215 protein-coding genes, 2 tRNA genes and 2 pseudogenes (2 of these 219 running past the window's edge) are annotated in these 226958 nt (G+C 64.7%); 98 read left to right on the top strand and 121 right to left on the bottom strand.

Features of this window, described 5'->3' with window-relative positions; all coding sequences use genetic code 11:
• Together BSQ44_RS19000 and BSQ44_RS19005 are read right to left on the bottom strand one after the other, a co-directional pair.
• Positions 1-688 carry the 5' portion of a 3'(2'),5'-bisphosphate nucleotidase CysQ gene (locus tag BSQ44_RS19000; RefSeq protein WP_072606696.1) on the bottom strand. 146 nt of this gene lie to the left of the window's left edge, so 688 of the gene's 834 nt are visible here — the first part of the coding sequence; it begins with the start codon at positions 686-688; its stop codon lies off the left edge, out of view.
• Positions 675-2012 carry a TldD/PmbA family protein gene (locus BSQ44_RS19005; RefSeq protein WP_072606697.1) on the bottom strand — a complete coding sequence of 446 codons (1338 nt, stop codon included), beginning with the start codon at positions 2010-2012 and terminating at the stop codon, positions 675-677. The genes BSQ44_RS19000 and BSQ44_RS19005 overlap by 14 nt, the downstream gene beginning before the upstream one ends.
• Before the next feature lie 160 nt (positions 2013-2172).
• Here BSQ44_RS19005 and BSQ44_RS19010 point away from each other — a divergent pair, with 160 nt between their 5' ends.
• A complete protein-coding gene (locus tag BSQ44_RS19010) occupies positions 2173-3972 on the top strand; it encodes a monovalent cation:proton antiporter-2 (CPA2) family protein (RefSeq protein WP_072606698.1) in 1800 nt (599 codons plus the stop codon).
• Between the two features lie 118 nt (positions 3973-4090).
• The gene (locus BSQ44_RS19015; RefSeq protein WP_072606699.1) at positions 4091-5518 is read left to right on the top strand and encodes an MATE family efflux transporter; all 1428 of its coding nucleotides are present in this window, start codon (positions 4091-4093) and stop codon (positions 5516-5518) included.
• A 6-nt stretch (positions 5519-5524) separates the two neighbouring features.
• On the opposite strand, the gene BSQ44_RS19020 is transcribed toward BSQ44_RS19015, so the two are convergent.
• The 5 genes from BSQ44_RS19020 to BSQ44_RS19040 all read right to left on the bottom strand — a co-directional run bounded on the left by BSQ44_RS19020 (position 5525) and on the right by BSQ44_RS19040 (position 11782).
• A complete protein-coding gene (locus tag BSQ44_RS19020; protein ID WP_072606700.1) occupies positions 5525-6409 on the bottom strand; it encodes a patatin-like phospholipase family protein in 885 nt (294 codons plus the stop codon).
• A gap of 1 nt (position 6410) precedes the next feature.
• Positions 6411-7733: a M16 family metallopeptidase gene (locus BSQ44_RS19025; RefSeq protein ID WP_235633266.1), complete on the bottom strand. Its 1323-nt coding sequence runs from the start codon at positions 7731-7733 to the stop codon at positions 6411-6413.
• A 41-nt stretch (positions 7734-7774) separates the two neighbouring features.
• Positions 7775-9151, bottom strand: coding sequence for a M16 family metallopeptidase (locus BSQ44_RS19030; RefSeq protein WP_072608158.1), 1377 nt, complete (start codon positions 9149-9151; stop codon positions 7775-7777).
• A gap of 150 nt (positions 9152-9301) precedes the next feature.
• The gene (rsmD, locus tag BSQ44_RS19035) at positions 9302-9856 is read right to left on the bottom strand and encodes a 16S rRNA (guanine(966)-N(2))-methyltransferase RsmD (RefSeq protein ID WP_072606701.1); all 555 of its coding nucleotides are present in this window, start codon (positions 9854-9856) and stop codon (positions 9302-9304) included.
• 3 nt (positions 9857-9859) lie between these two features.
• Positions 9860-11782, bottom strand: a complete 1923-nt coding sequence (locus BSQ44_RS19040) for a pseudouridine synthase (RefSeq protein WP_072606702.1) — start codon at positions 11780-11782, stop codon at positions 9860-9862.
• Between the two features lie 76 nt (positions 11783-11858).
• Here BSQ44_RS19040 and BSQ44_RS19045 point away from each other — a divergent pair, with 76 nt between their 5' ends.
• Positions 11859-12314 carry a nucleoside deaminase gene (locus BSQ44_RS19045; protein WP_072606703.1) on the top strand — a complete coding sequence of 152 codons (456 nt, stop codon included), beginning with the start codon at positions 11859-11861 and terminating at the stop codon, positions 12312-12314.
• 4 nt (positions 12315-12318) lie between these two features.
• Here BSQ44_RS19045 and BSQ44_RS19050 read toward each other — a convergent pair whose 3' ends face one another.
• The 5 genes from BSQ44_RS19050 to BSQ44_RS19070 form a co-directional block, all read right to left on the bottom strand.
• Positions 12319-13185 (bottom strand): hypothetical protein, encoded by an 867-nt coding sequence (locus BSQ44_RS19050; RefSeq protein ID WP_235633268.1) that lies wholly within the window; start codon positions 13183-13185, stop codon positions 12319-12321.
• Positions 13172-16168 carry an isoleucine--tRNA ligase gene (ileS, locus tag BSQ44_RS19055; protein ID WP_072606705.1) on the bottom strand — a complete coding sequence of 999 codons (2997 nt, stop codon included), beginning with the start codon at positions 16166-16168 and terminating at the stop codon, positions 13172-13174. The genes BSQ44_RS19050 and ileS overlap by 14 nt, the downstream gene beginning before the upstream one ends.
• 257 nt (positions 16169-16425) lie before the next feature.
• Positions 16426-17232 (bottom strand): MipA/OmpV family protein, encoded by an 807-nt coding sequence (locus tag BSQ44_RS19060; protein WP_072606706.1) that lies wholly within the window; start codon positions 17230-17232, stop codon positions 16426-16428.
• Positions 17233-17334: 102 nt separating this feature from the next.
• The gene (locus BSQ44_RS19065; protein WP_072606707.1) at positions 17335-18321 is read right to left on the bottom strand and encodes a bifunctional riboflavin kinase/FAD synthetase; all 987 of its coding nucleotides are present in this window, start codon (positions 18319-18321) and stop codon (positions 17335-17337) included.
• Between the two features lie 29 nt (positions 18322-18350).
• A complete protein-coding gene (locus BSQ44_RS19070) occupies positions 18351-19211 on the bottom strand; it encodes a TIGR01459 family HAD-type hydrolase (protein WP_072606708.1) in 861 nt (286 codons plus the stop codon).
• A gap of 241 nt (positions 19212-19452) precedes the next feature.
• On the opposite strand from BSQ44_RS19070, the gene BSQ44_RS19075 reads away from it, so the two are divergent.
• From BSQ44_RS19075 to BSQ44_RS19110, 8 genes are all read left to right on the top strand, one after another.
• Positions 19453-20562 carry an EAL domain-containing protein gene (locus BSQ44_RS19075; protein ID WP_157894635.1) on the top strand — a complete coding sequence of 370 codons (1110 nt, stop codon included), beginning with the start codon at positions 19453-19455 and terminating at the stop codon, positions 20560-20562.
• A 135-nt stretch (positions 20563-20697) separates the two neighbouring features.
• Positions 20698-22590, top strand: a complete 1893-nt coding sequence (locus tag BSQ44_RS19080; RefSeq protein ID WP_072606710.1) for a hypothetical protein — start codon at positions 20698-20700, stop codon at positions 22588-22590.
• Positions 22591-22657: 67 nt separating this feature from the next.
• Positions 22658-24622 carry a pilus assembly protein gene (locus BSQ44_RS19085; RefSeq protein ID WP_072606711.1) on the top strand — a complete coding sequence of 655 codons (1965 nt, stop codon included), beginning with the start codon at positions 22658-22660 and terminating at the stop codon, positions 24620-24622.
• A gap of 220 nt (positions 24623-24842) precedes the next feature.
• On the top strand, positions 24843-25139 hold the full coding sequence (gene groES, locus BSQ44_RS19090; protein WP_072606712.1) for a co-chaperone GroES: 297 nt from the start codon (positions 24843-24845) through the stop codon (positions 25137-25139).
• A 67-nt stretch (positions 25140-25206) separates the two neighbouring features.
• The gene (gene groL / locus BSQ44_RS19095) at positions 25207-26859 is read left to right on the top strand and encodes a chaperonin GroEL (RefSeq protein WP_072606713.1); all 1653 of its coding nucleotides are present in this window, start codon (positions 25207-25209) and stop codon (positions 26857-26859) included.
• Between the two features lie 147 nt (positions 26860-27006).
• Positions 27007-27186: a CsbD family protein gene (locus BSQ44_RS19100; RefSeq protein ID WP_072606714.1), complete on the top strand. Its 180-nt coding sequence runs from the start codon at positions 27007-27009 to the stop codon at positions 27184-27186.
• 223 nt (positions 27187-27409) lie between these two features.
• Positions 27410-27862 (top strand): RrF2 family transcriptional regulator, encoded by a 453-nt coding sequence (locus tag BSQ44_RS19105; RefSeq protein WP_072606715.1) that lies wholly within the window; start codon positions 27410-27412, stop codon positions 27860-27862.
• A 329-nt stretch (positions 27863-28191) separates the two neighbouring features.
• A complete protein-coding gene (locus BSQ44_RS19110; RefSeq protein ID WP_072606716.1) occupies positions 28192-28968 on the top strand; it encodes a sulfite exporter TauE/SafE family protein in 777 nt (258 codons plus the stop codon).
• Positions 28969-29032: 64 nt separating this feature from the next.
• Here the strand turns inward: BSQ44_RS19110 and BSQ44_RS19115 are convergent, their stop codons facing one another.
• From BSQ44_RS19115 to BSQ44_RS19130, 4 genes are all read right to left on the bottom strand, one after another.
• Positions 29033-30307, bottom strand: a complete 1275-nt coding sequence (locus tag BSQ44_RS19115; RefSeq protein ID WP_378215021.1) for a TRAP transporter large permease — start codon at positions 30305-30307, stop codon at positions 29033-29035.
• A gap of 19 nt (positions 30308-30326) precedes the next feature.
• A complete protein-coding gene (locus BSQ44_RS19120; RefSeq protein WP_072606718.1) occupies positions 30327-30884 on the bottom strand; it encodes a TRAP transporter small permease in 558 nt (185 codons plus the stop codon).
• 60 nt (positions 30885-30944) lie between these two features.
• Entirely contained in the window at positions 30945-31871 is a 927-nt protein-coding gene (locus tag BSQ44_RS19125; protein WP_210187960.1) for a sialic acid TRAP transporter substrate-binding protein SiaP, read from the bottom strand.
• A 240-nt stretch (positions 31872-32111) separates the two neighbouring features.
• Positions 32112-33389, bottom strand: a complete 1278-nt coding sequence (locus tag BSQ44_RS19130; protein ID WP_072608159.1) for a hemolysin family protein — start codon at positions 33387-33389, stop codon at positions 32112-32114.
• A gap of 224 nt (positions 33390-33613) precedes the next feature.
• Here BSQ44_RS19130 and fumC point away from each other — a divergent pair, with 224 nt between their 5' ends.
• The 3 genes from fumC to BSQ44_RS19145 all read left to right on the top strand — a co-directional run bounded on the left by fumC (position 33614) and on the right by BSQ44_RS19145 (position 36167).
• A complete protein-coding gene (fumC, locus tag BSQ44_RS19135) occupies positions 33614-35017 on the top strand; it encodes a class II fumarate hydratase (protein WP_072606720.1) in 1404 nt (467 codons plus the stop codon).
• 154 nt (positions 35018-35171) lie between these two features.
• Positions 35172-35573 (top strand): DoxX family protein, encoded by a 402-nt coding sequence (locus tag BSQ44_RS19140; protein WP_072606721.1) that lies wholly within the window; start codon positions 35172-35174, stop codon positions 35571-35573.
• A 129-nt stretch (positions 35574-35702) separates the two neighbouring features.
• A complete protein-coding gene (locus BSQ44_RS19145) occupies positions 35703-36167 on the top strand; it encodes a DoxX family protein (protein WP_335622600.1) in 465 nt (154 codons plus the stop codon).
• Here the strand turns inward: BSQ44_RS19145 and hisG are convergent.
• The 3 genes from hisG to hisS form a co-directional block, all read right to left on the bottom strand.
• Entirely contained in the window at positions 36154-36849 is a 696-nt protein-coding gene (hisG, locus tag BSQ44_RS19150) for an ATP phosphoribosyltransferase (protein WP_072606722.1), read from the bottom strand. The two genes, BSQ44_RS19145 and hisG, sit on opposite strands and share 14 nt — an antisense overlap.
• Positions 36850-36889: 40 nt before the next feature.
• Positions 36890-38005 (bottom strand): ATP phosphoribosyltransferase regulatory subunit, encoded by a 1116-nt coding sequence (locus BSQ44_RS19155; protein ID WP_072606723.1) that lies wholly within the window; start codon positions 38003-38005, stop codon positions 36890-36892.
• Positions 38006-38285: 280 nt separating this feature from the next.
• The gene (gene hisS, locus BSQ44_RS19160) at positions 38286-39905 is read right to left on the bottom strand and encodes a histidine--tRNA ligase (RefSeq protein WP_072606724.1); all 1620 of its coding nucleotides are present in this window, start codon (positions 39903-39905) and stop codon (positions 38286-38288) included.
• A gap of 295 nt (positions 39906-40200) precedes the next feature.
• Between hisS and BSQ44_RS26980 the strand changes: the two genes are divergently transcribed.
• Genes BSQ44_RS26980 through BSQ44_RS27770 form a run of 3 tightly spaced genes read left to right on the top strand, consistent with a single transcriptional unit; the run spans position 40201 to position 40990 of the window.
• Complete coding sequence (locus BSQ44_RS26980; protein ID WP_157894636.1) at positions 40201-40425, top strand: hypothetical protein; 225 nt, start codon at positions 40201-40203, stop codon at positions 40423-40425.
• Positions 40422-40871 (top strand): hypothetical protein, encoded by a 450-nt coding sequence (locus BSQ44_RS19170; RefSeq protein ID WP_114580000.1) that lies wholly within the window; start codon positions 40422-40424, stop codon positions 40869-40871. The genes BSQ44_RS26980 and BSQ44_RS19170 overlap by 4 nt, the downstream gene beginning before the upstream one ends.
• A complete protein-coding gene (locus tag BSQ44_RS27770) occupies positions 40868-40990 on the top strand; it encodes a hypothetical protein (RefSeq protein WP_256381703.1) in 123 nt (40 codons plus the stop codon). The genes BSQ44_RS19170 and BSQ44_RS27770 overlap by 4 nt, the downstream gene beginning before the upstream one ends.
• On the opposite strand, the gene BSQ44_RS19175 is transcribed toward BSQ44_RS27770, so the two are convergent.
• On the bottom strand, positions 40985-41629 hold the full coding sequence (locus tag BSQ44_RS19175; RefSeq protein ID WP_072606726.1) for a DNA-3-methyladenine glycosylase I: 645 nt from the start codon (positions 41627-41629) through the stop codon (positions 40985-40987). The two genes, BSQ44_RS27770 and BSQ44_RS19175, sit on opposite strands and share 6 nt — an antisense overlap.
• 227 nt (positions 41630-41856) lie before the next feature.
• Between BSQ44_RS19175 and BSQ44_RS19180 the strand changes: the two genes are divergently transcribed.
• Both BSQ44_RS19180 and BSQ44_RS19185 read left to right on the top strand, forming a co-directional pair.
• Positions 41857-42651 carry a L,D-transpeptidase gene (locus tag BSQ44_RS19180; RefSeq protein ID WP_072606727.1) on the top strand — a complete coding sequence of 265 codons (795 nt, stop codon included), beginning with the start codon at positions 41857-41859 and terminating at the stop codon, positions 42649-42651.
• Positions 42652-42832: 181 nt separating this feature from the next.
• Positions 42833-43714 (top strand): bile acid:sodium symporter family protein, encoded by an 882-nt coding sequence (locus BSQ44_RS19185; protein ID WP_072606728.1) that lies wholly within the window; start codon positions 42833-42835, stop codon positions 43712-43714.
• Positions 43715-44183: 469 nt separating this feature from the next.
• On the opposite strand, the gene glcF is transcribed toward BSQ44_RS19185, so the two are convergent.
• From glcF to BSQ44_RS19230, 8 genes are all read right to left on the bottom strand, one after another.
• Positions 44184-45608, bottom strand: coding sequence for a glycolate oxidase subunit GlcF (gene glcF / locus BSQ44_RS19195; RefSeq protein WP_083534819.1), 1425 nt, complete (start codon positions 45606-45608; stop codon positions 44184-44186).
• Between the two features lie 7 nt (positions 45609-45615).
• A complete protein-coding gene (locus tag BSQ44_RS19200; protein ID WP_072606730.1) occupies positions 45616-45957 on the bottom strand; it encodes a hypothetical protein in 342 nt (113 codons plus the stop codon).
• Positions 45954-46181, bottom strand: coding sequence for a DUF433 domain-containing protein (locus tag BSQ44_RS19205; RefSeq protein ID WP_072606731.1), 228 nt, complete (start codon positions 46179-46181; stop codon positions 45954-45956). Before BSQ44_RS19205 ends, BSQ44_RS19200 begins: the two co-directional genes overlap by 4 nt.
• A gap of 32 nt (positions 46182-46213) precedes the next feature.
• On the bottom strand, positions 46214-46588 hold the full coding sequence (locus BSQ44_RS19210) for a DUF4870 family protein (RefSeq protein WP_072606732.1): 375 nt from the start codon (positions 46586-46588) through the stop codon (positions 46214-46216).
• A complete protein-coding gene (gene glcE, locus BSQ44_RS19215; protein WP_072606733.1) occupies positions 46585-47835 on the bottom strand; it encodes a glycolate oxidase subunit GlcE in 1251 nt (416 codons plus the stop codon). Before glcE ends, BSQ44_RS19210 begins: the two co-directional genes overlap by 4 nt.
• Positions 47832-48239, bottom strand: a complete 408-nt coding sequence (locus tag BSQ44_RS19220; RefSeq protein ID WP_072606734.1) for a type II toxin-antitoxin system VapC family toxin — start codon at positions 48237-48239, stop codon at positions 47832-47834. Before BSQ44_RS19220 ends, glcE begins: the two co-directional genes overlap by 4 nt.
• Positions 48236-48487: an AbrB/MazE/SpoVT family DNA-binding domain-containing protein gene (locus tag BSQ44_RS19225; RefSeq protein ID WP_072606735.1), complete on the bottom strand. Its 252-nt coding sequence runs from the start codon at positions 48485-48487 to the stop codon at positions 48236-48238. The genes BSQ44_RS19220 and BSQ44_RS19225 overlap by 4 nt, the downstream gene beginning before the upstream one ends.
• A gap of 61 nt (positions 48488-48548) precedes the next feature.
• Positions 48549-50045 carry an FAD-linked oxidase C-terminal domain-containing protein gene (locus tag BSQ44_RS19230; protein WP_072606736.1) on the bottom strand — a complete coding sequence of 499 codons (1497 nt, stop codon included), beginning with the start codon at positions 50043-50045 and terminating at the stop codon, positions 48549-48551.
• A 164-nt stretch (positions 50046-50209) separates the two neighbouring features.
• On the opposite strand from BSQ44_RS19230, the gene BSQ44_RS19235 reads away from it, so the two are divergent.
• From BSQ44_RS19235 to BSQ44_RS19255, 5 genes are read left to right on the top strand one after another with little or no spacing between them, the layout of a single operon-like run.
• Positions 50210-51013, top strand: coding sequence for an FCD domain-containing protein (locus BSQ44_RS19235; RefSeq protein ID WP_072606737.1), 804 nt, complete (start codon positions 50210-50212; stop codon positions 51011-51013).
• Positions 51010-51780 (top strand): (Fe-S)-binding protein, encoded by a 771-nt coding sequence (locus tag BSQ44_RS19240; RefSeq protein WP_072606738.1) that lies wholly within the window; start codon positions 51010-51012, stop codon positions 51778-51780. Before BSQ44_RS19235 ends, BSQ44_RS19240 begins: the two co-directional genes overlap by 4 nt.
• Positions 51781-51782: 2 nt before the next feature.
• Positions 51783-53219: a LutB/LldF family L-lactate oxidation iron-sulfur protein gene (locus tag BSQ44_RS19245; RefSeq protein ID WP_072606739.1), complete on the top strand. Its 1437-nt coding sequence runs from the start codon at positions 51783-51785 to the stop codon at positions 53217-53219.
• On the top strand, positions 53216-53887 hold the full coding sequence (locus BSQ44_RS19250) for a LutC/YkgG family protein (protein WP_072606740.1): 672 nt from the start codon (positions 53216-53218) through the stop codon (positions 53885-53887). The genes BSQ44_RS19245 and BSQ44_RS19250 overlap by 4 nt, the downstream gene beginning before the upstream one ends.
• Positions 53888-54628, top strand: coding sequence for a metallophosphoesterase (locus BSQ44_RS19255; RefSeq protein WP_072606741.1), 741 nt, complete (start codon positions 53888-53890; stop codon positions 54626-54628). It abuts the gene before it with no gap.
• Positions 54629-54670: 42 nt separating this feature from the next.
• Here BSQ44_RS19255 and BSQ44_RS27245 read toward each other — a convergent pair whose 3' ends face one another.
• Positions 54671-54811, bottom strand: a complete 141-nt coding sequence (locus BSQ44_RS27245) for a hypothetical protein (protein WP_169858317.1) — start codon at positions 54809-54811, stop codon at positions 54671-54673.
• A 221-nt stretch (positions 54812-55032) separates the two neighbouring features.
• On the opposite strand from BSQ44_RS27245, the gene BSQ44_RS19260 reads away from it, so the two are divergent.
• Entirely contained in the window at positions 55033-55653 is a 621-nt protein-coding gene (locus BSQ44_RS19260; protein WP_083534820.1) for a thioredoxin family protein, read from the top strand.
• Between the two features lie 7 nt (positions 55654-55660).
• Here BSQ44_RS19260 and BSQ44_RS19265 read toward each other — a convergent pair whose 3' ends face one another.
• Positions 55661-56359, bottom strand: coding sequence for a type 1 glutamine amidotransferase (locus BSQ44_RS19265; RefSeq protein WP_072606742.1), 699 nt, complete (start codon positions 56357-56359; stop codon positions 55661-55663).
• 89 nt (positions 56360-56448) lie between these two features.
• Here BSQ44_RS19265 and BSQ44_RS19270 point away from each other — a divergent pair, with 89 nt between their 5' ends.
• The 4 genes from BSQ44_RS19270 to BSQ44_RS19285 all read left to right on the top strand — a co-directional run bounded on the left by BSQ44_RS19270 (position 56449) and on the right by BSQ44_RS19285 (position 60582).
• Positions 56449-57081: a hypothetical protein gene (locus BSQ44_RS19270; protein ID WP_072608163.1), complete on the top strand. Its 633-nt coding sequence runs from the start codon at positions 56449-56451 to the stop codon at positions 57079-57081.
• 80 nt (positions 57082-57161) lie between these two features.
• Positions 57162-58316 (top strand): GGDEF domain-containing protein, encoded by a 1155-nt coding sequence (locus BSQ44_RS19275; RefSeq protein WP_072606743.1) that lies wholly within the window; start codon positions 57162-57164, stop codon positions 58314-58316.
• A 74-nt stretch (positions 58317-58390) separates the two neighbouring features.
• Entirely contained in the window at positions 58391-59128 is a 738-nt protein-coding gene (locus BSQ44_RS19280; RefSeq protein WP_072606744.1) for a 16S rRNA (uracil(1498)-N(3))-methyltransferase, read from the top strand.
• Between the two features lie 161 nt (positions 59129-59289).
• Complete coding sequence (locus BSQ44_RS19285) at positions 59290-60582, top strand: Hsp70 family protein (RefSeq protein ID WP_072606745.1); 1293 nt, start codon at positions 59290-59292, stop codon at positions 60580-60582.
• Positions 60583-60773: 191 nt separating this feature from the next.
• On the opposite strand, the gene BSQ44_RS19290 is transcribed toward BSQ44_RS19285, so the two are convergent.
• Positions 60774-61733, bottom strand: coding sequence for a DUF3616 domain-containing protein (locus tag BSQ44_RS19290; RefSeq protein ID WP_072606746.1), 960 nt, complete (start codon positions 61731-61733; stop codon positions 60774-60776).
• A gap of 291 nt (positions 61734-62024) precedes the next feature.
• Between BSQ44_RS19290 and BSQ44_RS19295 the strand changes: the two genes are divergently transcribed.
• The gene (locus BSQ44_RS19295) at positions 62025-63398 is read left to right on the top strand and encodes a glutamate--cysteine ligase (protein ID WP_072606747.1); all 1374 of its coding nucleotides are present in this window, start codon (positions 62025-62027) and stop codon (positions 63396-63398) included.
• Between the two features lie 12 nt (positions 63399-63410).
• Here the strand turns inward: BSQ44_RS19295 and BSQ44_RS19300 are convergent, their stop codons facing one another.
• The gene (locus BSQ44_RS19300) at positions 63411-63659 is read right to left on the bottom strand and encodes a hypothetical protein (RefSeq protein ID WP_072606748.1); all 249 of its coding nucleotides are present in this window, start codon (positions 63657-63659) and stop codon (positions 63411-63413) included.
• A 118-nt stretch (positions 63660-63777) separates the two neighbouring features.
• Between BSQ44_RS19300 and BSQ44_RS19305 the strand changes: the two genes are divergently transcribed.
• Positions 63778-64680, top strand: coding sequence for a DUF937 domain-containing protein (locus BSQ44_RS19305; protein ID WP_072606749.1), 903 nt, complete (start codon positions 63778-63780; stop codon positions 64678-64680).
• Between the two features lie 48 nt (positions 64681-64728).
• Here BSQ44_RS19305 and BSQ44_RS19310 read toward each other — a convergent pair whose 3' ends face one another.
• From BSQ44_RS19310 to BSQ44_RS19365, 12 genes are all read right to left on the bottom strand, one after another.
• The gene (locus tag BSQ44_RS19310) at positions 64729-64983 is read right to left on the bottom strand and encodes a DUF982 domain-containing protein (RefSeq protein WP_114580001.1); all 255 of its coding nucleotides are present in this window, start codon (positions 64981-64983) and stop codon (positions 64729-64731) included.
• Between the two features lie 72 nt (positions 64984-65055).
• Positions 65056-65952 (bottom strand): intradiol ring-cleavage dioxygenase, encoded by an 897-nt coding sequence (locus tag BSQ44_RS19315; protein WP_072606750.1) that lies wholly within the window; start codon positions 65950-65952, stop codon positions 65056-65058.
• A gap of 5 nt (positions 65953-65957) precedes the next feature.
• A complete protein-coding gene (locus BSQ44_RS19320; protein WP_072606751.1) occupies positions 65958-67712 on the bottom strand; it encodes an FAD-dependent oxidoreductase in 1755 nt (584 codons plus the stop codon).
• A complete protein-coding gene (locus BSQ44_RS19325; protein WP_072606752.1) occupies positions 67705-68799 on the bottom strand; it encodes a branched-chain amino acid ABC transporter permease in 1095 nt (364 codons plus the stop codon). Before BSQ44_RS19325 ends, BSQ44_RS19320 begins: the two co-directional genes overlap by 8 nt.
• Before the next feature lie 7 nt (positions 68800-68806).
• Positions 68807-69670, bottom strand: a complete 864-nt coding sequence (locus BSQ44_RS19330) for a branched-chain amino acid ABC transporter permease (protein ID WP_072606753.1) — start codon at positions 69668-69670, stop codon at positions 68807-68809.
• Positions 69667-70374 carry an ABC transporter ATP-binding protein gene (locus BSQ44_RS19335; RefSeq protein WP_072606754.1) on the bottom strand — a complete coding sequence of 236 codons (708 nt, stop codon included), beginning with the start codon at positions 70372-70374 and terminating at the stop codon, positions 69667-69669. The genes BSQ44_RS19330 and BSQ44_RS19335 overlap by 4 nt, the downstream gene beginning before the upstream one ends.
• Positions 70374-71087 carry an ABC transporter ATP-binding protein gene (locus tag BSQ44_RS19340; protein WP_378215024.1) on the bottom strand — a complete coding sequence of 238 codons (714 nt, stop codon included), beginning with the start codon at positions 71085-71087 and terminating at the stop codon, positions 70374-70376. The genes BSQ44_RS19335 and BSQ44_RS19340 overlap by 1 nt, the downstream gene beginning before the upstream one ends.
• A 74-nt stretch (positions 71088-71161) precedes the next feature.
• Positions 71162-72442 carry an ABC transporter substrate-binding protein gene (locus BSQ44_RS19345; RefSeq protein ID WP_072606756.1) on the bottom strand — a complete coding sequence of 427 codons (1281 nt, stop codon included), beginning with the start codon at positions 72440-72442 and terminating at the stop codon, positions 71162-71164.
• Positions 72443-72473: 31 nt separating this feature from the next.
• Complete coding sequence (locus tag BSQ44_RS19350; protein ID WP_072606757.1) at positions 72474-73541, bottom strand: maleylacetate reductase; 1068 nt, start codon at positions 73539-73541, stop codon at positions 72474-72476.
• Positions 73538-74170 (bottom strand): alpha/beta hydrolase, encoded by a 633-nt coding sequence (locus BSQ44_RS19355; protein ID WP_072608165.1) that lies wholly within the window; start codon positions 74168-74170, stop codon positions 73538-73540. Before BSQ44_RS19355 ends, BSQ44_RS19350 begins: the two co-directional genes overlap by 4 nt.
• Before the next feature lie 33 nt (positions 74171-74203).
• The gene (locus BSQ44_RS19360; RefSeq protein WP_072606758.1) at positions 74204-75151 is read right to left on the bottom strand and encodes a VOC family protein; all 948 of its coding nucleotides are present in this window, start codon (positions 75149-75151) and stop codon (positions 74204-74206) included.
• Between the two features lie 49 nt (positions 75152-75200).
• On the bottom strand, positions 75201-76079 hold the full coding sequence (locus tag BSQ44_RS19365) for a dioxygenase family protein (RefSeq protein ID WP_072606759.1): 879 nt from the start codon (positions 76077-76079) through the stop codon (positions 75201-75203).
• A 101-nt stretch (positions 76080-76180) separates the two neighbouring features.
• Here BSQ44_RS19365 and BSQ44_RS19370 point away from each other — a divergent pair, with 101 nt between their 5' ends.
• Positions 76181-77131, top strand: a complete 951-nt coding sequence (locus tag BSQ44_RS19370) for a LysR family transcriptional regulator (protein WP_072606760.1) — start codon at positions 76181-76183, stop codon at positions 77129-77131.
• 72 nt (positions 77132-77203) lie between these two features.
• Here BSQ44_RS19370 and BSQ44_RS19375 read toward each other — a convergent pair whose 3' ends face one another.
• The 3 genes from BSQ44_RS19375 to BSQ44_RS19385 all read right to left on the bottom strand — a co-directional run bounded on the left by BSQ44_RS19375 (position 77204) and on the right by BSQ44_RS19385 (position 78865).
• Positions 77204-77614 (bottom strand): hypothetical protein, encoded by a 411-nt coding sequence (locus tag BSQ44_RS19375; RefSeq protein ID WP_072606761.1) that lies wholly within the window; start codon positions 77612-77614, stop codon positions 77204-77206.
• A gap of 474 nt (positions 77615-78088) precedes the next feature.
• Positions 78089-78165: transfer RNA gene (locus tag BSQ44_RS19380), tRNA-His, on the bottom strand.
• A 247-nt stretch (positions 78166-78412) separates the two neighbouring features.
• On the bottom strand, positions 78413-78865 hold the full coding sequence (locus BSQ44_RS19385) for a phasin (protein WP_072606762.1): 453 nt from the start codon (positions 78863-78865) through the stop codon (positions 78413-78415).
• Between the two features lie 257 nt (positions 78866-79122).
• On the opposite strand from BSQ44_RS19385, the gene BSQ44_RS19390 reads away from it, so the two are divergent.
• The 3 genes from BSQ44_RS19390 to BSQ44_RS19400 all read left to right on the top strand — a co-directional run bounded on the left by BSQ44_RS19390 (position 79123) and on the right by BSQ44_RS19400 (position 86403).
• Complete coding sequence (locus BSQ44_RS19390; RefSeq protein WP_072608166.1) at positions 79123-83319, top strand: PAS domain S-box protein; 4197 nt, start codon at positions 79123-79125, stop codon at positions 83317-83319.
• A gap of 227 nt (positions 83320-83546) precedes the next feature.
• Positions 83547-84605, top strand: coding sequence for a Fe(3+) ABC transporter substrate-binding protein (locus tag BSQ44_RS19395; RefSeq protein WP_072606763.1), 1059 nt, complete (start codon positions 83547-83549; stop codon positions 84603-84605).
• A gap of 100 nt (positions 84606-84705) precedes the next feature.
• Complete coding sequence (locus tag BSQ44_RS19400) at positions 84706-86403, top strand: ABC transporter permease (protein WP_378215025.1); 1698 nt, start codon at positions 84706-84708, stop codon at positions 86401-86403.
• Positions 86404-86736: 333 nt separating this feature from the next.
• On the opposite strand, the gene BSQ44_RS19405 is transcribed toward BSQ44_RS19400, so the two are convergent.
• Positions 86737-88695, bottom strand: coding sequence for an acetoacetate--CoA ligase (locus BSQ44_RS19405; protein ID WP_072606765.1), 1959 nt, complete (start codon positions 88693-88695; stop codon positions 86737-86739).
• Positions 88696-88872: 177 nt separating this feature from the next.
• Between BSQ44_RS19405 and BSQ44_RS19410 the strand changes: the two genes are divergently transcribed.
• Positions 88873-90708: an AsmA family protein gene (locus BSQ44_RS19410; RefSeq protein ID WP_072606766.1), complete on the top strand. Its 1836-nt coding sequence runs from the start codon at positions 88873-88875 to the stop codon at positions 90706-90708.
• Between the two features lie 136 nt (positions 90709-90844).
• Entirely contained in the window at positions 90845-91087 is a 243-nt protein-coding gene (locus BSQ44_RS19415) for a DUF6460 domain-containing protein (protein WP_072606767.1), read from the top strand.
• A gap of 9 nt (positions 91088-91096) precedes the next feature.
• On the opposite strand, the gene BSQ44_RS19420 is transcribed toward BSQ44_RS19415, so the two are convergent.
• The 7 genes from BSQ44_RS19420 to BSQ44_RS19450 form a co-directional block, all read right to left on the bottom strand.
• The gene (locus tag BSQ44_RS19420) at positions 91097-91915 is read right to left on the bottom strand and encodes an ABC transporter permease subunit (protein ID WP_072606768.1); all 819 of its coding nucleotides are present in this window, start codon (positions 91913-91915) and stop codon (positions 91097-91099) included.
• Between the two features lie 10 nt (positions 91916-91925).
• The gene (locus BSQ44_RS19425; protein WP_072606769.1) at positions 91926-92894 is read right to left on the bottom strand and encodes an ABC transporter permease subunit; all 969 of its coding nucleotides are present in this window, start codon (positions 92892-92894) and stop codon (positions 91926-91928) included.
• A gap of 4 nt (positions 92895-92898) precedes the next feature.
• Positions 92899-94041 (bottom strand): ABC transporter ATP-binding protein, encoded by a 1143-nt coding sequence (locus BSQ44_RS19430; RefSeq protein WP_072606770.1) that lies wholly within the window; start codon positions 94039-94041, stop codon positions 92899-92901.
• Between the two features lie 74 nt (positions 94042-94115).
• Positions 94116-95207 (bottom strand): polyamine ABC transporter substrate-binding protein, encoded by a 1092-nt coding sequence (locus BSQ44_RS19435; RefSeq protein ID WP_072606771.1) that lies wholly within the window; start codon positions 95205-95207, stop codon positions 94116-94118.
• Positions 95208-95331: 124 nt separating this feature from the next.
• Positions 95332-96690: a glutamine synthetase family protein gene (locus tag BSQ44_RS19440; protein WP_072608167.1), complete on the bottom strand. Its 1359-nt coding sequence runs from the start codon at positions 96688-96690 to the stop codon at positions 95332-95334.
• Positions 96691-96882: 192 nt separating this feature from the next.
• Positions 96883-97830 (bottom strand): DMT family transporter, encoded by a 948-nt coding sequence (locus BSQ44_RS19445; RefSeq protein ID WP_072606772.1) that lies wholly within the window; start codon positions 97828-97830, stop codon positions 96883-96885.
• A gap of 119 nt (positions 97831-97949) precedes the next feature.
• Complete coding sequence (locus BSQ44_RS19450) at positions 97950-98231, bottom strand: acylphosphatase (protein ID WP_072606773.1); 282 nt, start codon at positions 98229-98231, stop codon at positions 97950-97952.
• 92 nt (positions 98232-98323) lie between these two features.
• On the opposite strand from BSQ44_RS19450, the gene BSQ44_RS19455 reads away from it, so the two are divergent.
• Complete coding sequence (locus BSQ44_RS19455) at positions 98324-99298, top strand: NADPH:quinone reductase (RefSeq protein ID WP_072606774.1); 975 nt, start codon at positions 98324-98326, stop codon at positions 99296-99298.
• A 30-nt stretch (positions 99299-99328) separates the two neighbouring features.
• Here BSQ44_RS19455 and BSQ44_RS19460 read toward each other — a convergent pair whose 3' ends face one another.
• Both BSQ44_RS19460 and BSQ44_RS19465 read right to left on the bottom strand, forming a co-directional pair.
• A complete protein-coding gene (locus tag BSQ44_RS19460; RefSeq protein WP_072606775.1) occupies positions 99329-99610 on the bottom strand; it encodes a DUF2218 domain-containing protein in 282 nt (93 codons plus the stop codon).
• 94 nt (positions 99611-99704) lie between these two features.
• Positions 99705-101153 carry a helix-turn-helix domain-containing protein gene (locus BSQ44_RS19465; protein ID WP_072606776.1) on the bottom strand — a complete coding sequence of 483 codons (1449 nt, stop codon included), beginning with the start codon at positions 101151-101153 and terminating at the stop codon, positions 99705-99707.
• Between the two features lie 218 nt (positions 101154-101371).
• On the opposite strand from BSQ44_RS19465, the gene aceA reads away from it, so the two are divergent.
• The 8 genes from aceA (at position 101372) to BSQ44_RS19505 (ending at position 108013) form a co-directional block, all read left to right on the top strand.
• Positions 101372-102661: an isocitrate lyase gene (gene aceA, locus BSQ44_RS19470; RefSeq protein ID WP_072606777.1), complete on the top strand. Its 1290-nt coding sequence runs from the start codon at positions 101372-101374 to the stop codon at positions 102659-102661.
• Between the two features lie 55 nt (positions 102662-102716).
• Positions 102717-102956: an SMc00767 family acetate metabolism repressor gene (locus BSQ44_RS19475; protein ID WP_072606778.1), complete on the top strand. Its 240-nt coding sequence runs from the start codon at positions 102717-102719 to the stop codon at positions 102954-102956.
• A 362-nt stretch (positions 102957-103318) separates the two neighbouring features.
• Positions 103319-103744 (top strand): response regulator, encoded by a 426-nt coding sequence (locus BSQ44_RS19480; protein WP_072606779.1) that lies wholly within the window; start codon positions 103319-103321, stop codon positions 103742-103744.
• Positions 103745-103810: 66 nt separating this feature from the next.
• Entirely contained in the window at positions 103811-105244 is a 1434-nt protein-coding gene (locus BSQ44_RS19485; protein ID WP_072606780.1) for a glutamine synthetase family protein, read from the top strand.
• Positions 105245-105277: 33 nt separating this feature from the next.
• A complete protein-coding gene (locus BSQ44_RS19490) occupies positions 105278-105514 on the top strand; it encodes a hypothetical protein (protein ID WP_072606781.1) in 237 nt (78 codons plus the stop codon).
• The gene (locus BSQ44_RS19495; RefSeq protein WP_072608168.1) at positions 105514-105801 is read left to right on the top strand and encodes a type II toxin-antitoxin system RelE/ParE family toxin; all 288 of its coding nucleotides are present in this window, start codon (positions 105514-105516) and stop codon (positions 105799-105801) included. Before BSQ44_RS19490 ends, BSQ44_RS19495 begins: the two co-directional genes overlap by 1 nt.
• Before the next feature lie 7 nt (positions 105802-105808).
• Positions 105809-107095 carry an NAD(P)/FAD-dependent oxidoreductase gene (locus BSQ44_RS19500; protein WP_072606782.1) on the top strand — a complete coding sequence of 429 codons (1287 nt, stop codon included), beginning with the start codon at positions 105809-105811 and terminating at the stop codon, positions 107093-107095.
• A gap of 120 nt (positions 107096-107215) precedes the next feature.
• The gene (locus BSQ44_RS19505; RefSeq protein WP_072606783.1) at positions 107216-108013 is read left to right on the top strand and encodes a DUF2189 domain-containing protein; all 798 of its coding nucleotides are present in this window, start codon (positions 107216-107218) and stop codon (positions 108011-108013) included.
• 6 nt (positions 108014-108019) lie between these two features.
• Here BSQ44_RS19505 and BSQ44_RS19510 read toward each other — a convergent pair whose 3' ends face one another.
• The 6 genes from BSQ44_RS19510 to BSQ44_RS19535 all read right to left on the bottom strand — a co-directional run bounded on the left by BSQ44_RS19510 (position 108020) and on the right by BSQ44_RS19535 (position 113924).
• Positions 108020-109192: a cytochrome P450 gene (locus BSQ44_RS19510; protein ID WP_072606784.1), complete on the bottom strand. Its 1173-nt coding sequence runs from the start codon at positions 109190-109192 to the stop codon at positions 108020-108022.
• A gap of 66 nt (positions 109193-109258) precedes the next feature.
• The gene (locus BSQ44_RS19515; RefSeq protein WP_072606785.1) at positions 109259-111031 is read right to left on the bottom strand and encodes an SLC13 family permease; all 1773 of its coding nucleotides are present in this window, start codon (positions 111029-111031) and stop codon (positions 109259-109261) included.
• Between the two features lie 78 nt (positions 111032-111109).
• Positions 111110-111856: an SDR family oxidoreductase gene (locus BSQ44_RS19520; RefSeq protein WP_072606786.1), complete on the bottom strand. Its 747-nt coding sequence runs from the start codon at positions 111854-111856 to the stop codon at positions 111110-111112.
• A gap of 55 nt (positions 111857-111911) precedes the next feature.
• Complete coding sequence (locus tag BSQ44_RS27795) at positions 111912-112124, bottom strand: type II toxin-antitoxin system HicA family toxin (RefSeq protein ID WP_072606787.1); 213 nt, start codon at positions 112122-112124, stop codon at positions 111912-111914.
• On the bottom strand, positions 112121-112324 hold the full coding sequence (locus BSQ44_RS19530) for a type II toxin-antitoxin system HicB family antitoxin (protein ID WP_072606788.1): 204 nt from the start codon (positions 112322-112324) through the stop codon (positions 112121-112123). The genes BSQ44_RS27795 and BSQ44_RS19530 overlap by 4 nt, the downstream gene beginning before the upstream one ends.
• A 124-nt stretch (positions 112325-112448) precedes the next feature.
• Positions 112449-113924 (bottom strand): aldehyde dehydrogenase family protein, encoded by a 1476-nt coding sequence (locus tag BSQ44_RS19535; RefSeq protein ID WP_072606789.1) that lies wholly within the window; start codon positions 113922-113924, stop codon positions 112449-112451.
• Between the two features lie 188 nt (positions 113925-114112).
• Between BSQ44_RS19535 and zwf the strand changes: the two genes are divergently transcribed.
• From zwf to BSQ44_RS19555, 4 genes are read left to right on the top strand one after another with little or no spacing between them, the layout of a single operon-like run.
• Complete coding sequence (zwf, locus tag BSQ44_RS19540; RefSeq protein ID WP_072606790.1) at positions 114113-115585, top strand: glucose-6-phosphate dehydrogenase; 1473 nt, start codon at positions 114113-114115, stop codon at positions 115583-115585.
• A gap of 16 nt (positions 115586-115601) precedes the next feature.
• The gene (gene pgl / locus BSQ44_RS19545) at positions 115602-116300 is read left to right on the top strand and encodes a 6-phosphogluconolactonase (protein ID WP_235633270.1); all 699 of its coding nucleotides are present in this window, start codon (positions 115602-115604) and stop codon (positions 116298-116300) included.
• Positions 116301-116306: 6 nt separating this feature from the next.
• Positions 116307-118133, top strand: coding sequence for a phosphogluconate dehydratase (gene edd / locus BSQ44_RS19550; RefSeq protein WP_072606792.1), 1827 nt, complete (start codon positions 116307-116309; stop codon positions 118131-118133).
• A 26-nt stretch (positions 118134-118159) separates the two neighbouring features.
• A complete protein-coding gene (locus BSQ44_RS19555) occupies positions 118160-118402 on the top strand; it encodes a hypothetical protein (RefSeq protein WP_157894637.1) in 243 nt (80 codons plus the stop codon).
• A 28-nt stretch (positions 118403-118430) separates the two neighbouring features.
• On the opposite strand, the gene BSQ44_RS19560 is transcribed toward BSQ44_RS19555, so the two are convergent.
• The 3 genes from BSQ44_RS19560 to BSQ44_RS19570 form a co-directional block, all read right to left on the bottom strand.
• A complete protein-coding gene (locus BSQ44_RS19560) occupies positions 118431-119393 on the bottom strand; it encodes a GlxA family transcriptional regulator (protein ID WP_114580002.1) in 963 nt (320 codons plus the stop codon).
• A 61-nt stretch (positions 119394-119454) separates the two neighbouring features.
• Complete coding sequence (gene folD, locus BSQ44_RS19565) at positions 119455-120354, bottom strand: bifunctional methylenetetrahydrofolate dehydrogenase/methenyltetrahydrofolate cyclohydrolase FolD (RefSeq protein WP_072606795.1); 900 nt, start codon at positions 120352-120354, stop codon at positions 119455-119457.
• A gap of 112 nt (positions 120355-120466) precedes the next feature.
• The gene (locus BSQ44_RS19570; RefSeq protein WP_072608169.1) at positions 120467-123205 is read right to left on the bottom strand and encodes a GumC family protein; all 2739 of its coding nucleotides are present in this window, start codon (positions 123203-123205) and stop codon (positions 120467-120469) included.
• Positions 123206-123403: 198 nt separating this feature from the next.
• Here BSQ44_RS19570 and BSQ44_RS19575 point away from each other — a divergent pair, with 198 nt between their 5' ends.
• Positions 123404-124699: a lipopolysaccharide biosynthesis protein gene (locus BSQ44_RS19575; protein ID WP_072606796.1), complete on the top strand. Its 1296-nt coding sequence runs from the start codon at positions 123404-123406 to the stop codon at positions 124697-124699.
• An 84-nt stretch (positions 124700-124783) separates the two neighbouring features.
• Here BSQ44_RS19575 and BSQ44_RS19580 read toward each other — a convergent pair whose 3' ends face one another.
• The 3 genes from BSQ44_RS19580 to BSQ44_RS19590 are packed head-to-tail and all read right to left on the bottom strand — an operon-like array spanning position 124784 to position 127663.
• A complete protein-coding gene (locus tag BSQ44_RS19580; RefSeq protein WP_072606797.1) occupies positions 124784-125698 on the bottom strand; it encodes a DUF6492 family protein in 915 nt (304 codons plus the stop codon).
• A 13-nt stretch (positions 125699-125711) separates the two neighbouring features.
• Positions 125712-126494 carry a WecB/TagA/CpsF family glycosyltransferase gene (locus tag BSQ44_RS19585; RefSeq protein ID WP_072606798.1) on the bottom strand — a complete coding sequence of 261 codons (783 nt, stop codon included), beginning with the start codon at positions 126492-126494 and terminating at the stop codon, positions 125712-125714.
• Positions 126491-127663, bottom strand: coding sequence for a glycosyltransferase (locus BSQ44_RS19590; protein WP_072606799.1), 1173 nt, complete (start codon positions 127661-127663; stop codon positions 126491-126493). Before BSQ44_RS19590 ends, BSQ44_RS19585 begins: the two co-directional genes overlap by 4 nt.
• 176 nt (positions 127664-127839) lie before the next feature.
• Here BSQ44_RS19590 and BSQ44_RS19595 point away from each other — a divergent pair, with 176 nt between their 5' ends.
• From BSQ44_RS19595 to proC, 3 genes are read left to right on the top strand one after another with little or no spacing between them, the layout of a single operon-like run.
• The gene (locus tag BSQ44_RS19595) at positions 127840-128838 is read left to right on the top strand and encodes a glycosyltransferase family 2 protein (RefSeq protein WP_072606800.1); all 999 of its coding nucleotides are present in this window, start codon (positions 127840-127842) and stop codon (positions 128836-128838) included.
• The gene (locus tag BSQ44_RS19600) at positions 128807-130120 is read left to right on the top strand and encodes an O-antigen ligase family protein (RefSeq protein WP_072606801.1); all 1314 of its coding nucleotides are present in this window, start codon (positions 128807-128809) and stop codon (positions 130118-130120) included. Before BSQ44_RS19595 ends, BSQ44_RS19600 begins: the two co-directional genes overlap by 32 nt.
• 58 nt (positions 130121-130178) lie before the next feature.
• Positions 130179-130994, top strand: a complete 816-nt coding sequence (gene proC / locus BSQ44_RS19605; RefSeq protein ID WP_072606802.1) for a pyrroline-5-carboxylate reductase — start codon at positions 130179-130181, stop codon at positions 130992-130994.
• 22 nt (positions 130995-131016) lie between these two features.
• On the opposite strand, the gene BSQ44_RS19610 is transcribed toward proC, so the two are convergent.
• Complete coding sequence (locus BSQ44_RS19610) at positions 131017-131568, bottom strand: chloramphenicol phosphotransferase CPT family protein (protein WP_072608170.1); 552 nt, start codon at positions 131566-131568, stop codon at positions 131017-131019.
• Positions 131569-131572: 4 nt separating this feature from the next.
• A complete protein-coding gene (locus BSQ44_RS19615; protein ID WP_072606803.1) occupies positions 131573-132892 on the bottom strand; it encodes an NAD(P)H-dependent oxidoreductase in 1320 nt (439 codons plus the stop codon).
• Between the two features lie 136 nt (positions 132893-133028).
• Here BSQ44_RS19615 and BSQ44_RS19620 point away from each other — a divergent pair, with 136 nt between their 5' ends.
• The 3 genes from BSQ44_RS19620 to BSQ44_RS19630 all read left to right on the top strand — a co-directional run bounded on the left by BSQ44_RS19620 (position 133029) and on the right by BSQ44_RS19630 (position 135523).
• Positions 133029-134030 carry an Ldh family oxidoreductase gene (locus tag BSQ44_RS19620; protein WP_072606804.1) on the top strand — a complete coding sequence of 334 codons (1002 nt, stop codon included), beginning with the start codon at positions 133029-133031 and terminating at the stop codon, positions 134028-134030.
• A gap of 67 nt (positions 134031-134097) precedes the next feature.
• Positions 134098-135192 (top strand): AbrB family transcriptional regulator, encoded by a 1095-nt coding sequence (locus BSQ44_RS19625; RefSeq protein WP_072606805.1) that lies wholly within the window; start codon positions 134098-134100, stop codon positions 135190-135192.
• A gap of 64 nt (positions 135193-135256) precedes the next feature.
• Positions 135257-135523 (top strand): DUF6460 domain-containing protein, encoded by a 267-nt coding sequence (locus tag BSQ44_RS19630; RefSeq protein ID WP_072608171.1) that lies wholly within the window; start codon positions 135257-135259, stop codon positions 135521-135523.
• Here the strand turns inward: BSQ44_RS19630 and BSQ44_RS19635 are convergent.
• Positions 135513-136439: a histone deacetylase family protein gene (locus BSQ44_RS19635; RefSeq protein WP_072606806.1), complete on the bottom strand. Its 927-nt coding sequence runs from the start codon at positions 136437-136439 to the stop codon at positions 135513-135515. The genes BSQ44_RS19630 and BSQ44_RS19635 overlap by 11 nt on opposite strands.
• 103 nt (positions 136440-136542) lie before the next feature.
• On the opposite strand from BSQ44_RS19635, the gene BSQ44_RS19640 reads away from it, so the two are divergent.
• A complete protein-coding gene (locus BSQ44_RS19640) occupies positions 136543-137940 on the top strand; it encodes an MATE family efflux transporter (protein WP_072606807.1) in 1398 nt (465 codons plus the stop codon).
• Here the strand turns inward: BSQ44_RS19640 and BSQ44_RS19645 are convergent, their stop codons facing one another.
• Together BSQ44_RS19645 and BSQ44_RS19650 are read right to left on the bottom strand one after the other, a co-directional pair.
• The gene (locus tag BSQ44_RS19645; protein WP_072606808.1) at positions 137941-139023 is read right to left on the bottom strand and encodes a quinone-dependent dihydroorotate dehydrogenase; all 1083 of its coding nucleotides are present in this window, start codon (positions 139021-139023) and stop codon (positions 137941-137943) included.
• Entirely contained in the window at positions 139023-139370 is a 348-nt protein-coding gene (locus BSQ44_RS19650) for a DUF952 domain-containing protein (RefSeq protein WP_072606809.1), read from the bottom strand. Before BSQ44_RS19650 ends, BSQ44_RS19645 begins: the two co-directional genes overlap by 1 nt.
• A 110-nt stretch (positions 139371-139480) precedes the next feature.
• Between BSQ44_RS19650 and BSQ44_RS19655 the strand changes: the two genes are divergently transcribed.
• A complete protein-coding gene (locus BSQ44_RS19655) occupies positions 139481-139891 on the top strand; it encodes a DUF5320 domain-containing protein (RefSeq protein WP_072606810.1) in 411 nt (136 codons plus the stop codon).
• A gap of 8 nt (positions 139892-139899) precedes the next feature.
• Here the strand turns inward: BSQ44_RS19655 and BSQ44_RS19660 are convergent, their stop codons facing one another.
• Positions 139900-140748: a thioesterase family protein gene (locus BSQ44_RS19660; RefSeq protein WP_072606811.1), complete on the bottom strand. Its 849-nt coding sequence runs from the start codon at positions 140746-140748 to the stop codon at positions 139900-139902.
• Positions 140749-141026: 278 nt separating this feature from the next.
• Between BSQ44_RS19660 and BSQ44_RS19665 the strand changes: the two genes are divergently transcribed.
• Positions 141027-141689 carry a response regulator transcription factor gene (locus BSQ44_RS19665; protein WP_072606812.1) on the top strand — a complete coding sequence of 221 codons (663 nt, stop codon included), beginning with the start codon at positions 141027-141029 and terminating at the stop codon, positions 141687-141689.
• 26 nt (positions 141690-141715) lie between these two features.
• Here the strand turns inward: BSQ44_RS19665 and BSQ44_RS19670 are convergent, their stop codons facing one another.
• Complete coding sequence (locus BSQ44_RS19670; RefSeq protein WP_072606813.1) at positions 141716-145195, bottom strand: PAS domain-containing hybrid sensor histidine kinase/response regulator; 3480 nt, start codon at positions 145193-145195, stop codon at positions 141716-141718.
• A gap of 183 nt (positions 145196-145378) precedes the next feature.
• On the opposite strand from BSQ44_RS19670, the gene mscL reads away from it, so the two are divergent.
• From mscL to BSQ44_RS19685, 3 genes are all read left to right on the top strand, one after another.
• Complete coding sequence (gene mscL / locus BSQ44_RS19675) at positions 145379-145825, top strand: large conductance mechanosensitive channel protein MscL (RefSeq protein ID WP_072606814.1); 447 nt, start codon at positions 145379-145381, stop codon at positions 145823-145825.
• Positions 145826-145958: 133 nt separating this feature from the next.
• The gene (gene guaA, locus BSQ44_RS19680; protein WP_072606815.1) at positions 145959-147521 is read left to right on the top strand and encodes a glutamine-hydrolyzing GMP synthase; all 1563 of its coding nucleotides are present in this window, start codon (positions 145959-145961) and stop codon (positions 147519-147521) included.
• Positions 147522-147558: 37 nt separating this feature from the next.
• Entirely contained in the window at positions 147559-147969 is a 411-nt protein-coding gene (locus BSQ44_RS19685) for an MAPEG family protein (protein WP_072606816.1), read from the top strand.
• Positions 147970-147975: 6 nt separating this feature from the next.
• On the opposite strand, the gene BSQ44_RS19690 is transcribed toward BSQ44_RS19685, so the two are convergent.
• Both BSQ44_RS19690 and BSQ44_RS19695 read right to left on the bottom strand, forming a co-directional pair.
• Entirely contained in the window at positions 147976-149124 is a 1149-nt protein-coding gene (locus BSQ44_RS19690) for a PQQ-dependent sugar dehydrogenase (protein WP_072606817.1), read from the bottom strand.
• A 66-nt stretch (positions 149125-149190) separates the two neighbouring features.
• A complete protein-coding gene (locus tag BSQ44_RS19695) occupies positions 149191-150132 on the bottom strand; it encodes a hydrogen peroxide-inducible genes activator (RefSeq protein ID WP_072606818.1) in 942 nt (313 codons plus the stop codon).
• Between the two features lie 226 nt (positions 150133-150358).
• On the opposite strand from BSQ44_RS19695, the gene katG reads away from it, so the two are divergent.
• From katG to BSQ44_RS19725, 6 genes are all read left to right on the top strand, one after another.
• Positions 150359-152557: a catalase/peroxidase HPI gene (katG, locus tag BSQ44_RS19700; protein ID WP_072606819.1), complete on the top strand. Its 2199-nt coding sequence runs from the start codon at positions 150359-150361 to the stop codon at positions 152555-152557.
• Between the two features lie 145 nt (positions 152558-152702).
• A complete protein-coding gene (locus BSQ44_RS19705) occupies positions 152703-153992 on the top strand; it encodes an RsmB/NOP family class I SAM-dependent RNA methyltransferase (protein ID WP_072606820.1) in 1290 nt (429 codons plus the stop codon).
• Positions 153993-154011: 19 nt separating this feature from the next.
• On the top strand, positions 154012-154698 hold the full coding sequence (locus BSQ44_RS19710) for a cyclic nucleotide-binding domain-containing protein (protein ID WP_072606821.1): 687 nt from the start codon (positions 154012-154014) through the stop codon (positions 154696-154698).
• Between the two features lie 45 nt (positions 154699-154743).
• The gene (locus BSQ44_RS19715) at positions 154744-155202 is read left to right on the top strand and encodes a TspO/MBR family protein (protein ID WP_072606822.1); all 459 of its coding nucleotides are present in this window, start codon (positions 154744-154746) and stop codon (positions 155200-155202) included.
• A gap of 79 nt (positions 155203-155281) precedes the next feature.
• Positions 155282-155740 (top strand): PaaI family thioesterase, encoded by a 459-nt coding sequence (locus BSQ44_RS19720; RefSeq protein ID WP_072606823.1) that lies wholly within the window; start codon positions 155282-155284, stop codon positions 155738-155740.
• Positions 155737-156381 (top strand): 5'-methylthioadenosine/S-adenosylhomocysteine nucleosidase, encoded by a 645-nt coding sequence (locus BSQ44_RS19725; RefSeq protein WP_072606824.1) that lies wholly within the window; start codon positions 155737-155739, stop codon positions 156379-156381. Before BSQ44_RS19720 ends, BSQ44_RS19725 begins: the two co-directional genes overlap by 4 nt.
• A gap of 19 nt (positions 156382-156400) precedes the next feature.
• On the opposite strand, the gene BSQ44_RS19730 is transcribed toward BSQ44_RS19725, so the two are convergent.
• The 8 genes from BSQ44_RS19730 to BSQ44_RS19765 form a co-directional block, all read right to left on the bottom strand.
• Positions 156401-157036 carry a Maf-like protein gene (locus BSQ44_RS19730; protein WP_072606825.1) on the bottom strand — a complete coding sequence of 212 codons (636 nt, stop codon included), beginning with the start codon at positions 157034-157036 and terminating at the stop codon, positions 156401-156403.
• A gap of 42 nt (positions 157037-157078) precedes the next feature.
• Positions 157079-157297: a translation initiation factor IF-1 gene (gene infA, locus BSQ44_RS19735; RefSeq protein ID WP_019172992.1), complete on the bottom strand. Its 219-nt coding sequence runs from the start codon at positions 157295-157297 to the stop codon at positions 157079-157081.
• Positions 157298-157399: 102 nt separating this feature from the next.
• Positions 157400-157807 carry an arsenate-mycothiol transferase ArsC gene (locus tag BSQ44_RS19740; protein WP_114580003.1) on the bottom strand — a complete coding sequence of 136 codons (408 nt, stop codon included), beginning with the start codon at positions 157805-157807 and terminating at the stop codon, positions 157400-157402.
• An 87-nt stretch (positions 157808-157894) separates the two neighbouring features.
• A complete protein-coding gene (locus BSQ44_RS19745) occupies positions 157895-158380 on the bottom strand; it encodes a UPF0262 family protein (RefSeq protein WP_072606827.1) in 486 nt (161 codons plus the stop codon).
• 10 nt (positions 158381-158390) lie between these two features.
• Entirely contained in the window at positions 158391-159683 is a 1293-nt protein-coding gene (gene hisD / locus BSQ44_RS19750; protein WP_072606828.1) for a histidinol dehydrogenase, read from the bottom strand.
• 5 nt (positions 159684-159688) lie between these two features.
• A complete protein-coding gene (locus tag BSQ44_RS19755) occupies positions 159689-160123 on the bottom strand; it encodes a DUF2948 family protein (protein WP_072606829.1) in 435 nt (144 codons plus the stop codon).
• Between the two features lie 105 nt (positions 160124-160228).
• Positions 160229-161518 (bottom strand): UDP-N-acetylglucosamine 1-carboxyvinyltransferase, encoded by a 1290-nt coding sequence (murA, locus tag BSQ44_RS19760; RefSeq protein ID WP_072606830.1) that lies wholly within the window; start codon positions 161516-161518, stop codon positions 160229-160231.
• 155 nt (positions 161519-161673) lie between these two features.
• Entirely contained in the window at positions 161674-161865 is a 192-nt protein-coding gene (locus BSQ44_RS19765) for a hypothetical protein (protein WP_072606831.1), read from the bottom strand.
• A gap of 94 nt (positions 161866-161959) precedes the next feature.
• Here BSQ44_RS19765 and BSQ44_RS19770 point away from each other — a divergent pair.
• Positions 161960-162034: transfer RNA gene (locus BSQ44_RS19770), tRNA-Thr, on the top strand.
• A 356-nt stretch (positions 162035-162390) separates the two neighbouring features.
• Positions 162391-162819, top strand: coding sequence for a DUF7282 domain-containing protein (locus BSQ44_RS19775; RefSeq protein WP_072606832.1), 429 nt, complete (start codon positions 162391-162393; stop codon positions 162817-162819).
• Positions 162820-162959: 140 nt separating this feature from the next.
• Here the strand turns inward: BSQ44_RS19775 and BSQ44_RS19780 are convergent, their stop codons facing one another.
• On the bottom strand, positions 162960-163775 hold the full coding sequence (locus BSQ44_RS19780) for an outer membrane protein (RefSeq protein ID WP_157894638.1): 816 nt from the start codon (positions 163773-163775) through the stop codon (positions 162960-162962).
• 364 nt (positions 163776-164139) lie between these two features.
• Between BSQ44_RS19780 and BSQ44_RS19785 the strand changes: the two genes are divergently transcribed.
• Together BSQ44_RS19785 and mdoH are read left to right on the top strand one after the other, a co-directional pair.
• Positions 164140-165615: an OpgD/OpgG family glucan biosynthesis protein gene (locus BSQ44_RS19785; RefSeq protein ID WP_157894639.1), complete on the top strand. Its 1476-nt coding sequence runs from the start codon at positions 164140-164142 to the stop codon at positions 165613-165615.
• Positions 165612-167822 carry a glucans biosynthesis glucosyltransferase MdoH gene (mdoH, locus tag BSQ44_RS19790; protein WP_235633271.1) on the top strand — a complete coding sequence of 737 codons (2211 nt, stop codon included), beginning with the start codon at positions 165612-165614 and terminating at the stop codon, positions 167820-167822. Before BSQ44_RS19785 ends, mdoH begins: the two co-directional genes overlap by 4 nt.
• Here the strand turns inward: mdoH and BSQ44_RS19795 are convergent.
• The 9 genes from BSQ44_RS19795 to guaB all read right to left on the bottom strand — a co-directional run bounded on the left by BSQ44_RS19795 (position 167819) and on the right by guaB (position 176962).
• Positions 167819-169279, bottom strand: coding sequence for a GMC oxidoreductase (locus BSQ44_RS19795; protein ID WP_072606836.1), 1461 nt, complete (start codon positions 169277-169279; stop codon positions 167819-167821). The two genes, mdoH and BSQ44_RS19795, sit on opposite strands and share 4 nt — an antisense overlap.
• A 6-nt stretch (positions 169280-169285) precedes the next feature.
• On the bottom strand, positions 169286-169522 hold the full coding sequence (locus tag BSQ44_RS19800; RefSeq protein WP_072606837.1) for a hypothetical protein: 237 nt from the start codon (positions 169520-169522) through the stop codon (positions 169286-169288).
• Between the two features lie 77 nt (positions 169523-169599).
• Entirely contained in the window at positions 169600-169968 is a 369-nt protein-coding gene (locus BSQ44_RS19805) for a DUF1622 domain-containing protein (protein WP_072606838.1), read from the bottom strand.
• 38 nt (positions 169969-170006) lie between these two features.
• Positions 170007-170492, bottom strand: coding sequence for an MgtC/SapB family protein (locus BSQ44_RS19810; RefSeq protein ID WP_235633272.1), 486 nt, complete (start codon positions 170490-170492; stop codon positions 170007-170009).
• A gap of 249 nt (positions 170493-170741) precedes the next feature.
• Positions 170742-172367, bottom strand: coding sequence for a chaperonin GroEL (gene groL / locus BSQ44_RS19815; RefSeq protein WP_072606839.1), 1626 nt, complete (start codon positions 172365-172367; stop codon positions 170742-170744).
• 53 nt (positions 172368-172420) lie between these two features.
• Positions 172421-172735, bottom strand: a complete 315-nt coding sequence (locus BSQ44_RS19820; RefSeq protein ID WP_072606840.1) for a co-chaperone GroES — start codon at positions 172733-172735, stop codon at positions 172421-172423.
• A gap of 381 nt (positions 172736-173116) precedes the next feature.
• Positions 173117-174109, bottom strand: a complete 993-nt coding sequence (gene galE, locus BSQ44_RS19825; RefSeq protein ID WP_072606841.1) for a UDP-glucose 4-epimerase GalE — start codon at positions 174107-174109, stop codon at positions 173117-173119.
• A gap of 123 nt (positions 174110-174232) precedes the next feature.
• On the bottom strand, positions 174233-175399 hold the full coding sequence (locus BSQ44_RS19830) for a pyridoxal phosphate-dependent aminotransferase (protein ID WP_072606842.1): 1167 nt from the start codon (positions 175397-175399) through the stop codon (positions 174233-174235).
• 60 nt (positions 175400-175459) lie between these two features.
• The gene (guaB, locus tag BSQ44_RS19835) at positions 175460-176962 is read right to left on the bottom strand and encodes an IMP dehydrogenase (protein ID WP_072606843.1); all 1503 of its coding nucleotides are present in this window, start codon (positions 176960-176962) and stop codon (positions 175460-175462) included.
• A gap of 301 nt (positions 176963-177263) precedes the next feature.
• Between guaB and BSQ44_RS19840 the strand changes: the two genes are divergently transcribed.
• Complete coding sequence (locus BSQ44_RS19840) at positions 177264-178679, top strand: MFS transporter (protein WP_072606844.1); 1416 nt, start codon at positions 177264-177266, stop codon at positions 178677-178679.
• A 12-nt stretch (positions 178680-178691) separates the two neighbouring features.
• Here BSQ44_RS19840 and BSQ44_RS19845 read toward each other — a convergent pair whose 3' ends face one another.
• Positions 178692-179408 carry an RlmE family RNA methyltransferase gene (locus tag BSQ44_RS19845; protein ID WP_072606845.1) on the bottom strand — a complete coding sequence of 239 codons (717 nt, stop codon included), beginning with the start codon at positions 179406-179408 and terminating at the stop codon, positions 178692-178694.
• Complete coding sequence (locus tag BSQ44_RS19850) at positions 179405-180829, bottom strand: Ppx/GppA phosphatase family protein (protein ID WP_378215027.1); 1425 nt, start codon at positions 180827-180829, stop codon at positions 179405-179407. Before BSQ44_RS19850 ends, BSQ44_RS19845 begins: the two co-directional genes overlap by 4 nt.
• 191 nt (positions 180830-181020) lie before the next feature.
• Here BSQ44_RS19850 and BSQ44_RS19855 point away from each other — a divergent pair, with 191 nt between their 5' ends.
• From BSQ44_RS19855 to BSQ44_RS19890, 8 genes are read left to right on the top strand one after another with little or no spacing between them, the layout of a single operon-like run.
• Entirely contained in the window at positions 181021-181665 is a 645-nt protein-coding gene (locus tag BSQ44_RS19855) for a TetR/AcrR family transcriptional regulator (RefSeq protein WP_072606846.1), read from the top strand.
• A gap of 28 nt (positions 181666-181693) precedes the next feature.
• Positions 181694-182761 (top strand): C4-dicarboxylate TRAP transporter substrate-binding protein, encoded by a 1068-nt coding sequence (locus tag BSQ44_RS19860; protein WP_235633273.1) that lies wholly within the window; start codon positions 181694-181696, stop codon positions 182759-182761.
• An 18-nt stretch (positions 182762-182779) separates the two neighbouring features.
• Positions 182780-183355, top strand: coding sequence for a TRAP transporter small permease subunit (locus BSQ44_RS19865; protein WP_072606847.1), 576 nt, complete (start codon positions 182780-182782; stop codon positions 183353-183355).
• Positions 183352-184665, top strand: coding sequence for a TRAP transporter large permease (locus BSQ44_RS19870; RefSeq protein ID WP_072606848.1), 1314 nt, complete (start codon positions 183352-183354; stop codon positions 184663-184665). Before BSQ44_RS19865 ends, BSQ44_RS19870 begins: the two co-directional genes overlap by 4 nt.
• Before the next feature lie 10 nt (positions 184666-184675).
• Entirely contained in the window at positions 184676-185452 is a 777-nt protein-coding gene (locus BSQ44_RS19875; RefSeq protein ID WP_072606849.1) for a cyclase family protein, read from the top strand.
• Positions 185453-185463: 11 nt separating this feature from the next.
• Complete coding sequence (kce, locus tag BSQ44_RS19880; protein WP_072606850.1) at positions 185464-186402, top strand: 3,5-dioxohexanoate:acetyl-CoA acetone transferase; 939 nt, start codon at positions 185464-185466, stop codon at positions 186400-186402.
• A complete protein-coding gene (locus tag BSQ44_RS19885; RefSeq protein WP_072606851.1) occupies positions 186402-186896 on the top strand; it encodes an OsmC family protein in 495 nt (164 codons plus the stop codon). The genes kce and BSQ44_RS19885 overlap by 1 nt, the downstream gene beginning before the upstream one ends.
• Position 186897: 1 nt before the next feature.
• Positions 186898-187920 (top strand): SMP-30/gluconolactonase/LRE family protein, encoded by a 1023-nt coding sequence (locus BSQ44_RS19890; protein ID WP_072606852.1) that lies wholly within the window; start codon positions 186898-186900, stop codon positions 187918-187920.
• A gap of 70 nt (positions 187921-187990) precedes the next feature.
• Here the strand turns inward: BSQ44_RS19890 and BSQ44_RS19895 are convergent, their stop codons facing one another.
• From BSQ44_RS19895 to BSQ44_RS26985, 4 genes are all read right to left on the bottom strand, one after another.
• Positions 187991-188197: a hypothetical protein gene (locus BSQ44_RS19895; protein WP_072606853.1), complete on the bottom strand. Its 207-nt coding sequence runs from the start codon at positions 188195-188197 to the stop codon at positions 187991-187993.
• Between the two features lie 93 nt (positions 188198-188290).
• Positions 188291-189760: a hypothetical protein gene (locus BSQ44_RS19900; protein ID WP_072606854.1), complete on the bottom strand. Its 1470-nt coding sequence runs from the start codon at positions 189758-189760 to the stop codon at positions 188291-188293.
• A gap of 85 nt (positions 189761-189845) precedes the next feature.
• Complete coding sequence (locus BSQ44_RS19905) at positions 189846-191162, bottom strand: hypothetical protein (RefSeq protein WP_072606855.1); 1317 nt, start codon at positions 191160-191162, stop codon at positions 189846-189848.
• A 60-nt stretch (positions 191163-191222) separates the two neighbouring features.
• Positions 191223-191951: a hypothetical protein gene (locus BSQ44_RS26985; protein WP_157894640.1), complete on the bottom strand. Its 729-nt coding sequence runs from the start codon at positions 191949-191951 to the stop codon at positions 191223-191225.
• A 424-nt stretch (positions 191952-192375) separates the two neighbouring features.
• Between BSQ44_RS26985 and BSQ44_RS19920 the strand changes: the two genes are divergently transcribed.
• From BSQ44_RS19920 to BSQ44_RS19965, 10 genes are read left to right on the top strand one after another with little or no spacing between them, the layout of a single operon-like run.
• On the top strand, positions 192376-193197 hold the full coding sequence (locus BSQ44_RS19920; protein ID WP_072606858.1) for a GntR family transcriptional regulator: 822 nt from the start codon (positions 192376-192378) through the stop codon (positions 193195-193197).
• Positions 193133-194167, top strand: a complete 1035-nt coding sequence (locus tag BSQ44_RS19925; protein WP_072606859.1) for a BMP family lipoprotein — start codon at positions 193133-193135, stop codon at positions 194165-194167. The genes BSQ44_RS19920 and BSQ44_RS19925 overlap by 65 nt, the downstream gene beginning before the upstream one ends.
• A 15-nt stretch (positions 194168-194182) precedes the next feature.
• Positions 194183-195718, top strand: coding sequence for an ABC transporter ATP-binding protein (locus tag BSQ44_RS19930; RefSeq protein ID WP_072606860.1), 1536 nt, complete (start codon positions 194183-194185; stop codon positions 195716-195718).
• Complete coding sequence (locus BSQ44_RS19935; RefSeq protein WP_083534825.1) at positions 195715-196767, top strand: ABC transporter permease; 1053 nt, start codon at positions 195715-195717, stop codon at positions 196765-196767. The genes BSQ44_RS19930 and BSQ44_RS19935 overlap by 4 nt, the downstream gene beginning before the upstream one ends.
• Positions 196764-197663 (top strand): ABC transporter permease, encoded by a 900-nt coding sequence (locus BSQ44_RS19940; RefSeq protein WP_072606861.1) that lies wholly within the window; start codon positions 196764-196766, stop codon positions 197661-197663. The genes BSQ44_RS19935 and BSQ44_RS19940 overlap by 4 nt, the downstream gene beginning before the upstream one ends.
• A complete protein-coding gene (locus BSQ44_RS19945) occupies positions 197663-198226 on the top strand; it encodes a cysteine hydrolase family protein (protein WP_072606862.1) in 564 nt (187 codons plus the stop codon). Before BSQ44_RS19940 ends, BSQ44_RS19945 begins: the two co-directional genes overlap by 1 nt.
• A complete protein-coding gene (locus tag BSQ44_RS19950) occupies positions 198223-199101 on the top strand; it encodes a carbohydrate kinase family protein (RefSeq protein WP_083534826.1) in 879 nt (292 codons plus the stop codon). The genes BSQ44_RS19945 and BSQ44_RS19950 overlap by 4 nt, the downstream gene beginning before the upstream one ends.
• 1 nt (position 199102) lies before the next feature.
• Positions 199103-199861, top strand: coding sequence for a nucleoside phosphorylase (locus BSQ44_RS19955; protein WP_072606863.1), 759 nt, complete (start codon positions 199103-199105; stop codon positions 199859-199861).
• Between the two features lie 35 nt (positions 199862-199896).
• Entirely contained in the window at positions 199897-200667 is a 771-nt protein-coding gene (locus tag BSQ44_RS19960; RefSeq protein WP_072606864.1) for a sugar isomerase domain-containing protein, read from the top strand.
• A gap of 5 nt (positions 200668-200672) precedes the next feature.
• Positions 200673-202121, top strand: coding sequence for an aldehyde dehydrogenase family protein (locus tag BSQ44_RS19965; protein WP_072608177.1), 1449 nt, complete (start codon positions 200673-200675; stop codon positions 202119-202121).
• A gap of 13 nt (positions 202122-202134) precedes the next feature.
• Here BSQ44_RS19965 and BSQ44_RS26990 read toward each other — a convergent pair whose 3' ends face one another.
• Positions 202135-202332, bottom strand: coding sequence for a hypothetical protein (locus tag BSQ44_RS26990; RefSeq protein ID WP_157894641.1), 198 nt, complete (start codon positions 202330-202332; stop codon positions 202135-202137).
• Between the two features lie 635 nt (positions 202333-202967).
• Here BSQ44_RS26990 and BSQ44_RS19975 point away from each other — a divergent pair.
• The gene (locus BSQ44_RS19975) at positions 202968-203390 is read left to right on the top strand and encodes an XRE family transcriptional regulator (RefSeq protein ID WP_235633274.1); all 423 of its coding nucleotides are present in this window, start codon (positions 202968-202970) and stop codon (positions 203388-203390) included.
• A 248-nt stretch (positions 203391-203638) separates the two neighbouring features.
• Positions 203639-204397 carry an NYN domain-containing protein gene (locus tag BSQ44_RS19980; RefSeq protein ID WP_072606866.1) on the top strand — a complete coding sequence of 253 codons (759 nt, stop codon included), beginning with the start codon at positions 203639-203641 and terminating at the stop codon, positions 204395-204397.
• A 359-nt stretch (positions 204398-204756) separates the two neighbouring features.
• Here the strand turns inward: BSQ44_RS19980 and BSQ44_RS19985 are convergent.
• Positions 204757-205946, bottom strand: a protein-coding gene (locus BSQ44_RS19985; RefSeq protein ID WP_114579923.1) for an IS3 family transposase whose coding sequence is annotated in 2 segments (ribosomal slippage) — positions 204757-205694 and positions 205694-205946 — 1191 coding nt in all. Because the reading frame shifts where the segments join, the coding sequence is not laid out codon by codon here.
• Between the two features lie 366 nt (positions 205947-206312).
• Positions 206313-207056 (bottom strand): hypothetical protein, encoded by a 744-nt coding sequence (locus BSQ44_RS20000; RefSeq protein ID WP_072606868.1) that lies wholly within the window; start codon positions 207054-207056, stop codon positions 206313-206315.
• Positions 207057-207204: 148 nt separating this feature from the next.
• On the opposite strand from BSQ44_RS20000, the gene BSQ44_RS20010 reads away from it, so the two are divergent.
• A protein-coding gene (locus BSQ44_RS20010) for an IS3 family transposase (RefSeq protein ID WP_114580005.1) occupies positions 207205-208393 on the top strand; the annotation gives its coding sequence in 2 pieces (ribosomal slippage) (positions 207205-207461 and positions 207460-208393; 1191 coding nt in all).
• Between the two features lie 134 nt (positions 208394-208527).
• On the opposite strand, the gene BSQ44_RS20015 is transcribed toward BSQ44_RS20010, so the two are convergent.
• Together BSQ44_RS20015 and BSQ44_RS28000 are read right to left on the bottom strand one after the other, a co-directional pair.
• Entirely contained in the window at positions 208528-209757 is a 1230-nt protein-coding gene (locus BSQ44_RS20015) for a hypothetical protein (protein ID WP_072606869.1), read from the bottom strand.
• A gap of 173 nt (positions 209758-209930) precedes the next feature.
• The gene (locus tag BSQ44_RS28000; protein ID WP_452039054.1) at positions 209931-210044 is read right to left on the bottom strand and encodes a sunset domain-containing protein; all 114 of its coding nucleotides are present in this window, start codon (positions 210042-210044) and stop codon (positions 209931-209933) included.
• A gap of 529 nt (positions 210045-210573) precedes the next feature.
• Here BSQ44_RS28000 and BSQ44_RS20025 point away from each other — a divergent pair.
• Positions 210574-211339, top strand: a pseudogene (locus BSQ44_RS20025) (SDR family NAD(P)-dependent oxidoreductase).
• Between the two features lie 153 nt (positions 211340-211492).
• Here the strand turns inward: BSQ44_RS20025 and BSQ44_RS20030 are convergent.
• The 6 genes from BSQ44_RS20030 to BSQ44_RS20055 form a co-directional block, all read right to left on the bottom strand.
• A complete protein-coding gene (locus BSQ44_RS20030; RefSeq protein ID WP_072606871.1) occupies positions 211493-212284 on the bottom strand; it encodes an EAL domain-containing protein in 792 nt (263 codons plus the stop codon).
• Complete coding sequence (locus BSQ44_RS20035; protein WP_072606872.1) at positions 212263-213717, bottom strand: sensor domain-containing diguanylate cyclase; 1455 nt, start codon at positions 213715-213717, stop codon at positions 212263-212265. Before BSQ44_RS20035 ends, BSQ44_RS20030 begins: the two co-directional genes overlap by 22 nt.
• A gap of 1148 nt (positions 213718-214865) precedes the next feature.
• On the bottom strand, positions 214866-215363 hold the full coding sequence (locus BSQ44_RS20040) for a YHS domain-containing (seleno)protein (protein ID WP_072606873.1): 498 nt from the start codon (positions 215361-215363) through the stop codon (positions 214866-214868).
• A gap of 246 nt (positions 215364-215609) precedes the next feature.
• A complete protein-coding gene (locus BSQ44_RS20045; protein ID WP_072606874.1) occupies positions 215610-216083 on the bottom strand; it encodes a nuclear transport factor 2 family protein in 474 nt (157 codons plus the stop codon).
• Positions 216084-216085: 2 nt separating this feature from the next.
• On the bottom strand, positions 216086-216709 hold the full coding sequence (locus BSQ44_RS20050; protein WP_072606875.1) for a pyridoxamine 5'-phosphate oxidase family protein: 624 nt from the start codon (positions 216707-216709) through the stop codon (positions 216086-216088).
• 56 nt (positions 216710-216765) lie between these two features.
• A complete protein-coding gene (locus BSQ44_RS20055) occupies positions 216766-217311 on the bottom strand; it encodes a carboxymuconolactone decarboxylase family protein (protein ID WP_072606876.1) in 546 nt (181 codons plus the stop codon).
• A gap of 140 nt (positions 217312-217451) precedes the next feature.
• Between BSQ44_RS20055 and BSQ44_RS20060 the strand changes: the two genes are divergently transcribed.
• Positions 217452-218339 carry a LysR family transcriptional regulator gene (locus BSQ44_RS20060; protein WP_335622601.1) on the top strand — a complete coding sequence of 296 codons (888 nt, stop codon included), beginning with the start codon at positions 217452-217454 and terminating at the stop codon, positions 218337-218339.
• Between the two features lie 420 nt (positions 218340-218759).
• A complete protein-coding gene (locus tag BSQ44_RS20065) occupies positions 218760-219671 on the top strand; it encodes a tyrosine-type recombinase/integrase (RefSeq protein WP_114580006.1) in 912 nt (303 codons plus the stop codon).
• Here the strand turns inward: BSQ44_RS20065 and BSQ44_RS26635 are convergent.
• The 8 genes and pseudogenes from BSQ44_RS26635 to BSQ44_RS20110 form a co-directional block, all read right to left on the bottom strand.
• Positions 219628-220772, bottom strand: a pseudogene (locus BSQ44_RS26635) (IS3 family transposase). The gene BSQ44_RS20065 and the pseudogene BSQ44_RS26635 overlap by 44 nt on opposite strands.
• A 104-nt stretch (positions 220773-220876) precedes the next feature.
• Positions 220877-221371, bottom strand: coding sequence for a RidA family protein (locus BSQ44_RS20080; protein ID WP_072606879.1), 495 nt, complete (start codon positions 221369-221371; stop codon positions 220877-220879).
• Positions 221372-221420: 49 nt separating this feature from the next.
• The gene (locus tag BSQ44_RS20085) at positions 221421-222386 is read right to left on the bottom strand and encodes an ABC transporter ATP-binding protein (protein WP_072606880.1); all 966 of its coding nucleotides are present in this window, start codon (positions 222384-222386) and stop codon (positions 221421-221423) included.
• A complete protein-coding gene (locus BSQ44_RS20090) occupies positions 222383-223375 on the bottom strand; it encodes an ABC transporter ATP-binding protein (RefSeq protein ID WP_072606881.1) in 993 nt (330 codons plus the stop codon). Before BSQ44_RS20090 ends, BSQ44_RS20085 begins: the two co-directional genes overlap by 4 nt.
• On the bottom strand, positions 223372-224493 hold the full coding sequence (locus BSQ44_RS20095) for an amidohydrolase family protein (RefSeq protein ID WP_072606882.1): 1122 nt from the start codon (positions 224491-224493) through the stop codon (positions 223372-223374). The genes BSQ44_RS20090 and BSQ44_RS20095 overlap by 4 nt, the downstream gene beginning before the upstream one ends.
• Positions 224494-224502: 9 nt before the next feature.
• Complete coding sequence (locus tag BSQ44_RS20100) at positions 224503-225195, bottom strand: ABC transporter permease (protein ID WP_157894642.1); 693 nt, start codon at positions 225193-225195, stop codon at positions 224503-224505.
• Between the two features lie 148 nt (positions 225196-225343).
• On the bottom strand, positions 225344-226264 hold the full coding sequence (locus tag BSQ44_RS20105; protein WP_072606884.1) for an ABC transporter permease: 921 nt from the start codon (positions 226262-226264) through the stop codon (positions 225344-225346).
• Positions 226265-226275: 11 nt separating this feature from the next.
• Positions 226276-226958, bottom strand: the 3' end of a protein-coding gene (locus BSQ44_RS20110; protein ID WP_072606885.1) for an ABC transporter substrate-binding protein. 922 nt of this gene lie beyond the right edge of the window; the window shows 683 of its 1605 coding nt (coding positions 923-1605); its start codon lies beyond the right edge, outside the window — the gene reads right to left on this strand; it ends in the stop codon at positions 226276-226278.

A 226958-nucleotide genomic window follows, 5' to 3' on the forward strand; every position in this document is an offset into this window, starting at 1 on the left:
CATCGACGACCCTACCGCCGGCCTGCCGCAGGATGAGATCGGCGGCGGCGAGATCCCAATCATGAGAATTGGGCTTCACGAGGGCGGCATCGAGGCTGCCGCGCGCCAGGAGCGCGATCCGGTAGGCCAGAGAGGGTATGTAGGACGTAGTGGCGACCCGGTCACGCAAACCGTCCGGCAGCATGTTGAAGATGCTCTTGGGTCCGCCGACCTCGGGCCTTTCGAGGCTCTCGCGCACCGAAATGGTGCTCCCGTTCTGGTACGCGGGGCCCGTCTGCGCGGCCCAGTAGATTTCCTCCAGGGCCGGGCAGTCGAGCACGCCGGCGATCGGCACTCCATCCTCCACGACGGCGATGCTGACGCACCACGTCTTGCGGCGATCGAGAAAGGCGCGCGTTCCATCGATGGGATCCACCACGAAGGTCCGCTTCGCTCCAAGCCTTTCAGGGGAGTCGGCGGTCTCCTCGGAGAGCCAGCCGTAGCCGGGCCTCGCGCTCGTCAGTTCCTCGCGCAGGAAGCGGTCTACCGCGTAGTCCGCCTCGCTGACCGGCGAGCTGCCCTCCTTCATCCATACCTCGGGGGCCTTGCAGAAGAAGGTCATGGCGATGCGCGCGGCTTCGCTCGCCGCCTCGCGAATCAGGTCCAGGTCGGCGGAGGCGGTCGGCGTTTCGGCGTTACTCTCCTGCAAGTGTCATCCCTTCGACGAGGAGCGTCGGCGCGGCCGTCCCGAACTGCCGGTCGATGTCGTTGGCTGGAACCATGTTCTGGAACATGTCCTTGAGGTTCGACGCGATCGTCACCTCCGAGACGGGATAGGCCAGTTCGCCATCCTCGATCCAGAAGCCAGAGGCGCCGCGGCTGTACTCGCCGGTCACCATGTTGACGCCCTGCCCGAACACTTCAGTGACATAGAAACCGCGTTTGAGCGAACGGATCATGTCGTCGGGAGAGGCGGTTCCCGGTTCGATCGCGAGGTTCGTGGAAGACGGATTGACGGACGAGCCCGACCGCGAACTACGCCCGTTGGTTTCCAGGCCGAGTTCACGCGCGACCGATGTCGACAGGAACCAGTGCCTCAGCACCCCCTCCTCGACCATGGTCAGCGTCTCGCCGCCGACACCCTCTCCGTCGAAAGGCTTCGAGGCGGGGCCGCGCGGCCGGCGCGGATCGTCGGTGACGGTGATGCCGCTCGACGCGACCTTCTTGCCCATCATGTCGCGCAGGAAGCTCGTCTTGCGCGCGACCGAAGCCCCGTTGATCGCTCCTGCAAGATGCCCAGCGATGCCGCGCGCAACGCGCGGATCGTAGATCACGCTGACCGGGCCGCTCTTGACCTTGCGGGCGCCGAGACGCTTCACGACCCGCTCGCCGGCCCTGCGGCCGATCTCCCGCGGCGAATCGAGTTCGTCGAAGTAGAGGCGGGACGAGAAGTCGTAGTCCCGCTCCATGCCGGTCCCCTCGCCCGCGATGACGCTGACGGAGCGCGAGAAACGCGACGCGACGTAGCGTCCGAGAAAGCCTGCGGACGTGGCCAGCACCAGCCCGCCGATGCCGGCGTTCGCTCCTGCGCCGCTGGAATTGGTGACGCCCTTCACCGCGAGCGCCGCCTCCTCGGCCGCGAGCGCATCCTCTCGCAGACGCTCCGCCGCGACTTCCGTCGGGTCGAACAGCTCGAGGTCGGGAACGTCCTTCACAAGCCGGCTTTCGTCGGCGAGACCCTGGAAGGGATCCTCGGGCGAGACCTTCGCCATCGCGACGGCGCGTTCGGCCAGCATGTCGACGTCCGCGTCGATCGTGGCCGAAACACTCGCGACGCGCTTGCCGATGAAGACGCGCAACGCGATGCTGTCTCCCTCCGAGGCTTCCGTCGATTCGACCTTACCGAGGCGCGCGGTGACGCTGGTCGAGCGGCCGAGCACGGCGACCGCGTCGGATGCGTCGGCTCCGGCCCGTTTGGCCGCCTCGACGAGCGAAGCCACGACATCGTTGAGTTTGTCTGTGTTCAAGGACATGCAATAGTTCCGGTTGGCTCGCACGGAGGCGAGCGCTGCTCCCGATGGAAGGGGCTTATCGTTACCGGACCATCTATGGCTCCGGTCGGTTATGTGCAATGGCCGTCGGGCGGCATTCTCGCCGTACCCGATGGGGCCGAGGCTTTGCGGGGAAACGCCGATGGCTGCCGAAGCGAGCGAATTCACGGAAGTGCTCCTGCTCCTCGGTGCAGTCGCCGTCGCCGCGCCGGCATTCAAGAGCATCGGCCTCGCCACGGTGCTGGGCTACCTCGCCGCGGGAATTGCAATCGGCCCCGTCGCGACCTTGATAACCGGCAGCGAGGAACTGTTGGATTTCGGCGAGATCGGGGTCGTCCTCCTTCTCTTCGTCATAGGGCTGGAGCTCAAACCGTCGCGCCTGTGGTCGATGCGCCGCGACATTTTCGGCCTCGGCGCCGCACAGGTCGTCCTCACCGGCGCGGTGTTGACCGCTCTCGCCCTGACCCTCACCAACCTGGAATGGCAGGTCGCGACGATCATCGGCTTCACGCTGGCGCTTTCGTCCACCGCCTTCGCCCTGCAATTGCTGGAGGAAAGCGGCGACCGAAACCGCCGTTACGGCCAGACCTCGTTTTCGATCCTGCTGTTCCAGGATCTGGCGATCGTGCCGTTGCTCGCGCTGGTGCCGCTGCTTTCGCCCGGCGCGGAGAATGCCGAGCCCGGGGGCCTGGACGACCTCGTGATCGCTCTGGCAAGCATCGCCGCACTGCTGGTGGCGGGACGATACCTGCTCAACCCCCTCTTCCGGATCATCGCCAACACAGGCGCACGCGAGGCCATGATCGCGGCCGCACTCTTCGTCGTGCTGGGCGCGGCGGCCTTGATGCAGCACGCCGGACTGTCGATGGCCATGGGCGCCTTCATCGCGGGCGTCATGCTTGCCGAATCATCCTATCGTCACGAACTGGAATCCTCGATCGAGCCTTTCCGCGGCGTCCTGCTCGCCGTGTTCTTTATGGCGGTGGGACTTTCGCTCGAGCTCGGGATCATCCTCGAAAACTGGCTAACCATCGTCATCGCGGTTCCGCTGATCATGCTGGTGAAGGCGCTGGTCACATACGCGCTCTGCCGCCTCTTCGGCTCGACGCATGTGGACGCCGTGCGGGTCGGGCTGCTGCTTCCGCAGGGCGGCGAGTTCGGGTTCGTGATCTTTTCGGCGGCGGTGGCCGAATTCATCTTTCCGCAGTCGCTGGCCTCGCTGCTGATCGCGATCATCACCGTATCGATGGCCGCCACTCCGCTTACGATCGGGCTCGCACGGTACCTGATCCGGGAAGAGGAAGACGAGACGATCGACGAGAATTTCGAGGGCGCCGGCTCCGACGTGCTGATGATCGGCTTTTCCCGCTTTGGACAGATCGCCTCGCAGATCCTGCTGTCGGGCGGCGCGCGCGTGACCATCATCGACCACTCCGCCAATCGGGTACGCGTGGTCGAGAAGTTCGGCTTCCGCATCTACTACGGCGACGGCCGCCGCAAGGACGTGCTGGAGGCCGCCGGCATACGGCAGGCGCGCATCGTCGCCGTCTGCACCCACGGGCGCGAGGCGACGGACAAGATCGTCGACCTGATCCAGCGCGAATTCCCGCATGTGCGGCTGTTCGTGCGATCCTACGACCGCAACCACACGCTCTCCCTGCGCGCCCGCGACGTGGAGTACGAGATCAGGGAGACCTTCGAATCCGGCCTGATGTTCGGCCGCGTGACGCTCGAAGCGATGGGCATCGAGGGGATCGTCCTCGACGAAATCGTCGACGACGTGCGGCGTCGCGACGAGGAACGCCTCTCGATACAGGTCGCCGAGGCGAGCGGCCGGGAGCGACTGTCGACGCCCGAACCTCTCGTCAAGCCCCGGCGCGAGAGCCGCCGGCTGGACAAGGTCGCGGACCTTCCGGACGGTCTGGACGAACCGCGCAATTAGTGCGGCCCCCGGCCGAACTTCGGGCTCGTATCCGTGACGGCCTGCCCTATGAGTAACCGGAGGGCACTGCGCGAAGCCCGGCGAACGAACGGGTGATCGGGTGACTTCGGAAGAACAGATGGCAACATCGCCCCTGTCGGGCGCCCAGGCCAAATTCACGACCGGCTCGACCCTGCGTCACGTCGTGGTGATGACGGCGACGGGGTCGATCGGCCTCATCGCCATCTTCATCGTGGATGCGCTGAATCTCTTCTACATCTCCCTTCTCGGCGTGCAGGAACTCGCCGCCGCGATCGGCTTCGCAACCACGATCATGTTCTTCACCGTCTCGGTGGCGATCGGCCTGACCATTGCGACCTCGGCCGTCGTGTCGCGCGCGCTCGGGCGGGGCAGCCGGACCGACGCGGCAGCACTCGGCGGCGCATCGATCCTCTTCATGGGTCTTGCGATCGGCCTGATTACCGCCTGTGTATGGCCTTTCCTCAACCCTTTGCTCGCCCTGCTCGGCGCCACGGGGGAGACACTGACGCTCGCGACGCGCTTCCTGCAGATCGTGCTGCCGTCGGCGCCGCTCGTGGCGGTCGGAATGGGAACGACCGGCATCCTGCGCGGCGCCGGCGACGCGCGGCGTGCCATGTACGTGACGCTGGGCAGCGGGCTGGCGGCAGCCATTCTCGACCCGCTCCTCATCTTCGGACTCGACCTCGGGCTTGACGGAGCCGCGATCTCGACGGTCATGTCGCGCATGGTGATGGCCGCCATCGGGTTGCACGGCGTGCTGAGGGTTCACCGGCTTCTCGCGATGCCGGACTTCCGGCGTCTCTCGACCGTGGCCCGGCCCTATTTCGCAATCGGGATCCCGGCGGTGCTGACGCAACTCGCGACGCCGGTCGGCAATGCCTATGTGACGGCAGAGATGGCGCCCTTCGGCGACGACGCGGTGGCCGGCTGGGCCATCATCGGCCGGATCGTACCGGTCGCTTTCGGCGCGATCTTCGCGCTCTCGGGAGCCGTCGGTCCGATCCTCGGCCAGAACTTCGGTGCAAGGCGCTACAACCGGCTGCTGGCCGTGATGCGCGACAGCCTCATCGTCACCATGGTCTACGTCCTGACGGCCTGGCTGCTCCTCGCGATGTTTCGCCACCAGTTGGCGACGCTGTTCGGCGCGACGTCGGAGGCACGCGAACTCATCGTCTTCTTCTGCCTGTTCGCCGCCGGCAGCTTCCTGTTCAACGGCGCGCTCTTCGTCTCAAACGCCGCGTTCAACAATCTCGGCTATCCCGGCTACTCGACGGTCTTCAACTGGGGCCGCGCCACGCTGGGCACCGTTCCTTTCGTCTGGCTGGGCGCCAGCCTCTATGGCGCGGTCGGGGTGGTGGGCGGCTGGGCGCTGGGCGCGGTGGTCTTCGGGATCGCCTCGGCGATCGTTTGCTTCCGCGTCGTCGCCCGCATCGGCTCGCAGCCGCCGTCCGGACCGTCGCTCCCCGTTCCGCCTCCGTCAGCGAACTCCCCGTTCACCACCGGCAAGGCGGCAACTGCGGGGTAGCGTGGATCAGGCGAGTTCAAGCTTCTCGTGCGCCAGGACCGCCGCCTCTATCGCGCGCTTCAGGTCGTCTTTGATGGGCGCGGTGTGCACCATGACCGCTTCCATCTTCATGAAGTCGAGCACGCGAAAGCGCGAGATCGGGGGACGCAGAAAGATGGTGGGCCGGCAGGTCTTCAGCTGCAACGCAATGATGGACTGCATCATGAGCTGGCTCGACCCGAACACCAGATCCAGCGTGTTCAACGTCCGCTTGCCGTGTGGGGTCGGCACCCCGACGACGTCTATGCCGATCGTGATGTCGGCCAGTCCCTCTATCAGGTCGAACGGTACGGGATTGTAGATGCCGCCGTCGATCAAGATGCGCCCGTCGCGGCGGACCGGACGAAAGACAGCGGGGATGGCGGCGGAGGCCGCCAGCGCCGACAAGAGGTCGCCTTCCTGGAAGACGACCTGCTCGTGACGAAAGAAATCCGTGGCCGTGACCTGGAGCGGGATTTCGAGTTCCTCGAAATTCGACGGGATCTGGGCCGGCAGGAACGCGCCAAGGATGCGCTCGACGTTGAACTGCGTGACGCGCAACCCCCCGTCCATGAACTCGGCAAAAGTGCCGGGACGTGCCCGCCACATCCTCGCGGCGACCTCGGCACGCCGGCTGAGCACGGAGTGGGCATAGTGGTGGACGTCGCGGCCCGTCATGCCGGCGGCCATGCCCGCGCCCATGATCGCGCCGATGGAGGATCCGGCGATCGCGACAGGGCGGATGCCGAGTTCGTCGAGCGCTTCGATGACATGGATGTGGGCGAGGCCGCGTGCGCCGCCACCGCCGAAGGCGACGGCGAAGGTCGGATCGCTCCGTCGGCTCTCGCCGGAGGGCACCTGCCCGTCCATCATGTCATCCCTTGTCGAAGGATACCGTCGGTCCGACGATCATGATGGCAGGCTCGGCCGACAGCAAGCGTTTCGCGACGGCTTTCACATCTTCCAGCGTCACCGCCTCGATCAGGTCGCCACGGCGGTCGATATAGTCGATACCGAGATCCTCGATCTGCAACTGAACCAGCGTGCGGGCGATCGCGCTGGAGGTGTCGAGATTGTTGATCGCATAGGCGCCGACGACGTAGTCCTTGGCGTCGCGCAGTTCCTGCTCGGTCGGCCCTTCCTCGGCCATCCGCTTGATGACGTCGCGGATGACACCGAGCGTCTCCTCGGCGCGGTCGGCACGGGTGGACGTACCGATCATCAGTGCCGACGAGTAGTCGCGGTTCACCAGCGAGGAGCCGATACCGTAGGCCAGCCCGCGCTTCTCGCGCACCTCGTCGAAGAGGCGCGAGGAGAAGGTGCCGCCCCCAAGGATGTGGTTCATCAGGTAGGCTGCGAAGAACTGCGGGTCGTCACGTTCGATCCCGGGATAGGCGAGCCGCAGCGTCGCCTGCGGGATCTCAAAGGGAAGCGAGATCTGCTGGTCGAGCTTCGGCTCGACCCTCTGGACATCACCGACGTCGGGCGCTTCGGGCAGCGATCCGAAGACCCTGTCGAGTTCCGCCTTCAGCGTCTGCGCGTCGATCGCGCCGACGACGCTCACCACGAGGTTGTCACGCGCGAAAAGGTCCCTGTGCAGCTCTCGGAGATCGTCGCGCGTGATCGTCGCCAGGGTCTCGGGCGTGCCCTCGTCCTGGCGCGCGTAGGGATGGTCTCCGTAGATCGCGTTGGCCCAGGCAATGGACGCTTCCGTCTCCGGATCGTTCGCACGCGCCTGGATGCCCGCCACCATCTGGGCGCGGATGCGGGCCAGGGGTTCCGCGTCGAAGCGCGGCTGATTGACGGCGAGTTCGAGCAGTCGGAAGGCTTCGGCGCGGTCCTCGGCGAGCATGCGCATGGATCCGTAGAAGGCGTCGGGTCCGGCGTCGAACGACATTTCGGCGCCGCTCTGGTCCAGTTCTTCTTGGAATTCAGTACGGCCGAGATCTCCCGCGCCCTCGTCGAAGAGGCCGCTCATCAGTTGCGCCAAGCCTTCCTTGCCGACGGGATCCTGCGTGCTGCCGCCTTCGAAGGCGAAGCGGATCGAGATGATGGGAACGGTGTAGTCCTCCACCAGCCAGGCGGTGATGCCCTTGTCGCTGGTGACCTGCTGGATGTCGACGGCCGCCTGCGCCGGCGCAACCGCGGGCAGGAAGGCAAGGCCGAAGCCGATGACGGAGGCGAAGATTGCTTTCATTGGTCTTTCCATGATGCAGCCGGGCCGGAGGGGCGTCGCGTTCAAGAGCGTTCTCCCTCGGCCGGCAGCAGATACCCGGTCACCGACCGGCTCTGGTCGAGATAGCGGCGCGCGACGTCCTGCACCTGTTCGGTGGTGACGGCCTCGATGCGGTCGGGCCATTCCTCGATGTCCTTGATCGTTCCGCCCGTCGTCAGCGTGGAACCGTAGATGCGGGCCATGCCGCTCTGGCTGTCGCGTGCGAAGATCAGGCTGCGCACGTAACGCTTCTTGGCCTGCTCGAGTTCGTCCGGGGTCACCCCATCGGCCACGATCCGCGCGATTTCGGCGTCCATGGCCTTCTCGACATCGTCGATCGTCGCCGCGCCGCGTGGCGATGCGTAGACCTGGAACGCCGTCGCATCGAGCGCATCGGACTGGTAGTAGGCGCCGACGCCAGATGCGATGCCTTCTTTCACGACCAGTGCCTCGTATGCCCGGCTGCGCGGCCCGCCGCCGAGTATCTCCGACAGGAGGTCGAGCGCTTCTGCCTCGCCGGGCTCGGCGGTGGTGTAGGAGGGCACGACCCAGGCCTTGCGGACGCTGGGCACGCTCACGCGCGGATCGGGCATGGAGACCGTGCGCCTGGTGTTCTGCTCCGGCTCGGTCGGGCGCACGCGCGGCGGAAGCTCGGGACCGCGCGGCACCTTGCCGTATGTGGCCTCGCCCAGCCGCTTCACGTTTTCGGCATCGACGTCGCCCGCGACGATCAGAACGGCATTGTTGGGGGCATAGTAGCGCTGGTAGAAGTCGATCGCATCCTCGCGGTTCAGCTTCTCGATCTCGTGCATCCAGCCGATGACCGGAATTCGGTAGGGATGGTTCTGGTAGAGCGTCGCGTCCATCTCCTCGCCGAGCAGCGCGCCCGGCTCGCTCTCGACGCGAGAGCCCCGCTCTTCGAGGATGACGTTACGCTCCGGCCCGATCACGTCGTCGGTCAGGATGAGGTTATGCATCCGGTCCGCTTCATACGACATCATGGTCTCGAGCGCGTCCGGCGAGACCTGCTGGAAGTAGGCGGTGTAATCGTTGGACGTGAAGGCGTTCTCCTGGCCGCCGATCTCCGAGACGCGGCGCGAGAACTCGCCCGGCGCATGGTTCTTCGTGCCCTTGAACATAAGATGTTCGAAGAAATGCGCGATGCCCGACTTGCCCGGTGCCTCGTCGGCGCTGCCGACCTTGTACCACAGCATGTGGGTGACGACCGGCGAGCGGTGGTCGGGGATCACGACGACCTGCAGGCCGTTGTCGAGGAAGAAGCTCGATATCTCGGCGTCGCTTTTCTTCTGCTCGGTCTCGGCCGCGGCTGGAGTCTGCGCCGCGACGGTCGCCACGGTGAATGGCAGCGGCGACAGGCCCACGGCGAGCGCAACCAGCATCGGCGACAGAAGGGTCTTGCCGGGAACGCCGCTTCGAATCGATTTCATTCAGGCACCTCGAATTTCGCAGTGGCGCGGAAAGTGGTGGTTTCTCGAAGCGATGTGAAGCATCCGGAGCATGAAATCTCCGTAATGCAGCGCCGCCGCGCGCTATTCCGCTTCGATGAACCGGATGATCGTGTCGCCATAATGACGCTCGTCGAGAATGGCGAAGCCCTCTCCGGGCACGAAGGGCGCGGAGGCCACTTCCTCGACGACGCAGAGTGCGGCTGGCTTGAGCCAGCCGCCGTCCCTTGCCGACGCCAACGCCTTCTCGCCGAGGGCCTTGCCATAGGGCGGATCGGCGAAGAGCAGATCGAAGGGCATGATCGTGCCGACGCTGCCAAGGCTGGTGGCGTCGCGGCGGAAGATCTTTGTCCGGCCCTGCAGCCCGAACGCCTCGACGTTCGTGCGTATCAATCCCCTGCCCTCCGCCGATTCTTCCGCGAACAGGCAGTGGATCGCGCCGCGTGAGAGCGCCTCCAGACCGAGCGCGCCCGTGCCGGCGAAGAGATCGAGCACCCGCGCTCCTTCGATGCGGTTCTCGAAGCGGTGCGCCAGCACGTTGAAGACAGCCTCCCGCGTCCGGTCCGTGGTCGGGCGGATTGCATCGCTGCGCGGCGCGGCGAGCGTGCGGCCGCGAAACTCGCCCCCCACGATCCGCATGGGCTATTCGCCTCTTCGCGGCTTGCGCGGCCCGGAGCGGCCGGCGCCTGGCCCGCCATCGCCCTTCGGACGATCCGAGCGGAAGCGACCGCCTTCGCCGCGTCCGCCGGTCGCGGGCTTGCGATCGTCACGCTTCGCCTGTCCGCGAGACGGACGGCTTTCGCCCTCGGGGGCACCCTCCTCTTCGGCGCCCTTCTTCTTGCCCTGCGGCCGCGCGCCCGGAGCCATCCAGACGTTCGAGGCCCTGTCACGCGGCGGCTGGAACTTCTTCTCCTCGCCCTCGCGCTTGTCGCCGCCCGCGCGCTTCTTGTCGCGGAACGGCGGCTTCGACGTCTGCAGGCGCCCGAGCGCGTCCTCGCGACGGTGTTCGCGATCGCGCTTACGGTTCTTGACGAGGCCGCCCTCGCCGGGTTCCTGGAAACCGCCGCCGCCACGCTGCCCTTCCGGCCTGCCCTCGCCGCGAACCGCCGGTCCAGCCGTGGGCTTGTTGGAGAAAGGCTTGACGATCGGGGCATCAAAATTGGCGCCCGCCTCCTCGATCAACCGCTCGCCGAGCTGCTCGCGCAGCATGCGGCCCTTGAGTTCCTGCACCGCGCCCTCGGGCAGTTCGCCGAGCTGGAACGGGCCGTAGGAGACGCGGATCAGCCGCGTCACCTCGAGCCCGAGAGCGGCGAGGATGTTCTTGACCTCGCGGTTCTTGCCTTCGCGCAATCCGAGCGTCAGCCAGGCATTGGACCCCTGCTCACGGTCGAGGGTCGCCTCGACGGAACCGTAGAAGACGCCGTCCACTGCGATCCCTTCTCGGAGCGACGCGAGTTGCGCTTCGTCGACGGCACCGTGGACCCGGACGCGATACCGCCGCAGCCAGCCGGTGGCGGGCAGTTCCAGTATCCGCGACAGCCCGCCATCATTGGTGAGCAGCAACAGGCCTTCCGTGTTGATGTCGAGCCGCCCGACGGTCATCAGCCGGGGGAGTTCCGCAGGAAGGACGTCGAAGACCGTGCGGCGCCCTTGCGGATCGCGGTTGGTCGTGACCAGCCCGGCCGGCTTGTGAAACAGGAAGAGCCGCGTCCGCTCGATCGCGGGGATCGGCTGGCCGTCGATCGTGATCGTGTCGCTGGCGGTAACGTTGATGGCGGGACTGGTCAGCACCTTGCCATTCAGCTTTATTCGCCCGTCCTGGATGAGAGCCTCGGCGTCTCGCCGCGACGCGACGCCGGCTCGCGCCAGCCGCTTCGCGATGCGCTCGCCTTCTTCCGGCGCCGCGACGTCCTGGCGGACGTCATCGCGCGGCGGCCTCTTCGCGCTACTGTCCGCTCGCGCTCCCGCGGGCCTGTCCTTGCCGGCCGGCTTGTCCCTGAACGGACGTTTTTCGCCAAAGCCCGGCTTGCCGGCACCTGCGCGGCGATCTCCCCCTCCCGGTGCTCGATCGTCGCGACGCTTGAAGTCCGGCCGCGGACCCTCCTCGCGCCTGGCGCCGAAGCCAGCGCGATCCCCGCGCGCGCCACCTTCACCGCGAAAGGGCTTCCGGTCGCCAGCGCCAGCGCCATCCTCACGGCGCGGCCGGAAGTTCCGTTCGCCGCCCGCTTCCACTTTCCGTTCGCCGGCAGGTTTACCTTCGCCGAAAGGTTTGCGCCCTTTCCTGTCGGTGCGGGGTGGCCCAGAGCGCCGCTGGGGACGGGCGTCGCCCTCACCCGCCTCGGCCGGCCGGCGCGGCTTGTAGGGCTTCTTCGCGCCGTCGTCGCTCTTGCGCGCGCGGAAATCGCCGCCTTCACTGCGTGCAGCCGGCCTTGCGCCCGGCTTGCCGGGTTTCTTGCCGCCGAAGGATTTCCCGGCTCCCTTTCGGGGGCCTTCTCCGGCACCCCGGAATCCGCCTTTTTTCGCGCCGGTTTCATCCCTGCGCTTCTTGTCCTCGTCGTCGTCCATGTGGTCTTTGCCTTTCCGCGCGGCTAACTATCAGCACAGTTTGCCCGGCGCGAGTGGAATATCGGAGTTTGGATCGGTGAACCGCCCTGATTTCATGGGAAAGGCGCTGGCGGAAGCACGTCTTGCCGCCTCGCGCGGGGAAGTACCCGTCGGCGCGGTGATAGTCGTCGACGGCAGCATCGTCGCCCGCGACGGAAACCGCACCCGAGAACGCGCCGATCCGACCGCGCATGCCGAAATTCTGGTGATCCGCGAAGCCTGCCGGATTCTCGGCTCCGAGCGGATCGGCGCCGCGGATCTCTACGTGACGCTGGAGCCCTGCGCCATGTGCGCGGCGGCGATCTCTTTCGCCCGTATCAGGCGTCTCTATTTTGCCGCCGGAGACCCCAAGGGCGGTGGCGTGATCCATGGCGGACGGTTCTTTTCCGCACCGACCTGTCATCACGCGCCGGAAGTTTATTCGGGCTTCAGCGAAACCGAAGCCGCTGCGCTTCTGAAGGATTTCTTCCGCGACAGGCGCCGGGAGGGGTGAGCCCTCACCCCCAGGGAATGAGGTTCCTTAGGCTCCAGCTCTTCTTGCTGTCCACCTCGCGGCGCTTTTCCTTGCGCCATTCGTCCTCGCCGATGTCGCCGGCCGGAGCTGTGGCTGCAGGCTGACGATAATCGAGCGGCGGTTCGCTGAGATAGCGGCGCGAGGTCGGGCTGCCCTGGGTGTTGGCGGCCAGCCGGCGGTTGAATTCCTTGCGCTGGTCGCCGCCCGAACCCTCCAGGAGGGTGTTTCCGTTCGCACCCAGATCGTCGCCGCGCGTGCGGCGGAACGTGCGCCTCGGTGCTGCCCGCGCCACCTCGTCGTAGACTTCCGGCTGGAAGTTCACGTCGTCGCGGTTGATCGTCGCTTCGGCACGCACGCGAGCACGTCTCTGCTCGGGCGATTCGGGCCAGGCCGGGTTCGAGGCGGTGTTGATGCTGTCCTGCGGCGGCGGCAGCTGCGCGGTCGAGACCGGCTTCACCAGTTCGGGACGCGGCTTGTATTCGATCGGCGCCTCGTTCTTCGGCGAGATCGTCAGCACGCCGGTGACATCTTCCAGAAGCTGCACGTCCGCCGGCTTGTCGGTGCCATAGGTCGGCGAGCCCATGCAAGCCGACAGCGATGCCACGACGGCAGCCAGCGCGACGGATTTCGCCGCGTTTCCGCTCAATGCGCTAATAACGCCAGATATCATGCCGATGTTTGCCTTTCCCGACGGCCGTTCCACCCCTGCCGTCCAAGTCGCCGACTGTCTATCGCAGAATCCGGCAACAAGATGACGCATGCGCGTTAACGGCTTGTAAAGCAACCTGCCGTCCCCGGCAATTGCGCCGCAGCCCGTGGCCGCGGCGCGGTTTGTCTCACAGGCGGCCAAGCGCCTGCAACTCCTTGAGCGCCACCGCGTCGCGTGCGGAAACGTCTGGATAGTCCGGATCGGACCCGACATCGTCCGTGTAGCGCCACGAGCGCGCGCACTTCTTTCGCCCCAAGGAAACCGCCGGTCGGAAGACAACTGCGATATGATCTGTGCCAGCCTCGTCGCGGAAATAGCTTGCTGGGTCGGCATCGGCAATTTCTGGTTGGTCCATGCCCAAAGTCGAGAGGCCCGACCTGACTACCGCACCAGAAGTGATGAAAACCTCATCGGCATCCATACTCTTGAGTAAATCGCCAGTGTCGCGGCCCACATAGACGATCGGCGCGGCCTCGAGCGAGGAGCCGATGGTCTTCTTGGCTCGCTCCAGTTCCAGCGCTCCGGTGACGACGCGGCGTACCTGCCTGATCTTGCGCCACTTTTCGGCGAGCGCCTCGTCGCGCCATTCGGCTGGAACTGCTGGGAACTGCTCCAGATGCACCGAGACTGCATCCTTGTGGCGGTCGAGCCAGGCCTCCTCCATGGTGAAGGGCAGCATGGGCGCCAGCCACGTGACCACGCAGTCGAACAGGTGCCGCACGACCACGATCGATGCCTTGCGGCGCAGGCTCGACGGCGCGTCGCAGTAGAGCGCATCCTTGCGAATATCGAAGTAGAAGGCCGACAGGTCGACGATCATGAAGTCGGTCAGCGACTTGGCGATCCGTTTGAAGTCGAAGGCGTCGTAGCTCTTGCGCACCATCTGGTCGAGTTCCGACAGCCGGTGCAGCATCAGCCGCTCCAGTTCCGGCATGTCGGCGAGCGCTACCTCCTCGCCCTCGTCGTGCCCGAGCGTGCCGAGCATCCAGCGGATGGTGTTGCGCATCTTGCGGTAGGCGTCGACGTTGGTCTGGATGATCGACTTGCCGAGCCGCTGGTCCTCCCAGTAGTCGGTCGTCATGACCCACAGACGCAGGATGTCGGCACCGGACTGCTTCATGATGTCCTGCGGGAATACCTGGTTGCCGAGCGACTTCGACATCTTGCGTCCGTCCTCGGCCATGGTGAAGCCATGGGTGATCACGGCATCGTATGGCGCACGGCCGCGCGTGCCGCAGCTTTCGAGCAACGAGGAATGGAACCAGCCGCGATGCTGGTCGGAGCCTTCGAGATAGACGTCCGCCGGCCATTTGAGGTCCGGCCGATCCTCCAGCGTGAAGGTGTGGGTCGAGCCCGAATCGAACCAGACGTCGAGGATGTCCTTGACCATGGCCCACGGCTCGTTGGCGCGCGATCCGAGGAAGCGCTCGCGCGCGCCTTCCGCGAACCAGGCGTCGGCGCCTTCGGCCTCGAAGGCGTCCATGATGCGGGCATTGACCGCCTCGTCCTTCAGCACGTTGCCGTCCTCGTCGACGAAGACGCAGATCGGCACGCCCCATGCCCTTTGGCGCGAAAGCACCCAGTCAGGCCGCTCCTCGATCATGGCCCTAAGCCGCGTCTGCCCGGCGGCGGGCACGAAGCGCGTCGCGTCAATGGCGGCGAGAGCGCGGGTCCTCAGCGTCGTGCCATCGTTCAGGTCCTTGTCCATATGGACGAACCACTGCGGCGTGTTGCGGAAGATCACCGGCTTCTTCGACCGCCAGGAGTGCGGATAGGAGTGCTTCAGCCGGCCCCGCGCGAAAAGCATGTTGCGCTCGATCAGCGCGTCGATGACCGCCTTGTTGGCGTCGCCCTTCTTGCCGTTGTCGTCGATGACACGCGCCGCTCCTCCCTCGCGGTCCGGCCCGAAGCCCGGCGCGTCCTTGGTGAAGAAGCCGGCGTCGTCGACGGTAAAGGGGATCGCCGTATCGATGCCGCGCGCGCGGAGGTCCTTGGCGGCGTCCGTCCACGCGTCGAAATCCTCGCGGCCGTGGCCGGGCGCGGTGTGCACGAAGCCTGTGCCGGCGTCGTCGGTGACATGGTCGCCCGGAAGCATAGGGACTGGGAACTCGTAGCCGCCGCCGAGGCCCTTCAGAGGATGGGAAAGAACAAACCCAGACAGCTCTGCATCGGAAACTGACGCAATCTTACGGAGAGCTAGCTTCGCCTTCGCAAACGATTCTTCCGCCAATGCATCGGCGAAGATAAGCTTCTCTCCGGGCTGCGGGCCGAAATCGTTCTCCGCAGCGGTGACCTCATAGAGACCATAGGCGATACGGGGCGCGAAGGCGACGGCGCGGTTGCCGGGGATCGTCCACGGAGTGGTGGTCCAGATGACGACTGCTGCCCCACTAAGGTCGGACATCTTCTGTTTGGCGGCATCCGGAGTATCTGACGTGCCATATCCGACCACCGGAAACTTCACCCAGACCGTATCACTCTCATAGTCGTGGTACTCGACCTCCGCCTCGGCCAGCGCGGTGCGTTCCACCACGCTCCACATCACCGGTTTGGAGCCGCGGTAGAGCTGGTCGCTCATGGCGAACTTCAGGAGTTCGCCCGCGATCCGCGCCTCGGCGTGGAAGGCCATGGTCGTGTAGGGATTGTCGAAGTCCCCCTCGATGCCCAGCCGCTTGAATTCGTCCGACTGCACAGTGATCCAGTGCTGCGCGAACTCGCGGCATTCCTTGCGGAACTCGTTGACCGGCACCTGGTCTTTGTCGAGCCCCTTGGCGCGGTACTGCTCCTCGATCTTCCACTCGATTGGCAGGCCATGGCAATCCCAGCCCGGCACGTAGTTGGAATCGTAGCCGCGCATCTGGAAAGATCGCGTGATGACGTCCTTCAGGATCTTGTTCAGCGCATGCCCAATGTGGATGTTTCCGTTGGCATAGGGCGGTCCGTCATGCAGCACGTAGAGCGGCCGGCCCTTGGCGTCCTCGCGCAGGCGCTTGTAGAGGTCGAGTTCCTGCCAGCGTGCCACGATCTGCGGCTCCTTGTCGGGCAACCCGGCGCGCATGGGGAAGTCGGTCTTGGGCAGATAGAGCGTCTTGGAATAGTCGAGCTTTTCAGCTGTATCGGTCATGGTTCGCCATCTCGTGGGCCGCAGGCGCGAAGCGTTCGCCGGGCCTGTGTCAAATGAAACGGATGTGCGCGTCGCGCGCAAAATTCTTCCCGGACCTTCCGGCGGCGCTCACGCCTACCGGACGGCCGGGCCGGTAATTCGTATCGCGAAAAGGCGAAGGCCGGCGCTCGGTGTCATGGCCGCGCTATGTAGCGGACGATCGGCGCGGAATAAAGAGGTTTTGCCGCAGCATGCGTGGCGAGACCGCCGCGCGCCGCTCACATGGAAAAGTCGAACCTGTAAGTGGCCGAGACGCCGAGCAGGAACTGGTTCTCCTCGCCGCGCTGCTTTACGAGGCTGGAATCGGCTGCCGGTCCCATCAGGCGGGAGTATTCGCCGAACAGGCTGGTGGTCACCTTGTCCGTCGCCTTCCAGGTGATCGCGCCGCCAAGCCCGAGCGAGTGGATGCCTCCGTCCGGATCGTAGACTGCAAGCCCGGACGCCACCGATTCCGCGGGCGACACGCCGTAATAGGCATCGAAGTAGTCGGCGGACGCGAAGGACAGGCGCGGACCGCCCGAAATCCTGATGGCGGGCGTGACGTCCATGAAGGCGTCCGCTGCGAAATCGGCCACGACGCCGTCATGCGCGCGGATGCCATGACGGATTTCGCCGCGCACGCGCAGCCAGTCGGACGGATAGAACTCCGCGAAGCCGCCGAGTTCGACGCCCCAGCGGACCTCATCGAGCCCGGCGAGATCCGGAGAATCGTCGGCGTCACGGCCGAAGACGATCTTGCCGGTCGGTCCCGCGCGGAAGTCGCCCGTATCGATGAAGCCAAGCGAAATGTTGTCGTTGCGCGAGGAAAAGCGGCGTGTGCCGCCAGCCTTGCCCAGCGATATTAGCGGCGAAGCCCGCACCATGTAGTCGCTGGCACCTTGATAGTCTGGCGCCGTCAGCACCTCGGCGCCGATCGTCAGGTACCAGTCTCCGGAGAACCAGCTCCCTTCCTGCGAAAAGGCCGGCGAGGCAGGAAGCACGAGCACCGAAGCGAGGACGAGGGCGGCGGAAGCGGATTTCTGCATGTCATCTCCGAGAAGCGGATCGCCATAAGAATGGCTTCCCATTTCGATTACGTAAACCACGAATGTGTGGATCAATGGTTCACGGTCGCGTGGGCGGACGCCTCAGAACGCCAGTTCCCCGTCGACTTCCGACAGCGGCCTCACGCCCGACAGAAGCGCCCGCGCTTCCTCTTCGTCGCGCTTCATCTGCGCCACAAGATCGTCCAGCGAGGCGAACTTCTCCTCGCCCCGGAGGTAGCCGAAGATCGAGACGCGCGCCGTCTCGCCGTAGAGATCGCCGGAAAAGTCGAAGACGAACGTCTCCAGCAGCGGCGCGCCGTCCTCGTCGACAGTCGGGCGGCGGCCGAAGCTCGCGACGCCATCGTGGAGCGCGCCGTCCTCCCGCCGCAGCCGGACGGCGTAGATACCGTGCTTAAGATCGGTTCCCGCCGGCAAGGCCATGTTGGCTGTGGGATAGCCGAGCGTGCGGCCGAGCTGCTTGCCGCGCGTGATTTCGGCCTCCACCGTGTAGCGATAGCCGAGCAGGCCGGCTGCTTCGGCCACCCCGCCCTCCGCGATCAGTGTGCGGATGCGGCTGGACGAGACGATCTCGGTTCCCTCGTCGCGGAAGGCGTCGACCAGCGTGACGCCGAAGCCGTGCCGCTCGCCTGCCGCCATCAGGTAGGCCGGGCCGCCCTGCCTGTTCCTGCCGAAATGGAAGTCGAAACCGGTCACCGCGTGCGAGATTCCGAAGCCGCCGATCAGGATGCGCTCGACGAATTCTTCCGCGCTCTGGCTCGCGAAGACTTTTGTGAACTCCTGCTCGACGATGCCGTCGAAGCCGATCATGCGGATGAGATCGGCCTTCAGATCGGCCGGCGTGATGCGGAAGACCGGCTGGTCCGGCCGGAAGACGGAGCGCGGGTGCGGCTCGAAGGTCAGCGCCAGCGCCGGCACCCCCTCGCGTTCGGCCAGCGCACGAGCACGGTCGAGTACCGAGCGGTGACCGCGATGCACGCCGTCGAGATTGCCGATCGCCACGACCCCTCCGCGCAGACCCGCCGGCAGGTCGGCAGGATCGGTGACCCTGGCGAACGGTCTCGGGCTCATCTCTCGCTCGGCGGCATCGGCAGGCTCGCTCACCGCAGCCGGGGAATGACGGCGACGGGTTCGTGACCGTGCTTTTCGAGGAAGGCGGCCAGCCGCGGCAGGTCCGGCTCGAGCGTCTCGCCGTAGTCGCGGGCGTGGATGCCGCCCGACACGTAGAGCGCGTCGATGTCGTTCTGTGACGCACCCTTGAGATCGGTAAGTACGCCGTCTCCGATCGCAAGGACGTCGGAGGCCGACACGTCGCGGCCGAGCACGTCGCCGGCCGCCTTGAGGGCAGCCTCGTAGATGGGTCGATGCGGCTTGCCGGAAATGAGCGTGCGCCCGCCGAGTTGTCCGAAATCGCGCGCCAGCGCGCCGGCGCACCAGATCAACCTGTCGCCGCGTTCCACCACGATGTCGGGATTGGCGCAAATGAAGGGAAGGTTCCTCGCACGCAGTCTGCGCAGCAGGTCTGAATAGTCCTCCGGCGTTTCGCTCTCGTCGTCGAAAAGCCCCGTGCACACCGCGGCGGACGCCTCCGGTTCCTCGCAGAGTTCGACGTCGAGCCCGTCATAGATCGAGAGATCGCGATCAGGTCCGATATGGAAGATCCTGCGCGGACCTTCCGCGATCAGGTCTCGCGTGACATCGCCCGAGGTGACGACGCGGTCATAGGCGTCCCGCGGCACCCCGAGCGCCGCAAGCTGCGACTCCACGTCCGGATGCGGGCGGGGGGCGTTGGTGATCAGCACGACGGCGAGACCTTTCGCGCGCGCGCGCGCCAGTGCGGCGGACGCCTCGGCGAAGGCGCGCTCGCCATTGTGCACCACGCCCCAAACGTCGCACAGGAGGGCACTGTATCCGCCGGCGATCTCGTCGAGCGAATCTGTCATTCGCGGCAATTCGGGCATCGGGACTCCTGCTGGATACGCCGGAAGCTCGTTTCCGGACCGGGGATTAACCGAAGCCGTTCACCCTGTCATTATGTTTCGCTTAACAGCCGCCCGGCACAATGCAACAACGGCAGCGAATGGTTTCGAACGGCGTCCCCCGGGACGGAGGCGCCGTGCAGACCGGGGACACGGGATGCGATTGGCTCGCGCGGCCTTTGCCGCGGCTTTTCTCGGCGCATGCGTATATGGCGCCCGGGCGGTGACGCCCGAAGCGGCAGCCGCGATCTATCCGTCGCAGACAGCCATCCTGATCGTCGCAAGCCTGCTGTCGGCCTGCGCATTGGCGTTGGCATGCATGGCGTTTTTCCAAGCACAGCGGCAGGCGGCCGAGTTCACCCGCTTCTCCCGTTCTATCGAGATCGCCCTGTCGCGGCTGTCGGCCCAGGTGGAAGCAGGGAACAGGGCGGTAGAAGACATCGAGACCTGGGTCGGCGAGGAGCTTTCGCGCCTCTCGGGCAGCAACTCGGCGCCCTCGGAACCCGCCGATACGATGCAGAATATCGTTCAGCATCCCTCGGCAAAGAAATCGCAGGGAAGGAAGGCGCCCGCTCCGGCCGGCGGCGGGCAGGCGGAGAACGCGCTCGCCGAAGCGGTGTCGTCCGGAGCCCTCGAACTCAGTCTTCAGCCTATCATTTCCATCGCCCGCAACGCAGCGGTCGGCTTCGATACCTTCGCGCACCTGGAGATCGACGGAGCTGCCGAGGACATTTACCGCCTGTCTTCGACCGCAAGCCGCGTCGACCGCGCGGCTTTCGAGCGGCTTCTCGTGACTCGCGCAGCCGAGACGGCGCGACGGCGCCTTGGCCCAAGAAGCGGCAGCATGCCGCTTCACTGCCCCATCTCCGAGGCGCTGCTGGACGACGAGACCGCCTGCGAGGCGGTTTCGAGCCTGATCTCGAGCCACCCTGCCCTGTCGAAATCGATCGTCCTGTCTTTGGGATCCGCCCTGCTCCGCGAGCCGACGCCGGTTCAGCGTGAACGCCTGTCCCAGCTTCTGCAGACCGGAATATCCTTCGCGGCGGAAGGGTGGGACGGACCCGCCGGCAGCATTTCCGAGCTACGCGATCTTGGAGTGGTGTTCCTCAAGCTCGATGCGAACCGGCTCCTGGATCGCGAGAAGTCCCGGCGCAAGCAGGTCTCGGGTCGGGATCTCGCGGTCGCCGGCTCCGAAAGCGGCCTCGAAATCATCGCGACCGGCATCATGACGGACGAGGACGCCGTCAACATCCTCGACCTGGGGGTCGACCTGATGATCGGAGATCGCTTCTCCGAACCCAAGCGCCTGCGCTCCACGGAAGCAGCCGCCTGACGCGTCGCATCTGCCGGATTCGTTAACGAAGAACCAAACAGGCACGGCACTTTCGAATTTTCTCGCGAACAATATCGTAGCGTTCCTGTGTCACGATCCACCCCGACGTGTAAGCACATGCAGGGGCGCAGCCGAATGTTTCGCAAATTCTGGAAGGATACCCGCGGCGATTACGCCATCGCCACGGCGATCGCGATCGTGCCGATCCTCGGCGGACTGGCGCTGGCCGTCGACTACACCGAAATCAGCCGCCAGCGCGCATTGACGCTGAACGCGCTCGACGCCGCCGGTATCGCCGCGGCGCGCCACTATGTGCAGGGCAATACGGAAACCGCCACGCTGGCTTATGCCAAGGACTTCTTTGCCGCGAACATGAACGGCCTCGACACGAGCGGGGTGAAGTTCGACCTGATCCTCCCGACGTCGGAGACCGGCGGCGGCGTGCTCACGCTGAAGGCATCTCAGAACTACAAGCCCTACTTCCTGAGCGCGTTTGCCGATCTGCTCGGCGCGACCGAGGAAACCCTCAAGTTCGAAGCCGAGACCAAGATCCGCCTGAAGAACACGCTCGAGGTGGCGCTCGTACTCGATAACTCCGGCTCCATGGACTACAAGGGCTCCGGCTCGGGCAAGAAGCGTATCGATCTCCTGAAGGATGCCTCCAAGCAGCTGGTGACCACGCTCGCCGGCCAGGCCGCGCAGATCAAGCAGGTCGACAAGCCGGTGCAGTTCTCGCTGGTTCCCTTCGCCGCCTCGGTGAATGTCGGCCCGCAATTCGCAGACGCATCCTGGATGGATACCGACGGCCGATCGCCGATCCACCACGAGAACTTCGACTGGTCGACCATGCCATCCAACAAGAAGGTGCAGCTGACCGGCGGTGTTTACTACAAGAACGGCTCCGGCTGGGGCTCCGAGGAAGGCCAGAAGGTCACCCGCTTCACGATTTTCAACGATCTCAAGCGGATCACCGGCACCCAGACCGTCAAGACCGGCAGCGAGTGGACCTGTGTAAGCTACTACTGGTGGGGCGGCTGCAGGGAATACGGTTGGAAAGACAAGTACGAGAACGTGCCGACCTACAGCGGCTACGCAAGCTGGCAGGGCTGCGTCGAGGTGCGTCCTTATCCGTACAACCTCGACGACACCGCGCCTGCCTCGAACAATCCCTCAACACTCTACGTGCCGATGTTCGCGCCCGACGAAACCGATCAGTACTCGGGCGGTTATGCCTCGAACAGCTACTGGAACGACTTGACCACGACCAGCAGCAACAGCGGCCGCCAGAAATACATGCCCAAATATTTCGAACCTGCCGGTCAGGGCACGTCGGCTTCGGGCAGCGGCCAGGGACCGAATTCGTCCTGCACGACCAAGCCGATCACGCCGCTCACCGACGTGACCACGTCTGCCGGCAAGACGACGATCGAGAACGCCATCGACGCGATGGCTCCGCTCGGCGCAACCAACGTCCCGGAAGGCATCGCCTGGGGCTGGAAGACCGTGTCGCACGGCGCCCCGTTCACCGAAGGCAGGGCAGAATCCGAGAAGGGCAACGACAAGGTGCTGATCGTGCTGACCGACGGCGCCAACACCTACTACACCCCCTCTTCGCTCGGTTATTCCGATGCGGCCGGCAACAAGTCGACCTACTCGGCCTACGGATACACGGGCAAGAACCAGCCCGGCGAATCCTACACGCGCATGTTCATGGGCACGTCGGCCAGCAAGTCCGATTATTCTAACGGCAACTACACCACGGCCATGACGGAGCAGATGAACCAGATGTGCGAGAAGGCCAAGTCCGCTGGCCTGATCGTGATGACGGTGTCGCTCGACCTTTCGACCTCCAAGAGCGACGAGAAGGGCCAGATCGATGCGTTGAAGGCCTGCTCGTCCGACTCGCGCTTCCGCAAGGATGCGAACGGAAACGCCGAAAAGCTGTTCTGGAACACCACCGGCGGCGAGCTCGAGAGCACCTTCAAGTCCATCGCCGACGAACTTTCGAACCTGCGCATCGTGGGCTGACATGCAGCGGCGCGCGTGCGGACGGATCGCGCAAGCAGCGGTTCGCTGCTTTCGCCGGGCGGCGGGCATGCCCCGCCGCCTCGCCGCCGACCGCGGCGGAAACTATTCGATCGGCTTCGCGCTCGCCATGCTGCCCATCCTCGGCGGCGTCTCGCTGGCGGTCGACTATTCAGACATGCTCCGCCAGAAGCAGGCCATGCTGAATGCGCTGGACGCGGCCGGTATCGCGACGGCCCGGCGGATCGTTGAAGGCGCGACGGAGACCGAGGTCCGCACCTACGCGAAAGACTTCTTCGAGGCCAATCTCGGGCCGGTGAACGCAGCCGACACGACACTTTCGGTCCAGCTTCCCACAAACACCAGCGGCGGCGGCACGCTCAAGCTTTCCGCCACGCTCGAGTACAGGCCCTATTTCCTGCCGTCGTTTCGATATCTCCTGACGGGGACACCCGACAACGAGCCGGTCGCTTTCAGCGCCGGCAACGAGCTGAGGCTGAAGAACACGCTTGAAGTGGCGCTTGCACTCGACAATTCGGGATCGATGTCGGACCTAGGATCGGGCTCCGGCCAGAAGCGCATCGACCTCCTAAAGACCGCTGCGAAGCAACTGGTGGACACGCTGGTCCTCCAGGCCGCGCAGATCAAGCAGGTCGACAAGCCCGTCCAGTTCTCGCTCGTCCCCTTCGCCGCGTCGGTGAATGTCGGACCCGGCAATGCCGGCGCCGCATGGATGGACGGCGAGGGCGTTTCTCCCCTCCACCACGAGAATTTCGCCTGGTCGACGATGAGTTCGGGCAACCGACGCGCGGAAAAGATCGGCGGCGTCTGGTTCAAGAAGGGCAGCGACTGGGGCGAGGAGGAGAACGAGATCCTGTCGCGATTTTCGCTCTACAAGGACATGAAGAAGGTCGACACGCGGGAGTGGGTCGTCACCGGCAGGGAATACATCTGCACGCGCTATCGCTCGAACGGTACCTGCCGCGAAGGCTACTGGCGCGACACCGGATACTACGAGGAAACGCTCGGGCCCTACGCAAGCTGGCAGGGATGCGTCGAAGCGCGTCCCTATCCCTACAATGTGGACGACACGCCACCCGCCATCTCTTCCGGTGCGACAGGGGTCTGGACGGGCGATCCGGCCACGCTCTTCGTGCCGATGTTCGCGCCCGACGAAGCCGGCGACCGCTGGGCGACCGACGCCGATTCCAGCCCCGACAACTACTCCGCGCCCAACAACTGGTGGAACGACGGCACCGAGACGAGTTCGGCCTCGGCGCGCCAGAAGAACATGCCGAAATATTTCGAAGTGCGCCCGTACGGCACGACCTCGCCGCAGGGAACCGGCCCGAACTATTCCTGCACGACCAATCCGGTCACGCCGTTGACCGACGTGTCGACCGGCGAGGGACTGAGCACGATCAAGTCCGCCATCGACGCCATGGCTCCCAACGGCGGCACGAACGTTCCGGAGGGCCTCGCATGGGGCTGGCGCACCGTATCTGGTGGAGAACCCTTCACGGAAGGCCGGCCGGAAATCGAGAAGGGCAACGACAAGATCGTGATCCTGCTGACCGACGGCGCAAACACCTATTATACGCCGGGTTCGCTCGGCTATTCGGATACGGCCGGCAACAAGTCGATCTACTCCTCCTACGGCTATACCGGCCAGGCCTATGACGGAGGTTCGAAGACCCGCTTGTTCATGGGCACGAGCAGCGCGATCGGAGACTTCGACTACTCGAACACGAATTACACCAAGGCGATGAACGAACAGCTGCAGACGCTCTGCGGAAATGCGAAGTCGGCCGGCGTCCTGGTCATGACCGTGGCACTCGATCTCAACGAGACGAATTCGAGCGAGCAGGCCCAGATCGACGGCCTCCGCGCCTGCTCGTCGGATTCCCGTTTCCGCAGGGATCCCGCCGATCCGGCGAAGCCCGCAAAACTTTTCTGGAACGCCACCGGCGCCAATCTCGCCGACAAATTCAGAGAAATCGCCGACGAGCTCTCGAATCTGCGCATCGTGGGTTGACCGCCCGCCCTTTCGTCGCCATCTGCGCGGCGAAGCGGCTGCCGCGCGGCGAAAATTTGAGCCCCTGGCGAGCACACCGACCACACGCCGCGCTTGACATCTACCCACCCCGCGAATATGTCACGCCGCAAGTTAGCACTCTTCTTTGCGAGTGCTAACACCGGCCGGGAACCGCCGGACGGAGGAAACCTCTTCAACATCCGCATCGAGGAAATTCATTATGGCACAAACCAATTTCCGCCCGCTTCACGACCGCGTGGTCGTCAAGCGCGTCGAATCCGAAGAGAAGACCAAGGGCGGGATCATCATTCCCGACACCGCCAAGGAGAAGCCGCAGGAAGGTGAGATCGTCGCCGTCGGCTCGGGTGCCCGCGACGAAGCCGGCAAGCTCGTTCCCCTCGACGTGAAGGCTGGCGATCGCGTGCTGTTCGGCAAGTGGTCCGGCACCGAGGTGAAGCTGAACGGCGAAGACCTTCTGATCATGAAGGAATCCGACATCATGGGCGTGATCGCCTGAGTTCGGTTTCCGCCAGAATCATCACTGAACTTTCGGACCTTCGGGTCCAGTATCCAGGAGCTAAAACATGGCTGCCAAAGACGTAAAATTCTCCCGTGATGCCCGCGAGCGCATGCTGCGCGGCGTCAACATCCTCGCCGACGCGGTGAAGGTGACCCTCGGCCCCAAGGGCCGCAACGTGGTTCTCGACAAGAGCTTCGGCGCTCCGCGCATCACCAAGGACGGCGTCACCGTCGCCAAGGAAATCGAGCTCGAGGACAAGTTCGAGAACATGGGCGCCCAGATGGTGCGCGAAGTGGCCTCCAAGACCAACGACATCGCCGGTGACGGCACCACGACCGCGACCGTTCTGGCCCAGGCGATCGTTCAGGAAGGCCACAAGGCCGTTGCCGCCGGCATGAACCCGATGGACCTGAAGCGCGGCATCGACCTCGCTGTTTCCGAAGCGGTTGCAAGCCTCGTCCAGAGCGCCAAGAAGATCAACACCTCCTCGGAAGTCGCCCAGGTCGGCACCATTTCGGCCAATGGCGAGACCGAGATCGGCGAGATGATCGCCGAGGCCATGCAGAAGGTCGGCAACGAGGGTGTCATCACCGTCGAGGAAGCCAAGACCGCCGAGACCGAGCTCGAGGTTGTCGAAGGCATGCAGTTCGACCGCGGCTACCTGTCGCCCTACTTCGTGACCAACCCGGACAAGATGGTCGCCGAGCTGGAGGACGCCTACATCCTCCTGCACGAAAAGAAGCTCTCCAACCTCCAGGCGATGCTGCCGGTTCTGGAGGCGGTCGTTCAGACCTCCAAGCCGCTCCTGATCATCTCCGAGGACGTCGAAGGCGAGGCTCTGGCCACGCTCGTCGTCAACAAGCTGCGCGGTGGCCTCAAGATCGCCGCCGTCAAGGCTCCGGGCTTCGGTGACCGCCGCAAGGCCATGCTCGAGGACATCGCAATCCTCACCGGCGGCCAGGTGATTTCGGAAGATCTCGGCATCAAGCTCGAGAACGTCGGCCTCGACATGCTCGGCCGCGCCAAGAAGGTCTCGATCTCCAAGGAGAACACCACCATCGTCGACGGCGCCGGCAAGAAGGAAGAGATCCAGGGCCGCGTCGCCCAGATCAAGCAGCAGATCGAGGAGACCACCTCGGACTACGACCGTGAGAAGCTCCAGGAGCGTCTCGCCAAGCTCGCTGGCGGCGTCGCGGTGATCCGCGTCGGCGGCTCCACCGAGGTCGAGGTCAAGGAGAAGAAGGACCGCGTCGACGACGCCCTCAACGCGACCCGCGCGGCCGTGGAAGAAGGCATCGTGCCCGGCGGCGGCGTGGCGCTCCTGCGTGCTTCGCTGGCCATCAAGGGTGAAGGCGGCAACGCCGACCAGAAGGCCGGTATCGCCATCGTGCGCCGTGCTCTCCAGGCTCCGGCTCGCCAGATCGCGTCGAACGCGGGCGCCGAGGCTTCGATCGTCGCCGGCAAGATCCTTGAGAACTCCGGCGCGACCTACGGCTACAACGCCCAGACCGGCGAGTATGGCGACATGATCGCCATGGGCATCGTGGATCCGGTCAAGGTGGTTCGCACCGCCCTCCAGGACGCGGCCTCGGTCGCCGGCCTGCTCGTCACCACCGAAGCCATGATTGCCGAGTCTCCGAAGAAGGAGAGCGCCGGTGGAATGCCCGGCGGCATGCCCGGCGGCGGCATGGGCGGCATGGGCGGCATGGACTTCTAAGCCCCTCCCCGGGCTCGACCCGGGGACAGCATCCTGCCTCTGCATCGAGGGCGGCTCGCGAGGGCCGCCCTTTTCTTTTGGGGCGATGGCAACCCTCCGCCTCACCCCGGCGTTTTCCTGTGCTTGTGAACATCAGGAGATACCACGATGAACAAGGACCAGGTTAAGGGCGCCGCACACGAAGCCAAGGGCGCCGCAAAGGAAGCTGCTGGCAAGGCAACGGGATCGAAGGATACCGAGGCCGAAGGCAAGGGCGAGAAAGTCGCCGGCAAGACCCAGAAGACCTATGGCGATGCCAAGGACACCGTGAAGAAGGCGGGAAGCTGAACCGCACGCACACGCGCCACTGTCCGACAAACGGGACGCGAAACGACCAGGAGGGCGGCAGCAATGCCGCCCTTTTGATTCAACATCCAGAGCTAGCGGCAAAGAACTGCACCGCGGAAGTTCCGTCACCTAGATCGTCCCGCCAGCTTTCCAAGTGCCACCCTTTCCCTTTCGGCGAATCGATGCCATCCGGTACCATGCGGTCGGGAAAGCGCAGGACGGCATGATCTCGCGGAAAGCCAAATACGCCCTCAGGGCCATGATCGCACTGACGCGAGCGCAGGAGCGTGGCGCCATGATGTCGATCGCAGAGGTCGCGGCCGCCGAGCGCATCCCGAAGAAGTTCCTCGAACAGATCCTGCTCGACCTGAAGCGCCAAGGGCTTGTGGCGAGCAGACGCGGCAAGGCGGGCGGCTACCTGCTTCTGAAGCAGCCGGACAGCATCACCTTCGGAGAGATACTGCGCACCATCGAAGGGCCAATCGCGCCGTTGCCGTGTCTCAGCCGGACGGCCTATCGGCGTTGCGAAGACTGCGTGGACGAGTCAGAATGCGAGATCCGCATGGTCTTCAGCCGCGTTGCGGAAGCAACCCGGGCCGTCCTTGATGCGACCACGCTAGCCGGCGCGATCAGCATCGAAATTGCCGGGACGTCGTCCCTCGACCACGGGAAATAGTTTTTCTTTCCCGTTTGGGAGCGCTTTTTGACAGATCGTCGCGCGCCTAATCACGACTAATATTATAGTCTTAATAGACATTAATGGCGCATCGGTGAGCGGAGTGGATCCTGTTTTCCTTGTATGCGGCTTCGGCCAGCGACTGCCCAGTGCGTCTTCTGACAATACGGGAAGACGGCCGATCTCCAGGAACACCGCCAGCCCACCTGTCAACGCTGAACCAGGCGCCACACCGACGAGTGACGTCCAACACCCTGACCTCACACGATCGGGACGCGGATTAACCGGTCCTTCATCTCTCCCCTGACCTCGCAACAAGGAACGTGCACATGCAGGACTTCCTTCTCTTCGCCCTTGTCGGCTTCCTCGCTCAGGCGGTCGACGGCGCACTCGGGATGGCATACGGCGTCATCTCCTCCACGACGCTGCTTGCGTTCGGCGTCGCCCCCGCGCATGCATCGGCGGCCGTTCATGCCGCGGAACTCTTCACGACCGCCGCCTCCGGGACCGCTCATTTCTACCACCGCAACATCGACTGGAAGCTATTCTGGCGGCTGGCACCGTTTGGCATCCTCGGCGGCTGCGTGGGTGCCTATGTCCTGACATCCTTCGACGGCTCGATCGTCAAGCCATTCGTCACAGGCTATCTCGCCCTGGTCGGAGCATGGCTGCTCTTTCGCTCGTTCCGAAAAATTCCGTCGCGGCCGGTGCCGGCGCCGATCGTAGCGCCGCTCGGGGCAGCAGGCGGCTTTCTGGACGCCGCGGGAGGCGGCGGCTGGGGGCCGATCGTAACCACCGGTCTCCTTGGTGCCGGCGCGGCGCCGCGCTACGTGATCGGCACCGTCAATGCCAGCGAATTCCTGATCACGCTTGCCGTCTCCGTCAGCTTCCTTCTTGCGCTGGTGACCGGCCACTGGGACGCGGCCGGCGGCATGATGGATCATCTGCCTGCCATCGGCGGTCTGATCGTCGGAGGCCTCTTCGCCGCGCCGCTGGCCGGGCTGTTCGTCAAGACGCTCGCCGAGACGGTGCTCCTGCGCCTCGTTGGCGCGCTCATCGTTCTTCTTGCGGGCTGGCAGACGGTACAGCAACTCGGCTGGATCTGACGGGTCCCCAATCCCGGAACGGCGGCGAAGGAATCCACATCTTCGTCGCCGCCGGCTTAACGGCTCACCGATAGAGCAGCGTCGGCAGCCACATCGTGATGGCGGGAATGAACGTCACGAGGAACAGCACCAGGAACAGAGGAACGAGGAACGGCAGTGTCGCCACCACGCAGCGCTCGAACGGCACCTTCGAGACCCGTGACAGGACGTAGAGAACAAGGCCGACCGGCGGTGTCAGAAGCCCGATCATCAGGTTCAGCACCACGATCACCCCGAAATGAACGGGATCGACGCCCATCTTCAGCGCGATCGGCAACAGCACCGGGACGAGGATGGTGATCGCCGCGACCGTCTCCATGAAGCAGCCGACCAGAAGCAGGATCAGGTTGATCAGCAGGAGCACGATGATCGGGTTTTCGGATATGCCCAGGATGATGCTGGCGAAATGTTCCGGCACCCGGTTGGAGGCCAGTATCCACGCGAAGATGGAGGCGGCCGCCACGATGAAGAGGACCACGGAAGTGGTCTCGATCGTGTCGAAGGAGACGCGCAGGAACCGCTGTAGCGTCAGCGTCCGGTAGACGACGAGCCCTAGGAACAGCGCCCAGACGCAGGCGGCGATCGCAGCTTCCGTGGGCGTGAAGGCGCCCGACAGAATGCCGCCGACGATGATGACCGGCGTCATCAGCGACAGGAAGGCGCGCAGGAACGAGGAGCCGAGTACCGACATGCTGAACGCCTGGTCGCGGGGATAGCCGCGCCGGCGGGCATAGATCGCCACCATCGCCATCAGCGCCAGCGCCATCAGTATGCCGGGAATGAACCCGGCGGCGAAGAGTTGGCCGATCGAGGCGCCGGCCACGACGCCGTAGATGACCATCGGCAACGAGGGCGGGATGATCGGCCCGATCGTCGAGGAGGCCGCGGTAATGCCGACGGAGAAACCTGCATCGTACTTGGCGTCTCGCATCGCCTTGATCTCGATCGCGCCGAGCCCCCCGGCATCGGCCACTGCCGCGCCCGACATGCCGGCAAAGATGACCGAGGCGCCGATGTTCACGTGCCCCAGTCCGCCGCGCATCCAGCCGACGAGCGCCTTGGCGAAATCGAAGATGCGTTCGGTGATGCCGGCGGTGTTCATGAGGTTGCCGGCCAGGATGAAGAACGGCACGGCGAGAAGCGGGAACGAATCAACGCCGTTGACCATCCGGTGGATCACCACCACGTCGGGGATGCGCCCGTCGAGGAAGATGAAGACGGCGGATGCGCCGGCAAGTGCGATGGCGACGGGCACCCCGAGCGCGAGCAGCACGAACAGCAGGACGAACAGGAGCGTCAGGAGCATCGGTGGCAGCCGTTCACAGGGTTGGGCCCATGGCCGAAAACCGCTCGGGATCGACCAGCCGGCTCGTGCCCGTTTTCAGGTGGCGGACCAGGACGATCACGCCGTACAACGTCATGGCTGCAAAGCATGCGGCCACGATCCAGTAGACGACCGATTTCGGCACGTCGATCGACACCATCATCTGCTGCGTATTGAGCGCCATGCGACCGCACAGCCATCCCGTCACCGCATAGAACAGGATCGCAATGACATCGACGAACAGTTGGAGCGCATAGCGCAGGCGCCTCGGCAGGTACCGGTAGACGAGTTCGACGGCGATGTGGCTCTCCTTGCGGACGGCCATGGCCGCACCGATGAAGGTGACGCCGATCAGGAGGAAGCGCGCTATCTCCTCCGTCCAGCCGAAGGAGTTGTTGAGCACGTAGCGGGTGAAGAACTGCAGGAAAACGACGAATGCCAGCGCCCAGAAGACGACGAGCACGATGCCGTCGACCTTGCTCACATCCGCAAGCGATTCGTCGCCCGGATTGTCGGACATAGTTCCAGCGTCGTCGGAATCCTGCCGCATCATTTTTCTCCCGGAAATGCCGGCGGTGCGAACTCGCGCCGCCAGCAAACCCGGATGTCCGCCCTACTCGATCGCCTGCAGCTTGTCGTAGGTGGCCTGGTCCCAGGTCGCGTCCTCGCCGTTGTGGAGCTTCATAGTCTCTTCACGGAACGGTGTGCGGTCGACGTCCCGGACGTCGACGCCCTCGTCCTTGAACCACTGCACCAGGTCCTTCTCGGACTGGATGATCTGTTGCGTGGCACAGTCGGCGGTCTCGTCCAGCACCTGTTCGAGCGCGGCCTGGTCGGCGGCGTCCATGGCGTTCCACGCCGGTCCGCCGACGATCGTCAACAGTGCGTCGGTGATGTGGCCGGTCAGGTTGATGTGCTTCTGTACTTCGTAGAACTTCTTGGCCTGGATGGTCGGCAGCGGATTTTCCTGCGCGTCGACCGTGCCCTGCTGGAGCGCCAGGTACACCTCCGCAAACGCGATCGGCGTCGGGTTGGCGCCGGTGGCCTTCGGGAACATCATGTAGAGCGGCGCATTCGGCACGCGGATCTTCAGGCCGGCCATGTCCTCGGGCTTGTCGATCGGCTTGTTGGAGGTGACGTGGCGTTCGCCGTAATAGGTGACCGACGTGATGTGGTTGCCGGTGGCGTCGGTGTAGCCCTGCGCCAGGTCCTTGAAGAGGTCCGAGTTGCGGTACTTGTCCCAGTGGTCGAAGTCGCGGAACATGAACGGCGCGCCGCCGATGGCGATCGGTCCGTAGGCCCGGCCCGCGAAAAGCTGCCCCGTGTAGATGATGTCGACCGTACCGAGGCCGAGACCTTCGTTGATGTCGACTTCCTTGCCGAGCGAGGAGGCCGGGAAGACCTCAATCGAATACCGATCTTCCGTCGCGGCCTTCAGCTTGTCGGACGCGGCCACGGCGCAGGTGTGATAGGGTTCGCTGGCTTCGTAGACATGCGCCCATTTGAGCGCGGTTTCGGCGAGCGCCGGTTGAAGCGCCATCGTATAGGCGGCAGCGGATGCCGCGAGCGCGGCAAGCAGTGTCGTTGTCTTCACGGTTTTCTCCTCCCAGAGTTGCCCTAGTCGACGTTCGCCGTCAGTCGGGCTTTCAACTTGTGTCCTTCCCTCCCGCATGGTCCTCCAACCGGCGGGCAATCTCCTCCATATTTTTCCATCCCTCGAAAAAACAGTAACCGCATGCCGCCGCGGAAACAAGCGCCCCTAAATCAGGACGGGAACGGCTTAACCCTTCCGCTCCGCCAGGACCTTGTCGATGCGGCGTCCGTCGAGATCGACCACCTCGAAGCGCCAGTTTCCGACCTCGACCGTCTCGCCCGTCTGCGGCAGGCGCTTGAAGGCGTCGAGCAGGAAACCGGCGACCGTGTCGTATCCGCGCCGTTCCGGCAGTTCGAGATAGAGCAGTTCCGCCATCTCGTCGGCGGGCATGGCGCCCGAGATCAGCCAGGAGCCGTCAGCGCGCTGGCGCGCCTCGGGTTCGGCGTCCTCCTCGTCGGAGCGGAACGCACCGGCGATCGCGTCGAGGATGTCGGCGGGGGTAATAAGCCCTTCGAAATGGCCGAACTCGTCGTGGACCAGCACCACCGGCACGTCGGCCTTCTGCAGCGTCTCCAACACCGAGAGCGCGGTCATCGTATCCGGTACCACGGGCGCGGCACGCACGTGCCCGGCGATCCCGGCTTCCGGATCCGCCAGAAGGCCTGCCACCGCGTCGCGGACACGGGCGATACCCAACACGGCATCGACCTCTCCTTCGTGGACCGGGATGCGCGTGTGGGTGGTCGCCAGCAGCGCCGCCTTCAAGTCTTCGGGAGAAAGCGACGCGTCGATCATCTCGATCTCCGTACGCGGCGTCATTAGGGCGCGGGCGGTCCGGTCGCCGAGGCGCATCACGCCGGAGATCATCGTCTGCTCGGCCCTTTCGATCACGCCGGCACCTTCAGCCTCGGCGATGAGCGTCCGGATCTCTTCATCGGTGACCGCATTGTCGCCCTCCGCCGCCATCCCGGTGACCGCCAGGATAGCCTTGGTCGTGGCATCGAGCAGCCACACGACCGGCGTCGCAACGCGCGAGAACAGCGTCATCGCCGGCGCGACCATGCAGGCAAAGCCCTCGGCGTTCTTTAGCGCGAGATGTTTCGGCACCAGTTCACCGATGACGACCGAAAAGAAGGTGATCGCTCCGATCACGACGATGTAGCTGACGACGTCGGCGACGTTGTCCGCCATGCCCCAGCCTTCCAGCATCACGGCGAACTTTCCCCCGAGCGCGGCACCCGAGAAGGCGCCGGCGAGGATGCCGATCAGCGTGATGCCGATCTGCACGGCCGACAGGAACCGGCCGGGTTCCTCCGCGAGCCTCAGGGCGGCCCGCGCGCCGGCCTTCCCCTGCTCGGCCATCAGCGTCAGCCGCGGCTTGCGCGAGGAGACGACCGAAAGCTCCGACAGCGCGAAGACGCCGTTCAGGAGGATGAGGCAGGCGGCGACGATCAGTTCGAACATGGCCATACACGCGGTAGAGCTTCGGCGGGTGCGGGTCAACAGGTGCGCGCCGCCGCTACTCTGCCGATTGGTTGACCAGCCGCGCGATGCTCGGTGAAGATCGTTCAACCTCAACCACTTCCGCACACCACCTGAATCGATTTGACAGCAGGCCCGCTTCATTCTCCGCTTGAAGCGCCGGAAGCGGCACGTTAGGCGGAAGCCTCTGAACCCAGGAGGCCGCCTTGTCCGACGCCCGCGTCACGACCCGCAACGAGACCGACACCTTCGGCGCCATCGATGTGCCCGGCGACCGCTACTGGGGCGCGCAAGCGCAGCGCTCGCTCGGTAATTTCCGTATCGGCTGGGAGAAGCAACCGCTGTCGATCGTGCGGGCGCTGGGCATCGTCAAGCGCGCCGCGGCGGAGGCCAACATGGAGCTTGGCCGGCTCGACCCGCATCTCGGCAAGGCGGTGGTCGCCGCGGCCCAGGAGGTGATCGACGGACGGCTGAACGACCATTTTCCTCTGGTCGTGTGGCAGACCGGATCGGGCACCCAGTCCAACATGAACGCCAACGAGGTCATCTCCAACCGCGCCATCGAGATGCTCGGCGGCGAGATGGGCTCGAAGAAGCCGGTCCATCCCAACGACCACGTCAACATGAGCCAGTCGTCGAACGACACCTATCCGACGGCCATGCATGTCGCCTGTGCCGAGCGCATCGTGCACGACCTGCTGCCCGCCTTGAAGCACCTGCACGGCGCCCTCGACGCCAAGGCGAAGGAATTCGATCACATCGTCAAGATCGGCCGCACGCACACTCAGGACGCGACCCCACTGACGCTCGGCCAGGAATTCTCAGGATACGCCGCCCAGGTCGCCTCCTCGATCAAGCGCATCGAGCAGACGCTGCCGGGTCTGTGCGAACTGGCCCAGGGCGGCACCGCGGTAGGAACCGGCCTCAACGCGCCCGTCGGCTTCGCCGAGAAGGTCGCCGAGCGCATCGCCGACATCACCGGGATCGCCTTCGTCACCGCTCCGAACAAGTTCGAGGCGCTGGCCGCGCACGATTCCATGGTCTTCGCCCACGGCGCCATCAATTCGGCGGCGGCCGCCCTGTTCAAGATCGCCAACGACATCCGCTTCCTCGGTTCGGGCCCTCGTTCGGGGCTGGGCGAACTGGCGCTGCCGGAAAACGAGCCGGGCTCGTCGATCATGCCGGGCAAGGTGAACCCAACGCAAAGCGAGGCACTGACGCAGGTCTGCGTGCAGGTCTTCGGCAACAACGCGGCGCTGACCTTCGCCGGCAGCCAGGGCCATTTCGAACTGAACGTCTACAACCCGCTGATGGCCTACAACTTCCTTCAGTCGGTCCAGCTGATGTCCGACGCCGCGCGCTCCTTCACCGACAATTGCGTGGTCGGTATCGAGGCGCGCGAAGAGAACATCAAGGCCGCGCTCGAGCGCTCGCTGATGCTGGTCACCGCGCTGGCGCCCAAGATCGGCTACGACGCCGCCGCCAAGATCGCCAAGACGGCGCACAAGAACAACACGACGCTGCGCGAGGAGGCGCTGGCAACCGGGCTGGTCACGGAGAAGGACTATGACCGGCTCGTACGTCCGGAGGACATGACTCGCCCGGGCTAATCGCCGCGAGGACACGTCGGCTCCGTACACGATGCTGGAGACGAGGCGAGCGCCACTGTTCACAAATACTGAACGTTGAGTAGGCGATTACGCCGCTTTCGGTTTCCGGTGGAGTGGTTATCTTTCGGACACCTGCAACCGGAGACGTTTCCCCATGTCCAACAGCGCCATCCTCCTCGTGGCACGCATCCTCCTGTCCTTCATGTTCATCATGTCGGGCCTCTCCAAGTTCGGCGGCATCGAAGGCACCGCCGGCTATATCGGCTCGGTCGGCCTGCCCGCCCCCGTTCTGCTCGCATGGGCCGCCGCCCTGTTCGAGACGATCGCCGGCATCGCCATCCTGGTCGGCTTCCAGACCAAGATCGCGGCCCTGCTGCTCGCCGCCTTCTGCGTCTTCGCCGGCTTCGTGTTCCACTTCCAGCCGTCCGACCAGATGCAGATGATATCCTTCATGAAGAACCTGACCATCGCCGGCGGCTTCCTGACGCTCTGGGTCGCCGGTCCCGGCTCGATCTCGGTCGACGCCCGTCGCGGCGGCACCCTCGCCACCGCCTGACGGTTTCGAAAATCACTGATCGGAGCGGCCCGGCCCTGCGCCGGGCCGTTTCGTGTCCGGCGCCGGCGCGTTCCTCTCCCCGATACGCGTGACTTCGCACCGCTCGTGGCGCATCATGGGCGGATCAGGATGGACTCCGCCATGCTACGCGACCTCGGCCTGCTTCTCGCGCGTCTTCTGCTCGGCAGCCTCTTCGTCATGGCAGCCATCTCGAAGCTGTCGAATGTGGATGGCACCGCCGGCTATTTCGCCTCGCTCGGCATGCCGCTGCCGATGCTGGTCGCCTGGGGCTCGGCGGGTTTCGAACTCGTCGCCGGGCTTGCAGTGCTTGTCGGCTTCCGGACGGCCATCGCCTCCATCCTGCTCGCGCTCTTCAGTGCGGTGGCGGGCTATCTCGGACACTACGGACAGGGCGGCGCCGATCCGATGCTGATGCTCATGCACGATCAGGCCTTCGCCAAGGACCTCGCCATGGCCGGTGGATTCGTGGCGTTGGCGATCGCCGGTCCGGGTGCCTGGTCGATCGACGGACGGCGGCCCGGCCGCGACCCCGTGCCGGAGCACCGCAGCGGGCACCCGCTCAGGCTCGGCTGAGTCTCCCCCGGACATCGTCGAGCGTGGCGCGGTCGGCCTCCGCCCTCTCCCGCCGCGACGCCACCAGGCAGGCCTGGGATTTCAGGATGACGCCATCCTCCAGCACTCTTAGATGATTGGCACGCAGCGTCGAGCCGGTCGTGGTGATGTCGACGATGACGTCGGCCGAACCGGCGGCCGGCGCGCCTTCGGTGGCCCCGAGGCTTTCCACGATCCGGTAGACCTGGATGCCGTGCATCTGCGAAAAGAATTGTTGGGTCAGCCGCCAGTACTTCGTGGCGATCCTCAGCCGTCGCCCGTGGCGCTGGCGGAACTCCGCCGCGACGTCGTCGAGGTCCGCCATGGTCGTCACGTCGAGCCAGATGTCGGGCACAGCCACGACGACATCCGCCTGCCCGAAACCGAGCCGCGCCTCGATCGAGACCCGCGCCTCCCACTCGGCAAGGCTCTCGCGCACCAGATCTTCGCCCGTCACGCCGAGATCGACGTTGCCCTGCCCGAGTTCGCTGGCGATCTCGGAGGCCGACAGGAACGCCACCTCGATGTCGTCGCGCCCGTCGATGTGCGCTCGGTAGCGCCGCTGGTCCGACGGCTCCACCACCGCCAGCCCGGCACACGCAAAAACCTCCAGCGCCTGCTCGCGCAGCCGGCCCTTGGAGGGGAGTGCGATGGTGATGCTCATTGGCGCGGCTCCCGCGCGGGGGCGACTAAAAGGAAGCGCATCACCCCTCCCCCCGCAGTGCCTCGATGCGGTCGAGCCAGACCGAGAATCCGACGCCGGGGATCGGTGTCTTTGCGCCGAGCAGCGTCAGGAGCCGGTCGTAGCGGCCGCCACCGACGAGCGGACGGGGCGTGCCGTAGGCGAAGATCTCGAAAACGAGCCCGGTGTAGTAGTCGAGCGGGCGGCCGAAGGCGGCGTCGTAGGTGATGTCGGCAGATGCCAGGCCGTGGCTGCGCACGGCTTCAGCCCGCGCCGAAAACCGATCCAGCGCAGCGCCGAGCGAAATGCCGGCGCCGGCGGCGAAGCCTTCCAGCGCATCGGCGGCCGTATCGAGCGGCGCGCGGATGGCGAGGAAGCTTCGCAGCGCCTCGAACGCCTCCGACGACAGCCGCACGCTCCTGAGTTCCGCCTTTTCGATCAGCCGCCGCGCGATCTCGTCGGGAGTGCGGCCCAGCGCGGGTGACAGCCCGGCCTCCTCCATGCCTTCGGCGATGTGCGCGGCGAGCGCCGCCGGCTCGCCGTCGGCCACGAGTTCGGCCACGCGCGCGGGCAGCGGGGCATTCTTCGGCGGGTCCGCGAGGTCGGAAAGCGCGGAGGCGAGCATGTCGGCCGAGCCGAAGGCGCGCGCCAGCCGCATGCGCCAGCCGCGCGGCAACCCGAGGGCCGCCAGTACGGCCTCGAAGACGGACTGGTCGCCGAGCGTCACGGCAAGGGCGCGCCCCGGCAGCGCCAGCGACAGGAGTGCGTGCGCGTCGGCCACCGAGCGCGCGTCGGCCATCGCCGCGTCCGTCTCGCCCAGATCCTCGATGCCGGCCTGGAAGAATTCGTTGCCGCCCTCGCGCCGCTGGCGGAACACCTCGCCGAGATAGGCATATCGGCGCGGCGTACCGGCCTGGCTGGCGATGTGGTCGAGGCAGACGGGAATGGTGAATTCCGGCCGCAGGCAGAGCGCCGCGCCAGTCTCGCTCTCGGTGAGGAAGATCCGCCGCCGCAGGTCTTCGCCCGCCATGTCGAGGAACGGGTCCGCCGGCTGGATCACCGGCACGTCCACCAGATCCGCTTCGCGCGCAGCAAAGAGCGCGGTGATGTCGGGGGCAATGGCGGGGAAGCGGGTCATGGCAGGCGAAGGGCGCCCGGCTGGGCCGATGGTTCCCCCCCTCCGTCTCGGGCTCCGCCGAACGGCGCAGGGGTTTCCCCGCCTCCGTCTCGGGCTGCGCCCGAGGCCGGGCGAGCCAAGGGTCTCGCCCGTCCTTCGGACCCCCCCCACTCCGTGAGGGGGAGGATAGGCGCCAAGCAAGCGGCCGGCCATCCGCCACCCCGCGGAGCGGGGGGGAGGTGGATCGGGCGAAGCCCGAGACGGAGGGGGGGTACTCCCGCCGCGCCGATCGTCGCGGGTATCACCGTCCCCGCTCCGCCTTCTGCGCCGCGATGATCCCCTGCACGGTCGCCACCAGGTCCGCCTCCGGCACCTCGACCTGCGCGGGTCGGCCTTCGCGCCATTTGGCATTGTCGGTGATCTGTTCGGCCAGCCGCGCGCCCTCCACGAGGTCCTTGACCTGCACGACGCCCTTGGCGAGTTCGTCGCCGCCCTGGATGACGACGCACGGCGCACCGCGCCGGTCGGCATACTTCATCTGCGGTTTCATGCCCGAGCCGCCGAGATACATTTCCGCCCTGATGCCGGCGGCGCGAAGGTCGCCGACCATCTTCTGGTAGCGACCGAGGCTTGTCGTATCGCGGTCCATCACCAGCACGACTACCGGGCCGGGAATCTCCGCCGTCTGAAGCTTGCCGAGGTTCTTCAGCGCGGTGGTCAGTCGCGACACGCCGATGGAAAAGCCGGTGGCCGGCACCGGCTCGCCGCGGAACCGCGACACCAGCCCGTCATACCGCCCGCCGCCGCCGACCGATCCGAAGCGCACGATCTGGCCGTCCTCGTTGGGAATCTCAGCGAGGAGTTCGGCTTCGTAGACGGGGCCGGTGTAGTATTCGAGGCCGCGAACGACCGAGGGATCCACTACTATGCGATCTACGCCATAAGCTGATTTTCGGCAGAGAAACTCGATGCGGCTCAACTCTTCGACACCACTAGCGAATGTCGAATTCATCAACAACGGCGAATTGTAAAGGGTCTTCATGCTCTCAGAGGGCTGAAAACTTGCTCGTATTCTCGCCAGTTTCTCAGCTAGGTCGGGAGCGTCGTCTTTGGGAGGGAATGCGTGAATCGTTGCAAGTTGCCGCCGTGCGTCGTCGTCAAGGAACTTGCCGCCAAAGGTCGCAAGTATCTGCGCGATGGCCGGCTCGCTGAGCTCAGCGCCCTTCGTAAAATCCCCCTCGCCTTCCTTGCCGCCATCCCAGCGTCCTGGCCCAAGCAGCAGCTTCACCCCCTCCGGGCCAAACTTGTCCAGCTTGTCGATGGCCCTCAGCACCGTCAGCCGCCGCCCGGCATTCTCCTCGCCGCCGAGCCCGATCGCCTCCAGCACCCCGTCCAGAACCTTCCGGTTGTTCACCCGGATCACATAGTCCCCGCGCGCGATGCCGAGCGCCTCCATCACGTCGGCCATCATCATGGCCATCTCGGCATCCGCTGCCACGCCCGGCGTGCCGACCGTGTCCGCGTCGAACTGCATGAACTGCCTGAACCGCCCCGGCCCCGGCTTCTCGTTGCGAAAGACCCAGCCCTGGCGGTAGCTGCGGAAGGGTTTCGGCAGCTTCTCGAAATTTTCCGCCACGTAGCGGGCAAGCGGAGCGGTCAAATCATAGCGCATCGACAGCCACTGCTCGTCGTCGTCCTGGAAGGAGAACACCCCCTCGTTCGGCCGGTCCTGGTCGGGAAGAAATTTTCCCAGCGCATCGGTGTATTCGATCATCGGCTGCTCGACGGGTTCGAAGCCGTAAAGCTCGTAGACGGCGCGGATTTTCGCGCACATCTCGTCCACGGCACGGATGTCGGCCGCCTGACGGTCGACGAAGCCGCGCGGCAGCCGCGCTTTCGTCCTGTCGTTCTTTCCGGTCATTTCTCGCTGTTTTCCGCCGGTTCGCGGGCCGCTCGGGCCATCGCAGGAAGTCCTGCGCGCGTGTAACCGATGCGTCGCGGAGCGGCAAGGGTCGGTCCGGCCGCGGATGCCTCTGGACGCTCGCGGCTGCACGGCGATCACCGCGCCGCCCGCGATGGAGCAGCGCTCATTTTCGCTTTCCTTCATTTTCTTTCGTTTCTTCTGTGAAACTTTTCGCTGCCGCTCCGACACGAAGCCGATACCCGAAGCATCGATATGCCCCGTCGGGGCGTCTTCTTCATCGGAGGCGAAAGACATGGAACGGCTCGATCAGAACCCGTTCGAAACGGAAACCAGGGCGGCGGTGGCTTTCGGCCTCAGTCCGCTCGGCACACGCGTGGCGACCGCCACGCAGGCCGGCGCGCCGAGCGAACTACGCCGCGCCGCATTCACACTGGCGCTCGCGCTCTACCCGCTGGTCGGCTCGGTCACCATCGTGCTCGCGGCCATCTTGCTGGCGGGCGGAGCCAACGCGGGATGAACGCGACCGGTCTCGACCGTCCGGCGTCAAGTCTTAAGGCGATGCGATACGCGGGTGCCGGCATCCTCGTGCTCCTGGCCGCCCTGGCGGGTTGCACCCGGACGGCGACCCCACCGGGCGGCTGCGCGCCGGGCAACCCGGTGTATGTCGGTCACTATTATCTGGAAGGCGTGCGCGAGGTCGGATCGGAGATCCTGCTCAGGCCCGACGGCACCTTTGCGTTCATGCTCGCGTACGGCGCCAACGACCAGTCGGGCCTAGGCTGCTGGACCGTCGGCGGCGCGACCCTGTCGCTGGTGCCGGAAGGGCGCAGCGCGGCCTCGCGCATGCACACGCCCGACAATCGCGGCTTCAAGGGTCTCGTGCTGGAGGTCCAGGGGCGCGATCTCGTCTGGGACATCGCCGGTTCCGGACATAGGGGCCGCTACCGGAAGAGCGCGTCATGAAGACCGCGATCCTCGTCGCGCTGGTAACGATCGCGATTTCCGCCGGCCTGCTCGGCTGCGGCGGTCGCGGCGCGGCATGCACGCCCTTCAACAAGGGCTACCCGCTGTGCGGCTTATGACCGGCCCGGCCGCTTGAACTGCTGTCGCTCGAGTTCGACGAGCGGCCGGCAGACGCAGCCCTCGATATGATCGTTGACCAGACCCATCGCCTGCATGAAGGCATAGACGGTCGTCGGCCCAACGAAGGTCCAGCCGCGCTTCTTCAGTTCCTTCGAAATGCGCGTCGACGCCTCTGTCTTCGGCATGGCTCTCAGCGTTTCGAGATCGAGCACCTTCGGCCGCTCGTGCGCAGGCGGCTCGAACTTCCAGAACCATGCGGCCAGCGAACCTTCCTCGTCCGCCAGATCGCGGGCGCGCCTGGCGTTGTTGATTACCGAGACGATCTTGCCGCGATGGCGCACGATGCCGGTGTTGGTCAGCAGCCGCTCGACATCGCGATCCGCGAACAGCGCCAAGCGCTCGAAATGGAAGTTCTCGAAGGCCTCGCGAAAATTCTCGCGCTTTCGCAGGATGGTGAGCCATGAGAGGCCGGACTGGAACCCTTCAAGGCAAATCTTCTCGAACAGCCGCCGGTCGTCGGCGACCGGATGTCCCCATTCGTGGTCGTGGTAGTGCAGATAGAGTTCGTCGTCGCGCGGCCAGGCACAGCGGACGGCGCCGTCCGCCCCTTCCATCAGGCCGTTTCCTTGTTCGCCCATGTCCCGACCCATCTTCGTTAACGACGCGCGACCGCGCTTAAGCGGCGCTTTACCAGATTCCTGAACCACGCGGTAACCACACCGAAACCTTTCCTGACATTCGCGCCTTTTAGCGTTTCCGATTCACCATTCCGACTCCCCCTCTCCCCGACACTCGCAGTGGTTTCGGACGTGGCCCCAACTGGCCGCGCGTCCGGATGTCGAACGATCCGTGGAGAGTACGTCCGATGAAGAGATCCATACTGCTTGCCTGCGCGGCGCTTGCCGCCGCGCTATCAACTCCGCCCGCCGCGGCACAGGAACGCTACGGACAGCGTCCGCCGCTCGTGGTCAGTCCCGACCTGTCGGCCCCCTGGGTCCTGCAACTGGGAAACAAGCCGCAGCGCCGTGCCGTGCGAACGCAGGAGCGCGGACAGGCCTATTATCCCGCGCGTGAACGGGTGACGATCGACCGGAACGCCCTGCGCGTCATGGCACATCCCCGCGTCCGCCAGCCGGCTTTCGATCGCGGCTTGCAGACCGCTGCCGTCGCCCGGCCGGCCGCCAAGCCGGTCGAGCCGCAGATCAACCCGCTCTTCCTGCCGCAAACGGTTTCCTATAACGGTCCCGAAAAGCCGGGCACGATCGTCATCGATACGAACCAGAACTTCCTCTTCCTCGTCGAGCCCGGCGGCAAGGCGCGGCGCTATGGCGTCGGCACCGGCAAGCCGGGCTTCGAATGGGCCGGCACCCACAAGATCACCCAGAAGCGCGAATGGCCGGACTGGCGGCCCCCGGCAGAGATGATCGCGCGTGAGCGCGCAAAGGGGCGCGAACTCCCGGTCCACATGGCTGGCGGTCCCGCCAACCCGCTCGGTGCCCGGGCGCTCTATCTCGGCTCAACGCTCTATCGCATCCACGGGACGAACCAGCCCTGGACGATCGGCCAGGCCGTCTCGTCGGGCTGCATCCGCATGCGCAACGAGGATGTGATCGAACTCTACGAACGCGTCGGCGTCGGCACCAAGGTGATCGTCATCTGATCCACCTGCCGCCGGGCCGACCGGCACAACACTGCGCGGGGGCGGCCGGACGAGGGGATTTGTCCGGCCGGGACGCGGGCACCAGGGACGGCGCGCCGGAGCGCGCCGTCCTTCGGTTTAGGGCCACTGGTGAGCCCGACGTGGCAGCCGCCACGAGAAATGCTCCGAGGAGGTCCCTGCCATGAGCATCACCATCACCGTTTTTCTGCCGCTCGTCCTGGTCGTAATCATGTTCTCGCTGGGGCTCGGCCTCGCCCTCGACGATTTCGCCCGCCTCGGCCGCTACCCCAAAGCCTTCGCGGTCGGCCTTACCGTGCAGTTCGTCCTCCTGCCTTCGATCGCCTACGTCGTAGTCCTCGCATTCGGTCTGGCGCCCGACCTGGCGCTCGGGCTCATGATCCTGTCCCTGTGTCCTGGCGGTCCCACCGCCAACCTCATGACCAGGTACTCCCGTGGCGACGTGGCGCTTTCCATATCGCTGAACGGCATTTCCAGCCTCGCCGCCGTCGCGACCCTGCCGCTGTTCGCGACCTACTTCGTCAATCGCTTCCTCGGTGCGGAAGCCCCCGAAATCGACGTCACGTCGCTTGGCCTCTCGATGTTCGCTCTGACGGCGATACCCGTCGTGACTGGCATGCTGGTCCGGCGCTACGCGCCCGCGCTCGCCGGGATAATCGATCTTCCTATCCGCAAGCTCTGCGTGCTTCTTCTGGTTGCGATCGTATCAGGCGCGCTCCTGGTCAACTGGAGCATTTTCGTGTCGACCATGCCGATCCTGGGACCCAGCATCGTCGCGCTCGTGGTAGGCCTGCTGGCGGGGGCGCTCGCATTGGCAGCGCTGGCCGGGCTGGAGCCGGCGCAGATGACGGCGATCTCCATCGACGCCGGCATCCAGAATGCCGCCATCGGCATCACGGTCGGCGCCTTGATTGCCGGACCGGACGCCGTCGTGCCGGTCTACAGCGTTCCAGCCGGCGTCTACGGCGTGATGATGTACTTCATCGTCCTTCCCTTCATGTTCTGGCGCCGCAGCCTCGTACGTCCCGCCGCCGTGCCGGTTTGAGACGGTCGGGAAGCCGTTTCGTTTCGTGCCGGAACCGATGTAGGAAGATTGCTGGAAGAGCGAGGGGAAACGCTGCGCGAGGGAGGGAACGCCACCATGGACATCATCCTGTCCCTATTCCTGCCGCTGGCGCTGGCGCGCTAGCCTCGAATTGGTCGCTCCTCGTAGCCAACCTGTCGTCGCTCGGCCCGGCTCTCATCGTCCTCAATCTCGTCCTGCTCGCGGTCGGCATGCCAATGGCAAAGGTCGGCGCTCGACCATAGCCGGTCCCCGGCGATTGCCATCGAGACGGGCGTCCAGAATGCCACGCTGGGAATCACCGTCGGTTCGCCCAGCGCCGAACAGTCCAGCGGCCTGCCCCCATTCTCGCTGCCCCCGGCCTCCACGGCATCACCATGTATCTCGTCTGGATCCGGTTCATGCTGCGGCGAAGAAGAATGGCCGGACAGCCAAGGATCGGGCGTGGCGTCTATTGCGCTTGGCTGGATCGCTCCCGCCGGTTCTTCCTGCGTTTCGCCAGCTGCGAATCGATCATTGCGGGGAGAAGACCTCCGCTGAACCAGTAGCTAAACGTACCAGTGTAATCGCTGTTGTTGTCGTCGAGTGCCTCCGGCTTCGGTCCGCCGTACGCCCAGTCGAGCAGTTCGACCGTATGCACCACCGGCATCTTCGCCGCCGACGCGATCTGGGTGATGCAGCCGATGTTGCCGGTTGCCACCAGATTCGCGCCGGTCGCCTCGAGGTTCTTCACCTTGCGGTCCCGCAGCCGAGCGGCGATCTCCGGCTGCAGGATGTTGTAGGTGCCGGCCGAGCCGCAGCACAGGTGTCCCTCGCGCGGATCCTTCACCACGAACCCGGCTTTCGCCAGAAGCTGCTTCGGCTGTCGGGTTATCTTCTGTCCGTGCTGCATCGAGCACGCGGAATGGTAGACGACCGTCAGCCCAGGCGCTTCGTCCGGAGCGGGAAGGTCGAGCGTGGCAAGGTACTCGGTCACGTCCTTCGCCAGCGCCGACACCCGCGCGGCCTTCTGCGCATAGGCGGGATCGAGCCGCAGCATGAAACCGTAATCCTTGATCGTCGTGCCACAACCCGACGCGGTGATGACGATCGCGTCCAGCCTCTCCCGTTCGATCTCCGCCGTCCAGACGTCGACGTTGCGCCGCGCGGCGGCGAGCGAATCCTCCTCGCGACCCATGTGGTGCACCAGCGCACCGCAGCAGCCCTCGCCTTTCGGCAGCACAACCTCGATGCCGAGACGCGTCAGGAGGCGGATGGTGGCCTCGTTGATACCGGGCTTCAGCACCGGCTGCGCGCAGCCCGAGAGCAGCGCAACGCGACCACGCCGGGCGCCAGCCGCTGCGCGCGTTCCCGGTTCGGCGGAGGACGATTTCGGCGGTACGCTGTCGGGCGCCAGCGCCAGCATCGCGGCGAAGGGCTTCAATCCCACCGCGTTTAGCAGCGGCGCGAACGGCCGCCCGAGCCTTGCGAGCGACAGGGCAGCGCGAAACCGCGCCGGATGCGGAAGCACGGCCGCAAGCACGCTGCGCGTCAGCCGGTCGATCGGCGGCCGCCGATAGGTCTTTTCGATATGCGCGCGGGCATGGTCGACCAGGTGCATGTAGTTGACGCCCGATGGGCAGGTCGTCATGCAGGCGAGGCAGGAGAGACAACGGTCGATATGGGTGACCACCTCCTCGTCCGCCGGCTGGCCGTTTTCCAGCATGTCCTTGATCAGGTAGATGCGCCCGCGCGGGCTGTCGAGCTCGTTGCCGAGCGTCACGTAGGTCGGGCAAGTCGCCGTGCAGAACCCGCAATGCACGCATTTGCGAAGGATCTTTTCGGATTCCGCAACATGCGGATCGGCGAGCTGGTCGGGGGTGAAGGAGGTCTGCATGATTTGATCAGTCGCTCGATATCTTTCCGTCCGGAGTCACCGTCAGAACGTTGCCAGGTCGAACCGAAGCCACTGCTTCAACGATCGAATCGAGAAATGGCATGAGGTCCCCGAAGCGCTGGCGCGGCAGCACGACCAGGCCGATGCCACTTGCAGCGATCCGTTGCTGGTATCGGAGATTCTTGTCGCACGTAACCAGGCACGCTATCTCGCGTTCCCGCAGCCGCTGCAACAACTCGCCATTCTTCAAACCCTTCCAGTCATTCGGAAACCCTGCGACCATGCAGCCCCGCTCTGCCAATTTCCTGGAGAGTCGGAAAGGAACGGACTCGTCGAGCAGCGCGGTCACGCAGCCCGCTTGTCAACGAGGCGTTCCAGGTCTTCTCCGGCCAATCGAATCGCCGTTTCGGCCTGCTCCCGCTCGACAGTGGGAAAATCCAGCAGGAATTCGTCGAGCGAGTCGCCAGCCCCGAGATAAGCGAAGAGCGCGGAGACCGGTACGCGGGTTCCCCTGAAGACAACTGCTCCTGACATGATCGCCGCGTCTTGGCTCAGGACATCATCAACACCCATCGCTCGACCTCCTTGACTGATCCTCAAACAGTTCAGATCACCCAGCTTCCCGGGTTCCTGATCGGCTCGTTGCTGCTCGCAGCCTGCAGCCCGATCACGCATCTTATCACGAACCAGACGGCCACCGCGATCATCAGCACGAAGCCGATCAGAACGAAGGCGAGCACCATGCTGACGAAGGCGTAGAGCAAGCCGATCCAGAACGTGCGGATCGCCCAGGTATAGTGCGTGTCGACCCAACCACCCGCCTTGCCGCGATTGATGTAGGCCAGAACGATGCCGATAAGCGGAGTGAAACCGATGGCGAAGCCGACCAGAAAAAGGATGTACACGATCTGGACGTTGGTACGCCCGGGTTCCAGCCAGCGATCCGTCTGACGACCGCCCGGCGGGTTGTTTTCGCTCACGACACCGCCTCCTTTGCAATCGACCCAGCCTGCGTCGACGCCTCCGGCAACCCCATCCGCCCCGGATTGAGGATGCCTTTCGGGTCGAACTGTTCCTTCAGTCTAGCCGATAGCGCCGCGAGTGCGGGCGGCTGCGGCTGGAACACGGGCACGGCAGCGCGTTCGGCGAGGCCGGCCCGCACCAGCGTGGCGTGCCCGCCGCCAAATTGCTTCACCAGCCGCCGGACGGCCGACGCCTCGCTGTCTCCTTCCAGCCGGAGCCAGACCAGTCCGCCCTGCCAGTCATAGAACGCATCGGCTGCAGCTTCCATGCGCAAAGCCATGACCATCCGATGGGCCTCGCCCGGCGCCATCGAGACTCGCCAGATGGGCCTGTGCGTTCCGTCGGCAAATGGCATGCAGTCGCGCACCTCGCGCCACAGAGTCCTTGAACGGTCATCTTCCAGTTCGTCGATCGCGATCGACCGGTACATGTCCTTTAGCATCGTCGCACGATAGACGACCGACGGCCCGAAGCCCTCGACCCGCAGCAGGGTCGAACCGGCACCCGAAAGCGCGCCGTCCAGCACCCTGCCCGTCACCGTTTCCGGCAGGTGCGCTGCTGCCGACACCTCTGCGCTCGAGCCCATCGCGGCGGCCATGGCAGCCGCCGCCTCTTCCTCGGTGAGGCCGCGCAAGGCCAGCGTGGTCTCGGTCTCGGATTTCGGCAGTACCTTGAAGGTCACGTCGGTCACGGCGGCCAGCGTGCCCCAGGACCCTGCCATGGCTTTCGAGAGATCGTAGCCGGTCACGTTCTTCACCACCCGACCGCCCGACTTGATGGCTTCGCCCCAACCCGATACGGCACGGATGCCCAGGATGTGGTCTCGGGCAGCGCCGATCTTCAACCGTCGCGGCCCCGCGAGGTTCGCCGCCAGCACGCCGCCGATGGTCCCGTTTCCCGCCTCGCCGCCGAGCAGCGGACCGTAGTCCATCGGTTCGAAGGCGAGTTCCTGGCCGCTCGCGTCAAGCAGCGCCTCGATTTCGGCAAGCGGCGTACCGGCGCGAGCCGACAGCACCAGCTCCTCCGGTTCGTAGAGCGTCACGCCGCACAGTCCGGACAGATCGAGCACATGCTCCGTTTGCACCGGCCGGCCGATACCGCGCTTGGTGCCTTGCCCAACAATCTCAAGAGGCTCGCCCTCGCCAGCGGCCCATTGGACGGCGGTGAGCACTTCGTCGGCGGTGGTGGGGGTGAAGGTCGTCATGCAAAGTCCAACGCGTTGCGGGCCTGAATTCCGATCGCGATGACACGATCCACGGCTCTGCCATCAAAGGACACGAAAGTCTCGCCACCCATCGAAATGCCGACTGCGGCAATGACCCCGTCTGCGAAGTCGCCGCCGGCTTCCAGCACATTTAGACCCGCATCCACGGCACGGAAATCGGTGGTGACGTTCGCTCGCTGGACGATCGCCCGGATGGACAATGCCACACTTTCGCGCGGCAGCCGGTATGTCCTGTCGAGAACCCAGGCGAACTCGCACAAGCAGTGCAGTGGAATGATGACGGCGTCCGCTATGGCGAGGATGCGCAACGCGATCTGCGCCTGCGAAACGTCGTCGGCGACGACGACCCGCACCAGAATGTTCGTGTCCGCTATGATCTTCACTTCTCGCCAGCCCAACCCTTGCGGATGGCCTCGTTCATCTCTTCGATCGTCGCGACCTTCTCCGTCTTCCCCGCTAGCAGGCCGAAGATATCCTCCCATACACCGCTTCGCGGAACGGCGCTGATGGCGAGTTTTCCGCCAGGCAAGGGATCGACCTCAACCTTCTCGCCCGGCCTCACACCGAGATGCTGAAGCAGTTCCTTCTTGAGGGTCACCTGGCCCTTTGCGGTCACCGTCAGCGTCGTCACAATTCACCTCCGTCGGAAGCCATATCAAGTAAGGCAAAAATGCCTTACTTTCAAGACGCCATCAGAACCTCGGTATCTCCGGAAACGCCATCTGCCCCCGGTGGACATGCATGCGCCCCAATTCCGCGCAGCGCCTCAACTGGGGAAACACCTTGCCGGGGTTGAGCAGATGGTTCGGATCGAAGGCGCATTTCACCCGCATCTGCTGGTCGAGGTCGGCCTCGTTGAACATGGTTCCCATCAGGTCGCGCTTCTCCACGCCCACCCCGTGCTCGCCGGTCAGCACGCCGCCGACCTCGACGCAGAGCTTGAGGATGTCGGACCCGAAGGCCTCAGCCTTCTCCAGTTCCCCGGGATTGTTGGCATCGTAGAGGATCAGCGGGTGAAGGTTGCCGTCACCGGCGTGGAAGACGTTGGCGACGCCGAGCCCGTAGCGCTCCGACATCTCGCGCATGCCGGCCAAAACCTTCGGCAGTTCCTTGCGCGGGATCGTACCGTCCATACAGTAGTAGTCCGGCGAAATGCGCCCAACCGCCGGGAAGGCCGCCTTGCGTCCGGCCCAGAAGGACATGCGCTCCTCGTCCGAGGTCGACACGCGGCAGGTCGTGGAACCGTTTTCCTGCGCTATCCGCTGTACCTCGCCGATCAGATGGTCGATTTCCGGCCCCGGACCGTCGAGTTCGACGATCAGCAGCGCATCGACGTCGAGCGGATAGCCTGCGTTGACGAAATCTTCCGCCGCGCGGATCGCCGGACCGTCCATCATCTCCATGCCGCCGGGAATGATGCCGGCGCCGATGATGTCGGCCACGCACTGCCCCGCCGCCTCGCTGGATGGGAACCCGATCAGCAGCGCGCGCGCCGCCTCCGGCTTCTTGAGGATGCGCACCGTCACTTCGGTAACGACGCCGAGCAGCCCTTCCGAGCCGGTCATGATGCCGAGCAGGTCGTAGCCTTCGGCGTCGAGATGCTTGCCGCCGAGCCGCACGACCTCGCCGTCCATCAGCACCATCTCGATGCCGAGCACGTTGTTCGCCGTCAATCCGTATTTCAGGCAGTGCACCCCACCGGAGTTCTCCGCCACGTTGCCGCCTATCGAGCAGGCGATCTGGGAAGAAGGGTCCGGCGCGTAGTAGAAGCCTTCCTGCTCGACCGCATGAGTGATGCCGAGATTGGTGACGCCGGGCTGCGCGGTCACGGTCCGGTTGGCGTAGTCGATATCGAGGATGCGGTTGAACCGGCTCATCACCAGCAGCACCGCATCTTCCAGGGGCAGCGCGCCGCCGGAGAGCGACGTACCGGAACCGCGCGGCACGACGCGGATGTTGCGGTCGTTGCAATACTTCAGGATGCGCGCGACCTGCGCTGTCGTCTCGGGCAGGACGACGACCAGAGGCAGTTGCCGATACGCGGTCAGTCCGTCCGACTCGAAGGCGCGCATGCCGTTGACGGCGTCGACCACGCCCTCGTTCGGCACGATGATCTTCATGTCCTCGACAATCTCCACGCGCCGCGCCAATGTCGCGGCATCGGGTTTCGGCATCGCCAGTCCGGTCATGAAGGCCTCCTCGGCAAGTGGTCAAATTCCTTTACCACTTTTTCCGGGCGCGGCAAGTTGCCTTTGACCGCTTCTCCCTTGCGAGCCCACGAGGAGACTGGATAAATAAATTGACCACTTATCGGTGATCGCACTAGGTTGCCGCCGCAGCGGCAAGCATCATCATGGAAGAAATCTTCGCCCCCATCGAGCATTCGCGCACGTCCGACGAGGTGGTCCATCAGATCGAGGGACTGATCCTCGAAGGCATTTTCCGCGCAGGCGACCGGCTTCCCGGGGAGCGCGAGCTTTCCCGCCGGTTCGACGTGTCGCGGCCGATCCTGCGCGACGCGCTGAAGGAACTGGAGGCGCGCGGCCTGCTGGTCTCGCGCCACGGCGGCGGCACCCATGTCGCCGACATCATCGGCGAGGTCTTCACGCGGCCCGTGCTCGACCTGATCGCGACGCACAAAAAAGCCGCCCGCGACTACCTCGAATACAGGCGCGAGATGGAAGCGGTGGCGGCGGAATATGCCGCCCGCCGCGCTACGCCGGATGACCGGACGATGATCGAAGACGTGCTCGGCCGAATGACGGCGGCCCACAATGGCGATGATTTCGCCGAAGAGGCCGCCCTCGACGTCGAACTCCATGGCGCCGTCGGCGAAAGCGCGCACAACATCATCCTGCTGCACACGCTACGCTCCTGCTATCGGCTGCTTGCAGACGACGTCTTCGTCAACCGCACGCTGATCTACGCCCTGCCCGGCGCGCGCGACGACCTGCTCGCCCAGCATCTGGCGATCGGCGAGGCGGTCGTCGCCGGCGATCCGTCGAAGGCCCGCGCCGCGGCGCGGGAGCATATCGACTATGTGGAGCGCGCCATGAGCGAGGCGGAACGCAGCGAGGGCTGGCATAAGGTCTCGCGGCTGAGGCTGATGCACCGCAACGGCTCCGAAACGAGAAAGACAATGGGGAACGCGCATTGAACGGGACGAACGACAGACCGACGGTGGGCCTCTTCGTGACCTGCCTGGTGGATCTCTTCCGGCCGGTGGTCGGCTTCGCTGCGGTGAAGCTCATCGAGGACGCCGGCTGCGCCGTAGACGTGCCGATGGCGCAGACCTGCTGCGGCCAGCCGGCCTACAATTCGGGCGACCGAGCCGACACGCGCGCCATCGCCGAAAACACCATCCGCGCCTTCGAGGGCTTCGACTATGTGGTGGCGCCGTCCGGCTCCTGCGCGGGAATGCTGAAGAAGCACTATCCGGCGCTATTCAAGGACGACCCAGCATGGGGGGCGCGGGCCAAAGCGTTTTCTGCCAAGGTCCACGAACTCGTCTCGTTCCTCGTCGACGTGCGCGGCATGGACAGGGTGACGGCGGCCAATGCCGGCGCGGTCACCTATCACGATTCCTGCTCGGGCCTGCGCGAACTCGGCATCAGGGACCAGCCGCGCGCCCTGCTTGCCTCCATGGAGGGGACGGAAATCCGCGAGATGCCCGACGCCGACGTCTGCTGCGGCTTCGGCGGCACCTTCTGCGTCAAGTATCCCGACGTTTCGAACGCCATCGTCGAAACCAAGACCCGCACGATCGAGGCGAGCGGTGCCGAGACGCTGCTGGCGGGCGATCTTGGCTGCCTGATGAACATGGCGGGCAAACTTAAGCGCCAGGGCTCCAGGGTCGAGGCCCGCCACGTCGCCGAGGTGCTGGCCGGCATGACCGACACCGCGCCGATCGGCGGGAGGGGCTGACCATGCAGATCACCTCCCCATCCTTCAAGCAAAACGCCCGACACGCGCTCGACGACGCCCAGTTGCAGAAGGCGCTTGGCAACGTGCGTAGCGGCTTCATCGACAAGCGCCAGAAGGCGGTCGACGCACTGCCCGAATTCGATGCGCTGCGCGACAATGCCCGCGACATCAAGAACCATACGCTGGAGAACCTCGACCTTTATCTCGAAGCCTACGAGAAGCAGGTGACCGCGGCCGGAGGCCATGTCCACTGGGCCGAGACGGCCGCGGACGCGCGCCGTATCGTGCTCGACATCTGCCGCATGACCAATGCCCGCACGGTGACAAAGGGCAAGTCCATGATCACCGAGGAGATCGAACTCAACGATTTCCTGGAAGCGGCCGGCATCCAGCCGATCGAGACCGACCTCGGCGAGTACATCATCCAGCTGCGCGGCGAACATCCGAGCCACATCATCGCGCCCGCCGTCCACGTCAACAAGGACCAGGTCGAGGCCGACTTCCGCCGCGTCCACGACCACCTGGCGCCCGACCGTGACCTGACCGAACCGGAGACGCTGCTCGACGAGGCACGGCGCATCCTGCGCGCCAAGTACTTCGAAGCCGATGTCGGCATCACCGGCGCCAACTTCCTCGTCGCCGAGACCGGCTCCTCCATCATCGTCACCAACGAGGGCAACGGCGATCTCACCCAGATCCTGCCGCGCGTGCATGTCGTGCTGGCATCGATCGAAAAGATCGTGCCGACACTGAACGACGCCAGCCAGATCCTGCGCGTGCTCGCGCGTTCGGCGACCGGCCAGGACATGAGCGTCTACACGACGCTGTCGACCGGACCGAAGCGAAACGGCGATCCGGACGGGCCCGAGCAGTATCACGTCATCCTGCTCGACAATGGACGCTCGTCCATGCTCGGCACAGAGTTCCAGGAGATGCTGCGCTGTATCCGCTGCGGCGCCTGCATGAACCACTGCCCGGTCTATCACGCGATCGGCGGCCACGCCTACGGCTGGGTCTATCCCGGCCCGATGGGCGCGGTGCTGACACCGGCCCTGATCGGCGTCGACAAGGGCGGGCATCTGCCGAACGCCTCTACCTTCTGCGGTCGCTGCGAAGCGGTCTGCCCGATGAAGATCCCGCTGCCCAAGATGATGCGCCACTGGCGCGAGAAGGAGTTCGAGCGAGGACTGAATCCCGCTACGCAGCGCTACGGCCTAGGATTCTGGGCTTGGTTCGCCAAGCGGCCTTGGGCGTACAATATTGCCGTCTCGCTCGGAATTCCCGTTCTCGGCGTGCTCGGCGGCAGGAAGCGCCGCTTCTCCTGGTTGCCGCTGGCCGGCAGTTGGACGAGGCACCGCGACCTTCCGGCACCGGAGACCCGTACCTTCCGCCAGCAGTGGCGCGAGCGGGATACACTCAAGCAGGGAGCGCCCTCATGAGCCCCCGCGACGCGATCATGACAAAGATCCGCGGCGCGCTTGCCGGAGGCGGCAGCGACGAGGCGCGCCGCAGCGCGGTCGAGACCAGGCTCTCGCGCCCGCCGAAGGGCATCATCCCCGCCCGCGGCCAACTCGACGACGAGGCGCGCGTCGAACTCTTCTGCGAAATGGCGCGAAAGGTGACCGCTTCCGTCGTACGGGTGCGATCCCACGACCGGGTGCCGAAGGCGGTCGGCGAATATCTGCGCGCGAAGAACCTGCCCTCCTCGATCCGCCTCGGCGATGACCGCCGGCTGAAGTCGATGCCCTGGGACAAGCATCGCTCGATCGAGGTGAAACGCGGGCCCTCCGACGGCTTCGACGAAACCGGCGTCAGCCATGCCTTCGCTGGCGTCGCGGAGACGGGCACGGTGGCTATGACGTCGGGAAAGGAAAACCCCACGACCATCAACTTCCTGCCCGAGCATCACATCGTCGTCGTCGATGCGAAGGACATCGCGGGCGATCTCGAAAGCGTCATGGCGCGCGTGCGCCGGAAATTCGGCAAGGGCGAGATGCCGCGCACGCTTAACCTCATCACCGGTCCGTCCCGGTCAGGCGACATCGAGCAGAAGATCATCCTGGGCGCCCACGGCCCCCGTGCTGTCCATCTGATCGTGGTGGGGTAGTTGGGCGTTCACTTCCTGAAGGCAGCGGGGCCGGAAGACATCCGCGTCTACGCAATCGGCGACGTTCATGGGCGCCTCGACCTGCTCCGCCGCCTGCATGACACCATCCGCCAGGAGATCGAGCGCGACAGGCCCGCCGACTGGCGCATCGTGCATCTCGGCGACTACGTCGACCGTGGTCCGGATTCGGCCGGCGTGCTCGATTTCCTGATCAACGCCATTGCGTCCGACGAGCGCCACATTGCGCTGGCGGGGAACCACGATCTCGGTTTCCTCGAATTCCTTGCCAAGCCTGACCCCACGGGATTGTTCGCCAATTTCGGAGGCCGGGAGACCGCCGCATCCTATGGCGTCGTCATCGCAGGCAGGGACCGTAGCGGTTTCGTCGAAGCGCACGGGGATCTTTGCCGCGCTGTGCCGCGAGAACATGCCACTTTCCTGGCCACAAGGCCGCCCTCCGTGACATTAGGCGACTTCTTCTTCTGCCACGCGGGCATACGCCCCGGCGTTCCACTTGAACGGCAGGACCTTCAGGATCTCGTCTGGATTCGGAAAGAATTCCTGGACTGGCCGCACCTCCATCCGAAGGTCGTCGTCCACGGCCACACGCCGCACCATGAACCGCAGGTGATGCCGAACCGGGTCAACCTCGACACCCTCGCCTACCAGTCCGGAATACTGACGGCACTGGTGATAGACGCCGGGGAGAAGCGCCTTATCTCGACTTCTGGCGAAAGTTGAAGACGTTCCGCTAAGCGCTGGAAACGAATCCGAGAAGCAACCTTAGCGGCTGCCGGCGCTGACGCCGTAGCCATCGACGACCTGATGCCCGGAAGCCGCATCGGCGGCGTATATTCCCGCACCCCAGAGCACGATTCCGGAGAGCATGAAGAAGGAGAGAAGCGTGGCTTTCACGGGTGTCATCTCAGTTTCTCGTTGCGTCGCATTCGACACGATCGCGGTTACTATTCAGTTTCATCGCCGCACGGAGTTCGTAACGGGATCGATTCTGCCGTGAATACGCTTGGAGGGTCCGAAAGTTCCCATCGCAGATCGGCTCGGGCGGCGTGTCCATAGTGTGGTAGCGGGAACGGTGCTAGACTTCCGTGAAATCTTCCACATGGATTCCGGAAGGCGTATCAAAAATGTCACGGCTGCTGATCGCGGTGCTGTCGCTTCTCCTCTCCTTGCCGGTCGCAGCCCACGCGACGTCCGACGTGGAGCTTCTCCCCGAGCCCCAGCTCGGCGACGACGGCCTCCATGTCCAAGACTGGTTCCTGCAGTCGTTCCTCGACATCGGCGAAGACCTCGCCGAGGCGCAGGCCAACGGCAAGGGGCTGGTCGTCGTGTTCGAACAGTCGGGCTGTCCCTACTGCCGCGAGATGCACCGGGTGAACCTGCGCGATGCCGCGATCGTGGAGCAGATCAGGGCGACGTTCGACGTGCTTCAACTCGACCTGCGCGGCAGCCGCGCCGTGACCGACACGGACGGCGAGGAACTGCCGGAGCGCGAGCTCGCCCGCAAATGGGGCGTGGTCTTCACGCCGACGCTTATCTTCATCCCCAGGGACGCGGATCCAGCGGGCGAGCCCGCCAACACGACGGCAGCGGCGGTGATGCCGGGTTATTTCAAGCCCTTCCACTTCGCGTCGATGTTCGACTATGTCGCGACCGGCGCCTGGCGCGACCGGCACTTTCAGGATTTCATCACCGCGCGTGCCGAGAAGCTGCGTGAGGAAGGCGCAGAGGTCGAGATCTGGGACTGAGCCGGCCTCAGACGGTCGCAACCCAGGCCCGGGCAATTGCGAGGCCCGCGGCGTCCGCCTGCGGCCCGTGCCGCGCCGCCTCGGCTTCGAACCGGTCCGGCCAGTCCGGATGGCGTTCCGCGAGGTAGGCGGCGAAGCTGCTGTTCCAATGCCGAACCATTTTCCGGTCGGCCTCGAAATGAAACTGGATGCCATAGGCCGCGCGCGCCACGCGAAAAGCCTGGTTGTGCGCCGTCATGTTGCCGGCGAGCCGGACCGCGCCTCTCGGCAAGGTGAAGGTATCGTCGTGCCACTGGAAGATCGGGAAGCGCCCGGGCACCTTGGCCAGCACAGGATCGGCGGCGCCTTCCGGCGTCAACTCGACCTCCTGCCAGCCGAATTCGGGCGCCGCGCCGATCAGGTTGTCCGCCCCGAAGGCGCGCGCGAGCAACTGCGCGCCCAGGCAGACCCCCAACACCGCGCGGTCGGCGACCGCGAAATCTCGCATCAGCTCGACCAGCTGCGGCATGTAGGGATACTCCGCATCCGCCAGGGCATTCTGGCCGCCGCCGAGCACGATCAGCCCGTCATGGCCGTCCTCCAGCGCTGGCAGCCTCTCTCCCTTGTGCGCACGAACGAGTTCGACACTTGCCCCAGCCTCTTCCAGCGCAAAGCCGATCTGGCCGAGGCCGGTATCGTCGAAGTTCTGGATCGTGAGAATGCGCATGGGCCGGGATTTCGGGTGGCGGAAGGGATCGCCACAGCGTTAGCATGCACGACCCGGCGCGCAAGAGCGTCCGGGAGAAGAAGAAGGCGATGCCGTTCCGAAACCGCGTCGACCCGTTCGGCGACATCCATGCCCATCCCGCGAGAGGCCTGTTCACGGGCAATCGCGGCGTTATCCACGATCCCGAGACAAGAACACTGCTTTCGCGCCGCTGGACCACCAAGGCATGGATCGTCTGCGCCTGCGACTTTCGTGGCCGCAGGCGCGAGGTGATGGGGCGCAACGCGCCCTCGGGCGGTGCCGGCTGGACGGAACTGTTCTTCCTCGACGAGGTCACCGCGCTCGCCGCCGGCCATCGCCCCTGCTACTATTGCCGGCGCGACGCGGCGAAGGAATTCGCCCGCTGCTTCGCCGCCGCGCGGAAGCGGGAGTCCGTGAGCGCGCCAGAGATGGATGCCGTTCTCCACGGCCAAAGACGTGCCGCGGGCGGGGAATCGGTCGGCGTCGGGCATATCCGGTCGCTGCCCGACGGGGCGATGGTGGAAGCCGCAGGCAGGTGTTTTGCAATCCGCGAGGGACAACCGCTCGAATGGACCTTCGAAGGCTATCGCAATCCGGAATCGCCACCCAAAACACACGCGGCGACGCTTCTGACGCCTACCGCAACGGTCGGGGCCCTGGCCGCGGGATACCGGCCGGTCTGGCACCCGTCGGCCCGTTAAGCTTGTCGAAACCATCCTGCGTAACGCGAAGGTAGGCCTGCCCGGTCATAGTGAAGGGACAGACGGGGGATCCACGCCAGGTGAGCGGCACGTACAAGCTCGACACTTTCACGCTTTTTGCCGCCAATGCCGTCTGCATGGTCATCATGGCGGCCGCGTTTCTTTTTGCCGGCCGCGACGGACACGGACAGCGTTACTGGAAATCGTGGGCGTCCGCCAACCTCGTCATCGCCTGCGCCATCCTGCTCTACATGTTCGCGGAATCGATGTTGCAGTCGGTATTCGCCGCCGTGCCCAACAGCCTGCTCCTCGCCGGCTTCGGGCTCAGATGGCAGGCGTCGCGCGAATTCGGCAGGCGCCATCCCGCCAAACTCGTCGTGTGGGGGCCGGCGCTGCTGATATTCGCAATCTGCATGACAGCTCCGCTGATCGGTTCGCGCAGTCTGGTCTACACGAGCACCAACCTGTTGCTGACGGTGCTTGCCATCGCCACCGCGTGGGAATTCTGGCGCGACCGTGCCGATTCCCTGCCGTCCCGATACGGCCTCACCGGCGCCTACGTTTTCATGGCCGCCTCGTTCGGCGTGCGCACGATCCAGGGCTTCGTCAGCGGTGAGACACTGAGCGACTACTTCCCAGACGACATCCTGTTGACCACCCATCTGATGCTCGGCCTCGTCTACACCTGCGCCAGCGGTGCCTTCGCGCTGTCAATCGCCTATGAGCGGAATTCCGCCAAGCTGCGCGTTTCAGCCATGTACGACGCGCTGACCAACCTGCTGAACCGCGGCGCCTTCGAGGAACTCGCGCGCCAGAAACTCGCCTCGAGCGCCACCAGCGCCATCGTCGTGCTCGACATCGACCATTTCAAGCAGATCAACGACCGCTACGGCCACGCCGCCGGCGACGAAGCGCTGCGCCAGTGCGCCGCTCTGTGCCGGGAGGCGGCTGAAAATCATCATCTCGTCGGCCGCATCGGCGGCGAGGAATTCGCGATCTTCATGCCCGACGCGGGGCAGGAAGACGCAGCACTTCTGGCGGAACGACTGCGCATGGCCGTCGATGCCTCCATCTTCCGCTATGGGGACCGCGTCCTGCGCCTGACGGTCAGCCTTGGCTACAGCTGGCGCGAGGCATCGGGCGACGAATACGAAAAACTGATGCGGGAGGCGGACGCCGCGCTCTACCGCGCCAAGGATGCCGGCCGCAACCGCGTCGAACGCCGCATCGCCTGACCGGCGGCCGGCTCCGGCAACCCTTGTTCCGCTCTGCCTTGACCGCGCCACAAGCCTCCCGCATGGACGCCGCCATGCGCGCGAATTACAGGATGCAGAGGCTCTTCGTCACGGCGGATCTCGCCCAGGGAAAGCCGTTCGATGCCGAACAGTCACAGGCTCACTATCTCCTGAACGTGCTCCGGATGACCCCCGGCTCCGAACTCCTCGTCTTCAACGGCCGCGACGGCGAATGGCTGGCGGCCATCGGCGAGACTGGCAAGAAGAAGGCCCAGATCGTCCCGACCGCGCAGACGCGCGCCCAGCCGAAGCTGCCCGACCTTCTCTACTGCTTCGCGCCGCTGAAACAGGGCCGCCTCGACTACATGGTGCAGAAGGCGGTGGAGATGGGCGCGGGCATCCTCCAGCCGGTGATCACCCAGCACACGCAGATGTCGACGGTCGGTGTCGAGCGCCTCCAGGCCAATGCACTGGAAGCCGCCGAACAGTGCGGCATCCTCGCCGTACCGGTGGTGAAGGAGGCGATCAAGCTGGAGCGACTTCTTTGGGAATGGGAGCCAGGCCGACGCCTGATCTTCTGCGACGAGGGCGTGGCGACAAACAACCCGCTGGAAATCCTGCACGGCGTCGAGGAGCCAAGGCTGGGGCTGCTCGTCGGTCCGGAAGGCGGCTTTTCCGAAGACGAGCGCCACCAGCTGCGGGGGCTTCCTTATGTGACGCCGATCCCGCTCGGACCGCGCATCCTGCGCGCCGACACCGCCGCCGTCGCCGCGCTCGCGGTCGTGCAGGCGACGATCGGGGACTGGCGCTAGCGCACTTGCGGCTCCCAGCGAGCAGCCGCCTCGCCTCTTGCCAAGGAAGTTCGTCCATGCGACCAGCGCTGCCTCGTTCCGGGGACCGCGCGACGCCCTTCCCCAGACCGGGTGGACCTCGCCCCGCACACATCAGGAAGCTGACAGGAAGGACGTTAGCCATGGCACGCGCGCTCGGGCTAGATTTCGGCACGACGAACACGGTCTTGGCGGTCGCAGAGGCGGCCGGCGCTGCCACGCAGTCGATCCCCTTCACCTCCGATGCCGGGACGACCGATACGATGCGCACCGCGCTGGGCTTCATGAAGGAGGGCCGCAGCACCGCGTCCCTGCGGGTGGAGGCCGGACAGGCCGCGATCCGCCTCTTCGTCGACCATCCCGGCGACTGCAGGTTCCTGCAGTCGATCAAGACCTTCGCCGCCAGCGCCGCCTTCCAGGCGACGATCGTCCACGCACGGAAGCAGACCTTCGAGGACCTGATGGAGACGTTTTTGCGCCGGCTGCAGGTCTATGCCGGCGACGGTTGGCCCTCCGACGTCGCGCGCCTCGTCGTTGGCCGCCCGGTGCGCTTCGCCGGCGCCAACCCGGACGAGCGGCTGGCGCTGGAGCGCTATCGGACGGCGCTGGATCGCTTCGGCTTTCCGGAAGTCCACTATGTGTATGAGCCGGTCGCGGCGGCATACTGGTTCGCGCAGTCGCTCCAAAGCGACGCCACGATCATGGTCGCGGATTTTGGCGGCGGCACCACCGACTACTCGCTGATCCGCTTCGAGAGGCATGCGGGAGAATTGCGCTCGACGCCAGTCGGCCACTCCGGCGTCGGCATTGCCGGCGACCACTTCGATTACCGCATGGTCGACAATCTGGTCTCGCCCGAAATCGGAAAGGGCAGCCGGTTCAGGAGCTTCGGCAAGCTTCTGGACCTCCCAGGCAGCTACTTTGCCAGCTTCGGGCGCTGGAACCAGCTGTCGATCTTCAAGACCACGCGGGAGTTCGCGGATCTGAAGAGCCTGGTGCGGCATTCCACGGAGCCGGAGAAGCTCGAATTATTCATCGACCTCATCGAGTATGACGAAGGCTATCCGCTCTACCAGGCGATCTCGGAAACCAAGATGGCCCTGTCCGAGGCGGAGGAGGCCGAGTTCCAATTCGATCCGCTCGGCCCGGCCGGCCGCAAGACCGTCAGGCGCGCGGATTTCGAGACCTGGATCGCCGACGACCTCGCACGCATCGAAGGCGCCCTCGACGAGGTTCTCGCCACAACCGGGACAGCGGCCAACGCCGTCGACAAGGTTTTCCTGACCGGCGGGACATCCTTCGTTCCGGCGGTCCGCCGCATCTTCGAGCGCTGCTTCGACGCATCTAGGATCGAGAGCGGCGGTGAGCTTCTCTCCATCGCCCACGGTCTGGCGCTGATCGGCGAAAGCGGGGATGTCGAGCGCTGGGCGGCTTGACTGCAAAATCCTGCAGCCAACTCAGGACTCGTTATCAGGTGTGCGGCGGTGGCATCACTGCGGTGGCACACCGTCGATGTAGCGCACCAAGTTGCTGCCATCATGTACGATGAAGAAGCCGCCGCGACGCCCCGGGTCCGCGGCAAGCCCTTCCAGCTTCGCGAGAACCGGCTCGTCTTCCCTGTCCCTGCCTATGACATCGGGAAAGTCAATGACGAAGTCCTCAAACCGATCCCCATTGTCCGGTTTCCAGACGCGCAGCCTGAACGGCCGCCCGGGAACTTCCTTGTTGAGGTTCGTTCGCACTCCCGCGCCGCACCATCTTCCAAGTCGCTCGTACCTGCGTCACCCGTGATGACGAAGACAGATTCATCCACCGTTTCCAGCGCGCGGATGCCTATAAAAGGTTGGCCAGTGGCAAGCAGGTGTTTGCGGGCATTCGTAAAGTTTTCGTTCTCAAGGCCGCTCAGCTCAGTCGAGATGACCAACACGCCATGCAACTGTTCGTATGTCCCATGTGGTGAGCGAAGGCCGATCAGCAACCGATCTCCAAAGATCGTGGCTGCCTCGATGTTCAATCCGCCGCACTGGAGCTGCTTGTCGAAAGCTCCCCCGGCCATGTCTTCCCGTTTGAGAAGAGCATCCAAGGTCACCCACCTTGCATTAACTTGGACATCCTTTTCCAGGTCGGATGTCGCCAAGATTCCAACCAGGTGCGAGCCGGAGTTGTATATGCCCTTCTTCCGCTTCCTGGCATGGGAGCCGACCAGAAGCACAACATCATCATTGCCAGCGACAGCCTCCAGATCGAACTCATCGAGCGCTCCGGACAACCCGTGCTCCTCCAGGAATTCGGGCGGCGGCTCTCCGATGTCTATGGCGGCGTCATGAACCAGGGTCGGAAGATTTTCTCCATCCCGGACGATCCTAAAACGGTGAACCCCGCGCAACTCGTTCGCCACTGCCACACACCAGTTAGCATGCGGACAGAACATACCGCTGATATTGGTCCTCTGCTCGAAATTGGCCTTCTTCTTTTTATAGGGAGGTTCGTACGGAACCTCGACTTCACCGGCATCTATCAGTTCGGAGGCGCTTGCTCCCGCGAATAGGAATGATATCATCAGCAGGCAGGCGGCTGGAAAGTTCATCTTATTCTCCACCCACAAATTATTATTATTTTTTCATAGCGCACTATATTGTTATAAGCAACTCGAATCAGAATATTACATAGATATATTGAAACAGGGAGAGCATACGAAAAGGTCTCCCATATCGAAGGCGGATCACACTGCCGCGTGAACGATTCCAGTAGAGTATCCCGCTTCAACCCCGCTTGAACGCAGCGTCAGCTTTTTTCGCTTGCCCTTCCTCACGCTGTTCGGCCATCACTCGCGCGCCGACGCCAGATCGGCCGACAGTATCGTCTCGAGGAAATGCCGATGGCGCGCGACACGACCGATTCCCGTCCGATCGAGAATTTCGACGAACTCGTCGCGCACATGGCCGAGGGCTGCAAGCCGAAGGACAAGTGGCGCATCGGCACCGAGCACGAGAAATTCCCCTTCTACGTCGACGGCAATGCGCCCGTTCCTTATGAGGGCGACCGCGGCATCAAGGCGTTGCTAGAAGGCATGCAGCGCGTGCTGGGCTGGGAGCCGATTCTCGACGCCGGCCGCATCATCGGGCTGGTGGAACCCACCGGCCAGGGGGCGATCTCGCTGGAGCCCGGCGGCCAGTTCGAGCTCTCCGGCGCGCCCGTCGAGACGATCCACCAGACCTGCCGCGAGGGCAACGCGCACCTAGCGCAACTGCGCGAGATCGCCGAGCCGCTCGGCATCCGCTTCCTCGGCCTCGGCGGCAGTCCCAAGTGGACGCTGGCCGAGACGCCGCGCATGCCGAAATCGCGCTATGACATCATGAGAGCCTACATGCCCAAGGTCGGCAGCCGGGGGCTCGACATGATGTACCGCACCTGCACGATCCAGGTGAATCTCGACTTCGGGAGCGAGGCCGACATGCGCCGCAAGATGCAGGTCTCGCTGAAACTGCAGCCGCTGTCGACCGCGCTCTTCGCCAATTCGCCCTTCACCGAAGGCCGGCCGAACGGCCTGAAGTCGTGGCGCGGCGATATCTGGCGCGACACGGACAACCAGCGCTCCGGCCTGCTTCCCTTGTGCTTCTCGCCGGAGTTCGGCTTCGCCGACTATGCCGAATGGGCGCTCGACGTACCGATGTACTTCCTTATCCGTGGGGGACGGTATTACGACTGCACCCACGTTACCTTCCGCCAGTTCATGGACGGCGCGTTGCGCAACTCCGTGCCGGACGGGTTTCCCACCATGGGCGACTGGGCGAACCATCTCTCCACGCTCTTCCCAGACGTGCGCCTGAAGCGCTTCCTGGAGATGCGAGGTGCCGATGGTGGCCCCTGGCGGCGTATCTGTGCCTTGCCCGCCTTCTGGGTCGGCTTGCTCTACGACGAGACGGCGCTGGATGCGGCGGAGGCGCTGACATCGGCCTGGACCTACGAGGACGTGCTCGCGCAGCGCGATTCCGTGCCCCGCGATGGCATCGACACCTCGTTTGGTTCCGGCACGTTACGCGAGGTTGCCCGAGAGGTGCTGGCGATCTCGCGCTTGGGCCTGAAGAACCGCGCCCGAGAGAACCGCGAGGGCTTCGACGAAACCTACTTCCTGTCGCCGCTCGACGAAGTGGTCGCCCGCGGCACCACCTCCGCCGACGAGATGGTCACCGCCTACCACACGCGCTGGGGCGGCTCGATCGAGCCCGTTTTCCTGGAGTATGCGTACTGAGGGGAATGTGCTCTACGGCTCGTTGCCGGTTGTGGCCTGGATCGGATCGGACGGGATGGTCGGCCCCCGATGCGGACGACGGTTGTTCCTGAGGAGCAATTTCAGATCCACGTCCGTCCCAAATTTGAGAGCCAGCCGCCGGTAGAATCGCACGGCAGGTTCGGACGCCGCCTCGGGCGTCGTGCAGGGATTCCTCTCCTTTGCTTCGATAGGCGCAGAAGCGTCGTGGTCTTCTCGATCGGAAGGTGTGCGTCTCTTCATGTGGTCCTTTTCCGGGCACCGGGTCGGACGCGCATGCATCCAGGATCGGGAACCGGGTCTCGCAACGCCCTTTGAGCAATGATACCCTTTCGTGATTGCTTCTTCGAGGAGAAATCCCATGCTGCCGCTCTACGACATGCTCGCCGCGCAGAACGGCCAGGCTTTCGAGGCGCTGGCGCGCCAGTTCGGGCTCTCGCAGCAGCAAGCGCGCGCGGCCGTCGAGGCCGTCCTGCCGGCCTTCAGCCAGGGGCTGAAGCAGAACGCCTCCGATCCCTATGGCCTTGGGACGTTCATCGCGGCACTTTCCAGCGGTCAGCATGCGAACTATTTCGACAATCCGGCCAATGCGTTTTCTCCGGCCGGTCTCGCCGACGGCAACGGCGTTCTCGGCCATCTTTTCGGCTCGAAGGACCTGTCGCGCGCCGTCGCGCAGCAGGCGGCGTCCTTGACCGGCCTCGGCGAGGGGCTGATCCGGCAGATGTTGCCCGCCATGGCATCCATGATCATGGGCGGGCTTTTCAAGCAGATGACAGGTCAGCTCGGTCCCGGGCCGGCCGTGCAGCCCAATTTCGGCTCCGCCAGCTTCGGCGGCAGCAACCCGTTGGCGGACGCGATGGCCCAGATGATGCGGCAGGGCGCCGACGCCATGACCGGTCAGCCGCAACGGCGCGCTCCCGAACAGGCGAACCCGATGGACAATCCCTTCGGGCGGATGATGCAGGATATGTTTGCCGGCGCTTCCGGCCGGCCGCCGGAGCCCGAGCCGGCGGCAAAGAGCCCCAGCGCTGCCAATCCATTCGGCAAGATGATGGAAGACTGGATGCGCTTGGCCCAGCCGGGCGGAGCGGCGGAAGAACCCCAGGAAGAACGGCGCGAGAACCCAAGCGGCCGTCCGCGCACGCCCTGGGACGATCTTTTCGGCGACATGTTCGAGACCGGCGCCAGGCAGCGCGACGACTACCAGAAGAACATGGAGGCGATCGTCGACCGCTATCTCAGGGACGTGGCCCGCAACCGCTGACGGGCCCGGGGGCTACCGGGAACTCGTCAGTTGGCGCGGTCGCGAAAGTCAGTCGCCCATCAAGAGGCGCGCTTCCCGTGCGGCCTCGATGAAGTCCCTGCGGGCGCGGTGAGGCTGGACGTCGCCCTTCAATGCGGAGAGGCAGGTCGCCATCGCCTTCTGCCGCTTCGGCAGATCATCGCCGGGCCAGTCGCGCAGAAGCGCCTCGGCCGCTTCCCTCAGACTGCGAACTTCCCGCACCCTGCCGAGCCGCGGCTCGATGACGATCGACGACTTGAAACGCCTGTCCTTCATCATGCGCATCGCTATAGCCGCGCCAGATAAGCCACGAAATATATTATGTTAATGTCCATCAGCGGATGGTCGCCGCGTCGATTAGCGTCCTGTACCGCCTTTTCGCGCCAACACGAAATCGTGCTCCACGTCCCAGAACGAACCCGCGAACTCCAGCTCCCGAGCCCGATCCGCGTCGTCGATCTTGCGGAATTCGGCGAGCAGGCTCTCCTTCACGCCGAACACCGCATCGGAATTGATGTAGCGGTCGTGCGGATCGAAGATGTGCGTCGTCAGGGTCTCGAACCCTTCGGCCTTGATGATGTAGTGCAGGTGCGCCGGCCGGTAGGGATGCCGGCCGAGCTGACCGAGCAGCTGACCCACGGGGCCGTCGTCGGGGATCGGATAGAATTTCGGCTTCACGGCGCGGAACCAGTAGCTTCCGTCCGGCCCGGTGCGGAAGATGCCGCGCAGGTTGAAATGCGGCTGGATGCCCTTCTGTTGCACGTCGTAGAAGCCTTCCTCATTGGCCTGCCAGACGTCGATCACCGCGTCGGCGACCGGCTGGCCCTCGGTGTCGAGGATACGGCCCGAGACGACCATGTCCTCGCCCTTCTGGTCCAGGCAGATATTGGCGCCCATCGGCAGTTCCGGCGCGCCTTCGACGTGGAAGGGGCCGAGCACCGTGCTCTCCGAGGCGCCCGAAGGTTTGCGGTTGTTGATCGCGTCGACCAGCATGGAGACGCCGAGGATGTCCGACAGGAGGATGTATTCCTGGCGCCACTCGTTGCAGATCTGGCCGGTCCTGGTCAGGAAGAGGATTGCCTGAAGCCATTCCTCCTGCGTCGGTTCGATCTCCTTCACCGCCTCGTGCAGTTTGCGTGTGATCACTTCCATGGCGAACTTCAGCCGTTCGTCCTTCGCCGCAGCATTGCGGCCGGTGACGACCTCCACCGAATCCTCCTCGGTGAAAAAACCCTTCTCATGTGCTTCGGTCATGGCGTTCACCTGTCCAGAATTGATGTGAGCACGCGGCGGAGTTCGTCCACCGGTTTGTCGGGGATCGTTTCGCTCCGCCACGCGACGTGGTGGTCCGGTCGTACGAGCACCGCGCCGGAATCGCGGGTCTCGCGTGCACGCGCCCAGTCGCCGGCATAGTCCTCCCACTGCTGGCGCGGACCGATCGTCTGGACCGAGATCTCGATACCGAGTTCCTCGCCAACGGCACGCGCCGCCTCGTTCCAGCCCTTGCCGCCGATGCCGGTCAGGAGCGAGAACCGTCCATGGCCGGCGAGGTCGAGCGTGGAAACCTTTTCGCCATTCGGACCGAAGACCCAGACGTGCGGCAGCCGCGCACCGGGCCATGTCGTCGGCTGGTAATGCAGTTCGGCGTCCTTCTCGAATGCCGGCTCGGCCTGTCCGTCGGTCACGATTGCCTCCGAACGATAGCGCTGGTTCATCTCGACGCCATGCGCGTCGAACTCGTAGACCTTATAGGCGATTGCCTCGCGGATGGCGGTGCGCTGAGCTTCGGCGTCGGCCGTGTCGTCGCAGCGCGCATCCATGTTCTGCTGCATCTTCACGGGATCGATCGAATCCAGCAATCCGAGCCCCTTGAAGATCGGCCCGAACTCCTCGATCGACTTGTTGGCGCGGGTGACGATCTGCTTGGCGATTGGCGCGCGCTCGACCTGATAGCTGTCGAGCAAACGTGTTCCCGCCTGTCCCCTGACGACCATGGCGAGCTTCCAGGCGAGATTGAAGGCGTCCTGGATGGAGGTGTTGGAACCAAGCCCGTTGGAAGGGGGGTGCCGGTGGATCGCGTCGCCCATGCAGAACACCCGCCCGTTGGAGAGGGTCGTCGCGTACATGTTGTTGACCGTCCAGGTCGAGACGGAGGTGATCTCGACGTCGAGATCGGGATCGCCGACGAGATCCCGCGCGACCTTTTTCGCGAAGGCCTCGTCCACCTCCGGCTCGGGGCCGTTGATGTCGTAGCCCCAGACGATGAGCCACTCGTTCCATGGCCGGATCATGCGGACCAGACCCATACCGATGCCGCCGACGTTCGATCCCGGCTGCAGAACCCAGTAGAGAACGGAGGGCCGGTGGGCGACGTATTTCGACAGGTCCGCCTTGAAGAGGATGTTCATCGATCCGCCGACGCCCATCTTGCCTTCGAACTCCAGCCCGGCATACTCGGCCACCTTCGAGTTGCCGCCGTCCGCGCCGACGAAATACTTCGAGCGGATGGTGATCTCCTTCCCGGTCAGCCGGTCGAGGCAGGTGGTGGTGACGCCGTCCGCGTCCTGCTCGTGGCGGAGATATTCCGTCGACATGCGCGCCTGCGTCCCGCGCGAGCAGGCAGTCTTGAAGAGGACGGGCTCCATGTAGGTCTGCGGGCAGTCGTTCATGTGGGTGGGTGAGGAAAGAAGGTGCTCGGCGCGCGACAGCGGATGCTTGCCCCAGCTACGCATGCGCCCGATCTCCTCGCCCGCCAGCGACGTGCAGAAGACGTTCTCGCCCATCAGGTCCTGGTCCGTGCCGTAGAGGTAGACCTCGTCCTCGACCGCACGGCCGAGGTCGCGCAGCACCTCCATCGCCCGCTGGTTGGTGATGTGCGCGCGCGGCGTGTTGGCGAGCCATCGGTAGCGGTTGATGACCATGTTCTCGACCCCGTAGGTCGAGAGCAGCGCGGCGGTGGCCGATCCGGCCGGCCCCGTGCCGATGATGAGTACGTCGGTGGTGATGTCAGCCATGCGGCCCTCCCCTGGTGCCCGTTTTGTCGAAATTCGGCCCGCCCTTCAGGATGCGGCGGACCGGGAAGAACTGGATGCCGGTGCGGTCGCTGAAGAGGCCCCACAGCCCCTTCGGCGCGAACAGCATGACGGCGATGCCGATCAGCCCCAGCACAAGCAAATACCAGGAGCCGAAATCGGCAAGCGTCTTCTGCAGGATGAAGAACACGATGACGCCGACGATCGGGCCTTCCAGCGTGCCGATGCCGCCGATGACGACGATGAAGATGACGTAGGCGGTCCAATCTATCACCGAGAAGGCGGCGTCCGGCGAGATGCGGGCTTTCTGGACGTAGATCAGCGCGCCGGCGAGGCCCGTGGCGAAGGCCACGGCCACGTAGACGATCCACTTGATGCGCCGCGCATCGACGCCGACCGAACGCGCCGCTTCCTGGTTGTCGCGGACGGCCGCCAGTCCGAGCCCCTGCCGGGACCTGAGCAGCCAGTAGATGAAGCCGGTCGTGGCGCAGACCAGCACCAGCGCCAGCCAGTAGGTCAGGATGTCGGCCGCCTGCGAGGAGCGGACGCCGAAGGCGTCCGAAATCCACTCGACGGGTGGGAAGTCGCGGATCGCCGTGTTCGGCAGCGAGGTGCCGGTACCTCCGCCGAGCGCGCGCCATTGCGCCAGCACCAGCCGGACGACCTCCGCTACGACCCAGGTCCCGATGGCGAAATAGGCGCCGTAGAGCCGGAAGACGAAGAAGCCGGTGGCGATCGAAAGAAGCGCCGCGGCGATACCGCCGACGAGGATCGCGCTGACCGGGTCCAGCCCCCAAAGGCTGACGCAGGCAAACATCGCATAGGCGCCGAAGCCGACGAAGGCCTGCTGGCCGACCGAGACTAGCCCCGCATAGCCTGCGAGCAGGTTCCAGTTCTGCGCGAGCACCAGCATGGTGAGGATGAAGAAGAGGTCCTGCAGCGTCCCGCGCGACACGAAGAGCGGCGCGGCAACGGCGACCGCGAGCAGGACGATTGCGACGATCGCGAAGCCTGTCGCCGCGCGCGTTCGGGTCCGGACCGTCCAGGGGGTGATGGTGCCTGCGCTCATCGCAGCCTCAGTCCGTCGCACGCGGGAACAGGCCGCGCGGCCTGGCGAGCAGGACGACGAGGAAGGCGACGTGACCTGCCAGGATCTGCCATTCCGGGTTGATGGCGGCGCCGAGCGTCTGCGCCACGCCGATGATGATGCCGCCCGCCAGCGTGCCCCAGAAGGAGCCGAGCCCGCCGATGATGACCGCCTCGAAGGCGTAGATCAGCCGCGCCGGCCCGATCGTCGGGTCGAAATTGGACCGGGTGCCGAGATAGAGCGCCGCGATCGTCACCACGATCATCGCGAGCCCCGTCGCCGTCGCGAACAGCCGTTTCGGATCGACGCCCATCAGCCCCGCTGTCACCGCGTCGTCCGACGTGGCGCGGAAGGCGCGGCCGAGTTCGGTGCGGTAGAAGAGGAGATTGAGGCCGAGGATCACCGCGACGGCAGAGACGAAGGTCAGGAGCGGCATCACGCCGACGGCGATCGGTCCGAGGCTGATCGAGGCGGTTTCCAGCGCACCGGCCGGGATGCGCCGGCTGTCGGCCGAAAAACTCTCCAGAAGCGCGTTCTGGATGACGATCGACAGTCCGAAGGTGACAAGCAGGGGCGGCAGGATGTCGTCGCCGAGCGTACGGTTGAGCACGTGGTACTGCAGGAGCCATCCGAGCCCGAACATCACCGGCAGCGCCACCAGAGCTGCGAGGAAGGGATTGAGACCGAGGGCCGTCACCAGGACGAGAATGAGGAAGGCCCCGAGTACGATCAGGTCGCCGTGGGCGAGGTTGACCAGCCGCATGACGCCGAAGACGAGGCTCAGCCCCGCGGCGAAGAGGGCATAGAGCCCGCCCAGCAGAATTCCCTGCACGATCGTGTCGACCCAGATCATGCGGCTGCCCCGAAATAGGCGGCGTGGATGCGCTGTCGGTCGAGCTCGGCCGGGCGCCCGCTGAGCGTCACGCGCCCCTCCATCATGCAGTAGACGCGGTCGGCCACCTTCATGGCCTGGCTGATGTCCTGCTCGACGATCACGAGCGAGGCGCCCGCGGCCTTGATCTTCGGGAAGGCGGCGTAGATGTCGCGGATGACGACCGGCGCCAGCCCGAGGCTGATCTCGTCGCACAGGAGCACGCGCGGGTTGGACATCAGCGCCCGTCCGATCGCCACCATCTGCTGCTGCCCGCCCGACAGCGCCGTTCCGGGGCTGCCGCGGCGCTCCTTGAGGATCGGGAAGAGCTCGTAGACCGTATCGAGAGACCAGGCGCCTGCGGCCTTGCGGCCGTAGCTGCCCATCAGCAGGTTCTCCTCGACGGACAACGACGGGAAGAGCTTGCGGCCTTCCGGTACCATGGCGATGCCGCGCGCCATGACCTTGGCGGACGCGAGCGCGCCGATCGGCTCGCCGTCGAACAGGATTTCCCCCGGCGCGTTCGGCAGGACGCCGGCGATGGATCGCATCAGCGTCGTCTTGCCGGCGCCGTTCGCTCCGATGATGGCGACCGTTTCGCCGGCCTCCAGCACGACGTCGACGCCGAAGAGCGCCTGGAAATCGCCGTAACGGGCCGTCAATCCCCTGGTCACGAGCAGCGGCATCAGACCTCGATCCCGAGATAGATTTCGCGCACCTCGCGCGAGGCCATGATCTCGTCGGGCTTGCCGATGCCAATCACCTTGCCGAAATCGAGCACGAGCAGGCGCTCCACCACCGAGTTCAGCGCATGCAGAACGTGCTCGATCCAGATGATTGACATGCCGGAGGCGTGGATGTCGCGGATGGTGGCGACGAGTTGCGTGCATTCGCCTTCCGTAAGTCCGCCGGCGATCTCGTCGAGCAGGAGCACCTTGGGTGCCGTCGCCAGCGCCCGCGCCAGTTCCAGCCGCTTGCGCTCCAGCAGTGACAGCCGCCCGGCCGGAACGTTGGCGCGCGCGATCAGCCCCGTCTGGACGAGGATGTCGGCGCAGGCGTCGGCCACGTCCGCCTCGCGCTTACGCGAACCGAAGGAGCCGGCGACCAGCAGGTTCTCGAAGGCGGTGAGCTTTTCGAAAGGCTGTGGAATCTGGAACGTCCTGCCGACGCCCATGAGGCAGCGCTGCATCGGCGCCGCGTGGGTCACGTCGGTGCCGGCGAAGACGATGCGGCCGCCGTCCACCTTGAGATTGCCCGTGATTAGGTTGAACAGCGTGGACTTGCCGGCGCCGTTCGGTCCGATGATGCCGAGCGCCTCGCCCGAACCGAGCGCGAACGACACCTCGTCGGCGACCGTGAGGGCGCCGAACCTCTTCGTCAGGCCGATGATTTCGAGCACGGGCTGCACGCCAGCGGAACTCCAGGTTTAGGGTGTGGTGGGCGGGCGGTTTCCCGCCCGCCCGATTATTGAGATCAGACGATCGGTTCCATCTGGCCGCCGGTGGGGATGTTCGGTGCCGTCTTGTTGTCGACGACGACCAGATCGTAGCTGCCACCATCCTTAAGCCGCCACTGGCCGCCGACCAGCGGCGTCTTGGCGACGTTCTTTTGGGCGAAGGGCGGCAGGTTGGCGCCGTCCCACGTCACCGGTCCAACGAGCGTGTCGAGCTTGGTGGCGGCGATCGCGGCCACGACCGCGTCGGGATCCGTCGTGTCGCCCGCCCGCTTGGCGACGTCGACGGCGACCTCGAACAGCGCGTGGATGAAGCCGATCGGCTGCGTCCACGGACGGCCGGTCGCGGCGGTGAAGCCTTCGGCCACCTGTGCGGAAGTCTCGCCCGTGAGCGAGGACTTGAACGGATGGCTCGGCGACCACCACACCTCGGACGACAGGTTGTGGCCCGAATCGCCCAGCGCCTCGACCGCCTGCGGGAACAGGATCGCCTTGCCGATCGAGGCGACCTTCGGCGTGAAGCCCTGCTGCTTCGCCTGGTTCCAAAAGGTGGTGAAGTCCGGCGGGATCACGACGCCCGTGATGATCTCGGCGTTGGCCTGCTTGAACGCGTTGATCTGGGCGGAAAAGTCATCGGTGAGGTTCTGATAGCGGCCCGGATCGGTGAGCGTGTAGCCCTTTTCCGCGAGCACCGGCGGGAAGCCGACGTTCGGATCGCCCCAGGCGTTGCCGTCGCCGTCGTTGGGGAAGAGCGCGCCGACCTGCTTGTTGGTCTCGACCTGCGCCCACATGTTGGTGAACACGGCGATGACGTCCTCCAGCCCCCAGAAGAAGTGGAAGGAGCTGTTGAAGGGCTGCCAGCTCGACGGGTCGCCGGGGTTAGCCTGCTGGCCGATGAACCAGGGCTGCCAGGGCGCCATGGTGGAGATGCAGGGGACTTCCTCGGCTTCGCAGGTCGTGGTCACCGGATTGGTGGTCTCCGGCGTCGAGGCCACGAGCATGATGTGGATCTCGTCGCTGACGATCAGTTCCTTGGCCACTTCGGCGGCGCGGTTCGGATTGGACTGGCTGTCCTTGACGATGACCTCGAAGTTCAGTCCGGCGGCCTTGGTGGCCTTCATGAAGTTCTCGATGACGAAATTGTCCGCCTCGGCGAAGGCGGCGAGCGGCCCGGTCTGCGGGCTGACATAGCCGAGCTTGACCGGCCCGCTCTGCGCGAGCGCCGGCATCGCGAGGCCGGAGGTGCCGGCGAGCACGCCGGTGGCGGCGGCATTTTTGAGCAGTGTCCTTCTGGTGATCATGTCCTGTCCTCCCTGTTGATGTGACTGCGCTTCATTGCGGCGGTTGCCGTCCCTCCAGGGCATCCTGGAGGAGCGAGCGGATCTGCTGTCGGTCGAAAGGCCTCGGGTTCGAATAGGGGTTCCTCGTCGCGATCTCGGCGGCGCGATCCAAATCGGCTTCGGTAAGACCGAAATCCGCAAGCCGCATCGGCGAGCCGAGGTCTCGCGCGAAGCGGAACAAGCCGCGCCCCGGCGTATCTCCGAAAGCCTTGGCGACAGGCTCGAGCAGCCCGGCCGCGGCGCCCGCATTGAACCCGACCGTGTGCGGCAGCAGGATGGCGTGGGTCTCGGCGTGCGGCGTGCCGAAGCTGCCGCCGAGCGTGTGGCAGAGCTTGTGGTGCAGCGCCATCGCCGAGCCGCCGAGCGCGATGCCGCACAGCCAGGCGCCGTACTGCGCGAGGCTGCGCGCTTCGACGTCGGACGGATCGCGTACCACTGCCGGAAGTGCCTCGGCGAGCGCGCGGATCGCCTCGGCTGACATCAGCGCGATGACCGGGTTGCGGTCTTCGGCGTAGAGCGCCTCGGCGGCATGCGCGAGCGCGTTGAGGCCGGAAGTGACGGTCATGCCGACCGGCAGCGTCAGCGTCAGGTCGACGTCGTAGATGACGGTCTCTGGCAGGATCGAGGCGTCGCGGCGCGTGGTCTTTTCGCCGCCGGCGGTCTCGCCCAGGATGTCGGTCATCTCCGAGCCGGCATAGGTGGTGGGAATGACCACCTGGTCGGTGCCGGTACGGGTGGCGATGGCCTTGCCTAGCCCCGTGGTCGAGCCGCCGCCCAGCGCCACGACGCAGTCCGCACCGGAACCGCTGAAGACGGCCAGCGCCTTCTCGGTGACCTCGACCGGCGTATGCATGGCGGCCTCGGTGAAGACGCCCGCCGAAAGCGGGCCGAGCCGGTCGGCGAGCGCATGCGCATCGGCCTCCTGGTTGGGCGTCGAGAGCACGAGGGCGCGGGACCGCCCGAGGCGCTCCACCTCGGCTCCGGTGCGGGCGATGGTTCCGGCACCGAAGATCACCCGCGAGCGCAGGCCGGGAAAGACGAACGGAGCGATCGGGGTCATGGCGTTGCTCCAGTCTGGGCAAGGATCTCGGCGAAGACGTCGATCTCGGCGTCGGACACCTCGTGCGCCCGGCCCGGAAAGCTCTCCGCCCGCAAGCGCGCGCCGCAGACGGCGAGATCGGCTGCCGCCGCGAAGGCCGCGGAGGCCGGTATCCAAGGATCGGCGTCGCTTCCCGACAGGTAGACTGGCAGTCCGTCGAGCCTGCGGCGCGGCGAGGTATCGGTCGGCGGACCGACACGGCAGCCGGTCAGCGCCACCAGGGCGCCTAGCGCGCGATCACGGCGCATGGCGTATTCCAGCACCAGGCAGGCGCCCTGCGAGAACCCGGCCAGAACCGGCCGGTCGGACGGCGCCCCGTCGGCCGCCGCAGACGCGATTGCCGCATCGATCGCATCGAGCGCCTCTTCCAGCTGGGCGAGCGTCGCATCGGAGGCGGGATCGATTGCCCGGGCATCGTACCAGGCTTCCCGCGGCGAGCGCGGCAGCACGAAATGCGTGTCGCCGACCGGCAGGCGGGCGATCACATGCTCGCCCATCTCCTCCGGCGTCTGCGCCCGCCCATGCACGAACACGCAGAGACGCGCGGCGCTTCGCGGTGGAGCGCCGAGCCTCAGGGACGTGTCGCGCATCTGCGCCAAGTCGTTCTCCTCCCGCCGACCGACCTACCAGTGGAACTCTTCGAGGCCGGCGATCATCTCGGCCTTACGATCCTCGAACCAGGGCGGGAAGACGAGCGTGCGGCCGGTCTCGCCCGCCGGCTCGTCCACCGCCCAGCCCTGCGGCACCGTCCAGGCGATCTCGAACAGCGCGCCGCTGGGAGAACGCACATAGCAGGACTTGAAGTAGTTGCGGTCCTTCTGGTCCGAGACGTCGGTGAAGCCAAGTCCCTCGAGATGCGCCTTCAGCTTGAGCTGGTTCTCCTCGTCGCCCGTGTCGAGCGCCAGGTGGTGGATCGTACCGCCGGCGAGCGTCCACGTGCCCTGCGGCTTGTCGGGCTCGTGCAGCACCTCGACGGCGGTGGTCGCGCCGGCGCCGGCCAGCTTGAACTTCAGGTCCGGGCCATCCTCGCCGTCCTTCTCCATGCCCATACCGATGGTCATGAAATCGTCCATGGACGTGCGGTCGTACACCGCGATGCCGATGCCGTAGATGCCCTTGATGCCGTTTTCCGCGCTGATGCCGTCCGAGACGATGGAGCGGCGGTCGTCCTTCTCGGCCGCCACCAGCTCATGCGGGATGCCGCAGGGATGCGCGAAGGCGACGCGCGGCAGGCCGAAGCGCTCGGTGCGCTCGGCCTTGAAGCCGGCCGCGTTCAGCCTGTCCTCCCAGAAGTCGAGGCTCTTGGGCGGCACGGAGAGCTGGATGATCTTCGACTGGTTGGTGCCGCGCTTGCCGAAGACGCCCGGCTTGCGGAAGGGGAAGGTGGTGACGATGGTGGAGGCGTCGCCGGTCTCGTTGGCATAATAGAGATGGTAGACGGGCGTCGTGCCGTCGAAGAGCACGGTCTTCTTGATCGACTTCATGCCGAGCGTGCCGGTGAAGAAATCGAAGTCCTCCTGGGCGCCGTCGACGCTCATCGTGACGTGGTGGTATCCGCTGATCAGTGCCATCTCGTTCCTCCCTTGAATTCAGGCGTGGGGCATGAAGGCTGCGTCGTTCCTATGTCGGCGGTCTCGCCGGTCTGGCGCGCGCCATGACGAAGTCGAAGTCGAGCGACCAGGCCGGCACGCCGTCGGCGCCCGATTGCGGCCGGAAGTCCCCGACCAGTTCTGGCTTGACGCCGAACAGCGCGTCGCGGTGCAGGTCCGGGTCGCCGCGCTCGTAGACATGCGTGGTGAGCGTCTCGAACCCTTCGGCGCGGATCATGAAATGCAGGTGCGCCGGGCGGCGCAGAGGATAGCCGACATGCCTCAGCAACTGCCCGACCGGGCCGTCGTCGGGCACACGATAGCCGGCCGGCTTGACGGTGCGGTAGTAGAAGTGGCCGTCGGCACCGGTGGTGAAGGCGCCGCGCAGGTTGAATTCGGGCTGCAGGTCCGGCTGCTGGTTCTCGTACAGTCCCTCGGAATTAGCCTGCCAGGTCTCGACCACCGCGCCCGGTATCGGATTGCCGTCGAGGTCGCGCACGTGACCCGACACGCACAGCGGCTCTCCCACTCCGTCGAGCGAGACGATCGCTCCCATCGGCAGGCGCGGCACATCCGATCTGTAGAAGGGACCGCGGATCGTGTTGGGCGTGGCGCCCGCTGGACGCCGCGAGTTGATGTCCTCGACTAGCGCGGAGACCCCGAGCAGATCGGACAGCAGGATCCACTCCTGCCGCCGCTCGTCGCTGGCGTGGCCGACATCCGTCAGAAAACCGATGACGCGGCGCCAGTCGGCATGGCTCGGGCGCGCTTCCTTGACGACCTGGTGCAGGTGTTCGACGACGCTGACCAACACCCGCGACAGTCGCCCGTCGCCGGCCCCGAGCAGGCGCTCGGCGACGACCTGAGCGGAATTGTGCTCGCCATAGGGATGGCCGGTCGGCAACTGCATCGTTCCTCCCCGGGATTGTGACCGGACGTTGCGGAGCCAAGAATAGTCGAACGATGGCGATACTGGATGATTTTCCTACACCTTTAGCATAGCATATCGCTATGAAACTCGATGAACGTCATCTCGTCCAGCTGGCCGCCGTCGTCCAGGCGGGCGGCGTGACCGAAGGCGCGGCGCTGATCGGCATGACGCAACCCGCCGTCTCGCGCACGCTTTCGATGTTGGAGAAGCGTCTTGGAGAAGCACTGTTTGTCAAGGGCCGCCGCCCTTTGCAGCCGACTCCGCTGGGGCGGGCTTTGGCCGAACACGGCCAGGCGATGCTGCTCGCCTCTCGAAAAGCCTCCGAACTGGTCGAAAGCTTCCACCATGGCCGGGGCGGGCTGGTTCGCATCGGCGGAACCCCGTTCTTCATGGACGCCCTCATCTCCGGTACGATCGCCGAATTCCAGAACCACTATCCCGACGTGCGCGTCGACCAGAGCTACGGATATCTCCAGGAGCTTCAGGCCTCCGTCATCGCCGGCCGGCTCGACCTCGCCATCTGCCCGATCGACATTGTCGACGAAGGGTCGGGGCTTGAGTTCCAGGAGATCCTGCCGGGTCGCAACGTCGTCGCCTGCCGCTCGACCCACCCGCTGCTCATCAAGCGTCGGCTGGGCGGCAAGGAACTGCTCGACTATCCCTGGATCGCGCCGCCGCCCGGCAGTCCGCTGCTGGCCGACCTGCGCAGCCTGCTCCTGTCGCTCGGCGCCACCGAGATCAAGGTGCGCTATTCCGGCGGGTCGCTCACCAGCGCCATGACCTACCTGAAGAGCACCGACGCGCTGACCGTTCTGCCGCATGGCGTGGTCTTCGCCTTCCGCAAGGAGAAGTCGATCACCGCCCTGCCCCTGAACATCCCGCACCCGGAACGCGCGCTCGGCCTGCTACGACTCGCCGACGCACCGCGGTCGCCTGCCGTGGAGAAATTCGCCCTGCACGTACGCCAGAGCTTCGACAACCTGCGCCATCTGATCAAGCGGCACGAGCAGGCGGTGGTATGGGGCGCGTGAAGTGTCATACCCGCGGGCGGTAGCGGGGTAGAATTCGATGGCAGCGATGTTCGATGGTCTGCACGGCATGCCTCATGACGTATCGTACCGCTCCGCTATCCAGCAGCTCGGGCGACTAATGCGGCCCGATGCTGCGTGAAACGCCAGGTCCCGACGCTCGCGTTGGCGGTCGAACAGGTCTCCGAGTGGTAACAAAGTGCAGAGCGCAGCGGCCGCCGCGTAGAAGCGCGCGGCGAGCCGCAGCGCGTCGTCGGGCTCGTTGCCCTCCGACGCTATCACGTCGAGTTCCGAGTGCGGCATGCCCGCCGCCTCGAAGACGTAGTCTTCCGACACAGTCGCCGCATAGCGCAAGATGCAGAGCACGAACCAGCGAACCGGCGCTGAGCGCGTGGCGGCCTGCTCGGCCATGGCGGCGAAAGAGACGAGCAGCGCAATGACGCGCCGAAGCATCCTTTCGTCCACCATTGCCGCATGCACGTCCATGTCGTGTCCTTCGCTGACCAAGCGGTAGTGTGGCGCGGGTAGCGGGCGCGTGGACGGAATTCGAGGAAGCCGTTGATCCGGCTGGGATGGGTGCCCGTCCGATCCACGCCGGCTCCCCCTCCGCTTCGTCATCCTCGGCCGACCGGAGCGAAGTGGAGGGAGAGCCGGGGATCCAGGCCTGAGAGGCGGTAGAGGATGAGGTGGAGGAGAACGGGGCGGTTTCCTGCACCACCTCACGGGGCCGGCGGAGATTGCGCTTCCTGCACCGCCTCACGCTGCCGATATGCTCAAGCATGGATCCCAGGGTCTGCGCGACACCGCTTCGCGGCTGCTCCGCCCTGGGATGACGAAGGTGGGGAGTTGTCGCCAACCGAGCCTATCCGACAACGGCGGGGCAGCAGAGGACGTGAGCGGCTTCGCGACGGCGCCGGGCAGTGCGCGAGGCGCGATCAGCGAAAGCCTTTTTGAAGGTGATGGTACGGTTGCTCGGGATCGAACCGAGGACCTCCGGATCCACAATCCGGCGCTCTAACCATCTGAGCTACAACCGCACGCCCGGTGCTACGAAGCGAGTGTGCAAATACGGTCAAATGCACGCGAATGCAAGCACCGCACCGGCATTGTTTGTACGCCCCGCATCGGCCAGTATCGTAACGCGGATGGCCATACGGGACAAGGAAAAGGGCCGGCACGAGGCCGACCCTTTTCGTTTGCACGACAGGCGGGAGGAGGTGCCCGTCGCGGCTCCGGGCGCGTGGGAGGAAGATCGCGCTCCGGGTACTTGGGCTATCGAACGCCTCAGGCGACCTTGAGTTCCTTCATCGACTTGTCGAATGCGTCCTTGGCCGGCTTCGAGAGTTCGTCGACGGCCTTGGTCGAAGCAGACTGCATGTCCTTGACCTGGTCGACGGCCATCTCGATGCGCTTGCGCATGTAGCCGGTCTGGAGTTCAATGACCTCGGAGAACGACTTGGCGCCGAGAAGCGATTCCATGTAGGAGAAGTCGGCTTCGGCGTTCGCACGCATCGCGGCGATCGACTTCAGCGACAGGTCCGTGCCGGCCTTCTTCATGGTCTCCATGGAGGCCTCGACGGCCTTCTGGCCTTCCTCGGCATTGGACTTGAACTTGGCATAGGCCTCCTTCGACTGCTCGACGCCCTTCTCGGCAAAGGAGCGGAACTGGTCGGTCGCCTTGGAGGCATCGAAGGTCGGGAATTCGATGGTTTCTGCGGTCTTTGCTGCTTTCGACATCTGCGGTAATCCTTCATGTTGCGGGCAGCGGCCTGACGCTGAACAATTTCCGGCCGCTCGATGCCCACAATATAGGCAGGCCTTTTGTGCATTGCAACATTTTTCTTGCAATGCAGCATTGAGCCGGCGAGATTAACCAAGGGGCCACAAAAGCGCCGGCTCGCCGGGGTGTGATGTGGACGCGGGAAGGCTTGTCTTTTACTAACAAAGTCTTAACGCCCGGGTCAGGGGAGCCGGACGGGATGGGGTCGGTGCGGATGGCATCCAGCGAATATTCCTTCATCGACATCGCGGTTCTGGACGCGGTCCGTGCGCGATTTGCCGCAGGCGAGGCGCTGGCGATCCTGTCTGCCGACCTGGAGGAAGTGATCTGGGCGAACGGCCCCGGCGCCAGGCTGTTCGGCTATCCCGACATAGAGGCGATCATGGGCGCCTCCGCCGGGCTCGGCTTTGCTCAGCGGCGCCAGATTGCGGCGACGACGGGGTTTCCGAGGATCGGCTCGAACCGGCCGCTGCTGGTCAGGCTGGTCTCTGGCGTGACCAGCCGGGCGGTGTCCTTTCTCGCAAGCAGCGTGACGCTGCCGGACGGAGAGGCGGGCATCCTGCTCGCCGCCCCGCTGGCCGAGAAGGACGAGCAGGATTCGGCGGAACGGGCCAGCCGGGCGATTTCGGGTTTCACCGAGGCCGGGTACTTCGCGGCATTGCTGTCCGGCGGAGAAATCGTCGCCGCAACGCCCGGCTTCCAGGCGCTCGGGATCGAGCCGGGGACGGTGGAAGACCTCGTTGCCGACGTGGCAGATGCTCAAGACCGACTGGTCAAGCGCCTCGTTCCTGCCGCGAGCGGCCACATCCCGGCCGGGATCGCGCGACTGACCGACGAGCCGGGCATGCATTTGCTGGTCGCGGTGGATGATCCCGATCTCTATCGCCGCGAGGATTTCTTCGAAGCCGGTAGCGAACCGGAAGCCGAAGCGCTGCGGAAGTCCGAAGGTCGGGACGAGGAAGCGGACCGCGCGCCGTCGACGGGCGCGTCCGTCATCGGGATCGCAGCCCTCACGGACCAGGATGATCCCGCGAACTCCGGCTCCGCCGACCCTGCGACCGATGCACCGGCGCAAGTGGCGGAAGAGACGACGACGGAACAGCGCGCGGGCATCGATCGCTGGTATTTCGAGGCAGATTCCGCCTCCGCCGAGGGGCAGGATGAGCAGGACGAGGTTCCTGCCGAATCTACGGCGGAGGAAGCCGTCGAAGCCGTTGGAGAAGAGCAACATCTCGAGCCGGAGGAACAGCCGGCTGCGGCAGCCGAGGAGACGCAGCCCGTCTCGGAACACACCGGGGACGTGGCGGCGGCTCCAAGCCCCCTGCCCTCGGCCGAACATCGCAACACCGCCGCGGTGCGCTTTGCCTGGCGCACGGACGCCTCGGGCAATTTCAGCAGCATATCCCGCGAGTTTCTGGAGGCCGTCGGCGGGTCCGAGGCTTCGGTGATCGGCCGCTCCTTCGCGCAGGTCGCGGAAAACTTCGGCATGGATCCCGACCACGAAATCGCCGGGCTTCTGGAGCGCCGCGACACCTGGTCCGGCCGGACCGTGCTGTGGCCGATCGAGGGAACGGATCTCGCGGCACCCGTCGATCTGGCCGCCCTTCCCGTGTACGCCCGCGACCGGACCTTCGAGGGATTCCGCGGCTTCGGGATCGCCCGGCTGGGCGACGCCGTCGCCGCTCCGCGGCCCCTGGCAGTCGAGACCGAGATCGCCGGAGAGGAGGATGTCTCCTCACCGGAGATCGAGGACGACGCCTCTCGCGCCGACAAAGAGCGGGCAGAGTCATTCGGCGAATTCGACGAAGCAACGGATGCCGAGCCGGCGACATCCGAGGAACCGAAAACTGTCACGTCGGCTCAGGAACCCCCGGCCCCAGAAACCCGCGAAGACCCGTTCCGTGGCGAGGCTCCGGTCATAGCGATCGAGGAAGCCCGTTACCGGCGCTACTCCGACAAGATTATCCGGCTTGCCGAACACCGTCCGAACCAGCCCGAACGCGCCCTTTCGCCGGTCGAGCGCAATGCCTTCCGCGAGATCGGAGATCGCCTCAAGGAGGTGACGCAGCCGCTGCCGAGGAAGCCGGAGCCCGAGGCGAAACGGGAGGAGAATGCGGCCGAAACCGAAGAAGCGCCCGCGACGACCGAGGCTGACGCTCCACCCGCAGCCAACGATCAAGTCGCACCGCACGTGGCGGAAGACGACGACGCGACGGCCCTACCCGTCACCTCCGATGCCGCCACAGGATTGGATGGCCCGGAAACGGACGCCCAGCCTTCAGCCGAGGAGATGCCCTACCTCGACGTCGAGGAGGAACTCTTCGATGAACCTCTGCCGGCAGAGCAGCCCGCGCCGGACGCCGACGCCCACGAGGATGGTGGAGCGGTTCTCCGGGATGAGGTGCGAGGCCCGACGCTGCCAGAGACCGTCACTTTCGACGGCGAGCGGCTGCCGGCGAGACAGGCCGGGCAGGTATTCGACGGACAGGCCTTCGAGGACCGGCAGGTCGTCGAAGACGTTGCCGATCCCGTCGCGGAAGTACCCGAGACCCGCGACGTCGACATAGAAGCGGCGTCCGACGTCCAGCCCGCGCAGCATGCGGGGCACGTGTTCGAAGGACAGGTGTTCGAAAACCGGGAGGTGGCCGAAGACGCTGCCGGTCCCGTCGCCGACGCGCCCGAGATCGATGCCGCCGATACGGAGTCGGTTTCGGACGTCGAACCTCCCGAGCACGCTGTTGTCCCCGCGCCTGACGACGACGGCGAGACCGAAGCCGAAAGCGACATGGTCGAAACCGGGGAGTTTTCCGGCGAAGCCGAAGAATCCGCGTCGGAGCCGCAGACCGAGCAGCCGGAACCGCACCAGGCGGCCGTGCTGCCCTTCGTGCCGTCCGCCTTCTCCGCGCCCGCCGGTGAGGGATCGAGACCGGACCTCGACGCCGGAGTCCTGGCGCGGCTGCCGCTGCCGCTGCTGATCCATCGCGGCGACCAGTTGTTCTTCGCCAACCGGGCATTCTGCGAGTTGACGGGATACGCCTCGCTCGAGGACCTCGAGGCGAGCGGTGGTCTCGGCGAGCTTTTCCTGGAGCCGTATCGATCCGAGACTGAAACCGGGGAACCGGCGCAGGGCACCGTCCTGTCCACGAAGGATGGCCGCGCGATGCCGGTCAGGGCGCATCTCCAGTCGATCCCCTGGATGGGCGGCAAGGCGCTGCTCCTGGCGCTGAGCCCGCTGGAGACGGAACAGCCCCTCCCCGCCGCGGCAGAACCTGTCGAGGAACCGGTTGCCGGATTCGGCAACCGTGTGGAGGAGATGCGCACCATCCTCGATACCGCCACCGACGGTGTCGTCCTGATCACCCCGGAAGGCACGATCCGGTCCATAAGCCACCCGGCGGAGGCGCTGTTCGGCTACGAGGACAAGGACGTGGTGGGCAATCCGTTCGCCATGCTCTTTGCCGTCGAAAGCCAGCGTGCTGCGCGAGACTATCTCCAGAGCCTGTCCGAGGATGGCGTGGCGTCCGTGCTCAACGACGGACGGGAAGTCATCGGTCGCGAGGCGCAGGGCCGGTTCATTCCGCTCTTCATGACGATTGGCCGCCTGCCCGGCGGCAACGGCTACTGCGCCGTCATGCGCGACATCACCCAGTGGAAGCGGGCGGAAGAGGAACTCACGCACGCGCGCGCCATGGCCGAGCGCGCCTCCTCGCAGAAATCGGAATTTCTCGCCCGCGTCAGCCACGAGATCCGCACGCCGCTCAACGCCATCATCGGGTTCTCAGAACTCATGATGGACGAGAAGTTCGGCCCGATGGGCAATGACCGGTACCGGGATTATCTCCGCGACATCAACCGATCGGGCAACCACGTGCTCGATCTGGTCAACGACCTGCTCGACATCTCGAAGATCGAGGCCGGCGAGCAGGAAATGGCCTACGAGGCGGTGTCACTGAACGACGTGCTGGCCGAAACCGTCGCCATGATGCAGCCGCAGGCGAACCGGGAACGCGTCATCATCCGTTCGAGCTTCGCCTCGCGTCTGCCGGAGGTCGTTGCCGACCTGCGCAGCATCCGACAGATTGGCCTGAACCTCCTGTCGAACGCGGTGCGGTTCACGCAGCCTGGCGGGCAGGTGATCGTCTCGACTTCCTGCGAGGCGACGGGCGACGTGGTCATGCGGGTCCGGGATACAGGGGTCGGCATGTCCGCCGCCGAGATCGAGCAGGCGCTGAAGCCGTTCAAGCAGATCAATTCGCTCAAGCGCAAACGAACCGACGGCACCGGCCTCGGCCTGCCGCTGACCAAGGCCATGGTCGAGGCAAACCGCGCCCGCTTCACGATCAACTCGACCCCCGGCGAGGGAACGCTCGTGGAGGTCACGTTCCCCTCCGCGCGAGTACTCGCCGGCTGATTACGACTTTCGCAAAAATGTGATCGTGTGCGGTGGCGCTAATTCATGAGCCTTTCACTCTGAAATTGCATGGAAATTCCTGAATGCAGGAGTTTAGAATAGTTCTAAACTATTGAATTTGCTGAACTTATGTTGACCCGATAGCGCCTTTCCAGCAAAAGGTGGCGCTGTTCAGGATGCGGGCACCGGCCCACATCCGCGGATTCGTACAACGTGAGGAGACCTCCATGCCCTTCAGCAATTCGCGCCTCCGAGGCGCGCGCCTGGCCGCCATCGCGCTATCGGCGTCCTTCGCCTTCTCGGCCGCACCGGCGCTGGCCGAGGGCGTGGTCAACATCTACTCCTATCGTCAGCCTGACCTGATCAAGCCCGTTCTGGACGCCTTCACCGCCGAGACAGGGATCGATACCGAAGTGCTCTTCCTAGACAAGGGGCTCGAAGAGCGCATCGCGGCCGAAGGCCAGAATTCGCCCGCCGACGTCATCCTGACGGTCGACATCTCGCGGCTGACGAACACCAAGGAAAAAGGCGTGACCCAGCCGGTCGACGATCCCGCGATCAATGCGGCGATCCCCGCCGAGTACCGCGACCCCGATGGCCACTGGTTCGGCGTCACGCGCCGCGGCCGCGTCATCTACGCGTCGAAGGACCGCGTGTCCGACACAGACATCTCCTACGCCGATCTCGCCGATCCGAAGTGGGCGGGCAAGATCTGCATCCGTTCGGGCCAGCACGACTACAACCTGGCCCTTTTCTCCGCGCTGATCGCTCACTGGGGTGAGGAAAAGGCCGAGCAGTGGATGGAAGGTTTCAAGGCAAACCTTGCCCGCAAGCCGGAGGGCAACGATCGTGGCCAGGCAAAGAGCATCATGGCCGGCGAATGCGATCTGGCACTCGGCAACACCTATTACGTCGGTCTCATGATGACCAATGATAAGGAGCCCGAACAGAAGGAATGGGCCAACTCCATCCACGTCATCTTCCCCTCGATCGACGACGCGGGCACGCATGTGAACATCTCGGGCATGGCCATGGCCAAGCACGCACCCAACCGGGAAAACGCGCTCAAGCTGATGGAATTTCTCGCCAGCGAGGAGGCCCAGGAGATCTACGCAGCCGAGGTGTTCGAATACCCGGTGAAGGAAGGCGTCGAGGCTTCCGACATCGTGAAGAGCTTCGGCACGCTGAACGCGGACAAGCTGCCGCTGTCGGAGATCGCCGGTCACCGCAAGGCCGCTTCCGAGATGGTCGACCGGGTCGGTCTGGACGATGGTCCGGCGAGCTGACGTAATACCATTGACGAGAACCGGGCCGGATCCTCGATCCGGCCCCGTTTCGTTTTGAAGCAGAGCTTGAACCGATCGCGATAGCCGAGCCATGCCGAAGATGAACGCACCGGCTGCTTCCGTTGAACGCATGCGAATACCGCGGGCGCGTCGCGAGCGGCATCCGGCGGCCATGGTATCCGCGACGCTGATAGCCGCGATCGTGCTGGTTCCGATCGCATCGATCGTTGCGATCGCCCTTTCCGGCACCGGAGCCGACTGGCCGCATCTGGCCCGCAACGTCCTGCCCCGCTCCACCGCGACCACGCTTTGGCTTCTCGCGATGGTATCGGCCGGCACGGCCTCTATCGGCGTGACCGGCGCGTGGCTGGTCGTGGCCTTCGACTTTCCGTTCCGGCGCTTCCTGGCCTGGGCGCTGGTGCTGCCCCTGGCGGTGCCCACCTATCTCGCGGCCTATGCGTTCGGAGAGTTCTTCCATTTCACCGGGCCCGTGCAGACGGGCCTACGGTACCTCTTCGGCTTTCAGACAATGCGGGACTACTGGTTTCCCGACATCCGCACCACCGAGGGAGCGGCAATCGTCCTGTCGTCGGTGCTCTACCCCTACGTCTATCTGACGACGCGTGTGGTCTTCATCATGCAGGGCCGCAACATCGCCGATGTGGCGCGCACACTCGGCGCGCGGCCGTCGAAGGTGTTCTTCCGCATCCTGCTTCCGGTGGCGCGCCCGGCCGTCGTCGCCGGGGTGGCTCTGGTTCTCATGGAGACCGTCAACGACATCGGCGCGGTCGAGTATCTCGGTGTGCGGACCCTCACCTTCTCCGTCTATTCGACATGGCTCAACCGCGGCAGCCTCGAAGGCGCGGCGCAGATCGCGATGGTGATGCTGGTCCTGGTGCTGGCCATCCTGCAGGCGGAACGCTGGGCCAGGCGGCGGCAGCGCTTTCACGGCGCACGCGCGACGCATATGCGTGTCAGGCCTCCACGGGTGATCCTCACCGGCTGGCGGCGTTGGTTGGCTACCTGTGCCGTACTGATGCCCGTGCTGACGGGTTTCGGTATTCCGCTGCTGGTCTTCGGCGACTATGCGAGCCGGCGCCTGGAACAGCTCGGCGAGCCCGCGTTGCGATCCGCCTTCGTCAACAGCGTCCTGACCGCCGGGGCGACCGCGCTGGTCACGGTCTTTGCCGCAATGCTGATGATCAACGCGGCGCGGATCTCACGCTCCAGCGCGGTCGGCGGCATGGCGCGCCTGGCATCGAGCGGCTATGCCTTGCCAGGCACGATCCTGGGACTCGGACTTCTCTTCGCGCTGACGAGGCTCGACAATGCGATCGACGGATTTCTGCGCCTCAACTTCGGGGTATCGAGCGGCCTGCTCTTCACCGGCACCGCGGGAGCGGTCGTGCTGGCCTGCTCCATCCGCTTTCTCGCTCTCGCCGAAGGCGCGATCCGGTCGGGGATGGAGAAGTTGCCGCCGCACCTCGACGAGGCTGCCCGAAGCCTCGGGCGTTCTCCTCTTGCGAGCGCCCGCGAAATCCTCCTTCCGCTGCTGCGTCCTGCAATCCTGACGGCGGCGGTGCTGGTGTTCGTCGACACCGTCAAGGAACTCTCGGCGACGATCCTGCTGCGACCCTTCGGCTTCTCCACGCTCGCCACGCACGTCTACGAGAACGCCTCGCGCGGGGTCATCGAGGACGGAGCGGTCGCCGCCCTCCTCATCATCGTCACCGCGCTGGTCCCCGTGATCCTGCTCTCGGGCGCCCTGATGCGTGATTCCGAAGCGTCTCACAGCTAAAGCGCGTCGCGATCTTCCAGATTCGCTCGTTGCGCTTCAGCTGTTTGTTTCTATGCATGTCTTTGTCCCGAAACCGGTTCCCACTTTCCGGAGACATGCTCAAAAAAAAGAGGCGCCCGCGAGGGCGCCTCAGGATCTGGAATTGCTGTCACAACGAGGACTTGAGTGAAACGACGGACCCGCGGGGGGCTTGGGATTTCTCCCTCAAGTTACGCACGAATATCGGGGCTATCTCTTAACAAAACCTTACCAGGTTAAGGACAGGTTTACGGGAGTGTCCCAGACGTCAAACTTAGGTAAATTTCGCATTCGCCAATCGTTAACCACCACGATTCAACTCCTGAGTGCCTCGACGTCCCGGAAAAGATCGAGCGCCTCGGGGTTTGCCAGCGCCTCCTTGTTCTTGACCGCACGGCCGTGCACGACGTCGCGAACCGCGAGCTCGGTGATCTTGCCCGATTTGGTCCGGGGGATATCGCTGACCGCGACGATCTTCGCCGGAACGTGGCGCGGACTGGCGCCCGTGCGGATCTTCGCCTTGATCCGTTTTTCGAGATCCGCCTCGAGTTCGACGCCGGGCGCGAGCCGCACGAACAGGACGACGCGCACGTCGTCGTCCCAGTCCTGCCCGATGCAGATGGCCTCGACCACCTCTTCCATCTGCTCGACCTGGTTGTAGATCTCGGCGGTGCCGATCCGCACGCCGCCGGGGTTCAGCGTGGCGTCCGACCGTCCGTAGATGATGAAGCCGTCATGCTCGGTCAGTTCGGCGAAATCGCCGTGACACCACACATTGTCGAAACGGTCGAAGTAGGCGGAATGGTACTTCGCTCCGTCGGGATCGTTCCAGAACATTACCGGCATGGACGGGAACGGCCGCGTGCAGACGAGTTCGCCCTTTTCCTGTCGCACCTGCTTGCCGTCGTCGTTCCAGACCTCGACGGCCATGCCGAGACCGGCTCCCTGGATCTCCCCGCTCCAGACGGGTCGCGTCGGGATGCCGAGCACGAAGCACGAGACAATGTCGGTGCCGCCGGAGATAGACGCGAGATGCACGTCCTTCTTGATGCCCGAATAGACGAACTCGAACCCCTCCGGCGAGAGCGGAGACCCGGTAGACGAGACCACCCGCACGGACGACAGGTCGTGCGAGTTTATCGGCTCGAGCCCCGATTTGCGGACCGCGTCGATGAACTTCGCAGACGTGCCGAAATAGGTCATCTTCTCGGCCTGGGCGAAATCGAAGATCGCGTTGCCGTCGGGATGGAAAGGCGAGCCGTCGTAGAGCAGAAGGGTCGCGCCCGAAGCGAGCCCCGAAACAAGCCAGTTCCACATCATCCAACCGCAGGTCGTGAAGTAGAAGAAGCGGTCGCCGTCCTGGATGCCGGCATGCAGCCGCTGCTCCTTCACATGCTGGAGCAGCGTTCCGCCGGCGGAATGGACGATGCATTTCGGAATGCCGGTCGTGCCCGACGAGAACAGGATGTAGAGCGGATGCGCGAACGGCAGGCGTTCGAAGGAAGGCTCTCCCGCGTCATGGCGGGAAATGGCCGACGCGAAGGTTTCCGCGCCGCGCACCTGCCGTGCGACATCCTCGGCTTGGCCGAGGTAGTCGACCACAAGCGTCTTGCGCACGGTCGGAAGTTTGTCGACGACCTTCGCGACCTTTTCGCCGACATCGATGCGCTTGCCCGCATACCAGTAGCCGTCGACGGTGACGAAGATCACCGGCTCGATCTGGCCGAACCTGTCCAGAACACCCTGCTCGCCGAAATCGGGAGAGCAGGATGACCAGATCGCGCCGATGGAGGCGGCGGCCAGCATGGCGGCGATCGTCTCGGGCATATTGGGCATCATCGCGGCCACGCGGTCTCCGGCCTTCACGCCTTCGGCCCGGAACACCTGCTGCAACTGCGAGACCATCGCCCGCAATTCGTCCCAGCAGACGCGGCGTTCCACCTTGTCCTCGCCCCGGAAAACCAGCGCGTCCGATGGTCCGTTCTTGCGCAGGAGGTTCTCGGCGAAGTTCAGACGCGCGTCCGGAAAGAAGGACGCGCCGGGCATTCGATCTCCGTCAACGAGGACCCGTTCGCCCTGTTCACCGACGACGCCGCAGAATTGCCATACCAGTTTCCAAAAACCCTCACGGTCTGTTACAGACCAGTCATGAAGTTGTTCATAGCTGGTGATCGTGCGCCCGGACTGCTTGGATGCCTCCTGCATGAATGCCATCATGGGCGAGCGTTGAATTTCTTCGAACGAGGGTGACCAGAGCGGTTCGGACCGGGGCATTGAGGTTCTCCAGATATGCCGTGGGTTTATGCATAGTGCGCCGCGGCAGGGCAAGACGGCGTTTCGAGGCTGCCAACACGTGGCCGCAAATGGCTGAGATGCGGGTCGTCCGCTAGCCGGAAGCATGCCAACGGCGAAAGTCGCCGTGTGCGCGTAAGTGTTTTTTGACGAGGCAGCATGCCATCCACGACGGCACGACGAAGCATCTGGATCATCGCGGGTCTCGCGGTCGTGCTTCTTGCCGTCGTCGTCTCGATTCCGTTCGTCGCATCCACGCAGATCGTGCGAAACCGCATCGCGCACGAGTTGAGCGAATGGAGCGGCTACCGGGTGATCCTTCGTGGCGCGCCGCGCATCCGCGTCTGGCCTGCTTTCGAGGCCGACCTGCAGGATGTCGCCTTCCTCGAATGGGGCACCAGCGATGCGCCTGCCATCCTGCAGGCGGACCGCATCGAGATAGACCTGTCGGCGATCGCGGCCCTGCGCGGCGACATCGCCTTTTCCGAGATCACCGTGCTGCGTCCGGTACTGCGGGTCGCCGCCTCCCCCGACGGCATCGTTCTGCCCGCCGCGCCCGGCGGAAGCAGGATGGTGCGCGCCATCAACACCGCACGGGCGCTGGTCGACGCCAATCCGGCCGAGCCCGACATTTCCATGATGCCATCCGACGCGTTCGGCACCATCGAGTTCACGGACGGCCGCGTGCTGCTCGTGGAAGGGGAGGGAGAGCGCGAGATCCTCTCCAGCATCACCGGCCGAGCCGCCTGGCCCGCGCTCAACCGCTCGGGCAACCTCGCGGCCAACGCGATCTGGCGCGGCGAGGCCCTGACGATCGACATCTCCGCGCAGCAGCCGCTGGCGCTCTTTGCCGGCGGCAACTCGCGCGTGACGGCCTCGCTGGCGTCGGCGCCGCTGACCGGTAGCTTCGATGGTCTGGCGACCGTCTCGAAGAGCGGCTTCGTCGACGGGACCGTCAAGCTCTCCTCCCCCTCGCTCCGGCGGGCGCTGGAATGGTCCAAGACCGATATCCAGCCCGGAGCGGCGGTCGGATCGGCTTCGATCTCCGGCCGCCTCATCGGCGATTCGCTTCGGATGAAGATCGAGGACGCGCAACTGGCTCTCGGTGGACATCCCGGCAACGGCCTCCTGGAGTTCTCGCTGGCGAACGGCATCCCGGCGGTCTCGGGAACCCTCGCGTTCCAGTCCTTCGATGCCTACTCCTTCATCTCCGCCTTCATCCGCCTGCCGGGAGACGGTGCGCGCTGGTCGGACGAAATGGATGTGGCCTTCACCCGGCAGGTAAACCTCGACCTGCGCCTCTCGGCTGCGAACGCGGTCGTCGGTCCCGTGACGATGACGGATGTCGCGGCGACCGCCCAGGTGAAGGATGGGCTCGCCGCCTTCGATATCTCCGATGCGACGATCTTCGGCGGCACGCTCCAGACCGGCTTTCGGATCGACACGCAGGCCGACCACAACGGTACGGAAGTGAGGATGCTAGCCAGCGACATCGACTTGCAGGCCGCGGCAAGTGCGATCGGGTCGATCCTCCCGCTGCCCAAGAGCAAGGGCACGATCTCGGTCGCGCTGAAAGGCCCGAAATCCAGCTGGGAGCAACTCGCCCAAACGCTCAGCGGAACCGTCTCGCTAAAACTCGGTCCCGGCAGTCTCGAGGGCCTCGACCTCTCAGCGTTCATCGCGCGCGCCGAACAAGGCGGTTTCTTCGCGTTGAACGAGGTTCCCGCTGGCGTCATTCCGTTCGAGTCGGCCGAGTTCCGCGCTGCCGTGTCCGGCGGAACGGCCCGGCTCGAACTCGCAAGGGCGACGCTGCCGGAAAAGACCGTCTCGTTCACCGGCATCATTCCGTATGTCGGGCACGGGCTGGCGCTTTCCGGCCTGATCTCGTCGAAGGAGTCCGCCGCGCCCAAGCAGGCGCCCGCCTCCTTTTTCGTCGGCGGTTCGTGGGATGCACCCTTCGTATCACCCATCATTCGGTCTTTTCCGATCGAATGATTGGCGGAACTACCGCCGCAATTTTCAAAAATACCGCGAATCGCTATAGGCTTCCGCGACCATCGGCGCGATTGAACGATCGCTCCACGCGCGCGGCAACGGAACCCGTACGTGGATTTGTCTCAAAGGGGCGAGATTGCTGCGTCTGGCTTCGGCAACGTTGAAGATCATCTTCGTGTCGCTGATCACCGGCGCGGGGCTTTCGGCGCTGGACGTCACCGCTGCGGACATCCTGATGGAAATGGGCCTGACACCGGAGAACGTGCTCGCGCTTCTCGAACGTGGGGTCTCATGGGCAGTGCCGAACATCGTGCTCGGCTCGATGGTCATCGTGCCCGTATGGCTCGTGATCTACCTGCTGAAACCACCGAGAGGCTGAACGGCGCGATCAGTTCCGCTGCGCCGCCTGTTCGTCGCGCTGGCGCTGGACTTCGCGGCTCTTGTTGACGATGGACGCGACCAGAACGCCTGTGGCGACGACCGCGATCAGCAGCGTGCACGCGGCGTTGATCTCGGGCGTGACGCCGAGCCGCACCTGGCTGTAGATCTTCATCGGCAGCGTCGTCGCCCCTGGTCCGGAGGTGAAGCTCGCGATCACCAAGTCGTCGAGCGACAGCGTGAAGGCGAGCATCCAGCCGGAGATGATGGCGGGCAGGATGACCGGCAGGGTGATGGCGAAGAAAGTCTTCACCGGCGTCGCCCCGAGGTCCATCGCCGCCTCTTCCAGCGACCGGTCGAAGGTGATCAGGCGCGACTGCACCACCACCGCCACGAAGCACATCGAGAAGGTGATGTGCGCAAGCGTCACGGTGACGAAGCCGCGGTCGAAACCGATCGCGACGAAGAGCAGCAGCAGCGACAGACCGGTTATCACCTCGGGCATGACCAGCGGCGCGAACACCATGCCCGAAAACAGGACGCGGCCGCGGAAGCGTGTGTAGCGGGTAAGCGCGAGTGCGGCGAGCGTGCCGAGCACCGTTGCGAAGCTCGCCGAGATGAAGCCGACGCGGGCCGTCACCCAGGCCGCGTCGATCAGGCCCTGGTTGCGGAACAGTTCCCCGTACCATTTCGTCGAGAACCCGGCCCATACCGTGACGAGCTTGGACTCGTTGAAGGAGAAGATGATGAGCAGAACGATCGGCAGATAGAGGAAGGCGAATCCGAGGACGACCGAGGCGATGTTGAAGCGGGACCACGTGGTGTTCATCGCGGCGCCCTCACCTGCCCTTTTCCTGCGCGCGCGCCTGCGCCTGCTGGAACAGCATGATCGGCACGACGAGCAGCAGGAGCAGGATCACGGCCACCGCCGAGGAGACCGGCCAGTCGCGGTTGTTGAAGAACTCGTTCCACAGCGTCTTGCCGATCATCAGCGTCTGCGACCCTCCGAGCAGGTCGGGGATGACGAACTCGCCCATTGCCGGGATAAAGACCAGCATCGAACCGGCCACGACGCCCGGCAGCGCCAGTGGAAAGGTGATCTTCCAGAAGGCCGAGATCGGTGGGCAGCCGAGGTCCTGCGCCGCCTCGATCAGCGAATAGTCCATCTTCTCCAGCGCCGAGTAGAGCGGCAGCACCATGAAGGGGAGATAGGAGTAGACGATGCCGATGTAGATCGCCGTGTGGGTGTTGAGGATGAGCAGCGGCTCGTCGATGATACCGGTCCACATCAGGAACTGGTTGAGGAGGCCTTCGGGCTTCAGGATGCCGATCCAGGCGTAGACACGGATCAGGAAGCTCGTCCAGAACGGCAGGATCACCAGCATCAAGAGCGTCGGGCGCAACGAGGTCGGTGCGCGCGCCATGCCGTAGGCGATGGGGAAGCCGATGGCCAGCGTGAGCACGGTCGAGACCGCGGCGATCACGATGCTCGAGACGTAGGCGTTGAAATAGAGCGCGTCCCCGGTCAGCCATAGGTAGTTGTCGAGGGTCAGCTCGCCGAGATTGGCGAAGAAACCCGAAATGCCATCCTCCAGTCCGAAAACCGGCAGGTAGGGCGGCATGGCGATAGCCGTGGTTGACAGCGAAATCTTGAAGACGATCAGGAAAGGGACGAGGAAGAAGACGACGAGCCAGAGATAGGGGACGAGGATGACGAGGCGGTTGCCGATCGCCCTGCCGATCCCTCCCGCGGTCGGAGCCGCCGCGCTGTCCGATCCGATCCCGTCCGATACGCTCGACTGTGCCATCGCCCTACCGCGTCAGGACGACGCCGGCGTCCGGCGTAAAGGAAATCCAGGCACGGTCGTTCCAGCTCAGCTGGTCGTCGGTGAGGCGGGCGCTGTTGAGGGCGCTCGCCTTGACGACCTGCCCATCGGCCAGACGAACATGGTAGACGGTCATGTCGCCGAGATAGGCCAGGTCGAAGATCTCGCCCTCCATGACATTGGGCGTGCCCTCGGCAGGCGGGCGCGGCGAGACCTTGATCTTCTCCGGCCGTATGGCAAAGGCGATTTCGCCGGTGCCGACATGATCGGGCGCGTTCTCCACCAGGATCTGCGCACCGCTCGCCCCGGTGATCCGCAGGTTCGAACCCTCGCGCCCCGCCACGCTGCCTTCAAGCAGGTTCACGGTTCCGACGAAACCGGCCACGAAGCGCGAGGCCGGTGCCTCGTAGACCTCGGCCGGTGTCGCCACCTGCATCACCTCGCCCTTGTCGAGGATGGCGATGCGGTCGGCCATGGTCATGGCCTCCTCCTGGTCGTGCGTCACGACCACGAAGGTGAGGCCGAGATTCTGCTGCAGGTCCATCAGCTCGAACTGGGTTTCCTCGCGCAGCTTCTTGTCGAGCGCGCCGAGCGGCTCGTCCAGCAGCAGCACCTTCGGCCGCTTGGCAACGGAGCGGGCGAGCGCCACGCGCTGGCGCTGTCCGCCGGAAAGCTGATGCGGCTTGCGCTTGGCGAAGGCCTCGAGCTTGACCAGCTTCAGCATCTCGGCCACCCGCTCGGCGATCTGCGCCTTGGGCATTCCGTCCTGCTTGAGCCCGAAGGCGACGTTCTGCTCCACGCTCATGTGGGGGAACAGCGCGTAGGACTGGAACATCATGTTGACCGGACGGCGGTAGGGCGGGATGCCGCGCAGGTCCTGCCCGTCGAGCAGGATGCGCCCCGACGTCGGCTCCTCGAAGCCGGCGAGCATCCTGAGCAGCGTGGACTTGCCGCAGCCGGAAGCGCCGAGCAGGGCGAAGAACTCACGCTCGTAGATTTCAAGCGAGAGGTTGTTGACGGCGGTGAAGTCGCCGAACCGCTTGGTAATGTTTTCGAAGGAAATGTAGGGCTTGCCGGCCGGATCGGCCCACGGCGCGAAGCTTCTGCGAATGCTGCCGAGCGATTTCATGGGTTCCCCAGATTGCGCGCTTGCCCCGAAAGCGAAACCCCCGGCGCTTGCGCCAGGGGCTGGTTGAGCAGGATCTATTGGCCGGTCACGACCCTCGTCCATATCCGCGTCACCAGGCGCTGCGTTCTCGCGTCCAGCGGGACCGTGGTGAAGAGGTTGTTCAGGGTCTCCTCGTCCGGATAGACTGCCGGATCGCCGATCACCTCTTCGTCCAGGAGTTCCTGCGAGGCCTTATTGCCGTTGGCGTAATAGACATAGTTCGAAGCCTTGGCGATCACGTCCGCCCGCATGATGTAGTTCAAGAACTCGTGCGCTTCCTCGACATGCGGCGCATCGGCGGGGACGGCCATCTGGTCAAACCACATCTGGGCGCCTTCCTTCGGGATCGAGTAGTCGATGGCCACGCCCTGATCGGCCTCGGCGGCGCGGTCCCGTGCCTGGAACATGTCACCCGACCATCCGACGGCCAGGCAGATGTCGCCGTTGGCGAGCGCGTTGATGTACTCGGACGAGTGGAACTTGCGGATGGAGGGCCGGATGCTCAGCAGCAGTTCCTCCGCCTTCCCGAGTTCGTCCGGATCTGTCGTGTTCGGGTCGAGGCCGAGATAGTTGAGCGCGGCCGGGATCATCTCGGCCGGCGCGTCGAGCATGTAGACGCCGCAGTCGGCGAGCTTGGCCAGCTTCTCCGGATCGAACACCACGTCCCAGCTGTCGATCTTCTCGATGCCGAGCGCATCCTGCACCTTGTTGACGTTGTAGCCGATGCCGGTGGTGCCCCACATGTAGTTGATCGAGTAGTCGTTGCCCGGATCGTACTTCTCGGTGCGACTGGCGATGACGTCCCACATGTTCGACAGGTTCGACAGCTTGGACTTGTCGAGCTTCTGGAAGACGCCTGCCTGGATCTGGCGGGCAAGGAAGGTTCCGGTTGGCACCACGACGTCGTAGCCGGTGCCGCCGGCGAGCAGTTTGGTCTCGAGAATCTCGTTGGAATCGAAGACGTCGTAGACGACCTTGATGCCGGTCTCCTTGGTGAACTCCTCCAGGATGGAATCGTCGATGTAGTCCGACCAGTTGTAGACATTGACGACGCGGTCCTGCGCGTGCGCGGAGTAGGTCAGCGCCGCGAGCGACGTCGCGGCCAGCAGATAGCCCCATCTGTTCATAATGTCGTTCTCCTCTGTTGCCCCGTTTCCCGGCTCGCCTGGCAGAGTCCCTTCGGCCGGGTATGATTGGAAAGCCTATTGGCGTTTTTGCAATGCGACAAGCGGCAAATTCCCAGCCTGCCGCTCAAAGGTAGGTCGAGCGCTCCAGAGGCGTGATCTCGCTCCAGAAAGCCATGATTTCCGCGCGCTTGAGGTCACGATAGACCTTGGCGAGAAGCGGTCCGAGAGCGCGGTCCACGAAGCCGCTCTTTGCCGCCAATTGGAGCGCGTCGTCCATGTCGTCCGGCAGCGAGAGACCGTCCTCGTCGTAGGCGTTTCCTTCCACGGGCGGCGGCGGCGTCAGCCCGCCTTCGATGCCCTCCACCATGCCCTGGATGAGTGCTGCCATCACGAGGTAGGGATTGGCGTCGGCCCCGGCGATCCGGTGTTCGACGCGGCGGTTGGACTCGTTGGAAACCGGTATGCGCAGCGCCACCGAGCGGTTGTTCTCGGCCCACACCGCGCGTGTCGGCGCATAGGAGCCCGGCGTGATGCGACGGAAGCCGTTCCAGGTGTTGATGAACAGGAGCAGCGATTCCGGCATCGTCAGGAGCAGGCCGGCGACCGCCGATTCCAGCGTCTTGCGGCCGTTCGGACCGGCGAAGACGTTCTTTCCGTCGGGCCCGAGGATGGATGCATGTACGTGCATGCCGTTGCCCGCATACTCCAGGAACGGCTTTGCCATGAACGTCGCCTGAAGACCGTGCGCCCGGGCGCAGCCGGTCACGATGCGTCTGAGCATGATGACGTCGTCGGCGGCGCGTAGCGGATCCCCGCGATGCTTCAGGTTGACCTCGAACTGCCCGGGTGCGGCTTCCTTGATGATCGTGTCGATCGGCAGGCGCTGCTCGTCGGCGGCGTCGCGGATCATGTCGAAGAGTTCGGCATGCTCGGCCAGATCGTCCAGTCCGTACATGCGCAGGCGGTCCGGGCCAGCGACCGCCCCCACCGGACCGGGCATGCCGTCATCCCAGTCGATCTCGGGATCGAGCAGGTAGAATTCGAGCTCGAAGGCGACGACGGGGAAGAACCCCTTCGCGTTCGCTTCCGCGACCTTCTTCTTCAGCACCTGCCGGGGGTCGGCCAGATAGGGCTCGCCCTCCGGCGTGAACGTCTGGAGCAGGACCTGCGCGGTCTTTCGCTTCGCCCATGGAACGATCGAGAGAGACCCTCGCGTTGCGCGGCAGTAGCCGTCCTTGTCGCCGGTCTCGATGTGGAGCCCGGTCTCGCTGACCTCCCTGCCCCACACGTCCAGTCCATGGAGCGACATGGGGAAGTTGACGCCCTCCTGGAACGCCTTCTTCAGCGCGTCTCCCGGCGCCCATTTCCCGCGGATGACGCCGTTGGGGTCGACGAGCAGGAATTCCACCGCCTCGATGTCGGGGTGTTTCGCGATGAAGGCGCGGTATTCGTTCTCGTGGTCGGGAGAGATGAAGGAGGAAATCTCGTCGTCCCCTGGGGAAGCGGTCCCGTCGTCAGGGGCGTCTGCCGTGGCGCGAGTGTCGGGGAGCGGTTTTGTACCGGCGAGCACGGCACCGGGATCCGAGAAGGGCAAGATGAGCCTGTGTGTTTGTTTCCGATGACCTAAGCTGCCCTTCCCCTCACAAGCTTGTCAATGCTCGGCCCGATGGCTTCGTCAGTTCGGCGACGGCATGCCGGTGACCCCCGGCTTGGCGGGACGGCTCTGCCGGTGGAACTCGATTCCGATGTGGACGAGGAGCGCGGCGAAGACCACGCTGCCGCCCAGGATCGTGCGCGACGACGGCAGTTCGCCATGGATGAGCCAGACCCATACCGGGCCGAGCAGCGTCTCGAACGTGCCGAGCAGCGCGGCATAGGCTGCCGGAATCAGCCTCGCGCCGGTTGCGAAGAGCGCCAGTCCCAGCCCGAGGTTCAGCGCGCCGAAGGCGAAGAGGAATCCCATGTCCGATCCCGAGACGGCGAGCGACCCCGCCTGCGTGAAGGCGAAGGCCGCCGCGATCACCGTTCCCAGGCAGGTCGCCGGCGTCATGCGAACATGGGCGTAGCGGCGGGTGATGACGGTTGCGACGGAGAAGACCACGGCGATCAGCACCGCCAGCCCGTCGCCGATCGGAGAGACGTTTCCGTCCAGCGAATCCGAGACCATCACCGCGACACCGATGATGACGGCCGCGATCGCCGCCCAGGTGGAGCGGGAGACACGTTCGCCGAAGAGCAGGAAGGCAAGCAGAGCCGCGATCAACGGTACGCCGGCTTGCATGAGCAGGATGTTCGCCACGGTCGTATAGGAGAGCGCCACGACGAACGACGTCGAGGCTATGGCGAAGCAACAGGCGACCGCCAGACCCGGTATGCCCATCGACCGGAACAGCGCCGCCATGCCGCGAGCGCCGTCGCGCCACAACATGAAGCCGACCAGGAAAGCAGCCGCCCAGGCCGACCGCCAGAAGACGGTGGTCCACGGGTCCGCGTTCTCGACGAAACGCCCGATGGCGCCTCCGAAACTCCAGGCGAGCGCCGACAGGAAGACGAGCAGAAGCCCGATGCGCTCCTCGCGCGCCGGCTGCGTCGATAAGGCAGGGAAAGGTTGCGCACGAGCCATTCGAACACCGAAGCCAGGAACATCAGGCGGAAGCATGATCGCCAGGCCGCGGCTAGCGCCAGCGGCGGTACGCACGTGATCCAGACGGACTGGCTTTGTTAGCTATCAGTCCGGTTGGATCAGCGCAGGATTTCGAAACCGGACGGAGTATCGCCATTGTCGTCTTCCTCTACCTCCACATGCTCGACGCGGGCGCCGGGTGGTCCGTGCCGCAGGCGTTCGAGCATCCGGCCGACGGCATCCTCCGATCCGTGCAGCAGTGCCTGCACCGAGCCGTCGTCCTCGTTGCGGACCCAGCCGGTTATCCCGAGCTTCCGCGCCTCCTGCTGCGTCCACCAGCGGAAACCCACGCCCTGCACGTGGCCCGCGACGCGCACTCTCACCGTCCTGACATCAGACATCGCTCTTCTCCTCGATTTCGAACCTGTCGTCCTGTGGCGGTCGAGGCAAGCCCCCTGTAAGAAGGCATATCGAACGAAGACGGAGGAACGCGATGAAGGCGGCATGGTACGAGGCTAACGGCGCGGCGCGCGACGTGCTCACGGTGGACGAGATCGAGACGCCGGTGCCCGGGCCGGGCGAAGTGCGCGTCCGCCTGAAGACGTCCGGCGCCAACCCCTCCGACGTGAAGAGCCGCCGCGGCCGGCCGATGGTCGCGCCCCGCATCATCCCCCACTCCGATGGCGCCGGCGTCATCGACCAGGTCGGCGAAGGGGTCCCCGATGCCCGCGTCGGAGAGCGCGTCTGGATATGGAACGGCCAGTGGAAACGCGCCTTCGGCACGGCCGCCGAATACATCGTGGTGCCCGCTGAACAGGCGGTGAAGCTGCCCGACAACACCGGCTTCGACGCCGGCGCCTGCTTCGGCATACCGGCGCTGACCGCCATCCACGGCGTGACGCTGGCGGGCGCCGCGCCGGGCAAGACCATCCTCATCACAGGTGGCGCCGCCGCGGTCGGCCACTACGCCACCCAGATTGCCGTCCAGCGCGGCGCCCGTGTCATAGCAACCGCTTCGAAGGAGCGGGCGGATCACGCGCGCTCGGCCGGCGCGGCCGAGGTCATCGACTACAAGAACGAGGACGTCGCCGCGCGCGTGAAGGAACTGACCGGCGGCAAGGGGGCGGACGCCATCCTCGACATGGACCTTTCCACCACCGCGCCGCTCCTGCCGCAGGGCGTGCTGGGGCAGTACGGCAAGCTCGTCTGCTACGGGTCGAATGTTGCCGCCGACATCCCCGTCTCCTTCACGGCCGGTCTCTGGGGCAGCCTTACGATCCAGTTCTACCTGGTCTACGAACTCAGGCCGGAAGAGCGCCGCGCGGCGATCGCCGACCTGACCTGGATGCTCGAGGCCGGGACGCTGAAGCACACGATCGGCGCCCGCTTTCCGCTCGACGACATCGCCGCTGCCCACGAGGCGGTCGAGGGAGGCAAGGTGATCGGAAACGTGATGGTGGATATGTAGGAGCGTAGCGGACGAAGCCGCGTGACGCTGCTACGACCATTGGAACGAAAGCGGCGCCTCCCGAAAGGCGAAACGGTCGAGATGGCTCTGCACGACACCCTCGATGCGATCGCGGATCCCATCGTCGGCCGCTTCCACCGTCACCGAAAGAGCCTCCCCGCTCGCCGACATGGAGACCACCGCATCCTGGAAGCGTACCGTCCCGGCCCGCTCGTCGAACGCCACTTCGAGCTTGTGGCTCCAGTGCTTGCACAGTTGCTGCAGGTAGCGCGAGGCGTTGGCGGTCGGAACATGGGCGGTGGCAGTGGACATGCGGCGCTCCCGATGCATTCAATTGATATGTTGACTTCGTCAGTCATAATATCACGCCGCGACAGCTGTGCAACTGCGCCGACCTTGATGCTCTTCACCTGAAATCGAACGCGCTCAGCCCCGTCACCATCTCGTCGAGCCCCAGCGGACGCGTCACCGGGGGCTCGGCGCGGGCGAGGCAGCCGGAGCGTTCGCACAGGCGGCAGGCCGGACCGATCGGAATGGCCGGCACGTGACCCGGCTTGTCGCCGCGCGACGGGGACGTACCTGCCAGTGCCGCGGAATAGACGATCTCGTCCCGAAAGCCGATGTCGCATCCGAGCAGGATAGCGGTGCGGCGGGGCCGCTCCGAGAAGGCGCCCTGCGGCCCTTCCAGCGTGCGCGCGATGGTCAGGAATTCCGCCCCGTCCGGCATCTCCACCGCTTCGACGAGAACCTGGCCCGGCTGCGTGAAGGCGGCATGAACGGCAAGCTTGGGGCACCCTCCCCCGAAGCGGCTTTGCGGAAAGCCCTGCGCACCGGCCCGGCGAAAGCGGTTCCCCGCATTGTCGATCTCCAGCATGAAGAAGGGAACGCCCGCAGCGCCCGACTTCTGCAGCGTGGTGATGCGGTTTGCCGCCTGCTCGAACGACACGCCGAAGCGAGAGCGGAGCACGTCGAGATCGTAACGCGAACGCTGCGCGGCGGCGAGGAACGCCTGATAGGGCATCATCAGTGCGTGCGCGGCATAGCGGCCGATCTCGAACCGCGCCAGCCGGCGCGCCTCGTCGGATGAGAGTTTCAGCGCCTGTATCTCACCCGCCACCGCCACGTTCATCCGGAGAAGGCAGGCCTCCATCGCGATCTCGCGCAACTGGTCGAAGGGCGACAGGCGCTCCGATATGAACAGCCGCTGCGAATGTCGGTCGTAGCGGCGCCGCCAGTTCGGCATGGTGGCGACGGGCAGCACGCGCACCACGATGCCGTGCTCGCGCTTCAGCCAGCCCTTGAGCGCGACGATCAGGTCCTCGCCGAGGTCGAACAGCGCATGGAAGGCCTCGACCTCTTCCTCGATCGCGGAAAAATGGTTGGCGCGCCGCTCGAAGGTTTCCCGCACCTCGTCGATCGGCAGACGGGCGCCCGACAGCGCAGTCGCCCGCCCTTCGCGGGCGAGCAGTTCGGTCAGGTCCGACAGCCTCTCGGCCTGTTCGCGGTAGGCGCGGAAGAGCTTCACCATGGCCGCCGAGGCGTTCGGCGCCGCCTCCGCGATCTCGATCAGTTCCTGGTCGCCGGGCAGTTCTCCCGCAAGCAGCGGATCGGCGAACACTTCCTTCAGCGCCGCGATCGAGCCGCCGGACTGCGCCTGCAACTCCTCGGGGTCGATCCTATAGACCGAGGCGAGCTTGAGGATCAGCTGGACGGTGAGAGGCCGCTGGTTGCGCTCGATCAGGTTGAGGTAGGACGGCGAGATGCCGAGGCCTTCCGCCATGGCGGTCTGCGTCAGGCCCTTGGCATTGCGGATACGCCGGATCCGCGGCCCGGCGAAAATCTTCTGTTCGGCCATTCCGCCTGCCTTTACCGGGTTTTACAAGATCGTGACTTTGACACTTTTGACAAATTTACAGGAGCGGAGTGTCAATCACAAGACAGCTTCACCCGAATTCCTTGAACGAAATAGCGGTTTTCCTAGTTCTCCGCTGCATCGCAATGTAAACGATGTCGCAGCGGCTTCGGCGTTCTGACCGCCATGGTCCGCACGCGAAGAAACATTCGGAGAGTATGATGACTGATTTTTACAACCTCGTTCCCTCGGCACCTGAAGGCCGGTATGACGGCATAGAGCGCCCCTACTCGCCCGAGGATGTGAAGCGCCTGCGCGGCTCTGTTCAGATCAAGTACTCGCTGGCCGAGATGGGCGCCAACCGGCTGTGGAAGCTCATCCACGAGGAGGACTTCGTCAACGCACTCGGCGCGCTCTCCGGCAACCAGGCCATGCAGATGGTCCGCGCCGGCCTGAAGGCGATCTATCTCTCCGGCTGGCAGGTCGCGGCAGACGCCAACACGGCGTCCGCGATGTATCCCGACCAGTCGCTTTACCCGGCGAACGCGGGTCCCGAACTCGCCAAGCGCATCAACAAGACGCTGCAGCGGGCCGATCAGATCGAAACCTCTGAGGGCAATGGCCTTTCCGTCGACACCTGGTTCGCCCCGATCGTCGCCGATGCCGAGGCGGGCTTCGGCGGGCCGCTCAATTCGTTCGAGCTCATGAAGGCCTACATCGAGGCAGGTGCTGCAGGCGTCCACTACGAGGACCAGCTTGCCTCCGAAAAGAAGTGCGGCCATCTCGGCGGTAAGGTGCTGATCCCGACGGCGGCGCACATCCGCAACCTCAACGCCGCTCGGCTCGCCGCCGACGTGATGGGCGTGCCGACGCTGGTCGTCGCCCGTACGGACGCAGAGGCTGCCAAGCTTCTCACCTCGGACATCGACGAGAACGACAAGCCGTTCGTCGACTACGATGCCGGCCGCACCGCGGAGGGCTTCTACAACGTCAAGAACGGCCTGGAGCCGTGCATCGCGCGCGCCGTCGCGTATGCTCCCTTCTGCGACCTGATCTGGTGCGAGACGTCGAAGCCCGACCTGGAGCAGGCGAAGAAGTTCGCCGAAGGCGTGCGCAAGCATCACCCGGACAAGCTGCTCGCCTACAACTGCTCGCCGTCCTTCAACTGGAAGAAGAACCTGGACGACGCGACCATCGCGAAGTTCCAACGCGAGCTCGGCGCGATGGGCTACAAGTTCCAGTTCATCACGCTGGCCGGCTTCCACCAGTTGAACTACGGCATGTTCGAACTCGCCCGTGGCTACAAGGAACGCCAGATGGCGGCGTACTCCGAACTCCAGGAAGCCGAATTCGCCTCCGAGGCGAACGGCTACACGGCGACCAAGCACCAGCGCGAGGTCGGCACCGGTTACTTCGACGCGGTCTCCATGGCGATCACCGGCGGCACCTCGTCGACGACAGCCATGAAGGAATCGACCGAGCACGACCAGTTCCGGCCGGCCGCCGAATAGCTTTCAAAACAAGAGGAAACGCCCGAAGGGCACAAGGATCGACAGGAGAAGTAAGATGGCTCCCAACACCCGCGTCAAGGAACGTGCCGAGGAACAGTCCTCCACCATGAGTGCCGACCAGCAGGCGACGATCCGCATGGTGGCGAACGACCTGCACCGCCTCAACCAGTCCGTGATGAAAGCGGTGGAATCGGGTGTATCGGTGGAACTCGTGCGCTCCGCCCGCCATCACGGCGGCAATGGAAACTGGGGCGATCTGCTGATCCCCGTGATCGTGACGCAAGGCCAGGCCTGATATCGGTCGCCGCTTCGCGGTAACCGCCATGAAGATGAAAAAGCCGTTCGCCACCTGGCGGGCGGCTTTTTCATGTGGAAAGGATGGGAGACCGACCGTCAATGGTCAAATGTTAGCGACTTTTTCGCAAAACTCGTGAACTTCGGCGCATGCTTTGAGAATCGGCCTTGGAACATGTGGTTTGTCGACCGTCGAGAGAGTTCGCTATTGTTCGGTCCGGTAAGCTCAATCAATGAGTGTAGCGGATATGGCGCGATTTCCTACTTGCCCGGCCACGACCTCGCCACGTAGATTTCGGGTTCATCAACCCTGAATTGTGCGATCGCCTGATGATCGCGGATCAAGAAAGCCGAAAGCGCGGAATGTTCGAAAACAGGGAAGACAGGAAGGTGAACGCGCCCCAGGTTCTGGTGGTGGGGAACTCGTCGGTCAATTGCATTGTGGTGTCCCGCGTGGTCGAGCGCATGGGCCTGAAGGTGCGAACGGAGCGGCCCGAAAGCGCCGCCCTGGCTCTCCGGGAAACCAGCCCCGCCATCGTCATTCTGGATGGCGGCGCGGACAATCGGGACTGCGACGGGCTGCTCGGAGATCTTCAAAAAAGCCGGGAGGCCACCGAAGGCGCCTTGCCGGCCGTCATCCTGCTTTCCACCGCCAACATCAGACCCGACACCCTGGCGGCGCCTGCGGTGGACATGGTGATCTCGAAACCGCTGACCGTGGATCGTTTGCAGCCGGCCATCGATGCTCTGCGCGCTCGCAACGGCGACTTTGCCCGGAAAAGCGGCTAAAGTGTTTCCTTCCGATAGTGGCAATGTCTATAGTCATGTCATTGCTTGATTTTATCCCGGTGATTGATGCCTCCCGAAAAGAAGGAAGCCAGGTCGGCTGGACGCGGTAAGCGCGTCCGCACGCCGGCATTCGTGAAGAATCTGCGCGGCGTGAAGAACTGGAAGGAAGCGCAGACCTGGCTCGAGTGGCGCGGCATCGAGGATATCGAATGCATAACGCCGGACCAGGCCGGCGTGGCACGCGGCAAGATGATGCCGTCCAAGAAGTTCACTTCCAACACGTCGCTGGCGCTTCCCTCGGCGGTCTTCATGACGACGATCACCGGCGGCTACCCAGAGGACGGCAACGGCTTCGCCTATCCCAAGGACGATGGCGACCTGAAGCTCGTCCCCGATCTGTCGACGCTCTCCGCCGTCCCCTGGGAATCCGACCCGACGGCGCAAGTCATCTGCGACCTGGTCCATCAGGACGGGCGCAACGTCGAGTTCACGCCCCGCAACGTCCTGCGCCGTGTGGTGGCGGCCTATGAGCGTCGCGGGCTCAAGCCCGTCGTCGCCCCGGAGATCGAGTTCTATCTCGTGCGCAAGAACCCCGACCCGGATTATCCGCTGACACCACCGGTCGGGCGCTCGGGCCGCCCCATCGGCGGCGGACAAGGGTATTCGATCGCCGGCGTCAACGAGTTCGACGAACTGATCGACGACATCTACCACTTCTCCGAAGGGCAAGGGCTCGAGATCGATACCCTGATCCACGAGGAGGGGGCGGGACAGCTCGAGATCAACCTGCGTCACGGGGACCCGGTCGAGCTCGCGGACCAGGTCTTCATCTTCAAGCGCACGATCCGCGAGGCCGCCCTCAAGCACGAGACCTATGCGACGTTCATGGCCAAGCCGATCCAGGGCCAACCCGGGTCGGCCATGCACATCCACCAGTCCATCATCGACAGGAAGACCGGACGGAACATCTTCACCTCCGAGGACGGAGGGGAATCGGACGCGTTCCTCCACTTCATCGGCGGCATGCAGCAGCACATGCCGAACGCGCTGGTGATGATGGCGCCCTACGTGAACTCCTACCGACGCCTTACCCAGTCGGCCTCCGCGCCCGTCAACACCAAATGGGGCTACGATAACCGCACCACCGCTTTCCGCATCCCCCGGTCGGATCCCGGCGCGCGCCGCGTCGAGAACCGCATCCCCTCCTCCGACGCGAATCCCTATCTGGCACTCGCCGGTTCGCTTGCATGCGGGCTTGCCGGCATCATAGCGGGCACGAAGCCGGAACTGCCTGTCGATACCAGCGCCAACGAGGACGAAATCGATCTGCCGCGCGGGCTTCTCGAGGCGGTCGGCCGCTTCGAAACCGATACGGCCCTGCGCGACATTCTCGGCGATGCCTTCGTCTCGACCTACGCCGCCATCAAGAAGGCGGAGTTCGAGACGTTCATGGAGGTGATCTCTCCGTGGGAGCGGGAGTTCCTGCTGTTGAACGTGTAGACTCGGAAGGTAGATGAGATCGATGAGGATGCCATGACGGTCGAGTTGCAGATTTCGCCCCAACTTCGCGGACGCATCGCCGACATCGCGCGCCGCTCGGGCCTATCCGAAACCCAGGTGGTGGCGGACGCGCTCGAGAACGGACATTCGCTGGATTGGCAAGAGACCTTCCTGGACAAGATTGCCGCTGGCCTCGAAGCGGCAGACCGGGGCGACTTTGCCACCCGCGAAGAGATAGAAAGGGTTCGCAAGCGCTACCGCGCCTCGTGATGAACGTTCTCTGGACCCGCCCATCTCTCGCCGATATCGAAGAAGTGCAGGACTTCATCGCGGCGGAGAACCCGGCAGCGGCACACCGGCTGGTCGACGAACTCTTCGAACGGACGGAAAGGCTCCTGTCGCACAACCCGCATGCGGGACGGATCGGACGAGTGAGCGGTACGCGCGAACTCGTCCTGTCGGGAACAGCATTCATTGTCGCCTACCGGGTCACGACCCGTGTGGAGATATTGGCGGTGGTACATTCGGCACGCGACTGGCCTCGAGAATTCACGTAGAACACACATGACCTACATCTCCCCCATTTCCCCCGGTTTCTCCTGGTATGAAGACACCGTCGGCGAACGTCCCGAGTATCCGTCGCTCGAAGGCGATGTAACGGCGGACGTCGTGATCGTCGGCGGCGGCTTCACGGGACTTTCAGCCGCGGCTCATCTGGCCAAGGCCGGGGTCAACGTCGTCCTTATCGAGGCGTATCGCTTCGGCGACGGTGCGTCGGGGCGCAATGGTGGCCAGCTCGGCACCGGCCAGCGCGCGGGCGCGGAGGAGATGGAGGCGGAGTACGGCTTCGAACGCGCCAAGGCGCTCTTCGACCTCGCCGAGGAGGCCAAGGCGCACCTCCTGGAGTTTGCCGAGACCAACGCCATCGAGATCGACTTCCGACCCGGCCACCTCAATGTGACCCACAAGAAGCGGGAACTGCCGGAGTTCGAGGAACACGCCGAGGCGATGACGGCCCGTTTCGGCTATCCGCACCTGTCGATGATGGACGCGGGCGAGACCGCCGAGCGTGTCGGCTCCACGCAGTATGTCGGCGGCGTGCGCGACACCGGGACCGGCCATATCCACCCGCTGAAGCTGGTGGTGGGAACCGCGCGGGTTGCCGGCGCCGCCGGCGCGAAGCTCTTCGAGAACACCAAATCGACGGGCATCACGTCGAATGGCGGCAAGATCCGTGTCGGGACGGAGCGCGGCAGCATCACGGCCGACAAATGCCTCATCGCCACCAATGCCTATGGCGCCGACCTCGAACCCGTCAGCGCCGCCCACATCATGCCCATCGGCTCCTTCATCGGCGCCACGGTGCCTCTTGGAGACGACAGCCCCGTGCTGCCCGGGGGGGAGTCTGCTTCCGATTCGCGCTTCGTGGTGCGCTATTTCCGCAAGTCTCCCGACGGACGGCTCCTCTTCGGCGGGCGGGAAATCTATGCTGTGGACGATCCTAAGGATATCTCCATCCACATCCGGCGGCAGATCGCCGAGATCTATCCCGCGCTGAAGGATGTCGAGATCACCCATGCGTGGGGCGGCTATGTGGGCATCACCATGCCGCGAAAGCCCTTCGTGCGCGAGGTGATGCCGAACGTGATTTCCTCCGGCGGCTATTCGGGCCACGGGGTGATGCTCTCCAATTTCACCGGCAAGCTCTATGCCGAGGCGGTCGCCGGCAATCGCGATCGCCTGAAACTGATCGAGGACATGAAGATCCCGCCCTTCCCCGGCGGCCGCCGGTTCCGTGCACCGCTGCTTTTCCTGGCGCTCAACTGGTACGCGTTGCGCGACCGGATCTGACGCCGACAGGACCTGCCGGAGACTTGATCTTCATCAACGACTCGAACCTCTTGCCGGTCCAGATGAGGAGCGCGGGCGGATCCACCTGACTCATGGGGCGGCCGGCCGCGGGAGGAGATCATGGCGGAACTATCGAGCGGTACGCCTCCGCGGGCGGCCGGACTGCCGCAAATCCGCGAACTGAGCGTCGCAGACATCCGCGCCGCGTTGATGCACGGCCTGTCCGATTTCGCTCACGCGCCGCTGTACGGACTCTTCTTTGGCGGCGTCTTCGCACTGGCGGGGATCGTCATCGTTCTCGCCATGACGTGGTGGAACATCCCGTGGATGATCTATCCCTTCGCTATCGGATTTCCGCTCATCGGCCCCTTCGCGGCCGCCGGTCTCTACGAGGTGAGCCGGCGCCTCGAAGAAGGCAGGCCGCTCGCCTGGAAAGAAGTCCTGTCCGTCGTCTGGGCGCAGCGGGGGCGCGAACTGTCGTGGATGGCGTTCGTGATGCTCTTCGTCTTCTGGATCTGGATGTATCAGGTCAGGCTGCTCATTGCCCTCTTTCTCGGCCGCATGTCCTTCTCGACGCTCGAAAAATTCATGACGATCGTCCTCACGACCGAGCAGGGATGGGTGTTCCTCGCAGTCGGGCACGTCGTCGGTGCGGCCATCGCCCTGGTACTCTTTTCGATCACCGTGGTGTCGATCCCTCTCCTGATGGATCGGGAGATCGATTTCGTCACCGCGATGATCACCAGCGTGAGGACCGTACTGACGAGCCCGGTTCCCATGATCGGGTGGGGTCTCGTGGTCACCCTCGCGGTCCTGCTTGCCTGTGCGCCCTTCTTCCTCGGCTTGCTGATCGTGCTGCCGGTACTCGGCCATGCGACCTGGCACCTTTACCGGCGGGCCGTGCTGCCGGCGGCGTGAGAAAGGTTAGCGGGGCTTCCACCGGACCGGCAGGTTGAGAATTCCACGGAACGCCCAGCCGCCGATCCGCACCTGTGCGCCTTCCTCGATCTGAAGCCCGCGAAGCCGGCCGAACAGCTTCGGCAGCGCAACCTCGGCCACCATGCAGCGTGAGGCCCATGCACCGGCGCAGAAATGCGGACCGGCGCCGAAGGCGATCGACTTGGATGTGGCGCGCGACACGTCGAACCGGTCAGGATCGATAAAATGCGCTTCGTCGCGGTTGGCGGAGCCGAACATGAAGAAGACGCGGTCCTCCGGCTCGAAGGTGATGTCGCCGTAGCGATGCCGGACTGCGACACGGCGCGGCGACATGCCGATCGGGGCAAGCCATCGGCAATATTCGTCGAAGACCTGCATCCAGCTCGCCTCGCCCGCCTCCACCCTCGCCCGCTCCGACGGATGGGTCAGCAGCGCCCAGACCGCACCTGCAATGGCATCGCGCGGTTCGTTCTGGCCACCGCTGATGGCGAGCTTCACGTTCGCGCGCACGCTCTCCATCGGCATCCCGCCGTCCAGCATGACGCTGAGCAGGCTCGCATTCGGGGCGGCACGCACGACCGGCACCATGTCGTCGATCGCCGAGTCTATGCCCGACGTCGCCGAGTGGCAGCGCGCCTCGACCGCCGGATCGCCGGCGTAGTTGGCGATACCGTCGATCATCGCCTGCGACCAGGCATCCATGTCCTGGGATCGCATGTTGACGAGCCCGGTCAGCGACTTCAGGCATTCGGCGGAGAACCGCAGTGCGAAATCCTTGACGAGGTCCGCCCCGGCCCGCGGATCCAGTTCGTCGAGGACCGTATCCGCATGCGCCTCGAACGTCTGTTTCCAGACGTCGCGCACGGTCTTCGGCGACACCGACGGAAAGATCGCGCGGCGCTCGGACAGATGCGCGTCGCCATCCTTGCGCATCATGTTGTGGCCCATTAGCCGGTTCATCAGACCGCCCGGCTGGTGCGAGGAGAAGACGGCGACATTCTTCTCGCAGACGAAGATGTCGTCTCGCCGCGAAAACAGCGTGGCGCCGAGTTGCGGCACGAACGCTATCGGCGCGCTTTCGCGCATCCGTGCAAGGTCAGGATAGGGATTGCGCCAGAAGGCGGCCGGATCGATTTCGTAGCGCGGCGCGTCCGACATGGTCTCCTCCCGGTCGCCAGATCACCAGCACCGGGAGACGAACGCAAGGACGGAGTTCGCTCGCGGTCAGAGGGGCCAGAAGAAGAGGATGGCAGGAACCGAGACGGCGATGATGATGGCCTCCAGCGGCAGGCCCATGCGCCAGTAGTCGCCGAAGCGGTAGCCGCCCGGGCCCATGATGATGGTGTTGTTCTTGTGGCCGATCGGCGTGAGGAAGGCGCAGGAGGCAGCGACCGCCACGCCCATCAGGAACGGATCGGGCGACACCTCGATCGAATTCGCCACGCCGACCGCGATGGGAGCCGCGATCAGCGCGGTCGCCACGTTGTTGAGGAAGTCGGACAGCGTCATGGTAACGATCATCAGGACGGCGAGGATCGCCCAGGCCGGCAGGAAAGAGGTCTGCGCGACGATTGCGTTCGCAATTAGCGCGGTACCGCCCGAATCCTCAAGCGCCAATCCGATGGGGATCAGCGAGGCGAGCAGCACGATCACCGGCCATTCGACGGAATCGTAGACTTCCCGCGGCCCCACGATGTTGAAGATCGCGTAGAAACCGACTGCCGCCGCAAGCCCGATCGCCAGCGGCACGAAGCCGATTACCGCAGCCGCGATCGCAGCCACGAAGATGCCGATGGCGAGCAGCGCCTTGCCGCGCTGGATGACGGTGTGGCTGCGCTCGGCGAGCGGCAGCACGCCCATCCACTCGGCGGCCTGAGAGACGCGGCTGGCGGGGCCGATGAGCAGCAGCACATCGCCCGGCCTGATCTGCACGCCGCGCACCCGCTCCCGGAAGCGCTTGCCCTGGCGCGAAATGCCGAGCAGCGATACGCCCTGACGGGTGAGAAGCCGCATGCCGTCGGCTGTGCGCCCGACTGCGCGGGCACCGTCCGGCACGATCGTCTCCACGAGCGACAGCGATTTGCTCGTCAGGCCCTCATCCTTGTTTTCCGACGCGATCTCGAGCTTGGCAGCGCCGATGAAGGCTTCGATGGCCTTGGGATCGCCTTCCAGCACCAGCCGGTCGCTCTCGCGAATCTCGTCGCTGAGCGCGAAGCCCGGCAGCCGCCTGCCGTTCCTGACCAGCCCGAGGATCGTCACGTCCTGCTCACCCGCCATATCGACCATGTCGCGCGGCGTTTTGCCGATCCATTCCGATTCCTCGGGAACATCGGCTTCCGCGACGAAAATGCCGCCCGTGCCTTCCACGATCGGGGTCGCCTTCTGCGCATGCTGGGGGATGAAGCGCCATCCCACCGTCGCCACGAAGGCGATACCGGCCACCGCGCAGATGAGGCCGACTGGCGAGAAGTCGAACATGGAGAAGGGTTCTCCGAAGGCCCGGTCCCGGTACTGCGCGATGACGATGTTCGGCGGCGTGCCGATCAGCGTGATCATGCCGCCGAGGATGGTGGCGAAGGACAGCGGCATGAGCGACAGGGAGACCGGTCGCTCGGCCTTGCGTGCCGTCTCAAGGTCGAGGTTCATGAGGATGACGAGGGCGGCGACGTTGTTGATGATGGCCGAGAGGGCAGCACCGACGACGGCCATTATGCCGATATGGGCCGACAGCGAGCGGCCCTTGTCCACCACGTATTGCGCGATGAACTCGACTGCTCCCGAATTCATCATCGCCCGCGAGACGATCAGCACGAGCGCGATGATGACGACTGCCTCGTGCCCGAACCCGACGAAAGCCTCTTCCGGCGGAATCACCCCTGCCGCGACTCCGATGACGAGTGCGCCGAACGCGACCAGATCGTAGCGGACGCGGCCCCACACCAGCATCGCGAAGACTGCACCGAGCAGCCCGAACAGGAACATCTGCTCGAATGTCATGCGATGGATTTCCCCCGAATTGCCCCGCCTAACGCCAACACCCGGCGCGGGTTCCGACCCTGTCCTGCGGCAGACTGATCAGATGCAGCGCCCGCCGTCCACCTCCAGCGCGATGCCGGTGATGAATTCGGCCTCGTCGGAGGCGAGCCACAGCGCGGCGTTGGCGACGTCGAGCGGTGTCGAGAGCCGGCCGAGCGGGATCGATGCCCGGAACTGCGCGCGCTTCTCCGGCGTGTCCTCGCCCATGAACTGCGCCAGCATTCCGGTTTCTCCTGCGACGGGGCACAGGCAGTTCACACGGATCTTCTGCGGTGCGAGTTCCACCGCCATCGACTTCGTCGCGGTGATCGCCCAGCCCTTGGAGGCGTTGTACCAGACGAGGCCGGGACGCGGCCGCAACCCCGCTGTGGAGGCCGTGGTTATGATCGACCCGCCGCCCTGCTCCTTCATGATCGGCACGACGGCCAGAGCGGTCAGATAGATCGCCTTCATGTTGACGGAGCCGATCAGGTCGAAGGTCGGCTCGTCGACGGTGAGCATGTCCTGGTTGCGGTGGGTGAAGCCGGCGTTGTTGACCATGATGTCGATGCGCCCGAACCGCTCCATGGCGGCGGCGACCATCGCGTCGATGTCGGCCTTGATGGAGACGTCGGCGGTCACGGGAAGTGCCGCCTCGCCGATCTCCGCCGCGACGCGCTCCGCGCCCTTGGAATTCAGGTCGGCGACGACGACCCTGGCACCCTCCTCGGCAAACCGCTTCGCCATGCCTTCGCCGAAACCCGACGCGCCGCCGGTGATGACGGCGACCTTGTCTTTCAGACGCACCTGTCGATTCCTCCCCTTGCGATGTCTTCCGTTAGTCGACCACCGGCCCGAATCTCTAGAGATCTTCAGGCTTCAAGCCCGTGTGTCGAGCGATGCGCCCGAGCATCCTTGGACCTATCTCCTCGCGATCGTGGAATGCGAAGACGTAGTTGGGCCAGCCATCCCTTGCGAGTACGCGATGTGATCCAACCTGGCGCTTGACCGCCCATCCTATGCGCTCGAGAGAGGCCAGCACGCGCCGGGCTCGGGTTGATCGCCACTGGCTCATGCCGCAACGACGAAAAGCTCTCCAACCTCAGGCACCGTCTCGCCATGTTCGATGCGGTCGGCCAACGTCCTTAATGCGAGGACCTCGACTTTGCCGCGCGCCTCTTCCCGGCTCGAGCCGTAAGCCATGACGCCGGGCAGGCTCGCAATCTCGGCGATCCAGCGACCATCTTCTTCCCGTTCGAACTCGATTCGCAGCATGCGGTCGTTCCAATCACTCAGCCGGCGCCGATGTCGGCCTTATCTCTACCAGCAAGCACCGGCGATTGACCAGCATCGGGGCACCACGCCCTTCCCTCAGATCGAGGTTCAATGCGTCTGCGGCTCACCCGTGGTTGAACACGATCGTCTTGGTCGCGCTCATGTCGTAGAGTGCCTCGAAGCCCTTTTCGCGGCCATGGCCGGACTTCTTGAATCCGCCGAAGGGCAGTTCGATACCGCCCCCGGCGCCGTAGCCGTTGACGAAGACTTGGCCAGCGCGCACGCGCTTGGCGACACGGTGCTGGCGTGCGCCGTCGCGCGTCCAAACGCCGGCGACCAGCCCGAATTCCGTGCCGTTGGCGATCCGGACCGCGTCCACCTCGTCCTCGAACGGGGTGACGGCCAGGACCGGACCGAACACCTCTTCCTGCGCGATCGCCTTTGCCGGGTCGACCGAGCCGAAAAGCGCGGGCGCGAAATAGTAGCCTCCGGAGGGAGCGTCGGCGCTGACGGAGCCGCGCGCCAGCACTTCGACACTGGCCTCCTCGGCCGCCGCGACCAGGCCGGTGACCCGCTCCTTCTGCTTCGGATTGATCAGCGCGCCGAGATCGAGGTCGGCATCGTGCGGTCCGGCGACGAGCTTCGCGAAGCGTTCGGCCAGGCCGGTGGCGACCTTCTCGTAGATCTCCCGCTGGACCAGCACGCGGCTGCCGGCCGAGCAGGTCTGTCCGCCGTTCTGGATGATCGCGTTGACGAGCACCGGCATCGCGGCGTCGAGATCGGCGTCGGCGAAGACGATCTGCGGCGACTTTCCGCCCAGTTCCATCGTCACGCCGCGGTTGTTGATCGCCGCCGCCTGCTGGATCGCGGTTCCCGTCATCGGCGAGCCGGTGAAGGTCACGTAGTCGACCAGCGGGTGGGCGGAAAGCGCGGCGCCCGCGTCGCGCCCGTAGCCGGTGATCACGTTGAAGACGCCTTCCGGAATGCCGGCTTCCAGGGCCAGTTCAGCGATGCGGATTGCGGTGAGCGAAGCGTCCTCCGCCGGCTTCACCACGAGCGTGTTGCCCATGGCGAGTGCGGCGCCGGCGACGCGCGCGAGGATCTGGAGCGGGTAGTTCCAGGGGATGATGCCCGCCACCACGCCGTGCGGCTCGCGAAGCGTCAGCGCGGTGTAGCCGTCCAGGAAGGGGATCGTGTCGCCGTGGATCTTGTCGCCCGCTCCACCGTAGAACTCGTAGTAGCGCATGGTGGCGGTCACGTCCGCCCTGCCCTGCCGGATCGGCTTGCCAGTGTCGCGCGATTCCAGCGCGGCCAGTTCATCGCCGTTCTTTTCCACCAGATGAAAGAGCCGGGTGAGGCAGCGGCCGCGTTCGACCGCGGGCGTGCGGCTCCAGGCGCCGTCGTCGAAGGCCTTGCGCGCGGAACGGACCGCGCGGTCGACGTCTTCCGCGCCGCTCGCGGGAATGGAGGCGAACACCTTGCCGTCCGAGGGCGACATCACGTCGATGCGCTTGCCGGATGCCGCTTCGACCTGCCGGCCGTCGATGAGGTTCATGAAGGCCAGGCCCTCCGCCACCGTGCGCGAGAAATGCGTGCCCATCGAAGCCACTCCAATTGCTTTCCATGATCGCCGCTCTATGCTGCACCGCAGCAGCGGGTGTCGTCACGGCAAGGTGAAACCCGCGCCGTCCGCACCTGTCAAGTCCGGCGCGGCGGCGCTGGCGGACTGGCATTCCTAAATCGATTAGATTATAGCGGCCGTGACGAACCCCTCCCGAAAGCGGAGCCATGACGAGCCAGATCATCCCCGTCGAGCCATTCGACTTCATCGCCTTCGGCGGAACCGGCGACCTTGCCGAGCGCAAGCTGCTGCCTGCGCTCTACCAGCGACAGATCGCCGGGCAGTTCACGGAGCCGACGCGCATCATCGGCGCCTCGCGTTCCAGGCTGAGCAACAAGGAGTACCGCGAGTTCGCCAAAAAGGCGATCACCGAGCACGTGCCGGAGAAGGACATCCACGCCGACGAACTCGAACGGTTCCTGGCGAGGCTTTCCTACGTCTCCGTCGATGCTCTCTCCGGCAACGGCTTCGATGCGCTGCGCAAGGCGCTTGGCGAGAGCGAGCGCATCCGCGTCTATTACCTCGCGGTCGCGCCCGCGATATTCGGCGACATCTGCCTGAAGCTGAAGGATCACGGGCTCGTCACCGAACAGGCGCGGGTCGTCGTGGAAAAGCCGATCGGCCGGAACCTAGCCTCCGCGCAGGCTCTGAACGACCAGATCGGCCAGGTCTTCGCCGAGCACCAGATCTTCCGCATCGACCACTATCTCGGCAAGGAGACGGTGCAGAACCTGATGGCCCTGCGCTTCGCCAATGCCCTCTACGAGCCTTTGTGGAACTCCGCCCACATCGACCACGTGCAGATCACCGTGGCCGAGACCGTCGGGCTCGAGGATCGGGTCAGTTACTACGACAAGGCCGGCGCGCTGCGCGACATGGTGCAGAACCATATCCTCCAGCTCCTCTGTCTCGTCGCCATGGAGGCACCGTCCAACATGGATGCCGACGCGGTGCGCGACGAGAAGCTGAAGGTGCTGCGCTCGCTGAGCCGCATCAACGGCAACGAAGCCAGCAAGCTGACCGTGCGCGGCCAGTACAAGGCCGGCGCATCGGCCGGCGGCGCGGTGAAAGGCTACGCGGAAGAGCTGCAGAGCGGCGCCAGTCCCACGGAAACCTTCGTCGCGATCAAGGCCGAGATCGCCAACTGGCGCTGGGCCGGCGTACCGTTCTACCTGCGCACCGGGAAGCGCCTCGCAACCAAGGCTTCCGAGATCGTCATCGAGTTCAAGCCGATCCCGCATTCGATCTTCGGCGATCACGCGGGCATGGTCTATGCGAACCAGCTCGTGATCCGGCTGCAGCCGGACGAAGGTGTGAAGCAGTGGATCATGATCAAGGATCCAGGGCCGGGTGGCATGCGGCTGCGGCACGTTCCGCTGGACATGAGCTTCGCCCAGTCCTTCGCGGTGCGGAACCCCGACGCCTATGAACGGCTTGTGATGGATGTAGTGCGCGGAAACCAGACGCTGTTCATGCGCCGCGACGAGGTCGAGGCCGCCTGGCGGTGGATCGATCCCATCCACGAGGCGTGGGAGGATTCCGGACAGAGCCCGAACGGCTACACCGCCGGCACATGGGGTCCTTCCGGATCGATCGCGCTGATCGAGAGGGACGGGAGAACCTGGCACGATCCGCAATAGGATAGGAGCGTTCTTGTTGAACTGGAAGGAATTCGATTCGCCCGAGGCACTGGCGCAGGCGCAGGCCGATCAGGTCGCCGAGTGGCTGGCCGGGGCCATCGCCGAGAAGGACGTCGCATCGCTTGCCGTTTCGGGCGGAAAGACGCCTGCGCGGTTCTTCGAGGTCCTTTCGACGCGCCTTCTCGACTGGTCGAAGGTCACCGTCACGCTGGTCGACGAACGCTTCGTGCCGCCTTCGTCCGACCGGTCGAACGAGAAGCTGACGCGGGAACACCTGCTGCGCAATGAGGCAGCCAACGCCCATTTCGTCCCTCTCTATTCCGAGGTGGACACGCCGGAAGCCGCGGCAGAAAAGGCGGAATACCGCTTGGTGGAAGTACCCTTTCCACTGGACGTCGCGATCCTGGGAATGGGCACCAATGGCCATACCGCGTCCTTCTTCCCTGACGCCGAAAGTCTTTCCGGCCTTCTGGATCCGAAATCGCCGCAGACCATAATGGCCGTCCATGCCGCGAGCGCCGAGGAACCGCGTCTCACGCTGACCCTGCCGCGCATCGTCGAAGCGCGCCACCTCCTGCTGCACATCGAAGGCGACGGCAAGCGGGACGTCTTCGAGCAGGCGATGGCAGCGGGCACACCCGAGCTTCCGATCCGTTTCGTCATGGATGCCGCCAACAGCGAGCCGTTCGTCTACTGGGCACCGAACAAAGGATAGCCAGCGATGACCGCCAGCAGAGCGATCGAAGCCATCACCGAGCGTATCCGCGAACGCTCGAAACCGCACCGGGAGACCTATCTCGCCCGTATCGAGGAGGCTGCCGGCCAGGGCGTGAACCGGTCGGTTCTCTCCTGCGGCAATCTCGCCCACGGCTTCGCGGCGTGCGGCGCGGGCGACAAGGCCGCCCTATCGGGCGACCGGATCGCCAATGTCGGCATCATCACCTCCTACAACGACATGCTGTCGGCACATCAGCCGTTCGAGAACTTCCCAGCGCTGATCAAACAGGCCGCCAAAGAGGCGGGCGGCGTCGCGCAGGTCGCCGGGGGCGTGCCGGCCATGTGCGACGGTGTCACGCAGGGCCAGCCGGGCATGGAACTGTCGCTGTTCTCGCGCGACGTCATCGCAATGGCGACGGCGGTCGGGCTGACACACAACATGTTCGACGCCGCCGTCTATCTCGGCGTCTGCGACAAGATCGTGCCTGGACTTATGATCGGCGCGCTGACCTTCGGCCACCTGCCAGCGGTGTTCATCCCGGCCGGCCCCATGACGTCCGGCTTGCCCAACGACGAAAAAGCGAAGACGCGCCAGCTCTACGCCGAAGGAAAGATCGGCCGCCCCGAGCTGCTCGAGGCGGAATCGAAGTCTTACCACGGCCCCGGTACCTGCACCTTCTACGGCACCGCGAACTCCAACCAGATGCTGATGGAGATCATGGGCCTTCACACGCCCGGCGCCTCCTTCGTCAATCCCGGCACGCCGCTCCGCGACGCGCTGACGAAGGAAGCGGCCAGGCGCGCGCTGGAGATCACGGCCCTCGGCAACGACTACCGTCCAGTCGGCCGCATGATCGACGAGCGTTCATTCGTCAACGGCGTGGTCGGGCTGCACGCCACCGGCGGATCGACGAACCACACGATCCACCTGATCGCCATGGCCGCCGCCGCCGGCATCGCGCTGACCTGGCAGGACATCTCCGACATCTCCGACCACGTGCCGCTCCTGGCGCGCGTCTATCCCAACGGCCTTGCCGACGTGAACCATTTCCATGCCGCCGGCGGTCTCGGTTTCCTGATCCGCGAACTGCTCGATGCGGGCATCCTGCACGAGGACGTCGAGACTATCTGGGGCCACGGCCTGCGGCCCTATGCCGTCGAGGCGAAGCTCGCGCCGGACGGCAGCGTCCACCGCGATCCCGCGCCGGAAACGAGCGGGGACGAGAAAGTGCTGGTGCCGTTCCCGAAGGCGTTCCAGCCAACCGGCGGGCTGAAGGTGCTGCAAGGCAACATGGGCCACGCCATCATCAAGACCTCGGCCGTGAAGCCCGAACGTCGCGTCATCGAGGCGCCTGCCATCGTTTTCGACAGCCAGGAAGGCCTCAACGCCGCCTTCAAGGCGGGGGAACTCGACCGGGACTTCGTCGCGATCGTGCGGTTTCAGGGGCCGAAGGCCAACGGCATGCCGGAACTGCACCAGCTGACGACCGTGTTGGGCGTGCTTCAGGACAGGGGCTACAAGGTGGCGCTCGTCACCGACGGCCGCATGTCGGGCGCCAGCGGCAAAGTGCCGGCGGCGATCCACGTTACGCCGGAAGCGGTCGAGGGCGGGGTCATCGGGAAGATCCAGAACGGCGACGTGGTGCGCGTCGATGGCGAAGCGGGCACTCTACAGGTCCTGGTCGATGACGCGGAAATCTCCGCCCGTCCCGCACCCCTCCCCGATCTGACGGCAAATGGCTACGGCTTCGGACGCGAACTTTTCGCAGGCTTCCGCGCGCTCGCATCGCGTGCCGACCAGGGTGCCGGCGCGTTCGGCCAGGCGGCCTGAACCATCGGCCGCTCGGCGCCTGGGCGATGCTGCGGCCCGGAAACCTCGTTGACGGAATAGCGGTTTCGGGCCTACTACCCCGCGCCATGGAAAAGATCGCGCTTCCGCTTCTGTTCTCCGCCCTGCTCCTGTCGGCATGCGCCGCCGGGTCGCCCTATCGCGTGGAAGCGCGCGACCCGGGTGCGGCCGGCCAGGAACAGGACATCAACACGCTGTTGCGGCAGGTCAAGCGCGAGCGCCAGGTCAACGACACCCGCAGCGGCATGTAATCGGACCGATCCGGACGCAGGGTAGATTTCAGTAGGTGGTGCGGCGTTCCTCGCTCGGCGGCCGGCCGAACTGGATGCGGTAACTCTGCGCGAAATAGGAATGCGACGTGAAGCCCGTCGCGATGGCCACGTCCAGGATCGGCATGTTGGTCTGCCGCAGCAGTTCGCGGGCCCGCTCCAGTCTGAGCCGCATGTAGTAGCGTCCGGGCGTCATGTTGAGATGGCGCAGGAACAGCCGCTCCACCTGCCGCACAGACAGGCCGGCCGATTTGGCGAGTTGCACGGCCGAGAACGGCTCGTCGAGACTGTCGGCCATCAGCGCGACAATCTTCTTCAGTTTCTCGGACTTGCCGGTGAGATCGCGCTCGGGACCGACCCTCTGGCGGTCGGTGGTGCCGCGAATGCGCTCGTGGTGGAACTGGTTGGCAACCTCGTTGGCGACGTTTGCGCCGAAATCGGCGCGCACGATCTCCAGCATAAGGTCGATCGACGTCGTCCCGCCGGCGCAGGTGTAGCGCTTGCGGTCGATCTCGTAGACGTTGCCCGTGCATTCGATATCTGGAAACCGCTCCTGGAACCCGGCGCGGTTCTCCCAGTGGATGGTGCAGCGGTAGCCTTCGAGTTGTCCCGCCTCGGCGAGCAGGTGCGAGCCGACCGACAGCGCGCCCAGCGCCCCGCCGCGGCGGCCCCACGACCGCAACGCACCCAGGACCTTGCTCTTGCCGGGGAATTCGAGCGCGAGGCCGACGCAGACGAACAGGATATCGGCCGGAGGCATGTCCGCGACCGCGTAGTCGACCTTCAGAGGCAATCCGTTCGATGCCATGACAGACTCGCCGTCTGCCGAGATCGTCTTCCAGGCATAGTAGTCGCGGCCGACCAGCCTGTTGGCCGACCGGAACGTGTCGATCGCCGCCGACAGGGAGAACATCGAAAACTTGTCGACCAGCAGGAAGGCGAACTGTCGGACAGGCGGGACGGTATCGGACATGGATGTCGTTTCTACAGGAAGTGGCGCGCACGGCAAAGGATGCCGCGCGATGCCCTCGGGTTCAGAAACGCGGCGGCTCCTTGCCGGCCCTGCGGCAGGCCGATACCAGCGTGTTCGCCATCAGCATGGCGATGGTCATGGGACCGACACCGCCCGGCACCGGCGTGATGGCACCCGCGACCTTCTCGGCCTCAGCGAATTCCACGTCGCCGACGAGCCGCGACTTGCCCTCTCCGCGCTCGGGCGCGTCGATCCGATTGATCCCGACGTCGATGACGGTGGCGCCAGGCTTGACCCAGTCGCCCTTGACCATCTCCGGCCGGCCGACCGCGGCAACGAGAATGTCCGCTGTCCGGCATAGCCCAGGCAGGTCCTTGGTGCGGCTGTGCGCGATCGTCACGGTACAGTTTGCGGCAAGCAGCAGGTTGGCCATCGGCTTGCCGACGATGTTGGACCGTCCGACAACGACGGCGCTCAAACCCGACAGGTCGCGGCCCCGCACCCGCTCCACGAGCAGCATCGAGCCGGCCGGAGTACAAGGTACGAAGGCGGTGGACGTTTCGCCGGTGCCGAGCTTGCCGACGTTGATGAAGTGGAACCCGTCGACATCCTTGTCGGGCGAGATCGTCTGGATGACGCGGCCCGAATCGATGTGGCCGGGCAGCGGGAGTTGCACGAGGATGCCGTGTATCGCCGGGTCCTCGTTGAGCGTGCCGATCAGCGCCAGCAGGTCGGTTTCGGAGGTGTCTTCCGCCAAGGTGTGCTTGACGGAGTGGAAGCCGCACTCCTTGGCCTTGCGCGACTTGGAATTGACGTAGACCTGGCTCGCCGGATCCTCGCCGACGATGACGACGGCAATTCCCGGCGTGACACCGGTTTCGGCGATGAGCTTGTCCGCTTCCTCCTTGACCGAAGCCAGGACCTCTTCGGCGACCTTCTTTCCGTCGATCACGTCCGCCATGCGAAACTCCCCGTACTCGCTTTGAATGCGGGGAGCCTTATCCGACATTTCGTCCCGCGATAAGCGCGACAATGCGCCGTCCGGTGCCGTAAACCCGAAAGGCTTTTCGGACTTAGAGGAAGCGCCGGCGTCCCCTGTTCTCGGCCAGTTCGCGCAGCGCCTCGCGGAATTCGCGCAGGCTTTCGCGTATCTCGTTGATGGCGGTGCTGTCGGCGCTTGCCGCCTGCCTGCCTTCTGCCTGATGAGCGGTCGTTTCCCGCTGGGCCGGTACCTCCTCGAGCGAGGGACGCGGATACTGCGCCTGGTTGTAGCCGCCCTGTGCGTATGGAGCGGGGCCGAACCCCTGCCGCGGATCGGCGCCGGGATATCCGTAGCCGCCCGGAGCGCCCTGCGGGGCGGGCTGCCAGTACGGACCCGCCACCGGCTGCTGGCCGTATCCCATAGGCATGGGCGGATAGGCGCCCTGACCCGGATAACCGCCCGGACCCCTGTTGTCGGCATAGGGAGAGTGTTGAGGCCCCTGCTGCGGATAGGACTGGAACGGAGCCTGCCCGTATGCCGGCGCCGCCCCATAGGGCGCGTACTGGCGTCCGGGATGGTCCGGCTGCTCTCCGCCATGCCCGAAAGCGTCCGGGCCATACTGACGCTGGTCGTGCCAGGCGGGTCCAGGCTGCTGATGGCCCGGCGCGTAGCCGCTCTGCGCGGATGGATGCTCGGCCTGCTGGGGGGCGGCCCAGGGGTTCTGTGGTTTCGTGTGGTACATGTCTGCCTCCTCGGCGGTGCTGGCCGATTCACCGGCCTGGTTTTCCTCGTACGCTTCACTCGGCATTCCGGTACTCTGGTAGGCGCCGACGCTCGCTTCGCCAATCCTATGCGAGTCCGGCTGCGGCGCGGTTGAACCCGACCATTCTTCGTGATCGGGCACGGGCGTCGCCGTGGCGGCCTGTCGCCGCAGCGGCTGGGGCGTGGACACGTCGCCCCCGCGCGCTCTCGGCGAACGGCCCTGCGAATACATGTCGTCCCGCAAGCTCTCGAACGTGCCGCGCCCGATGCCGAACAGCACACCGAGCCCGAGCCCGAGGAATGCGCCGAAGATGGTCATCGAGGCGCGCGACATGCTCGAAGGCTGCAGCGGCGGCGTCGCCGCCGAAATGACGCTGATGTTCGCGGTATTCATGCCCTTCTGCTCGCCGGTCTCGCGTGCCCTCAGGAGAAAGGCCTCGTATACCGCGCGCTTGGCCGAGGCCTCGCGTTCGAGCTCGCGCAAGGTGACCAGTTCGCCGCTGAGATTGGCCTGCCGTGCTTTCAGCTGGGCAAGCCGGGAGGCGAGTTCCTGTTCGAGCTGCACCGCGCGGCGAAGCTCCACCTGGATGGAGGACGCGACGAGCCGGAGCTCCTGCTCGATGCGCTGCCGCGCCGCCCCGACCTGCTCCTCGATGGCGACCCGCTCGGGATGCCGCGGCCCGAGCCGCGCGGAGATGCGATCGGCATCCTGGCGCAGCAGCGAATACTGCGTGCGCATCTCGGTCAGCACCGGCGAACTCATCTGCTCCGGCAGATTGCCGGCAAGCACGGCGTCGACCGTCAGATCGCGCGTGGAATCCGCACGAGCCTGAAGCTCCAGCGTCCTCGCCCGGGCGATAGCCAGCTGGTCGTTGAGTTTGACGATCTCGTCGTCGGTGATGAGACGGCCCTGGGCATCGACGATGTCGTTCTCGGACTTGAACGCTTCGACCTTCCGTTCGGCCTCCTCGACGCTCCGGCGCAGTTCGGCGAGGCGCTGCGTCAGTTCGTCGGACGCGCGGCCGACAGTGCGGGACTGGATCGCGCCGTATTCGTCAAGGAACACTTCCGTCAGGGTATTGGCGATCAGCGCGGATTTGTCCGGCGATTCGGTCTGCACATAGATCTCGACCACAAAGGTCCTGCCACCGCGCTGCACGTCCATCGACTTGGCGAGCGTTTCGACGGCCAGCGCCTTGCGGCGGATCGAAGGATCTGTGGTGTCTCCGCCCGAGAAGAGGATTTTCCGGATGTCGGGAATGTAGCGCCCGATCGTGCTCTCCTTGGTCCCGTTGAATTCCGGATCGTTAGCCAGTCCCAACCGGTCGACGACGGTGCTCAGCACGGAGCCGGAGGTCAGCACGCGCACCTGGTTCTCAACGATCGCCAGCGTGGCTTCGGTCGACAGACCTCCGCCCCCGGTGACCTCGTTGCCGACGATCTGGAGCTCGCGCGGATCGACAAGAAGCTCGGAGCCGGCGGTGTACTTCTTCGGTGTGGAGATCGCCAGCAAGGCGGCAAGGACCGCCCCTGCGATCGCCGCCCCCACGATCAGGTAGCGCGACTTCCACACGCCATTCATGACCTTGACGGGATCGATCAGCGGTCGCCATTCGCGATCGCCGTCGGACGCGGAGTTCGGCGCACGCTCGTAGCGCTCGCGGTCTTGCGCCTCGAAACCGGTTTCCTGCCGGTGGCCGTGCCAGACGGGGGGAGCCGCGCTTGCAGCCGCGCGGGACGGACCCCGCGGCTTCTCCGCTTCATCGGCGCGCTGCTCGTCATTGCCGAAGATGTCGCGGAGTTCCCGTTCCTGCTCCCGGAATGGCTCGTCGTCCGGTTCGGTCCTCTCCGGCTCCTTCGACAAGGCATCAAGGAGCGGGCTCCTGGCCGCCTCGCGGCGGGATCGGGCGAGACGGTGTCGCTCCGCCGCATAGCTCTTCCAGTCGACCGGTTCGGCTTCCCGGCTTTCCGGCCGAGCCGAATCCCCGCGTTCCCCCGAGCGTGCGCTCACGAGACTGAGGAGCGAGCCCTTTCTCGCTGGCAGGTCGCGGCTTTCTGATTCCGACATGTTCCGCAGGTTCTTCAACGCTGTGACGCGACGACCGGGTCTGGGCGCCATTCGTTAAGCCACGCTAAAGAGACGTGGAAAACAAATGGTTAATGAGCGTTAGCGATCGGTTGAAATTCGACCGCCTCGCCGAACGGGCCGTTAATGTTTCCCCGGTAGCTTGCCTTCAACCGAACGATCATCGCTAGGACCCCGCTGATGACATGGGTGGGCGGGCTTCCGCGCACGAACAGAATGAACCGCATGGTGGATTTCGCGCTCGCGAGGTCGGCCGTGCTGCGCGACTATGCCGCCGCGATCACGGGAACAGCCGGCCGTCTCGTCTTCTCGCTGTTTTATTTCGTCGCGCTGGCCAATTCGCTTACCATCGCCGAGTTCGGCCTGTTCGCCACTGCCTCGGCGGCGGGCGTGATGCTGTCGCGCATCCTGGGATTCGGCTTCATTTCGCCTCTTTACCGCATAGCGACCGTGAAGCCCTTGCTGCTCGGCGTCTTCACCGGCGGCTTCATTCTGATGTCGCTGCTGTCGCTGCCCGTGCTGGCGGCGGCGAGCTGGATCACCTACGCCATCTTCTTCTCCGGCCAGATGGCCCTGACATCTTTCGCGCTGGTGATCGTCGCCGAAACGCTCTTCTGGCGTCCGATCGAAGTGACGCTCATCGTCAACAACGGCATGAACCGGTTTGGCCGAGCCGCCACGCTGGCGATCCTGGCGACGTTCCTTCGAGCGGTGGCCGCGGTGGTGTTTTCTTTCTCGGCGGCACCGGGGCTGAACGAATGGCTGCTGTTCTATCTCGGGGCCAACGCTGTGGCGCTGCTGGTCGCCGCTATCTTCTTCTATCCCCGCCGCCGCATCCGGTTCCGGATGAACCTCTATTTCCGCAGGCTGCCCGACGCGATCTACGTGGCGGCGGCTGATGTGGTGTTCTACCTCCAGATGGAGCTGGACAAGCTCCTCGTGCTGGCCATCGGCGGCCCGCAACTGGCCGGCATCTACGCCATCATCATGCGCCTGGTGGACCTGACGGCAATCCCGATCCGCACGTTCACGATGATGCTCATCCAGAAGATGATGCGCGCCCGCGACATGCTCGGCAGCCTCAAGATACGGCTGGGAATCGAGGCCGGCGTGTTCGTGATTTCCACACTAGGTCTTCTCGGACTGGCGGGGCTTCTCTACTTCTTCCCCAACCTGCTCGGCCGCAACGTCGCGGAGGCCGCTCCGTTGCTCATCCTGGTGCTCTGCGTTCCGGGCCTGCGCAATCTCGTCGAATACCAGGCCGAACTCCTGTTCGCGCGCGGCCAGACCTTCTTGCGATCGCTCAATCTGACCCTTCTGGCCGGAATGAAGGGTCTGTTTCTGGCTTCGCTGCTCTTCTGGTCGCGCGACACGAGCCAGATGCTCGTCATGCTGAACCTGGCGTTCCTCGCGCTTTACCTCGCCTCCGCCGCGCTGACGTACTCGGCGATGAGACTGCCAGCAAAGCGCTTCTGACGGCATTGGAAGCCGCGCCCACCGCCGTCAGGCGATGGCGGTACCTCTCGTGACTATGGCTGAAACTGAAGACCTAATGAAGCGTCAGTAAGCTTCGGCAACCAGCCGCCTCACGCGGCCGATGTCCATCCCGATGAAGGACTGGAGCCCGATCGCGACCTGGTGCGGCGACATGCCGTCGACGAAGGCGCGAAAATTCTCGTCGGAGAGCGCCGGCCCCCGCCAGTAGATCCGGCAGAGTTCGTCCTGCGTCGTAAAATGGCCGCGACCCTGCAGGACTTCGTCCGCGTAACGGCCGTAGATCATGCATTCGGAGAATTTGCGGGCCGAGCCGATGGCTTCCACCCAATGGCGGCCGCTCATCTGCTCGATCCTCTCGCACATGCCGATGATGGCGTCCCGGCGCCAGGCGATCAGGGTCGCGATGTAGTCGTGCGGGGAGAATGCGGGCGCCTCGATGCCGAGGATTTGGCCCGCATGACGGGACCATTGGTTCTGCTCGCTGTCCAGATCGTCCGGGACGGCGTTTTCGCGGCGGAACAGCCTCAGGTCGCCGTCGCGCCAGAAGACCGAACAGTCGAAGTCCTTGAGGATGACGACGTCGGAATCGCAGTAGACGAGGCCGTCCTCCTGCGCGTGCATGGCTATTCCGATCCGCCGAAGCTGCTGCACGTGCCAGCCGCGGAGCGGCATGGTGCGCGTGCTGAGCCAGATCCGGCGTCGGAAAAGACTGGTGGGGTCCTTGAACGAGCGCAGCCAGCGCGGCAGCAGATCCCGCTCGTCGATCACGGTCCGCTTCGACGATTCGAGCTGCCGGAACAGCGTCACGTCCGAATGTTCCACGAGGATGTAGTGTCTGGAAAAGCCGGAGACGTGGCGGTCGATGGATTCGCAGAGCAGCTTGCAGCGTTCGAAGTCCGGCGCATAACTCGCCGTCACGATGGAGGAACTCCCGACGGACTTGATGTCCTCGGTCGCAGCCGATGGGCGGACGATCATGTTCACCGCCCCCTCACCGCCCGAGCAGCCTTTGCCGCACGATCCTGACAAGGAAGACTGGGTTCCCGATCATGTAGCGCCGCCAGAGGCGGGACGGCTCGAGGATCAACCGGAAGAGCCATTCGAGGCGGAACCGCCTGATCCAGCCTGGCGCACGCGGCACCGCTCCACTCATGAAATCCAGCAAGGCGCCGACCGCGAAAGCCAGCGTGCAGTGCTGATCCGTCAGGTGACGGTCGATCCACAATTCCTGTCGGGGCACGCCCATGGCGACCAGCAGGACGTCGGGGCGCAGTTGCCTCAACCGTTCGAGGATACCGCTCTCTTCACTGTCGGAGAAGAAGCCGTCGCTTACGACCACGATCTCGTGTTGCGGCAACATCTGCCGGAGCTTTTCAGCCGCGGCTTCGACGTTGCCGCGCGAAGCGCCAAGCAGACCGACCTTTGCCGGCGTGGCCAGCGCCTTGAGGAAAGCCGGGACGAAATCGGTGCCGTTGAGATTGGCGGGGAAGTTGGCCCCGTAGAGCATGCGTGATGCCATGTCGACGCCGACGCCATCCGGCAGCACCATGAAATCCCGCATCGCCGCGGCGTAGTGCGGATCGGCGGACGCTGAATTGGCGGCATGGGCATTGAGAAACCCGATCTTGGTGAACCGTCGCTCCCTGATGCGGCGTTCCAGCACGTCGATCGCCTCGCCCCAGGAAAAGGGGGCGACATCGACACCGAGGATGTTGCGCTTCTGCTGCGGCTCAGCAATCGGGGAGCCGAGGCGCTGGACACTTTGGATTGTCATGCCGCGGCCTTTCCGCGGGAAGAGCCGAGCTTTGACAGCCCGATCGCGATTTTCTCGTCCAGCGCCCTCAACTGGGCTTCGTGGAACTGGCGCCCATCCACGTCGGGTATGCGCTCCGACGCGGCTTCCGCGAGCGCCGCCGCGAAGTCGGATGGGTCGTCCACGACCCGGCAGTTGGCGGGAAGATAGCTGATGCCGCGCAGCGAGCGCGAGGTGGCAACGCAGGGCAGGCCGAGTTCGAACGCCTCGATCGTCTTCAGCTGGACGCCAGTGCCGGCCTGTGCGATCAGCGGCAGCACGGCGGCGCCACGCACGAACGCCTTCGCGTCCTCCACCCGCCCGACGAATTCGACGCCCTGAGGGGCCTTCAGTCCCGCCGGAATGTGTCCAGCCACCTGGGTCCGGAAGTTTCTCGGAAGCCATGGAGTCACTTCGCGCAAGAACCACTCCAGCCCGATGCGGTTCGGCTGCCAGCTCCATGTCCCGATCAGGGCGGCATCACAACTTATCTCGCGGCTTTCCCGCATGTCCTCCACGAACGGCCGGGTCACCAGCGGCAGCGCCGCCGACTGGTCGTCTCTTGCAACCCCGAGGGCCGCCCGGTCTTCCTCAGCCAGCGTGAAGGTGAAGCAGGAGCGATGACAGAGCCGTGCCTCGATCTGCCTCAGCAGACGTGCCTCGCGCATGAAGAGGATGCGCTGCACGATGTCCTGCACCGCTTCCGCATTCTCGGCGGCCGAGCGGTGCTCGACATTGTGGGCGACGAAGATCGACGGCTTATCGGAAAACATGGTCTCGAAGGCGCCCACCAGCTGCACGCCATTGATGACGTATGCATCGAACGGTCCAATGCGCTCGAGTGCGGTCCGGACCTCGCGTTCGTTCGTCGCCCGCAGCTTGGCCGAGGCGAAGGTCACACCGGACATCAGCGCTTCCGCCAGCCATTTCGCCTTCTGCAGCGCCGGCGCACCTTCCGTGCGAACGTTGATCTCTCCGAGCGAGACGGTGTTCTCGGGATCGGACGGCGGCCTGCCGGGCCAGGAATAGCCGAGGATGGTGACGCGCGCGCCGGCACGGCGCAGGGCCGCAATGATCGCCGCGCTGGCAATCTCGTATCCGGTCGCGGGTTCCCCGTCGGGGACGAGCGAAGTGACGAAGATAAGATGCATGTCGGTTACCTGATGTCTTCCGATAGCGCTACGCCGTGAAATCTTGCTTAAGCCACGCAATCGCCGTGCCGCCGGAACCGGATTTGGGGCCTTATCCACCGGCTTCCTCGTTCATTGCTTAACCATGTCTTAACAGGGGATGCGCTTTATGGAGCCAAGCGCAGCCAGGTGCCTCGATGCCGCCAATCCCAAGCTCCGAGAACATAACGGTCGTAGCCCGCTCCCCCGGGCTTTCGGACGAATCCGTCGAGATCGCGGTCACCCTGCCGACCTACAAGCGCCCGGAGCAGCTTCTCGCCACGATCGAATCCGTGATGGCACAGTCCACGGCACGGAAGTTCGCGCTCGTGGTGATGGAAAATGACGCAGAACGGCACGCCGGAGCCGATGCAGTCGCCCCGCTGTTCGAAAACGGAACAGTGCGGGGCATCCTCATCATCGCCCACGAGCGCGGCAACTGCTGCGCCTACAATGCCGGCTGGACGACTGCGCTTTCGGAATTTCCCAATCTCCGCTACGTGCAGGTGATCGACGACGACGAGATCGCCAGCCCGGACTGGCTCGAGCGGATGTGCGCGACGGCCGAAAGCCTGGACGCCGACATCGTCGGCGGGCCGCAGGTTCCCGAATTCGCACGCCCGGACAGCGACCACTGGCGCGACCATCCCGTCTTCTCGCCACCCTATCGCGACACGAGGCGAGTCGAGGCCCTCTATTCCTCGGGGAACCTCCTCGTCTCGAAACGGGTGCTGGACGCGATGCCGCGCCCCTTCCTCGATACTCTGTTCAATTTCATGGGCGGCGGCGATTCCGACTTCCTGAGCCGCGCCGCCGCAAAGGGGTTCCGCCTGGGCTGGTGCGCGGAAGCGCCGGTGGTCGAAACGATTCCCGCCAGGCGACTCGAAAACGACTGGATCCGCTCGCGCTCGCTCCGCAACGGCGTGATCTCGACACTGGTGGAAAAGAGAAAGCGCGCCGGCAGCCCCTTCGGCTCTCTGCGTGTGGCGGCGAAGAGCCTCGCCCTGCTGGCGGCCTCACCGCTCCGGGCTTTCGCGAGCCTTTTACGCACCGGTTCGATGTCGGCGGCGCTCTATCCCGTCCACGTGGCGCTCGGCAGGGTACTGGCCGAGTTCGGCTATGCGAATGAACAATACCGTCACGCTGAAAAGAACTGACGCGGCGGCGATCGCCTCGCGGATTTCGCGGCGCACCGTGGAGACGGTGATCGCCACCGTCCTGTTCTCGATCATCATGATCTCCTTCCGACCGTTCGATCCCGCAGGTCCGGAAACGGCGGGTGGCGACATCGTCAACCAGATCGGCTTCAGCGCGCTCGGCGGCGCGGCCGTCTTCAGCCTCTTCGCCTTCGTGGACCGGCGCGTACTGACATCCCTCGTCAGCCCCTGGTGGCTGCTGATGATGGCCTTCTTCATGCTATCGGTGCTGAACGCAACGGATCCCATGGGGGCTTTCCGCACCGCCATGTTCACCTTCATCGGCATCATCACCGTCGCCGCGGTGTTGACGGTCCCGCGAGATGCCGACTCGTTCTCGACCGTCCTGGGCGTAGCGGGAATACTGGTCGTAGTGCTCTGCTACGTCGGCCTCTTCCTCTATCCGGGCATCGCCATCCACACCTCGGCATCCGCAGAACCGCAGCATGCCGGGCTGTGGCGTGGCCTGTTCTCGCACAAGAACGTGGCCGGCCCGGTGATGGCCGGCCTCTCCTTCGCCGGCTTGTATCTCTTCCGCCGCGGGCGGCGCTGGGCCGGTGCCATCCTGTTTGCCACCGCGCTTTTCTTCCTGACGCATACGGGCTCGAAGACGACGGCAGGTATCGTACCTCTGGCAATCGTCATGGTGATGGGTCCGAGCCTCTTCGGGATGCGCAAGCTCGTCCCGGTCATCTTCGCGATCGCGTTGATCCTGTCCGCCGTGGCCACCGTCGGCATCGTGATCTCGCGCCCGCTGTGGGACCTGTCGCAGCAACTCTCGCCGGGCCTGACCTACACGGGCCGCACCGCGTTGTGGAGCTTTTCGCTCGACATGCTGGCGAACCGTCCATGGTTCGGGTACGGCTACGAGAGCTTCTGGGGAACGCCGTTCCTGCTCAACCAGGACCAGCCGTTCGACCGCAGTTGGGACATCCGCAACATCGTCCACGGCCACAACGGCTATCTGGATATCGCCGTTCTCATGGGCCTGCCTGCGCTCGTCGTCGCGGTCATGACGTTCCTTGTGGTGCCGATGGTGGATTTCCTGCGCGTCAGCCACCGCCGCGAGAACGTGTTCCTCGCCGACCTGTTCATGATGATCCTGATCTTCACCTCGCTGAACGCGTTCCTCGAGAGTTTCTTCTTCCGGAGGGCAGACCCCGTCTGGCTGTTCCTCGTGCTGGCGACGTTCGGCCTCCGCTACGTGGCGCGGTTCCCGGTGCAGCCGAAGGTTCCCGACTGACGCCGTTGCGCTGGCTTCGCTTCGGGTGCTAACCCGCCACCGAACGGAGAAAGCAATCATGAGCGTCAAACTGCTTCTGGTCGGCTGCGGCAACATGGGTTTCGCCATGCTGGACGGATGGGTGCGTTCCGCCAAGCTCGTCCCGGGCGAGGTCTTCGCGATCGAACCGAACGAGGCGCTGCGCGACCGCGCGGCGAGGCTCGGAGTCCCCGTTGCCGCGTCCGCCGACGACATCCCGGCCGACACCGATCCGACCGTGGTGATCTTCGCGGTGAAGCCGCAGATGATGCGCGAGGCCGTTCCGGCGTATCGCCGCTTCGCGGACAAGGCCGCCTTCGTCAGCATCGCCGCCGGCACCGGCGTGGCGGCGCTGCAAGACCTGCTTGGAAGCGACGCCGCGATCATCCGCTGCATGCCGAACACGCCGGCAGCGATCGGCAAGGGAATGATGGTCGTCTACGCCAACCCAAATGTTTCACCCGAGACGAGGGAGTTCGTCACCGAACTCCTGTCGGCGAGCGGCGAGGTGGCGGAGATCGACGACGAACGGCTGATGGATGCGGTGACGGCGGTTTCGGGCTCAGGCCCGGCCTACGTGTTCCACTTTATCGAATGCCTTGCCGCGGCCGGCGAAAAGGTCGGCCTCCCGGCGGACGTGGCGAAGCTGCTCGCCATGCAGACCGTCTACGGCGCCGCGAGCCTCGCCCGAGAAAGCGGCGAGGAACCGGGACGGCTTCGCGAGCAGGTGACCAGCCCCAACGGCACGACGGCGGCGGCTCTCGGCGTGCTGATGGGCGAGGACCGGCTGAAGTCGCTGGTGGCGGACGCGGTGGAAGCCGCGCGTGCGCGCGGGGAAGAGTTGGGCAAGAGCTGACGCACTGGGGCCCATGGCGGGGCTAAAGCCCGAGGCTTTGCTTGATGGTCAAGGCGCACTCCATGGCAGAGGCGGTCGAGGTATCCACCTCGAGATCGTACTGCATGTCCCGGTGAACTCGGCCGAACTGCCAGCGGGCAAGCCCGGGGAGCCGGTCGCCGCGTACGCTTTCGCGTGCTTCCAGCACCTCGAGCGGAGCAAAGACCCCGACGGCATGAAATGTCACTCCCACGAGGAGTTGGCGATAGGCGTCGTCGCTCTCTCCGATCAGCACGTCGTCGACGATGAGATCGTTGCCTGCGCGTGCCATCGCCGCGACCGCCTCGCGCATTCCCTGCAGCAGGCGACCGCCCACTGGACCCGTTTCGATGGCGACGGCGCTGTGCCCGTCCTCGCTCACGGTCCGGTATCGAAAGGTCTCGGGATGATCCTGTAGCGCCTCCGGCAGCATGTCCAGGAAGGAGTCCATCTGCACGTGTAGAAAGGGTGTCGCGGCAATTGCCTGCAGCGCCTTGGCGATCGAACTCTTGCCGGCGCTGCCCACCCCGTTGAGAAGGACGACACGCCCGGGCATGGTGTTAGCCTGCATTGCCGTGCAGCATTTCGTCCTGCCGCTGCCTCAGCGCCCAGAGACGCGTCGAACGGTCCGGCGCGGCGTTGTCGGCGGTGAGGAGTTCGCCCTTGCGCACGGCTTTAAGCACCTTGCCGGCTTCGAGCAGGCCGACGGGCACCGCGCGCGCGGCGCGCGCTTCCTCGGCGCGCATCGTCCATGAGCGGTAGCAGGTCTCGCCGATCGCATCGAAGGTCTCGCCCGGCTTCAGGTCACGCTTGGCGACGGCGCAGACTTCGGCGACCGGCCGCGGCAGCGGCACCATGTCGGGTTTGCCGGTCAGCATGATGCGCGCGGCGGTCAGCGGCACTTCCAGCGAAGTCAGATGGTAGGGCCGGTGGAAAGCGTAGTACGGCCCTATGCCCACATGCAGATCGTCCATGCGCTCTATGATCCGCGGATGCGTCGCCTCGACCACCACGAAGACGCCGGGCGCGACGCCCTTTCCGATCGTGTAGTCGACCACGCCCTTGCGCGACAGCACGCCGCCGTCAGCGCGCGGGATCAGTACCTTTGCGAGTTCGTCCCGGCCGGCGTTCGGTCCGTGCATGCCCGGCACGTCGGGCACGAGGCCGGTCGCGTTGGCGATCGCGCACATCTCGACCATGGTCTTGGAGCCGTCCACGAACTCGACCAGCATGCGCGGGTTCATGTTGCGCCGCGTCGCCTCCTCGACATAGTCGTCGGGCACGGCGTCGTGGTTGAGCGGATTGTTCTTGCCCTTGCCGGCGGACACGATGGTGTAGCCGAGGGCGGAGGCGAACTCGATCAGTTCCATGCACGAGGAAGGCTCGTCTCCGGCGCCGACCGAATAGACCACGCCCAGCCGGTCCGCCTCGTGCTTGAGGTAAGGGCCGATGGTGACGTCGGCCTCGACGTTCATCATCACGACGTGCTTGCCGTTTTCCATCGCCATCAGATCGAAATCGGCCGCCACGCCGGGCTTGCCGGTGGCGTCGATCACCACGTCGATCAGCGGGTTCGTCACGAGCAGTTCGTTCGATGTGATGCCGATCCGTCCGGCTTCTATCGCCGCGGTGAGGCTCGAAGGCGTATCCGCCTCGCGCGCCATCGCCTCGTCGCCATATGCGATGCGGATGGCGTCGCGGGCGGTGTGCGGGCGACGGGTGGAGATGGCGCAGATCTCGACGCCCTTCATCAGCATGCCCTGGGTCACCAGGTCGGTTCCCATCTCCCCGGAGCCGATGACGCCGATGCGCACCGGGCGTCCCTCTTCGGCCCTGCGGGCGAGATCCCGGGCTAGGCCCGTCAAAACGACATTGGTCATGCGAATTCCGGGTAAGGCAGTGTCATGGCGGGCAGTTAGCAGATTTGCGGCTGCGATTGTCAAACGAACACGGGAACGCGTTCGACGGAACTTGTTTCCTCTCCCCGCCGACGGGAATTGCAGCTATGACCTAGCCATGTCGGAAACAGTCCATCTTTCGATCGACGAGTGCGAGGCTATCTGCCGCGGGGCGGCGCTGCGCTGTGGCGCCAGCGAGGAAGCGGCCGGGGCGCTCGCCCGCGCGAGCGTCGCAGCTGACGCGGAGGGCAACGCCGCCGTCGGCGTGGCGCACCTGTCGCTATATCTCGATGCATTGCGCGAGGGACGCATCGACGGCAAGGCCGTTCCGGAGATCCGCCAGCCGCTGCCGGCCATCGTCCACGTCGACGCACGCTCCGGCACGGCGCATCTCGGCTTCGATCTCGCCTCTGCGACGCTCGTGGAAGCGGCGCGCAGCTTCGGTATCGCCGTGTTCGCGCAGAAGAACGCGTTCACCTGCGGATCGCTCGGCTACTTCGCCCAGCGGCTCGCCGACGAGGGTTTGGTCGCGCTGGCCGCCACCAACGGTCCCCGGCTGATGACGGTGACCGGCGCAAAGGAAGCGGTCTATTGCACCAACCCGCTCGCCTTCGCGGCGCCGCTGCCGGGCGGCGACATGGTGCTGATCGACCAAGCCTCCAGCCCGACGGCCTACGCCAAGGTCCGTCGCGCCGCAGGAAGGGGCGAGGAGATACCCGAAGGGTGGGCTGTCGACGCCGAAGGAAGCCCGACAACGAGCGCGGCGGAGGCCGTGAAAGGCGCGCTCATCGCCTTCGGCGGTGCGCGCGGCGCCAACATCGCGCTGATGGTGGAGATCCTCGCCGCCGGACTGACGGGTGCGAACTGGTCGCTCGACGCGCCCTCCATTTCCGAAGGAGACCGTTCGCCCGGAACCGGCTTGTTCGTCATGGCGATCGAGCCGTCCGCCTTCGGTCCGGAGTTCTCCGAAAGGCTGAAAACGCATGCCGGACGCCTCGCGAACAAAGGCGTGCACGTGCCGGGGCGGACCAAGGTCGCCGCCCGCCTGAAGGCCCGACAGGAGGGTTTGTCCGTCCCGCGTCATCTCGTCGAGAAAATCGAGGCTTACGGACGATCGTGAACGGTCGGCGCATTGGCATCGGCGACGCGAACCGTCATATGGAAGCCCGCATTCCCAGCCCCCGCCGATGACCCTGTCCCACCGCACCGACCCGCCCCGCCTCGCCGGCTTGCCCGCCTCACTGCAATGGGTGGTGCTGCTCTTGATCTCCGTGGCGATAGCGGCAGCGCTCGAGTGGGTGCGGATGCCCGCCGCTCTGCTGGTCGGCCCGATGCTGGCGGGAATAATCCTCGGCGTCAACGGCGCGACGATCCGGCCGCCCGAACCGTGTTACATCGCCGCGCAAGGCATCATCGGCGCAATGATCGTCGCGGCGATCCAGCCGGAAATGGCGGGCGCGCTGCTCGACCAGTGGCCGATCATCCTGGGAGCAGTGATGTCGACACTCGCCGCGTCGAGCCTGCTCGGCGCCATGGTGGGCCGCTGGGGATCGCTGCCCGGAACGACCGCCGTATGGGGCTCCGCGCCGGGCGCGGCGAGCGCCATGGTGCTCATGGCCGACGCGTTCGGTGCCGATGCCCGGCTGGTCGCCTTCATGCAGTATCTCCGCGTGATCTTCGTGTCGATTTCGGCCGCACTCATCGCGCGCATCTGGGTCGACACGTCGGGTGTTGCGCCTCCACCCATCGAGTGGTTCCCGCCCCTGCTCCTCCCGGACCTTGCCACCACGCTCGTCGTGGCGCTCGCGGGCGCGTTCCTGGGAAGGTTGTCGCGTATCCCCGGCGGGACGCTTCTGGGACCGCTCGTCATCGGCGTACCGCTGCACCTCGGCGCGGGGCTCGACCTGCAACTCCCCGAATGGCTGCTCGCAGTGAGCTACGCCTTCGTCGGATGGTGGATCGGCCTGAAGTTCACGCGTCCGATCCTCGCCCACGCCGCGCGCACGCTGCCGCAGATCCTGGCCGCCATTCTTCTGCTGATCGCCTTCTGCGCCGCCATCGGCGCGGCCCTGTCTGTCCTGCTCGATGTCGACCCGCTGACCGCCTTCCTCGCCACCAGCCCCGGCGGAATGGACTCTGTCGCGATCATCGCGGCCGCATCGCGCAACGTCGACATCTCCTTCGTAATGACCCTGCAGATGACGCGATTCCTGATCGTGCTGCTGCTCGGCCCGCCGGTCGCAAAGATGATCGCCTCGCGGATGATGCGCCGCCCGCCTTGATGCGGCCAAGGCCAGTGTCTATCTGGCGGCGACACGCATCGCACCGCAGGGAATGCTGAAGAACATGGCCGGACCCGTCTCACGCTTTCTCGGCGACAGTCCCCTGCGGGTGATTCTCAAGCTCCTCGTGGTTTCGTTCATCGTCGGCTTCGTCATGAACATGTTCGGATGGTCGCCGCTCGACGTGTGGTACGCGCTGCGCGAGGCGGTGCTGGACGTCTGGCATCTGGGCTTCGAGGCGTTCGGCCGGTTTGCCGGCTACATCGTGCTCGGCGCCGCGATCGTCATTCCGGCTTTCATCGTGCTGAGGCTGCTCAGCTTCAGGCGCTGACCGGCTCCGCTGCGCCAGCATCGGCGAATTCGGCCGCCACCTCGAACAGGATGGCATGCCGCTCGGCGAGCGCCGGAACGTCGGTAGAATAGCCGCCACCGATGACCCCGCAGATCGGCACGCCGCCGCGGCGGAAATGTCCGATCACAGCCGTGTCCCGCCGGCGCAGCCCGTCGTCGCTGAGCGCCAGCTTGCCGAGCCGATCGGTTTCGTGCGCATCGACGCCGGCGTTGTAGAACACCAGGTCCGGCCGGGCGTAGTCGGTCAGGAGCGGCAGGATCTCGTCGAGTTTGCGCAGATAGGCCTCGTCACCGGTGCCGTCCGGCATCGCGATGTCGAGATCCGAGGGGATCTTGCGGGTCGGATAGTTGCGCTCGCCGTGGATCGAGAAGGTGAACACCCGGGGCTCGCCAGCGAAGATGTCGGCGGTACCATCGCCCTGGTGCACGTCGAGATCTACGACCAGGACGCGCCGCACCGTCTTCTCCGCCAGCAGAGCGCTCGACGCGACGCCGACGTCGTTGAAGGTACAGAACCCCGCGCCCTGCGCGCGTCTGGCATGGTGGCTGCCGCCCGCAGTGTTGCAGGCGATGCCCTTGGCAAGCGCCAACCTCGCGGCAAGGAGCGTGCCCGAGACCGCGAGATGCGCGCGTCGGGCCACCCGCTCGTCGACAGGGAACCCGATCTCCTTCTCGATCGCCTCCGGCACCGATACGGAAAGCACCTGTTCGACGTAGACGGGATCGTGCGCCAGGGCCAGCAGCTCGGCGCCGACGGGTTCGGGAACGTGCAGCGCATCGGTGAGTCCCCGGCGCTCCAGCGATTCCATGAGAAAACGGTACTTGCCCATCGGAAACCGATGATGGGCAGGAAACTTCGCATCGTAGTCTGGGTGGTGGACGATATCGAGCGGCATCCAGCCTTAGCTAGGTCTCGCACGCAAGGAAGAAAAGAGCGTACATACTATCGCGCCGCATCGACGCATTCTAGAAGTCCCCATCCGCCTCGAAGGAACCTGGATGGAAGACGCTCTCCACAAGCAACCGCTCGACGTTGAGACTGTCCCCCGAGAGGGCCGGCCATTCGTGGTGACGCATCGGCTCGTGCTCTCGATCGCGGTTCCGATGACGCTCGCCTACCTGACGACGCCGCTGCTCGGCATTACCGATACCGCGGTGGTAGGCCAGTTCGGCGACGCCGCCCTGCTTGGCGGACTGGCGGCCGGCGCGATCGTCTTCGACCTCGTCTTCGCCACCTTCAACTTCCTGCGCTCTGGCACGACAGGTCTCGTGGCGCAGGCGTTCGGGCGCGGCGACGGACGGGCCGAGCAGGCGTGGTTCTGGCGCGCCTTCGCGGTCTCGGTCGCCATCGGCATCGTTCTGGCCCTTGCCGGTCCCCTGATCGCCTGGATCGGAGCCCTTTTCATGGACGGCGGACCCGCCGTGACCGAGGCGATGAAGGGCTACGTCATCATCCGCCTCATCTGCGCGCCCTTTGCGCTCGCCAACTACGCCATCCTGGGCTACGTGCTCGGGCGCGGCGAGGGCATGCTCGGCCTGTTCCTCCAGATCCTGTTGAACGGCGCCAACATCGCCATCTCCATCTGGCTCGGGCTGGTGCTCGGGTGGGGCCTCCAGGGCGTCGCATGGGGCACCGTCTGGGCCGAGCTCATAGCCTGCATCGTCGGCCTGACAATCGTGCTGAAGCGTTTCGGCAAGCTGCCCAAACTGCCGCTCGCCGAGCTTCTGGACGGCGCGGCGCTTCGGCGCATGCTCGCGGTGAACCGCGACATCATGATCCGTTCCTTCGTCCTTCTCTTCGCCTTCGCGCTTTTTACCCGTCAAGGCGCCCAGCTCGGCACACTGACGCTCGCGGCCAACGCCGTGCTGATGAACTTCTTCCTCGTGGCAGGCTATTTCCTCGATGGCTTCGCGACCGCCGCGGAGCAGCTTGCCGGACGCGCCGTGGGCGCCGGCCAGCGCAAGTCCTTCGCCGACAGCGTCAGGCTTAGTTCATTCTGGGGTTTTGCCCTGTCGGGGCTCGTCGCGGCGATCGTCCTGATGTTCGGCAATCAGCTGGTGGCGTTCATCACCACCGCGGCAGACGTGCGAGAGCAGGCGGCCGCCTTCCTGCCCTGGGCGGCGCTGACTGCCGTCTCGGGTGTCCTCGCGTTCCAGATGGACGGCGTCTACATCGGCGCGACCTGGTCACGCGACATGCGCAACATGATGCTGCTGTCCTTCGTGCTCTACATAGCTGCCCTCTTCGGGCTGAGCGCACTCTACGGCAACACCGGACTGTGGGCGGCGCTGCACGTCTTCCTCATCGCGCGGGGATTGAGCCTCACGGCGATCCTGCCGTTCCGCATGCGCGAGACCTTCGCGGCCAAACCGGTCCCGGGCGTGGAGCCCCGCTGATCAGCCGATCGGCTGCGCCGCCCAGTGGTCGAGCCGGCTGTCGCGGATTTCGCCAATCGAGGTGAACCCCTCCCGATCGCAGAAGGCCGACAGCCCCCTGACGATCCGCCCGGGCAACGATGGCCCGGCATAGATCATAGCGGTGTAGAGCTGGACGAGATCGGCGCCCGCCCGGATCTTCTCCAGCGCCGCCTCGGCCGTATCCACGCCGCCGACGCCGACCAGGATGGTTCGCGGTCCCACGCGCCTGCGCATGCGGGCAAGCACCGCTGTCGAGCGGCCGAACAGGGGCTTTCCCGATAATCCCCCCGTTTCATTCGCCTGCGCGTCCGGACGCAGCCCTTCCCTGGAAAGAGTGGTGTTCGACACGATGATGCCGTCGATCCCGTGCGCTTCCACCTCGGCGGCGATGTCGTCGAGGTCGCCCTCGTGCAGGTCGGGCGCGATCTTCAGAAGGATCGGGACGGACGGGGCGGCCGACGACCGGCGCGCTTCCGCGACGCGCGAAAGGAGTTCGGCAAGCTGTTCCCGTCCCTGCAGGTTGCGCAGGCCCGGCGTATTGGGCGAGGAGATGTTGACCGTCAGATAGGACGAAAGCGGGGCGAAGCGCGAGACCCCGGCGACATAGTCGGCGATGCGGTCGGCGGCATCCTTGTTCGCGCCGATGTTGACCCCGATGATCCCCGTGTTGCGCCGACGCGACGAGAGCCGCCGGAATGCCGCCTCGTGGCCCTCGTTGTTGAAACCGAGCCGGTTGACGACAGCCTGATCGCGCGTCAGGCGGAAAATGCGCGGCCGGGGGTTGCCGGGCTGCGGCAGAGGCGTGACCGTCCCGACTTCCGCGAATCCGAAGCCCAGTCCAAGCAGGGCATCGGGCACTTCAGCGTTCTTGTCGTAGCCGGCGGCCATGCCCAGCGGATTGGGAAACTCCAGACCGCCAAACCGTACGGCGAGCCTCGGATCGGGCCCGGCGCCGCGACCAAGCGGCAGTCCGGTCTTCAAAGCGGCGATCGACAGTCCGTGCGCGGTTTCTGGATCGAAGGCGAAGAGCGCCCGCCGCCCCGCGGCGCCGAGCAGGTCCATCACGCGGCGAGTTCCGGGAAGACGTGGCGCCCGTCGGATCCGAGCGGCAGCGGCTTCACCCACAGAACGTCGCTTGTGGAAAGCGTGGCGTAGAGATGAGGAAACAGCGCGCCTCCGCGCGAAACCTCGTACTTGAGTTGTTCGCCCAACCCGTCCGGATCGACGGCAACGAGGACAAGGTCGTCCTGTCCGGCAAAATGCTTGGCCGCAGTCTCCACGGCCTGCTTTGCCGTCGAGAAATGGATGTAGCCGTCGGCCAGGTCGATCGGCGCTCCGGAGAACACGCCATTGCGTTCGGCTTCGCGCCACATGGCGGATGGGCAGATCTTGTAGATTGGTTCGGTCATGGCCGCCCTATAGAAGCATTTTACCGACGAGGGAATGGCCGGGACCGCCGCGCCAACCCATTTCCGGCGCATTCCCCGTGCATGATTGTAACGGGCAACAGGAGGACTTCATGCGCACGATTGTGATTGCATCGATGCTGGCGCTGGGAACGGCCGGCGCGCAGGCCCAAGACGACGGCCGATACACGCTGAGACAGACCGACGAGGGCTATGTCCGGATGGACAACCGCACCGGCGAGATGTCGATTTGCACCGAGAGAGCCGGCCAGTTGGTCTGCAAGCTCGCCGCCGATGAACGCGAGGCGCTCCAGCAGGAAATGGACGATCTTCAGGATCGGCTCGATGCACTGGAAAAACGGCTGGCTGCGATCGAAACTGGGCGACAGGACGCCGTCGGCGGGCTGCCCTCCGAGGACGAGTTCGAGAAGTCACTGGGCTACATGGAGCGCTTCTTCCGCAGCTTCATGGGGATCGTCAAGGAGTTCGAACGTGAGGAAAGGCCCGCGCCGGAGCGCACCTGATCCATTCCTCATTCGGACGGCATCGCCACGGTCCGCCGTGTCGCAAGGTCGAGGAGGACGGCAACCACTTCCCCCGTCACGAGCGGCTCTTCGTCGCCGAGGCGTACGAGTTCGTGACGCAGATGGAGCGTCTTGCCTCCCGAGCGTGACGGCAGCGAGTAGAGCACGAGCCCTTCGCCGGCCCGCGCCGGGGTGTGGTGGGTAATCTTCATCTCGAGCGCGACCCGGCCGAGCTTGCGTTCCTGAATGAGCGCGATCCCAACGCCCGCTTGCTCCCAGACATGCGGAGCCGCGTCCGTGAACCGGCCGACATAGAGCTGTTCCATGAAGTCGCCCGCCGCGTCGCACTCCGCCGGCGCCACGATCGTACGCTGCGAGATCAGCCCGCCCCGCGCCAGCATCTCCTCACCCGTCATCGGCGTCGCCGGGACAGCGTCCACGCCGCGCGGAATTGCATTCTGGACCGCCTCGGCCGGCACCAGGAAGTCGTGCGAAGAGATCTCGCCTGGCGCATCGATCGCCGAGGCCGCCAGCTTCCCGGCCACAAGATTGTCGATGAGATGGACGGTATGACCCTCGAAAGGCCCATCCGCGATGACGCCCGAGCGCGTGCGCGTGATTGCGCCCGCATGCAGTTCGGAATGGTATCGCACATGGCGCGTCCGTGGCAGTGGTCCGTCGATCCGCCCGCCGCGCATGCCGGCGAAGAGCCGCGCCGCCTCGTCGAACCGCTTGAAGTAGAACTGGACGTTGAGATGCGCATTGTCGTCGCATTCCCATGTGTTGACGAACGAGCGGTGCGTCTCGGCAAACGGTGCCACTCCAGATGCGCCCTCGCCGGATCGCTGCCCCTGCATTCCCTTCCCCCGATTCCCGCCTTTGTTCCGGGTGGCTTCTTATCAGAATGAACGCATGAAAGCGGAAGGGAAAACGGGGCCTTGCATCTCCGGCAATGGCGACTGGCCGTCCGGTCCCGAAGAACGCGTTCCGTTCCGCCCCCTGCCGCATGTTCCGTGCATCCATAAGGATCGGCGCGGCCTATCCGCTTGAATTCGCCGGGGGAGCCCGCATAATCACCTTCCCGTCATCCGACCAGCATGCGAGAAGAGTCGGAGCCGGGCAAGGGAGGGCGCCTTTGGCACCGGAGTTGAAATTCGTCGTCGCGGACGATCACCCGCTGTTTCGCGGCGCTCTCAGGCAGACGCTTGCGAGCGCGGTGGACAATGCGACCATCCTCGAGGCCGGCACCTTCGCCGAGACCAAGAAAATCGTATCGGACACCGACGACATCGATCTCGTGCTGCTCGACCTGACGATGCCCGGCGCCAGCGGCCTCTCTGGCCTCGTCGCCCTGCGTGCCATCAATTCCACCGCACCGGTCATGGTCGTTTCGGCGCGGGACGATGTGGAGACCATCCGCCGCGCGATCGATCTCGGTGCCTCGGGTTTCATCTCGAAGTCCGCCAGCATGGACGAGATCCGGAAGGCGGTGGAGACGGTGCTGGCCGGCGGCCTCTGGATTCCATCGGATGTCGATCTCGGAACGGAAATGGACCCGGAGATTTCGGACCTGATCCAGCGTCTGCAGACCCTGACCCCGCAGCAGGCTCGCGTGCTTAGCATGATCGCCGAGGGTCTTCTGAACAAGCAGATCGCCTTCGAGCTCAGCGTCTCCGAAGCGACGATCAAGGCGCACGTCTCGGCCGTGCTGCAGAAGCTCAACGTCGACAGCCGCACGCAGGCGGTCATCCAGCTGCAGCGCATCGGTTCGGACGCGCTGCAGGTCTCGGGTTCCTGACCGGGCCGATCTCTACGCGCGTGTCTTCATTCGGCCGCCGGCGAGAGCTTGCGGCTTCGCATCAGCACCGCGCGAAGAGCTGCCGGCTTCACCGGCTTGTTGAGGATCGGCACGTCCATCGCGCTTGCCTTCTCACGCACCTCCGTAGACCGGTCGGCGGTCAGAAGCACCGCAGGCATCCCCTCCCCGAACCGATCGCGCAGGCCGCGGATCACGTGCAGACCGTCGTCCCCGTCGAGGTGGTAGTCGGCCACGATCACGTCCGGCGCCCCTTCGGCCGTTTCCGGCAGTCCTGCGAAGGTCGCGACGCGGCAGCCCCAGCCTTCAAGCAGCAGGCGCATTCCGTCGAGGATGCGCTCGTCATTGTCGATGCACATCACCTTCAATCCGTCGAGTGATCGTCCCGCGGCCGCCGAACCGATCGCGGTCACGGTCGCCTCCTGGTCGAGCGGCTCCGCGACGGGCAAGATCACGGAAAACCGTGTTCCACGGTCCTTGTAGGAAGAGATACGTATTTCCAGCCGCAGGACGCGGGCGATGCGGTCGACGATCGATAGTCCCAGCCCCAGCCCCTGAGCCTCCCGGACACCCTCGTCAAGGCGCGTGAACTCCCGGAACACGGTGTTCAGCTCGCCGGGGGCGATACCGATGCCCGTGTCGAGCACCTGGATCTCGACGAGATCTCCTCGGCGGCGCGCGCCGACCAGCACCGTTCCCCGGCGGGTATACTTGATCGCGTTCGAGACGAGGTTTTGCGTCAGGCGGCGCAGGAGGTTGCGGTCTGTCGAGACGGTCAGCGAACAGGGCACCACCTTGAGTTCGAGACCCTTTTCCCGCGCCATCGGCAGGAAGTCGTTGGCAATCTGGCGAAACAGCGTGTCAAGCCGGAACGACGTCACCGACGGCTTCATCGCGCCGGCGTCAAGCCGCGAGATGTCGAGCACCGCTCCGAGGATCATCTCGACCGATTCGAGGGCCGATTCGATGTTGGTCGCCGCAGATCCGATCGACCCCTTGCCGGCCTGTTCCAGGAGCGAGGAACAGTAGAGCCGTGCAGCGTTGAGCGGCTGGAGGATGTCGTGCCCGGCCGCGGCGAGGAACTTCGTTTTGCCTAGATTGGCCTCCTCGGCAAGCATCTGCGCCTGGGCGAGTTCCTCGTTGACCTGCATGAGTTCGGCCGTGCGGCGTGCGACGCGCTGCTCGAGCGTCTCGTTGGCGCTCTTCAGGGCGAGATCGGCGCGCACGCGGGCGGTGATGTCGGCATAGGTCGCCACGATGCCGCCGTCCGGCATGGGGTTGGAGCGCACCTCGATGATCCGTCCGCTGGCGGCAAGCTCGATCTGCCACGGATGGCCGAAGGTGTTGAGCCGCTCCAGCGCCATCCCTTCAGCGCCGTGGGCGATGTCGCCGCGCCGAGCCAGATGTTCGAGCACCTGGCCGAGCGAGACACCCACCTGGCCGAGTTCGTCCGGCAGCTCGAAGAGCAGCCGGAACTGCCGGTTCCAGCAGATCAATCTGAAGTCCTGATCGAAAACGGTGACCCCCTGTTCCATCTGGTCGAGCGCTGTCTGAAGCAGATCGCGGTTGTGCTGGAGCGCCTCCGAGGCGTCGTCGAGCAGCTTGAACGCGTCCTTGACGGTCGAATCGCGCCGCTGCATCAGCAGGGAGAGGATCAGCCGCGCCGAGGAGGAGCCGACCGCACTTGCCAGCAGCTGCTCGGAAAAGCGGATAACATTCATGTCCGCCGGCACGCTCCCGTCGATCCGCTGCCCGGAATTGCGCCCGAACGTCTCGAAGGATCGTTCTGTCCGTTCGGCGCCGAGATAGCGCGATATCGTATCCTTGAGGTCGTCGACCGTGACGGCGGTGCGGAACCGACGCAGGCTCGGCATCGGGCTGACCTCGCGCGGCACGAAAATCGAGGCCTGGATGCGCTCCAGCGGCGAAGCGGCCCGCGACAGCGACCCCAGCACGAACCCGGCGGTGTTGAGGAGCAGGCTCCAGAAGACGCCGTGATTGAGCGGTTCCGCCACGACGCCGAACAGTGCCTGTGGCCGCAGCGCTTCCAAGCCAAGCGGGCCGTGGACGATGAAGGCCATATCGGCCGGCGCCAGCGAGGGAAGCAGGAGCGTGTAGCCCCATGTCAGGATGCCCGCCGTCATCCCGATGATCGCGCCGCGCGCGTTCGCCCGCCGCCATACCAGACCGCCGAAGAATGACGGCGCGAACTGCGCGATCGCAGCGAAGGACATCAGGCCGATCGCGGCGAGGCGCGCGTTGTGGGTCGATTCGCGATAGTAGAGGAAGGCCGCGAACAGGATCATGAAGATCGCGGCGCGGCGCACGTTCATGATCACCTTCGCCCAGTTCTCGTGCTCGCTGCGTCCCGCGCTGAGCAGGCGCCGGAAGAGCAGCGGGATCACGAGGTCGTTGGAGATCATGATGGAGAGCGCCACGCTCGCCACGATCACCATCGCGGTCGCAGCGGACAGGCCGCCGATGAATGCGGCGACGGCGAGCAGGTCATGTCCGGTGAGCAGCGGCAGCGACAATACATAGAGATCGGCGCTCGTCTGGCCGCCGACGCTGACCAGCCCCGCGAAGGCGATCGGGATGACGAAGAGATTGATCAGCACGAGATAGGCGGGGAAGACCCAGGTCGCCGTGCGCAGTTCCGATGCCGCCCGGTTCTCCACGATCATGACGTAGAACTGGCGCGGCAGCATGATGATCGCGAAGCCGCTGAGGCAGGTCACGACGAACCATGTCGCGAAGGAGGTCGGATAGGCCGATGCCGCGGCCACTTCGAGGTTCGTCTCGACCGCCGATATCAGATTGGCGGGACCGTCGAAGAGGAAGAAGACGACGGTCACGCCGACCGCAAGGAATGCGGCCAGCTTGACCACCGATTCGACCGCGACTGCCAGAATGAGCCCGTCCTGGTGCTCCGTCGCATCGGCGTGGCGCGTACCGAAGAGCACCGCGAACAATGCAAGAAGCACGGCGACGAGCAGCGAGATGTCCCCGATGACCAGATCGATCGACGGCGGCGCGCCGTTGTAGTGCTCAACCATCAGGCTCACCGAACCCGATATCGATTTCAGTTGCAGCGCGATGTAGGGAATGGCGCCGATCGTCGCGATGATCGTCGCGATGGATGCGACTGCGAAGCTCTTACCGTACCGTGCCGCCAGGAAGTCGGCGATGGAGGTGATCTTCTCTGCTTTCGAGAGCCGGATGATGCGGTTCAACAGCTGGTAGCCGAAGAGGAACACCAACACGGGACCGATATAGATCGCGATGAATTCGAGACCGCGCTCGGAAGCCAGGCCGACCGAACCGAAGAAGGTCCAGGACGTACAGTAAATCGCGAGGCTGAGCGCGTATATCCACGGCCGCGGCCGTCCCGGCGGCAGGCGCGCGGCGCGACGGTCGCCGATGCTCGCGATGGCGAAGAGCAGCGTCACGTAGGCGACGGCGATGATGACGACGACCCAGCCGTGCATGAGCCGGTTCCTCCCGGGGCCGATGTTTCATCGAACCCGCCACAAAATGCAAACTGCGCGACCCGACGGATTCCCACCGCGAAGCCTGCTGTGTATGAATCCAACGACCGCAGATTAACGTATGATAGGCGGTCAGTCGGGGATTCGCGCGTCTGCGATCCCGCTCATGAGGGAGAGGGTCCAATGTTGAAGGAATTCAGGGAATTCATCTCGAAGGGAAACGTCATCGATCTCGCCGTCGGCGTCATCATCGGCGGCGCCTTCGGTCTGATCGTCAAGTCGCTGACGGACGACGTCATCATGCCGATCGTCGGGGCGATCTTCGGCGGCGTCGACTTCTCGAACTATTTCATTCCCCTGGCATCCGGCATCACCGCCACGACGCTGGAAGCGGCCCGGGAACAGGGCGCGGTGTTTGCCTACGGCAACTTCATCACCGTGATCATCAACTTCCTGATCCTGGCCTGGATCATCTTCATGATGATCAAGGCCGTGAACAGCCTTCGCCGCCGCATGGACGAGCCGCAGACGACGCCTGCGCAGCCTGCCCCGCCGCCGGCCGACATCCTGCTCCTGACCGAAATCCGCGACCTGCTCGCCAAGGGCAACGAGCCACCGCGGGCGGTCTGACGCTCCCGGCGATCGAGACTGGCTCTCAAGCGCTCGCGGTTCCGGACGGGACTGCGAGCAATTTCCTGTTGAGCAGGGCCCTGCGGCGGCGGCGAGACTTGCCTATTGGCAGCCGTTTCTCTATGCGCTCGACATGAACACCACCGCCCATCCCGACACCGTCCTCATCATCGACTTCGGCAGCCAGTTCACGCAGCTGATCGCGCGGCGGGTGCGCGAATCCGGCGTCTATTCGGAGATCGTGCCGTTCCAGTCGGCGGAGGAGGCATTCCACCGGATCGAGCCGAAGGCGGTGATCCTGTCTGGCGGCCCCGCCTCGACCAGCGAGGCCGGCAGCCCGCGTGCCCCGCAGATCGTCTTCGATTCCGGCGTTCCGGTCCTCGGCATCTGCTACGGACAGATGACGCTCTGCGTCCAGATGGGCGGCAGGGCCGAGAGCTCGCCCCATCGCGAATTCGGCCGCGCCTTCGTCGAGATCGAGAAGGAATGCCCGCTTTTCGACGGCATGTGGGCGCCCGGCCAGCGCCACCAGGTGTGGATGAGCCACGGCGACCGGGTCATCGCGCTGCCCGAGGGCTTCGAGATCCTGGCGCGCTCTGACGGCGCGCCCTTCGCTGTCTTCGGCGATACGGACCGGCGCATGTACGGCATCATGTTCCATCCGGAAGTGGTCCACACACCCGATGGCGCCAGGTTGCTTTCCAACTTCGTCCACGGCGTCGCCGGTCTGAAGGGCGACTGGACCATGGCCGCCTATCGCGAACAGGCCATCGAGGCGATCCGGGAGAAGGTCGGCGACGGAAAGGTCATCTGCGCGCTCTCGGGCGGCGTCGATTCCTCCGTCGCGGCGCTGCTCATCCACGAGGCGATCGGCGAGCGGCTGACCTGCATTCTCGTCGACCACGGCCTGATGCGAAAGAACGAGGCGCAGCAGGTCGTCGAGATGTTCCGGCAGCACTACAACTTGCCGCTGATCCTGGTGGACGCCTCGGACCGCTTCATCGGCGCGCTGGAAGGCGAGAGCGATCCGGAAAAGAAGCGCAAGACGATCGGGCGCCTGTTCATCGAGGTCTTCGAGGAGGAGGCCAAGAAGCTCGGCGGCGCCGATTTCCTCGCACAGGGCACGCTCTACCCCGACGTGATCGAAAGCGTCTCCTTCTCGGGTGGCCCGTCGGTGACCATCAAGTCGCATCACAATGTGGGCGGCCTTCCCGCGCGAATGAACATGAAGCTGGTCGAGCCGCTACGCGAACTCTTCAAGGACGAGGTTCGCATCCTGGGCAAGGAACTCGGCCTGCCCGAGAGCTTCATCGGGCGACACCCGTTCCCCGGTCCCGGCCTGGCGATCCGTTGTCCCGGCGGCATCACGCGCGAGAAGCTCGAGATCCTGCGCGAGGCGGACGCGATCTATCTCGACGAGATTCGGAAGGCGGGCCTCTACGACGCCATCTGGCAGGCCTTCGCGGTACTCCTGCCCGTCCAGACGGTCGGCGTGATGGGCGACGGCCGCACCTACGAATTCGTCTGCGCGCTGCGAGCGGTTACCTCCGTCGACGGTATGACCGCCGACTTCTACCACTACGACATGGAATTCCTCGGGCGCGCCGCCACCCGCATCATCAACGAGGTCCGCGGCATCAACCGCGTCGTCTACGACGTGACCAGCAAACCGCCGGGCACGATCGAGTGGGAGTAGCCGCTCCCGAACCAGCGCTCCGAAAGGCCGCAGCCGCATGAACCAGACCGCCATCTTCTGGCCGATGATCGCCCATGTGGCGCTGGTCTACGGCGTCTACTTCATGATGTTCCTGCGCCGCATGGCGGCCGTCAGGTCAGGCAGCGCGAAGGTGTCGCAGTTTCGAGAAAACCGTGACGAGCCCCCGCAGAGCCTGTTCGTTCGCAACAACCTCGCCAACCAGTTCGAGCTGCCGGTCCTGTTCCACGTCTGCTGTCTCGCGCTCTACGCGACGGCAGGCGCGGGCACCGTCGCGGTGGTCCTCGCGTGGCTTTTCGTGTTGTCGCGCTACGTCCACGCCGTGATCCACGTCACCAGCAACCGCATCCGGTTGCGCCAGCCGGCGTTCACGCTCGGTTTCCTGGCGCTGGGTGCGATGTGGATCGCGCTCGCGATCCACATCCTCTGACCAGCCTCAGTCGGCGTCGGCGGGCATCAGCTTCAGAAGCCGGCCGCCGGCGCGGTCCTCCAGCGCCCAGAGCGCACCGTCAGGACCCTGCTCGACCTCGCGGATGCGCGCGCCCATATCGAAGCGCTCCGCCTCAGCCGCAAGGGTGCCGTCCTCCTGCTCGCCCAGTTCGGCATGGATGATGGCGCGGCCACTCAGGCCGCCGATCAGCGCGTCACCCTGCCATTCGGGGAAGACGTCGCCCGAGTAGATAACGAGCCCCGCGGGCGAGATCACCGGGTTCCAGAAGGCTTCCGGCGCCTCGAATTCCGGTCGGGTCGGATGGTCGGGAATGTCGCTGCCGCCGTAGTTGCGTCCATTCGAGACGACCGGCCATCCGTAGTTCTCGCCGCGCTCGACCAGGTTGAGCTCGTCGCCGCCGCGCGGCCCCATTTCGTGCGCCCATAGCCTGCCCTGCCCGTCGAAGGCGATGCCCAGCATGTTGCGATGGCCGACACTCCAGAAAGTCTTGGCAAGCTCGCCCTGATCCTGGAACGGGTTGTCCTGCGGCACCGAACCGTCTGGGTTCAAGCGGATGATCTTGCCGAGATTGACGTCCATGTCCTGCGCCGGCGTCTGCTTCTGGCGCTCGCCGGACGTGATGAACAGGTGCTCGCCGTCGGGCGCGAACGCGATGCGGTGAGAGTAGTGCCCTTCCCCGGTGACTTTCGGCTGCTGCCGCCAGATCACATCGACGTCTTCGAGCGACGCCGAATCTTCCTGCTGAACGAGCGTTGCGCTCGCCACCGCGGCGCCCCGCGTATTCCCCTCGCCCGGTTCGGCAAAGGAGATGTAGATACGGTTGTTTTCGGAAAAATCCGGGTGCAGGACGACATCGCCCAAGCCGCCCTGGCCGCCATATGCGACCTCCGGTACGCCCGAAACCTCAGTCTTCTCGCCGTCCTGCGAGACGATGAGCAGGACGCCGGATTTCTCGGTGACGAGCAGGTTTCCGTCCGGCAGGAAGGTCATCGCCCACGGCTCGTTGAAATCGGTCACCGGCGCGACGGAAAGCGTGGTGCCGGCATCGCCGGTCACCGTGGCGCCCTGCGCCCAAACGTTCGAAGCGACGAGGGGCGCCGCCAGCGCGGCGATGGCTAGGGGTCGTATCCGCATGAAATGAAGCCTCCTGACTGTATTCGTGTCAGGAGGTCACATAGGGCGTGCGCGAGGATGGTCCTTTCACGCCTGCGTGAGCGCCTCGGCCGCATGGAGCGCTTCGGCCATCCCGCTGCTGCCGGCCTCCCTGATCAGCTGGGCGATCATCCGGCATTCGTCGTTGCGCGGGCTGTTCCTGCGCCACGCCAGGCAGATCGTTCGTGAGGGCTGGGGGTCCGCGAAGGGGACAACCTTCATGTCGCGGGTCTCGCCGCCAGCCGTGATCGCCATCTCGGGTATGAGGGTTATACCGAGACCGTGCGAGACCATCTGGAACAGCGTCGTCAGGCTGGTCGCGCCGTAGCTCGCCATGGAGACAGGCTTGACGGAACCGCACACGGCAAGCGCCTGCTCGCGCAGGCAGTGCCCCTCCTCCAACAGCATCAGGCGCTCCAGCGCCGGGCTCTCGGGCGGAACCGGGGGCGAGACGAATTCGGGATCGTCCGACGGAACCGCCAAGAGGAACCGGTCCTCGAACAGCGGTTCGACCCGCAATCCGTCCTCCTCGATCGGAACGGCCGCGAGCAGGGCGTCGAGCCGGCCGCGCATCGTCTCCTCGACCAGCGTGCCCGTCACCGCCTCGCGCAGTTCGAGGTTGAGTTCCGGAAAACGTCCCTTCACCTGCGGCAGGATGCGCGGCAAAAGGTAAGGCGCGATCGTGGGAATCATGCCAAGACGAAAGCGTCCCTGCATGGGCCGCCGCCCGCGCCTGGCTATCGCCTCCACGTCGCGGATTTCTGCCAGGATGCGTTCGATGCGCGGTCGCAGGAGCCGCGCCTCCTCGGTTATCTTCACGTTGCGCTGGCCCCGCTCGAAGAGACGGCAGCCGAGGCGTTCCTCCATTTCCGCGATCTGTGCCGACAGCGCGGGCTGCGTGACACCGACGAGTGCCGCCGCGCGTCCGAAATGCAGTGTCTCGGCGAGCGCGTCGAAATATTCCATCTGGCGGACAGACAGGCGGATCATAACCAACTCCTATCGCAAGCGATAGAAAACTCAATTTGTTTCTATGGGGCAAAATCGCTAGTTTGGAAACGTTCCAAACTGATGGATCGAGGACTCACCGGCCCGAGGTATTTTCGGGGCGCCCGCCAAGGAGGCAGTCCGAGCCACGGGAACGGAAAAGACGCGGTCCACCGGGACCGCCACGGATCACGTCCGGACGGAACCGCACGACACCAGGGAGACAGACATGGACGCAAGAACTGAAGAAGGCGCGGGCAAGTGCCCGTTCACCGGCGGCGGCAGTCGCGGACACAGGAACCGCGACTGGTGGCCCGAACAGCTCGACATCGAGATGCTCCACCGCAACTCCAGCCTGTCCGATCCGATGGGCGAGGCGTTCGACTATGCCGAGGAGTTCAAGACCCTCGATCTGAATGCCGTGATCGAGGATCTGCGCAAGGTCATGACCGATTCGCAGGACTGGTGGCCGGCCGACTTCGGGCACTATGGCGGTCTTTTCATTCGCATGGCCTGGCATAGCGCAGGCACCTACCGCATCACCGACGGCCGCGGCGGCGCGGGAGCGGGCCAGCAGCGCTTCGCGCCGCTCAATTCCTGGCCCGACAACGCCAATCTCGACAAGGCGCGCCGGCTCATCTGGCCGATCAAGCAGAAGTACGGCCGCAAGCTCTCCTGGGCCGACCTGATGGTGCTTACCGGCAACGTCGCGCTGGAGACGATGGGCTTCAAGACCTTCGGCTTCGCCGGAGGACGCGCCGACGTGTGGGAGCCGGAAGAACTCTACTGGGGGCCGGAAGGCACCTGGCTCGGCGATTCGCGCTACAGCGGCGAGCGTCAGTTGAACGACCCGCTCGCGGCGGTGCAGATGGGCCTGATCTACGTGAACCCCGAAGGCCCTAACGGCAAGCCCGACCCCGTCGCGGCGGCGAAGGACATCCGGATGACCTTCTACCGCATGGCGATGAACGACGAGGAGACCGTCGCGCTGATCGCCGGCGGCCACACGCTCGGAAAGACGCATGGCGCGGGCGATCCATCCCTGGTCGGAGCCGATCCGGAAGGCTCGGCGATCGAGGACCAGGGGCTCGGCTGGAAGAGCGGCCACGGCACCGGCTTCGGTGCCGACACCATCACCGGCGGCCCGGAAGTCACCTGGTCGCAGACGCCGACGCAGTGGAGCAACCACTTCTTCGACAACCTGTTCAGGTTCGCGTGGGAACTGACCAAGAGCCCCGCCGGCGCCTACCAGTGGGTGGCGAAGGACGCGCCCGAGGACGTGCCCGACGCGCATGATCCGTCGAAGAAGCGCCGCCCGACCATGCTGACGACCGACCTGTCGCTGCGCTTCGACCCGGAATACGAGAAGATCTCGCGCCGGTTCTACGAAAACCCCGACCAGTTCGCCGACGCCTTCGCCCGCGCCTGGTTCAAGCTGACGCACCGCGACATGGGACCCAAGGTGCGCTATCTCGGCCCGCTCGTCCCGCAGGAGACGCTGATCTGGCAGGATCCGATCCCCGACGTCGACCACGAACTGGTCGGCGACCAGGACGTCGCCGACCTGAAGGCGAAGGTCCTGGCATCTGGTCTTTCGGTGTCGGAACTCGTCTCGACGGCTTGGGCATCGGCCTCGACCTTCCGCCGCTCCGACAAGCGCGGCGGCGCCAATGGCGCGCGCATCCGCCTCGCACCGCAGAGGGACTGGGAGGTCAACGATCCGGTCCAGTTGTCCATGGTGCTGGAGAAGCTCGAATCGATCCAGACGGAGTACAACGCCGCCCAGACCGGCGGGAAGAAGGTATCGCTCGCCGATCTCATCGTTCTCGCGGGCTGCGCGGCTGTCGAGAAGGCCGCCCGGGATGCCGGCGTCGACGTGACGGTTCCCTTCACGCCGGGCCGCATGGACGCCTCGCAGGAAGAGACCGACATCGACTCCTTCCGGGCGCTCGAGCCCCGCACGGACGCCTTCCGCAATTACCTCAGCGGCAAGCAGTTCATGCAGCCGGAGGAGGCCATGGTCGACCGGGCCCAGCTGCTGACGCTGACCGGCCCCGAGATGACGGTCCTGCTCGGCGGCCTGCGCGTGCTCGGCGCCAACGCCGGCGGATCCGACCACGGCGTGTTCACCCGCGAGGTCGGAAAGCTCACGAACGACTTCTTCGTGAACCTGCTCACCATGGATACCGAATGGAAGGCGCTCGCCGATGGGACCTATGAGGGCCACGACCGCAGGACCAATGAGGTGAAGTGGCGCGCGACCCGCGTCGACCTGATCTTCGGTTCCCACTCGCAGCTGCGCGCCTTCGCAGAGGTCTACGCCTGCGCCGACTCGCGGGAGAAGTTCGTGAAGGACTTCGTGGCGGCCTGGAACAAGGTGATGAACGCCGATCGCTTCGACTTGGTCTACGAGAAGAAGGCCGCCTAGCAGAGCCTTTCTTCACTGACCGGACGGGCGCGGAGCGATCCGCGCCCGTTCTTTTTTCGCCGGAGCGACTGCCCGATAGCTTGTTTCTGGCGATGCCCCGGTCTACCAGTCCGCCGCTCGGGTAGCCGATCACGGGGAAACCGCAATGCGACTTGGCGGACGGCTGGCCGCGGCCATCGAAGTTCTGGAAGACATTCGGGCAAGGCATCGCCCCGCGGCCGACGCGCTGCGGGACTGGGGCCTTTCGCACCGCTTCGCAGGCGCCGGCGACCGGGCCGCGATCGGCAACATCGTCTACGATGCGCTGCGGCGGAAACGCTCGGCGGGATACCTTTTCGGTTCGGACGAGCCGCGCGCGGCCGCGTTCGGGGCGCTTTTCCTCGAATGGGGCGAGACGCCGGAGACAGTCAAAGCGGCGCTGACCGGTGATCGCTTCGCCCCTCCCCTCCTTTCCGACGACGAAATCGGAGCCTTGGGTGCCAACCGCCTGGAAGAGGCGCCCGAGGCCGTTCGCGCCGACGTGCCCGACTGGTGCGCTCCGTTCCTGGAGGCACGGTTCGGAGCCGGTTGGGTCGCGGAAGGAATGGCGCTTTCGGCCCGCCCGCCGCTCGATCTGCGCGTGAACACGCTGAAGGCCGACAGGGACAAGGTGCTGCGCGAACTCTCGGGCATGAATGCGGAGCCCACCGCGATGTCGCCCCATGGCATCCGCATTCCGCCGATCAAAGGCAGCGGCCGGCATCCCAACGTCCAGGCCGAGCCGGCTTTCCGTAAGGGTTGGCTGGAGGTGCAGGACGAAGGCTCCCAGATCGCCGCCGCCCTCGCGGGAGCCGAATCGGGCCTGCAGGTGCTCGACTATTGCGCCGGCGCCGGCGGCAAGACGCTGGCCCTTTCCGCCGCGATGGAAAACCGCGGCCAGGTTTTTGCGCACGATTCCGAAAAGCAGCGTCTCTCTCCGATCTTCGACCGGCTGCGTCGCGCGGACGTTCGCAACGTTCAGGTCGTCCCGCGCCCGGAAGAACTCGCACCGCTCGAGAAAAGGATGGATCTGGTCCTCGTCGATGCACCCTGCACCGGATCAGGCACGTGGCGGCGGCGTCCCGACGCCAAATGGCGCCTTACCGACCGCCAGCTGGAAGTCCGCATGGCCGAGCAGGAGAAGATCCTGGCCGAAGCGAGCCGGTTCGTGCGTCCGGGTGGCCGTCTGGCCTACGTGACCTGTTCCATTTTCCCGCAGGAGAACGTCGAGCGGATCGATGCATTCCTCGCGGCGAACCCGGGTTTCAACCCGGTCGACCACGCGCAGCTCTTCGAAAGCCGTTTCGAGGGGAAGAGCGGATCGGCGCGGATCGATCCCGCGAAGGGCATCTCCCTGACGCCTGCTTACAGCGGGACCGACGGGTTCTATGTTGCCGTCCTGTCGCGCGCGGCGTGAGGCTTCCTGAGGCACCTCGATGGAACAGTTGTTCGAGCAGTTTTCCGATCCCAGCAAGTTCGTCGGCCACATAAACTACATCCTCGTCATCCTGTCGGTCTCGATGAGCAGCATGCGATGGCTGCGCATATTCGCCATCGCCAGCGGCATCACCGGCGTCCTCTATTACGGCTTCATGGTCTCCGACCTGATCAGCGCCACGTGGGAGTTCATCTTCACCACCGTCAACGCGATCCAGCTCGCGATCGTGCTGCTTGCCGGGCGCCGGCGGCGCCATTCCGACGACGAGCGGCTCTTCATCGAGACGGTCATGCCGACGCTCGAAGGTAATCTGCGTGCCCGCATGCTCAAGCTCGCGCGCTGGGAGACGAAAGAGCCAGGCGAAGTGCTGATCGCCGAGGGTGAGGCCGCGCCGCTTCTCGTCTTCATCGCACGCGGCGCGGCGAGCGTGGAGAAGAACGGCAAGATCGTCGGCGTTTGCGGCCCGGGCGACTTCCTCGGCGAGATGAGTTTCCTCTCCGGCAAGCCGGCTTCGGCGACGGTCCGCGTCTCGAACGAGATCCGCTGTTGCGTCTACGAACCGGCAGTCCTGCGAGCCCTCCTGCAGCGCAATCCCCAGATCAAGCAGGCGCTGGAGTTCAGCTTCAACCGTAATCTGGTCGGCAAGCTCGATCGTATGAACGAAAGCAAGCACGCGACGGTTTGAGCGGCCGTTCTATACGGCGGCTCGCCGCCGCGAAGGAGAAGACCGATGCAGAATACGCGGACGACCGCGCTCATCTTCTTCCTGGCCCTCGTGTTGGCCGGCGGCCTGACGATCGGCTATCTCAACACGCCGGGCGAATGGTATGCTGGCCTCGCCAAGCCGCCCTTCAATCCACCCAGTTGGCTGTTCGGGCCGGCCTGGACGGTTCTCTACGTCCTGATCGGCATCGCGGGAGCGCGCATCTGGAGCCGCGTTCCGAGGAGTTCGGCCATGGCCGCATGGTGGACGCAGCTCGCACTGAACTTCCTCTGGTCTCCCGTCTTCTTCACGATGCATGCCGTCGGAATGGCCTTCATCGTTATCCTTGGGATGCTGGCTGCGATCGTATTCTTCATCGTCCTTGCATGGCGCGTCGATCGCGTCTCCGCCTTCCTGTTCCTGCCATATCTGTGCTGGGTGTCGTTCGCGGGTCTCCTTAACGGCTCGATACTCTGGCTCAACTGATCCTTTCGCACTGCAACATTCGCGGATTGCCTATCCGCGTCCGCTTTGCGATAACGCCGATAGCAGGGGGAACTCCGCCATGGCCGCAATGCTGGTATCCGACATCGACTTCGAGGAGCGCGTGCGCGCCAGCTTCGCACGCCAGAAGGTGATGGCCACGATCGGCGCCGAACTCACGCAGGTGACGCCCGGCATGATCGAGATCGAGATGCCGTTTTCGGAAGAACTGACGCAGCAGCACGGTTTCCTTCATGCCGGGGTGATTTCGACCGCGCTGGATTCGGCCTGCGGATATGCCGCCTATTCGCTGATGCCCGCGGATGCCGCGGTGCTGACCATCGAGTTCAAGCTGAACCTTCTCGCCCCCGGTCGTGGCGAACGTTTCCTGTTCAGGGGTTCGGTCACCAAGCCCGGTCGCACCATCATTGTCGCCGACGGTCAGGCCTATGCGTTCGGCGGCAACGGCGAGGCGAAACTCGTGGCGACGATGACCGGGTCCATGATGGTCGTCCAGGGGCGCGAAGGCATGGAAGGATGAGCGACGCGCCGCCGTCCGTCAGCCGGATGGGCGGCAAGGCCGTCTTGTTCGTCATGGCCGCCGAACCCGAATACGGCCCGCATCTCAAGGCACGGTTCGCGCCGCTGATGACCGGCGTTGGTCCCGTGGAGGCCGCCGTCGAAATGACCGCGGCGCTCTCGACCTTACTCCGCGCCGGCTCGCCGCCCGATCTCGTCGTGTCGCTCGGTTCCGCGGGCAGCCGGGTTCTCGAGCAGGCGGAAATCCATCAGGCGGTATCGGTCTCCTATCGGGACATGGATGCCTCGGCCCTGGGATTCGAGAAAGGAGCGACGCCCTTTCTGAACCTGCCGGCGATCGTCCCCCTCCCCTTGCGCATTCCCGGCATCCGCGAAGCGACGCTCTCGACCGGAGCCAACGTCGTCTCCGGCCCCGCCTATGATGCGATCCAGGCCGACATGGTCGACATGGAGACATTCGCCGTGCTGCGCGCCTGCCAAAAGTTCGACGTTCCGCTGATCGCGCTTCGCGGCATCTCCGACGGAGCCGCCGAACTGCGCCACGTCGGCGACTGGACCGAATACCTGCACGTGATCGACGAGAATATGGCCCAGGCGGTCGACCGGCTCGAGGCGGCGCTCGCCGAAGGCCGCATCCTCTGACGCGAGCGGCGGTTGCCGGTCAGGTCGTCGTGAGCCCCGACAGCCAGCTGAAGTGGACCTTGTAACCCTCGCCGGTGAGCAGGCTCACCGTCTCGTAAAGCGGCAGGCCCACCACGTTCGTGTAGGAGCCGACGAGCTTGACTACGAAGGTTCCGGCGAGCCCCTGCACGGCATAGCCGCCGGCCTTGCCGCGCCATTCGCCCGAGGCGAGATAGCTTTCCAGCTCCTCGCGAGACAGGCGCTTGAAACGAACGCGCGTTTCCACCAGCTTCTGGCGCGCCTTTCCGCCCGGCGTGATCAGGCAAAGGCCAGTATAGACCCGGTGGGAGCGGCCTGACAGCAGCCGCAGGCAATTGGACGCCTCGTCGAGCAGGTCCGCCTTCGGCAGGATGCGCCGCCCGACGGCGACGACGGTATCGGCGGCGAGGATGTAGGCATCCCCCTCCCAGCCGGCTTCCTTCGAAAGCGAGGCCAGCGCCTTCTCCGCCTTCTCCTTCGACAGCCGCTTGGCAAGCGAGCGCGGATGCTCCGCCTTCTGCGGCGTCTCATCGATGTCGGCGGGAAAGACCCGGTACGGCTCGATACCCGCCTGCTGCAGGAGTTCGATCCGGCGGGGAGAGCCCGAGGCGAGCACCAGCTTCTGGAAAATGCTCATCGAAATCCTGTGGCGCGGAGGTCGCCTGCCAAACCCGGGGGCTTACTTGAAGCGGTAGGTGATGCGGCCCTTGGTGAGGTCGTACGGGGTCATCTCGACCAGGACCTTGTCGCCGGTCAGGACACGGATGCGGTTCTTGCGCATGCGCCCCGCGGTGTGCGCGATGATCTCGTGTTCGTTTTCCAGCTTGACGCGAAACATCGCGTTGGGCAGCAATTCCGTGACGGTGCCCGGAAATTCGAGGACTTCTTCCTTCGGCATTCGATACCTTTTTTTGAATGATTTTTCCGGCGCGCATCAGGCGGGGGGCCGGATTTTGCGCGGAACCTATATGATTATGTTGCGATTGTGAACACTGCTTGTTCAGGTCCCGCCCGCGTCGCTTTCCAGACCGAAACGGGACCTGATCCGCTTCTCCAGCCGCTCCTTGAGGGCGCGATATGCCGACATGATCTGATCGCGCGTCCCCGTCGCGGTGGACGGGTCGGGCATCGGCCAGTACTCGACCTCCGCCGAAACCGAGCGCGTCAGATCAAGCGCTGCGTGATGGGCTTCCGGTGCGAGCGTCACGATCAGGTCGAAATAGCCGTCCTCAAGGTCGTCCATCGTTCGCGGACGGCGGTCGCCGATGCCGAGCCCGTCCTCCGCGAGTACGGCATCGACAAACGGATCGCGTTCGCCGGCTCGCACGCCCGCCGAGGCAACGAAAATCCCGGTCGGCAGCACGTGCCGCGCCAGTGCCTCCGCCATCGGCGAGCGTATCGCATTCATCCCGCAGACGAAAAGCACGGATTTTGGCGGCTTGCCGGAAGGCGTCCCCGGCGGACTGAATGAGGAAGGCGCGACGCCGGCCAAGGCTCACCCGCGCCAGTGCAGCACGCAGACCAGCGTGAAGAGCCGCCGCGCCGTGTCGAAATCGACCTCGATCTTACCGGCGAGCCTGTCCATCAGCGTCTGCGAGCCTTCGTTGTGCAGGCCGCGCCGGCCCATGTCGATTGCCTCGATGTGGGACGGCGTGGAGGAGCGGATCGCGTCGTAGTAGCTCTCGCAGATCATGAAGTAGTCCTTCACGATGCGCCGGAACGGCGTCAGCGACAGGATGTGGGTCACCACCGGCGCGCCGTCCTCGCGGCTGATGGCAAAGACCAGCCGCGAATCGGCGAGCGAGAGCTTCAGCCTGTAGGGTCCGTCGCCCTCGTCGCCGACGGGACAAAAGCTGTTCTCCTCGATGAGGTCGAAGATGGCCACCGCCCGCTCGTGCTCGACGTCGGGCGTCGAGCGGCCGATCGTCTCGTCCAGCTCGACGTCGATCAGCTTGTGCTTCCGATCGCGGTCCTGGCTCACCCCGCGCCTCTTACATGTTCAGCCGGATCGACACGGACCGCGCATGCGCCGCGAGACCTTCCGCCTCCGCGAGCGCCACGGCCGCGGGAGCGAGCATGCGCAACTGGTCGGGCCCGAGCTTCAGGATCGAGGTCCGCTTGACGAAATCAAGCACCGAAAGCCCCGACGAGAAGCGCGCCGAGCGCGCCGTCGGCAACACGTGATTCGATCCGCCGACATAGTCGCCGATCACTTCCGGCGTGTGACGACCGATGAAGATGGCGCCGGCATTGCGGATGCGTCCGGCGAAATCCTCCGCCGCGTCGAAGGCGAGTTCGAGGTGTTCGGGCGCGATCCGGTCGGCTAGCGGAATGGCGGCTTCGAGGTTGGGCACGACGATCATCGCGCCGAAGTCGCGCCAACTCGCCGACGCGGTTTCCGCGCGCGGCAACGCCTTCAGCTGTCTTCCCACCGCCGCCTCGACGGCCGTAGCGAACCCGGCATCATTCGTGATGAGGATCGACTGAGCCGCCGTGTCGTGCTCGGCCTGCGCAAGCAGATCGGCGGCGATCCAGTCGGGATCGTTGTCGCCGTCGGCGATGACCAGAACCTCGGAAGGACCGGCTATCATGTCGATGCCGACGGTGCCGAAGACCTGCCGCTTGGCCGCCGCGACATAGGCGTTTCCCGGACCAACGATCTTCGCCACCGGGCGGATCGTCTGCGTGCCGTAAGCGAGTGCGGCGACCGCCTGCGCGCCGCCGATGCGGTAGATCTCCGACACGCCGGCGAGCCGGGCGGCCACCAGGACCAACGGGTTGAGGATGCCGTCGGGCGCCGGCACGACGATGACGATACGCTCGACGCCCGCGACCTTCGCCGGCACGGCGTTCATCAGCACCGAACTCGGATAGCTGGCTGTCCCGCCGGGAACGTAGAGCCCCACCGATTCGATCGCCGTCCAGCGAGAACCGAGTTCGACACCGATGGCGTCGCTGTAGCGATCGTCGACAGGCTTCTGGCGCGCGTGATGCGACGCGATCCGGTCACGCGCCAGCGTCAGCGCCTCGACGATACCGGGGTCGGCGCCCGCCACGGCGACCTCGATCTCCTCATGCGATATCGCAAGTTCGGCAGCCGAGAAGACGTTCCGGTCGAAGCGGTTGGTGTACTCCACCAGCGCCCGGTCGCCCTCGTCGCGCACGCGGGCGAGGATCGCGCGAACGGTCTGGTCCACATCCTCGGACACCTCGCGCTTGGAGGCGAGCAGCGCCGCAAAGCGGGCTTCGAAGTCCGGCGCCTCGTGATGGAGCGTCAGGGCCATCGGCGCTACACCCGGTGCGCCGGCCGGGAGGTTGCCTCCCAGGCTCCGCCCAGATCGGCAAGCCTCGCCTCGATGCACTCCACCTCGAGCCGGATGGTGGCATCTCCCGAAAACAGGATGTCGACGAAGCCGGCGGGGGCTTCTCCCGCAGTGAACTCGATTGCCAGGAGCGACAGCACCTCGTCCGGCTTGTTCCGGTCGATGCCGCTGGTCTTCGTCGCCATCACCCGGTCGAAATGCAGCACGCTGCGCCGCCGCTCGTCGTGCTTGCGGAACAGCCGCCTCGGCGCCTCCCAGACGAAGCGGTTCATCGCTAGCACGATACGCTTCTCGGCGGGGCGGTAGTCGATGTCCGCGACGCGCAGCACGGCGTCCTGCACGTGCGCGGAGACGATCCGGAGGTCTTCGTCGTCGAGGGCCAACAGTTTCAGCGGCGGCATTGGGCGGGCTCGGATCCGGTCGGTTTCGGCATCGGGCCTGTGTTAGGGGCTATCGTCGGACAGCGCAATGCAGCAAACATCCCGCGCCGGGCGGTGTTCCGTGGTTCAGCCCGAGATCCGCTCGATTGTGGCCCCGCAGCGCGAGAGCTTCTCTTCGAGCCGCTCGAAGCCCCGGTCGAGATGGTAGACCCGGTTCACCGTGGTCTCGCCGTCGGCCGCCAGCGCGGCGATGACGAGCGAGACCGATGCGCGAAGATCGGTCGCCATGACCGGAGCGCCCTTCAGCCTCGGCACGCCGTCGACGATCGCCGACTGGCCGGCAAGGCTGATCCGCGCGCCGAGCCGCGCCAGTTCCTGCACGTGCATGAAACGGTTCTCGAAGATGGTCTCGGTGATTTTCGACCGCCCGTTGGACATGGTCATCAGACCCATGAACTGCGCCTGGAGGTCGGTCGGAAAGCCGGGAAACGGCTCCGTCGTCACGTCGACCGGCGAAATCCCGGCACCGTTGCGCGCGATGCGGATGCCTTCGTTGGTCTGGGTTACCTCGGCGCCGGTCTGGGCGACGATGTCGAGCGCCTTCTCGAGGAGATCGACGCGGGCGCCCTCGAGCAGCACGTCGCCGCCGGTCATCGCCACGGCCATGGCATAAGTGCCCGTCTCGATCCGGTCAGGAATGATGCGATGCCGGGCGCCCGAAAGCGCGGTGACGCCGTCGATCGTGATCGTGGAACTGCCCGCGCCGGAAATCCGGGCGCCCATGGCGTTGAGGCAGTCGGCCAGGTTGACGATTTCCGGTTCGCGCGCGGCGTTCTCCAGCACCGTCTCGCCCTTGGCCAGCGCGGCCGCCATCATCAGCACGTGCGTGGCGCCGACAGACACTTTCGGGAAGGCATAGCGGTTGCCGACGAGGCCCTTCGGCGCCTTGGCGACGACGTAGCCGCTCTCGATCTCGATCTGCGCCCCGAGCGCCCGCAGCCCGTCAATGAAGAGGTCCACCGGCCGCGTTCCGATGGCGCAGCCGCCAGGCAGCGAGACCTTCGCCTCGCTCATGCGCGCCAGAAGCGGCCCGATGACCCAGAAGCTCGCCCGCATCTTGGAGACGAGTTCATAGGGTGCGACGGTATCGACGATGTTGCGCGCGGTGAAGTGGATCGTGCGGGAATAGCCCGCATCCTGGCGCTCGCGCCGGCCGTTTACCGAATAGTCGACGCCGTGATTGCCGAGAATGCGGATCAGCTGTTCGACGTCGGCCAGGTGCGGCACGTTCTCCAGCGTCAGCGTGTCGTCGGTCATGAGCGACGCGATCATCAGCGGCAGCGCCGCGTTCTTGGCGCCGGAAATCGGAATCGCGCCTTTCAGCTCGTTTCCGCCGACGATCCTGATCCGATCCATAAAAACCCTTTTTCGGCGGAGAAGCCGTTTGCAAGCGCGATGGTTGGCCGGCTCACCGCCGGAATCGGGAGGTCCTAGAGCAATGCCGTACCCGGTTCAAGTTCTGCAGGTCCCCGTCCCCATACTGTCCACCAAGGCGGCAGAAATCGGGCCGCTCATTCGGTATCGTCGCCCGCTCCCGTATCGATTCCCTGCCTCTGGTCCGCCTCGCCGGCCCGGCGCGCCCTCGCCTGCTGCTTGCGCCGTTGCAGGTTGGCGCGCAGCTGCTCGGCAACACGCGCCTTGCGGGCCGCCTCCGAGCGGCTTTCCTGCGCCGGTTTCCCTGTGTTTCCATCGTTCGCGGTCATGATGCTTCATCCCCGATCCGCTTCCCTTCCAACATGCCATACTTCGCTTGCGCTTCGAAGTCCGATATGTCAGAAGACCGCCGCATCCGAGCAAGCTGCGGTAGCTCAGTGGTAGAGCACTCCCTTGGTAAGGGAGAGGTCGAGAGTTCAATCCTCTCTCGCAGCACCATCGTTTCCTTGCGAACTAGACGGCTATGCGCCTCCTTGGGGCAGCGCCCGTCCATATGTACCGAGGTATGCTGGGATACCCGGCAGGATCGATCGGGAACTCAGTTCACAGCCATCGACCGAAACGATTCGCTCGGCAAGCCTCCTCGACGCGCACGACCTGCATCCGATCGAGAAAGCCCAGAGGCAGTTGCGAATGGTGTTTCCATTCATGGCTTGAGCATGCCTTTGGCGACCGAAGGCGCGGTGTCCACCGGTCACGCCACACTCACGCATCCGTGTTGAAGCCATCTTCCCGACTTGCCCGTTGACCCTGTGACCAGGGACGAAACAACTGCAAGGAAAAGGAAAATTCCAATGATGAAATATCTGACCGCCGCCGCGCTCATCGCCGTATCAGGCACCGCAATTGCCCAGAACTCGAACAACAATGGTGATGGAACCGCCGCGCCGAAGATCGACGCGACCAGCGCGATGATCGAAGGCAACAAGATCACAAACGTTTCGGCATCGATCGACCAGCCCGGTTACATCGTCATCCACAGTGACGGCGCCGGCGCGCCTCCCGCGTCGCTCGGACATCTTCGTCTCCAGCCCGGCATGACCGGCGACCTCAGCATCGAGGCGGACGGTCCGCTGGATCCCGCGACCAACCTGACGCTCATGCTGCACTACGAGACCAACGACAACGACACCTATGACTTCGGTCCGGGGATGACGGATGTCGACACGCCGGTTTCCGTCGGCGATGCGGTCATCAACGTACCGGTCAAGGCCGGCATGTAACCAACAAGCCGACGTGGGGCCGACGCTTAAGCGCCCGCCCCGACTCGGCGCCAAAGAAGAACAGCCCCACCGGCCATCGCCGGCGGGGCTGTATACGTTTGGAGACCTGATGCTGATCGGATCCGGGAGAGGCTGTCCGGTCAGAACTTGACCGACAGCTTCGCCGACAGGGCATGCCCCATGGTGTCGGAGGTGATGGTCCTGCTGAACGGAGAGCCCGCTCCGCCGGGCCCGATCGGGTCCGTGAAGGTCAGCTTGCTTTCGCCTCCGATCAGCGCGAAATAGTCGAGCCCCAAGGAAACCTTCTCGGTCACCGCGTAGTTGACGCCTGCACCCAGGCGGACTGCGGCGACCGTATCCGAGCCGCGGGTTGTTCCATCCGTGTTTGTCTGGACGACGAGGTCGTCCGTTCGTACGTGCACCGCCGCGATACCGGCGGAGAGATAGGGAACGAAGCCGCCGAACTGGTGGAAATCGTAGTAGCCGACCGCTGCCAGCGAGGTGGTGGAAACGGTTCCTGTCGCCCAGCCGTTCGGGACAGCCACATTGTCGAAACTGTAGGACGAAGCCTTGTTCTGGGCGTAGCCGAGTTCCAGTTCGCCGCGGATGTTCGGGGTGAAGATCATGCCGACGCCAGCCGAGAACATCGGGCCGGGATCGAACGATATCTCGCCCGAGAAGGGACCGTATCCGTTGGCACTGGCAGCGCTGGCACTCACGTCCAGATCGCCGGGAAGAGCGACGCCGACTTTGGCGGTCAGATAAAAGCCGCCATAGTCTGCCTTGCCGGATAATGTCTCCTGCGCGCCGGCGTGGTTCGAAAACGCGACAAAACCCGCGGCGAGGACCGCGACCAATGCTATGTCTTTCAAGAAGGTGTCCTTTGACGAGACGATGAGAACGGAAACACCATAGATTGCTAATTTATAGCGGGTAAGAGTGCGTTTTTCCGCCAATTCATCATTTCCGAATGTATTGCAAAACAGACACACCAGGGTGCTCAGCCCGGCGACCGTCCCGGCCCTCTAAATCCTGCTACCTTCGCCTCCGCCGACGAGAGAAGGGACCGTGTCGACGCCGATCGCTACCCGTCCCGAAAAAATCCGCAATTCGATCCTTCTACGCAATCGAGGACAACTGGATCGGGAGGGAACAAAAATTCTTCCGCTGCGTTTGTCCCGCGCCGCAACAACCCGATGGTGCGACGCAACAAAAGCCTCTAGACATAGGACATCCGGCTGAGGGTGCGAAATCGTGGTGATTGACAGGCGTGCGTTCATTGGCTCCGTCATTGCGGGAGCCGTCGCCGGAAAAGGATTGTTGAGCCCGGCTGCCGCGCAGCAGCAGGCGGAAGATACCGCCGCCGCGGAGTTCTCGTTCGACCAAGTCGTGGCAGAGGCGCAGCGGCTCGCATCGGCGGCCTACGAGCCGCCGCCGAACACCCTTCCGAGCTTCTACGAGGACCTGAGCTACGATCAGTATCGCAAGATCTGGTTCGATCCGAAGGCCGCGATCTGGTCGGCCGCGCCGACCGATTTCCGGCTCGACCTGTTTCATCCCGGGTTCCTCTACAAGCATCCAGTCTCGATATCGCTGGTCTCGGACGGCAAGGCGGTAGAGCTTCCCTTCTCGGCGGACCTGTTCGAATACGGGGACCCCGAGTTGCGGCCCCAGGACACAGAGGGAATGGGTTTCGCAGGGTTCAGGGCGCGCTATCCCATCAACTCTCCCGAGGCACATCAGGAATTCCTGGTGTTCCTCGGCGCGAGCTATTTCCGGGCGGTTGCCCGCAACCAGGTCTATGGCCTGTCCGCGCGCGGGCTCGCGATCGACACGGGTGAAATGAGCGGCGAGGAGTTCCCTGCTTTTCGTCGATTCTGGATCGAGCAGCCCGGCCCCGGCGACGACACTCTCGTCATCAATGCCCTGCTCGACAGCTACTCTGTCGCGGGCGCGTACCGGTTCGCGGTCACTCCCGGCGCCGAGACCACCACCGAAGTGACATCGGAGCTTTTCTTCCGGCGGGGTTCCATGAAGGTCGGCCTGGCGCCGCTGACGTCGATGTTCATGTTCGGCGGGATAAATCGCGGTGCATTCGACGACTATCGCCGTGCCGTCCACGACACCGAAGGTCTTCAGATGCTGACCGGCAATGGTGAGTGGATCTGGCGGCCGCTCGACAATCCCGCCCATCTACAGATTTCCGGCTTTGCGGACCTCCATCCGCGCGGGTTCGGGCTGATTCAGCGTTCGCGCGGCTACGAGGACTATCTCGATGCCGAGGCGAAGTACGACCGGCGCCCAAGCCTGTGGATCGAGCCGATCGGAGACTGGGGCCAAGGCTCCGTCGAACTCGTCGAGATCCCGACCGATACGGAATTCAACGACAACATCGTCGCGTACTGGCGACCTGCCGCCGAACCGACAGAAGGCGGGCGCTGGTCGTTCTCCTACCGGATGCGCTGGACCAGCGACGTGACGCCCGGACCGGAAGTTCTCTACGTCGCCTCGTCGCGGGCTGGAAAGAATCTCCGGCAGGACCGGCCGCTCTTCGTGCTTGATTTCGGATCGAGCGGGGAGGCTGCGATTTCCTCCGACGGGATGGAGCTCCAGGTTTCGGCATCAGCGGGCAAAGTCTTTAACCCCATTTTCCATGCCTCCCAGCCGACTGGATTGTTGCGCGTGTCCTTCGAACTTGATCCCGAGGGGGCGGAACTATCCGAACTACGGGCTCTTCTCACAAAGGCTGGCAAGCCGGCCAGCGAGACGTGGCTCTATCGATGGACCAGCAAATGACGATCTTCTCCGCCATTCCCGGCTATCCGGGGATGCCTCCCGAACAGGGGCTGCCTACACCGTCGCAGGACCTCAGCCGGGCGCCCGTGCGGCAGCCGGCAGCTACTTCTTACTCCGTGAACCTTGCGCGCTGCCTGGCTTTTGGCGGCGCCTTGGCTTTGGGGGCATTCGGCACGTACGAGATGATGCAGGTGGTTTCGGCCGGTGGAACGACGGTCCTGGAAGGCATCATCACCGCCCTTTTCGCGATCACCTTCACCTGGATCTCCTTCGCAGCGAGTTCGGCGATCACCGGCGTATTGGTGCGGCCCGACAGGCGGATGCCGACGGACAGGGAAGCGCCGAAACTTTCCGGTCGAACGGCGCTCGTCATGCCGGTCTACAACGAAAATCCCGCTGAAATCGCTGCCGCCCTCCGCGTCATGGGGCGCGGACTCGCCGAAGCCGGACGCAAGCGCAACTTCGAGATCGTCATCATTTCCGACACGTCCGATCCCGACGCCTGGGTCGCCGAGACGGCCGCGGTCGACCAGCTGCAGCGCGCGCTGGCGGGGCTCGTCCCTGTCTGGTACCGACGCCGGTGGGACAACGCCGGCAAGAAGGCCGGTAACGTCCGCGAGTTCATCGAGCGCTGGGGCGGCCGCTACGACCACTTCATCGTGCTCGACGCCGACAGCCTCATGGCCCCCTCGACCCTCATCGAACTCGCCGCCGCGATGGAAGAGGACCCGCAGCTCGGTATCCTCCAGACGGTTCCCACACTGGCAGGAGGGCGAACCCTGTTTCAGCGGATGCAGCAATTCGCAAACCGCATCTACGGCCCGGTCGTGGCCAACGGCCTGGCTGCCTGGCAGGGCGGCGACGGTAATTACTGGGGCCACAATGCCATCATCCGCACGAGCGCCTTCGCGCAGTGCTGCGGATTGCCGGACCTTCCCGGCCGACAGCCGTTCGGTGGGCAGATTCTGTCGCATGATTTCGTCGAAGCCGCACTCATGCGGCGCGCCGGCTGGAAGGTCGAGATCGCTACGGATCTTCCCGGCTCGTGGGAAGACAGCCCTCCCTCGCTGGTGGATACGGCGGTGCGCGACAGGCGCTGGGCTCAGGGCAACCTCCAGCACCTGCGCATCATCGGTGCAAAGGGGCTCGCTTGGCCGAGCCGCGTGCATTTCGCCGCCGGCATCATGAGCTATTGCGCCTCGCCGATCTGGCTCCTGCTGATCGTCGCCGGTTTTGCGCTCGCCTTGCAGGCGCATTTCGTCAAACCGGAGTATTTCCCCGATGGTCTGCAGCTCTTCCCGACCTGGCCGGTGCTCGATTCCGAGCGCATGATCCGTCTCTTCATCGTGACGATGGGGGTCCTCCTGCTGCCGAAGTTCATAGGGCTGACGCGGGCGCTGCTGTCGCCGCATCTTCGGCGCGATTGCGGCGGCGGACTGCGTCTCGTCGGGAGTGCCGTGGTCGAACTGGCCCTGTCGGCGCTTTATGCGCCCATCATGATGGTCATTCACAGCCGGCACGTCTTCGAAATCCTGGTCGGCCGTGATGCCGGTTGGGCGCCGCAGCGGCGCGGGCATGGCGGCATGACATGGGGTGATGCGGTACGCTGTCACTATGGCCATACCCTGATCGGCCTTGGAACCGCCGTCGTGGCATGGATCCTCTCACCCGGCATCCTCGCCTGGCTTGCGCCCACGCTGGCGGGCCTGGTGCTGTCGGCGCCCCTCTCCTATGCGAGCGGAAGTGAAGCCGCCGGGCGGGCACTGCGCCGTTTCCGGCTGCTGCTCACCCCTGAAGAACGTTCGCCCTCCCGTATCCTGCGGGAACATCGGGCGGCGATCATGGACCTGCGCCGCCCGGTGGAAGGGATAGTGGCGCTCGTCAGGATGGCTTCCGTGCGCGAAGCCCACCTGCGTTGGGCATTCGAGGCGCCGAGACGGCGTGGATATCCCGACAGCGCGCAGCTGACGGCGGCGCAGAAGCTCTCCGAAGCCGAAACCCTCGAAGAGGCGCTGTCCTGGCTGGACAAGCGCGAGCGCATGCACGTCATCAGCCAGCCGGCACTGATCGATCGCCTGATCGATCTCGACGTGGGGACGGTCCGTCGTCGTGAACAAGCCCCGCAGCCCCAGCCGAACCCGATCTCCTCGGCCGAGCGGCAACAGGACGAACGCGCTCTGGGCGGCCTCGTCGCGAGTCCCGCCTAGGTTTTAGCTCGCAGGTGATCGCCCAGCCTGAGGGCAAGCTGCACGATCGAATAGGTGGGATTGGCGTGTCCGCTCGTGGCGAACACGCTGCTTCCGCCGATGTATAGATTGTCGAAACCGTGAACCTTGCAGTCGGCATCGACCACGCCGGTCCGCGGGTTGTCGCTCATGCGGGTGGTACCCATGTGGTGATTGCCGCCCCAGACGTTGTCGACGCCCGGTGCCTCGCCGTTCGCCACCCAGTCCGCCAGCTTCATTCGGCCAATGTCGTAGGTGGCCATGGCTTCGGCAGCTTTCGTGGCCGCCGTCGTGAGCGTACGTACGTCCATCTTCGACAGCCGCCAGTCGAGCGCGATGCGGCGCCAGCCGAAACGGTCCCGCTCATCGATCAAGCGTACCCTGTTTGAGGGATCGAGCGACTGTTCGCAGGCGACGAAGACGTCGACGACGAGCCCGGGACATGGTGCGGAGGCTCCGGAGACCTGCGCTTCCAGCGCCGTCGCGAAATCAACAGCACAGGCGGGGGAAGGATCGAAAGCGCCGGTAAACTTGGGCGCATTCCATTGGTCGAAGTACCCGATCCGCAGCCCGAAATTGAGAATCTTCTGCGTACGCATTAGGTCGGGCGTCGGCGAATAGACCAGCATGGATGGCGGCGCGTCGCGCAGCAGCGCGCTTCCGACCGGCGCATGGGGATGCTCCAGGAAGTAGCGCCCGACGAGATCGTGTTCGTTGCCCAGTCCGGCCGCGATCTGCGTGTTCGCGTTCAGCAAGGCGCGCGGGTTTTCCAGCCCGCCGAGACAGAGCACGAAGGCACTGGCCCGAACCGTGAACGGTTCCTCGCGGCCGTAGGTCCGGAACACCGCCTCGGTGACACGCTTGCCGTTCTCGTCGATCCGCAGGTCGACAAGATTGGCGTTGAGATAAGTCTCGATGTTGGCCGAACTTTCGAGTTCGGCCTGGTACTTCTCGCCGAAGCGCGTCGTAGGGCGGCTGAACCGGAAGAGTTGTGGCCGCAGGTCGCCCTGCTCCGGAAGGACATCTGGAGCGGCGGTGACGGGCGGGAGGTTCAAGATGTCGTCGGCTTCGCCGGCATAAGGATCGAGATCTGCCTTCTCGATCGGCCAGCCGCTCAGGGGGTTGTGCGGACGCGGTTCGAAATCATCGGCCTCGAGCGCCCGCGTCCAGCCGCCCCAGTGGTTCGACGTTCCCCCGAAATAGCGCAGCCTGCAGCCGTCGAGCGGATAGTAGGGCTGGCCGGTGGTCGTTCCCTCATAGACCTCCTGCGAAGCCTGCTCGTACTCCAAACCGCCGCCTTCGAACAATCCGACCCGCTTGCCGGCCGCGCCGAGGCGCCGCGCCAGCGTTATGCCGGCGGGTCCGGCCCCCACGATACAGACGTCGAACGTCCGGTCCCGGAATGCGCCGGGCTCGATGGTTTCCGCGTCGCGGATCATGATATGCTACGCCTTCTGCAGGTCGCTGGCGCGCAGCACCCAACCGTCGAGCATCACGAGTTCGATCTCCTGATCGGCAAGAGCCGGCAAGGCGGCAAAAGCGACCGGGACCACCGCGGCCGAAATCAGGAGCTGGCGCCGGGTCAGTCCCCCCTCGCCTCGGTATGTCGAATGTGGGGGGTAAGAAACCTGGTCTGTTCGATGCGGATTCATGTCGGTGTGCTCTTGGTTGCAGACATGCATATTAGCGCCCGCCGATCGGCGCGTACATCGCAATCAGCAAGGGCGACACTCGCGTCCCGCCGCTTCGCGAACCGCGCCTACGCTCCCTTCTCGGCCCGACGCTGCTGCCACGGCCACCGGCCCTCGATCTCGACCTCGAGCGAGAAACTCAGGAACGTCCTGATCACGACGATCCCCGCGAGAACCGCAAGGCTGTCCAGTGTCGGATCGATTGCCACGGTGTTGATGATGTCGGCGGCGACGAGGAATTCCAGGCCGAGGAGAATCGCGCGGCCCACGTCGGCCCGGTAGTTCGCGAAGCTGTTGTCGGATCCGTCGGGATGGAAGCGGCGCAGCAGGAACCGGGCGGTCGCCCAGGTGATGCCGAGCACGATGATGAGTATCCCGGCAATCTCCACCCCGCGGGTGGTCCAGTGCAGCATCAGCCCCACGACGTCGTCTTCCATCGAAAGTACCCTTCCTTCTTTGGTCGCGTCCGCTGATACTAGCCGTTTCTTCCTGCATTATCGCCGCCACGGCCCTCTTTCCCGTTCGGCCCGAGAAACCCGAGAATCCAGAGGCTGAGGAGATTGAGCAGGCAGAGGGCGACCGCGATGTTGCCGCGGCCGAAGCCGACCGCGGCACCGATTGCCCCGGCGTTCCAGATGCTCGCCGCGGTAACGAGGCCTCGCACGTCGCGCCCGGACTTGACGATGGCGCCGCCACCGATGAAGCCGATGCCGGTCACCACGCCCTGCAGCACGCGCGCCCGCGCCTCCGCGCTCATGCTGGCTTCCAGTTCAACGATAATGGCGAAGCCGCAGGCGGCCATGGAGACGATTGGCAGGGTACGGAAGCCGACACTGTCGCGACCCTTTCCACGCTCCCAGCCAATGGGCAATGCCAGCAGGAATGCCAGAAGCACCTTTGCGGCATCGCGGATCAGGAGTTGAAGATCGAATCCCAGTCCAAGGTCCAGTTCGCCAGGCACGTCAGTCCTCCGCACGTTCGAAACACGGCGCTTGTCCGGGAGCCGCCGCTACGATGTTCTCGGCCAATGGGCGAGCACCTCTTCGGTTCCCGCCACCTCCACCTGGGTCGAAAGCACGAATGATACCGTTCCATGAGCGCCGGGATGTTCCGGAACGGCGGATGCTGGGGCGGGCATGCGCTGCGCGAAATGAAAAGCCCGCGCCCCTCACGGAGCGCGGGCAATTTCCTCACCGGAGAAGGTGCGGCTTTAGAAGTCCATGCCGCCGGCCGGCATCGCCGGTGCGGCTTCTTTCTTCGGCTTCTCCGCGACCATGGCCTCGGTCGTCACCAGGAGGCCGGCCACCGACGCGGCGTCCTGCAGCGCGGTACGAACGACCTTGACTGGGTCAATGACACCTTGTGCGAAGAGATCGCCATACTCGCCGGTCTGCGCGTTCCAGCCGTAGCCGAACTCGTTCTTTTCGCGCAGCTTGCCGACGACGATCGAACCTTCCGCGCCGGCGTTCTCCGCGATCTGTCGCACCGGGGCCTCGATCGCCTTGCGGACGATCTCGATGCCGTGCTTCTGGTCCGGATTGTCGGTGGTGACGCCATCCAGAGCCTTGGCGGCCCTGAGCAGTGCCACGCCGCCGCCCGGCAGCACGCCTTCCTCGACCGCCGCGCGGGTGGCATGCAGCGCGTCGTCGACGCGGTCCTTCTTCTCCTTGACCTCGACCTCGGTCGCGCCGCCGACGCGGATCACCGCGACGCCGCCAGCGAGCTTGGCGAGCCGCTCCTGCAGCTTCTCGCGGTCGTAGTCCGAGGTGGTCTCCTCGATCTGCGCCTTGATCTGGCTTACGCGGCCCTGGATCTCTTCCTTCCGGCCGGAGCCGTTGACGATCGTGGTGTTCTCCTTCTCGATCACCACCTTGCCGGCGCGGCCGAGCATCTGAAGCGTCACGTTCTCGAGCTTGATGCCGAGATCCTCGGAAATCGCGGTGCCGCCGGTGAGGATCGCGATGTCCTCGAGCATTGCCTTGCGGCGGTCGCCGAAGCCCGGAGCCTTGACGGCCGCGACCTTCAGGCCGCCGCGCAGCTTGTTGACGACGAGGGTGGCGAGCGCCTCTCCCTCCACGTCCTCCGCGATGATGAGCAGCGGCTTGCCCGACTGCACGACGGCTTCAAGCACCGGCAGCATGGCCTGGAGGTTGGAGAGCTTTTTCTCGTGGATCAGCACGTAGGGCTCCTCGAGCTCCACGCGCATCTTGTCCTGGTTGGTGATGAAGTACGGCGAAAGGTAGCCGCGGTCGAACTGCATGCCTTCGACGACCTCCAGCTCGGTGTCGGCGGTCTTTGCCTCCTCGACCGTGATGACGCCTTCGTTTCCGACCTTCTCCATCGCCTCGGCCAGGAAACGCCCGATCTCGGAATCGCCATTGGCGGAGATGGTGCCGACCTGGGCGATCTCGTCGTTCTTGGTGACCTTGCGGGCATTGCCCTTGAGCTCGGACACGACCGCCTCGACGGCCTTGTCGATGCCGCGCTTCAGGTCCATCGGGTTCATGCCGGACGCTATCGCCTTGGCGCCTTCCCTGACGATCGCCTGGGCCAGAACGGTCGCTGTGGTCGTGCCGTCGCCGGCCAGGTCGTTGGTCTTCGACGCAACCTCGCGCACCATCTGCGCGCCCATGTTCTCGAACTTGTCCTCGAGCTCGATCTCCTTGGCGACGGTAACGCCGTCCTTGGTGATGCGCGGTGCGCCGAAGCTCTTGTCGATGACGACGTTGCGGCCCTTGGGGCCCAGCGTCACCTTCACCGCATTGGCGAGGATATCGACGCCCCGCAGCATCCGCTCGCGGGCATCGGTGTTGAATTTCACTTCCTTGGCAGCCATGGATTCACTCCTTCTCTAGGCAGCTTTCATCGACTGTTCGTTGCAGGGAGCCGTCAGGCCGCCTTCTTCAGCGAAGCGGTGGCTTCGATGACGCCCATCACGTCGCTTTCCTTCATGATGAGCAGGTCCTCGCCTTCGATCCTGATCTCGGTGCCGGACCACTTTCCGAAAAGGATGCGGTCGCCGACCTTCACGTCGAGCGGCTGGACCTTGCCGGCCTCGTCGCGAGCGCCGGGGCCGGTGGCGACGATCTCGCCTTCCATCGGCTTTTCCTTGGCGGTGTCGGGGATAATGATGCCGCCGGCCGTCTTTTCTTCGGCCTCGATGCGGCGGACCAGGATGCGGTCGTGCAGGGGACGGAACGTCATGTCTTTCTCCTCATGGGACAAACAGATTGAGAGGTTCCACCGCTCCCGACGCATGTCCGGAGCGGGGTGCGCGACCCGTCTCAGGCATCGCGCGCCGGTGATCTATTTTGAGGTTCTTCCACTTTCAAGAGGTCGCAGCGAAAATTTTGGCACTCTCGGTCGAGAGTGCCAAGAACCCTGAAAGGCAAGCAGGGACGGCCGGTGAAATTGCGCCAGCTGGCGGATCAATTCGGAAAACGGCTCATTGAAGGCGCTCTTCGACTGGCTTCCTCCAGAAGCCGATCAGCGCCGCGCCCCGGGCATCGCAAACAGTCGCGCAACGTCGAGGGGCGCGCCCCTTCGAATCGATAGTATGTTCGGAAGATGCCGGTGAGTGGCGACCTATGCCGCCGAATTCTTCCTGGTCAGGTTTTCTTCCCAGGCGAGCGACGTCTCGATGATGTCGTCCAGCGCATCGAACTTCGGCGTCCACGCGAGTTCCTTGCGCGCGCGCCCCGCATTGGCGATGACCGAGCCGAGGTCGCCCGGCCGGCGCGGCGCGAAGTTGACGCGGAAGTCGCTGCCGGTGAGCTTCTTGGCGCTGGCGATCACCTCGCGCACCGAATAGCCGTGGCCGTAGCCGCAGTTGGCGACCAGGTTCCCGCCGCCCGAACGCAGCCTGTGCAGCGCCAGCCGGTGCGCCAGGGTCAGGTCGGAGACGTGGATGAAGTCGCGGATGCCCGTGCCATCCGGCGTGTCGTAGTCGCTGCCGTAGACGTCGACGTGGCCGCGCTTGCCCGCCGCCGCCTCGCAGACCACCTTGATGAGATGGGTGGCGCCAGCCGTCGACTGGCCGGTGCGGCCCTTCGGATCGGCGCCCGCGACGTTGAAGTAGCGCAGCACCGCGTAGTTCAGGGGATGCGCGATGGCGACGTCCCGCAGCATCAGTTCGACCATCAGCTTCGACATGCCGTAGGGCGTCTGCGGCGCGACCAGCGCCTCCTCGTCCAGCGGTTCGGCGCCGCCGGCCGCGTAGATCGCCGCGGTCGAAGAGAAGATGAAGTGCTTCACCCCACACTCGATCGCATGGGCGATCAGCGCGCGCGACTTGCAGGTGTTGTTCTCGTAGTAGCCCAGCGGATTTGCGATGGAGTCCGGCACGACCACGGAGCCGGCAAAGTGAATGATCGCATCGACTTGGTGCTGCTTGATGATTCTGCGCACGAGCCGGCGGTCGGCGACGTCGCCCTTGTAGAAAGCGGCCTCGGCCGGCAGCGCCCATTCGAAGCCGGTCGACAGGTTGTCGAGTACGGCCACGTCCTCGCCCGCGTCGAGCAGTTCCCACACCATGTGGCTGCCGATGTAACCGGCGCCCCCCGTGACAAGCACAGCCATCTGACCGCTTCCCGCCCTGTTTCGGTTTTCGACACGTCCCGGTGCCGGAGTGAGCGCAGTATGGGCAGAATTGGTCTGAAGCGCGCTTAAGTCGATCGGTGCAATTTTAAGTAAAAGGCCGATTCAGCGATTGCTGATCCACTCGGCGAGCCGGTTCGCGGCCTCTTCCAGCTGGTCGAGCCGGCGGTGGAAGCAGAGCCGGAGATACCCGTCGCCGCCCGCGCCGAAGGCCGTGCCCGGCGCCAGGCCTACATTGGCGCGATCGACGATCTCGAAGGCGGCGGCCCGCGCATCCGGCATCCCGTCGACGGCGAAGAAGAGGTAGAACGCGCCCTGCGGCGCCGACAGCCGCACGCGGCCGGTATCGCCGAGAATCCTACACACGAGGTCGCGCGCCTGCGCCGCGCGTTGCACCTGTTCCGCCACGAAGCCGTCGCCCTGGTCGAGCGCGGCGGCAGCACCGCGCTGCATGAACTGCGGCACGCCGGAGTTCGAGTACTGGATGAGGTTCTCGAACGTCTGTTGAAGTTCCGGATGAAGGCGGAGCCAGCCGACGCGCCAGCCGGTCATCGCCCAGTTCTTCGAAAAGCTGTTGACGAACAGCACCCTGTCTTCCGCCTCCATGACGTCGAAGAACGACGGCGCGCGCTGGCCGTCGTAGTGGAAGAGCGCATAGATCTCGTCGGCGATGATCCAGAGCCCGTGCCGGCGCGACAGGTCGAGGATCGCCTTCAGCGTCTCCCGGTCGGCCGTCCAGCCGGTCGGGTTCGATGGGGAATTGACGAACAGCGCGCGCGTCTTCGGCGTGATGGCAGCGGCCAGTTTCTCCGGATCGAGCATCCAGCCATTGTCGGAGAATTCGAGCTCGACCGGCACCGGCTTCGCGCCCGCGATCGCCGCCGCAGCGGGAAAGTTCGGCCAGGCCGGAGACAGGTAAACCGCCTCTTCACCGGCATGAACCGTCGCCTGAAGGGCGAGCTGGATCGCGTGCATGCCCGAACCGGTGACCATGAACTCGTCCGGCTGGAAATCCCTGCCGAAGTGACGGCCGTGATAGTCGGCGAGCGCGGTGCGCAGTTCCGGGATGCCGCGCTGCCAGGTGTAGAAAGTCTCGCCGTTCCGCAGTCCCTCGATCGCCGCGTTCGAGATGAAGTCGGGCGTAGCGAGGTCCCCCTCCCCGGCCCAGAGCGGGATGAGGCCGGGCCGCTCGCGCCCGTAGTCGATGATGGTAGATATGCCGCTGTCGGGCGCCAGCCGCGCCTCGGCCGTAAGGTGATCCAGGAGGGTCATGGGAAAAGCCGATGTGGGTTGAGGGTACGGATCGGGGGCCGGCGCGACCGGCCCGGGCCGTCAGCTCATGCCGGGATAGTTGGGGCTTTCGCGGGTGATCGTGACGTCGTGGGTGTGGCTCTCGCGCAGGCCGGCACCGGAGATGCGTACGAACGTCGCTTTGGTCCGCAGTTCCTCCAGATCCTTGGCGCCGACATAGCCCATCGCGGCTTTGAGACCGCCGGCCAGCTGGTGCAGCACACCGCTGACCGGTCCCTTGAACGGTACCTGCCCTTCGATGCCTTCCGGCACCAGCTTCAGGGTGTCGCGCACCTCGGCCTGGAAGTAGCGGTCCGCCGAGCCGCGTGCCATGGCACCGACCGACCCCATGCCGCGATACGCCTTGAAGGAGCGGCCCTGGTGCAGGTAGACCTCGCCCGGGCTTTCCTCGGTGCCGGCGAGCAGCGAGCCGACCATGGCAGCGCTGGCGCCCGCGGCGAGCGCCTTGGCGAGATCGCCCGAATACTTGATGCCGCCGTCCGCGATGACGGAGATGCCCTGCCGGTCCGCCGCCTCTACCGCGCCCATGATCGCCGAGAGCTGCGGAACGCCGACACCCGCCACTATGCGGGTCGTGCAGATCGAGCCCGGCCCGATACCGACTTTGACCGCGTCCGCGCCGGCGTCGATCAGCGCCTGCGTTCCGTCGGCCGTCGCGACGTTGCCGGCCATGATGCGCACCGAATTGGACAGCGTCTTGGCCCGCGCTACCGCTTCGAGTACGCGCTGCGAATGGCCATGCGCGGTATCGATGACGAGCAGGTCGACGCCGGCCTCGATGAGCCTCTCGGCACGCTCGAAGCCATCCTCGCCGACGGTGGTCGCGGCCGCCACCCGCAGACGCCCTTGCGCATCCTTCGCGGCGTTCGGGTTGAGCTGCGACTTCTCGATGTCCTTGACCGTGATCAGCCCGACGCAGTGTCCCCGCTCGTCAACCACGAGCAGCTTCTCGATGCGGCGCTGGTGAAGGAGCCGCTTGGCTTCCTCCTGGTCGACGTTTTCCGACACGGTGACGAGGTTCTCCTTCGTCATCAGTTCGGCGACCCTCTGGCTCGGGTCGGAAGCGAAGCGGACGTCGCGGTTGGTCAGGATGCCGACCAGCCGTCCCATCGTCTGCCCGCCCAGTCCGCCTTCCTCTACCACGGGAATGCCGGAGATGCCGTGCGCGCGCATCAGCGCCTGGGCGTCGCCGAGCGTCGCCTCGGGGCCGATCGTCACCGGATTGACCACCATGCCGGACTCGAACTTCTTGACCTGCCGCACCTCCTCTGCCTGCTGTTCGGGAGTGAAGTTGCGGTGGATCACGCCGATGCCGCCGGCCTGCGCCATGGCGATCGCCAGCCGGGACTCCGTCACGGTGTCCATCGCGGCCGAGAGAATCGGGATGTTGAGGTCGATGTCGCGGGCGATGCGGGTGCGCACGTCGGTTTGCCCTGGCATCACTTCGGAGTGGCCGGGCTGCAGCAGCACGTCGTCGAAGGTCAGCGCTTCGGTGCCGGTTGCGGATACGATGATTCTCGCCATGGCCATTCCTTTAATGTTGAAATCGGCGCGGGTCGTTCGACCGCGCCGACTCTCCGGTTTCCCGCTGATGAATGGCGCTGGCTGGTACCATGGCCGCATGACAAAGAAAAGGCATTTGCGAACAACTCCAGGCCCACGATCGAGCGAAGATGCGGGTCCGCCGGAGAAGGTATCACCCTGATCGAAGGCGCGCCGGAAGGGGAACCGCCGCCGCCTCTCGCACCTTTGGCCGAATGTATTCTGCACGACAGCACTGGCAGGCGCGTGTTAACGGCCTCCCGAACGAGAACAGGAACCTGACTTGAACCGAACTACCCCGCTCGTGCTCGCGGTCGCCCTCTTCATGGAGCAGATGGACTCCACCGTCATCGCGACCTCGCTGCCGGCCATCGCCGCGGATATCGAAACCAACCCGATCGCGCTCAAGCTGGCCTTGACGGCCTACCTCGTGTCGGTGGCGATCTTCATCCCGATCAGCGCCTGGATGGCGGATCGCTTCGGTGCCAAGCGGGTGTTCTGTACGGCAATCGGCGTATTCGTCCTCGGCTCGATCGCCTGCGCCATGGCGTCCTCGCTCGGCGAATTCGTCCTGGCGCGGTTCCTGCAAGGCATGGGCGGCTCCATGATGACGCCTGTCGCGCGCCTGTTGCTCGTGCGCGCCACGCCGAGGAGCAACCTCGTCTCGGCGATGGCCTGGCTGACGGTTCCGGCGCTCGTCGGGCCGCTGGTCGGGCCGCCGGTCGGCGGTTTCATCACCACCTATGTGAGCTGGCACTGGATCTTCCTCATCAACGTGCCGATCGGGATCACCGGCATTTGCGCTGCCTGGCTGCTCCTGCCGGAACTGGAGCGCGGCATAGCCGGACGCATCGACTTTACGGGCTTCGCGCTGTCGGGAATGGCTGCCGCGGGCATCGTCTTCGGCCTCTCGGTCGTCAGCCTGCCCGCGCTCCCGCCGGCGGTCGGCGTCGCGACGCTGGCGCTCGGCATCTGCTCCGGCCTGCTCTACTTCCGCCATGCGCGGCGCGTCGCGCGGCCGATCCTCGACCTCTCGCTCTTCCGCAACCGCGTGTTCCGCGCCGCGATCAGCGGTGGCTCTCTCTTTCGCATCGGAGCCGGCGCGACGCCCTTCCTCCTGCCGCTCATGTTCCAGCTCGGCTTCGGGTTGACGCCGTTCCAGTCCGGCATGCTGACCTTCGCGGGAGCGTTCGGCGCCATCGGCATGAAATTCTTTGCCAGCACGACCTTGCGCAAGGGCGGCTTCCGAACCGTGCTCATTTCGACCGCCATCGCCGGCGGTATCTTCATCGGTGTAGCCGCCGCCTTCACTGCGCAGACACCCGCCTGGGCAATCATCGCCGTGCTGGTGGCGGGCGGTTTCCTGCGGTCGCTCTTCTTCACCTCCGCCAACGCGCTGGTCTTCGCCGACATCGGCGACGAGAGGGCGGGTCAGGCGACGGCGATCGCCGCAGTCACCCAGCAGATCTCGATCGCACTCGGCGTCGCGCTGGCAGGCGGCATCCTGGAGGGGGTGGCCATGTTCAGCGGCGACACGCTCGGGGCGAGCGCGTTTCCGATCGCCTTCGTGCTGGTCGGTCTCGTCACGACCCTGGCTGCGCTTCCGTTCCTGACGCTCCCGCCGGACGCGGGCAGCGCCGTATCCGGTCATCGGGTCGACGGGGTCAATTCACGCACGCAGGTGGTACCTGCGAAATAGGTCGAAGGCCTACTACGACTCTTCCTCTTCCCCGCGCGCCTCACGGCCCTTGAAGCCCTTGGCGAGGAGATAGAGCTCGACGGATTCGTCGCGCGAGGCCGGCGGCTTGAGGTGATGGACGCTGGCGAAGCTCTTCTTCAGCATGTCCAGCAGCTCGTTCTCCGTGCCGCCCTGGAAGGTCTTGGCGAGGAAGTGGCCGCCCGGCTTGAGCACTCTCACGGCGAAGTCGGCGGCGACCTCGCACAGATGCATGGTGCGGATGTGGTCCGTCCGGCGATGACCGGTCGTCGGTGCCGCCATGTCCGACAAGACGAGATCCGGAGCGCCGCCAAGCGCCTCCATCAGCATGTCGGGCGCATCGCTGTCGAGGAAATCCTTCCTCAGGAACACGGTCCCCGGCACGGGATCCATGTCGAGATAGTCGATCGCCACGATGGTCGGATTCTCGTCCGTGGAACCGGTGATACGGGCGGCGACCTGGCTCCAGCCGCCCGGCGCGGCGCCGAGATCGATCACCCTGAGACCCGGCTTGAGCAGCTTGTGCCGCTCGTCGATCTCGATCAGCTTGAATGCGGCGCGCGACCGGAAACCCTCGGCCTTGGCGCGGTGCACGTACGGATCGTTGAGATGCCGCTCCAGCCACCGACGCGACGAATTCTTCAGCCCGCGCTTCTTCTTGATCCGCGTCTTGAGCGCGCGCGGCCCGGCGCCTCCGGCTGGCTTCTTCATGCGCGCTGCTGCCGATTTTCGCGGCCGCGCCGCCAGGCCCCGTCCTCGGCCATGAGTTCGGCAAGGATGCCTTCACGCAGCCCTCTGTCCGCCACCCTGAGCCTCTGCGACGGCCAGACCTTGCGGATCGCCTCCAGAATCGCGCAGCCGGCAAGCACGAGGTCGGCGCGATCGGGCCCGATGCAGGGGTTCGCCACCCGCTGGTCGAACTCCCACCCAACCAGGTTGGAGACCATGCGATCAACGTCGCCTGCATCCATCCAGAGCCCGTCCACGCGGCGGCGGTCGTAGCGCGGCAGTTCCAGGAAGATGCCGGCAAGCGTCGTCACCGTTCCCGACGTGCCCAGGAGATGGAAGCGCTCGCTCCTTGCGATCTCGCCCAGCTTCTCGCGTCCTTCGAAGGCGTCGAGCATACCAGCCACGTCCTCGACCATCGCGGCGAAGATTTCGGGCGTGACGTGGCGGCCGCCGAATCGCTCCGACAGCGAGACGACGCCCACCGGAAGGGACGTCCAGGACACGATGTGGTCGGCGAGGCGCCCGGTGCGTCTCGCCGAAATGTCGATCAGCGCGATCTCGGACGATCCCCCGCCGATATCGAACAGGACGACGCCCTCGGTGTCTCCTTCCACCAGAGACCCGCAGCCCGACACCGCCAGCCGCGCCTCGGTCTCGCGGTCGATCACCTCCAGCACCAGCCCGGTGTTCTCCGTGACCCGCGCCAGGAACTCGGCGCCGTTCTCGGCCGACCGGCAGGCCTCCGTCGCGATCAGCCGGGCCTTGCGGATGTCGCGGCTGGCGAGCTTCTCCGCACAGTTCTTCAAAGCCTCGACGGCGCGGTGCATGGCGAGTTCGCCCAGCCGCCCGCTGCCCGTAAGTCCCTCTCCCAATCGTACGATCCGCGAAAAGGCGTCGACCACCCGGAATTGTCCCGGTCGCGTCGGCACGGCCACCAGAAGGCGGCAATTGTTGGTCCCGAGATCCAGCGCCGCATAGGCCGGAGCGTTTCCTCCGGGCCGCCGCCAAGGCGCCATGCCGGCACCGCCAGGCATCTTCTCGACCGTCTTCGAGGCGCGCACCAAATCGGGAGCGGCCGGCGCGGCATGCGCTGTCGGCGCGACGGCTTCTGCCCGCGCGGCTCCGCCGTTCGGCGCGGGCGCCCCGTCGCGTGCATAAACCTTTCGCCCGCGGCGGCGCTTGCGCCGTTTCTTGCTACGCTGGTCCTGCGATGCGCCGTCCTGCTTCCCGGGGACCGCAGCGCCCGTGCCGTTCACCGGTGCGGCTTGCCTGTTCGCCGCCTTGCGGTGTCGGCGGCGCTTCTTGGCCCTGACACCCTGGGAAGCCTCGGCGTCCGGCGGAGTCCCGCCGTCTTCGAGGTTCTTCAATAGTCCATCCTTCCGGCGCCGCGCTTCCTTGTGGATGCTGCAGGCGCGATACTCTTCGCGTTGGCTGCAATGTAACAGCGGCGCGGCAAATCACAAAGGGATTTGGCGAACGACGCGCTACCGCCCTGCCCGGTTGGACCTGATTTGGAGCCGACCCTCTTGATCCCCCTTGACTCCGCCCGCCGATTAGTCAAACGTTTAATCAACAGGGAGGAGAACGAGCCGCCATGCTCACGCAGGCACGGCCCGACAACGACGTCAGCACGGCGATATTGTACGCCGGCGAGCGCGCGTTCGCCGAATACGGCTACAACGGTGCCTCCATGCGCGCCATCGCCCGCGATGCCGGCGTCAACCAGGCCATGATCGCCTACTACTACGGCTCCAAGGAAGGTCTGCTGCAGGCCATCATGCTGCGCCGCTCGACGTTCGTGAACTCGCAGCGCGAGCAGCGGCTCGGCAAACTTTTTTCCGAGGGGCAACCGACGGTCGAGCAGCTTGTGGAGGCGTTCCTCGCTCCGCTGATCGAGCTCGGCACGGATGCGCGGCTTGGCGGATACTCGTACGTGAAGCTGCTCGCCGTCCTCACCCATTCCGTGGACGATCTCGCCAAGCGCATCATTGCCGAGAACTTCGACGGCATCGCGCGGCGTTTCGTCGACGCCTTCCGGGCCATCGAGCCGGACATGAGCGAAAGCGACGCCATCCGCGCCTATCTGCTCTCGCTCGGCGCGGGCATTGCGTCGGTCGGTATCGACGGACGCGCCGGGCGCATGTCGGGAAACTACGACCACATAGGCACGCCGGAACTCGTAAGGTCCGTCGTCGCCTTCACCAGCGCGGGAGTCCGCGCCCTGATGAAAGTCCACTAGACGCCAGATCGAACAAAGGGAGGTTTTTATGTTCGAGAACATCATGTTGAAATCCACGATGGCTGCCGCGGCGCTCGCCGTGTCCGCCCTCGCCGTCCAGGCGGAGACGATCGACGCCACCGTCGTCGCCGGTCATCCGCCTGTCTTCCGCTGGGTCAAGCACGCCAGCCAGACCTTCATCCCAGCTGTGAACAAGGCGCTGGAAGGCACCGACTACACGATCAACTGGGACGAGCAGTACGGCGGGTCGCTCGCCAAGGTCGGCGACGAACTCGAAGCCACCGAGGAAGGTCTCGCCCAGATCGGCGTGATCTCGTCGGTCTTCGATCCGGCGAAGCTGTCGCTGCAAAACGTGAGCTACTACACGCCCTTCGTCTCCAGCGATCCCGTCCTCGTTGCCAACACCGTGGACGCCCTGCATCGCGACAATCCCAAGATGCTCGCCACCTGGGAAGAGAACGATCTTGAATATCTGGGCGGTCCGTCGGCGATCGACGACTATCTTCTGATGACCACATTCCCGGTCAATTCCATCGACGACCTGAATGGCAAGAAGATCGGCGCGCCCGGGCCGGCGGTGAACTGGCTGGCGGGAACCGGCGCGGTCGGCGTCTCCGGCAACCTCACCACCTACTACAACGAGATCAAGACCGGCGTTTACGATGGCGTCATCGTCTTCGCGACCGCCGCGCTGCCGGGCAAGCTCTACGAGGTTGCTCCCTACATCACCAAGGTCGGCTTCGGGGCGCAGTATGCCGGCGCGCTGGCGGCCAACAAGGACTGGTACGACGAACAGCCGGAAGTCGTGCAGCAGGCGCTCAAGCAGGGCGGCGAGGCCTTCAAGGCGGCCTATTTGGCCGATCTCGGCGCAGCCGTGGAGGCAGGCCTGAAGGCCATGGCCGAACAGGGCGCGACAATCACGGAAGTGGACGACGCGTTCCGCCAGAAGTGGGCCGCCGGCATGGACAACGTCGCCCAAACCTGGGCCAAGCAGGTCGACAGCGAAGGAAAGGCCGGGACCGAGATCCTGAAGGCCTACATGGACGCCGTCCGCGCGGCTGGCGGCAAGCCGGTCCGCGACTGGGACCAGGAATAGTTTCGGAAGACTGATCCCATGTCTGTCGAAAGATCGCCGGAGCCGCGCCGCGGCTCCGGCCCGATGAAGACCGTCCGCCGGGTTGCCGACACGATGTCGACGGCGCTCAACGTCATCGGCACCCTGCTCATCCTCGGGCTCGTCATCCTCGTTAACGCCGATGTGATCGGGCGGGAACTCTTCCTGTCGCCGATTTCGGGCGTGCCGGAGATCGTCTCGATGTCGATCGTCGCCATCGTCTTCCTCCAGGTGTCGCAGGCCTTCCGCATGGGCCGCTTCACACGCACCGACGCCTTCCTCGACGCCGTTTCGCGCCGTTCGTCGCGCGTGCGTAGCGCCATCGAACTCCTGTATGTCGTCGCCGCGCTAGCCCTGATCTGGTTCGTCTTCTCCGCCAGCTACCCGCTCTTCGAGAAAGCGTGGGAGCGAGGAACATACGTCGGAACCGTCGGCGACTTCACCGCGCCCGAGTGGCCGGTCAAGCTCGTCATTCTCATCGGCAGTGTCGCGCTGATGATCCAGATGGCGATAGGGGGCATCCTCGCCCTCATCGGTGTCATCCATCCCGAAGACGTTTCCGGAGGCGGGCAATGAGCGCGTTCGAGATCGGACTGGCGACGCTCGGCGCCATGGTAGTCCTGGTCTATGCCGGCCTGTGGGTGCCCATCGCGCTCATGCTGTGCTCCTATGTCGGCGTCTGGATGATCAAGGGCTCGCCGCTGCTCGCCGGCAAGCTCTTGGCGCTGGCAGCCTCGGAGACCATATCCTCCTACTTCTTCGGCGTGGTGCCGCTGTTCGTCCTGATGGGCTTCCTGGTTTCCGTGACCGGGCTCGGCAGCGACGCCTACGACGTCGCCAACCAGCTCTTCCGGCGCCTGAAGGGCGGTCTCGGCGTCTCCACCGTCGCCGCTAACGCCATTTTCGCCGCCATCACCGGCATCTCGATCGCCTCGGCGGCCGTCTTCACCCGCATCGCTGTGCCCGAGATGGTCCGCCACGGCTACACCAAGAAATTTTCCGTCGGCGTTGTCGCCGGCTCCTCGGTGCTGGGCATGCTGATTCCGCCGAGTCTCCTGCTCATCCTATATGGCCTGCTGACCGAACAGTCGGTCGGCGACCTCTTCGTGGCGGGCGTGCTGCCCGGCATCCTGCTCGCGATCGTATTCGCAGCCGGCGTCATCTCGATGGCCTACTTCTGGCCTTCCTTCATCGGCGAAAACCTGTCGGAAGATACCGAGCACGATCTCGCTCCGCGTGAGATGATCATCAAGGGCCTGCCGATCGCGGTTCTGATCGTGCTGGTCCTGGGCGGCATCTACACCGGCGCCTTCACTCCCATCGAGGCGGGTGCGGTCGGCTGCCTCGGCGCCATCGTCATCGGCCTGTTCCGGCGAGCCCTCACGCCGTCCAACTTCTGGCAGGTTCTGACCGACACCGGCCTGGTCACCGCTTCGGTGTGCTTTCTCATCATCGCCGCGCAAATGTATTCGCGCATGCTGTCGCTGTCTGGCGTGCCCAACGAGTTCGGCGCCTTCGTCGCCACCGCCGACATCGGATACTGGGGCGTCATCCTCGCTTATGTGGCGCTGGTCATCCTGATGGGAACGATCCTCGATTCCTCCTCCATCATGCTGATCCTGGTGCCGCTGATGCTGCCCGTCGTCCAACCCATGGGCGTCGACCTAGTGTGGTTCGGCATCGTCACGGTTATCGCGGTCGAGATCGGCCTTTTGACTCCGCCCTTCGGCATCTCCGTCTACGTGATCAAATCGACGCTCGACGACGAGACCATCAGCCTCGGCGAGATCTTCCGGGGTGCTGCGCCCTTCGCCCTGATGATGCTGTTCGTTCTCGTGCTCGTCCTGATCTTCCCATCCATTGCCACCCTGCCGCTCGGCCGCTGAGGAGACCTGAATGCCACGCCGTATCGTCGACCTTTCCGTCCCGCTGGAGATGGGGATCGCATCCGACCCGCCGATGACGCTGCCAAAGATCGACTATCTCGACCACCAGATGACCGCCGGGCAGATACTGCCCTTCTTCCCCGGTCTCACGAAGGAACAGCTTCCTAGCGGCGAAGGCTGGGCGGTGGAGCAACTGACGGTCTCCACCCACAACGGCACGCATCTCGACGCGCCCTGGCACTACGCCTCGACCATGAACAATGGCGAGCGGGCGATCACCATCGACGAGGTGCCGCTCGAATGGTGCTTCAATCCGGGTGTGAAGCTCGACTTCCGCCACTTCGAAGACGGCTACGTCGCCACCGCCGCCGACGTCGAGGCCGAACTGAAACGCGTCGGACACGAACTGCGCCCGCTCGACATCGTCGTGGTCAACACCGCGGCCGGCGCCCGCTACGGCCAGCCGGACTTCGTATCGCGCGGATGCGGCATGGGACGCGAAGCGACCCTCTATCTCCTCGAGCGCGGCGTTCGCGTTACGGGCACCGACGCCTGGAGCTGGGATGCACCCTTCGTGCACACCGCCCAGAAGTTCTCCGAGACCCACGACTCGAAGCTGATCTGGGAAGGCCACCGCGCCGGCATGGAGATCGGCTACAGCCACATCGAAAAGCTGTCCAACCTCGAGCAGTTGCCGGCGACGGGGTACGAGATCGCCTGCTTCCCCTTCAAGATCAAGGGCGCGTCCGCGGGCTTCACCCGCGCCGTCGCCATCTTCAACGACTGAGGAGACCCACCATGGCCCGCAAGAACGACAAGATCATCATCACCTGCGCGATCACCGGCGGCGTCCACACGCCGACCATGTCGGACGCGCTGCCGATCACACCAGACCAGATCGCCCAGCAGTCGATCGAGGCCGCGGAAGCCGGCGCTTCGATCATCCACCTGCACGCGCGCGATCCCGAGACGGGCAAGCCGACGCCCGATCCTGCCGTCTTCATGCAGTTCCTCCCGCGCATCAAGCAGTCCACCGACGCCGTCGTGAACATCACCACCGGCGGCGGTCTCGGCATGACCGTGGAGCAGCGGCTGGCGGCCCCGCTCAAGGCGGAGCCCGAACTGTGCTCGCTCAACATGGGCTCGATGAACTTCGCGCTGCATCCGCTCGCCAACAAATACAAGGAATGGAAGCACGACTGGGAAAAGCCCTTCCTCGAAGCCAGCGACGACTTCATTTTCCGCAACACCTTCCGCGACATAGCCTACATCCTGAAACATCTCGGCGAAGGCTGCGGCACGCGCTTCGAGCACGAGTGCTACGATGTCGGCCATCTCTACAACCTCGCCCATTTCGTCGATCAGGGGCTGATCAAGCCGCCCTTCCTGGTGCAGTCGATCTTCGGCATCCTCGGCGGCATCGGCGCCGACGTGGAGAACGTCTCCTTCATGAAGCAGACCGCCGATCGCCTGTTCGGCGACGACTACGTGTGGTCGGTGCTGGCGGCCGGACGCTACCAGATGCCCTTCATTACCCACGCCGCCCTGCTCGGCGGGCATGTGCGCGTCGGGCTCGAGGACTCGCTGAACATCGGCAAGGGGCAGCTGGCGAAATCGAACGCGGAGCAGGTGTCCAAGATCCGCAAGATCCTGGAGGAACTCGGCCACGGCATCGCCACGCCCGCCGAGGCCCGCGAGATGCTCGCTCTCAAGGGCGGCGACCGGGTGGCATTCTGATGAACGCCACCGTGCAGGACAAGGCGATCGTCCAGTTCGACTGCGTCGGCACCGCGGTCGGCAAGATGCGCAACGACCTCTCCGTCACCATGGTGCAGCCCTTCCCCGAAGGGCCGTTCGAAATGGCGACGGACGAGGGTTCCTTCCACGGCGGAGACGCCTCCGCGCCGCCGCCGCTGGCGCTCTTCGTCGGCGGCCTGACCGGCTGCATCATGACGCAGATCCGCGCCTTCGCCAAACGCCTCGGCGTCAAGCTGGACGACCTGAAGGTCGAGACGCGGGTGCAGTGGAACTGGCAGGCCGCCGGCCGCGTCTACGAGACCGCGCCGAAGAGCTTCGAGATCGATGTCCTGATCGACAGCCCCTCCCCCGAAGACAAGGTGATCGAACTGATCGAGACCGCCAGGAAGGGCTGCTTCATCGAGCAGACGCTCGGCCGGCAAAACACGATCCGCCACCGCATGAAGACGGCCGAGGGATGGAAGGAGGTCTGACATGACAAATCCGATCGACGGTTTCACCGTTTCGCGCGATGACATCCAGTATGTGGGCAATGATCTCCAGCGGCCCGAATGCATTCTCGCCGAGCGCGACGGCAGCTTGTGGGCAGCCGATGCCCGCTCCGGCGTCATGCACATCCGCCCCGACGGCTCGCAGGAATTGATCGCGCAAAGCCATGTAAGCGCCTTCGAAAGCGCCACCGACGAGGCCAAGCGCTTCACGGAAGGCACGCTGCCCAACGGTCTGGCCTTCGCCAGGGACGGCTCGATCTACATCTCAAATTTCGGCACCGACTGCCTGGAGATCATGACGCGCGGCGGCGAGACGAAGGTTCTGCTCGACAGGATCGACGGCAAGCCGATCGGCAAGGTCAACTTCGTCCTGCGCGACACGAAGGATCGGCTATGGGTGACGGTGTCGACCCAGATCAGGAACTGGATGGATGCCGCCAGCCGCCGCATCGAAGACGGATCGATCGTGCTCGTCGACGGCGACGATGTCCGCACCGTCGCCACCGGCATCGCCTTCACCAACGAGGTGCGGCTGGATGCCAATGAGGAATGGCTCTACGTGGTCGAGACCACCGGCCGCAAGATCACCCGCTTCCGGGTCGCCGACGACGGCTCGCTCTCGGATCGCCAGACCTTCGGGCCGGAGGATCACGGCGCCTTCATCGACGGCATCGCCTTCGACTCTTACGGCAATTTGTGGGGCACCCACGTGATGACCGACCGCATCTTCGCCATCACGCCCGAAGGCGAGTTGCGCATCATCCTCGACGACGACAACCCCGAAGCGAGCAAGCGGCTGCTGGACGCCTTCGAGCGCGGGCAGTCCACACCGGAACTGATGCTTGCCGCCGGCGGCACCATTGCCCCGTGGTTCGCGAGCGTCACCTTCGGCGGGCCCGACTTGCAAAACGTCTATATCGGATCGTTGCGCGGCACGCGCATTCCGTGGTTCCGAAGCCCGGTGGCGGGGCTGCCCATGGTTCACTGGAACGACCCGCGGCCATAGGGGCAGCGGGCCGGTCCACCCGCCAACTCGTTTGTGGAAATCGATCGCGCCTCGAAGCGCGATCCGACCGCTATTCGGTCAAGGGTGACACCGGTTTGGTCGCAGCGTCATCCGCAGACACCACGCGTCGATCGAAGATCGGCTCGTCGGAGAACTCGGCGCTGAGCTCCATCACCTTATCACGGGCCGAACTCCATGCCGCTTGAGAGTAGGCACCGCTGAAGTTGATTGCATCCACTGCGAGAGCGATGACGGCGGCGAGAAGCAAGAGGCGCATTTCATGTTCTCCGGTTTGACCGGCCGTAAACGTGCTCCGTGACCTCCGGTTCCTTCCGCGAGCCCCTTCTGTCGCCGTCGCCAGGTCGCGACGTCACGTCGGCCACGGGATGGTGAGGTCGGGATTCGGACTTTCTGGAAAGATCGTCGAGATGTAACCGAAAATCTGCGGCGCGCCGCTCAACTGGGCCTTCGCCGGCGCGCCGGATGCCATCCTCACGCCCTCGGGCGGGGGTGCAACCTCGTCCAGCACGAAGGGACCGTATCGCACCGTCCGTCCGGCCCGAAGGTTGCTCTCCACCCAGTCCGCTGCCCGCGCGCTCGCCGTCGTGACCTTGATGTCCTTGGCCAGCAGCGCCACCATTGGCAGCACCGGCATTACGCCCGTAGCCGGTTGGTTGCCGGCCACGGTTCCACCCGTCGATACCGTGATGCCCCAACCGATGCTTTGCTGCGACCAGCGCCACAGGCGGCTTGCGAAGACGTTGGCGTCCATCCAGGGCCTTACGATGTAGATGCGCTTGAACGAGCATTCGAGCGTCATTTCCGGCGCCGCGACGCCATCGCGGCCGGACGCCAGTGAGTATGTTTCGACCGCGTCGGATCCCCCACCGCTGGCAGACAGGATCGCATGTACGTCGGTTGGAGGCTGAGGGCGATTCAGTCCGAAACCGGGACCGAAGCCCGGCCTCGACAGCGCCGCCGACCCGAAGCGCCGATGGCTGCCCTGGCTCTCCAGCGGCGGTCTCGGTCCGCTGCAGCAACAGCACCCGTCCCCCTTCATTCCCGTTCCGCCGGATCGCCGCTGCTTCTCGTAGTCGTTCGCATCGAACGAGAATGGCGTCCACAGGTCCATGTCGAACCACTGCTCGTAGGGCGGAAGGCTCGTCACGCGCTGGTACTCGCTGCCATTGTCGAGCGTGGACGTGTGCTGCTTGAACTTCTTCGCGAGCGACTGCCAGTAGGGGAACGGATCTTTTCCCTCGAGTTGCTCGATCACCGCGAGCGACCGGTCCACTTCCGCCTTATGGCCCTCGAGCTGCCAGTCTTCGCTGGCCTTCGCGCAGGCCTTTCTGACCTTCTCGCTCACCGGCGGACCGCCATTGTCGAAGCTCGCCTGGTCCGCTTCCAGCGTATCCTGCGCGGAGTAGTAGCGCTGGCCGTAGTCGAGATATTCGGTGTACTGCTTGGTCGGATCACCCGACGCGTCGAAGAGATAGGCGCGCGCTTCCGACAGCAACTTCTGCTCGGCCGCCGTGAGGCTGATCAGCGGCAGTTCCTTGCCGTCGAGGATGAGTTTGTAGACGTCCGACACGGACGCCGCCTTCGCCGTCGCAACGTAGTTGCATTCCAGCGTCAGGTTGAGGAAGTTGCTGACGTAATACTCCGTCTCGGGATCCTTTGGATCGAGGCCGGGCTTGACGACGAGGCCGGGGATCTGGATCGACAGCAACGCGGAAGGGCTCTGCCCCACGACCCCGGAGAGCGCCAGCGTCTGGGCCATCTTGGAATAGAGCTGGACGAATTCCGCCTGTTCCAGTTGGTCCGGTGCCGTTTTGAACATGCAGGCCTCCCGGCTTCTTTCAGGAATGCGCGGCCATGGAGCGATTGAACACGCTCCATGGCCGTACGCCTGTCGCGGCGGATGGTCAGGTCGGCCAGGGAAGGTTCGGGTCCGGGTTAGGAAGCTGCGGCAGGATCTGGCTGATCGCGGCTATGATCTGCGTATCGGCGATCTTGATCTGGTTGCCGGCTATCGTGCCGTTGATCTTTTCCGACCGATCCTTGTAGTTGACTCGCCCCGAGATCGAGAACGGCCCGATGCCGAGGCTGGCCTCGCCGTTGATCGCGGTGTCGACGATCTCCTGCTCCGTCTTGGTCAGGTTCCCGATGATCTCGACGTTGCGCGCCAGGATCACCGTCGTCGGCAGGGTCACGAACACGCCCTTTGGCACGATGACGTTATCGATGCTGCCGCCGCTTGAATAGGTCGCGGACGGGGCAGACGGATCGAACTTCCACGCGCGGCTGTTGAACAGGAGCGGGTTCATCCACGGGCGAGTGATCGTCACCCGCATCAGTTCGCAGGCGAAGGTCAGCTCCGTCTGGTCGATCTTGATGTACTCCTGATCCTTCTTGTAGTCGCCGGAGCCCGAAATCGTGAAGATGCCGAATGTCCCCTGCAGGGCGCCGGCTACGCCGAGAGCGCTAGACTTACTCTGGTTGTCCATGTCCTTCTGATTGAAGTTGAACTTCGTCCATCCTTCCTGCTTGAACCAGTTGTTGTAGGAAGGGGCGAGAACCGCCGGAGGAAACTCCATGCCGGAGCCGAGCTTGGCCTGGTTCTTCGCCCATCGGGCATCGAGTTCCTGCCAGAAGGCGGAGCCGTCGCGGCCCTGGAGCTGCTGGATGATGGCGAGATTGGTCTCCTGCTGCACCTTGCCTGCCGCGATCCACTTGTTCATCGCGGCGTCGACCTCGCCCTTGAGCCGCCGCGAGGGCGCCGGCCCGGTGCCGTTCTCATAGCTCGCCTGGGCTTCGTCGAGCGCGTCGCAGGCGTCCCAGTATTCGTACATCGCCTCGTTGCACGGCTCCTCCAGCTCGGCATAGCTCTGGCGGGCATTTTCCAGCTTGGTCTTCTCCGCCGACGAAAGGTCGGCAATCGGAAACATCTTGTAGTCGAGGATGCTCTTGTAGGCGTCCGACACCGTCAGGGAACTCGGTGCATAGGTGAAATCGAACATCGGCGAGGTGTCGAAGATCTGGGAGATCTCCTGATTGTCCTCGGGCGACGTCTGCGGCTTCAGCCCGACCGGCAGGTATTGACCTGGATTGTAGATCGACAGGAGCGACTCACCGATCCGGAAACTCGCATCCCGCGTGGTGCTGCCGACGCCAAGCGCGACGGCGAGTTTCGAATACAGTTTTTCGTATAGAGCTGCGTTATAGTCAGTACTATCTGCCATTATAGCCTCCCTAATTTAATATTGCTGTGTTTATTTCCCCTGATGACATTTATCAGTTAATCATATTACAGGCGTAAGCAAATTATCCCAGTCGAACTTGTAGTAACCCATCGGAGTTACAGCCAGACAGGCATTGCAACTGGTGATGAAGTCGTCGACGTTTGCCAGGAGATTGGCGATATTCGCTTCCAGGAAGCCGCCGAAGTTCGGATCGAGGACGATACCGGGATTGTTCGGGTCGATCAGCAGCTTCAGCGCGACGGCATTGTCGGGACCGTTGCCCGGATAGCCGTTGCGATGATTGTCGCCGGGGGCGCGGCAGATGTTGGCGGGATTCCAGTTGATGACCGAGAAGTAGCCGCCGAGCCGCTCCTCCACGTCGGCGCCGTTGCCGTCGACGAAGATCGCCTCAGGCGCACCGCCCGCCGCCATCAACCGGTTCTGGATGTAGGTCGTCACGACCTGGAAATTCATCCCCGGGTGGTGATGCACGAGCCGCGCATTCGCATTGGCGAGATTGTATGGCCCGTGGCCGTTTTGAAGGTCGTGATCGACCTGAGCGGCGATCGTCATCAACCTCGGGGTGTAGTTTCCCTGTGGTACGATATGGCCTTGATGATCCAGCAGTTGCGTTCCGGGCACGAGTTCATTGTGGAACCGCACCGGGCGCGGATGGATATCATGCATGTCGAACGCATCGAACCTGCCGTTCCCGCCATAGTCGCGATATTGCGGATTGTATCCGTGAATGGCGTTTGTATCAAAAACTGCTAATGTTACTTCGTTCATGGCGCAACCTCTTGACTTTAATTTTTATGATTGAATGAAATAATCTATTACGCGATGACATTACTAAATTTACGTCCAGTTATTATTGCTTCCATCTATGTCGCGGAAACGAAAACGTTTCTCCCTTTCGGTCCAAAGATAAAAGGTTTCGCACAGTCGGGCGGCGATCACGTTGGATCTGGCTGAACCGGAGCGGCCGTCGCCGTGACGGTGGGGCGGGAAGTTGAGGCCTTGAACGCACGGACAATCGCCCCCCAGACCGGCCATTCGACGGGTCGATCCTGGGGTCGGCAGACATGCTTTCCTCGAATGATGGCCACAGGAACCGCCCTAGCCGTCACGCCTTTCCGCGGCCTCGGCGGAAGCCTCTTGCGGTCGCCGGACAAATCTGCTCAGTTGACTGGACAACTTTGGAAGGTCGTGGATGTCGAACACGCGCGCCAGCTTGGGACCGCTCTACCTGCGGATCGCGGAAGGCCTGAAGGTCCGCATCAGCGAACTTGGGCCGGGCGCGCGGATTCCCAGCGAACCACAGTTGGCAAAGGATTGGGGGGTCAGCCGCTTCACCGTCGCAAAGGCAGTGGAGCAACTGGTCGACGAGGGACTGGTCACGCGCCGGCAAGGCAGCGGCTCGTTCGTCGCCGAAGCGCCGCTGCGTCGCGCGCCAGGTTACCTCCTGAGCTTCACCGAGGCCGTCGAGGCAGCCGGCCATCTGGCGTCGCATCGCCTGCTCGCCTTCGAGGCGGCGGGCAGGCACGATAACCTCCCCTATCCCTCCGGAACGGAACTCATGCTTCTTGATCGGCTTCGGTTGGTCGACGGACGCGCCGTGGCGCGACACCGGTCGTGGCTCTCGGCGGATCTGGTTGCCGAAACCGGCCTGTCCTTCGACCTCGCGCGCCAGCCGTCCTTTTCCCTGTACCGTCATTTCGAGCGCCAGGGCCTGACGGTGGCGAGCGCCACCGAGCGGCTGTTTGCCTGCAGCGCCGACGAACAGGATCGAACGCTGCTCGGGCTGCCGGACGACGGTGTCGTCGTTTCCGTCACCCGGCACTCCTTCGCCGCCGATGGCCGTCTGCTCGACGCCGTCAGCGCCATCTATGACGCCCGCCGGTATTCCTACGAGGCACGCCTCGTCCGGCAGCATCATTCGGGGAACCACCAGAAACAGGAGCACCACAATGAACAGACTGGCAGTGATCAGCGCGGCTTCCTTGGCCCTCGCCTCGGGCCTTGGAGCAACTGAGGCATCGGCGCAGGACAAGCGCGCGGCTTTGATCGTCGCGCAGGGCGGACTGGGCGACCAGTCCTACAATGATCTGGCCAACTCCGGCTTCCAGCGCGCCATCGAGGAGACCGGGATCGAGGGTCGTGCCGTCGAATCCGACGACGTGGTGGCCCAGGCCGCCGAGATCCTGCGCCGGGCATCCGACGCCGGGTTCGGGCTGATCGTCGACCTCGAATACTCCCACGGCGAGCCGATGGTCGAAGTGGCCCCGGACTACCCTGACACCGACTTTGTCATCCTCAACCAGGTGCGCGAGGGCGACAACATCGCCTCCGTTCTCTTCCAGGAACAGGAAGGCTCCTATCTGGCGGGCACGCTCGCCGCGCTGGTAACGACGGACGACTCCATCAAGGGCATCAATCCCGAGCCTATCATCGGCGTGATCGGCGGCACGAAGTCGGCCGGCATCGACAAGTTCATCGCCGGCTACATCGAGGGCGCCAAAGCCGCCAATCCCGACGTCGAGGTGAAGGTCGCCTATTCCAACAATTTCGGCGACCCGTCGATCGGTCTCCAGATGGCGAAAGCCATGTTCGAGGAAGGTGCGGATATCGTCTACCAGGTCGCCGGGGGCACCGGCATGGGCGTGATCCAGGCCGCCAAGGAGGAAGGTCACTACGCGATTGGCGTCGACACCGACCAGGACGGCATCGCTCCGGGAGCGGTTCTCGCCAGCATGATCAAGCGCACCGACGTCGCGGTCGAGGAAGTCGTGAAAGGCTATGCCAAAGGTGAATTTCCCGGTGGCGAGACCATCACCTTCGGCCTGAAGGAGAACGGCGTTGGACTTTCGGAGATGAAGCACACCAAGGACCTCATACCGGCCGAAATCCTGGAGAAGGTCGAACAGGCCAAGCAGGACATCCTTTCCGGCAAGGTGAAGGTGTGGAACGTCGTCGATCAGGGCTATCCCGACTACCTCAAGTAGGTCGAACCTGTTCGAATGTCTGTTGAACGGAAAGCAGCGGCATCGACGAGCCGTCTGGGCGCGCGCGGCGTGACCAGGCGGTTCGGACCGGTCGTTGCCAATGACGGCATCGATTTCGATGCCAGGCGCGGGACTGTGCATGCGATCGTTGGCGGCAACGGAGCCGGCAAGTCGACGTTGATGCGCATTCTTCAGGGGCTCGACCGGCCGGATGAGGGCAGCGTCGTCGTGGACGGACAGCCCGTCACGTTCGCCGGTCCGGCCGATGCCTTCGATCACGGGATCGGCATGGTCCACCAGGAGTTCATGCTCGTTCCAGGCCTGACCTTGCTCGAAAATCTGGTCCTGTCGCACGAACCGACTAACCGGCTGGGGCGCATCGACCGCAAGAAGGCGCTGCGAGCCGCCCGCGAACTGGAGCGCGAGGCGGGCGTCGAACTCGACTGGAACATTCCTGTCGACAAAGCGCCGGTCCACGTGCGCCAGATCGTCGAGATCCTCCGCCTGCTCTATCGCGGCGCCGACGTGCTGATCCTCGACGAGCCGACCGCCGTCCTCGCGCCGGCCCAGGTCCGGGAACTGGTTTCCCTGCTGCGCAAGCTGCGTGACGAAGGCCGCACCATCATCTTCATAAGCCACAAGCTGGATGAAGTCATGGATGTCGCCGACGACATCACCGTCATCCGCAACGGGCGGAAAGTTGCGAGCCTTCCGTCGTCGGAGGCCAGCAAGGAAATCCTGGCAGAAATGATGATCGGCGAGGTTCTCGCCCCGCCGAAGGCCCGGGACAGCAAGGCGGGGCCCGCCGTCCTGGAGATCAAGGGCCTCGCGGCACTTGATCCGGCAGGCAACCAGCGCCTTCACGAACTCGATCTCGCAGTGCATGCCGGGGAGATCGTGGGGATTGCCGGCGTTGCTGGAAATGGTCAGGACGAGCTGGCTCTCGCGATCACCGGTCTAGGAGAGGTCAGCGCGGGGACAATCAGCCTTGGCGGCTCCGACGTCACGCGCCTCTCGCTGGCCGAGCGTCGCAAGCGGGGATTTTCCTATCTGAGCCCCGACCGGGCGGCCGAAGGGCTCTGCCTCGTGGCGCCCATCCGCGAGAACGCGATCGCCGGCCACCATCGCTGGCCCGAGTTCTGCGGTTCCGGCGTCCTGAAGCGCAAGGCGATCGCGCGCCATGTGGACGACCTTCTCGACCGCTACAACGTCAAGCGCGGCTCGTCGGACCTGCCGGCGGGAAGCCTGTCGGGCGGCAACCAGCAGCGCGTCGCGGTTGCCCGCGAACTCGACGGCGACCCCAAATTCCTTTTGGCCTGCCAGCCGACACGTGGCGTAGACATCCATGGCATCGCCTTCATCCACCAGTGCCTGCTCGACTTTCGCGATCGCGGCGGCGCCATCCTGGTCATCTCGGAGGAACTAGAGGAACTGATCGCGTTGTCCGACCGCATCGTAGTCCTCTATGGAGGCCGCCGTTCGGGCGAGGTGGCGCGCTCCTCCGCGGGGATCGAGCAGATCGGCCGCCTCATGCTGGGGAGCACGGCATGAGCACTCCCGCGGTCGCATCATCCGGCGGGATCGCGCGCAGCCTGGCGGGTGCGCTTCTGCCCCTCCTCATCGCCGTCCTGGTCGCCGCGGTCATTCTGGCGCTCGCCGGGCACAATCCGTTCGACGTCTACAGGCTCCTCGCGATCGAATCCTTCGGCGGGGTCAAGCGCGTCGCAGCCACTCTTGCTGCCGCCACACCTCTTATCCTGACCGGACTGGCAACGGCTGTCGCTTTCCGCGCCGGCGCCTTCAACGTCGGAGTGGAGGGCTGCGTCTTCGTCGGCGGCCTGGCCGCCGCCTATGTGGGATTCACGTTCGTGGGGCTGCCCGCGGCGGTTCTCGTCCCGTTCGCTCTGGCCGCGTCGGTAGTGATCGGGGCGCTGTGGATGCTGCTTCCCGGCGTGCTGAAGGCGCGGCTGGACGTCGATGAAGTCGTCACGACGCTGATGCTCAACTTCATCGCGATCAGTCTGACGGCCTATCTGGTGAACGGGCCGCTGCTCGCGCCCGGCTCGGCCAACTCCGCGACGCCCATGGTGGATGCGGCCGCGCGCCTTCCAAAGCTGATGCCGCCGTCCACCCTGAACGCTGGCTTCCTGATCGCCATCGCGCTGCTCGTCCTCTACTGGCTGTGGGACCGAAGCACAGCCTCTGGCTTCGAGACTCGAATCGCCGGCCTGAATGCGCGCTTCGCGATCGCGTCCGGCATCGATGTCCCGATGCTGATCATCAAGATGATGCTTCTTTCGGGCGCCATCGGCGGCATCGCCGGCGGCATCCATGCGCTCGGCACAGTCGGCCGATTCGTGTCCGGCTTCTCGCCCGGATACGGCTTCACCGGCATTGCCGTCGCCCTGCTCGGACGCGGTTCGGCGGTCGGCATCCTTCTCGCCGCCATCCTGTTCGGAGCACTCGCGACGTCGGGCGCGACGATCCAGCTCTTTTCCGACGTGCCGATCGAGATCGTGAATGTGCTGCAGGGCATGGTGATGATCTTCGCCGTGGCACGGTTCGGCTGGATCTTCGCACGCAGGAGACGTGCGGCATGATCGACAACATCATTCACGCCGCCATCGTCATGACCACGCCATTGCTGCTCGCAGCCCTTGGCGGCCTGATCAACCGCGTCGGCGGCATCGTCAACATCGGCCTCGATTCCATGATGCTGGCGGGCGCGCTGGTCGGCCTGATCGTTGCGTCCGAGAGCGGCAACTGGATGGCGGCGCTCGTCGGTGCCGCGGCCATCGGCGCCCTGCTCGGCCTTCTGATGTCCCTGGCAGTGACCCGTCTGGAGGCGAACGAGATCATCGTCGGCCTGGGCTTCAACATCGCCGTCGCAGGTCTCGTGCGTTTCTTCCTCAAATCGGCATACGGGACCTCGGGTACGCTCAACCTCCCCGACGTCGCCCGCCTCCCGGAGATCGTCATCCCGGGTGTGGCGGACGTGCCGATCCTCGGCGCCCTCCTGTCGGGACATGATCCTCTGACCTGGGCTGCGTGGATCATGGTGCCTGCAACCGCCTGGTTCCTTCGCCGCGTACGGCTCGGGCTGCGCCTGCGCGCGGCCGGCGCCGCGCCTCAGGCGGCACGCGCCCTCGGACTGGCCCCCCTAAACCTGCGGGATGCCTCCACCGTCTTCGCCGGCGCAATGTCGGGACTTGCCGGGGTATATCTTTCGATCGGTGTTGTCGGGATCTTCAACGAGGGCATCACCGCCGGCCGCGGCTTCATTGCACTCGCCGCATTCTATTTCGGCCGCAACCACCCCTGGCCGACTGCGCTGGGCGCGCTCCTGTTCGGCTTCTTCGATGCCTTCCAGATCAGGATGCAGGGCCGCGGCGTGCCTGCCGAACTGGTGCAGATACTCCCTTACGCCATGGTCATCGTCGTCTTGACGGTGATGGGGATCACAATGCGCCGTTCGCGCGCGAGAGGAAGGTCGTGATGGCCAAACCGGACAAGACCGCGCTCATCCTGGTGGATGTGATCAACTCCTTCTTCGAGGCCGGACACCCCAACCACTATCCCGGCGTGGAAGACGTGCTCGAACCCATGCGCGCCTTGCGGAATGCCGCACGCCGCTCAGGCGCCATCGTGGTTCATGCCGCGGAACGGCACCGGAAGGGTTTCGAGGATTTCGAGTGGCGCAAGCTGCCGATCCACCATCTGGAAGGCGCTCACGACGCAGCGTTCTTCGCCGACTTTGCCCCTGACGGGGAGAACGAGACCGTGGTTTACAAGCGCCGCTTCAGCGCCTTCTTCGGAACCGACCTCGCGCTCTTCCTGCACGAGCAGGATGTCACGCGCGTCGTCATCGCGGGCGTCAAGACCAACGTCTGCATTCGGGCTACGGCGCAAGACGCCTTTGCCAGCGGTTTCGAACCGGTCGTCCCGCGCGAGGCGACCAACTCCAACCGGCCGCACCTCGCGGAAGCCTCGCTCGAGGACATCAACCGCTACATGGGCCGTGTCGTCCCTCTCGCGGAGGCATTGGAGCTGTTGTCGTGAACGCGACGGTCGCCATCACCGGGTATGCGAGCCTCGATCATGTGGCGATGCTGGACTCCGTGCCGACCCCAGGCCGGACGTCGACCATCGTCTCGCGAAGCGAGGATGCATGGCCGCGGCTTGGCGGCAGCCCCGCCTATGTCGCCGCCGCGCTGGTGGCCGGGGGCATCGCCAATGCCGTTCCCGTCAGCTGGGTTGGCAACGATCAGGCTGGTGAGCATTACGTCGAGCAGCTCCGATCCCGGCGGATCCCAACCCACGGTGTGGAGACCATTCCCGGCGCCCGGACGCCCATGGCCATTCTCGCCTACGATCCGCATGGCGGCTGCTCCTGCCTCTACGAACCGGGGATGCCGGCGAACCTGACTCTCTCTGCCGCCCAAACCCGGCTGATCGGGGAAGCCGGCTGGGTTTGCGTCACGATCGGCCCGGTCGGAGCGACGAGAGCGGTGCTGGAGGCCCTCCGGCCCGAATCGAACCTCGCCTGGATCGTAAAGAATGATCCGCGAGCGATGCCGCCGGATCTCGCCTCCCGGCTCGCCGGTCGTGCCGACGTGATCTTCCACAGCCAGGCCGAGAAGGGATTTCTTGCCGCCGCGCATGCCGGGGCATCGAACCTCCGTGCCGGGCAGATCGTGATCGAGACGCAGGGTCGCGGCGGTGCCGTCCTGACGCGGAATGGCGACGCGACGAGCGTTTCCACCTTCCCCATCGAATGTTCCGACCCGACCGGGGCGGGCGACACCTTTGCGGGCGGGGTGATCTCCGTGCTGGGCAAAGGTGAAACGGACATGCGCGCCGCGGTGGAGGCCGGCCATCGCGCGGCCGGCGCCCTGTTGAGCGCGCGACAGACAAACTTCATGGAAAGTGCATAGCATGACGAAAGAAGAAACATCGGATCGCGCCTGGTATATCGGCGTCGGCCGCGAGGACGTGGGCGACGCCGCCATCCTGATCGGCGATCCAGCGCGGATCGCGCGCATTGCCGATCACCTGGAGGATCCAGTCTTCCTGCCGGAGAACCGGGGCCTGCGCACGGTGACAGGCGTGCGGGCAGGCCGGCGCGTTACGGCCACGGCCTTCGGTATGGGAGCGCCGATCGCCACGATCGTGCTGCACGAGCTCTACGCACTCGGCATTCGCACCTTCCTGAGGATCGGCACGGCCATGGCCATTCCACCCGCCGCGGTCGGAGAGTTCGTGCTGGCAGACGGCGCGCTTCGCGCGGATGGAACCTCCGATACCTACGCCCCGCTCGGATATCCGGCCATAGCCGACTTCGCCCTGAACACCGCGCTGCGCAAGCGGCTTGGCGAAGGCTCGCGTCGTTGGCACGCCGGCATCTTCGGCACCTATGACGGCTTCTATACCGAGATGTTCGGGCTTTCCGGCGCGCGGCGCGAGATGATCGGCAGCCTGAAGAAGGACATCGAGCGCATGGGGCTGATCGGCACCGACATGGAGACGTCCGCCTTGCTGGTCGCCGCGCGGGTTCTAGGCGCGCGTGCCTCCACTCTGTGCGTTGCCACCGTCGATGCGCACACGCAGGAAAAGATCGGCGAGAGCGCCATGGCCGAAGCCGAGGTCGAACTGTTCGAAGTCGCGCTCGACGCGCTGGCTGCACTGCCGGCCTGATCATCTCCAGGAATATTCAGAAGAAGGAACGCGAAATGTCGTCCTCGCTCCTCGATCGCTATTTCGGATCCCTTGCCGAACGGCTGGAGACAGTCCGCAGCACCCAAGCCCAAGCAATCGCGCAGGCTGCCGAGCACAGCGCCGCCAGCATCGCCTCCGGAAAGCTCGTCTTCACCTTCGGGACAGGCCACGGCGCACTGCCGGCGCTGGAAACCTTCCCGCGCACCGGCACCGTTGTCGGCTTCCGGCCGATCGTCGAGAGCACGATGATCTCGTTCCACCACGTGTGGGGTGACATGGGCGCGCGGCAATATCGCTTCATCCATGCCCAGGAGGGCTACGGCAGGGCCATCATGCGGTCACACCAGGTCGATCCCGCCGACACGATGATCCTGTTCTCGCATTCCGGCATCAATGCCGTGATCATGGACATTGCTCTGGAATGCAGGGAACGCGGCCTGAAGGTGGTCGGCGTCACGTCCATTCCACACTCGTCCAGCACACCCTCCCGCCACTCGTCCGGCAAGCGGCTCTTCGAAGTCGCCGACGTCGTGATCGACACCGGCATACCCAAGGCCGACGCGGCCCTCGAGATCGACGGGTTGGAGCATCCCGTCGGAGCGAGTTCGACCAGCGTCACCATCGCGATCGCCCACGCGATCGTCTCCCTGACCGCCGAGAAGCTCGTCGAGCGCGGCGTCAAGCCCTACGTGATGGTCAACCCGAACACGACCGGCAAGGAAGCCGCGAACCGCCAGAACGACGAGAACTACGAAGAACTGTGGCGTCGGCTGAAGGCACGGTGAGCGAGATGGAACGCAGACTCTACATCGACGGCGCATGGGTCGACACGGGCGACGGCCGGCAAGTCGTCATCAACGACCCGGCAACGGGCGAGAAGGTCGGAACGAGTGCGATTGCCGATCGCGCCGACGTCGATCGCGCCGTTGCCGCGGCTGGCAAGGCGCTCGCCGGCTGGGCCGAGACCCATGCCGACCAGCGCGCGCGCATCCTGCACAGGGCAGCCGATCTCATTGCGGAGCAGGTCGATGCCATCGCCGATCTGCTGACGCGCGAACAGGGCAAGCCAATCCCCGACTCGAAGAAGGAGATCCTGTTTGGCGTCGAGGTGATCCGCTACTATGCGGAGGAAGGGCGCCGCCTCGGTGGGACGATTCGCCCTTCGGCGAGGTCCGACATCCGCAGCCTCGTCACAACGGCGCCCGTCGGCGTCGTCGGAGGCATCGTCCCGTGGAACTATCCCGTCGATCTCTACGCGTGGAAGGTCGGACCGGTGCTGGCGGCCGGTTGCACGCTCGTGGTGAAGCCGCCGCACGAGACACCCCTCGCGATCGGGCAGGTCGTCCAGTGCTTCGCCGACGCGGGCCTGCCGGCGGGCGTGCTGAACGACATTCCCGGTACGGGGCCGGAAGTCGGAGCCGCGCTCGCCGAGCATCCGGACGTCCGCATGATCACGGCCACGGCATCGGTGCCTGCCGGTCAGTCCATCATGCGCGCGGCCGCGTCGAACCTGAAGCGCCTCTCGCTGGAACTCGGCGGCCAGTGCCCCTTCATCGTCCTGGACGACGCCGATCCCGAGGAAGCAGCGGCAGCCGCAGCGCGGCGCTCCTTCTCCAACATGGGCCAGATCTGCATCGCAGTGAACCGCATCCTGGTTTCGCGCGGAATTCACAAGGCCTTCGCGGAGGCGCTCGCGGAAGAGACCCGCAAGATCAGGCTGGGTCACGGCGTCGAGCCGGGCGTCCTCTACGGACCGGTCCTGAACGAGAGTGTCCGCACGCGGGTGGGGAACCATCTGTCCGACGCGGTCCGGCGCGGAGGGAAGGTTCTCGCCGGCGGGCACACCCCCCACGGCGGTATCTACGACAGGGGTTTCTTCTTCGAACCGACCGTGGTCGACGACGTGCCCGACGATGCGCTCGCCCTCACCGAGGAAACCTTCGGCCCCCTCGCCGCCATCCGTCCGGTTGAGAACGACGCCGAAGCCCTGCGAGTCGCCAACGCCCTCCCCTTCGGCCTCGCCGCCTATGTCTATTCCGGCGATCTCGAACGGGCTTGGAGCCTGGCGGAGCGGATCGAAGCGGGAGCAGTGGGCGTGAACGTCAACGACACCAGCGAGCTCCAGGCTCCCTTCGGCGGCTGGAAGATGAGCGGGATCGGCCGCGAACTCGGCCGCGAGGGCATCGAGGCTTTCCGCGAATCCAAACACATCAAGATGCGCGTTCGTGACCGTCTCTGACATTCGCGGAGGATCAAAGCCCCTTCGCCAGGCCGCCGGCCTCAGATCCGCCACGGCGAAGCAAGGCCGCCGTATCTAACCCGTTGATTTGAAAGCTGGAGCGGGTGAAGGGAATCGAACCCTCGTATGCAGCTTGGGAAGCTGCCACTTTCGCTGTAAAATCCGCATCATAGATGTAAAACTTCGGTTTACATCGGGCAATTTTCTCCAATGTTTTCAGTCCTCCCGTAAAACGATCGAAGACGGTGACCTGCTCTTGCTGGCGGTGTCGTTCTCGTTCCCGGCGAGGACGAAAGGTTCTCGCCGGCGGGCACACCCCCACGGCGGTATCTACGAGAGCGCGGCATTGGCCGCGAATTCGTCCACGAGGGCATAGAGGCCCTCCCGCGAATCCATACATCAAGATGCGCGTGCACCACCGCCTCACTTTACCAAATGCCGGCTGATCAGGGTCTACCGAGGTAGTGGGAGACAAAGATTTCGCAGACGCGGCGAAACCGCCGGCTCAGTGGGTGGGGGGCATCTGACATAATCGCCGGATAGGAACCAAGGCATCGCTTCCCTACAATGGATCCCACGTCGGAAGCTTTGTGCCTTCAATTTCACGTATTGTGAGGCCCACAGCGCCACCACGACTTCAATCCGGTCCACTCGGATTCGAATGGAGATCAGAAACTGGATATAGACCTCAAACAACTTATATCCTTCCGGCCGCAAATTGTAATTGGTGATTTGTGAAATAATCAACCTCGATAGTATTTATAACATTTTGGCATTTTTCGGAATTGTTGTCCGCAGATATAAAATGACTCACATCCTATAAAATATTGCTATATATAGACTATCATGAACAAGAGCATTGAAATGACAAATCGGAAGCCATACGCAGACTCGCGCGCCGCGAAATACATTGATCGACGCGTTCTTGAGCTTAGTGCACGAAAGACACAGAACCACATTGCAATGGAGGCTGGCTTTAAGACACCGAACGTTCTCTCGATGTTGAAGACCGGCACATCCAAGGTGCCGCTCGATCGCGTCCCGGCCCTCGCCAAGGCACTCGAATGCGACCCCCGGCATCTTTGCATGCTTGCCCTCGAGCAACTTGGAGGCAGTATGACGATCAGCGCAATTGACGAGATTTTCGGCACCATCGTCACTGAGAACGAGGTAGTCTGGCTCGAGGAACTCCGCGACGCCTCCGACGGGGCCGATCCGAGGCTCACTCAGCGTGCCCGTGCCGCACTTCGCGCCATTTTCGGGAAGTAAACATGACTGGGCCGATCAATTCCTCTCGCGCCGATTTGGCCGAGCGCGTGAACCGACCAATTACCGCTAACGAGCGATACTGGATCGAGGTCATCAGGTCTGCATCGCGCGACAGCGATCCGCCACCGACACTGCGACAGACGCAAGCGCTCCGAACCATCTTCTGGCGTTGAGTTCCACGTAGGAGTGGCGGAAGCACCATGACCACTGGATCGACGGCTCCGCAGTTCTGGCGTGCGAGGATAGCAATGACGAACCTGATACCACAGCGCCTCGCGCTGTTGATCGACATCGACAACGGCAGAGCGGGCACCATCGACGGTGTGCTCGCGGAACTAGAACGTTACGGCCGCTGCGACCTGCGTCTCGGCTTCGGCGACTTCGAGCGGACCAGCGCCGCTTGGCGCGAGGCGTGCGTTCGTTGCGCAATCGAACCACGCCACTATCCGGCGTTGCCAATGGGAGCAAAAAACGCGGCTGACATCGCGATAGTGATCACGGCCATGGACCTGCTGCACGGAGGAAGCGTTGATGGCTTCGCTATTGTCTCCAGCGACACAGATTTCGTCAGGCTCGCAGCTCGTGTCCGGGAAGCGGGGCTACCAATCTATGGCTTCGGCCCTTGGAAGACGTCAGAGCGGTTTCGCAAAGCCTGCACACGCTTCTTCTTCGTCGAGAACCTCGTGCCGGCTGCCACAGAATATTCTTCCAGCGCTGCGCACCCACCGCTTCTAGATGTCCGAAGCGCCAGCGATGAAATCCGCCGCGCAATCACCCGCCTTCATCCTGGTGTCGGCGGCTGGATCGCAGTGGACGACCTTGAGCGGGAACTGATCAGACAGGCGCCGGATTTCGATCCACGCTCCTACGGCAAACCGATGCTGCTCGAGTTGCTGAAGGCGCAGAAGCGGCTGAATCTCAGCCAGCACCCGGTTGGTCACTGGCGCGTGCGGATCGCCACCAAGCGGCGCACTGTCGGTGACGACGTAGCGCATAACGCGGGTTGAGGCCGGTCCGAAGATCTCGGGTATGTTCTTCGACGTTCGTGTGACGATCGACTGGAGTGCTCGGATCTAGGAACCAAGCCATCCAGGTGTTGCGGCGGAGCCCGCTCTGCCTGCCCTCCGGTCTCGCCGAAGGTCATGCGGGTCACTGCCTGTCTGATCGGCCAATGCGGTCTCTTCGCTGAACGCGTTCTTCGACGCATCTCCCGCTGGGACTTCGAAGTCCTAGAGATCGGCGCGTTGTTTGAAGGGGATGCGTCCTGTGCCCGACAGACTCCGGCATCCAATCCACCCGTTTGAGCGGGATGTGCGCAACCGCCGGTCAAGTTTCGTCAACCAACGGTTGACCTGCCACTGAACTTTCATCCAGCGGCGGTTAGAGCCTTGGCCGTTTCTGTTACGCCGTAGGGCGCGGTTCGAGCAACCGGTGGAGACGCGAAGCCCTTATCGAGCGAAGCGTCGGAGGCGGTTGCGGCGAGAGTTCCGGCGAAGGCCGCCGGGGTCTGGTATCCGAGCGAGGAATGAGGTCTCGCAGAGTTGAAGTCCTGCCGCCACTCGGCGATGGCGTTGCGGGCGTGGTCGAGGCCGAAGAACAGGCTCTCGTTCAGGAGTTCGTCGCGCATCCGGCCGTTGAAGGATTCGACGTAACCGTTTTGCATGGGCTTGCCCGGCGCGATGTAGTGCCATTCGACGCGATGATCCTTCGACCAGGCGAGGATCGCGTTCGAGGTGAACTCCGTGCCGTGGTCGGAAACGATCATGTCCGGCTTGCCGCGACGGCTGATCAGATCGGTCAGCTCACGGGCCACCCGACGACCGGAGATCGACGTGTCGGGGATGGCGCCCAGGCATTCGCGGGTCACGTCGTCGACGATGTTGAGCACGCGGAACCGCCGCCCGCAGGCAAACTGGTCGTGCACGAAGTCCAGCGACCAACGCGCGTTCGGCCTCGCCTCGACCAGGATCGGCGCCCGCGTGCCCACCGCGCGTCGCCGCGCCCGGCGCTTGCGCACTGTCAGCCCCTCCTCGCGGTAGAGCCGATAGATGCGGTTGATCCCTGATGGCTCGCCCTCGCGCCGCAGCAGGATGAACAGGCGCCGATAGCCGAAACGCCGGCGCTCGTTGGCGAGATCGCGCAGCCGGCCGCGCAGTTCGGTCTCCGGCGCCCGGCACGACTGGTAGCGGATCATCGTGCGATCGGCACCGACGATGGAACAGGCCCGACGCTCCGACAGACCCATGACGGCCTGCAGATGCGCGACGGCTTCGCGCTTGGCGGCGGGCCCTACCATTTTTTTGACAGGAGCTCGCGAAGGGCCGAGGCTTCCAGCATCTGCTCGGCGAGCAGGTTCTTCAGCCTCCCGTTCTCGTCTTCCAAAGCCCTCAGGCGCTTGGCGTCGGACACGTCCATGCCGCCATACTTCGCCTTCCAGTTATACAGCGTCGCCTCAGAGACCCCGTGCTTGCGGGCCAGGTCACCTGCCTTCGCACCCGCCTCGTGCTCGCGTAGAACCCCGATGATCTGCTCTTCCGTAAATCGCTTTCGCTTCATCTGTCCGTCCTTCGATCGAGAGCCGGACTCTAACTCCAGGTGGAGGAAAAACTCAGTGGCAGGTCAGCGTAGCGAAAAGTTTACAGATCCACACACTCGACTGCCTCGCAAGCTCATCCATCGACGATGCAGCCTACCTTAACTTTCCGCGTTCTTTACACTAACTTGACATTTGACGCGGCGTTCACCGATATTATCGCCACCTCAACTAACCTGTCTCTCATCAGAAACCATCTCTTCTGCGATTCTGGATACGATCGGCGGAAAGTAGTTGTTTCTTCGTGCGTCGCCATCGCTTTCTGGCGTTCGTTCGAAATTTCCGGATCCACCTCCTCCATCTCTGCGCCGATCATCCGCAAAGACCATTCAAGTAGAAGCAAGCTCACCCTTCCGCAGTCGGTCTATCCTCAAAATGAGGTTCTTGGCGCTATTGTGAGACCAGCGCCCGCCGCGAGGCGAAGGAATTTGTCGCTCGTTCAACGCGGCGGCAAGCGCCGTTGGCGATAGAGCGTCGCCTTGCTGCAGCCTCACTTCTTGCACCACGCTCTGCAACTGCAAAGCGAGGTTAGCGGATCGAAGTGAATTGGCGTTCGTGCCCTTGCGCGCATTCGCCTTCGCAGCTTGCTTCGAGCTCTTCGTTCTCTTTGTCAATCCGGACTTGATGTTTCGACTTCGGATGACATTGCCTCGCGCTGCTTCTGACATGATAGTCATCTGCTCTTCCTTCGGGAGCGAATCCCAATAACGCCTGCGTGAGACGTCCCAGATGAGGGCGCCGCTGTTCTGCAGCATGTCGCCGAGCACTGTGAACTTCTTGTGCGTCACCGTCCCTAGCAGCCACGAGAGGTCCGCGACAGCGACAGCCAATCCTCTTGCCGACGCTTCCTGCACCACTTCGACAAATCTTCGTCGCTCGAAGAACACCGATTGCCGGTTCGTTGGCAAATCGTAAGCCGTCTTCTCGAGCCGAACTCTACCTTCCGTCGTGGCACGCCTCAACATTTGAACTTGACTCGCGACTGCGGGAAGTTCCGCTGCTTCGATTGCGGACCTCGGCCGACGACGGCAGTAGGCGAAAACGTATCCGATGGCAGCGATCAGTTCGGCCATTGAAATTCCTAAACAGTGTTGATGCTTGCGAGCAGGACCTTCCCCCACCCTTGCAGGTTTTGCCGCATCAGCCGGCGCTCTCTGACCTGCCACTGAGTTTTTCCTCCACCTGGAGTTAGAGTCCGGCTCTCGATCGAAGGACGGACAGATGAAGCGAAAGCGATTTACGGAAGAGCAGATCATCGGGGTTCTACGCGAGCACGAGGCGGGTGCGAAGGCAGGTGACCTGGCCCGCAAGCACGGGGTCTCTGAGGCGACGCTGTATAACTGGAAGGCGAAGTATGGCGGCATGGACGTGTCCGACGCCAAGCGCCTGAGGGCTTTGGAAGACGAGAACGGGAGGCTGAAGAACCTGCTCGCCGAGCAGATGCTGGAAGCCTCGGCCCTTCGCGAGCTCCTGTCAAAAAATGGTAGGGCCCGCCGCCAAGCGCGAAGCCGTCGCGCATCTGCAGGCCGTCATGGGTCTGTCGGAGCGTCGGGCCTGTTCCATCGTCGGTGCCGATCGCACGATGATCCGCTACCAGTCGTGCCGGGCGCCGGAGACCGAACTGCGCGGCCGGCTGCGCGATCTCGCCAACGAGCGCCGGCGTTTCGGCTATCGGCGCCTGTTCATCCTGCTGCGGCGCGAGGGCGAGCCATCAGGGATCAACCGCATCTATCGGCTCTACCGCGAGGAGGGGCTGACAGTGCGCAAGCGCCGGGCGCGGCGACGCGCGGTGGGCACGCGGGCGCCGATCCTGGTCGAGGCGAGGCCGAACGCGCGTTGGTCGCTGGACTTCGTGCACGACCAGTTTGCCTGCGGGCGGCGGTTCCGCGTGCTCAACATCGTCGACGACGTGACCCGCGAATGCCTGGGCGCCATCCCCGACACGTCGATCTCCGGTCGTCGGGTGGCCCGTGAGCTGACCGATCTGATCAGCCGTCGCGGCAAGCCGGACATGATCGTTTCCGACCACGGCACGGAGTTCACCTCGAACGCGATCCTCGCCTGGTCGAAGGATCATCGCGTCGAATGGCACTACATCGCGCCGGGCAAGCCCATGCAAAACGGTTACGTCGAATCCTTCAACGGCCGGATGCGCGACGAACTCCTGAACGAGAGCCTGTTCTTCGGCCTCGACCACGCCCGCAACGCCATCGCCGAGTGGCGGCAGGACTTCAACTCTGCGAGACCTCATTCCTCGCTCGGATACCAGACCCCGGCGGCCTTCGCCGGAACTCTCGCCGCAACCGCCTCCGACGCTTCGCTCGATAAGGGCTTCGCGTCTCCACCGGTTGCTCGAACCGCGCCCTACGGCGTAACAGAAACGGCCAAGGCTCTAACCGCCGCTGGATGAAAGTTCAGTGGCAGGTCATCTCCTGCAGCTTTTTTCCACGGGAAACGACTGCGCAATCTCGACTATCACGTGATCGCAAGCTGCAGGGCGCAACGGCCGGCGTTTCCGACACGGTTCGGGATCTAATAACTTGATTAAGGCCTAGCATGTCTCTTCTTCTCGAGTGACCTACGCTGACGACCTTGAAGATGACGAAGAGCTTGCACGACCTTCTTGGTCATCTCGTCGTAGATGGTCAAACTCGAGGCGACGCGGCGCGGCGCGGGCAGTGGCTTCTCGCTGACCCTTGATGCGATGCGTATGGCACGAGCTTGTCGCTTGCGAGCCGCGTCCATGGCTTCGAGACCTACTACACCGGCCTGGAGAAACTTCGTCATTCTCTTCGTCTCGAAATCCTCCTTGACTGCCCGCAGGTGCGGCTTCTCTGTTTCGTCTACTTGCCGGAAGGTGGGCAGTCGGAACTGGAAGAATGAACCCTGTAGCGTTTGAAAACGGAACTTCTCCAATTCATTGAGTTTCCGTAAGCCGAGCTCTGACAGCTCCTGCTCGAGCATTGTCACTTCGAGACGAACGCGAACCTCATCCTCCGGGAGCTTAAGCACCGCCCCGGTCGTCTTGTTCTGCTGATCAATCCGCTTCACCATCAAGCGCCACGAGGACGATGAACCCGCCGCTCCGGTGTAGTAGGTAGAGTCGATGGTCGCCGGGATGTCCTTGTCGTTGCGCATCAGCAGCTCGTCATCAAGCCTTCGCACCCCCTTCTTCGAGGCAAGAACATGAACTGTCCTTATCTCACCACGCTGATCTGTGGCGACGAAGCGAGGTCTATCGTCCGGCTGGCTCATGACGTCCCGGCTTGGCAGGTGTGTTCGGGCTAAAACGCCGAAGAGCTTCGCGAGCGCCTCTTCCGAGAACTTCTTCGGCTTTATGTCTAGGCTGATTTCCAGTCCTACCAGCTCCGGTTCAGCGACGAGCGTCCATCTCGAATTCACCGCCTCTACCGCTTCGATGACATCGCCCAGCAGCGGCTCCTGGAATCTGACAGTGAACTGCTGCCCTGCAGCCCCTCCCGCCGATGCAACTTCTCGAACCCAAAGGCGCTCGCCAGTCAGCTTCTCTAGATGATCCTGGATCCATTTCCACTGCGTCACGCCGGCGATAACAATCCGTAACTCGAGCCAGTCGATCACCGCCCGGCAGGTGTAGTCACCAAGGTCTATCTCCGGCTGTAGGACATACCGGCCTTTGAAGCGCGCCTGCTTCTTTTGGAGTTCGGCACGGCGGAAGTTCAAACGGTAAGTGGTCGTGGAAGCTGATGAAGTCAGTTCGGTGCTGACGAGCTCGCTTTGGGCACTGAAGGACATTCGCAAACCATGAATCAGTTCCCCGGCACATAGACGCTCACCAGCGCGAAGTCAGCGCTCTCGAGCGTAATTGTTGCGCTCGAACGGCCTCGGAGCCAGCCAGCGGGCAACCTCGTTCGAACCAGAGCATAGCAGCAGCAGCACGCGGATGCGTTTGAGCAAGCCGGTTAAGTCTATATCTTCGATCGCCGCCAGCCGGCTCTCCGTGCCTCGGCTTCCGAACAGAACCAGCGTTCACCCCTCCAGAAGGAAATCCAGGTGCGCGAGTAGTAGCGTTGTCCTGGCATGTGGTAAATGCGCTCTCCGCTCGCGCTGATGTTGCCCTTTAACGTTGCAGCCAGCGGCTAACGACTTTAGCGGCAGAAGGTCGCCCAGCGAGAGTGTCCCGCTCGTGTATGCGACGCCGGCAGCACCGCCGAAGAGCAACGGCATCATCGGTAGCGAAGTGGATCGCCGCTGACGCCGCGCGCGCGTCCATTCTGATCGAGATCTGCGTCGCGGGACCATCTGGCGATTGTGCCACATGCCGGTTGATGCTGTCCGAACGCGCTACGCAGCATTTTAGCGATGGGAGCGCCTCCAGCAGAATGGAAGTGCAATTCCCGTGTCATAAAGCGCCGCTGGTGAGCGTGGAGGTTCTCGATGCTCTCTGACAGCGGATAAACGCTCACGCTCGCCTGTGAACTTCTATGGCCGATTGGCTTCTCGACCACTACGCTGCAAAGTCGCTCCGAGACCCGCCGCTGCCAGATCCAGACAGTGCTTGAGCTTTTGACGTCCGATCGTGCACAACCAACTTCGGACGAGGAGGATGTCATGGATCTCGCACTTTCTGGAAAAGTCGTGCTCGTCACGGGCGGCACGAAGGGCATTGGCTTCGCCTGCGCACGTGCATTTGCCGAAGAAGGGGCGCGGGTCGCGGTAGTCTCCCGCTCACAGGCGAACGTCGACAGAGCGTGCGCCGAGCTGAATGGGGCCATCGGCTTTGCCGCTGATCTGGCTGACGAGCAGGAGGCCGTGGGAGTAGTGGAGCAAGTCGAGAGGGAAATCGGGCCGCTCGACGTCCTCGTCAACAGCGCTGGTGCAGCCAAGCGAACACCGCCAGACGAGCTTACGCCGGCACTGCGATGGACGCGAAGTATTCACCTACGTCAACTTCATCGATCCGGTGGTCAAACGAATGGCTGCTCGGAAGAGCGGCGTAATCGTCATCGTGATTGGCAACGGCGGCAGGATCGCCTCAGCGATCCACATACCCGGAGGTGCAGCGAATTCGGCGCTGATGCTCGTCACCGCCGGCTTGGCCAATGCCAAAGCCGGTCAAGGTGCTCTTGTCGTGGCGGTAAATCCCGGCCTCACTGAAACTGAACGCGTCTCGGAAGGTCTGCAGGCAGATGCGCGGCTTGCATCGATCTCCGAGAGCGAGGCGCGAGAGCGAAGCATTGCGCGTATTCCGCTTGGCCGTATGGCCGACCCCGTTGAGACCGCGAGCGCTGTGCTGTCCCTGGCGTCCGGTAGAGCGAGCTACATCACCGGCGTCTCGATCACAATGGACGGACCGACGTCCCCGATGGTGATGTGATCGCCCTAGATGACGCGACGATCGCGCGACTGGCTTCTGGCGTCGTCCTGTCGCCGAACGGATGGCGCTCCTGACCGGAGGAGCCAGTATCCGAAAAAGGCCGGATTCCTTGCGGCAAGAAAGCTCGCAGCCTTCTCGATGCGCCTTTTCTTTTCAAAGCCTGCGGGCGCGCGTCGCCCTCGGGCGGAAGAGATCTTCCGAAGATACAGCAGGAGAAAAGAGATAGCCTTGGGCAACGTTGCAACCCATAGCCAGGAGCAGCTCACGCTGTTCTTCGGTTTCCACCCCCTCCGCCACGATTGCGAGGTCTAGGTTCCGGGCAAGTCCCACGATGGACGCCACGATCGATCGTGCACGCGCATCGTCGGCAAGCGGCCCGATGAAGTTCCGGTCGATCTTGATGATGTCGACAGGAAACTCGATCAGGTGCGTCAGAGATGCAAAGCCGGTGCCGAAATCGTCGAAGGCAATCTTTACACCTTCTTGGCGCAGCTGTGCACAGACAGCGCGGACTTCGTCGGCCGAGCGGGACAGGACCGTCTCCTCGGTGATCTCCAGCTGAATATGATATGGCGCAAGACTGTGCCTGGAGAGATTGTCTAGAAGGTCGTTGACGAACATCTCGTTGCGGAACTGTTGCGGGCTCATGTTGATCGCGATGTGTCCGAACTCCACGCCTGCCTTGACCCACTCGCCGGCTTGCCTTAACCCCTCGGCAAGCACGAATGCACCCGACTCGCCCGACAGGATCGTGTCGTCGAGCGCCGCGCGGAATTCGTTCGGTCCGCGCAAGACCTCCCCGTCTCGCCAGCGAAGCAGCGCCTCGACCCCGACAAGCTTGCGCTCGCAGAGCTGAATTTTTGGCTGGTAGTGGAGCTCGAAGGCGCCTTGCTTCAAGGACTCGCGCGCGCGAGCAATTGTATTCACCTTGCGGGTGGCATCCAACCGCAGCGTATCGGTGAAGAATTGGTGTCGGTTTTCCCCTTGGATTTGGCCGCATAGAGCGCGAGATCCGCTTCGGTCATCAGCAATGCCGGGTTGGCGGCTGGGCGGTCGAGCGAATGGGTTATGCCGATCGAAACCCCGAGCTGAAAGCCTTGCTCATCCCAGGACAGGGGTTCCGAAACCTTTAGCAGCGTCCAAGTCGCGAGCGCTTCCATGTGCAACTTATCGGTCGCCTCCATGAACATCGCGAATTCGTCACCGCCAACGCGACCGATAAATACTTCGGAGGGCATTGCGCGCAGCCTACGGCCAATCTCACGTAGACAAGCGTCACCGGCGTTGTGGCCTGAAGTATCGTTCACATCCTTAAATCCATCGAGGTCCAGCATCATTAGGCATATTGGCCTTCCTTGGGACGACTGTTCCTCCATTTTGGCCAGTAAGGCGGAGCGGTTGAGAAGGCCCGTCAATGCGTCGTATTCAGCCACCTTGCGCAGCGCGATCCGTGCTTCCTTTTCGGCCGTAATGTCCTGCTTCAGCCCGAGACGCCGGATCGGCACACCGTCTTCGTCGAACTGGACCGCGCTGCTTATTCGCGCATGCCGCGGTGCGTTCTCCGCGGTGAGGAATTCTACCTCGATCTCGTATGGCGAATTTTCCTTGTAGGCTCGCTCTACCGTTTCGTTCAGCCTCGCCCACTCGCTGTCACTGTAGAACCGCCGCAAGGTCTCGTCTGTAATCTCGACATCGATGTCGATCCCGTGAAGGGCGTAGAGTGACTTGCTCCACCTGTAATTGCCGGTAGTCAAGTCCCTTTCCCACGCTCCCATGTTCCCCAGCCGGTAGGCATCCTCCAGCAGCTGTTGATTTACGAGCAACTCTGCATTTCTTTCGGCCAGCAGAACGTTCTTAAGCCTGATCTCGTCCGTCAGCTTACAGAGTTGACGAGCTTGTGCGAGCTGTTTGATTAGCGCCTCAGCGACCTGTCCGAGACGTTCTAGCGCTCGGATTGCCGTTGGCGAGAATCGCCGCGGCTTGGTATCCAGAATGCAAAGGGTTCCGACATGGATGCCCTCTTCGATCGCGAGGGGCACACCAGCGTAGAAGCGTATTCCATTTTCCTGGAGAACGAGGGGATTGGATGAGAAGCGCTCGTCTTGAGTGGCATCCTCTACAATGACTTTCGAGCCCGTCGCGATGGCATGATTACAAAATGCGTCTTCGCGTCTCGTTTCTCGCATATCCAGGCCGTGAACCGCCTTGAACCATTGGCGGCTTCGATCGATGATACTGATCAAGCTGCCGGATACACCGAACATCTCACTGGCATGCATGACGAGCGCGTCGAACTGCGGCTCGAACGCTGAGTCGAGAATGCCCAATTCCAGAACGTGTTGGAGTCGCACCGTCTCGTTTTGCGGGACAGGAAACATGGTAGCCCCCAAGCGTTGAAATCGCAGGATCCGTCCTATAGCTAAAATGACCGTTAAAGCAGAAGCTTACGCTGCGGCACTCGGTCGTTCCGCGCGACCTGCTGAGAGGGAATCTTCATATGCGTAATTTCGGAGCACCGCTTTGGCCGAGGTGGGACGAACGCGAGATAAATGGCCCCGTGGCGGAGGGCGTCATATCAAAACCGGCTTCATTCTAGATGACGGCGAGGATTATTGGAAAGTCGATTGGGAGCTCGCTGACGAGCGCGGTGATTTGTCGATTATCCTGACAGAGCGAGATGGTCGGAGTCAGCCAGCGATCTCCCTGAGCGTTTATGGCTGGGTCAACAACCATCAGCCTGCTTCGAGCGACGCAGAGGTCCGGGTTGGCCGAAAAGAAGAAGGCCTGCCGGGGGGACTCGGCAGGCCTTTGTTCGTCGGGCGCGTGCGGGCTTCCCGACTGAGAAAGATGATCGGCGGGATCATCTGTGGATGCCACATAGTTTGCCCGCAATCCGATTCGCTAGGCACATCGCTGCAACGCAGCTATGCAAATTCGCCGCATCCACTTGAGAGTGTCGACCGGAAGGTCGGGCAGTCTCTTTTTTGCGCCACAAACCCGCCACTCGCGCACTCGACAGGATTCGAACCTGTGACTTCTGCCAGAGGAGGGCCGCACTGCCCTTGCCGCGCATTCGCCAGCTGATGCGCGGCAAGGCATCGGTTATGAAGCACCTATGCCGCGTCGGTTCATCCGGCACGTCCCAAGCTGCGGAATAACAGCCGCGGCCGGGCACCCGTAGCTCAGCTGGATAGAGCGCGGCCCTCCGAAGTGACCAAGCTTGATCTCGGTTTCGACAAACCCTCCTAGGCGGTCCCGGTTTTCCCAAATCGATGCATCGTGGACTAACGTTTCCGGCACGAAACCGCCACTCTTGTGAACTCTGACCCCGCTTCTGTTGCAAGAGAGCGAGGAAGGACGCTGGTGACGATCGGGGGAAATCGCCACCAGCGGCTTGGGGTCGGCATCCGGGCGAGAGATGCCGAGGCCTGGAGGCAACGGGCGAAAAAGAGGACGGGTTTCGCCGGGGAATGCTTCCAGGATCTGTCGATGCGGATGATGCGAACTTGTCAGATCGCATCATGCATCAAAGGCCGTTCACATCCTCCACGGTGCGGTGTTCCATGCCCGGCCAGTTGGCTTCGGCCTTGGCGATCGTGCCGGCCTTGTCCTTCTTGTAGGCCTCGAAGACATCGGCGTTGAGGAAGAGGTAGAGCTTGCCGTCGACGACGTCGGCGAAGCGCGGGCTGCCGTCCAGCTTCAGGCCCTTGGCGACGCCGAAGGCGCAGAAGCCGCCATATTGCGGGATGAAGGCTGCCGGATCGGCCTTGAACCGCTTCATCGTTTCCTTGGACGAGAAGTAGTAGGCGACATTGTCATGCACAACGGTGAACTTGGCGTGGCCGGGGGTCACGTCCAGGCCGGAGAACAGGGCGACGGAATCGTTGCCGCGGAGCGCAACGCCCTGGCCGTCGACGGTGGTGCCGGTCGAGACGTTGTATTCGTCGGCGGCGAATGCGGCCGAAGCGCCGGAGATCGTGCCGATGACACAGGCAATCGCCATGACGGTGTTCAGGTTCTTCATGTCAGTCTTCCTTTCGGTTTGCGCCACGCGGGCGTCCCGGGTGAAGCCGCCGGCGACATGCCGTCGGCATGGACCGCCGGACATCCGGCGGCTCCGGCGCAAACAAAGACCTTGAAAGGCGATTGCGGCGCCGAACTGATCGGACCGGCCGGAAAACGGCACGATCGATCCCTAGACCGCGAGGAGGTCCTCGCCGGCCGCACTAGCCCGATCGGGCCGGCGGAAACAGGTGGTGCTTGCGCGGCCCTAGAGGCCGAGATCGCTCAGGCCCGGATGGGTCTCCGGCCGCGGCCCGGGGGGCCAATGGAACTTCCGCTCCGATTCGCCGATCGGCGCGTCGTTGATGCTGGCGACGCGGCGGCGCATCAGGCCGCGCTCGTCGAACTCCCACAATTCGTTGCCGTAGGAGCGGAACCAGCTGCCGCTGTCGTCGCGCCATTCATAGGCGAAGCGGACGGCGATGCGGTTTTCGCGAAAGCCCCAGAGCTCCTTGGACAGGCGGTAATCGAGCTCGCGGTCCCATTTGCGGGTCAGGAAGGCGACGATGGCGTCGCGGCCATGCAGGAACTCGGCCCGGTTGCGCCAGTGGCTGTCGGGCGTGTAGGCGAGCGCGACGCGTTGCGGGTCGCGGCTGTTCCAGGCGTTTTCTGCGAGCCGGACCTTGCTTTCGGCGTCCTCGACCTGCGTGAAAGGCGGCAGCGGCGGGCGTTCGGGTTCCATTGTCAGTCTCCAATTACATTGGCGAGCCGGGCTCGCAGCTCTTCGTTTTCGGCTTCGAGCGCGGCGACGCGGTCGTGCAGCGGCGCCATCGCCACGGCGATGTCGGCTTCGGTGTAGCGGGGAGTGATGTGCCGGGGGCAGTTCCAGTCGAACGCGGCGAGGCGCAGCACGAAGACGCGCTCGGGCCGTGCCTTGTAGTCCGGCTCCGCGACGAGCGCGGCGAGGTCGCCGTCGATCGGGACCATCTCGACATGGGCATAGATTTTCAGTCGGGCGCGGGCCGGGTAGTCGACCAGGATCAGGGCGGCGCGAGCGTCGGCGGCGAGATTGCCGGCGCTGATATACTGGCGGTTGCCCAGATAGTCGGCAAAGGCGAGCGTCCTGTCGTCGACGAGTTTGAGGAGACCCCGGGGGCCGCCGCGGTGCTGGACATAGGGCCAGCCGGTTTCCGAGGCGGTGGCCATGTAGAAACTGTCGCGCGCCGCGATGAAGGCGACTTCATTGGCCGTGAACCTGTCGAAAGCGCGATCGGCCCTGTAGGTCCGGTAGACCCGGTCGCTGCCCGCGGCCTGCTGCTCCGCGCGGACGCTGGGTGTCATGGCGATGTCGAGAAATCCGTTGGGCATGGCGGTGTCTCCGGGGCGATGACGGGCGGGTCAGAGGAGCCCGCCCGCTTCTCGCGTCAGGCGGCCTCGGCGGCGCGGACGACGGGGAAGTCGATTTCGGTCCCGGCGACTACGTTAAGCAGGTTCGTGAAGACATTCTCGGCGGCGACAGCGATGATCTCGACGATCTGGCCGTCGGAGAAACCAGCTTCGCGGACGGCGTCGATATCGGCGGCGGTGACGCGGCCGCGGTCGCGAACGACATCCACGGCGAAGCGGACGGCGGCGTCGGCTTTGGCGTCGCCCGACCGGCCCATGCGGTTGAGCGCGATCTCCTCGCCGGAGATCTTCGCCATGTTCATGCCGAGATAGCTGTGCGCGGACAGGCAGTAGTCGCAACCATTCACCTGGGCGACGGCCAGCGCGATGCGCTCGCGCATCTTCACTTCCAGCGCCTTGGAGAGCGCGGCGTTGTTGGCGGTGTAGCCCTTGAGGGCCGCGGGGCTGGAGGCGATCAGCCGGAACATGTTCGGCACGACGCCGAGCTGGCTCTGGACGGCGTCGAGGATCGGCTTGGATTCGGCGGGGACATCGTCGCGCGCCGGGATGGTCAGACGGGGCATTGCTGTTTCTCCTTTCGAGTGCCGGAACCCGGTGGGCTCCGTTCGAAGGAGGATTAGTCCATTCCAAATAGAGGGATAATCGCCTATTATCGGGAATTAGTGTCTCGAATATTGGAATAATAATGGACAGGCTCGACGCCATGCGGCTGCTGCTCAGCGTCGCCGACAAGGGCAGTTTCTCGGCAGCCAGCCGCGAGCTGGGCGTGCCGCTCGCGACCGTCAGCCGCAAGGTCAACGAGCTCGAAATGCATCTGGGCGCGAAGCTCCTGATCCGCACGACGCGCAAGGTCGCGCTGACCGATACCGGCGCGGCCTACCTGGGGTCGGCGCGGCGCATTCTCGAGGATGTCGAGGAGGCCGAACGCATTGCCGCGGGCGAGTTCCAGGCGCCGCGCGGCGAACTGACCCTGACGGCGCCGGTGCTGTTCGGCCGGCTGCATATCCTGCCGGTCGTCGTCGATTTCCTCGCGGCCCATCCGGATATCAATGTCCGGCTCGTCCTGTCGGACAGCAACCTTCACTTGCTCGACGAGCATGTCGACATGGCGGCGCGGATCGGCCGGCTGCCTGACAGCACCATGATCGCCACAACTATCGGCGCGATGCGGACCGTCGTCTGCGCCAGCCCGAAACTGATCGCGGCCTATGGCACGCCGGCGCGGCCTGAGGATGCCGCGGACCTGCCGAGCGTCAATTTCGAGTTCCTGTCGCCGGCCGCGAGCTGGCCCTTCCGGCTGGGCGAGACCGGGCGGGTGATCGATGTGGACATCGCGCCTCGCCTTTCGGTTTCGACGGCGGAAGCCGCCGTCGAGGCCGCCGTCCGGGGCGTCGGCGCAACGCGCGTCCTGCACTATCAATGCGCCGGACAGGTGCGCGACGGCGCGCTGCGGATTGTCCTGGAGGAGTTCGAAATGGAGCCCGCCCCGGTCCAATTAATCCATGCGGCACGTGGAAAGCTCCCCTCGAAAATGCGGGTCTTTCTTGATTTCGCGGTTCCCGTTCTAAGGGCGAGGCTTTTGTCGTTGTAGTTCATCAACGCTAAGCGGACACCCCGACGCGTTAGCGTGTATTTTTGATGGAGCGGTTCCGGGATATGCAGCACGCCGGCAGGTCCGGTCCTTGTCTATGTCAACCAGAACCGATTCTTCTATTCGGGCTAGCTTGGATGAGTTTCACCCAACTACGCCTGCTGATATCAACGAGAGCAGTCCAGTCGGGTCTCGGCAGACCTTCGATGCCCAAGCTGCCTATCGAAGGCAGCACTCTCCGGTCGCATCTGGCGTTTGGAAGTCCTTGATCCTGCAAGCACTCACAACAGCCCGTAGACCGTCACCAGAGCGCCTCTGACGCTCCCGGCACAATCTTGATCACACTGGCGTGGGAAAGCTCCTTGGCGCCTTCTTGAGGCCGTCCTACGCGTCATGAGGCACAATCAAGGGAGGTGCTTCATGGCGACGATTCGCAGGCTGCGCGGCAAATGGCAAGCGCAGGTCCGTCGTAAAGGAATTCCCCCGCGTGCCAAGTCCTTCGAGATGAAAGCCGACGCTGAGAAGTGGGCACGCAATCTCGAGGCCGAACTCGACCGCTGCGGAAACCTGCCGGACACTCGTCTTGCCGAACGCATGACGATCCGAGAGCTGCTGGAGCGCTACATGCGCGAGATCACGCCGCACAAGCGCAGCGCCAAGACAGAGACGTATCGGATCAAGGCGCTGATGAGACGCACCATCGCACACCGCACGCTCGCCATGCTTTCCTCTGGCGACGTCGCCGCCTATCGCGATGAGCGTCTGAGATCGGTCTCGGCGTCGAGTGTTATACGCGAGCTCTACACGCTCGCGCATGCGGTAGATATCGCAAGAAAGAAGTGGGGTGTTCATCTGGTGCAGAACCCGATTCGGATGGTTCGACGTCCTGCGCCTCCTCGTGGTCGTGATCGCCGCCTTGCAGCCGGTGAAGTGCAGCTCCTGCTCGACGCTGCTGACGCCGGTCGCAACATCTATATGCGCCCGCTGATCGTCCTCGCGATCGAGACCGCCATGCGCCAGGGCGAGATGTTGTCGTTGACGTGGAACGACATCGATCTCGAAAAGCGCATCGCGCATTTGAACTTGACGAAGAACGGCGAAGCTCGTGATGTGCCTCTGAGCCGCCGTGCACTCGCTGCGCTCGACCGGCTTCGACAGCAGCAGATCGATGACCGGGTTGTTCCCGCCAGCAAGAGCGCCGTCGAGCAAGCGTGGCAGCATCTGCGGGATCGAGCCGGACTGAGAGATGTGAGCTACTCCCCATTCCTTGGACAGGTTTCCGGGTGGCTTAAGCTACTCTCCGCGCCTGCTGATCGGTTTCGATGCTGCTGAAGTAGACCACGTCGGGCGGTTGTCCGCCATGGGCGGCGTGAGGCCGCTGGTGGTTGTAGAAGGTGATCCAGCGACCGATGCCTGCCTTGGACTGCGAGCCGGTCTCCCAGGCGTGCAGGTAGACGCATTCATACTTCAGCGACCGCCACAGGCGCTCGATGAAGATGTTGTCGAGGCAGCGTCCCTTGCCGTCCATCGAGATTCGGGTTCCGACCCGCTTCAGCCGGTCGGTCTACGCGAAGGACGTGAACTGCGAGCCTTGATCGGTATTCATGATCTCAGGCGGGCCGGAGCGGTGGATCGCCTCGTTTAGCGCCTCGACGCAGAAGTCGACCTCCAGCGTGTTCGAGATGCGACAGGCCAGCACCTTGCGGGTGGACCAGTCCATGATCGCGACCAGATAGAGGAATCCCTTGCGCATCGGCAGGTAGGTGATGTCGGCGCACCAGACCTGGTTCGGCCGCTCGACCCGCAGCCCGCCCAGCAGATAGGGATAGGTCTTGTGCCCCTTCGCGGGCCTGCTGGTGTGCGGCTTCTGGAAGATCGGCATCAGGCGCATGAGCCGCATCAGTCGGCGGACGCGCTTGACGTTCACGGCATGACCCTCGTTGCGCAGGTGCCAGGTCATCTGCTGCACGCCGTAGAATGGGGTCTCCAGGAACTGCTTGTCGATCAGCAGCATGAGGGCGAGGTTCGTTTCGGTCTCGCCCTGCGGCTCGTAATAGAACGAGGAGCGCGAGATCGACAGCAGGCGGCACTGCGCGGCCACCGACAGCACAGGATGGTTCCGCTCGATCATCCCGCGTCTCATTTCCCGCCCCAGGGTTTGAGCTTTCGTGACAAAAAATCGTTGGCGACCGCCAGCTCTCCGATCTTCGCATGCAGCGCCCGGACAGTGTCCTCGTCGACCTCAGCGGTCTTCTTGCCGCCCCGCTCGAAGATGTCCGCCGCCCCGTCAAGCAGCGCCTTCTTCCACTGGTGGATCATCGTCGGATGCACGCCATATTCCGCGGCCAACTCCGACACGGTGCGCTCGCCCTTCACGGCCTCCAGCGCTACGCGAGCCTTGAAGCCCGCGTCATGATTCCTGCGCTTCCTCATATTCTGATCTCCTCGTCCTTGGAAATCAGCAGACGTCAGTTCGTAGCTTCCGTCACTGTCCGATTTTCGGGGAGGTGCTCAGTCACACCGGATCAGAAAAAACGTCAGTCGCGAACAGCGACCACCGCCTCGATCTCGACGGTGATATTCCCCGGCAAGGAGCCGACACCGACCGCGGATCGCGCGTGCTCGCCTCGATCGCCCAACACTTTCACGAAGAGATCGGAGCAGCCGTTGATGACGGCCGGCTGATCGCCAAACTCCGGCACGGCGTTGACCATGCCGAAAAGTTTCACGATGCGCTTGATCCGGCCGAGGTCGCCGAGAACGTCTTGCATGACCGAAAACAGATTGATGCCGGTCAGCCACGCATGGGCGTAGGCTTCCTCGACGGTGACGTTCGCGCCCACCTTGCCAGTGTGCAGATACCCATTCGCCTCCCGAGGCCCTTGTCCGGACAGGAAGACGAGATTGCCCTCGCGAACGTGGGTCAGGAAATTCGCGATCGGCGGCGGCGGCGGCGGGATCACGATGCCGAGCCGCGCGAGCCGGTCCTGCGGTGTAGCCTCGAGAGGCTCCTGATGATCAACAATACTCATGCAATGCTCCAATCAGGACGTTCGGCGCCGATGCTCGCATCGGGAACGGTCAGTCGGCATGATGGCAGGCGGCCTCGGCGCCCGAGGCAACGCGGCGCAGGCCTGGACGCTCGGCACGGCAGATGTCGGTCGCGATCGGACAGCGCGGATGGAAGGTGCAGCCGGACGGCGGATCGAGCGGGCTCGGCACCTCGCCCCGCGGCACCTTGATCCGGCTGTGCCGGCGCGCGGGATCGGGCCTCGGCACCGCGTCCATCAACGTGCGGGTGTAGGGATGGCTCGGCCGATCATAGATAGCGGCCGTATCGCCGGCCTCAACGATCCGGCCCAGATACATGACGGCGACCCGATCGCTGATATGCCGGACGATGCCGAGGTCGTGGGCGACGAACAGATAAGCGAGACCGAACTCCTTCTGGATGTCGGACATCAGGTTGACGACCTGCGCCTGGATAGAGACATCGAGCGCGGAGACCGGTTCGTCGGCGACGATCAGCGCCGGGTTCAGCGCCAGCGCACGGGCAATTGCCAGCCGCTGCCGCTGACCGCCCGAGAACTTGGACGGCACGTTGCCCATCTGGTCGGGCCGAAGGCCGACGCGTCCAAACAGGTCCGCCACCTTGGCCTTGCGTTCGGCGGCGCTGCCGAGACCGTGAACGATCAGCGGCTCCTCGACGATGTCGCCGGAGCGCTGGCGCGGATCCAGCGAGCCGTTCGGATCCTGGAAGATCATCTGCACCTTGCGCCGCATCGGCCGCATGGCTCGGTGCGAAGCGTGGGTGATGTCGGTGCCGTCGAGCAGGACCTTGCCCTCGTCCGGCTCCAGAAGCCTGACGATCATCTTACCGACGGTCGACTTGCCGCAGCCGCTCTCGCCCACCAGGCCCAGCGTCTCGCCCTGCGCGATCGCGAACGAGACATCGTCCACCGCATGCACCGTCGCCGGTCGGCCGCTTATGCCGCGCGGGACGGCGAAGCGCTTGGATAGGTTCTTCACCTCCAGCAGCGTGCTCACGCGGCCACCTCCACCGGATACCAGCAGGCTGCGCGGTGACCCGGCGCCATTTCGGCCAGGGGCGGCCGGTCGCGAGAGCAACGCTCGCGAGCGCGAGAGCAGCGCGGTGCGAAGGAGCAGCCAGGCGGCAGCGCCCACAGCGCCGGAACCATACCGGGGATCTCGGGCAGCGGCTGGCGCAAATGGACATCCGCTGCTTCCGAAACATGCGGGATCGAGCCGAGCAAGCCGTTGGTGTAGGGGTGGCGAGGCGCGGCGAACAACTGCTCGGTGGTCGCTTCCTCGACGATGCGGCCGGCATACATGACCGCCACGCGATCGGCGGTCTCGGCTACCACCGCCAGATCATGCGTGATCAGGATCGTCGCGGCCCCAACGGCAGCCTGGAGGTCGCGGAACGTCTCGAGGATCTGTGCCTGCGTCGTCACGTCCAGCGCCGTCGTCGGCTCGTCGGCGATTAGAACGTCGGGATCACAGGCGAGCGCCAGGGCGATCACCACACGCTGGCGCATTCCCCCCGACATCTGGTGCGGATAGTCGTCGTAGCGCCGCCTGGGGTCGGGAATGCGAACCAGCTCGAATAGTTCTTCGACGCGCTGGCGTGCCGCCGCGGCACTGAGCCCCTTGTGCAGGCGCAGCACCTCCGCGACCTGCGGACCCACACGGATCGAAGGATTGAGCGAGGTCATCGGCTCCTGAAAGATCAGGCCGATCCGGTTACCGCGGATCCGCATGAGGCGTGCCTCGCTGGCGCCTGCCAGATCGACGTCACCAAACAGGATCTTTCCCGAGACGATCTCGGCGACCGGCTCAGGCAGCAGCCGCATGATAGCCAGCGCCGTCATGCTCTTGCCGGAGCCGGATTCTCCGACCAGCGCCAGCACTTCGTTGCGCGATACGTCGAAGGATAGGTCGCTGACCGCCTCGAAGCTGCGTTCGGCGGTGCTGAGCTCGACGGTCAGCCCCTGGACGGAGAGAAGCGGCGTCATCGCTGTGCGGCAGTCTGGCGGAGCGCCGGGATCAGCGCAACGGCGTTGTCGCGCAGGATCGCCCGGCGGTCGGCATCCGACAGGTAGTCGCTGTATTTTGTGAAGTAGGTCAGCGACTGGGTGTAGGTGCAGTAGCGGTCAACGTTAGGCGCGTCGGAGCCCCACAGGAAGCGTCCTGCCCCGAACCTGTCGAGCAACTGGCGGATGTGGACGTGGGCCCGCGGATAGGGATATTCCTGCCGCCCACCCCAGGCGATGGGATAGAGGATCTCGGCCGAGACCGGCGCCTCGGTGAGCAGCATTTCGAGGATCGGCGGCAGCGTCAGCCGGTCGTTCTCGCCGGCATAGAGAGCTGTCGGGACGCCGTGGACGAGGATGTGCCGAATGCGAGGAAAGCGCTCGACGATCCGCGCGAGGTGCCGCATCTCGTCTTCATAGGTCCCAACCGGTGAGTTGCCGGATTGAACCCAGAAGATCGGCAATCCACTCCGCTCCACGAGCGACCAGTAGGGATCATAGACCGGATCCGAGTGCATCGGTTTGTAGCCGCTGCGGAACAAGCCCGTCGTCGTGAAGTAGAAACCTGCCATGCCAAGCCGGCCGACCTCGTCGTGGAGGCGCTGGAGTTCGGTGTCCGCGTAGGCGAAAGCCTCTTCGACCTGGGCCAAGCCGATGAAACGGCCGGGATGGTCCGTCGAGGCGGCTGCAAAGTCCTCGGCAAGATTGCCGTAGATATGATCGTTCTGGAGCACCGCGGTCGCCACTCCGGCATAGTTCATGTAGGCGAGCAAGGTCTCGGCGGGCATCTCGAGATTGCTCATCCACGGCGCGAGGAACTGCACATATTGATCCTCGCCGTCGACGGTCCACTCATAGCGACCATGCGTGCCGACCCGGAAGTTCACGTCCTTGCGACCGGCCGCAGAAGGGTCGTTCGGATCCCATAAGGGCCGGTCCGTTGCGACGGAGCGGTCACCCATCCGGCGATAGGGCTGATTGCCGTGCACGTGCATGGAGCGCTGCTGATGGAGGAGATGCGTCGTCACGTCCTGAAAGCCGGCAGCGGTCGCCGCGGGCGGGAAGATGTGGGCGTGACAGTCGATGATGCCGTAGTCCATGATAGTCCGTTAGTTTCTCGAAGCTGGATCGAAAACGTCGCGCAGCCCGTCGCCAAAGGCGTTGAAGGCGAGCACGAGGAGCGAAATCGCCACGCCGGGCGCGATCACCAGATGCTGGGCGATAGTCAGATATTCGCGGCTTGCACCCAGCATCGTGCCCCATTCCGGCGCCGGCGGCTGGACCCCCAGACCAAGGAAGCCGAGCGCCGAGCCGATCAGCACCGCCTGCCCGGCATTGAGGCTGAGCTCGATTATGATGACCGTGGCAGCGTTCGGGAGAATGTGCCGCAGCAGGATGCGCGTATGGCCCATGCCAACGGTGATGGCCGCTGCCACGAAATCCTCCTCGCGCAGTTCGATCACGCGACCCCGCACCAGGCGCGCCAGCGGCGGGATGAAGCTTGCGGTTATGGCAATGGTCAGCCCGGTCGCCGACGCGCCGGCGACGGAAGCGATCGCGATCGCCAGCACGATGTTGGGCACCGTCAGCAGCAGGTCGATTATGCCGGTGACGATACGATCCGTAAGCCCGCCGAAGTAGCCCGCGATCGAACCGAGCGCTATCCCGCCGATTCCAGCGAAGAACACCGAAGCGACCGCGATCGACAGTGTGAACCGCGTCCCCACGATGATGCGCGAGAGAATGTCGCGGCCGACATTGTCGGTGCCGAGCAGGTGTGCCTCCGACGGCGCCTCCAGCATCGCAAACAGATCCTGCGCCGTGGGATCATAGGGAGCGATCCGCTCGCCCAACAGGGCGAGAGCCGCAAAGCACACGAGCAAAGTGGCGCCAAGCCAAAAAAAGAGATTGATCCGGCGCGCCCCACGACGCCTGCGGCGGACTATGGCCTCAGGCATAGCGCAGTCTCGGATTGACGAAGCGGTAGATCACCTCGACCGCGATGTTGATGACGAGGAATGACACGACGAAGATCAGGACGATCGCCTGCACCAGGGTGTAGTCGCGAACCGACACCGCCGTCAGCAGCAGGTCACCGATGCCCGGCCATGCGAACAGGCGCTCGATGACCACCGACCCGCCAAGCAGATAACCGGCTTGCAGGCCGATGACGGTGACGGTGGGAATCATGACATTGCGCAGCACGTGACGACGAAGCGCAAGTCTTTTTGAAAGGCCCTTGGCGCGCGCGGTGCGCACGTAGTCCTTGCGCAGTTCTTCGATCACGACGCCACGCGTCATTCGCGCCAGGAGGGCAATCAACCGCGCCGCGAGCGCGATCGTAGGTATGACAAGCGAAGCCGGGCCACTGGCACCGAAGCTCGGCAAAAGGCCCAGGCCTACCGACAGCCAGGCGATCAGGATCATGCCAAGCCAGAAGTTTGGGATCGCCAGCAGTCCCACCACCGACAGCGAGATCAGGTAGTCCGGCAGCCTGTTGCGGTAGGCAGCGGCCACGACGCCTGCGGGAATGCCGACGACGATCGTGAGCAGGATCGCGGCGGAAGCCAGCGCCAGTGTCGCCGGTAGCCGGTTGAGAACATGCGGGAGCGGATTGCCGCGGAACGTTGTCGAGTAACCGAAGTCCCCGACAACCAGTCCCGAGACGTGTTTCGCGTATTGCTCGAGAAGCGGCCGATCGAGGCCGAGCTGAACGCGCACGGCCTCGATCTCGGCTTGCGTGGCCGTGGCCCCGGCGACGAAAGCCGCCTCGTCGCCTGGAACGGACTTGAAGATGATGAACAGGATCGTGACGACGCCGAGCACCACCAGTGGGATAGTCGCGAAGCGCTTTGCCAGAAATCCGATCATCGATACGTGTATCAGGCCTTGGCGGCGTTGCGTAGATTGGTGAAGACGATCGGCATGACGGTCACACCGGCCACTTGGTTGCGGACGGCAGAGACGTTCTCGTTGATCTGCAGCCACAGGTAGGGTGCGTCGGCCCAGACCAGCTCTTGCGCCTTGCCGAGCGCTTCCAAGCGCGCCGACTCCTCCGGAGCGCTGTCGGCGACGTTGAGCAGTTCGTCAACCGCGGCGTTGCGATAGCGGCCGATGTTCCAGACGTCCGGCTTGCCCTCGTCATCGGCATTGGACTTGAACAGAGAGGCCAAGTGATAGGTGCCCGACGCGTTGGAGGGATTGAAGCCGAACATCGCCATGTCCCATGCCAGGTTTGCCTTGTCCTGCCGGAGATGATCCCAGTATGCCCCCTTCTCGACCTTGGTGATCTGAGCGTCGACGCCGATCTGCTTGAGCGAAGCCGCAACGATCTCAGCGACCGAAACATCGCCCGGAAACAGGCCATCCGGCGCGAAGAGCGAGAGGGTAAGCTTGGCGCCATCTTTGGCGAGCATGCCATCTGAACCGGCTGTGTAGCCTGCCTCCGCCAGCAGCGCCTTGGCCTGCTCCTGGTCGAACACGGTCTCGCCGACCGACTTGTGACCGATCGCATCGAAGGCAAGCGGAGAATCCGGCGCCTTGGCGAAGCCGAAGAACACCTTTT

This window comes from Aquibium oceanicum (assembly GCF_001889605.1).
GTDB lineage: Bacteria > Pseudomonadota > Alphaproteobacteria > Rhizobiales > Rhizobiaceae > Aquibium > Aquibium oceanicum.

Excerpts from the sequence above, each read along its gene's own strand:
- BSQ44_RS19005 (WP_072606697.1), bottom strand. The coding sequence starts at position 2,012 with ATGTCCTTGAACACAGACAAACTCAACGATGTCGTGGCTTCGCTCGTC.
- BSQ44_RS19010 (WP_072606698.1), top strand. The coding sequence starts at position 2,173 with ATGGCTGCCGAAGCGAGCGAATTCACGGAAGTGCTCCTGCTCCTCGGT.
- BSQ44_RS19015 (WP_072606699.1), top strand. The coding sequence starts at position 4,091 with ATGGCAACATCGCCCCTGTCGGGCGCCCAGGCCAAATTCACGACCGGC.
- BSQ44_RS19020 (WP_072606700.1), bottom strand. The coding sequence starts at position 6,409 with ATGATGGACGGGCAGGTGCCCTCCGGCGAGAGCCGACGGAGCGATCCG.
- BSQ44_RS19025 (WP_235633266.1), bottom strand. The coding sequence starts at position 7,733 with ATGAAAGCAATCTTCGCCTCCGTCATCGGCTTCGGCCTTGCCTTCCTG.
- BSQ44_RS19030 (WP_072608158.1), bottom strand. The coding sequence starts at position 9,151 with ATGCTGGTTGCGCTCGCCGTGGGCCTGTCGCCGCTGCCATTCACCGTG.
- rsmD (WP_072606701.1), bottom strand. The coding sequence starts at position 9,856 with ATGCGGATCGTGGGGGGCGAGTTTCGCGGCCGCACGCTCGCCGCGCCG.
- BSQ44_RS19040 (WP_072606702.1), bottom strand. The coding sequence starts at position 11,782 with ATGGACGACGACGAGGACAAGAAGCGCAGGGATGAAACCGGCGCGAAA.
- ileS (WP_072606705.1), bottom strand. The coding sequence starts at position 16,168 with ATGACCGATACAGCTGAAAAGCTCGACTATTCCAAGACGCTCTATCTG.
- BSQ44_RS19060 (WP_072606706.1), bottom strand. The coding sequence starts at position 17,232 with ATGCAGAAATCCGCTTCCGCCGCCCTCGTCCTCGCTTCGGTGCTCGTG.
- BSQ44_RS19065 (WP_072606707.1), bottom strand. The coding sequence starts at position 18,321 with ATGAGCCCGAGACCGTTCGCCAGGGTCACCGATCCTGCCGACCTGCCG.
- BSQ44_RS19070 (WP_072606708.1), bottom strand. The coding sequence starts at position 19,211 with ATGCCCGAATTGCCGCGAATGACAGATTCGCTCGACGAGATCGCCGGC.
- BSQ44_RS19080 (WP_072606710.1), top strand. The coding sequence starts at position 20,698 with ATGTTTCGCAAATTCTGGAAGGATACCCGCGGCGATTACGCCATCGCC.
- BSQ44_RS19085 (WP_072606711.1), top strand. The coding sequence starts at position 22,658 with ATGCCCCGCCGCCTCGCCGCCGACCGCGGCGGAAACTATTCGATCGGC.
- groES (WP_072606712.1), top strand. The coding sequence starts at position 24,843 with ATGGCACAAACCAATTTCCGCCCGCTTCACGACCGCGTGGTCGTCAAG.
- groL (WP_072606713.1), top strand. The coding sequence starts at position 25,207 with ATGGCTGCCAAAGACGTAAAATTCTCCCGTGATGCCCGCGAGCGCATG.
- BSQ44_RS19100 (WP_072606714.1), top strand. The coding sequence starts at position 27,007 with ATGAACAAGGACCAGGTTAAGGGCGCCGCACACGAAGCCAAGGGCGCC.
- BSQ44_RS19105 (WP_072606715.1), top strand. The coding sequence starts at position 27,410 with ATGATCTCGCGGAAAGCCAAATACGCCCTCAGGGCCATGATCGCACTG.
- BSQ44_RS19110 (WP_072606716.1), top strand. The coding sequence starts at position 28,192 with ATGCAGGACTTCCTTCTCTTCGCCCTTGTCGGCTTCCTCGCTCAGGCG.
- BSQ44_RS19120 (WP_072606718.1), bottom strand. The coding sequence starts at position 30,884 with ATGATGCGGCAGGATTCCGACGACGCTGGAACTATGTCCGACAATCCG.
- BSQ44_RS19125 (WP_210187960.1), bottom strand. The coding sequence starts at position 31,871 with ATGGCGCTTCAACCGGCGCTCGCCGAAACCGCGCTCAAATGGGCGCAT.
- BSQ44_RS19130 (WP_072608159.1), bottom strand. The coding sequence starts at position 33,389 with ATGTTCGAACTGATCGTCGCCGCCTGCCTCATCCTCCTGAACGGCGTC.
- BSQ44_RS19140 (WP_072606721.1), top strand. The coding sequence starts at position 35,172 with ATGTCCAACAGCGCCATCCTCCTCGTGGCACGCATCCTCCTGTCCTTC.
- BSQ44_RS19145 (WP_335622600.1), top strand. The coding sequence starts at position 35,703 with ATGGACTCCGCCATGCTACGCGACCTCGGCCTGCTTCTCGCGCGTCTT.
- hisG (WP_072606722.1), bottom strand. The coding sequence starts at position 36,849 with ATGAGCATCACCATCGCACTCCCCTCCAAGGGCCGGCTGCGCGAGCAG.
- BSQ44_RS19155 (WP_072606723.1), bottom strand. The coding sequence starts at position 38,005 with ATGACCCGCTTCCCCGCCATTGCCCCCGACATCACCGCGCTCTTTGCT.
- hisS (WP_072606724.1), bottom strand. The coding sequence starts at position 39,905 with ATGACCGGAAAGAACGACAGGACGAAAGCGCGGCTGCCGCGCGGCTTC.
- BSQ44_RS26980 (WP_157894636.1), top strand. The coding sequence starts at position 40,201 with ATGGAACGGCTCGATCAGAACCCGTTCGAAACGGAAACCAGGGCGGCG.
- BSQ44_RS19170 (WP_114580000.1), top strand. The coding sequence starts at position 40,422 with ATGAACGCGACCGGTCTCGACCGTCCGGCGTCAAGTCTTAAGGCGATG.
- BSQ44_RS27770 (WP_256381703.1), top strand. The coding sequence starts at position 40,868 with ATGAAGACCGCGATCCTCGTCGCGCTGGTAACGATCGCGATTTCCGCC.
- BSQ44_RS19175 (WP_072606726.1), bottom strand. The coding sequence starts at position 41,629 with ATGGGCGAACAAGGAAACGGCCTGATGGAAGGGGCGGACGGCGCCGTC.
- BSQ44_RS19180 (WP_072606727.1), top strand. The coding sequence starts at position 41,857 with ATGAAGAGATCCATACTGCTTGCCTGCGCGGCGCTTGCCGCCGCGCTA.
- BSQ44_RS19185 (WP_072606728.1), top strand. The coding sequence starts at position 42,833 with ATGAGCATCACCATCACCGTTTTTCTGCCGCTCGTCCTGGTCGTAATC.
- glcF (WP_083534819.1), bottom strand. The coding sequence starts at position 45,608 with ATGCAGACCTCCTTCACCCCCGACCAGCTCGCCGATCCGCATGTTGCG.
- BSQ44_RS19205 (WP_072606731.1), bottom strand. The coding sequence starts at position 46,181 with ATGGGTGTTGATGATGTCCTGAGCCAAGACGCGGCGATCATGTCAGGA.
- glcE (WP_072606733.1), bottom strand. The coding sequence starts at position 47,835 with ATGACGACCTTCACCCCCACCACCGCCGACGAAGTGCTCACCGCCGTC.
- BSQ44_RS19230 (WP_072606736.1), bottom strand. The coding sequence starts at position 50,045 with ATGACCGGACTGGCGATGCCGAAACCCGATGCCGCGACATTGGCGCGG.
- BSQ44_RS19235 (WP_072606737.1), top strand. The coding sequence starts at position 50,210 with ATGGAAGAAATCTTCGCCCCCATCGAGCATTCGCGCACGTCCGACGAG.
- BSQ44_RS19245 (WP_072606739.1), top strand. The coding sequence starts at position 51,783 with ATGCAGATCACCTCCCCATCCTTCAAGCAAAACGCCCGACACGCGCTC.
- BSQ44_RS19250 (WP_072606740.1), top strand. The coding sequence starts at position 53,216 with ATGAGCCCCCGCGACGCGATCATGACAAAGATCCGCGGCGCGCTTGCC.
- BSQ44_RS27245 (WP_169858317.1), bottom strand. The coding sequence starts at position 54,811 with ATGACACCCGTGAAAGCCACGCTTCTCTCCTTCTTCATGCTCTCCGGA.
- BSQ44_RS19260 (WP_083534820.1), top strand. The coding sequence starts at position 55,033 with ATGTCACGGCTGCTGATCGCGGTGCTGTCGCTTCTCCTCTCCTTGCCG.
- BSQ44_RS19265 (WP_072606742.1), bottom strand. The coding sequence starts at position 56,359 with ATGCGCATTCTCACGATCCAGAACTTCGACGATACCGGCCTCGGCCAG.
- BSQ44_RS19270 (WP_072608163.1), top strand. The coding sequence starts at position 56,449 with ATGCCGTTCCGAAACCGCGTCGACCCGTTCGGCGACATCCATGCCCAT.
- BSQ44_RS19280 (WP_072606744.1), top strand. The coding sequence starts at position 58,391 with ATGCGCGCGAATTACAGGATGCAGAGGCTCTTCGTCACGGCGGATCTC.
- BSQ44_RS19285 (WP_072606745.1), top strand. The coding sequence starts at position 59,290 with ATGGCACGCGCGCTCGGGCTAGATTTCGGCACGACGAACACGGTCTTG.
- BSQ44_RS19290 (WP_072606746.1), bottom strand. The coding sequence starts at position 61,733 with ATGAACTTTCCAGCCGCCTGCCTGCTGATGATATCATTCCTATTCGCG.
- BSQ44_RS19295 (WP_072606747.1), top strand. The coding sequence starts at position 62,025 with ATGGCGCGCGACACGACCGATTCCCGTCCGATCGAGAATTTCGACGAA.
- BSQ44_RS19300 (WP_072606748.1), bottom strand. The coding sequence starts at position 63,659 with ATGAAGAGACGCACACCTTCCGATCGAGAAGACCACGACGCTTCTGCG.
- BSQ44_RS19305 (WP_072606749.1), top strand. The coding sequence starts at position 63,778 with ATGCTGCCGCTCTACGACATGCTCGCCGCGCAGAACGGCCAGGCTTTC.
- BSQ44_RS19310 (WP_114580001.1), bottom strand. The coding sequence starts at position 64,983 with ATGCGCATGATGAAGGACAGGCGTTTCAAGTCGTCGATCGTCATCGAG.
- BSQ44_RS19315 (WP_072606750.1), bottom strand. The coding sequence starts at position 65,952 with ATGACCGAAGCACATGAGAAGGGTTTTTTCACCGAGGAGGATTCGGTG.
- BSQ44_RS19320 (WP_072606751.1), bottom strand. The coding sequence starts at position 67,712 with ATGGCTGACATCACCACCGACGTACTCATCATCGGCACGGGGCCGGCC.
- BSQ44_RS19325 (WP_072606752.1), bottom strand. The coding sequence starts at position 68,799 with ATGAGCGCAGGCACCATCACCCCCTGGACGGTCCGGACCCGAACGCGC.
- BSQ44_RS19330 (WP_072606753.1), bottom strand. The coding sequence starts at position 69,670 with ATGATCTGGGTCGACACGATCGTGCAGGGAATTCTGCTGGGCGGGCTC.
- BSQ44_RS19335 (WP_072606754.1), bottom strand. The coding sequence starts at position 70,374 with ATGCCGCTGCTCGTGACCAGGGGATTGACGGCCCGTTACGGCGATTTC.
- BSQ44_RS19345 (WP_072606756.1), bottom strand. The coding sequence starts at position 72,442 with ATGATCACCAGAAGGACACTGCTCAAAAATGCCGCCGCCACCGGCGTG.
- BSQ44_RS19350 (WP_072606757.1), bottom strand. The coding sequence starts at position 73,541 with ATGACCCCGATCGCTCCGTTCGTCTTTCCCGGCCTGCGCTCGCGGGTG.
- BSQ44_RS19355 (WP_072608165.1), bottom strand. The coding sequence starts at position 74,170 with ATGCGCGACACGTCCCTGAGGCTCGGCGCTCCACCGCGAAGCGCCGCG.
- BSQ44_RS19360 (WP_072606758.1), bottom strand. The coding sequence starts at position 75,151 with ATGGCACTGATCAGCGGATACCACCACGTCACGATGAGCGTCGACGGC.
- BSQ44_RS19365 (WP_072606759.1), bottom strand. The coding sequence starts at position 76,079 with ATGCAGTTGCCGACCGGCCATCCCTATGGCGAGCACAATTCCGCTCAG.
- BSQ44_RS19370 (WP_072606760.1), top strand. The coding sequence starts at position 76,181 with ATGAAACTCGATGAACGTCATCTCGTCCAGCTGGCCGCCGTCGTCCAG.
- BSQ44_RS19375 (WP_072606761.1), bottom strand. The coding sequence starts at position 77,614 with ATGGACGTGCATGCGGCAATGGTGGACGAAAGGATGCTTCGGCGCGTC.
- BSQ44_RS19385 (WP_072606762.1), bottom strand. The coding sequence starts at position 78,865 with ATGTCGAAAGCAGCAAAGACCGCAGAAACCATCGAATTCCCGACCTTC.
- BSQ44_RS19390 (WP_072608166.1), top strand. The coding sequence starts at position 79,123 with ATGGCATCCAGCGAATATTCCTTCATCGACATCGCGGTTCTGGACGCG.
- BSQ44_RS19395 (WP_072606763.1), top strand. The coding sequence starts at position 83,547 with ATGCCCTTCAGCAATTCGCGCCTCCGAGGCGCGCGCCTGGCCGCCATC.
- BSQ44_RS19400 (WP_378215025.1), top strand. The coding sequence starts at position 84,706 with ATGAACGCACCGGCTGCTTCCGTTGAACGCATGCGAATACCGCGGGCG.
- BSQ44_RS19405 (WP_072606765.1), bottom strand. The coding sequence starts at position 88,695 with ATGCCCCGGTCCGAACCGCTCTGGTCACCCTCGTTCGAAGAAATTCAA.
- BSQ44_RS19410 (WP_072606766.1), top strand. The coding sequence starts at position 88,873 with ATGCCATCCACGACGGCACGACGAAGCATCTGGATCATCGCGGGTCTC.
- BSQ44_RS19420 (WP_072606768.1), bottom strand. The coding sequence starts at position 91,915 with ATGAACACCACGTGGTCCCGCTTCAACATCGCCTCGGTCGTCCTCGGA.
- BSQ44_RS19425 (WP_072606769.1), bottom strand. The coding sequence starts at position 92,894 with ATGGCACAGTCGAGCGTATCGGACGGGATCGGATCGGACAGCGCGGCG.
- BSQ44_RS19430 (WP_072606770.1), bottom strand. The coding sequence starts at position 94,041 with ATGAAATCGCTCGGCAGCATTCGCAGAAGCTTCGCGCCGTGGGCCGAT.
- BSQ44_RS19435 (WP_072606771.1), bottom strand. The coding sequence starts at position 95,207 with ATGAACAGATGGGGCTATCTGCTGGCCGCGACGTCGCTCGCGGCGCTG.
- BSQ44_RS19445 (WP_072606772.1), bottom strand. The coding sequence starts at position 97,830 with ATGGCTCGTGCGCAACCTTTCCCTGCCTTATCGACGCAGCCGGCGCGC.
- BSQ44_RS19450 (WP_072606773.1), bottom strand. The coding sequence starts at position 98,231 with ATGTCTGATGTCAGGACGGTGAGAGTGCGCGTCGCGGGCCACGTGCAG.
- BSQ44_RS19455 (WP_072606774.1), top strand. The coding sequence starts at position 98,324 with ATGAAGGCGGCATGGTACGAGGCTAACGGCGCGGCGCGCGACGTGCTC.
- BSQ44_RS19460 (WP_072606775.1), bottom strand. The coding sequence starts at position 99,610 with ATGTCCACTGCCACCGCCCATGTTCCGACCGCCAACGCCTCGCGCTAC.
- BSQ44_RS19465 (WP_072606776.1), bottom strand. The coding sequence starts at position 101,153 with ATGGCCGAACAGAAGATTTTCGCCGGGCCGCGGATCCGGCGTATCCGC.
- aceA (WP_072606777.1), top strand. The coding sequence starts at position 101,372 with ATGACTGATTTTTACAACCTCGTTCCCTCGGCACCTGAAGGCCGGTAT.
- BSQ44_RS19475 (WP_072606778.1), top strand. The coding sequence starts at position 102,717 with ATGGCTCCCAACACCCGCGTCAAGGAACGTGCCGAGGAACAGTCCTCC.
- BSQ44_RS19480 (WP_072606779.1), top strand. The coding sequence starts at position 103,319 with ATGTTCGAAAACAGGGAAGACAGGAAGGTGAACGCGCCCCAGGTTCTG.
- BSQ44_RS19485 (WP_072606780.1), top strand. The coding sequence starts at position 103,811 with ATGCCTCCCGAAAAGAAGGAAGCCAGGTCGGCTGGACGCGGTAAGCGC.
- BSQ44_RS19490 (WP_072606781.1), top strand. The coding sequence starts at position 105,278 with ATGACGGTCGAGTTGCAGATTTCGCCCCAACTTCGCGGACGCATCGCC.
- BSQ44_RS19495 (WP_072608168.1), top strand. The coding sequence starts at position 105,514 with ATGAACGTTCTCTGGACCCGCCCATCTCTCGCCGATATCGAAGAAGTG.
- BSQ44_RS19500 (WP_072606782.1), top strand. The coding sequence starts at position 105,809 with ATGACCTACATCTCCCCCATTTCCCCCGGTTTCTCCTGGTATGAAGAC.
- BSQ44_RS19505 (WP_072606783.1), top strand. The coding sequence starts at position 107,216 with ATGGCGGAACTATCGAGCGGTACGCCTCCGCGGGCGGCCGGACTGCCG.
- BSQ44_RS19510 (WP_072606784.1), bottom strand. The coding sequence starts at position 109,192 with ATGTCGGACGCGCCGCGCTACGAAATCGATCCGGCCGCCTTCTGGCGC.
- BSQ44_RS19515 (WP_072606785.1), bottom strand. The coding sequence starts at position 111,031 with ATGACATTCGAGCAGATGTTCCTGTTCGGGCTGCTCGGTGCAGTCTTC.
- BSQ44_RS27795 (WP_072606787.1), bottom strand. The coding sequence starts at position 112,124 with ATGAGCCAGTGGCGATCAACCCGAGCCCGGCGCGTGCTGGCCTCTCTC.
- BSQ44_RS19530 (WP_072606788.1), bottom strand. The coding sequence starts at position 112,324 with ATGCTGCGAATCGAGTTCGAACGGGAAGAAGATGGTCGCTGGATCGCC.
- BSQ44_RS19535 (WP_072606789.1), bottom strand. The coding sequence starts at position 113,924 with ATGGGCACGCATTTCTCGCGCACGGTGGCGGAGGGCCTGGCCTTCATG.
- zwf (WP_072606790.1), top strand. The coding sequence starts at position 114,113 with ATGACGAGCCAGATCATCCCCGTCGAGCCATTCGACTTCATCGCCTTC.
- edd (WP_072606792.1), top strand. The coding sequence starts at position 116,307 with ATGACCGCCAGCAGAGCGATCGAAGCCATCACCGAGCGTATCCGCGAA.
- BSQ44_RS19555 (WP_157894637.1), top strand. The coding sequence starts at position 118,160 with ATGCTGCGGCCCGGAAACCTCGTTGACGGAATAGCGGTTTCGGGCCTA.
- BSQ44_RS19560 (WP_114580002.1), bottom strand. The coding sequence starts at position 119,393 with ATGTCCGATACCGTCCCGCCTGTCCGACAGTTCGCCTTCCTGCTGGTC.
- folD (WP_072606795.1), bottom strand. The coding sequence starts at position 120,354 with ATGGCGGACGTGATCGACGGAAAGAAGGTCGCCGAAGAGGTCCTGGCT.
- BSQ44_RS19570 (WP_072608169.1), bottom strand. The coding sequence starts at position 123,205 with ATGTCGGAATCAGAAAGCCGCGACCTGCCAGCGAGAAAGGGCTCGCTC.
- BSQ44_RS19575 (WP_072606796.1), top strand. The coding sequence starts at position 123,404 with ATGACATGGGTGGGCGGGCTTCCGCGCACGAACAGAATGAACCGCATG.
- BSQ44_RS19580 (WP_072606797.1), bottom strand. The coding sequence starts at position 125,698 with ATGATCGTCCGCCCATCGGCTGCGACCGAGGACATCAAGTCCGTCGGG.
- BSQ44_RS19585 (WP_072606798.1), bottom strand. The coding sequence starts at position 126,494 with ATGACAATCCAAAGTGTCCAGCGCCTCGGCTCCCCGATTGCTGAGCCG.
- BSQ44_RS19590 (WP_072606799.1), bottom strand. The coding sequence starts at position 127,663 with ATGCATCTTATCTTCGTCACTTCGCTCGTCCCCGACGGGGAACCCGCG.
- BSQ44_RS19595 (WP_072606800.1), top strand. The coding sequence starts at position 127,840 with ATGCCGCCAATCCCAAGCTCCGAGAACATAACGGTCGTAGCCCGCTCC.
- BSQ44_RS19600 (WP_072606801.1), top strand. The coding sequence starts at position 128,807 with ATGAACAATACCGTCACGCTGAAAAGAACTGACGCGGCGGCGATCGCC.
- proC (WP_072606802.1), top strand. The coding sequence starts at position 130,179 with ATGAGCGTCAAACTGCTTCTGGTCGGCTGCGGCAACATGGGTTTCGCC.
- BSQ44_RS19610 (WP_072608170.1), bottom strand. The coding sequence starts at position 131,568 with ATGCCCGGGCGTGTCGTCCTTCTCAACGGGGTGGGCAGCGCCGGCAAG.
- BSQ44_RS19615 (WP_072606803.1), bottom strand. The coding sequence starts at position 132,892 with ATGACCAATGTCGTTTTGACGGGCCTAGCCCGGGATCTCGCCCGCAGG.
- BSQ44_RS19620 (WP_072606804.1), top strand. The coding sequence starts at position 133,029 with ATGTCGGAAACAGTCCATCTTTCGATCGACGAGTGCGAGGCTATCTGC.
- BSQ44_RS19625 (WP_072606805.1), top strand. The coding sequence starts at position 134,098 with ATGACCCTGTCCCACCGCACCGACCCGCCCCGCCTCGCCGGCTTGCCC.
- BSQ44_RS19630 (WP_072608171.1), top strand. The coding sequence starts at position 135,257 with ATGGCCGGACCCGTCTCACGCTTTCTCGGCGACAGTCCCCTGCGGGTG.
- BSQ44_RS19635 (WP_072606806.1), bottom strand. The coding sequence starts at position 136,439 with ATGCCGCTCGATATCGTCCACCACCCAGACTACGATGCGAAGTTTCCT.
- BSQ44_RS19640 (WP_072606807.1), top strand. The coding sequence starts at position 136,543 with ATGGAAGACGCTCTCCACAAGCAACCGCTCGACGTTGAGACTGTCCCC.
- BSQ44_RS19645 (WP_072606808.1), bottom strand. The coding sequence starts at position 139,023 with ATGGACCTGCTCGGCGCCGCGGGGCGGCGGGCGCTCTTCGCCTTCGAT.
- BSQ44_RS19650 (WP_072606809.1), bottom strand. The coding sequence starts at position 139,370 with ATGACCGAACCAATCTACAAGATCTGCCCATCCGCCATGTGGCGCGAA.
- BSQ44_RS19655 (WP_072606810.1), top strand. The coding sequence starts at position 139,481 with ATGCGCACGATTGTGATTGCATCGATGCTGGCGCTGGGAACGGCCGGC.
- BSQ44_RS19660 (WP_072606811.1), bottom strand. The coding sequence starts at position 140,748 with ATGCAGGGGCAGCGATCCGGCGAGGGCGCATCTGGAGTGGCACCGTTT.
- BSQ44_RS19670 (WP_072606813.1), bottom strand. The coding sequence starts at position 145,195 with ATGCACGGCTGGGTCGTCGTCATCATCGCCGTCGCCTACGTGACGCTG.
- mscL (WP_072606814.1), top strand. The coding sequence starts at position 145,379 with ATGTTGAAGGAATTCAGGGAATTCATCTCGAAGGGAAACGTCATCGAT.
- guaA (WP_072606815.1), top strand. The coding sequence starts at position 145,959 with ATGAACACCACCGCCCATCCCGACACCGTCCTCATCATCGACTTCGGC.
- BSQ44_RS19685 (WP_072606816.1), top strand. The coding sequence starts at position 147,559 with ATGAACCAGACCGCCATCTTCTGGCCGATGATCGCCCATGTGGCGCTG.
- BSQ44_RS19690 (WP_072606817.1), bottom strand. The coding sequence starts at position 149,124 with ATGCGGATACGACCCCTAGCCATCGCCGCGCTGGCGGCGCCCCTCGTC.
- BSQ44_RS19695 (WP_072606818.1), bottom strand. The coding sequence starts at position 150,132 with ATGATCCGCCTGTCTGTCCGCCAGATGGAATATTTCGACGCGCTCGCC.
- katG (WP_072606819.1), top strand. The coding sequence starts at position 150,359 with ATGGACGCAAGAACTGAAGAAGGCGCGGGCAAGTGCCCGTTCACCGGC.
- BSQ44_RS19705 (WP_072606820.1), top strand. The coding sequence starts at position 152,703 with ATGCGACTTGGCGGACGGCTGGCCGCGGCCATCGAAGTTCTGGAAGAC.
- BSQ44_RS19710 (WP_072606821.1), top strand. The coding sequence starts at position 154,012 with ATGGAACAGTTGTTCGAGCAGTTTTCCGATCCCAGCAAGTTCGTCGGC.
- BSQ44_RS19715 (WP_072606822.1), top strand. The coding sequence starts at position 154,744 with ATGCAGAATACGCGGACGACCGCGCTCATCTTCTTCCTGGCCCTCGTG.
- BSQ44_RS19720 (WP_072606823.1), top strand. The coding sequence starts at position 155,282 with ATGGCCGCAATGCTGGTATCCGACATCGACTTCGAGGAGCGCGTGCGC.
- BSQ44_RS19725 (WP_072606824.1), top strand. The coding sequence starts at position 155,737 with ATGAGCGACGCGCCGCCGTCCGTCAGCCGGATGGGCGGCAAGGCCGTC.
- BSQ44_RS19730 (WP_072606825.1), bottom strand. The coding sequence starts at position 157,036 with ATGAGCATTTTCCAGAAGCTGGTGCTCGCCTCGGGCTCTCCCCGCCGG.
- infA (WP_019172992.1), bottom strand. The coding sequence starts at position 157,297 with ATGCCGAAGGAAGAAGTCCTCGAATTTCCGGGCACCGTCACGGAATTG.
- BSQ44_RS19740 (WP_114580003.1), bottom strand. The coding sequence starts at position 157,807 with ATGAATGCGATACGCTCGCCGATGGCGGAGGCACTGGCGCGGCACGTG.
- hisD (WP_072606828.1), bottom strand. The coding sequence starts at position 159,683 with ATGGCCCTGACGCTCCATCACGAGGCGCCGGACTTCGAAGCCCGCTTT.
- BSQ44_RS19755 (WP_072606829.1), bottom strand. The coding sequence starts at position 160,123 with ATGCCGCCGCTGAAACTGTTGGCCCTCGACGACGAAGACCTCCGGATC.
- murA (WP_072606830.1), bottom strand. The coding sequence starts at position 161,518 with ATGGATCGGATCAGGATCGTCGGCGGAAACGAGCTGAAAGGCGCGATT.
- BSQ44_RS19765 (WP_072606831.1), bottom strand. The coding sequence starts at position 161,865 with ATGACCGCGAACGATGGAAACACAGGGAAACCGGCGCAGGAAAGCCGC.
- BSQ44_RS19775 (WP_072606832.1), top strand. The coding sequence starts at position 162,391 with ATGATGAAATATCTGACCGCCGCCGCGCTCATCGCCGTATCAGGCACC.
- mdoH (WP_235633271.1), top strand. The coding sequence starts at position 165,612 with ATGACGATCTTCTCCGCCATTCCCGGCTATCCGGGGATGCCTCCCGAA.
- BSQ44_RS19795 (WP_072606836.1), bottom strand. The coding sequence starts at position 169,279 with ATGATCCGCGACGCGGAAACCATCGAGCCCGGCGCATTCCGGGACCGG.
- BSQ44_RS19800 (WP_072606837.1), bottom strand. The coding sequence starts at position 169,522 with ATGCATGTCTGCAACCAAGAGCACACCGACATGAATCCGCATCGAACA.
- BSQ44_RS19805 (WP_072606838.1), bottom strand. The coding sequence starts at position 169,968 with ATGGAAGACGACGTCGTGGGGCTGATGCTGCACTGGACCACCCGCGGG.
- groL (WP_072606839.1), bottom strand. The coding sequence starts at position 172,367 with ATGGCTGCCAAGGAAGTGAAATTCAACACCGATGCCCGCGAGCGGATG.
- BSQ44_RS19820 (WP_072606840.1), bottom strand. The coding sequence starts at position 172,735 with ATGACGTTCCGTCCCCTGCACGACCGCATCCTGGTCCGCCGCATCGAG.
- galE (WP_072606841.1), bottom strand. The coding sequence starts at position 174,109 with ATGGCTGTGCTTGTCACGGGGGGCGCCGGTTACATCGGCAGCCACATG.
- BSQ44_RS19830 (WP_072606842.1), bottom strand. The coding sequence starts at position 175,399 with ATGACCCTCCTGGATCACCTTACGGCCGAGGCGCGGCTGGCGCCCGAC.
- guaB (WP_072606843.1), bottom strand. The coding sequence starts at position 176,962 with ATGGCGAGAATCATCGTATCCGCAACCGGCACCGAAGCGCTGACCTTC.
- BSQ44_RS19845 (WP_072606845.1), bottom strand. The coding sequence starts at position 179,408 with ATGAAGAAGCCAGCCGGAGGCGCCGGGCCGCGCGCGCTCAAGACGCGG.
- BSQ44_RS19855 (WP_072606846.1), top strand. The coding sequence starts at position 181,021 with ATGCTCACGCAGGCACGGCCCGACAACGACGTCAGCACGGCGATATTG.
- BSQ44_RS19860 (WP_235633273.1), top strand. The coding sequence starts at position 181,694 with ATGTTCGAGAACATCATGTTGAAATCCACGATGGCTGCCGCGGCGCTC.
- BSQ44_RS19865 (WP_072606847.1), top strand. The coding sequence starts at position 182,780 with ATGTCTGTCGAAAGATCGCCGGAGCCGCGCCGCGGCTCCGGCCCGATG.
- BSQ44_RS19870 (WP_072606848.1), top strand. The coding sequence starts at position 183,352 with ATGAGCGCGTTCGAGATCGGACTGGCGACGCTCGGCGCCATGGTAGTC.
- BSQ44_RS19875 (WP_072606849.1), top strand. The coding sequence starts at position 184,676 with ATGCCACGCCGTATCGTCGACCTTTCCGTCCCGCTGGAGATGGGGATC.
- kce (WP_072606850.1), top strand. The coding sequence starts at position 185,464 with ATGGCCCGCAAGAACGACAAGATCATCATCACCTGCGCGATCACCGGC.
- BSQ44_RS19885 (WP_072606851.1), top strand. The coding sequence starts at position 186,402 with ATGAACGCCACCGTGCAGGACAAGGCGATCGTCCAGTTCGACTGCGTC.
- BSQ44_RS19890 (WP_072606852.1), top strand. The coding sequence starts at position 186,898 with ATGACAAATCCGATCGACGGTTTCACCGTTTCGCGCGATGACATCCAG.
- BSQ44_RS19895 (WP_072606853.1), bottom strand. The coding sequence starts at position 188,197 with ATGCGCCTCTTGCTTCTCGCCGCCGTCATCGCTCTCGCAGTGGATGCA.
- BSQ44_RS19900 (WP_072606854.1), bottom strand. The coding sequence starts at position 189,760 with ATGTTCAAAACGGCACCGGACCAACTGGAACAGGCGGAATTCGTCCAG.
- BSQ44_RS19905 (WP_072606855.1), bottom strand. The coding sequence starts at position 191,162 with ATGGCAGATAGTACTGACTATAACGCAGCTCTATACGAAAAACTGTAT.
- BSQ44_RS26985 (WP_157894640.1), bottom strand. The coding sequence starts at position 191,951 with ATGAACGAAGTAACATTAGCAGTTTTTGATACAAACGCCATTCACGGA.
- BSQ44_RS19920 (WP_072606858.1), top strand. The coding sequence starts at position 192,376 with ATGTCGAACACGCGCGCCAGCTTGGGACCGCTCTACCTGCGGATCGCG.
- BSQ44_RS19925 (WP_072606859.1), top strand. The coding sequence starts at position 193,133 with ATGAACAGACTGGCAGTGATCAGCGCGGCTTCCTTGGCCCTCGCCTCG.
- BSQ44_RS19930 (WP_072606860.1), top strand. The coding sequence starts at position 194,183 with ATGTCTGTTGAACGGAAAGCAGCGGCATCGACGAGCCGTCTGGGCGCG.
- BSQ44_RS19935 (WP_083534825.1), top strand. The coding sequence starts at position 195,715 with ATGAGCACTCCCGCGGTCGCATCATCCGGCGGGATCGCGCGCAGCCTG.
- BSQ44_RS19940 (WP_072606861.1), top strand. The coding sequence starts at position 196,764 with ATGATCGACAACATCATTCACGCCGCCATCGTCATGACCACGCCATTG.
- BSQ44_RS19945 (WP_072606862.1), top strand. The coding sequence starts at position 197,663 with ATGGCCAAACCGGACAAGACCGCGCTCATCCTGGTGGATGTGATCAAC.
- BSQ44_RS19955 (WP_072606863.1), top strand. The coding sequence starts at position 199,103 with ATGACGAAAGAAGAAACATCGGATCGCGCCTGGTATATCGGCGTCGGC.
- BSQ44_RS19960 (WP_072606864.1), top strand. The coding sequence starts at position 199,897 with ATGTCGTCCTCGCTCCTCGATCGCTATTTCGGATCCCTTGCCGAACGG.
- BSQ44_RS19965 (WP_072608177.1), top strand. The coding sequence starts at position 200,673 with ATGGAACGCAGACTCTACATCGACGGCGCATGGGTCGACACGGGCGAC.
- BSQ44_RS19975 (WP_235633274.1), top strand. The coding sequence starts at position 202,968 with ATGAACAAGAGCATTGAAATGACAAATCGGAAGCCATACGCAGACTCG.
- BSQ44_RS19980 (WP_072606866.1), top strand. The coding sequence starts at position 203,639 with ATGACGAACCTGATACCACAGCGCCTCGCGCTGTTGATCGACATCGAC.
- BSQ44_RS20000 (WP_072606868.1), bottom strand. The coding sequence starts at position 207,056 with ATGGCCGAACTGATCGCTGCCATCGGATACGTTTTCGCCTACTGCCGT.
- BSQ44_RS20015 (WP_072606869.1), bottom strand. The coding sequence starts at position 209,757 with ATGTCCTTCAGTGCCCAAAGCGAGCTCGTCAGCACCGAACTGACTTCA.
- BSQ44_RS28000 (WP_452039054.1), bottom strand. The coding sequence starts at position 210,044 with ATGCCAGGACAACGCTACTACTCGCGCACCTGGATTTCCTTCTGGAGG.
- BSQ44_RS20035 (WP_072606872.1), bottom strand. The coding sequence starts at position 213,717 with ATGTTTCCTGTCCCGCAAAACGAGACGGTGCGACTCCAACACGTTCTG.
- BSQ44_RS20040 (WP_072606873.1), bottom strand. The coding sequence starts at position 215,363 with ATGAAGAACCTGAACACCGTCATGGCGATTGCCTGTGTCATCGGCACG.
- BSQ44_RS20045 (WP_072606874.1), bottom strand. The coding sequence starts at position 216,083 with ATGGAACCCGAACGCCCGCCGCTGCCGCCTTTCACGCAGGTCGAGGAC.
- BSQ44_RS20050 (WP_072606875.1), bottom strand. The coding sequence starts at position 216,709 with ATGCCCAACGGATTTCTCGACATCGCCATGACACCCAGCGTCCGCGCG.
- BSQ44_RS20055 (WP_072606876.1), bottom strand. The coding sequence starts at position 217,311 with ATGCCCCGTCTGACCATCCCGGCGCGCGACGATGTCCCCGCCGAATCC.
- BSQ44_RS20060 (WP_335622601.1), top strand. The coding sequence starts at position 217,452 with ATGCGGCTGCTGCTCAGCGTCGCCGACAAGGGCAGTTTCTCGGCAGCC.
- BSQ44_RS20065 (WP_114580006.1), top strand. The coding sequence starts at position 218,760 with ATGGCGACGATTCGCAGGCTGCGCGGCAAATGGCAAGCGCAGGTCCGT.
- BSQ44_RS20080 (WP_072606879.1), bottom strand. The coding sequence starts at position 221,371 with ATGAGTATTGTTGATCATCAGGAGCCTCTCGAGGCTACACCGCAGGAC.
- BSQ44_RS20090 (WP_072606881.1), bottom strand. The coding sequence starts at position 223,375 with ATGACGCCGCTTCTCTCCGTCCAGGGGCTGACCGTCGAGCTCAGCACC.
- BSQ44_RS20095 (WP_072606882.1), bottom strand. The coding sequence starts at position 224,493 with ATGGACTACGGCATCATCGACTGTCACGCCCACATCTTCCCGCCCGCG.
- BSQ44_RS20100 (WP_157894642.1), bottom strand. The coding sequence starts at position 225,195 with ATGCTGGAGGCGCCGTCGGAGGCACACCTGCTCGGCACCGACAATGTC.
- BSQ44_RS20105 (WP_072606884.1), bottom strand. The coding sequence starts at position 226,264 with ATGATCGGATTTCTGGCAAAGCGCTTCGCGACTATCCCACTGGTGGTG.